Source organism: Arthrobacter sp. NamB2, from assembly GCF_005281365.1.
In the GTDB taxonomy this organism is placed as follows: Bacteria; Actinomycetota; Actinomycetes; order Actinomycetales; family Micrococcaceae; genus Arthrobacter_D.
The window spans coordinates 1-230,686 of the sequence record NZ_SZWI01000004.1; the positions used below are offsets into that span (position 1 = coordinate 1).

Below are 230,686 nucleotides of genomic sequence, written 5' to 3' on the forward strand. Positions count from 1 at the left end.
TTCGCTCACGTAGTCCTCCATGTAGTGATCACAGCGCCTGCGCAGCCCATAGCCCTTTCGGGGCCCGGACCGCAGGCGTCCCCGCTCGATCAGAAACGGGCTTGTTGTTCCATCCTATGCACTCATTCACTCGTCGAGCATGTCCGGGGTCACATTCGCATCGGTCCCCGGGATGCCGATGTCCGACGCCCGCTTGTCCGCCATGGCCAGCAGCCGCCGGATGCGTCCGGCGATGGCGTCCTTGGTCATCACCGGGTCCGCGAGGCGGCCGAGTTCGTCGAGGCTCGCCTGTTTGTGGGCGACCCGCAGCTCCCCCGCGTAGCGCAGGTGCTCGGGCACCGTCTCGCCCAGGATCTCGAGCGCTCGTTCCACGCGTGCTCCGGCGGCGACGGCGGCCTGGGCGGACCGGCGGAGGTTCGCGTCGTCGAAGTTGGCGAGGCGGTTCGCCGTCGCGCGCACCTCCTTCCGCATGCGGCGTTCCTCCCACACCATCAGCGCGTCATGCGCACCCATGCGCGTCAGCAGTGCGGCGATGGTGTCGCCGTCCCGGATGACCACGCGATCGACTCCGCGGACCTCCCTTGCCTTCGCGGCGATGTCGAGCCGCCGGGCCGCCCCCACGAGCGCGAGCGCCGATTCCGGCCCGGGACAGGTGACCTCGAGGGAGGATGAACGTCCGGGCTCGGTGAGCGAGCCATGTGCGAGGAAGGCTCCGCGCCAGACGGCCTCGGCGTCCGCCGTCGAACCGTTCACGACCGCCGAGGGCAGCCCGCGGACGGGACGGCCGCGGCTGTCCAGCAGCCCGGTCTGGCGAGCCAGGGATTCGCCGTCGCGCACGACCCGCACGACGTAGCGGTTGCCGCGCTTCAGGCCACCACCCGTGACGACGATGATCTCGCTGTTGTGGCCGTAGACCTCCGCGATGGCCGCGCGCAGGCGGCGCGCCGTCGATGCGAGGTCGACCTCCGCCTCGATCACGATCCTGCCGGAGATGATGTGGAGACCTCCGGCGAACCGCAGCAGCGCGGCCACCTCGGCCTTGCGGACCGAGGACTTCTTGACGTCGAGGTGGGAAAGCTCCTCTTTGACGTCGGCGGTCAGGGCCACAGATACACTCCTAGTTCTCCCCAAACATGTCGTTGTAGGACGTCGCCAGCCGCAGCGGATCATGCACGGGCTTACCGGTCGAAACCCCCACTGTACCGAAGACCGCGCGTCCGCCCATGCCCGCGACGGCGGTCTCGAACTCCGAACGGTCCCCGATGACGGCGGGGTCGGCGAGTACGACGTCGACCGTGAAGTCGGGCGCGTACCGCGAGACCACGTTGAGGTGGTCGACGGCGCTCATGCCCTGGGTCTCCTTCGTGTCGTTGCTCAGGTTCATCGTGAGGCAGCGCTTGGCCGACGTACGGCACAGCGCACTGCGGAGCTCCGGAAGCAACAGGTGGGGCAGCACCGACGTGTACCAGGAGCCGGGCCCGAGGATCACCCAGTCCGCGAGCTCGATGGCTTCCAGGGCGTCCTGGCACGCGGGGGCGGCGGCGGGGAGCAGGCGCACATTGCTCACGTTGCCGGTCTCCGCCGCGACCGCCAGTTTCGCCTGCCCGGTGACCGTCCTGACGCGCAGTGAGCCCTGGACCTCGCTGAGCACGTCACCCTCGATCGTCAGGGGCACACTGGCCATCGGGAGGACCCGGCCACGTGCTCCGAGCAGCGCACCCGCCCACTGCAGGCCGGCCACCGGATCACCGAGCAGTTCCCAGAGGGTGACGATCAGCAGGTTGCCCATGGCATGGTCGTCCAGCGAGCCCTCGATCCCCTCCCGGGACGCGAACCGGTGCTGCATCACGTCGCGCCAGGTCCTGCCCCAATCCGTGTCGTCGCACAGTGCGGCGAGAGCCATGCGGAGGTCTCCGGGAGGCAGCACCCCGAGCTCGTGGCGGAGCCGGCCGGAGGAGCCGCCGTCGTCCGCCACGGTCACGACGGCCGTCAACTCCTGCGTCAGGAGGCGCAGCGCGGACAGGGAGGCGGAAAGACCGTGCCCACCCCCGAGTGCCACGACGGACGGGGCAGCGCCCTGTCCCTCACCCCTCGTGCGGGCCGCAGGTGGGATGAGGGGCAACGGACCCGAGAAGAGGGCCACTACTCACGCCCGAGGTCGCGGTGGTGTGCGGCGACCTGCACTCCCGGCAGCTGGGCCAGCCGCTGCGCGATCTCCTCCGTCACCGCGACCGAGCGGTGCTTCCCGCCCGTGCACCCCACCGCGATGGTGGCGTAGTGCTTGTTCTCCCGCCGGTAGCCGTCGAGGACAGGGACGAGGGCATGCACGTAGCGGTCGATGAAGTCGCTCGCTCCCTGGGCACCCAGGACGTAGTCGCGCACCGGTGCATCCAGTCCCGTCTGGGGCCGCAGGACGGGAACCCAGTGCGGATTGGGGATGAAACGGACGTCCGCCACGTAGTTGGCGTCCACCGGCAGCCCGTACTTGAACCCGAAGCTCATGACGTTGAGGCGGAGGACGATGGGGCCGGACTCGGAGAACAGCTCGGTGACGCTGGTCGCCAGGGCATGCACGTTGAGGTCGGAGGTGTCGATCACGACGTCGGACGATTGCTTCAGTTCCTTGAGCACCTCGCGTTCCGCTGCGATGCCGTCGAGGATGCGGCCGTCACCCTGCAGCGGATGCGGTCTGCGGCCCTGCTCGAAACGCCTCACGAGCACCGCGTCGTCCGCGTCGAGGAAGAGCACCCTGTAGTCGACGCCTGCGGCCCGGAGCCCGGCCAGGGAGGCCTTGATATCGCTGAAGAGCTCCTTGCCGCGCACGTCGATCACGACGGCCAGCTTCGGGATGGACTGTGGCGTCCGCGCCACGAGCTCGGTCAGCGTGGTGAGCATCTGCGGCGGCAGGTTCTCGACGACGTACCAGCCGTGGTCCTCGAGCGCGTTCGCGGCCGTGCTGCGCCCGGCACCCGACATGCCGGTCACCACCAGCAGCTCGGACTCGGTGGGCTTGACCGGAGTCAGGCTCGTGGCCTCAGTCATCGTGGTGCATCCGTTCCGGCTCGTCGGGATGTCCCGGGTCTCCCGGGTGCCCTGGTGTGTGCGTCTCGACGGCGCGCCTGCGGCCGCGCCTTCAGCCTAGCTAATCTTCGATGATCTCGCCCGTGGTCATGTTCACGGCGGGGGCGGGTGCATCGGCGGATTCGACGGCGAGTGCGGCCCGGATGGTCTCGGCGAGGGCCGGACCCACCCCTGGTACCTCGACGAGCTCCTCGACGGTGGCTGCACGGATCTTCTTGACGGAGCCGAACTGCTTGAGGAGGGCCTTGCGCCTGGCCGGCCCCAGCCCGGGAATGTCGTCGAGCGCCGAGGCAGTCATCGACTTGCCGCGCTTCTGGCGGTGGAACGTGATCGCGAAACGGTGCGCCTCGTCACGGATCCGCTGCAGCATGAAGAGACCCTCGGAGGCCCTCGGCAGGATCACCGGGAACTCGCTGTCCTGCACCCACACCTCCTCGAGGCGCTTGGCCAGACCGATCACGAAGACGTCGTCGATGCCGAGGTCCTCGAGCGCGCGGGCTGCGGCGGCCACCTGGGGAGGCCCGCCGTCGACGACGACCAGGTTCGGCGGGTAGGCGAACCGGTTGCGCGCGATAGCCGTCGTCGTGTCCTTCACCGGCTCCCCCTGCTCGTCCACGTCCGGGTGCTCGAGGACCGACGCCTCGTCATCGACGGGGTCGACGTCGGGATCCGGCGCTGCGGCGTCGCGCTGCTCCCCGGACTTGCCGGCGAGGTAGTTGCGGAAGCGCCGGTAGATGACGTCGTACATGGAGGCGGTGTCATCGCGCGCCGCGTCACCGGTGATAGAGAACTTCCGGTATTCGGACTTGCGCGGGAGGCCGTCCTCGACGACGACCATCGACGCCACGACATTGGTGCCCTGCACGTGCGAGATGTCGAAGCACTCGATGCGCATGAGGGGCTGCGGGAGGTCGAGCGCTTCCTGCAGCTCCTGGAGGGCGGCGGAGCGGGTCGTGATGTCGCCCGCACGGCGGCTCTTGTGGAGGCGGAGGGCGTCCGCGGCGTTCTGCTCCACGGTGCCGAGGAGCGTGGCCTTGTCACCCCGCTGCGGTACCCGCACATCGACCCTGGCGCCGCGCAGCCCCCGCAGCCACTCGAGCATCTGATCCTCGTTGCTGGGCATGACAGGGACGAGGACCTCGCGGGGAATCTGGTCGTTGCTGCTGCTGCCCTCGCCGTAGACCTGCTGGAGCAGGTGTTCCACGAGGTCGGCCGTGTCCATGTCCTCGACCTTCTCGACGACCCAACCGCGCTGGCCGCGGATCCTGCCGCCGCGGACGTGGAAGACCTGGGCCGCGGCCTCGAGTTCGTCCTCCTTCAGCGCGAAGATGTCCGCGTCGGTGTCCTCGCTCAGCACGACGGTGTTGCGTTCGAACACCCGGCGGAGCGCGGCGATGTCGTCGCGCAGGCGCGCTGCCGACTCGTAGTCGAGCTCCGCGACCGCCTCACCCATCTTCCTCTCGAGCCCGGAGATGAACTTCTTCGCCTCCCCGCCCATGAAGTCGCAGAAGTCGCTTGCGAGTGCTTTGTGGTCCTCAGGGCTGATACGACCGACGCACGGCGCGGAACACTTGTCGATGTAGCCGAGCAGGCACGGCCTCCCGGTCCGTTCGGCGCGCTTGAAGACGCCGGCGCTGCAGGTGCGGACGGGGAACACCCGGATCATGGTGTCGACCGTCTCGCGGATGGCCTTCGCGGGATAGAACGGGCCGAAGTAGCGCGTGTCCTTCTTCTTGTCCCCACGCATGACCTGCACACGTGGGTACTTCTCCCCCATAGTGACGGCCAGGTACGGGTATGACTTGTCGTCACGGAACATGATGTTGAAGCGGGGATCGAATTCCTTGATCCACGTGTACTCGAGCTGGAGCGCTTCGAGTTCGCTCCCGACGACCGTCCACTCGACGCTCGCCGCGGTGAAGACCATGCTGCGTGTCTTGGCCAGCAGACCCTGGGGGTTCGCGAAGTACGAGTTCAGTCGGGACCGGAGATTCTTGGCCTTGCCGACGTAGATGACCCGGCCGTGCTCGTCGCGGAAACGGTACACGCCGGGCTCGGTCGGGATCTCGCCTGTCTTCGGCCGGTATGTTACTGGGTTCGCCACACCTTCAATCCTAGGGCTGGGCAGTGACACACCCTGACGCCCGGGTAGGTTTCCGCTGACCGCTGACGCAGGTTCCCTGCCGCCTCGCGGACCGCCGCGCAGCGCGGACTATTCGGCTGCGGGGCTCTGGTTGTAGTGCGCCACGCGCTCCTGGCGGGTCAGGGCAGCGATGCTGTCCATGATGGTGTCCGTGGCACTTCGGCGGGCGGGCAGCGGATGCCCGGGCCCCGTCTTCGCGAAGACGAGGGGCTCGCCGATGCGCATCGTGAAGTGCTGCGGCCGGATGCCCTTCTTGCCCGCGGGTTGCAGGGCATCCGTTCCCACCAGTCCGACGGGCACCACGGGCGCACCTGTCGTCAGCGCGAGCCAGCCGACGCCTGTCCTCCCCCGGTACAGCCGACCGTCCCGCGACCGGGTGCCCTCCGGATAGATGCCGACGCCGTCACCCTGTTCCAGCAGATCGAGCAGCGTCTTCAGCGCCTGGACGCTCGCAGCCTGCTGGCCACGCTCTACGGGGATGGATCCGACGCCCTCGAAGAACGATCTCATGAGGGCGCCCTTCACCCCGGAGCCCGTGAAGTACTCCGCCTTCGCGAAGAACGCGACGGGACGAGGCATGAGTGCCTGTACCAGCACGCTGTCGAGGAAGGACAGGTGGTTCGGCGCGACGATGAAGGGCCCGTCCGCCGGCACGTTCTGCAGCCCTTCGACGGTGGGCCGGCAGAGACCGGCGATCAGGCCGCGCGTCGTGGTCCGCGTCAGGTCATAGACCCCCACGGAGCACCTCCAGCAGCCGATCCGCAGTGTCCACGACGGCGGTGGCTCCGGCGCGCTCCAGCTCGCCTGCGGCCGCGAACCCCCATCCGACACCGATGCACTCGAGGCCGTTAACACGCGCACCCTCGACGTCGTGGTGCCGGTCGCCGACCATGATCGCTCGGTCGGTCGCCGCCCGGTGGTGCTCCAGCGCGGCGCGGATGATGGGTCCCTTTCCGCCGCCGGCCGCGGTCTCGTCGCGTGGGGAGCCGTGAACCGACGCGAAGAGGTGCCGGAGACCCTGCACCTCGAGCAGCTCCTCGGCGAGCCACTCGGGTTTCTGGGTAGCGACAGCGACGACGGCGCCAGCGTCCACCAGGGCCTGCACGCACCGCGCGATACCCGGGTACGGACGACTCTGCGTCAGGCCCTCCGCGAGGTACCCCGACCGGTAGGTCGTCACCACCTCGTGCACGCGCGACGACGGCACCCCGCCCAGCTTCGTCAATGATTCGAGCAGCGGCGGCCCGACCATGGCCTGCAGCGACTCGTCATCGGGCACCGGGAAGCCGTGGCTCTGCAGGGCGGCGCTGATACCTCCGGTAATCGCTCCTGCGGGGTCGACGAGGGTCCCGTCGAGGTCGAAGAGTATCAGCGAATGCATATTTGCCACCGGGCAAGCTTGCCATAGCACCGGGAGGGCATGCATCACGCATGCCCTCCCGGTTATATTCGAACTGCGGCGGCAGCTAGACGGCGTCCTTCTCGAAGATCTCCCTGAGGAAGGTGCCGGTGTAGCTGCGCTCGTTCTTGGCCACCTGCTCCGGAGTGCCGGTCGCGATGATCTGTCCGCCGCCCGAACCGCCGTCCGGCCCGAGGTCGATGACCCAGTCCGCGCTCTTGATCACGTCGAGGTTGTGTTCGATGGTGATGACGGTGTTGCCCTTGTCCACGAGGCCCTGCAGGACCAGGAGGAGCTTGCGGATGTCTTCGAAGTGCAGGCCCGTGGTCGGCTCGTCGAGTACGTAGATGCTGCGTCCGTTCGAACGTTTCTGCAGCTCGCTGGCGAGCTTCACGCGCTGCGCCTCCCCGCCCGAGAGCGTCGTGGCGGGCTGGCCGAGGCGCACATAGCCCAGGCCGACCTCCACGAGGGTGTTCAGGTGCCGCGCGATCGGGCTGAAGGCGGCGAAGAACTCGGCGCCCTCCTCGATCGGCATGTCGAGGACGTCGGCGATGGTCTTCCCCTTGTAGTGCACCTCCAGCGTCTCGCGATTGTAGCGCGCGCCGTGGCACACCTCGCACGGGACGTACACGTCGGGCAGGAAGTTCATCTCGATCTTCAGCGTCCCGTCGCCGGAACAGGCTTCACAGCGCCCGCCCTTGACGTTGAAGGAGAACCGGCCCGGCAGGTACCCGCGGACCTTCGCCTCGGTGGTCTCGGCGAAGAGCTTCCGGATGTTGTCGAACACACCCGTGTAGGTGGCCGGGTTCGATCGGGGGGTGCGGCCGATAGGGCTCTGGTCCACGTGGATGACCTTGTCCAGATGCTCGAGCCCGTCGATGCGCTTGTGCCGTCCGGCTACCTGCTTCGCGCCGTTGAGCTTGTTCGCCAGCACCTTGTACAGGATGTCGTTCACCAGGGTCGACTTGCCTGACCCGCTGACGCCGGTGACGGCCGTCATCACGCCGAGCGGGATCGTGGCATCGGCGTTGGTCAGGTTGTGTTCGCGCGCGCCGACGACCTTGAGCTGGCGGGATCGGTCGATCTTGCGCCGCTTCGTCGGGATCTCGATCTTCCGCCGGCCGGAAAGGTAGTCGCCGGTCAGTGACTTCTCGTTGGTGAGGAGGTCCTCGAGGAGGCCGGAATGCACCACTTCACCGCCGTGCTCGCCGGCACCGGGTCCGATGTCCACGATCCAGTCGGCCTCGGCGATGGTGTCCTCGTCGTGCTCGACGACGATGAGCGTGTTGCCCAGGTTCCGCAGGCGCGTGAGGGTCTCGATGAGTCGCCGGTTGTCACGCTGGTGCAGCCCGATCGAGGGTTCGTCGAGGACGTAGAGCACCCCGACGAGCCCTGAACCGATCTGTGTGGCGAGCCGGATGCGTTGCGCCTCTCCGCCCGACAGCGTTCCCGACGCGCGCTCGAGGTTCAGGTACTCGAGCCCGACGTCGAGGAGGAAGGTCAGGCGTGCCTGGATCTCCTTGAGGACCTGGTTGGCGATCTGCGCCTCGCGACCGGTGAGCACGAGGTTGTCGAGGAACTCCGCGCAGTCGCGCATGGGCATCGCCGACACCTCGGCGATGGAGCGCCCGTTGATGAGTACGGACAGTGACGCGGGATTGAGCCGCGCGCCACCACAGGCGGGGCACGGGATTTCCCGCATGTACTCCTCGTACCGGTCCCGTGCGTTGTCGGACTCCGTCTCCGCGTGCTTGCGCTGGATGTACTGGATGGCACCCTCGAAGCCCGTGCTGTACTTGCGCTCGCGGCCGAACCGGTTCTTGTACTGCACGACCACCTTGTGGTCCTTGCCGTAGAGCGCCGCTTCCCGGGCACGGTCCGGCAGCTTGCGCCAGGGCGTGGTGATGTCGAAGTTAAGCTCGGAGGCGAGTCCCTCGAGCAGGCGGGTCCAGTACTCGAGGGTCGCCGTTCCGAGCGACCACGGCGCGATCGCGCCCTCGGCGAGGCTCAGGTCCGGGTTGGGAACCACGAGCTCCTCGTCGACCTCGAGCTTCGTGCCGATACCGGTGCAGGCCGGGCACGCACCGAAGGGATTGTTGAAGGAGAACGAGCGCGGCTCGATCTCGTCGATAGCCAGGGGATGCTCGTTCGGGCATGCGAGGTGCTCGGAGAAGGCGTGCAGGCGCTTCGCGTCATCCTCGGGGAGGTCGACGAACTCGGCGAGGACGCGCCCGTCGGCGAGCTTGAGCGCGGTCTCGACGGAATCCGTGAGTCGCTGCTGGATGCCGCCCTTGACCACGAGGCGGTCGATGATGACCTCGATGGTGTGCTTGTACTGCTTGCCCAGCTTCGGGGGATCGCTCAGCTGGACTAGCTTGCCGTCCACGCGAGCACGGGAATAGCCCTTGGCCGTGAGCTCCTGGAAGAGGTCCACGAACTCGCCCTTGCGCGCCCTGACCACCGGGGCGAGGACCTGGAATCGGGTGCCCTCATCGAGCTCGAGCAGCTGGTCGACGATCTGCTGGGGAGTCTGCTTTGCAACGGGTTCGCCGCACACGGGGCAGTGGGGGCGGCCGACGCGCGCCCACAGGAGGCGCATGTAGTCGTAGATCTCGGTGATGGTACCGACGGTCGACCGCGGATTCTTGCTCGTCGACTTCTGGTCGATCGAGACGGCGGGTGAGAGACCCTCGATGAAGTCGACGTCGGGCTTGTCCACCTGCCCCAGGAACTGGCGGGCATAGGCCGAGAGCGACTCGACGTAGCGCCGCTGTCCCTCCGCGAAGATGGTGTCGAATGCGAGGGACGACTTGCCGGACCCGGACAGCCCGGTGAAGACGATCATGGCGTCCCGCGGGAGGTCGAGGTCGACGTTCCGCAGATTGTGTTCGCGTGCGCCCTTGACGATCAGCCGGGACAGGTCCTGGGGAGCGGGCTCCGGGTTGCGGGCGTGCTGCTCAAGAGAATTTGCTATAGACACCAGACCACTGTAAGTGAAATGACGTTCGAAGACATATTCGAATAGCGGCCCAGCCGCACAGTTCTGGCGCGCGCGCGGCCGCCGTTCACGCTCGGCGCAATGCCGCGCGCACTATAGCGACCGCGTCGCTCTCCGGAAGGCCGGTGGCAGCCACGACGGCGGCGAAGTCGGCAGCCGCGGCGGCGACCCGCAGACGGGCGTCGTCGCCCCCGGCGGTGATGATGGTTCCCGCTCTGCCCCTGGTCTCGACGGCACCGGCCTGCTCGAGTTCGCGGTAGGCACGGGCCACGGTGTTGGCGGCGATGCCGAGGTGTGCGGCCAAAGTCCGCACCGGCGGCAGCCGGGTGCCCGCGGCAGCCTTCCCCGAGTTCGCGGCGGCCAGGATCGACTGCTTGATCTGCTCGAATGGAGGAACGGAGCTCGTACCGTCGAGCCTCAGCCATCGCGGAACGTCCTGCTCCACGCCTCACCCCTCCCACGTCGTCGCACACCGGGCCGGGTGGTCCGGGTGTACCTGCACCCTACCGTCGTCCCGTTTTCCCGGGCGCCTGTGCCGGCGCGGGCTGGTGCAATCACGCGGCGTGCGGCACGGTCGCATTGCCTAGACTTGGCTCATGCATGACCTCAGCGAAGTCACCATCCGCAGTATCTCCGTGTCCGAGATGGACAACAACATCTACGTGCTGACGTCCAAGTCGAGCGGTGCCCAGGTACTGATCGACGCCGCCGACGACGCCCCCGCGATCCTCTCGCTCCTCGCGGACGCTCAGGCGGACACCGATGCCGAGGCCCGCGTGGCGCTGATCGTCACGACGCACTCGCACTGGGACCACGTCCGGGCCCTCGCCGAGGTCAAGGACGTCACGAGGGCGCGCACCGCCGCCGGGGAGGACGACGTCGCGGACATCGAGGTTCCCACGGACGTCCCGCTGCGGCACCACGACGTCGGGTCCTTCGAGGGCTTCGAGCTTGAGGCGATCCACCTGCGCGGGCACACTCCGGGCTCCGTGGCGCTGCTCTACCGCGATCCGCACGGCCCGGCCCACCTCTTCACGGGCGATTCGCTGTTCCCCGGCGGCGTCGGCAACACGCAGGGCGATCCGGATCGCTTCGCGTCGCTCTACGACGACGTCGTCACCCGCGTCTTCGACTACCTGCCGGACGACACCGTCGTCCACCCCGGTCACGGCAACGGGACCACCCTCGGCGCAGAACGCGGGTCCCTCGAGGAATGGAAGCAGCGCGGCTGGTAGGAGCACGGACGACGGCCAGGAGGGCCGGACGGGCCGTTCAGGCAGCCCGGTGCCCGACCGCGAAGATGCGGCGGAAGCCGAACACCGTGCCGATCGCCGTCCGGGGGTACGCGCGGCGCAGCATGTCCCCGTATCCGGCCTCGAACTCCTCCGTCTCCCCGGCTGACAGCACGTCCAGGATCGGACGCAACCCTGTACCGCGCACCCAGTCCAGCACGGCGTCCTCACCCTGGAGCACCTGCTGGTACGTCGTCTCCCAGACATCGGCGTCGAGACCGGCGGACAGCAGGATCCCGAGGTAGTCGGAGGGTTCGCCCACGGCATCGTCGTGACGCAGCACGCCCTGCAGGAGGGGCGCCCACCGGGCGCTCGCGGCATGCTCGCGCATCAGGGCGTGGGACGGGGCCGAGAAGTTGCCGGGAACCTGCAGCGCGAGCCATCCCCCCACCGGGATCGCCTCCGCCCACGCGGCAACGAGTTCCTGATGTTTGGGAATCCACTGAAGGGCCGCGTTCGTCACGACGACGTCGTCGCCACCGGGCCGGTACTCCCGGAGGTCCTGCTGCTCGAACGTCAGGTTGGCGGGCGCCTGCCGCTGCCGGGCTGCGCCGATCATGTCGGCACTCGAATCGACGCCGACGACCGCGGCGTCCGGCCACCGCAGCGCGAGCGCCTCGGTCAATGCGCCGGTCCCGCACCCGAGGTCCACGACGCTCCGCGGCGACGGGTGGTCGATCCTCCCCACCAGGTCGAAGAACGGCCGGCCCCGAAGGCCAGCATGGCGGAGGTACGTTCCAGGGTCCCAGCGCATGGTCCACCCTAACGCCGCCGGAGCGCGGCCGTGCCCCGGCCACCGGTAGGCTGAACGGACCATGAGGATTCAAGAGCACCTGCCCCGGCACGACGACGGCCGACCCCCAGCCGATGCCGTCTACGAAGCCTTCACGGGCTGGGCGACGGCCCGTGGGCTCGCGCTCTACCCCGCCCAGGACGAGGCGGCGATGGAGCTCGTCTCCGGCAACAACGTGATCCTGGCGACACCCACCGGATCGGGAAAGTCCCTCGTCGCGATCGCAGCGCACCTGAAGTCCTTCGCCGAGGGCCGCACGAGCTACTACACCGCGCCGATCAAGGCCCTCGTGTCCGAGAAGTTCTTCGCGCTCTGCGACATCTTCGGGCCCGAGAACGTCGGCATGATCACCGGGGACTCCGGTGTGAACCAGGACGCACCGATCATCTGCTGCACCGCCGAGATCCTCGCAAACCTCGCCCTGCGCGAGGGCGCCCAAGCGGACGTCGACACCGTGGTGATGGACGAATTCCACTTCTATTCCGACCCGCAGCGGGGTTGGGCGTGGCAGGTCCCGTTGCTCGAACTGCCCCAGGCACAGTTCCTGCTGATGTCCGCGACCCTCGGCGACGTCACGCGCTTCGAGAAGGACCTCACGGACCGCACAGGCCGTCAGACGGCGACCGTCACGTCCGTAGAACGCCCCATCCCGCTGCACTTCTACTACGTCGAGACGCCGGTGCAGGAATCCCTCGAGGAGTTGCTGTCCACCCGGCAGGCTCCTGTCTACGTGGTGCATTTCAGCCAGGCCGAGGCCATCGAGCGCGCCCAGAACCCGATGAGCGTCAACATCTGCACGCGCGAGGAGAAGGACCGTATCGCGGAGCTCATTGCGACGTTCCGGTTCTCGTCCGGGTTCGGCAAGACCCTCAACAGGCTGGTGCGTCACGGCATCGGCGTACACCACGCGGGCATGCTGCCGAAGTACAGGCGTCTGGTCGAGCAGCTTGCGCAGGCCGGTCTGCTGAAGGTCATCTGTGGTACCGACACCCTCGGGGTCGGGATCAATGTGCCCATCCGCACAGTGCTCCTGACTGCCCTCAGCAAGTACGACGGCGTCCGCACCCGCCTGCTCAACTCCCGCGAGTTCCACCAGATCTCGGGCCGCGCGGGTCGTGCGGGCTACGACACCGCGGGCACCGTCGTCGTACAGGCACCCGAGCACGTCGTGGAGAACGCCAAGGCCATGGCGAAGGCCGTGTCCAAATTCGGCGACGACCAGAAGAAGCTGCGTCAGGTTGTGCGGAAGAAGCCCCAGCAGGGATTCGTCTCCTGGGGCAGGCCGACGTACGAACGGCTCGTCGAGAGCATCCCGGACCCCCTGACGTCGTCGTTCACCGTCAGCCACTCGATGCTCCTGAACCTCCTCGAGCGACCCGGCGATCCCTTCACGGCAGCGAAGCGGCTACTGACCGAGAACCACGAGACACGGGCCTCGCAGCTGCGCCTCATGCGCCGCGCGATCGGCATCTACCGCGAGCTCGTCGCGGCGGGGATCGTGGAGAAGCTGCCGGAACCGGAGCCGGACGGCCGGCAGGTCCGGCTCAAGGTGCATCTGCAGGCGAACTTCGCCCTCAATCAGCCGCTCTCGCCCTTCGCCCTGGCAAGCCTCGAGATCCTCGACCCCGAGGCTCCGGGCTACGCGCTCGACGTCGTGTCCGTCATCGAGGCCACGCTCGAGAAGCCACGTCAGGTCCTCAACGCGCAGGAGAAGAAGGCACGCGGCGAGGCCGTGGCGGCGATGAAGGCCGAGGGCATCGACTACGACGCCCGGATGGCCCGTCTCGAGGAGGTCACCTACCCGAAGCCGCTCGAGGAACTGCTGCAGCAGGCATTCGACGTGTACCGAGCGTCCGCGCCATGGCTCGGCGACTTCGAACTCGCGCCGAAGTCCGTGGTGCGTGACATGTACGAGCGGGCGATGAGTTTTGGTGAGTACGTCGCGTTCTACGCACTCACCCGTTCCGAGGGCATCCTCCTGCGGTACCTCGCCGACTGCTACAAGGCGCTGCGTCACACCGTTCCGGTCGAGGCGCTCCGCGAGGACCTCAGCGACATCATGGAGTGGCTCGGCGAACTCGTGCGTCAGGTGGACAGCAGCCTTCTGGACGAGTGGACCCAGCTGGCGGCCGGAATAGCACCGGGTGCAGCGGCGGAAGCCGTCGACCTGCCGGAGGAGCCACCGTCGGTGACGTCCAACGAGCGGGCGTTCCGGGTCATGGTGCGCAACGAGATGTTCCAGCGCGTGAAGCTGTTCGCCGACGAGCAGGACGAGGCACTCGGTGCGCTCGACGCCGACTCGGGATGGACGGCGGACAGCTGGGCCGATGCCATGGACGGGTACTTCGGTGACTACGAGGACATCGACGACGGCCCCGAGGCGCGCGGCCCCGACCTGCTGCTGATCACCAAGATGCCGGGAGCGTGGAAGGTGCGCCAGATCCTGAAGGACCCCGAGGGCAACGGCGACTGGGGGATCAACGCCGAGGTCGACCTCGCGGCGTCCGACGAGGCGGGCACTCCTGTGATCCGGATTCTCGGTGTCGGGGCGCCGGTAGCAGCCTGACGCCTTGGCATCGGCGCTCGGACCTAGTCGAGGGCGGGCCGCGCTTGACTAGGCTTGAGGCATGAACACCATTCGAGAAGCACGTCCCGCAGACGTTCCGGTCATCCTCCAGCTCATCCATGATCTCGCGATCTACGAACGCGAGCCGGACGCCGTGAAGAACACCGTCACCTCCCTGCAGGACGCGCTGTTCGGCGACCGGCCCACCATCTACGCGCACGTCGCCGAGGCACGGGGTCAGGTCCAGGGATTCGCCCTCTGGTTCCTCAACTACTCGACCTGGGAGGGCGTCAACGGCATCTATCTCGAGGACCTCTACGTCCGCCCGGAGGCGCGCGGAGCCGGCGTGGGCAAGGCGCTCCTCGCCAACCTCGCGAAGATCGCGACCACGCGCGGCTATGCCCGGGTCGAGTGGTCCGTGCTCAACTGGAACGAGCCATCGATCCGTTTCTATGAGAGCCTCGGCGCGCGCGCACAGTCGGAGTGGAGCACCTTCAGGCTGACGGGTGATGCCCTCGCCGACGTAGCCGCCCTGTGAAGCCACCGGCGGCGCAGTCCGCGGACGAGACCCGAGCGGATCAGCATCGCGGCGGCGCGGCGGGTGACACGGACCCCTGTGAGGACCACACCAGGGGCCGGACGGCGGTCATGCGCGGACTGCGGTCGACGGCGCACCGCTTCCGCGTGCCGCTGGACCACGCGGGTCGCCACTCCCCCACGATCGAGGTGTTCGCCCGCGAGTACTCCTCCCTCGAGCACAGCGACGACGACGTCGCAGCCCTCCCCTGGCTCCTGTTCCTCCAGGGCGGACCGGGCGGGCGAGGCGTCCGCGCGACGCAGCTCTCCGGCTGGATGAAAGCGGCGGCGCGAGAGTTCCGCATCCTGATGCTCGACCAGCGGGGCACCGGTCTGTCGACGCCCGCCGATGCCGCGACGCTGGGCTCGCTGCCGTCGGCCGAGGCGCAGGCGGAGTACCTGACCCACTTCCGAGCGGATTCGATCGTGGCCGACGCAGAACTCATCCGGGAACGTCTCGGTATCGGCCGATGGACCGTGTTCGGTCAGAGCTACGGCGGCTTCTGCACACTCACCTACCTGTCGCTCGCGCCGCAGGGTATCGAGCGCGCACTGATCACAGGAGGGCTCGCGCCCCTGTCCGGGCGGCCGGACGAGGTCTACCGTGCGACGTTCGCCCGGGTCGAGGAACGCAACGCCGAGTACTTCGCGCTGTACCCGGAGGACCGTGAACTCGTCACCCGCATAGCCCGCCACCTGGACGGCGTCGAGGAATACCTACCCGGCGGGGACCGGCTCACGGCGCGGCGGTTCCAGATGGTGGGTTCCTTCCTCGGCGGCAACACCAGGATCCACGGACTGCACTACCTGCTCGAGGACGCCTTCATCCGGACTGCCCACGGCCCCCGACTCTCAGCGGCGTTCCTCGAGCAGGTCCACGCGGTCGTCAGCAGGGCGTCGCAGCCGCTCTACGCCCTCCTGCACGAATCGATCTACTGCCAGGGCTTCGCCTCGTCGTGGTCCGCGCAGCGTGTGCTCGGCGAGTACCCGCAGTTCCGCGAGGACGCCGGTCAGGTCCTGCTGACCGGCGAGATGGTCTACCCCTGGTACTTCGAGGAGGACCCCGCCCTGCGGCCCCTTCGGGCCGTCGCCGATATCCTCGCTGACAAGGACGACTGGGGCCCGCTCTACGACACCGATGTGCTGGCGACCAACATCGTTCCCGTTGCGGCCGCGGTCTACCGCCACGACATCTACGTCGACAGGGACCTGTCACTGACAACGGCGGCGACTGTTCGGAACCTCGAGGTATGGGAGACGGACGAGTTCCACCACGACGGCATCGCGGACGACGGCGAGGCGATCTTCGATCGCCTGCTCTCCATGACGCGCCGCTAGCGGCTCCTCAGCAGTCGCGCGGAGCGCTCCAGAGACAGCCCCCGGAGACAGAAGGACCCCGCACGATGTGCGGGGTCCTTCTGCCTGTCACGGCGAGGAAGGAACTCCTCGTCGGCGTTCACGACTAGTGACGCGGATCCTTCGCGCCTGCCTCGTCCGCAGCCTGGTCGAGCCCTTCGTCGACAGCGGAGGACGAGCCGTCGGTGGCCTTGTCCGAGCGTGCCTCGGCCTGCTCGAGCGACCGGGATCGGATCAGGCTGGCGATGACGGCGACGACGATGGTCGCGATGATCACGGCGAGTGACACGAAGGTCGGGATCTCGGGAGCCCACTCGATGTGCTGGCCACCGTTGATGAAGGGCAGCTCGTTGACGTGCATCGCGTGGAGGATGAGCTTCACGCCGATGAAGGCGAGGATGACGGAGAGGGCGTGCTTCAGGTAGATGAGGCGCGTCATCAGCCCACCGAGCAGGAAGTACAGCTGGCGAAGTCCCATGAGGGCGAAGATGTTCGCGGTGAAGACGATGAAAGCGCTCTGGGTGAGGCCGAAGATCGCCGGGATGGAGTCGACGGCGAACAGCAGGTCGGTCAGACCGATCGTCACGAAGACGATGAGCATCGGCGTGAAGACCTTCTTGCCGTCGACCACCGTACGGACTTTGTTGCCGTCGTACGACTCGGACATCGGAAGCACCGAGCGGAGCTTCGAGATGAGCTTGTTGTCGCCCGCGTGTTCCTCGTCCTCGCCGGAGTCCGTGGCCTGCTTGTAGGCGGTGTACAGGAGGAAGGCGCCGAAGATGTAGAAGATCCAGCTGAAGTTCTCGATGACGGCGGCACCGAGTGCGATGAAGATCCCTCGCAGGATCAACGCGATGATGATGCCCACCATCAGCACTTCCTGCTGGTACTTTCTCGGCACCGAGAAGCGCGCCATGATGATGATGAAGACAAACAGGTTGTCGATACTCAGGCTGTACTCCGTGATCCAGCCGGCTACGAACTGCCCCCCGTATTCCGGTCCGGTGAAGGCGAACATCAGCGCCGCGAACACCAGTGCGAGGCCCACGTAGAACGCGACCCAGAGACCGGCTTCCTTCATCGAGGGCTCGTGGGGCCGCTTGACCACGAGCAGCAGGTCGAACAGCAGGATGAGCCCGAGCACGACGAACGTGCCGATCTCGAATGCGAGGGGTAATGCGGGCATGGAGTACCTTCCGAAGGGTGCCGAGGATTGCCGTAAGTCTCTCCGCCGTGGCTTCTGGCCGGCCGACCGCTATGTCCGGCAGGGCGACGATGCCCTGCGTGCTGACGTCCATAGCGCGTGGGATACTCCCCTACGTTCGGTCAATGGTACCCGGGCAGCACAGAAGCCGACGAATGTGCCTGTCCGCTGGACACATCCGCCGGCTTCCTTGACCTTTCGGCCCTGTTCCTCACCCGATCGGCGGCGAGGCGTGCTACCGCAACGGTCAGGCGTGCCCCGCGGACTGCATCTGCCGCAGTTCCTTCTTGAGGTCGCCGACCTCGTCGCGCAAGCGGGCTGCGAGCTCGAACTGCAGTTCGGCCGCTGCGGTGTGCATCTGGTCCGTGAGTTGCTGGATGAGGTCCGTCAGGTCCTCGGCAGGCACCGAGGCGAGTCCCTCGCGGTGCCCCGCGCCCTTCTTCGGCTTCCGGCTCTTGCCGGCTTCCTCGAGAAGCGCACGCGTGTCGGCATCCTCCCGGTTGATGGTGTCCGTGATGTCCGCGATCCGCTTCCGCAGCGGGGTCGGATCGATCCCGTGCTCGAGGTTGTGAGCGACCTGGATGGCGCGACGCCGGTTCGTCTCGTCGATCGCCCGCTCCATCGAATCGGTGATGCGGTCGGCGTACATGTGGACCTGCCCCGAGACGTTGCGGGCGGCACGGCCGATGGTCTGGATCAGCGACGTCGTGCTTCTCAGGAAGCCTTCCTTGTCCGCGTCCAGGATGCTGACCAGTGACACCTCGGGAAGATCGAGGCCCTCGCGGAGGAGGTTGATGCCGACGAGGACGTCGAACGTCCCCATGCGAAGCTCCCGCAGGAGCTCGACGCGGCGCAGCGTGTCCACGTCGGAGTGGAGGTACTCCACCTTGACGCCGTGTTCCAGGAGGTATCCCGTGAGGTCCTCGGCCATCCGCTTCGTGAGGGTGGTCACGAGCACCCGCTCGTTGACGGCGACGCGCTGGCGGATCTCCCCCAGCAGGTCGTCGATCTGTCCCTTCGTGGGCTTGACGACGATCTCCGGATCGACCAGACCGGTGGGCCGGATGATCTGCTGCACATAGCCGTCGGCCTTGCTGAGCTCGTACTTGCCCGGCGTTGCCGAGAGGTAGACCGTCTGGCCGATGCGCTCGAGGAACTCATCCCACTTCAGCGGCCGGTTGTCCATGGCGGAGGGGAGCCGGAACCCGTGGTCGACGAGCGTCCGCTTACGGGATGAGTCACCCTCGTACATCGCGCCGATCTGCGGAATGGTCACGTGGGACTCGTCGACGACCAGCAGGAAATCGTCCGGGAAGTAGTCGAGGAGGCAGTGCGGCGCGGAGGCCGGACCGCGCCCGTCGATGTGCCGCGAGTAGTTCTCGATGCCGTTGCAGAACCCCATCTGCTGCATCATCTCGAGGTCGTAGGTGACGCGCATCCGCAGGCGCTGCGCCTCGACCAGCTTGTTCTGGGACTCGAGCTCGGCGAGCCGCTGCTGCAGCTCGTCCTCGATGTCCTTGATGGCTCGCGTCATGCGGTCCTGCCCCGCCACGTAGTGCGACGCCGGGAAGACGTACATCTCTTCTTCCTCGCGGATCACGTTGCCCGTGAGGGGATCGAGCGTGTAGATGTTCTCCACCTCGTCCCCGAAGAACTCGATGCGGAGGGCGTGCTCCTCGTACATCGGGATGATCTCGACGGTGTCCCCGCGGACGCGGAACGTGCCGCGGTGGAAGTCGATGTCGTTGCGCGTGTACTGCATGCCGACGAACTGCCGGAGCAGCTCGTCCCTGTTCATCTGGTCACCGCGGCGCAGCGTGACCATCTTGTTGATGTACTCCTCCGGGGTCCCGAGACCGTAGATGCAGGAGACGGTGGCGACCACGATCACGTCGCGGCGCGTCAGGAGCGCGTTGGTGGCGGAGTGGCGCAGCCGCTCGACCTCCTCGTTGATGGAGGAGTCCTTCTCGATGAAGGTGTCCGTCTGGGGGACGTACGCCTCGGGCTGGTAGTAGTCGTAGTAGGAGACGAAGTACTCGACCGCGTTGTTGGGCAGCAGTTCCCGGAACTCGTTGGCGAGCTGCGCCGCGAGTGTCTTGTTCTGCACCATGACCAGGGTGGGGCGCTGGACCTGCTCGATGAGCCAGGCCGTCGTCGCGCTCTTGCCGGTACCGGTGGCGCCGAGCAGGACGACGTCCTTCTCCCCGGCGTTGATGCGATCCGCCAGTTCCTTGATCGCCGTGGGCTGATCACCCGCGGGCTGGTACTCGCTGATGACCTCGAACGGCGCCACGACACGCTTGATATCCTGCGCAAGACTCATGCGTTAAAGGTAGCCCGTGCCGGTGACACTTCTCCGCGGATTTGCTGGCGGCTGAAAGGCGCCCGCGGGCGCCTCTCCGGTCCTCAGTCCGCTGCCGGAGGGACGGCCACGAGCACCGTGACGTCGACCGCGGGATCGGCAGTCCTGTGGACGGCCCAGTCCCCCCGGCGGCCTTCGACAGCGTCGAGGACGCGCGGGAAACCTGCCGAGGTCACCGCCCTGCTCACGATCACGACATCATCGGCGTCCCTCGGCATGACGTGGATTTCGGCTCGTGACGCGTCGTCGGGCGGGCCGGCGACGTCGTCGCCGCCGAAGGACACACCGGTCGGAAGTGCTGCTGCAAGCTTGTACCGCACGCGGCGCCCGAGTCCGCGCGTACCCGCCAGGCCCGCCGCGTCCATGGGGACACCGCGGCCGTGAGCAGGCCGGCCTGCGGCGAGGTTCGCCCGGAACGGCTCGATCCGCCCGTTCCACAGGGCATCCGTCGAGGCGAGGAGATCATCGAGCCGACGGTCGTTCGGAAGAACGGCGTCGGCTTCGCGCAGCCGCTGGTCGCGCGATGCCTGGGCCGCGATGCGCTGTTCGGCGTCAGGGCGCTCCATCCCCCGTTCATGCACCATCCGCTCGATCCGCAGGGCATCGGGCGCATCCACGACGACGACGAGGTGGAAACGCGCTGCCTGACCCGTCTCGACCAGGAGGGGGATGTCCTCGACGACGACGGCATCCCCCGGGGCCTGCTCGATGAGTTCCGCTGCGCCCCTCCTCACACGCGGGTGCACGATCGCGTTGAGGCGTTCGCGCGCGGCGGCGTCCACGAAGACGAGTCGCCCGAGGGCAGGACGGTCGAGGGTTCCATCCGCAGCGAGGATCCCGGAACCGAAGGCTTCCACGATCTCGGCGAGACCGTCCGTTCCGGGCGCGACCACTGCGCGCGCCAGAAGGTCCGAATCCACGACGACGGCGCCGAGCTCCCCGAACCGACGCGCGACCACCGATTTTCCGGCAGCAATGCCCCCTGTGAGTCCTATGCGCAACATGGAGCCAGACTAGTCCGCTGCTCCGCTGCGACGTGTCAAGCAGCGGCTGCGGTGCGCTTGCATCGCCTGATCGTCGTCACCCTTGAATACGCTAAGGGAACTTACCTTTCTCGAGGAGCACTGTGACCATAACCCTGCAGGACCTTCAGGACACCGCCGCTGCGACCTTCGGCTGGAGCGATCTGCGTGACGGTCAGGAGCGCGCCATGACATCGGTCCTGGAGGGCCGCAGCGTCCTGTGTGTCATGCCGACGGGCTCGGGCAAATCCGCGATCTACCAGGTTCCGGCCATGGCGCTACCCGGCGTCGCCGTCGTCATCTCGCCACTGATCGCTCTGCAGCACGACCAGGCGGAGTCCATCAACGAGAGCGCCGGTACCACCCGCGCCTACGTCATCAACTCCGGCATGAAGAAGAGCGAACTCGATGCCGCGTGGGAGGCCGCGGCCGATGCGGACCAGACGAAGCGCGCGAAGTTCCTGTTCCTCGCCCCCGAACAGGTTGCGCGCGACGACGTCGCTGCACGGCTCCATGCGCTCGACGTCTCGCTCCTCGTCGTCGACGAGGCACACTGCGTCTCCTCCTGGGGGCACGACTTCCGGCCCGACTATCTTCAGCTCGGTCACCTCGTCAGGGACCTCGCCGTGCCGGTCGTCGCTCTCACGGCCACCGCGTCCAAACCCGTGCAGAAGGAGATCGTCGAGCGGCTCCACCTGTCGGATCCGGTTGTCATCGTCGAGGGTTTCGACCGCCCGAACCTCTCGCTGGATGTCGTCCACCATGTAGAGGGCGCGGACAAGGAGATCGCCGTCCGGGACCAGGTCCTCGACCTGGCCGGCCCGGGCCTCGTCTACGTCGCGACGAAGAAGGCGGCGGACGCCCTCGCTGCTTCCCTGCAGGAGCGGGGGCGCAACGTCGACGTGTACCACGCCGGACGCCGGAAGAAGGAGCGCGAAGCCGTCCACGAGGGTTTCCTGGCAGGCAGTATCGACGTCGTCGTCGCCACGACCGCCTTCGGGATGGGCATCGACAAGCCCGATGTGCGATTCGTCGTCCACGCGGACATCGCCGATTCCCTCGACAGCTATTACCAGGAGATCGGCCGGGGCGGGCGCGACGGACTCGAGTCCCGGGCCATCCTGCACTACCGTCCGGAGGACCTCTCACTCAGGCGGTTCTTCGCAGCCAAGTCCGCCAATCGCAAGCAGCTGGGCGAGCTGTTCGCCCTCCTGTCCGCCCAGGACAAGCCGATCAAGGTGAAGAAGCTGAAAGAGCTCTCCGGTCTGTCGCCACGGAAGCTGACAGGACTCCTGAATCTCCTCGAGGCAGCCGGAGCCGTCTCCGACGGCACGAAAGGTTACCGCGCCAGGAAGATGTCCGCGGAGGAAGCGGCCGACAGGGCGGTCGAGCAGGCAGAGAACCGCGAGAAGATCGACCAGTCCCGCGTGGAGATGGCGCGACGGTACGCCGAGACGCGAGGATGCCGCCGTCAGTTCCTGCTCGCATACTTCGGCGAGGAACTCCCCGAGCCCTGCGGGAACTGTGACAACTGCGCACGTGAGGACACTGCCGTCGTGGATCCGCAGGCGGAGGCCCAGCCACCGGAGCCGCCCGCGGACCTTCCGTTCGCGGTCGATGCCGGGGTCGAGCACCCGGAATGGGGCCGGGGCACCGTCATGGGATACGAGGACGGAATCATCACGGTCCTGTTCGACACCGTGGGCTACAAGACGCTGTCCCTGGAACTGGTCGAGGAGAAGAACCTGCTCGCAGCTGTGCCGTCCGCTGAGTGATGCGGACGGCACAGCCGGGTCAGGCCCTGGTGGGACTAGCGGGGCTGGGCAGGGTTGGTGGGGTCGCCCTGCGACGGAGGATTGATCGGCGGACCGGAGGTCGCCGGACTGACCGATGAACCGCCGGCAGTGCTGCCGACCTCCGGCAGCGAGGCAGCCGCCCCCTCCGCGAGTTCCGCACCGCCCTGCACCGCCTCCAGACGCTGCTGCAGGACGAGTTTCACCGGCAGACGGTCGCCGTGGCCCTCCTCGTAGTCCAGAAGTGCCCTCAAACCGCCCTCGTCGAGACCCGTGATGCGGGTCGGCAGCGTGCCGAGCGGAATGTGGTCGTAGTCGGGCAGTGGCAGTTCGTCACGTCCTGGCGATCCGGTCATGTCAACTCCTTGCTCATTCGAAGTGTGCTTAGTAATCACACCCTAGGCAGGCCGGAGTCCGGCGAGCAACAGTGTCTTGACCGTGGAGGAGGGGTGGCAGCCGCGTGCGCCATCGCTACACCCTCCGGCCGGAGAGCGATACAGCCCGGAGCCGGCCGCTGCGCGTGTGTATCCTGATACTTTGATTCCGATGCACCCCCTGAATTCGACCCCGCTGCCGAGGCTGTGACCGTGTGACTTCACCGATGGAAGAGCTGACTTTCGTCTTCGCCAGACTCAAGGGGCTCATGCTCACCGAAGTGAACGCCGGTCAGGCGGTGGAGGATCTCGCCGAAGCCGTGAAGAAGTCCGTTCCCGGATCGCTGGGGGCCGGCGTATCCCTCATCGACGACCAGGGGCGCAAGCGCAGCACCGGATACACCGACGACGTCGTAGCGGCAGCAGACGCGCTGCAGTACGAGCTCGGACAAGGCCCGTGCCTCACCGCGTGGGCCGCGGAGACGACGGTACAGGTCGACGACGTCAGGACCGACGGACGCTGGCCGCTGTGGCAGCAGTCGGTCTCGGATCTTCCGCTGCGATCGACCCTCAGCACTGCGCTCATCCACGCGGGCCGGAGCATCGGAGCGCTCAAGGTCTATTCGCCCCTGCCGCATGCCTTCTCCGCGCAGGACCGCAAGCAGCTGGCACTACTGGCTTCTCCTGCTGCCATCCTGCTGGGTAGCGCCCAGCCCGACACTGCCCCGGCCGCTGTCAGCGAGGCCCTCCAGGAAGCCTTGAGCGCACGCGACGTCATTCATACGGCGCGCGGGATCCTCATGGAGCGACACGGGCTCGACGCTGACAGCGCCCTGCGGCGACTTCTGTCCGAGGCCTCGACCACGAAGAACGATCTGCGAGCCGTCGCCCTCCTTGTGATCGACGGCGCCACCGGTAGCTCGCGCTGAGGCCCAGCCCGTGGAGAACCTTCCAGATCACGAGTATCAGCGGATCCACCTCCTCCGAGCCATCCGCCACGCCAAGATCGAGTCGAGTGAACTGTGGCTGCATTATTTCGGTCTGGGGGGCGACGCCGGCGAGTACGAGGTGGAAGCGTACCTCCATGGATCATTCACGCTCCCGCCGCTGCAGCGCGATCTCCTGGCTCAGGCTGCGAACGAACTCATCGACAGGATCCCACCACCGCCGCGGGCGCCCTACAGCACGGACCCGGCGGGCACCGGGACGACGGTTGCACCAGGCGGGCAGGTCGAAGAAGCGGCTCCGGACGGTGGTGGTTCCGCGCTGACATGGCTGTTCGACCACCGGCCCGCGAGCGAGACCGGTGGTTCGGGCACCGACAGCGACGGCGCAAACCCGCCGCAGCCCACCGACTCGTGACGGTGCGTAACGACGGAACCAGGGCTGCCAGGACCTCGCACACGTCAGGAATGGCGCACCCCCCCTGTCCGGGACAGTGCGCATGATGCCGTTCGACCTCGGGTCCCTGCGCCGCGCTCCCGACGTCGAGACACCGGAACTGGTAGCGGTCGATGCCGCCGACCGCCTGCTGCTCGACACCGTCACGGCACGTCTCGAATCCCCGGGCGGCCTCGCCGTCATCAACGACTCCTACGGCGCCCTGACCCTCGGTGTCGCTCAGATCGCGGGCCGGAAAGACATCAGGGTCTTCCAGGACAGTGTCGTCAACGAGCGGGCGCTCGCCCTGAATGCCGCCGCATCGGGCCTGCAGGACGTCTACCGGCCCTACCCGCTGGGCGCCTCCCTGCTCGAGGACGTCTCCACCGTGCTCGTACGGCTCCCCCGCTCACTAAACGAGCTCGACGAGATTGCCCGCACCATAGCGGCTCATGCCCGGCCGGACGTGCAGGTGCTGGCAGGCGGGCGGGTCAAGCACATGTCCCTGTCCATGAACGGCGTCCTCGGTCGCTCTTTCGGAGAAGTGGCGGCAGGCCTTGCCCGGCAGAAGGCCAGGGTGCTCGTCGCCTCGCAGCCGCGTCCCGTGGATCCGCACTCCTCCCCTCGCGCGGCTCGGTACGACGTCGGGCTCGGCCGACCGCTGGAGGTCAGGGCCTACGGTGCGACCTTCGGCGGTGCCGTACTCGATCCCGGTACTCGCTTGCTGCTCCCGCACCTGCGGGCACTGGCGCGTCGCGGTCCCTCCGCAGCCGGCCGCGAGGTGATCGATCTCGGCTGCGGAAACGGCACTATCGCCGCATTCATCGCCCTCAGCCATTCGGAACTGAGGGTTCACGCCACGGACCAGTCGGCCTCGGCCGTCGCGTCGACGGCTGCCACGGCTGCGGCCAACGGGGTATCGGACCGCATCAGGGTGAGCAGGGATGACGCGCTGTCCGACGTGCCCGACGCGTCGTCGGATGTGATCGTCCTGAACCCACCGTTCCATATCGGCAGTACGGTGCACGCCGGCATCGCACACAAACTGTTCCGCGAATGCGCTCGCGTCCTGGTGCCCGGCGGCGAGCTGTGGACGGTTTGGAACAGCCACCTCGGGTACCGGCCGGTCCTGGAACGCGTGGTCGGCCCGACGCGCCAACTCGACCGCTCCCCCCGCTTCACCGTCACCTGCTCAACCCGGAAGTAAGGCGTGGAGCCACTCACTCGCGTGTATCGGTGCGTGCCGACGGTATCCGAACCCACATCGGTGCAGCACCGCGACGCGTAACTCGCGCGACCGGTCGGGTCCGCGGTGACGCTTCCTGCATCGCGGGTGCTCATTCCGGTTCCGCATACAGCGTGGCCATACTGCTTCTGAGAATCTGTGCGATCTCCGCCGGGTGCGGAGCACTCGATGCGTGCAGGGCGATCTGGCGGTTGAGATGAGCCCACAGGTGCCGGTCGTTCCCCACGGCCGGCGGCCGGCGGATCAGCCACGTCCAGCCCCGCGGCGGCAGGGGAATCCCCGCGTCGCCCAGGTAGTACTCGATCGCCTCGTTCACCGTCTCGCGATCGGCCTCGGTGAACGGTTCTGTCCAAGTCCGTACGATGCCGCCGGGACCTGGCCCGCTGACACTGACGCTCCGGGTGAGATCGGCAGTCGGCGTCTTCCGTACATTGGCGGTTCCGGCCGCCCAGGCCGTCACCACGCCGAGGCCGTTCTCCGTGGTTTCCCACCACTCGGTTCCCGGCGACCCTTCGGCCACGTCGTCCCAGTCCGTGGTGTCCATGGAGTGCCCCCTGCTCTTCGTGCCGGCATCGATCCACTCGTCCCCCAAGGACGATCCCCACGTCGGCCTGCTGTCCGCGCAGAGCGGCTTGTTGGAAGACTATCTCCGGTCGTCCGCCAGTGCCGCGCGCAGGTGTAATCCGGAAGTGCCGATAACAGAGGAAGCCCCCATCCGGCGGATGGGGGCTTCCTCTGTTACAGCGGTGATGCCGTGGACTACGCTCCGGTCAGCTTCTCGCGGAGAGCCGCAAGTGCCTCGTCGGACGCGAGCGTACCGGATCCGGTATCGGCGGCGACGGGCTCCGAGGAGTAGCTCGTCGCGTTCGACTCGACAGGCTCGTTCGCTGCAGCGGCGTCGTCGGACGCGTGCTGCACGACCTGCTTCTTGTGGGACTCCCAGCGTGACTGAGCCTCGGCGTACTGAGCTTCCCACGCGGCGCGCTGGGTCTCGTAGCCCTCGAGCCATTCGTTCGACTCGGGGTCGAAGCCCTCGGGGTACTTGTAGTTGCCCTCTTCGTCGTACTCGGCGGCCATGCCGTAGAGCGCGGGATCGAACTCGGTGCTGTCGGCGTCGACGCCCTCGTTGGCCTGCTTGAGGCTGAGCGAGATACGGCGGCGCTCGAGGTCGATGTCGATGACCTTGACGAAGAGTTCGTCACCCACGGAGACGACCTGCTCGGCCAGTTCGACGTGGCGGACAGCGAGCTCCGAGATGTGCACGAGGCCTTCGATGCCGTCCTCGACGCGGACGAACGCACCGAAGGGAACGAGCTTCGTGACCTTGCCGGGGACGACCTGGCCGAGTGCGTGCGTACGGGCGAAGGTCTGCCAGGGATCTTCCTGCGTCGCCTTCAGCGACAGCGAGACGCGCTCGCGGTCGAGATCGACCTCGAGGACCTCGACTGTGACTTCCTGGCCGACCTCGACAACCTCGGACGGGTGGTCGATGTGCTTCCAGGAAAGCTCGGAGACGTGCACGAGGCCGTCGACGCCGCCGAGGTCCACGAACGCACCGAAGTTGACGATCGAGGAGACGACGCCCGGACGGACCTGGCCCTTCTCGAGCTTGTTGAGGAACGTGGAACGAACCTCGGACTGGGTCTGCTCGAGCCAGGCACGACGCGACAGCACGACGTTGTTGCGGTTCTTGTCGAGCTCGATGATCTTCGCTTCGATCTGCTGGCCGATGTACGGAGCCAGGTCGCGGACGCGACGCATCTCGACGAGGGACGCGGGAAGGAAGCCGCGGAGACCGATGTCCAGGATGAGGCCACCCTTGACGACCTCGATGACGGTACCGGTGACGACGCCGTCCTCTTCCTTGACCTTCTCGATGTCGCCCCAGGCGCGCTCGTACTGAGCACGCTTCTTGGAGAGGATCAGTCGGCCTTCTTTGTCTTCCTTGGTGAGAACCAGAGCCTCGACCTGATCACCCACGGAGACGACGTCTCCGGGATCGACGTCGTGCTTGATGGAAAGCTCGCGGGAAGGAATGACACCCTCGGTCTTGTAACCGATGTCGAGCAGGACCTCATCGCGGTCGACCTTGACGACCGTACCCTCGACGAGATCTCCGTCGTTGAAGTACTTGATGGTGGCGTCGATCGCTGCGAGGAAGTCCTCAGCGGTGCCGATGTCGTTGATGGCGACGACGGGGGCACCTTGCTTCTCGGTGGTGGTGATGGTCATGTAGTTGGGGCTCCGTTGTGGATGATTACTTGCTCCGGTCATGGCGGACACCGCGATTCCGACTGTGCCGGGAGCGGGTTCCGTAGTCCGGATGTGGACGAAATGGAAAGAACCTCGAAGAGATTCAGGAGTGGTATCGCACTCGGAGGGCCTTCGGCTTGCACCGGGACCCGCCAGAGCGCACTACGCGCCTGTCTAGTCTAGCCTCGGGGTCCAACACCGTCAAAGTGCCGGGCCCACCTAGAAGTGTGTGATGCAGTACGGCTCCTGCGCGCGTCCGAAGAGCGCGTCGAGAAGGCCGACGGCGTCGTCGTGCGCGGTCAGCGCTCCGGCCGACCGGAGTACGGAAGCGGAGACACCGCCGAGGTAGAGGGAACCGAGCGCGTTGACGGTGAGCGTGACATCCGGCGCCGTCGCTGCCTCTACGGGGGCAACCTCCTCCGCCACGCCGTCGACGACGGTCAGGACGTAGCAACCACCCACGATGTCGAGGTCGTCGGTCACGCGCAGGACGATCTTCCCGGTGCCTTCGTACGAACGTCGTGCGAGGGCGCCCTGCACATCGAGCATCCGGACCCACAGCACGTCATCGGTGCCCTTGACCTGGTAGCAGCGGCGGTCACGGAGCGCCCAGGGCAGCGGGTCGTCGCGCCGGGCCCCGTCCCATGTCACGAGTTGCACGAGGTCGAGCGAACCGAGGTAGCGCCACAATTCGAGGTACGCAGAGGGGGTCGCGGCGACGAGATCGACGATCTTCATGGTGTACGGGGTCGTCTCCCACCCGGCGAAGCGGTACGACACGTACCCCACGGGCGTTCCCTCGGCGTCGTAGTGGACGGCCATGCGGACGGCCCGGTCCTCGACGGGGCGCTCACGCCCCCACTCCCCGGAGGCCCGGCGCGGGTAGGCGTACTGACGATCGACGGAGCCGAACGTCGATGCCTGGAATCCGGCGAAGACCTGCTCGGCGAGCCGGACCGCGTGTTCGCGGGCCACCAGCGTCGTCGTGCCGGTCCTGGGCGCCGTGACCTCGAAACGCTCACGTACGTCGACCTCCACCGACTGCGTGAACGTGGCGCATCCGAACCCGAAGCGGCCGTAGATGGTGGCTTCCGAGGCCGTCAGGATCGCCAGGGGAAGGCCTCGCTCCTTCGCCTCCCGCAGGTCCCTCGTCATCATGGAACGGAGGATGCCGTTGCGCCGGTGGCTGGTTCGCACGGTCACGGCCGTGATCTGGTGGACGTCGAGCTGCGCCGCACCGACATTGAGCGCGTGCACCATGGTGCCGTAGGTGGCGACAGGATGGTCCGCGCCGAGGGCTTCGGCGGGCTGGGCCCGGTCGTGGACGCCCCACAGGACGCGCTGATCGGCTTGATAGGCGGCCAGGTATCGCGGGACGTCCTCAGGATCGAACGTGCCCTCATGGAATCCGATGCCTTCGGCGTCGAGCCACTTCACGAAGCGGCCGTCCGCTGTCGCGCTCTCCTCGGCGTCGAGGGAGAAGATCTCGGTGTGCAGGTCTGGGGTCGTGTAGTCGCTCACACCTCACCACCCTAGCCGGGGGCATCCGGGGCGGACCAGGGCCGTCCCCGAACGCCGAGCGCCGAAGGGTAGAACGGCGTCGCGTCCCTCGTGCCTTCCCGTGCCCCTCGTGGTTTCTAGTGCGCCGCGTCGTGCCAGCTGGTACCCGTGCCCACGGAGACGTCCAGCGGCACGGAGAGGTCGGCCGCGCTGCCCATCTGTTCGCGGACCAGCGCCTCGACCGCCTTCGACTCCCCCTCTGCCACCTCGAGGACGAGTTCGTCGTGGACCTGCAACAGCATGCGTGATGCAAGACCGCGACGCGTGAGGGCGTCATCGACACCTAGCATCGCCTTCTTGATGATGTCCGCCGCCGATCCCTGGATGGGCGCGTTGAGGGCAGCCCGTTCGGCCATCTCACGCAGTTGCCTGTTGTCGCTGGACAGGTCCGGCAGGTAACGGCGCCTGCCCTCGATCGTGGAGGTGAAGCCGTCCTTCCGGGCCTGCTCGACGATGCCGCGAAGGTAGTCGCGCACGGCCCCGAAGCGCTCGAAGTAGTCGCGCATCAGCGTGCGCGCCTCGTCGACCGAGATGTTGAGCTGCTTCGAGAGGCCGAAGGAACTCAGCCCGTAGACCAGACCGTAGGACATGGCCTTGACCTTGGCACGCATCGCATTGGTGACATCCGCCGGCGCGACACCGAAGATGTGCGAGCCCACGAAGCGGTGGAGGTCCTCGCCCTCCTGGAAGGCGGAGATCAGTCCCTCGTCGCCGGAGAGGTGCGCCATGATGCGCATCTCGATCTGCGAGTAGTCGGCCGTCATCAGGCTCTCGTACTTCTCCCCGTTGCGGCCCTGTCCGACCACGAACACCTCGCGGATCCGGCGGCCCTCCTCGGAGCGCACGGGGATGTTCTGGAGGTTCGGGTTGGTGGAGGAGAGACGGCCTGTCGCGGCGACCGTCTGGAGGTAGGTCGTGTGGATGCGGCCGTCGTCACCCACGGACTTCCGGAGACCCTCCACGGTCTGCCGCAGCTTCAGCGCGTCACGGTACGAGAGGAGCTGCTCCAGGAAGGGGTGGCCGGTCTTCGTGATGAGATCGGTGAGGGCATCGGCGTCCGTGGAATAACCGGTCTTGATCTTCTTCGTCTTCGGCAGACCCAGTTCGTCGAAGAGGACGGCCTGGAGCTGCTTCGGCGAACCGAGATTGATCTCCTTGCCGATGATCCGGTAGGCCTCGGCACCGGCGGCACTGATCGTCTTCGAGAAGTCGTCGAGCAGCCGGTCCAGTCCGTCCACCGAGACGGCCACCCCCGTGAGTTCCATCCGGGCGAGCACCTCCGCCAGTGGCAGCTCCAGACCGCCGAGCAGCTGGTTTGCTCCCCGCTCCACGAGCTGGCCGGCGAAATGCTCGCTCAGGCGCAGCGCCGCAAAGGCGGCGACCACCGCTGGTGATGCGACGTCGTTGCCCCCGAGGTCGAAGGCCTGCTGGCCCGAGGAATCGTTCGCGGACGCCGTGATGGACAGACGCAGGTGGTACTGGGCGAGGTCCGCGAGATCGTAGCTGCGGCGGTCCGGCTGGATGAGGTACCCCGAGATCGCCGTGTCGTCGACCTCGCCCGCGAGCAGGAAGCCCCGGGCGGAGAGCAGCTTGAACACGGCCTTGAAGTCGTGGACGATCTTCGGCGCATCCCTATCGCCGAGCCAGTCCCCGAGTACCTTTTCGGCCTCCGCATCCAGGGGTTCGAGCGGGATGTAGGCCGCGCTCAGCGTGGTGACGACGGCGATCCCGACGACGTCGGTGGCACCCGCGGTCGTCTCGGTCGCCAGGGCCACCGAGGCCTGGGCCTGGTTCGTCGCCCTGAACCACTGCATCAGTTCCGCAGCGCTTCCGAGCAACGCGTGGGCAGGGGCACTCTGCTCATCCCCTGTGTCCTCCGACTCCTCCTCAGGGAAGAGATCGAACAGGCGCTTGCGCAGCGTGTTGAACTGCAGCGAGTCGAACAGGTCCTCGACGGCGGCGCGGTCGGGGTGCTGCGAGACCATCGCCTCGAGGTCCACGGGCAGGTCCAGATCGGTCAGCAGCCGGTTCAGGCGCCGGTTGCGCTTCACGTCCTCGATGTTCGCCCGGAGCGAGTCACCGACCTTGCCGCCGATCTTGTCGAGGTTCTCGAGGATGCCCTCGAGTCCCCCGTACTGCTTGATCCATTTCGCCGCTGTCTTGGGGCCGACCCCGGGCACGCCGGGCAGGTTGTCCGCGCTCTCCCCCACCAGTGCCGCCAGGTCGGAGTACTGGTGCGGAGGGACGAAGTACTTCTCCTCGATGGCCTGCGCGTCCATCTGCGGGATGTTGGTCACGCCCTGTTTGGGGTACAGCACTGTCACCCGGTCGTTGACGAGCTGGAAGGCGTCCCGGTCCCCGCTGACCACCTGCACGTCCCAGTCGGCGGCAGCGGCCTGGAAGGCCAGCGTCGCGAGGATGTCATCCGCCTCGTAGCCGTCCAGGGAGATGGTCGGGATGCGCATCGCCTCCATCACCTTGATGATCAGGTCCACCTGGCCGTGGAACTCCTCGGGCGTCTTGGAGCGGCCTCCCTTGTACTCCGTGTACTCCTCGGAGCGGAAGGTGGGGGTGTCGAGGTCGAACGCCACGGCGACGTGGCTCGGTTTCTGGTCCTTGATGAGGTTGATGAGCATGGCGGTGAAGCCGTAGACCGCGTTGGTGTGCTGGCCCGTATCGGTCGAGAAGTTCTCCGGCGGAAGCGCGTAGAAGGCGCGGAACGCCATCGAGTGCCCGTCGATGATCAGGAGACTGTTGCGTGAGCCGTCGCTGCGCCGGGCCGGTGCCGGAGTGCCGGCAGGCGCCTCGGAACCCTCGGTGGTGCTCTCGGAAGGCGAGGCCATGGTCAGGGTCGCGGCAGGTTTGGTTGTTTCACTCACAGGTGCCAGCCTAGTTGCCATGACAGACAACCGCACCCAGTCCGACGTCGTCCCGGCACCCGACGAGGAGACGCTGGCGGAGTTGCTCGCCGCCGGGATTCCGCCGGAGATGCATGGCTGGCTGGGCCGCTACGGCGTGGGGGCCCTGACCGTGAAGATGGGCATCGTGTTCCGGGAGATGAGCGCCGAGCGCATGGTCGCGACGATGCCCGTCGAGGGCAACCAGCAGGTTGCCGGCATCCTCCACGGCGGTGCGCATGTGGTGCTGGCGGAGACACTCGGCTCCTTCGCTGCCGGGCTCCACGCGGGTCCCGGCCGCCAGGCCATGGGCATCGAAGTGGGCGCGACCCACCACCGCAGCATCTCCTCGGGTCTGGTGACGGGCACGGCGACGGCCATCCACCTGGGACGCACCCTCACGACGCACGAGGTGGTCATGACGGACGACCAGGGCAGGCGGCTCTCGACGGCCCGGATCACCAACATGATCCGGGACGCCCGCGACTGAGGTTCCCCTCCACCCGGACGCACGGGGCGCCCTCCCGCGGCTCGCCCAGGTACCCCGCTGATCCCTGCAGGGATGGACGGGGCGAATGCAAGCCCGCTCCCGCGCTCGTGCAGGTGTTGCCGCGTCGAACGGGCCCTGCCTACCGTGGACGGGACGGAAGCCGTCCAACCCACACCACCTGAGGGAGCACACCATGGCCGACAAGAAGCTGAAGACCGTTGCCGCCCTCCTGGCCGCGAGCGCGCTGTTCCTCGGCGGCTGCGACCTCGGCAGCAAGGACAGCGACAATTCCGGGACAGACACCGGTAATTACGACGACAACAACGGGATCGACACCGACCTCGGTGACGACAGCCGAGGGAACGATCTCGACGACGCTCCCGAGGGCGGGGACCAGTGACGCACCGCGGCCGGGCCGTGGCTCGGGTTGCCCTCAGGGGCGCCGCGGCCGGTCTCGTGGGCACTGCGGCGATGACGGTGGGCGAACTCCTCGAGCAGCGCATCACGCACCGCCCGGACTCGCACATCCCGGCGAGGACCCTCCGGATCCTCGCGGGCCGGCCGACGGACAATGCCGCGCAGTACCCGCTCTGGAACCATGCGATGCACTGGCTGACGGGCGCTACCCTCGGGGCCCTCCGCGGTGTCTGGTCCGCGACGGGCATCCGCGGAGCGTCCGCGACGGCAGCTCATACCGTCGTGCGCCTCGCCTTCGACCAGACGCTCGAGAACGCGACCGGCGCGGGAGCAGCCCCTTCCCTCTGGCCCGCGGGCGAGATGTCGGTCGACTATCTGCACAAAGGCGTCTTCGCGGTGGTCACGGGTATCGCCTCCGACCGGATGAATCCGCCCTCGCTGGTGAGCACGGCTGGAGCGAGGAGCCACTGACCCGGCGGCAGCGGGCACGGCGCGCGGTCAGGCGCCGGGCGTCACTGCGGTGCCCTCCTGGATGTAGCGCCGCAGCTCGGCGGGCCGGAAAGGCTTGCGCAGGTAACGGTCGGCGCCCGCGTCCAGCCCATGGTGTTCATCGGACGGATCCGCCCGGGCCGTCAGCATCACGATGAAGGTCGTCGAGAACCGCCGGATGCGCTGCGCCACCTCGAACCCGTCGATGTCCGGGAGCCCGACGTCCAGCGTGACGACGTCCGGCATCAGCCTCCGCACCATCTCGACGCCGGCCAATCCTGCCGGTGCCGTGTGGACCCGGAATCCCGAGCCGGTCAGGACGGCATGCAGGAGATCACGGACATCGTCATCATCCTCGATGACAACTGCTGTCCGGGTGGGCTCCATGCTCGGCATAGCGCAAGTTTACTCCGCGGCATCGCTGCGCCCGCGCGGGATCTAGGACTCGGGGCGGGCCGTTGCCTCCACGGGCTCTCCGCCGCCGGCAGGTTGCACCGTCACCGTCGACACCGCATCCGGCACCTCGGGGAATGCCCCGATCATGAGCAGCTCGGTAGTCTCCCCCGGTAGTGCGCCTCCACTGTACTGTTCCAGGACACCCACGACCTCGGGCGACGGGTCGCCGCCGTTCGCCGCCGCTCCCCACTCGCTGATCACCGTCGAAGCCGGCCGGAATTGCAGGTCCTGGCCTTCGGGTGTTGCGACGGTGACCGTGTCGAGGTCCAGCGGCATCGCCCCGTCCGGGTTCTGCACCGTCACGCTCGCGTAGGTCACTTCGTCCTGGCCGAGCTGGCTGCGCAGGGCCTCGACGTCCTCGGGCGCTTGCGCAGGGATTACGACGTCGCCCGTCGCCTCATCGATGAGGAAGGAGAACGTCCCGCTGCCGGCATCCGTGAGTCCCTCGACCGACGGGGCCTCCGACGGAGCCGCGGCCTGCTCGCTGGCTGTCTCCCTGGGATCGGGGGTGGGGCCGGCCGGCTCGGCATCGGTGGCGGGGTTGCCACCGCAGCCCGTCAGGAGGAGCAGTAGGAGGGTCGATGACAGCACGGTCTTCTTCATGGGTCTCCCGGCGGCCGGCGCTGGGTCCGGCACGGAGTCAGGCCCGGTTCGTGCCGGGCGCGGCGATGTACTTTTTCCGTTCTACCAGCGCGCGCTGGACTGCGCGGCTACCGCCTCCACCGGGGCCGGCCGTTGACAGTCCGGTTCAGTCACGGTTACGCGCGCGGCTCGGCTGCACCCTCATCGGCTCACCGGGCATCTTCGGGAAATCGGGCGGGAAGGGAAGCTCGCCAAGGCCGGATTCGGCGTCGCGGTCCCACCACTGGCGCAGGACGTCGATCCGGCCCGGTTCCGCATGCAGGTTCTCCCAGGGATCTCCCACGGTCCTGAGCCGCTCGGGCACCGTCGAGATGGTGAAGGACGCCGGGTCGACGCCGGTCAGCTCGTCCCATGCGAGCGGACAGGACACCGGGGCGTGAGGCAGGGCCCTCGGGCTGTATGCACCGGCCATCGTGCGGTCGCGATTCGCCTGGTTGTAGTCGACGAAGATCCGGGCGCCCCGCTCCTCCTTCCACCACGCGGTCGTCACGCGGTCCGGCATCCGGCGTTCCAGTTCGCGGGCGGCGGCAATCACGGCCCGGCGCACCTCGAGGAACTCGTGCGTCGGTTCGATCGGGGCGAAGACGTGCAGCCCCCGGTTGCCCGACGTCTTGACGAAGCACGAGAGGTCGGCGTCACGCAGGACAGAACGGAGTTCGTGAGCGGCAGCGACGACGTCGGCGAAGGTCGTACCCGGCTGCGGGTCGAGGTCGATTCTCAACTCGTCGGGGCGATCGGGATCCGTGGCTCGCGACGCCCACGGGTGGAAGACGACGGTATTCATCTGGATCGCCCACACGGCCGAGGCCGGCTCGTCGAGGACCAGTTGCGGGTGCGACCGCCCGCTGGGGTAGACGACGGTGACGCTGCGGACGTAGTCCGGTGCACCCTTGGGTGGATTCTTGCTGAAGAAGAAGTCCCCGTCCACGTCGCCGCCGAAGCGCTGGAGGGAGACCGGCCTGCCGCCATTCGCGCGCAGGAAGGCCGGCGCGACGTCGACGAGGTACCGGGCGAGGTCCAGTTTCGTCAGTCCGGCCTGCGGCCAGAGCACGCGGGAAGGGCTGGACAGGCGGACCGGCCGTGAGCCGTCCGGACCGTCGACGTCGAGGATCATCGCTTCGCTGGCCATGGCTCAATGTACCCCGGCAACCCGCACAAGGGGTCCTGGCGTGCTCCGGAGCCGGCAGTCCTGTCCGCATGCAAGCTCTGCATGTGCGGGCCTGCATGCAGAGCTGCATGCCGTGGTGCCCGAAGTGGGACTCGAACCCACACACCTCTCGATACTGCATTTTGAGTGCAGCGCGTCTGCCAATTCCGCCATTCGGGCCGAGCTGCCCCGACTTCCTCCGAGAAGACTGACTTCCCCGCCGGTGCGCGAATCCACTCTACATGCCGATAGGCTGTTTGCGGGAACGGGAGCGAAGCCTCCGCGGACCCATCGGAACGCCATCATCATCAAGGAGCAACAGTGTCTGAACCCACCGAATCCACGCCCACCGGACCTGCACGCCGGGTCATCGTGGCCGAGGACGAGACGCTCATCCGGCTCGACATCATCGAGATCCTGCGTGGGGAAGGGTACGAGGTCGTGGCGGAGGCCGACAACGGCGAGAAGGCCGTCGCTCTCGCGGAGGAACACAAGCCGGACCTCGTGCTCATGGACGTGAAGATGCCCGTCATGGACGGCATCACCGCCGCGGAGCAGATCGTCAAGGCCCGGATCGCGCCCGTCGTCCTGCTGACGGCCTTCAGTCAGAAGGAACTCATCGAGCGCGCGCGTGACGCCGGTGCGATGGCCTACGTCGTCAAGCCCTTCACCCCGGCGGATCTCATCCCCGCCATCGAGATAGCGATGTCGCGTCACGAGGAGATCAAGGCTCTCGAGGCCGAGGTGTCCGATCTCCAGGAGCAGTTCGCCACCCGCAAGCTGGTGGAGCGGGCCAAGAGCCTCCTGACCACGAAGATGGGGCTCACCGAACCCGAGGCCTTCCGCTGGATCCAGAAGACCTCCATGGATCGCCGCCTGAGCATGCGCGAGGTCGCGGAGACGATCATCAACCAGGTCAACTGAGCATCCCCTCACCCTCCTCGCCACGAAGGAGCCCCCACCCGGTCGGGTGGGGGCCTTCCTGTCTGTCCGGCGGGTCAGGCTACTTCTTCTTGACGGGCCAGGGGCCGACGCCTTCCTTGATGTAGGACGTGTGGCCGTCCGGCAGCTGGCCGGCGTCCGTGATGTCACCGACGCGGTGGACCTTGATCGAGTTGGTCGAACCGGCCTGTCCGGGAGGGGAACCGGCCGCGATGACCACGAGGTCGTCGATCTCGACGAGGCCCTGCTCGAACAGGACACGATCGACCTGCGCCGTCATCTGGTCCGTGTGCTCCACGAACTCGACGAGTTTGGGCTGGATCCCCCAGATGAGGGACATCGTGTTGAGCGTCGACTGCACGGGGGTAAAGGCGAAGACCGGCTTCTTCGGCCGCAGACGGGAGAGGCGTCGCGCCGAATCGCCGGACTGGGTGAACGTGCAGATGTACTTGGCATCCAGCTGGTCCGAGATCTCGACGGCTGCGCGCGTGATCGCACCGCCGCGGGTCTTCGGCTTGCTGCCGAGCGGCGGAACGCGCTCGAGGCCGTGGCGCTCCGTGGACTCGATGATGTCCGCCATGGTGCGGACGGTCTCGATCGGGTACTTGCCGACGCTCGTCTCGCCCGAGAGCATCACGGCATCCGCACCGTCCAGGACGGCGTTCGCGCAGTCCGAAGCCTCGGCGCGCGTGGGCCGGGGATTGTCGATCATCGACTCGAGGACCTGCGTGGCGACGATGACCGGCTTGGCCCAGCGGCGCGCGAGCTCGACGGCGCGCTTCTGCACGATGGGCACGTCCTGCAGGGGAAGCTCGACGCCGAGGTCACCACGGGCAACCATGATGGCGTCGAAGGCGTCGATGATCTCCTCGAGGGCGTCCACGGCCTGCGGCTTCTCGATCTTGGCGATGACCGGGACGCGGCGGCCTTCCTCATCCATGATCTCGTGGACGCGCTTCACGTCTCCGGCGTCACGCACGAAGGACAGCGCGACCATGTCGACACCGATCTGGATCGCCCAGCGCAGGTCCGCCTCGTCCTTGTCGCTCAGCGCAGGCACGTTGACGGCGACACCGGGCAGGTTGATGCCCTTGTTGTTCGACACCATGCCTCCGACGACGACCTCGGTGGTGACCTTGACGTCGTCGACCGCCGTGGCGCGCAGCGAGACCTTGCCGTCGTCGATCAGCAGCATGTCGCCCACCTTGACGTCCTGGGGCAGGCCCTTGAACGTGGTGGAGGAGATCTCCTGCGTACCCTCTATGTCCTCGATGGTGATGGTGAAGACGTCCCCCGGCGCCAGGGCGTGGGGACCATCGGCGAAACGACCGAGGCGGATCTTGGGACCCTGCAGGTCGGCGAAGATACCGACGGGCTTCCCGAGCTCCTCCGAGGCACGGCGCACGTTCTCGTAGGTGGAACTGTGCACGGCGTAGTCGCCATGGCTCATGTTCATCCGGGCTACGTCGACGCCCGCCTCGAGTACCGCTCGGGTGTTCTCATAGCTGGCGATCGCGGGGCCGAATGTTGCAACAATTTTTGCGCGTCTCATAAACCTAGCCTAGTCGTGTTTGGGTCGAGGAAATGGTTCGGGGGCCGGTCAGAGGACGGCGATGGAGCGATCGGTCGGAGCAACGGGTGCCGGCAGCTTCGTCGAACCCATGAGCCACTGGTCCACTGCTGCGGCACATGCACGGCCCTCCGCGATCGCCCAGACGATCAGCGACTGCCCTCGGCCGGCGTCACCCGCCGAGAAGACGCCCGGCGTGTTGGTCATGTAGTAGCCGTCGCGCGCCAGGTTGCCGCGCTCGTCGAACTCGGCCTGCACCTGTTCGGTGATGCCGGCCGGCTCCGCGCCGGTGAACCCGAGCGAGAGGAAGACCAGGTCGGCGGGGATCTCGCGCTCGGTTCCGGCCTTGGGCACCCGGCGGCCACCGACGAACTCCGTCTCCGCGACCTTGATGCCGCGGAGCACGCCGTTGTCGCCGACGAACTCCACTGTGGACGCCAGGTAGCGGCGCTCGCCACCCTCCTCGTGGGCGCTCGCGATGTCGAAGAGCGTCGGGAACGTGGGCCAGGGCTGGTCCGGGCGGCGTTCCGTGGGCGGCTGCTGACCGATCGCGAGCGTCGTGACGGACGCGGCCTTCTGGCGGTGCGCCGTGCCGAGGCAGTCCGCGCCGGTATCGCCGCCGCCGAGGATGACGACGTGCTTGCCCTCGGCGTGGATCTGGTCCTCGACTGCTTCGCCGGCCACTACACGGTTGGCCTGGACGAGGTAGTCCATCGCGAAATGGACGCCCTCGAGGTCCCGCCCGGGGATGGGCAGGTCACGCGGCACGGTTGCACCGGTGGCGACGACGACGGCGTCGTAACGCCGCTTCAGCTGACCCCAGCTGATGTCCCTGCCGACGTCCACTCCGGTGCGGAAACGCGTGCCCTCGGCCTTCATCTGGTCGAGGCGCCGCTCGAGGTGGATCTTCTCCATCTTGAAGTCCGGGATGCCGTAGCGCAGCAGGCCACCGATGCGGTCGTCACGTTCGTAGACGGCCACGGTGTGGCCCGCGCGTGTCAGCTGCTGGGCGGCGGCGAGCCCGGCAGGGCCAGACCCGACGACGGCGATGGTGCGGCCCGTCAGGCGCTCGGGCGGATGCGGCTCCACCCAGCCCTCCGCGAAGGCGAGGTCCGCGATGGACACCTCGACCTGCTTGATGGTGACGGGCGGCTGGTTGATGCCGAGCACGCACGAGGACTCACACGGGGCCGGGCATAGCCGCCCGGTGAACTCCGGGAAGTTGTTCGTGGCATGCAACCGCTCGATCGCCTCGTGGCCCTTGTCGCGGAACATGAGGTCGTTCCACTCGGGGATCAGGTTTCCGAGCGGGCAGCCCTGGTGGCAGAAGGGGATGCCGCAATCCATGCAGCGGCCCGCCTGCGACTTCAGGACGCCCTTCTCCTGCGCCTCGTACACCTCTTTCCAGTCCATGATCCGTACCGGAACGGGACGGCGTGGCTGGGTCTGGCGCTCGCGCACCTTCATGAATCCGCGTGGGTCAGCCACCGGTAACCTCCAGGATCTTGGTCCACGCCTCTTCGCCGTCGGGATCGAGTCCCTGTTCGACGGCTGTGGCACGGGCGTCCAGTACCGCAGCGTAATCGCGCGGCAGGACCTTGGTGAAACGCTTGATGGTGTCCTCGAAGGACTCGAGCAGGCTCTCCGCGAGGTTCGACTCGGTCTCCTCGACGTGCTGGATCAACAGCCGCCGCACGATCTCGATGTCCTCGGCGTCGAGCTCCTCGAGCAGGAGTTCGCCGTTCTCGAGGCTCTGCTTGTTGACGCGTGCACGGTCGAGGTCGAGCACGAAGGCCGTTCCCCCGGACATGCCGGCGCCGAAGTTCCGGCCCGTACGCCCGAGGATCAGCGCCTGGCCGCCGGTCATGTACTCGCAACCGTGGTCTCCGATGCCCTCCGCTACCGCCGTGGCTCCGGAATTGCGGACGAGGAACCGCTCCCCGACCTGCCCTCGCAGGAACATCTCGCCGCTCGTGGCGCCGTAGCCGATGACGTTGCCCGCGATCACGTTGTGGTCCGCGCGGAAGACGTTCGCACGATCAGGACGCACGATGATGCGGCCGCCGGAGAGACCCTTGCCCACATAGTCGTTCGAGTCGCCGAGCAGCCGCAGCGTGATACCGGCGGGCAGGAAAGCGCCGAGCGACTGACCGGCCTGACCGGCGAGCGTCACGTCGATGGTGTTGGTGGCAAGCGTGTCCAACCCGAACGTGCGCGTGACCACATGGCCGAGCATGGTGCCCACGGAGCGATCGGTGTTCACGACGTCCACGGAGATCCGCACGGGTGAGCGGTGCTGCAGCGCTTCCGCACTCATCTCGATCAGCTTGTTGTCGAAGTGCTCGTCGAGGTCGTGGTTCTGGGGAAGCATGTTGCGCATCGGCTCGCCCGAGTCGAACTCGTTGCCCCGCAGGATCGGATCGAGATCGAGGCCGTCGGCCTTCCAGTGCTCGATCGCCTCGCGGGCGTCGAGCAGCTCGCTGTGACCGATCGCCTCTTCGATGGACCTGAAGCCGAGTTCGGCCAGGATCTCCCGGACCTCCTCCGCGATGAACTCGAAGAAGTTGACGACGAATTCCGGCTTACCCGTGAAGCGGCTGCGCAGCTCCGGGTTCTGCGTCGCGACGCCCACCGGACAGGTGTCGAGGTGGCACACGCGCATCATGATGCAGCCCGAGACCACGAGTGGCGCGGTGGCGAAACCGAACTCCTCACCGCCGAGCAGAGCCGCGATGACGACGTCGCGCCCGGTCTTGAGCTGGCCGTCCACCTGGACCACCACGCGGTCGCGCAGCCCGTTCAGCATGAGCGTCTGCTGCGTCTCGGCGAGACCGAGCTCCCACGGGATACCGGCGTGCTTGAGCGAGTTGAGCGGGCTCGCGCCGGTTCCGCCGTCGTGCCCGGACACGAGCACGACGTCGGCCTTCGCCTTCGTGACGCCCGCCGCGACCGTGCCGATCCCGACCTCCGATACGAGCTTGACGTGGACGCGTGCGCTCGGGTTCGACCTCTTGAGGTCGTAGATGAGCTGGGCGAGGTCCTCGATGGAGTAAATGTCGTGGTGCGGCGGCGGCGAGATCAGGGCGACGCCCGGAGTGGAATGCCGTGTCCGCGCGATCCAGGGGTACACCTTCTGGCTCATGAGCTGACCGCCCTCGCCGGGCTTCGCTCCCTGTGCCATCTTGATCTGGATGTCGTCGGCGTTGGTCAGGTAGAGGCTCGTCACGCCGAAGCGGCCCGATGCGACCTGCTTGATGGCGGAGCGGCGCTCCGGATCCATCAGGCGCTCGACGTCCTCGCCGCCCTCACCGGTGTTCGACTTCGCGCCGAGGCGGTTCATCGCGATGGCGAGCGTCTCGTGCGCTTCCTTCGAGATGGAGCCGTAGCTCATCGCCCCCGTCGAGAAGCGCTTGACGATGGACGAGACGGGTTCGACCTCGTCGATGCTGATGGGCGCACGGGCATCCCCGCGCAGCTTGAGCAGCCCGCGCAGCGTCATGAGTTCCTTCGACTGGTCGTCCACACCCTGCGTGTACGCCTTGAAGATGTCGTAGCGCCGCTCGCGCGTGGCGTGCTGCAGGCGGAAGACGGTCTCGGGGTTGAAGAGGTGCGGCGGGCCCTCCCGGCGCCACTGGTACTCGCCGCCGTTGTCGAGGCCGCGGTGCGGATCCTCGATGCCGTCCTGCGGGTACGCGCTCTCGTGGCGTGCGGCGGTCTCCGCCGCGATGACATCCAGACCGACGCCGCCGAGTTGCGTCTGGGTGCCGTGGAAGTACTCGTCCACGAGTTCCTGCGACAGGCCGAGCGCCTCGAAGGTCTGCGCGCCACAGTACGAGCTCACGGTCGAGATGCCCATCTTGGACATGATCTTCAGGACGCCCTTGCCGAGGCCCTTGATCAGGTGCGCGACGGCGGCCTCGGCGGTGACTCCGGTGATGTCACCGTTGCGGACCAGCTCCTCGCAGCTCTCCATCGCAAGGTAGGGGTTGACCGCGGAAGCGCCGTAGCCGATCAGCACCGCGACGTGGTGGACCTCGCGCACGTCGCCCGCTTCGACGACGAGGGACGTCTTGGTGCGGTTGGCGCTCTTGAGCAGGTGGTGGTGCACCGCACTGGTCAGGAGCAGGGACGGGATGGGAGCCCACTGCGCGTTCGAGTCGCGATCGGACAACACGACGTACTCGACCCCGCGGTTGAGTGCGCTCGACACCTGCTCGCAGATCTCGGCGAGGCGCGCCCGCAGGGCAGCCTCACCGCCGTCGTGACGATAGAGGCCACGGACACGGACCGTCAGCCGGTCGCCGTCCTCGGTCTCGAGGTTCGCGATCTTGGCCAGCTCGTCATTCGTGATCACGGGGAACTTCAGGGCGATCTGCTTGGAGCGCACCTGTCCCATGGACAGCAGGTTGCCGTCGGGTCCGATCGTGACGCCCATCGACGTGACGAGCTCTTCTCGGATCGAGTCCAGCGGCGGATTGGTGACCTGGGCGAAGGACTGCACGAAGTAGTCGAACAGCAGCCGCGGACGCTTGGACAGCACGGCGATCGGCGTATCCGATCCCATGGCGCCGAGCGGCTCGGCACCGTTCTTCGCCATGGGGCCGAGCAGGATGCGCAGCTCCTCCTGCGTGTACCCGAAGGTGCGCTGGCGGCGGTTGATGGAGGCTTTCGTGTGGATCACGTGCTCGCGCTCGGGAAGGTCCTCGAGCTGGATCAGGTTCTCCTTGACCCACTCCCCCCACGGGTTCGCGGCAGCCACTTCCGCCTTGATCTCCTGGTCCTCGATGAGGCGGCCTTCCTCGGTGTCGACGAGGAACATCTTGCCGGGAGAGACGCGGCCCTTCCGGACCACCCGGGAGGGCTCGACCTCGAGCACGCCGACCTCCGATGCGAGGATGACGAGGCCGTCCTCCGTGACCCAGTAGCGGGCGGGGCGCAAGCCGTTGCGGTCGAGTACTGCGCCGACCAGGCGCCCGTCGGTGAAGGACACTGCGGCCGGTCCGTCCCAGGGCTCCATGAGCATCGAGTGGTACTGGTAGAAGGCGCGGCGGGCGGGATCCATGGTGGCGTGGCTCTCCCACGCCTCCGGGATCATCATCATGATTGAGTGGGTGATCGGCCGCCCGGACAGGGTCAGCAGTTCCGCGACCTCGTCGAACGACGCCGAGTCGGAAGCACCAGGGGTGCAGATCGGGTACAGCTCCTCCGGCGCATCACCGAGCAGTGGATTGGACAGCTGCGACTGGCGCGCACGCATCCAGTTCCGGTTGCCCTTGACCGTGTTGATCTCGCCGTTGTGCGCGATCGTCCGGAATGGCTGGGCGAGGGGCCACGAGGGGAAGGTGTTCGTCGAGAAGCGCGAGTGGACGATGCCGAGGCGCGTCTTGAAGCGCTCGTCGGACAGGTCCGGGTAGAACGGCTCGAGCTGCGCGGTCGTCAGCATGCCCTTGTAGACGATGGTCTTCGAGGACAGGGAGGGGAAGTACACGCCGTACTTGTTCTGGGCGCGCTTGCGCACCCGGAAGGCTTTCGCGTCGAGATCCGAAGCGTTGCCGTTCGCCGGTGCCAGGAAGAGCTGCACGAAGTGCGGCATGCAGGCTCGCGCCATCGCACCGACGAGGTCGGCGACCACAGGCACGACACGCCAGCCGAGGACCTCGAGGCCCTCGGACTCGGCGATCGACTCGAGCCCGGCTCGCGCGGTCTCCTCCTCCTTCGCCTCGGCCGGCAGGAACGCTGTTCCCACGACGTAGGACCCGACGGGCGGGAGCTGGAAGTCGACGACGGCGCGGAAGAACTCGTCGGGGATCTGTGTCAACAGACCGGCGCCGTCGCCCGTACCCTCGTCGGCACCCACGGCACCGCGGTGCTCGAGGTTCCGCAGCGCCGTCAGTGCGGCGTCGACGATGTCGTGGCCGGGTTCACCGCGAAGGGTCGCGATCACGGCGAGACCGCATGCGTCCTTCTCGTTGTCCGGGTTGTAGAGGCCTGTTGCTTCCGGGAGGGAGGCGAACCGCGTGAAGGGCGACTCCACGGCGGCTGCGGTGGATGGCGTCGTTTCCGGTTCTGTCCCGGTCGGCTTTCCTGGCATCAAAGCAGTCATCGAAAGGATCCTTCCCCCATGATGGAGCGTCGGGAGGGGACAGCCTTGGCCCCGCGGCACCGCTGTCTGGAAGCGGGCACCGTCTGTTGTTCTCTTGCACACCACCTGCACCGGCGCTGCCCGGCGCTCTTGGCGGGCAATCGCTGCAGTCATCCTGCGCCGGGTGGAGGTGGTGTCGGTGCGAGCAGGAAGGTGATCCGGCCGTCGCACCTGTGGTCCACAACTGTGTGGTGTTGCGTCCTTTAGGGGCGGTGGCCCGGGGACTGCTTTCGGGGACCGAATCCCGCGGCTCCGCTTTCGCGGGGTCCCAGGAACGCGGATCGTTACTCAGGAGCCGTTTGTTTCGGAAAGATTACCACGATCATTCCGCGGTCAATGACCCTTGTCCGCGGAGTGGCTGCCTGTGGCTGAAGCGTTATCGGTCGGGCTGGCCGCACCCGCTTCCGGCGCGGAATCCGGCTCCGCCCCGGACGCCGTGGACGAGGCGGCCGGCTGGTCCGCCGTCGTACTGGGGATACCGTCCTTCGCCTCGCTGCCGGAACCGGCAGCGGCTGTGTGCTGGCCTTCGCTGTCCTCGGCATCCACCACTGGGTCCTCGTCCTTCGGTTCACGGCCGGGAAGGTACACCGAGGGCGCATCGACGGGCCCGCGCTTCACGGAGAGGAACACGAGGATGGCCAATGACACGAGGAACACCGCGATGCTGGTCCAGACGTTGAGCCGCTGCGTCACGCCGAAGAGCGTCACCATCTCGGCGTCGTCGATCCGGAGTGTCTCGATCCAGACGCGCCCGAGGGTGTAGTAGGCCGCGTAGAGCCAGAACATGCGCCCGCCGCGGAGGCGGAACTTCCGGGCGAGCAGGAGCAGGATGGCGACGCCCGCGAGGTTCCAGAGGAGCTCGTAGAGGAACGTCGGGTGGAACAGCGTGCCGGGTTCCTGGTCGAGCGGGAAGTTCGCATTGTCCGCGTCGATCTCGAGGCCCCACGGAAGGGAGGTGGGCGCACCGAAGAGTTCCTGGTTGAACCAGTTGCCCAGCCTTCCGACGGCCTGTGCCAGCAGGAGCCCGGGTGCGGCTGCATCGGCGAAGGCCGAGAGCTTGATACCCGCGCGACGTGCGCCGATCCACGCACCGACCGCTCCGAGTGCGACGGCGCCCCAGATACCGAGGCCGCCCTGCCAGATCTGCGGGATCCGCGCCAGATCCCCCTCCGGACCGAAGTAGGCGTCCGGCGAGGAGAACACATGGTAGAGCCGTCCACCGATGATGCCGAACGGGATGGCCCAGATCGCGATGTCCCAGACAGCGTCAGCGTTGCCACCGAAGGAGACGAAGCGCTTCTGGGTGAGGATGAGTGCCAGGACGATGCCGGCGAGGATGCACAGCGCGTAGGCGTGGATGGTGATGGGGCCGAGGCTGAAGCTGGCCCATTCCGCGGGTGGGCTCGGGATAGCGGCCGCGAGGCTGCCGCCGATCATGCCGAGGCCTTCGCTGTTCCCGTGCTGAGCTCGCGCGTCAGCTCGGCTACTGCTTCCACTCCGCCGTCGCGGAGCGCAGCGACCAGTGCGGTACCGACGATCACGCCGTCGGCGTACGCGCCGATCTCCCGGACCTGTGCCGAGGAGGACACGCCGAGCCCGACGCAGACGCGCTCGGCTCCGGCCTCATGGGCGGCGTCGACCACGGCCCGGGCAGCTGCTCCGACGGAGGTCCTGGCGCCGGTCACGCCCATGACGGACACGGCATAGACGAAACCCCTGCTCGCGTCCACGGTGTTCTGCATGCGCTGCGGCGAGGTGGACGGGGCCACGAGGAACACCCTGTCGAGTCCGAGCTCCTCGGAGACCTCGAGCCATTCGGACGCCTCGTCCGGGATGAGGTCCGGTGTGATGAGTCCTGCGCCGCCCGCTGCCGCGAGGCGCTGGGCGAAGTCACGTACTCCCATGCGCATGACGGGATTCCAGTAGGTCATGACGAGCACGGCGGCGTCGGTGGCGCTGGTGATGCCTTCGACGACGTCGAAGATCTGCGGGACGGTGAAGCCGTTGGCCAATGCCTCGACCGTGGCTTCCTGGATCACGTGCCCGTCCATCACGGGGTCGGAGTAGGGGATCCCGATCTCGATCAGGTCGACGCCGTTCTCGGCCATGGCGATGCCGGCCTCGATCGTGGTCCGGACGTCGGGGAAACCGGCCGGGAGGTACCCGATGAGTGCCGCGCGGCCTTCGCTGCGCGCTTTCTCGATCGCGGCGGCGGCCTTGGAGACCGCTCCGCCGTGCCCGCTCGTGTCTCCGGCGGCATGCCTGCCGGTGGAATGTGTCATCACAGCTGTTCACCCTCCTGGGCGATTTCCTGCTCCGCGCTGTCATCGGGAAGCAGGTCGAAGTAGCCCGCGGCGGTCGCCACGTCCTTGTCACCGCGACCGGAGAGGTTCACGATGACGATCTTGTCCGAGGCCTGCTCTCCGGGTGCGAGGCTGTCCGCGAGGCGCCGCCCGACCTTCATCGCGCCCGCGAGTGCGTGCGCGGTCTCGATGGCGGGGATGATGCCCTCGGTCTGGCTCAGGATCCTGAAAGCCTCCATTGCCTCCGCGTCGGTGATCGGCTCGTAGTTGGCGCGTCCGATGTCGGCCAGGTAGGCATGCTCGGGACCGACGCCGGGATAGTCCAGCCCGGCGGAGATGGAGTGGGACTCCATCGTCTGGCCGTCCTCGTCCTGCATGAGGTAGGAGCGCGCTCCGTGCAGCACTCCGGGGCGTCCCAGGGTGATCGTGGCGGCATGGCGACCGCTCTCGACGCCGTCACCGCCGGCCTCGAAGCCGTACAGCGCGACGTCCCGGTCGTCGAGGAACCCGTGGAACAGGCCGATGGCGTTCGATCCGCCGCCCACGCACGCGCACACGGCGTCGGGGAGCCTGCCCGTGTGCTCCAGGATCTGCTCGCGCGCCTCCTCTCCGATGACCTCATGGAAGTACCGCACCATCGCGGGGAACGGATGGGCGCCCGCGGCGGTCCCGAGGAGGTAGTGCGTGGTCTCGACGTTGGCGACCCAGTCGCGGAGGGCGTCGTTGATGGCGTCCTTGAGCGTCTGGGAGCCGTTGGTGACCGGGACGACCGTTGCCCCGAGCAGCTGCATGCGCGCGACGTTGAGTGCCTGCCGGCGCGTGTCCTCGGCGCCCATGTAGACGACGCATTCGAGACCGAGCAGGGCGGCTGCCGTCGCGCTTGCGACTCCGTGCTGGCCCGCGCCGGTCTCGGCGATGACGCGCGTCTTGCCCATGCGCTTCGCGAGCAGTGCCTGCCCCAGCACGTTGTTGATCTTGTGGGAACCGGTGTGGTTGAGGTCCTCGCGCTTGAGGAAGATCCGGACTCCCCCGCAGTGCTCCGCGAAGCGCTGTGCCTCCGTGAGGAGGGAGGGCCGGCCCGCGTAGTTCCTGTTCAGGTCGGCGACCTGCGCGGTGAACTCCGGATCCGCCTTCGCCTTATCGAACGTGTCCTGCAGTTCGTCGAGGGCGGCGATGAGCGACTCCGGCATCCAGCGCCCGCCGTAGGACCCGAAGTAGGGACCGGGCGCATGGCGGAGGCTCTCGTCGTGGCTGAGGAACGCCTCTGCCGTTCCGGTGTCAACGGCGTCCGCTGCTCCGGTGTCCGTGGCGTGGACGCCCGTGCCGTGGTGCGTATCGGTCATGACTTCAGCATTCCTGTCCTGTTGGTCCTGGCCCGGGCGGCGCTGCCGTCCGGTCCCCGGCGGACAGGTGGTGACCTGCCCGCTTCCTGCTCCGTGCCGAATCCGTGCTGCGGGTCCTGGTCCCGCCGGTGCCGGACCGATGTCGTCGGCCCGAGCGCACCGCGTCGTCAGCTCAGCGCTGGTGCGCCGACGCTGTGCCCGGTGAGCCCGGCCCGCTTGAACTCCTCGATCGTTCCCGCAGGATCACCGGACCGGACGAGGGCCTCCCCCACGAGAACCGCGTGCGCGCCGTTCCCCGCGTAGTCGGCGACATCAGCGGCGTCGCGCACTCCCGATTCTGCGATGACGACCGTCCCGGCCGGAACGAGGTGCGCGAGCCCTCCGAAGACGCCGCGGTCGATGTCGAGCGTCTTCAGGTTGCGCACGTTAACGCCGATGATCGGGGCCCGGGCGGCGACGGCCCGCCGCACCTCCTCCGCGGTGTGCGTCTCGACGATCGCGTTCATCCCGAGCTCGTGCGCCAGCGCGAGGAACGAAGACAGCTCCTCGTCGGTGAGCGCCGCGACGATCAGCAGGACGACGTCGGCCCCGTGTGCGCGCGCCTCCCAGATCTGGTACTCGTCCACGGTGAAGTCCTTGCGGAGGACCGGGAGTCCGACGGCCGCACGGACGGCGTCGAGGTCGGCGAGGGAACCGCCGAAGCGCCGCTCCTCCGTCAGGACGGAGATGACGGAGGCTCCGCCGTCCTCGTAGGAAGCGGCAAGAGACGCCGGATCGGCGATGTCGGCAAGCGCGCCCTTCGACGGACTGCTCCGCTTGACCTCGGCGATGACGGCAAGGGTTCCGCCGCGTCCTGCGCCGAGCGCCTCGAAGGCATCGAGCGGGGCGGGAGCCGCGAGGGCAGCTGCGCGGACGTCCTCCAGGGATCGCCCACGGCGACGCTCCGCGAGATCCTCGCGGACGCCCTCGATGATGTCGTCGAGGACGGTCATCTAGTGTCCGTTGTTCTTGAGCTTCGAGCCACCCACGCCATAGCCGATCTTGCGCAGGATGAACCCGACGATCAGGCCGACGAACATGATGCCGATGCCGACCCAGAAGAGGAGGGTACCGAAGTCGTGGTTGCCCTCGGTGCTGGCGAGGATGTACGCGAAGGAGGCGAGGGCTGCGCCGGCCAGCATGATGAGGACACACGTCCACGCTGCCGGGCTGTTGCCGTGGCCGATGGTCTCGTCACCCATCGACGCGTGGTTCTGGGGGGTGTTGCGGCTAGCGGAGGTGCTGGTCTCGGATGCCATGGTGAATCTCCTTCGAACGGGTCTCGTTCCATTCTGCCATTGATGGGACGGGCCAGCGGAACGCGGACGCGCCCAGTCCCGACTGGTGCTACCGAGGTCCGGGGTAGGCAGCAGCAGGCACCGGTCCCGGCGTCAGCGCGTCGGGTCGTTGCCGCGCGACAGTTCGTCCCAGTTGTCGATCTCGTCGGCGTGGGCGCTCGCACCGCTCCGTCCGCCTCGCGCTCCACCGGTGCCGCGGTCGGTGTGGCCGTCACGATCGGTGTCGGTGTCGGTGTCGCGGACGGTGTCGGTGTCGCGGACGGTGTCGCGGACGGTGTCGCTGTCACGGACGGTGTCGCCATCAATCGTGTCCGGCACGACACCGGGGGGCACATCGCCGATTGACGGCTCCGGCGCTCCCGGCTGCAGGCCGCCCTCCGGGGACCGGGCTGCACGGGCCGGCCGGGCTGCGCCGGCGTCGTAGCGCCTGTTCACCCCCCACGTGCGCCCCGCGAGGACCACCCAGGCGGCAGCGAGGACCAGCAGTACGCCGGCCACGACGGCGAGCCACGGCATGGCGGTGGCCGCCGCCCTGGCTCCGTCGAGACCGCTGACACCGATCGCCGCGCCGATCGCGGGCTCGGCTGCCGAGGCGGGATCGCTCGCCACCGACAGGCTGGACAGCGCGATCCCCGCACCGGAGAGCACGAGGATCACTGCGATGACCCAGCGGGCTATCCTGCCGGCGATCGAGACCGCGAGGGCTGCAGCCAGCGCGACGAGCGCGAACGCAGTGACGGGGGTCGCCGCATCACTGCCCGCAACGGTGAGGTCCGGCGTCTGGACGGCCTCCTGGGGCAGGCGGACCGTGAGCCACGTCTGCGTCGTCGAACCGAAGGCGAGCAGCGCGAGAACCACGATGCCCATGACCACGATGCCGCGACGCGTGAAGCGGCCAGGGGTTGGCTGCCCGGCGCTCACGGGGATTCCGCCGTCACAGGACGCAGGCCTGCGGCCGTCAGGGCCGCCCGGAGCGGAGCAGCGGCCTTGTTGACGGTCTCGAGCGCTTCCGTCTCGAGGACCGAATCGGCGACGATCCCGCCACCGGACTGCACATACGCCGTTCCGTCCTGCAGCAGGGCGGAACGGATCGCGATCGCCATGTCCATGTCACCCGCGAAATCCAGGTACCCCACCACTCCTCCGTAGATGCCCCGCCGGTGCGGCTCCACCTCGTCGATGAGCCGCAGGGCCCGGGGCTTCGGCGCGCCGGAGAGCGTTCCCGCGGGGAAGGTGGCGGCCAGTACGTCGTACGCGCTCTTCGAGGGCGACAGCGTGCCGACCACGGTGGACACGAGATGCATGATGTGGCTGAACTTCTCCACCTCCATGAACTGCGTGACGTCGACGCTGCCCGGCAGGCAGACCTTCGACAGGTCATTGCGGGCCAGGTCGACGAGCATGAGGTGCTCCGCCTTCTCCTTGGTGTCCGCGCGGAGTTCGACGGCGAGGTCGCGGTCCTCCTCGGTGGTCCTCCCGCGGGGCCTCGATCCGGCGATGGGGTGGGTGATCACCTCGTCCCCCGTCACGGTGACCAAGGCCTCCGGTGAGCTGCCCACGATCGAGTAGGCGCGCCCGTCGGCATCCTCGAGGCTGAAGAGGTACATGTAGGGACTGGGGTTGGTTGTACGGAGGATCCTGTACACGTCCAGGGCGGAGGCGTCGCACTCGATCTCGAAGCGGCGGCTGATCACGACCTGGAAGACGTCGCCATCGGCGATCGCCCGCTTGCCGCGCTCGATCGCCGTCAGGTAGTCGGGTTCGAACCAGGACTCGCGGACCCGATGCATCGACTCCTCGGCACCCGGGGCGTCCGCGGCCATCACCGACACCGCCAACTCGGCAGGCGCGACGAGTGTTGCGAGCATCGCACGGACCCGCGCGACGGCGTCGTGCCATGCCTCGTCCACCCGCTCGTCGGTGCCGTCGAAGTTGATCGCGTTGGCGACGAGGGTGAGCGAGCCCTCGGAGTTGTCGTGGATCGCGAGGTCCGAGACGAGGCACATCGCGAGCTCGGGCAGAAGGAGGTCGTCCTCGGGCGGGCTGGTGAGCCGCTCCCAGTGCCGCACCGCCTCCCATCCGACGAAACCCACCATGCCCGAGGTGAAGGGAGGAAGTTCACCGAAGCGCTCGGTCCTCAGGGCTTCGACCGTCCGCCGCAGGGCTTCGACCGGATCGCCGTCCACGGGGACGCCCGCAGGCGGCTCGCCCAACCAGTGCGCCTGGCCGTTCCGCGTGGTCAGTGTCGCCCTCGAACGGGCGCCGATGAACGAGTAGCGCGACCAGACACCGCCGACGGCGGCGGATTCCATCAGGAACGTACCCGGCTGCCCCGCCGCGAGCTTCCGATAGATACCGATCGGCGTGTGCGAGTCGGCGAGGACCTTCAGGTGCACGGGGACGACGCGGCGGGCCTTGGCCAGCTCACGGAACTCCTCGAGGGTGGGGCTGATGGTGCCCAGTTGCTGCATTGAGTCAGAATCCTTCGGCATCGGAACGGTCGGCGGTGACTGCGGGCAGGTTCCGCCCGTCGAAGCATGTGCGCGTGCCGGTGTGACACGCTGCTCCTTCCTGGTCGACCGTGACGAGCAGGGCATCGCCGTCACAGTCGAGTGCCACACCCTTGACCCACTGACGGTGGCCGGAGGTGTCACCCTTGCGCCAGTACTCGGAGCGTGACCGTGAGTAGAACGTCACGCGTCCGCTCGTGAGGGTCCGTCGGAGCGCTTCCTCGTCCATCCAGCCGAGCATCAGCACCTCGAGGGTGTCGTACTGCTGCACGACGGCGGCCACGAGGCCCGCGTCGTCCTTCTTGAGGGCGTCCGCGATGGCCGGATCCAGGAATGGTTGCGCGTCTCCGCGTCCCTGCGGGGAGGAGGAGTCGGAGTTCTGCGGGGAGGAGGTGGAGGAAGGCATCCCTGCGATTCTAGTGCCGTCGCGGCGAACCGCGGCGCGCCTGCCCCAGCCACCGCGCGACATGCTAGTTTCAGCAGTGATGCGCTACGTAACCCCGTCCCGCGAGGTCCTGGCCGAGACACTGCTCGCAGCCGGCCCCGATGCCCCCACCCTGTGTGAGGGGTGGCTGACGCGCGACCTCGCCGCACACCTCTACCTCCGCGAGCACAAGCCCGCCCTGGGCCTCGGGATGGTCGTGAAGCGCTTCGCGCCACTGACCGAGCGCGCCACGAAGGAGACGGCGGCCCGTGCGGCCTCCCCTGCGGGCTACGAGGCCCTGGTCAACCGCTTCCTCGCCGGTCCCCCGGCGCTCTCACCGATGAGGATCAATTCCATCGACAGGAGTGCCAACCTCACCGAGTACTTCGTGCATACCGAGGACGTCCGCCGGGCCACGACCCGCTGGGCGCCCCGCGCGCTCGACGAGGACTATGCGAATGCCCTCTGGGAGGAGCTCGTCAAGCGAGCCGCGATCCTCTACCGCGGCGTGGACCTCGGGATCGTGCTCGTGCGCCCGGACGGCCCGCGGCATGTCGCCAAGCGTGCGCCGGTCTCGGTGGCGATCGTCGGCGACCCGGGCGAACTACTCCTGCACGCACACGGCCGACGACGGCAGGCCCTGGTCACGTTCGAGGGCCAGCCCGATGCCGTAGCGCTGCTGGAAAGTGCCGACGTCGGACTCTGAGCGCCTGCTCCTCTTCGTCACACCGACGGGGCTGCACATCCGCACCAGCGCCGTACGTTCTCCGGCGCCTTCACCAGCGGCGGACGTTCTCCGCCCCGTCATCAGCGGCGTTACCGGCGCCGGAAAAACCGCCTCGCGCCCCCGCGGTCGCGCGTCGCTTCAGCGGACTGGGAAGCCCGCGTCCCGGATGGCTGCCTTGACCTGGGCGATGGCGTCCACCGGTCCGAAGTGGAACACCGATGCCGCGAGCACGGCGTCCGCGCCGGCCTCGACGGCCGGGGGGAAGTGCGACGGCTCGCCGGCTCCGCCCGAGGCGATCAGGGGTACACCCACGGCCGCACGCACGGCGCGGATGAGTTCGAGGTCGAAGCCCTCCTTGGTGCCGTCCGCGTCGATCGAGTTGAGCAGGATCTCGCCCACACCCCGCTCGGCGGCTTCCCTGGCCCAGGCGACGGCGTCGATCCCGGTCCCCTTGCGGCCGCCGTACGTCGTCACTTCGAAGCCCGAGGGCGTGCTGGCGTCCCTCGTGCGGCGTGCGTCGAGGGAGAGCACGAGAACCTGGGCGCCGAAGTGCTTCGTGATCTCGTCGATGACGGCAGGGCGTGCCACGGCCGCGGTGTTGATGGACGCCTTGTCCGCGCCGTAGCGCAGGAGGCGGTCGACGTCGGAGATCTCGCGCACGCCGCCGCCCACCGTCAGCGGGATGAAGACCTCCTCGGCCGTGCGCGCGACGACGTCGAAGGTCGTCTCCCGGTTGCCGGAGGAGGCGGTGACGTCGAGGAAGGTCAGCTCGTCGGCGCCCGCTCGGTCGTAGCGGTGCGCGAGCTCGACCGGATCCCCGGCGTCGCGCAGGTCCTCGAAGTTGACACCCTTGACGACGCGACCGGCGTCGACGTCGAGGCAGGGGATGACGCGGATGGCGACCGACATGCCCCTCCCCCTAGATCCGGCAGGCGTGGATCGTGCTGACGAGGATGGCGCGCGCGCCGAGCTCGTACAGCTCGTCCATGATGCGGTTGGTCTGGTTGCGCTTGACCATCGAACGGACGGCCACCCAGTCGGAGTCGCGCAGCGGGGAGACCGTCGGAGACTCGAGCCCTGGGGTCAGGGCTGCGGCCTCGTCCACGAGGTCCTTGCGGATGTCGTAATCCATCATCACGTACTGGCGGGCCACGAGGACGCCCTGCAGCCGTCGCAGCAGCACGTCGAGGCCCGCAGGAGCCTCCACTCCGACGCGACCGATCAGGACGGCCTCGCTCTGCAGGATCGGGTCACCGAAGATCTCCATGCCGGCGGCACGGAGGGTGTTTCCGGTCTCGACGACATCGGCGATCGCGTCGGCGACCCCCAGGCGGACCGAGGACTCGACGGCGCCGTCGAGCCTGACGACACTCGCCGTGATGCCGCGCTCCGCCAGGTAGTCCTTCAGGAGGCCCTCGTAGCTCGTTGCAAGGCGCTTGCCCTCGAGCTGTTCGACCGCGGAGAAGTCACCCACGGGCCCTGCGAAGCGGAAGGTCGAGGCCCCGAATCCGAGCTGCATGAGCTCCTCGGCCTTCACCTGCGCATCGAGGAAGAGGTCGCGTCCCGTGATTCCGACGTCGAGGGTGCCCGATCCCACGTACACCGCGATATCGCGGGGACGGAGGAAGAAGAACTCGATCTCGTTCTCCGGATCGACGAGGACGAGCTCGCGGGGATCGCGCCGCTGGCGGTAGCCGGCCTCGGCGAGCATGGACGAGGCGGCCTCTGACAGGGCGCCCTTGTTGGGAACTGCTACACGGAGCATGGGGGAGAGTCTTTCGCTGGAGGGGGACGGGCAAGCAGGGGCCGCGGGCTGGAGCGCCGGCGCGGCTACAGATGCTTGTAGACGTCCTCCAGGGTGAGACCCTTCGCGATCATGAGCACCTGCAGGTGGTAGAGCAGCTGGGAGATCTCCTCGGCGGCGTCCTCGGTGGACTCGTACTCGGCGGCCATCCAGACCTCGGCGGCCTCTTCGACGACCTTCTTGCCGATGCCGTGCACGCCTGAGTCCAGCTCCGCGACGGTCCGCGAACCGGCCGGCCGCTCCACGGCCTTCGCGCTGAGTTCCTCGAACAGGGAATCAAAGGTTTTCACACCCCCTAGGCTATCGGCTCGGGGGGCGGACCCGTTCCGCGGGTGCCGCTGTGTGACGGAGGCCTCCAGGCTCATCGCTTCCATGACCGGAGGACCCCGGCGGTGGCAAGTGCGGCCGAGACCGCCTCGTGCCCCTTGTCCTCGGAGGAGCCGGGCAGTCCGGCGCGGTCCAGGCCCTGCTGCTCGGTGTCGCACGTCAGTACACCGAAGCCCACGGGTACGCCCGTGCGCACACTCACCTCGGTGAGGCCGGACGTCGCCGCCTGGCAGACGTACTCGAAGTGCGGAGTACCACCGCGGATGACGACGCCCAGCGCTGCGACGGCGTCGAAGTGTGGTGCGAGACGCGCTGCGGCGACGGGCAGCTCGAAGCTGCCGGGGACGCGGATCTCGGTCACCTCGGCTCCGGCTTCGGCTGCAGCCCGGCGGGCGCCGTCGAGCAATCCGTCCATGATCTGGGTGTGCCAGCTCGCGGCGATGATCGCCAGGCGCAGCGGCGCCCCTTCCTCCGAGGTCAGTCCGCTGATGTCGATGCTGGGTGCTCCGTGGCCGCTCATGGTTCTCCTTCGGTCGTGCTCGTCGGTCGTGCTGATCGGTCGTGCTGGTCGTCGAGGTGGTCGTCGAGGTGGGCGACGAGGTCCTTGATCGAGATGAGCGGAACCGCGTGGTCGTCCGCGAACCGGCGCAGCGCGGGCAGTCGCATCATGCTGCCGTCGTCGTGCACGAGTTCGGCGATGACGGCAGCGGGCCGTTTGCCCGCGAGGACGCTGAGTTCCACGCCCGCTTCCGTGTGGCCGGGCCGTTCGCGGACCCCGCCGGGAACCGCCCGCAACGGGAAGACGTGACCGGGCCGGGTGAGGTCGGCGGGCACGCTGCACGCATCGGCGAGCACCCTCGCGGTGCGCGCGCGGTCCGCCGCGCTGATTCCCGTGCTGACACCCGTCGCGGCATCGCACGACACCGTGTACGCCGTGCCCTTGGCATCCTCGTTGACCGCTGTCATCGGCGGGAGGACGAGCCTCTCGGCGTCGGCGGCCTGCAGGGGCACGCACAGCACGCCCGATGTCCAGCGGACGGTCCAGCCGACCAGTTCCGGCGTCGCGTCCTCGGCGGCGAAGACGATGTCCCCCTCGTTCTCCCGGTCCTCGTCATCGACGACGATGACGGCCCGACCCGCGGCGATCGCGTCGACGGCGTCCTGGACCGGGTCGAGCGGAATGGTCCCCGTCATTGTGCGCTGCCGGCGCCAGGGCCCTGGCGGGCGTCGACAGCAGCGAAGCCGAGGAGGCGCTCGGCGTACTTGGCGAGCACGTCCATCTCGAGGTTGACCGCATCGCCGATCGACTTCGCACCGAGGCCGGTCTCCTTGAGCGTGGTGGGGATCAGCCCGACCTCGAACCACTGCTCCGGCTCATCGGGTGAACTGACCGCGGTGACCGTCAGGGAGACTCCGTCGATCGCCACGGACCCCTTCTCCGCGGCATAGCGCCCGAGCTTCGCGGGCAGACCGAAGCGGAGCCGGTGCCAGGCACCGAGATCCTCGCGCTCGAGCAGCACGCCGACGCCGTCTACGTGCCCCTGCACCACATGCCCGTCGAGCCTGCCGCCGGCCGGGACGCAGCGCTCGAGGTTGACGGGCGCCCCCGGCTGCAACTCGCCGGTAGTGGTCCGCCGGAGGGTCTCCCCCATCACGTCGACGCCGATGCGGGGCCCGTCGAGCGTGACGGCCGTCAGGCACACCCCGTTGACGGCGATCGAGGCCCCGGGCGCCAGGCCCTTCCCGGTCTCGGGTGCCTCGAAGACGAGGAGACCGCTCTCACCGTCGGGTGTGAGCTCGAGTGAGACGACGCTGCCCTGCTCGGACACGATTCCTGTGAACACTGGTACTTCCTTCGGACGATCGGGCTTCGGATGTGCCGACGCGTGCTGTCGGCGTGCAACGGGTGGTGAATCAGGGGGCGGATGGCGGGGGCCGCAGGTGCAGCCGGACATCCGCGCCCAACTGCTGCACACCCGGACCGCCGGCGTCGTCGAGCATCCACCGGATGGCGTGGTCGAGCGTGGCCACGCCGAGTTCCGGGAAGGCAGGGGCGCCGTCCCCGAGGACCAACGGCGCCACGAAACTGACGAGTTCGTCCACGACTCCGGCCTGCAGGAAGGCCGAGGCGATCCGCGGACCGCCTTCGACCAGAAGGTGGCGCACTCCCCTGCCGTAGAGCTCGCCGAGGACCGCGTGCACGTCCCGGGTCGGCAGGTGGAGGAATCCCTCGCCCCTGATCGCGGCGCCCTCGGGCACGGGTGTCCGTCCCATGACGACCCGCAGACCTGCTCGACCGGCACCCGCGGGGGTATCCCGGTCGATGTCCCGGGCGGTGAGGCGGGGATTGTCGGCGAGGACCGTCCCGGTGCCGACCAGGACGGCGTCGGCCAGGGCCCTGATCCTATGGCCGTCCGCGCGGGCCTCGGCACCCGTGATCCACTGGCTCGAGCCGTCGGCCGCCGCCACGCGCCCATCGAGCGACTGCGCGGACTTCAGGGTGACGAAGGGTCGCTGCGCGATGAGTGCGGCGCTCCAGCGCTCATTGAGCTGATACGACAGGGCTGCCTCGACCCCGCCGACGCACGGGATGCCCGCTTCCCGCAGCCGCCGCGCTCCCCCGGCGGCTGCACCATTGATGTCGGCGGCCGCGTAGACGACCCTCGCCGCTCCGGCGTCGATCAGGGCTTCACTGCACGGTCCGGTCCTGCCGGTGTGGTTGCACGGCTCGAGCGTCACCACCATGGTCGCGCCCCGTGGATCGTTGCCGCGGGAGCGCGTATCCGCGAGTGCTGCCGGTTCGGCGTGCATGGTTCCGGCACCACGGTGGTACCCCTCGCCGAGGATGGCACCGTCGGCAGAGAGGACGACGGCGCCGACGAGGGGATTGGCGCCCCGCACACCGCGACCGGCAAGGTCCAATGCGTGCAGCATCGCGGCCGCCTCTGCTCCGCTGATGGGCGTCGGCGTACTCATCGGAGGGTCGGATCCGGCAGGAGGGTCTCGATACTGGGCTTGGCGGTGTGCTGAGCGCGGGCCCACACGAAGAACCCGACCAGGGTGAAGGCTCCGTAGAACACGTACATGAAGGCACTGGCGTAGTAGCCGGCACTGAAGAGCAGGGGCACCCCGACGATGTCGACGGCGACCCACACGAGCCAGAACTCGACCCACCCTTTGGCCATGCCGTAGGTCGCCAGCAGGGATCCCACGAAGGTCCATGCATCGGCCCAGACGGGCTCGTAGGAGCCGAGCATGCGGAAGAGGGGCGTGAGCGCGAAGGTGCCGACGATCATGAAGGCGACCATGCCGAGGCGGGCCCTGCTTCCGGCCCATTGCGGCGTCACCGCCTGCCCGCCGCGGTGCCGGCTGGCCTGCCACTGCCGCCACCCGTAGATCGAGACGGCTATGAACATGACCTGGCGTCCGGCCTGCCCCAGCAGGTTCGCGGCACTCTCCGCGCCGAAAACTGATCCGAGGAAGACCGTCAGGAGCAGGAGGTTGCCCGCGATTCCTACGGGCCAGGCCCAGACCCGGCGACGCATCCCGCCGAGGGCGCTGAGGAGGCCGAAGACATTGCCCACCACTTCGCGGAGCAGGAGGGAACCACTGCCTACGGGAATGCGGGCCTCGAACAGCCACTGCAGAAAATCCATTCCGATCCTTCGCCGATACGACGGCTCCGGGCAATGGCAGCAGGAAGGACGGAGCTGTCGCGGGCGTGCCGTGACAGGTAACGCGACCCGTCAGGCGGGCAGCGCCGATGTCCTGCTGTTCGTGCTTCTCCCATCCAGACTTTAACTGTCGGTCCCGGAATTCCACCGGCTCAACCGTTCCCGACCCGCGGTTGCGGGGCGTTGAACGGGTCGCGGACTATCACCGCCGGTTCGGACTTACACCGACCCCGGAGCACGTACTGCCCCGATTATTTCACAGCGAGCCCGCGCACCGGGCCGGACCGTCACAATTCGTCCGACAGCGATCATCCGACGACGCCCGGGGCCTGGCACGCCGTCGACCGGGGCCGGACACGACGTCGACCGGCGGCGCGTGCAGGGGCGCGTCGGGAACAGACAGGACAGGACACCCCGCGCGGGGTGCCCTGTCCTTCTGTTCTTCGCGTCCTTCTATTCTTCGCAGATGCCGATCGCCCGTCGGCCCGGCGGTCAGGTCCGTCCGGACGTCAGGCAGTCAGGCCTCGGTCTTCGGCTTGGCGTCGACGCCGGCTTCCTTGCGCTGCTGCGCGGTGATCGGCGCGGGCGCGGCGGTCAGGGGGTCGTACCCGCCGCCCGACTTGGGGAAGGCGATGACGTCGCGGATCGAGTCGGTGCCGGCGAGGAGGGACACCACGCGGTCCCAACCCAGAGCGATTCCGCCGTGCGGAGGCGCACCGTACTTGAAGCCCTCGAGCAGGAATCCGAACTTCTCCTGCGCCTCCTCGGGTCCGAGGCCCATGACGGCGAACACTCGCTCCTGCACGTCCCGGCGATGGATACGGATCGAACCGCCACCGAGTTCATTGCCGTTGCAGACGATGTCGTAGGCGTAGGCCAGGGCATTCTCGGGATCCGTGTCGAATGTGTCGAGGAACTCGGGCTTCGGCGACGTGAAGGCATGGTGGACGGCAGTCCAGGCACCACCGCCGACGGCGACATCGCCCGCAGCTACTGCAGCGGATGCCGGCTCGAACATGGGCGCGTCCACCACCCACACGAAGGCCCAGTCGCCTTCCTTGATCAGTCCCGTCCGGCGCCCGATCTCAACACGAGCGGCGCCGAGGATGGCCCGCGACGACGCCCTGTCGCCGGCAGCGAAAAAGATGCAGTCGCCAGGGTTGGCGCCGGTGGCAGCTGCGATGCCCTCACGCTCGGCGTCCCTGAGGTTCTTCGCAACGGGTCCGCGGAGGCTGCCGTCGTCGTCGATCAGGACGTACGCGAGGCCCTTGGCGCCGCGCTGCTTGGCCCACTCCTGCCAGGCATCGAGCTGGCGGCGGGGCTGCGAGGCGCCTCTGGGCATGACGACCGCGCCGACGTACGGCGCCTTGAAGACACCGAATTCGGTGTCCTTGAAGAACTCGGTCAGCTCGGTCAGCTCGAGACCGAACCGGAGATCGGGCTTGTCGGAGCCGTATCTTGCCATCGCATCGGCGTGGGTCATGCGGCGGATGGGCAGGGGGATCTCGACGTCGATGAGCTTCCAGAGTGCGGAGACGAGCTGCTCGCCGAGGGCGATGATGTCGTCCTCCTCCACGAAGCTCGCCTCGATGTCCAGCTGGGTGAACTCCGGCTGGCGGTCGGCGCGGAAGTCCTCGTCGCGGTAGCAGCGGGCAAGCTGGTAGTACTTCTCGAACCCGCCGACCTGGAGGAGCTGCTTGAACAGCTGCGGAGACTGCGGCAGGGCGTACCAGGAGCCCGGAGCGAGCCGCGCGGGCACCAGGAAGTCCCGCGCACCCTCGGGTGTGGAGCGGGTCAGCGTGGGAGTCTCGATCTCCACGAAGCCGTCCCTGTGCAGCAGCTCGCGCGCCACGCGGCTCGCCTCGGACCGCAGGCGCAGGTTGGCCTGGGGGCCCGGCCGGCGCAGGTCGAGGTAGCGGTGCCGCAGGCGCGCTTCCTCGCCCACCTCCACATGCTCGTCGATCTGGAACGGCAGCGGGTCGGAGGTGTTGAGGATGGTCACGGTGTCCGCGATCACCTCGATCGCCCCTGTCGGCAGCGCCGGGTTCTCGTTGCCCTCGGGGCGCTGCTGGACCGACCCGACGATCTGCAGGACGTACTCGTTGCGCAGGCTGGAGAAGACAGCCTCCTCGCGCACCACGACCTGGGCGACGCCGGACGCGTCCCTGAGGTCGAGGAACGCCACTCCGCCGTGGTCGCGGCGGCGGGCTACCCACCCCGCCAGGGTGACCGTTTGTCCTACGTGCTCGGGCCGAAGGGAGCCGAGTTCATGCGTGCGGAGCACAGCATTCCTTCCCACAGATGTGTCAGATGAGTCGCAGGCGAGCTGCACCTGCCTAGAGTAACTTCAAGCCCGACCAACATTACCGGTCCGCGTCCTACCGACCGGCCGGACCGGGCGGACCGGGCGCCGGTGCCCGGATTTCCACTCACGAGGAGGCACATGCAGCAGCAACCGGGGCTACGCCGCGCGATGGGTGGCTTCGACGCCACGACCGTCGGGGTGGGGGCCATGATCGGGGCCGGAGCCTTCGTGATCTTCGCGCCGGCAGCTGCCGCTGCCGGGCCGTTGCTGCCGCTGGCCGTCGTAATCGCGGGTTTCGTCGCCTACTGCAACGCCTCGGCGACGGCGTCCCTCGCCGTGCGCTACCCGTCGAGCGGCGGAACCTACCTGTACGGACGCGAGCAGCTGGGTCACTGGACGGGTTTCGTCGCAGGCTGGGGATTCGTCACCGGCAAGCTCGCCTCGTGCGCAGCCATGGCCCTCACGTTCGGGCTCTACGCCGCCCCCGGCGCGGAGAAGCCCGCCGCGGTGGCCGCCGTCGTCGCGCTCACGACGGTCAATCTGCTCGGGGTCACCCGGACCGCCCTCGCCACGCGAGCCATCGTCTCACTCGTCGTACCCGTCCTCGCCTTCGTGATCGTCGTCGGCTTCTCCACCCCGCCGGCACGAGAGTCCCTCGCCGGCGGGGTGCCAGGACCGGGCGGCGTCCTGCAGGCGTCGGCGCTGCTGTTCTTCGCCTTCGCCGGGTACGCCAGGATCGCCACGATGGGCGAGGAGGTCCGCGAGCCGCGCAGGAACATCCCTGCGGCGATCTTCGGCGCCCTCGGTTTCACGGCGCTGCTGTACCTGCTCCTGGCGCTCTCGCTCCTGCACGCTCTCGGGGTCGGAGCGCTTGCCGATGCGACCGCACCCCTTCGGGACGTCATGGACGTAGCCGTCCCGGGTGAAGGATCGACCGGTCGGGGCGGGGCCGTCGTCACCCTTGCCGCCGCGCTGGCCAGTCTCGGTGCATTGCTCGCGCTCATCGCCGGCGTCGGCCGAACCACCCTCGCGATGGCTCGCGGCCGGGACCTTCCGCACGTGTTCGCAAGGGTATCCGCCCGGTTCGGCGTGCCGTGGGCCGCCGATACCGCTGCAGCCGTCGTGGTGATCGTCCTCCTGCTGGCCACCGACGTACTCACCGTCGTCGGGTTCTCCAGCTTCGGAGTGCTGCTGTACTACGCGATCGCGAACGTCTCGGCATTCACGCTCACCGAGCGGCAGTGGTACTCGCCACGGTGGCTCAACGTGGTCGGCGCGGCCTGCTGCCTGGTCCTCGCCTTCACGCTTCCCCCGGTATCGGTGCTGACGATGCTGGCGGTGCTCGCGATGGGCGTCGCTGCGCGGGCCCTCGTCCTGGCCCTGCGGCGCAGACGGGCCTGACCCTGCGGCGCGTGTACACCGGGCGATGCGTAGGGCCCTCGACGGCGTCCCTGCTCTCCGACGTCGGAGAGCAGGGACGCCGTGCCGCGTCAGGACTTCGCGACGACCGGTCGCAGGTCTCCGGCAGGAGGCGCCCAGGACGCGGGGTCCGCCGCGACCTGGTCCCCGGAGCGGATGTCCTTGACCTCGTGCGCGCCCTCCGCCGAGGTGAACCAGACGAACGGGATGCCGCGGCGATCGGCGAACTTGATCTGCTTGCCGAACTTCTCCGCACTCGCGGCGACCTCGGCGGAGATCCCGCGGCTCCGGAGCGACGACGCGACATCCTGTGCCTGCGACCACGAGTCGTCGTCGGCCAGCGTCACGAGGACAGCGGTGGGCACGGATCGGGACACCGTCGCGAAGCCCTGGCTGAGGATGCGGGAGACGATACGCGTGACGCCGATGGACAGCCCGACGCCGGGGAACGTCCGGTTGCCCTTCCGCGCCAGGGCGTCGTATCGACCACCCGAGCAGATGGATCCGAGTCCCTCGTGTCCATTGAGGACGGTCTCGTAGACCGTGCCCGTGTAGTAGTCGAGGCCCCGCGCGATGCTGAGGTCGGCCACGACGCGGCCCGGTGCCCGCCGCGAGGCCTCCCCTACCACCTGCCGCAATTCCTCGAGGCCCTCCTCGAGGAGGTCGTCCGTGACCCCGAGTGCCCTGACGCGCTCGACGAACGATGTGTCGGACGTACGGATGCCTGCCAGGTCGAGGGCGAGACGGATCTGATCGTCGTCCGCGCCGACCTCGTCCCGCAGGAGTCCGCCGACCTTCTCCGCCCCGATCTTCTCGAGCTTGTCGATGCTCCTCAGCACGGCCGCGGTGTCCGCGAGGCCGATGGCGCGGTAGAACCCCTCCGCGAGCTTGCGGTTGTTGACGCGCAGCGTGAATTCCGGGATCGGGAGGGCTCCGAGGGCCTCGACAACGGCGAGGGCGAGTTCGACGTCGTACCGGAACGGCAGGACGCCGTCGCCCACCACGTCGATGTCCGCCTGCGTGAACTCGCGGGCCCTGCCCTCCTGCGGGCGCTCACCCCGCCAGCACTTCTGGATCTGGAACCTCCGGAAAGGGAAAGCCAGATGTCCCGCGTTCTCGACGACGTACCGCGCGAAGGGCACCGTCAGGTCGTAGTGGAGCGCAAGCCCGCTCTCGGACGCGGACGCCTCATCGGCCTGCAGGCGGGAGACGGCGTACACCTCCTTGTCGATCTCGCCCTTGCGCAGGAGATGATCGACCGTCTCGACGGCACGCGTCTCGATGCTCGAGAACCCGTGCAGTTCGAACGTACGCTGCAGCACCTCCAGCACGTGGAGCTCGATCAGGCGCTCCTCCGGAAGCCATTCGGGAAAGCCGGACAGTGATGCCTTGCGGGCCATGGGTAGGTCTCCTCCTGCGCGGGGGTTGCCGGTCGCGCCACCCCCGGCTCGGGGCAGACGGACGGTTCTGCGGCCTCAATCCTAGGGGCCGGGGCACGCCCGCGGGAAAAGGCCACCACCGGCCACCCCTGGCCGTCCACGCGAACGCGGCCCTGCCCGGCGTGGGGACGATCACGGCCCAATGGGTAAAGTAGCCTCGGGGCAGGTTTCATCGCTCCGGCACTCGGGTCGGTTGCTGCATCAGTAACCGAGCGGCTCTGCCGCGGAAGTCCCGTCCTGCCGGACCGATAGACTCCTAGACCCTGCATGAAATGGCCCCGGCGTTGCTCACGGCCATACGACGAGCGAAAGACTTCTAGCGGTGACAGACAGTCAGCAATCCGACGAAACGACCATCGGCCAGGACGCACGCGATACTGCGGCAGGCGATGGCACCTCCTCCCCGACCGCGACAGCCGTGACCGATGGTTCCGATGGTGCCGCAGCCGCACCGAACGAGGCTTCCCCGGGCGAGTCCGCGGACGAGGTTCCCGCGGGCGACTCCGTGAAGGAGGTCGTGCAGGGCGCTGCAGAGGAAGCAGACGCGACGGCGGCAGTTGCCGACGGCACTCCGGAAGCGGAAGCAGCGGCTCCTGTCGAGGTGCCCGGCCCGGCCCACGCAGCCTCGGACTCACCCTCTTCCGAGGAACATCCGGCAGAGCCGGCCGAAGCCCTGGCACCGGAAGCCCCCGAGGCGGCCGAGCCTTCCGTACCGCTGGCGGCCGAGGCTGCTCCGTTGAACGCGCCGTCGCCCCGCACCGCTGCCCCCCGCCCGCCGTTGCCTACAGCCATGGCGCCCCGCTCGCAGAAGAAGACCTCGCAGCCGGTCGCAGCACCGCCCGCGCACAGTACGTCGCTCGAGGAAGCCGGCAGGTTCGCGCGTGTCGAGGAGGACGGCCACGTCTTTCTGCTCGTCGAGGGTGCCGAGCACCCCGTGGGCCAATACCCCGACGCCACGCGCGAGGAGGCCCTGGCATACTTCGTCCGCAAGTACGACGACATCGTGAGCCAGGTTGCACTGCTCGAACAGCGTGTGCAGGCGAAAGCCCCGTCGTCGGACATGGCCAAGACCGCCAAGCACCTGCGTGCGCAGGTCGGCGAACGCAAGATGGTGGGCGACGTCCTCGCCCTCGAGGCACGGATCGACGCCCTGCTCGAAGCCGTGAGCGGCCTGGAGAAGGCGGAACGTGCTGTGCAGGACGAGCTCAAGGCGAAGGAGCTGGCTGCCCGGGAAGCCATCGTGGCTGAAGCGGAGGAGCTTGCGGGACGGGACCCCTCCACCGTCCAGTGGAAGGCCAGCAGCACGCGCATGAACGAACTGTTCGAGCTCTGGAAGGCCGCCCAGAAGAACGGGCCCAGGCTCGGCCGGGGCACCGAGGACGCGCTCTGGAAGCGTTTCCGGTCGGCTCGCACGGTGTTCGACCGCCACCGCCGCGCCTACTTCTCACAACTGGACAGCGACAACGCCGAGGCCAAGCAGGCCAAGGAAGCGCTCATCCAGCGGGCCGAGCAGCTTGCGGGCTCCACTGATTGGGCCCAGACAGCCGCTGAATACCGGCAGTTGATGGACGAGTGGAAGGCGTCCAAGCGCGCCAGCCGCAAGGACGACGACGCCCTCTGGGCGCGCTTCCGTGCGGCACAGGATCGCTTCTTCGAGGCTCGCAAGGCCGCGAACGAGGCCGTCGACGAAGAGTACGCGGGGAATTTGGTGGTCAAGGAGGCACTGCTCAAGGAAGCCAAGCAGATCCTGCCCATCAAGGACCTCGCCGCTGCCAAGAAAGCGTTGCAGTCCATTCGTGACCGCTGGGACGAAGCGGGCAAGGTGCCGCGCTCGGAGATGGGTCGTATCGACGCCGGTCTGCGCCAGGTCGAGGACGCGATCAAGGCCGCGGACGAAGAACACTGGACGAAGACGAATCCCGAGACGAAGGCGCGCACCAACAGCGCCCTGAGCCAGCTCGAAGCAACGATCGCCCAGCTGAAGGACGACCTCGCCGACGCCGAACGCGCGGGGAACGCGAAGAAGATCGCCTCCGCGAGGGAAGCGCTGGCAGCCCGCCAGCAGTGGCTCGAGATGCTGCAGAAGTCGGCACAGGACTTCTCCTAGCACCAGTCCCTGCCCGAAAGCCCTCCGGCCCCGTTGTCCACAACAGGGCCGGAGGGCTTTCGTGTCGGTCCACGAGTGGTGATGCTGGACCAATGCCTCCCCTGGACAGCGCCCATGCGGCAGCACCCCCCGAACGGGTCCTGGGGCCCGGCGCCCCTCCGGTGACCTCCACCGGAGGGGCGCTGCTCCACGCCGGTGACACCTTCACCTCCGCCGAACTGCAGTCCATGCGGCTCGACGGGCTCGTTCGCCTCGTGATCGGGAACTCCTACCTCCGCAGCGACTTCAGGGAGGACGCCGTGACGAGGTCGCAGGCCGCCGCGCGTAGCGTCCCGCAATCCGTCCGCCCCCGCGTCGCCCTGGGGCGCTCCTGCGCCGCCTGGATCTACGGCTGCGCACCGCCGCCGTCGCTCATCAGCCTGGTGACGGATCATCGGCGGCGGACCACCGCCCTGCCGCCGTTCACACCCGCGGTCATGCACCAGGTGGCGCTCGGCCCGTTCGACGTCAACCTCGTGGGAGGGGTTTCCGTGACGACTCCGCTCCGAACGGCGCTCGACATAGCCGTGCACGGTGAGGACGGCGACGCAGTATCCATCCTGCAGGCCATCGGTGCGGCACGTGAGCTCGCCTGCCCGCTGCGGCTCGTGGAGGCGGCACTCATGACCGCTCCTCGCGTTCCGGGCAAGACACGCGCACTCACGCGGTTGCGCGCCGCCCAGAGGCTTCCCGGTGGCGAGTGATACTCGACGCGCTCAGGAGCGGCGCTGCGACCCGGTGGTCCGATACACGTCGAAGACACCGTCAATACGCCGTACCGCACTCAGGATGTGGTTGAGGTACTTCGGATCACCCATCTCGAACGCGAAGCGCGACATGGCTACCCGATCGGAGGACGTGTTGACGTTCGCAGCGAGGATGTTCACATGGTTCTCGGCGAGCACGCTCGTGACGTCCGAGAGCAGGCTCTTCCGGTCCAGGGCCTCGACCTGGATCTCCACGAGGAAGACGCTCGACTGCGTAGGCGCCCACTCCACGGGCACGATTCGGTCCGGCTGGTCACGCAGTTCCTGCACGTTGCGGCAGTCGTTCCGGTGGACCGACACGCCCGATCCCCGCGTGACGAACCCGATAATCGGGTCGGGTGGGACGGGCGTGCAGCAGCGGGCGAGCTTGACCCATACGTCGCCGACGCCGCGGACCGTGACGCCGGAGTCGGAGAACTTGGGACGGCGAGGCTGCGTGGCGACCGCCGTCTCCGCGATGTTCTCCTCGGCTCCCTCGTGACCACCCATCAGGGCAACGAGGCGCTCGATGACGTTCTGCGCAGAGGTGTGCCCGTCCCCGACTGCCGCGTACAGGGCGGAGATGTCCTGATGACGGAGTTCCTCGGCCACCGTCATCAGCGCGCTGTGCGTCATCATGCGCTGCAGTGGCAGGTTCTGCTTGCGCATGGCGCGCGTCAGCAGTTCCTTGCCCTTGTCGATCGCCTCTTCGCGACGCTCCTTGGTGAACCACTGCCGGATCTTGTTCCGAGCCCGAGGGCTCTTGACGAAGCCTTGCCAGTCCTGACTCGGCCCGGCACCTTCGGCCTTCGAGGTGAAGATCTCCACCCAGTCACCGTGGTTGAGCTCGCTGTTCAGGGGCACGAGCTTTCCGTTGACCCTCGCGCCGATGGTCCTGTGACCGACCTCGGTGTGGACGGCATAGGCGAAATCGACCGGCGTCGATCCGGCCGGCAGCGCCATCACCTCACCCTTGGGCGTGAAGACGAAGACCTCGCGCGCATTGATCTCGAACCGCAGGGAATCGAGGAACTCATCCGGATCGGACGTCTCCTGCTGCCAGTCCACGAGGCTGCGCAGCCAGCCCATATCGCCGTTGTCGGACGCCTCGAGCTGCCTGCCCCCGCTCTTGTACTTCCAGTGGGCGGCAACGCCGTACTCCGCGCGGCGGTGCATGTCGTGCGTCCGAATCTGGATTTCGACCGGCTTGCCGCCGGGACCGATCACCGTGGTGTGCAGCGACTGGTACATATTGAACTTCGGCATTGCGATGTAGTCCTTGAACCGCCCGGGCAGGGGATTCCATCGCGAATGCAGCGAGCCGAGGGTCGCGTAGCAATCGCGGACGCTGTCCACCAGCACGCGCACGCCCATCAGGTCATGGATGTCGTCGAAGTCCTTACCCCTCACGATCATCTTCTGGTAGATGGAGTAGTAGTGCTTGGGCCTGCCCGTGATCGTCGCCTTGATCTTCACGGCACGCAGGTCTTCCTCGATCTGGTTACGGACGAGGCTGAGGTGCTTCTCCCGCTCGGGCGTCCTGTCCCCCACCATCCGCACGATCTCCTCGTACACCTTGGGATGCAGTGCGGCGAAGGACAGGTCCTCGAGCTCCCACTTGATGGTGTTCATGCCCAGCCGGTGCGCGAGGGGTGCGAAGATCTCGAGAGTCTCGCGGGCCTTCTTCGCCGACGAGGCGGGCGAGACGAAGCGCCAGGTCCGTGCGTTGTGCAGGCGGTCCGCCAGCTTGATGACCAGCACCCGGATGTCCTTCGCCATCGCCACGACCATCTTGCGGACGGTCTCGGCCTGGGCAGCATCTCCGAAGGAGACCTTGTCGAGCTTCGTGACGCCGTCCACGAGCATCGTGACCTCGGGCCCGAAGTCACGCCGGAGCTCGTCGAGCGTGTAGGACGTGTCCTCCACCGTGTCATGCAGCAGGGCGGCCGCGAGGGTGGTGCCGGTCATGCCCAGCTCCGCGAGGATCGTGGCGACGGCCACGGGGTGCGTGATGTACGGGTCCCCGCTCTTGCGGGTCTGGCCTTCGTGACTCCGTTCCGCCACGAGGTAGGCCCGCTGGATGAGGTCGAGGTCTTCCTTCGGGTTGTTCGCCCGAACGGTGCGGAGCAGGGGCTCGAGAACCGGCGAGTAGCCCGAGGAGCCTCGACCGGTCAGCCGGGCGATGCGTGCGCGGGTGCGCCCCCGCCGACCCGGCGCAGCCTGATCGGCACTCGTTGCGGACGGCGCTGAGCCGGGCGACGCCGGTTGGACCAGTCCGCGGGCAGGGCCAGGGCGCAGGGAATCGGTGGCGATCGGGCCGGGCACGCCTGGCACCTCGCCCTGTCCGCCTCCGGGCCGTACTGCGGGATCCACCGCTTCAGCCATTCACAGTCCCTCAATCTCGATCTCGGACCCGAAAGGATTCAAGATGCCACAGGTAACGCGACAACTCCAAGTCTAGCTGGGCTTTTAACTGCTTCAGCCGCAGGATACCCGGTCCGGGTCCCTGCGGCTGAAGCGTATGCTGCGCGCGGCGGCGCCGCTCGGTCAGGTGTGTCGTCAGGCAGATGCGGCTTCTAGGGTGCGCCTCTCCCGGACCTTCTTCTCCTGTTTCCGCAGCTCCGGTTCGTTCAGCCGAAGCGCCGCGTAGAGCGGCGCCGCGATGAAGATGGTGCCCAGCGTTCCGAGGATGATGCCGATGAACAGGGCCAACGAGAGATCCTGCAGCGTGCCGGCTCCCAGCAGGAAAGCGCCGATGAACAGGATGGAGGCAACCGGCAGGATAGCGACGACAGAGGTGTTGATCGACCGCACGAGTGTCTGGTTCACGGCGAGATTGACCTGCTCGGCGAACGTGCGCTTGGTCGAGATCGCGACGTCGGCGGTGTTCTCCCGGATCTTGTCGAACACCACGACGGTGTCGTACAACGCGTAACTGAGGATCGTCAGGAATCCGATGATCGCCGACGGCGTGACCTCGAAGTCGCTGAGCGAGTACAGGCCCGCGGTGACGACCATGACCACCACGAGCGCGACCATCGCGGCAAGCGCCATCTTCCACGTCCGGAAGTAGATTGCCATCAGGATGGCTGCCAGCAGGACGAAGACGCCGAATCCGATGAGGGCCTGGCGGCTGACGTCCTCGCCCCATGTCGGGCCGACGAAGCTCGAGGTCACCTGGTCCGCCTCCACACCGTAGCCGCTGACGAGGTTGTCACGGACGCTCAGGGTCTGATCGTCGGACAGTCGTTCTGTCTGGATACGCATGGTGTCGGGAGCGATATTCGTGACGCGAGGAACGGCGTCGGACACGACATCGGTCACGGCGGCCTCACCGACGGCGACGTCTGTGTTCTCGGTCGCGGAGACCGTGAACTCGGAGCCTCCCCGGAAGTCGATGCCCAGGTTGAAGCCCCCCTTGACCACCGGGATGATGATCGAGATCAGCACTGCGAGCCCTGCGATGAGGAACCAGAGGTTCCGCTTCGCGACGAAGGGGTAGGAGCGCTTCCCCGAATACAGCTCGTTGCCGAACGTGGCAAAGCTTGTGCGGCTCATTCGTTGTTCTCTTTCTGGGAAGAACCGGTGCGCGCGGCGAGGGAGGAGCCGGTTCGCCCGGCGGCGGTCGAACCGGTGCGGGCGGCGACAGCCTCCTGCTGCTCTGCGCGTCGGCGCTCAGCGATGGTCATACGGCGTTCGGCCTCGGCCGCGGCGCCCTTGTTCTTGGTGCGGGTGACGACGACGGGCTTCTCGCCGGGCTCGCGCAGGCGGCCTGCGCCGCGGTACAGCGGGATTCCGCCGAGGCGGCTCGGGTCCAGTCCCGACCATGGGTGGCCCTCACCGAAGAACCTGGTCTTCGCCAGCAGCCGCAGGACCGGGTGCGTGAAGAGGAAGACGACGACGAGGTCCGCGATGGCCGTCAGGCCGAGCGTGAACGCGAAGCCCCGGACGTTCCCGACGGCGACGAAGTAGAGCACCAGCGCGGCGAGCAAGTTCACGGCCTTCGAGGCGAGGACGGTGCGCTTGGCGCGACGCCAGCCGTTCTCGACGGCCGAGATCAGCCCGCGGCCGTCGCGTAGCTCGTCACGGATACGCTCGAAGTAGACGATGAACGAGTCGGCCGTCTGGCCGATGGCCACGATGAGGCCGGCGACACCCGCGAGGGACAGCCGGTAGTTCTCCGTCCAGCCGAGGATGCAGATCGCCAGGTAGGTGAGGATTCCGGCCACCACGAGCGAGGCGATGGTCACCAGACCCAGCAGTCGGTACTGGAACATCGAATACACCGCCACGAGCACCAGGCCGATGAGCCCCGCGATCAGGCCGAGCCGGAGCTGGTCGGCGCCGAGTGTTGCCGAGATCTGCTGCTCGCTCTGGATCTCGAAGCTGATCGGCAGGGCTCCGTACTTGAGCTGCTCCGACAGGGCCGCCGCGGATTCCTCCGTGAAGTTGCCACTGATCTGCGGGTTGCCGTCCGCGATGACCGCATTGGTGGTCGGGGCGGAGACGATCCGGCCGTCGAGCACGATCGCGAACTGATTGCGTGGATCGCCCTGCCCGATCGCGTAGAGGCGCTCGGTGACCTCGCGGAAGGTCCGGGTGCCCTCGTCATTGAAGTCGATGTTCACGGCCCAGGTGTTGAGCGCCTGACCCTGCGCGCTGCGCTGCAGGCCGTAGCTGGCCGTGGAGATGTCGGTGCCGGGAACTTCGACGGGTCCGAGGATGTACTTGCCCTGCGTGTCGGGTTCGCAGGCGACCATCGGCTTGTCGGCGGGAGCCGGCTCCTCCGCTGGTTCCAGGGCAGCGGGATCGAGGCAGTCGAGTGCCTCGAATTCCTTGTAGAGCTCAGGGGTGATCCAGTTGGGGTCACTCGCGTTCTGCGGCTCCGCGGCGGGCTTGGGAAGCTGGTCGTCCGGGGTCGGGGTCTCCGCCGCAGGCGCCTGCCCTGGTCCGCCGGCGAGCACCGGGCGGAACTCCATCTGCGCGGACGCCTGGATCAGGTCCCGGGTCTCCGGGTCCGGAGTACCGGGGAGGGAGACGATGACGTTCTGACCGGACTGCGTGTTGATCTCGGCTTCGGCCACACCGGAGCCGTCGACGCGCTGGCGAATGATCTCCACCGCCTGGTCGAGCTGTTCCGGTGTGATCTCGCTACCGCCCTGGACCCGAGGTGCCAGGATCATCTGGGTTCCGCCCTCGAGGTCGAGGGCCAGGCGGGGGCTCCAACTTGCGGTGCTCCAGTAGGATCCTGCCCCCAGCAGGATCGCGAGCAGTGCTGTCAATGCGCCCAGCCAGACTAGTGTCCGCTTGGCCGCCGTCCCGGGACCGGTACGAGGCATGGTGAGGTTTCCTTATTCATTGGCGCGTCGAGTACGCCGGTTGGTCCTGACGGGCTCCCGCTGAGTACCGGAGCCCGGGAAATACTAGTTGTCTGGGTTTGCTTTGGGGTCGCGTGGGCCTCGCGCCTCGCGATTCTCGCCTGCGATCCGCTCACGGTCGAGCCGCTCGAGCGTCTCCTCCGGCGTCTCGACGCTCGAAGAACCGCCGGTGGTTCCGGCAGGGGTTCCGGCAGGGGTCCCGGCAGGGGAGGAATCAGCGACCCTACGGTCGGCGTCGAGCGACGAGGCGTCGTCGGGGACGGTGGTGGCCCCGATGGCGTCTTCGTCGACGCTGTCATCGGCACCGGCGGATTCCTGCTGCACCACCTTGGACAGTGCCTGTGTGTGCACCGTCGCGTGCGTACCGGGCGAGAGCTCGAGGACGGCCTTGTTGTTCTCCTGATCGATGGAGACGATCGTGCCGAAGAGTCCGAACTGCGTCATGACCTCCGTGCCGGGCTCCATCTGCGTGCGCATCTCCTTCACCTGCTGCTGCGCTTTCCGCTGCCTGCGGAACATGGTGAAGATCAGGAAGGCCAGCGCCAGCGGCAGCAGGAGGGAGAAGATGTCGAATGACTGTCCATCTCCGGAGGCGGTCTGGGCGACTACATGTGCAAGCACTAGAAAAATCCGTTCCTGGGACTGGGTGTGGGCGGCAGGACTGTGCCCCGGCACACATCGTGAGACACCAGTCTAAAGGGGAATCCTGAGCGCTCCTGCGTCAGGAGTCCGGCTGTGCCCAACTGTCAAGACTTGTTTCCGTTCCCAGCAGGTCTTCCGGCGCGACGGAGAACAGGTCCTCCGGCATGGCGGCAGCGACGTTCGGAGGCATTACGAGTCCGAGGTGCTTCCACGCGGCTGCTGTCGCGATCCGGCCGCGCGGCGTGCGTCCGAGCATTCCTTCGCGGACGAGGTAGGGCTCAGCGACCGTCTCGACCGTCTCCGGTTCCTCGCCGACGGCGATCGCGAGCGTCGACAGGCCCACCGGTCCCCCGTTGAACTTGGTGATCAGCGCGGTGAGGACGGAACGGTCCAGACGGTCCAGGCCGCGAGCATCCACCTCGTACATGTCGAGCGCGGCACTCGCCGCTCGCGCGTCGATGAGTTCCATGCCGTGCACCAGAGCCCAGTCCCTGACGCGCCGGAGCAGCCGGTTGGCGATTCGCGGCGTACCTCGTGATCGGCCGGCGATCTCGGCGAAGGCGGCCGAGTTGACCTTCATGTCCATCAGCATCGCGGAGCGGCGGAGCACCAGCTCGAGCTCCTCCGTGGAGTAGAACTCGAGGTGGCCCGTGAAGCCGAAGCGGTCCCGGAGCGGCCCCGGCAGGAGCCCCGCGCGGGTCGTCGCGCCGACAAGGGTGAAGGGCGGCAATTCCAGCGGGATCGCCGTTGCGCCGGGACCCTTGCCGACGATGATGTCGACGCGGAAGTCCTCCATCGCCATGTACAGCATCTCCTCCGCGGGCCGTGACATGCGGTGGATCTCGTCGAGGAAGAGCACCTCTCCCTCGGTCAGGGAGGAGAGGATCGCCGCGAGGTCCCCGGCGTGCTGGATCGCAGGGCCCGACGAGATGCGGAGGGGCGCATTCATCTCCGCGGCAATGATCATCGCGAGCGTCGTCTTCCCGAGACCTGGAGGGCCGGACAGGAGGACGTGGTCCGCGCTGCGTCCGCGCAGACGCGAGGCCTCCAGTACCAGCGACAGTTGCCGGCGTACCCGCTTCTGGCCGACGAAGTCGTCGAGGTTCTTGGGCCGCAGGGCCGCCTCGACGGCCCGGTCCTCCGGATCCGCAGCCGCGGCCACGAGCGGTGCGTCGTCGGGGTGCTGGTCCGTCATCGGATCGCCTGCGGGCGGACGGAACTCCGCGCGCCGTCCTGGCCGAGCCGTCGGAGCGTCAGTTTCAGGATCTGTCCGACGTCGCCGGTGGCGGCGACCTCCGGAGCATCAGCCACGGCTGCGTCGATCGCTGCCCCGGCGTCCTTCTCGGACCAGCCGAGGCCCATCATCGCGGTGAGGACCTGGCCCTGCCACGTCTGCTGTTCCGCCCCGGGCTTGGATTCGAGGGGCACCAGCTTCCCTGCCAGCTCGAGCACGATACGACGGGCACCCTTCGGCCCGATCCCGGGCACCTTGCTGAACGCCTTGTCGTCACCGGACGACGCCGCGATACGGATGGCGTCGGGTGCGTGGACGGCGAGGACGGCGAGGGCGAGGCGTGGCCCGACGCCGCTCACGGCCAGGAGCGTCTCGAACACCTCCCGCTGTTCCGCGTCCTCGAAGCCGAAGAGCGTCATCGAGTCCTCGCGGACGATCATCGCCGTGGCGACCGACGCCTGCTCACCGACCCGCAGGCCCGCGAGGGTCTGCGGTGTCGCCTGCACCTGCATGCCGAAGCCGTTGACGTCGATGACGGCGGAATGCAGGCCCACGTGGGTCACTGTTCCGCGCAGGGAACTGATCATGATGTGCTCCAAGGCGCTTGCTGGTCGGGATAGCCGGACTGCCGCCGGCGTCGAACACATGTTCTATTGCCCAACGGTACCGGCGCGAGGTTGTTCGATCGAGCCGCCACACCGGAAGGGGGCGCCGCCGCGCGCGGACGCGTAGCGGACTACGTGCCTGAATTCCGTGCGGCGAGCCGCGCAGGCGGTGTCGCTGCGAGCAGCAGGCCGGCGCTAGCGGCGTCGTGCGCGAGCTTCGGCTTCCGCCCAGACACGCTGCGCCGACGTGACCGTTCCACCCGATACCGCGGAGGCGGCGGCGCCCTGCAGTCCCACTCCCCTGCGCCAGGCGTGCGTGATGGCCAGGGCCAGCGCATCGGCGGCGTCGGCCGGCCGGGGTGCGGTGTCGAGCCGGAGGATCTTCGTGACCATCTTCGTGACGGCTGCCTTGTCGGCCTGGCCGTTGCCCGTCACCGCTGCCTTCACCTCTGTCGGGGTATGCAGTGCCACCGGGATTCCCCGCCGTGCGGCGGAGACGATCACGACCCCGGACGCCTGCGCCGTGCCCATGACGGTACTGACGTTGAGCTGGCTGAACACGCGCTCGACGGCGAGCACCTGCGGTTCGTGCAGGTCCAGCCAGGTGTCGACCGCTTCCGAGATGACCAGGAGCCGCTCGTCGAGGCTCCTGCCGGCCTCTGTGCCGACCACGCCGACCGCGACGAGCGTGGAGCGGCGGTTCGGCTCGATGTCGACGACGGCGAGGCCGCAGCGCGTGAGGCCCGGGTCCACGCCCATCACGCGATAGGTCACGGGGTCACCCGAACCCACCGGGCTGCAGGCGTGCCGAGGGAAGCGATGTCAGTCGTCGTTCTCTAGCTCGGCCAGGATCTCGTCCGAGAGGTTCGCGTTCGAGTAGACGTTCTGCACGTCGTCGAGCTCCTCGAGGGCGTCCACGAGCTTCAGGAACTTGCGCCCGCCGTCGGCGTTGAGGTCCACCTGCAGGGACGGCACGAACTCGACCTCGTCGGTGTCGTACTCGATGCCGCTCTCGTCGAGCGCTTCGACCACTGCACGCAGGTCCTGGGGCTCGGAAATGATCTCGAAGGTCTCGGTCGACTCCTTCACCTCGTCGGCACCGGCGTCCAGCACGGACATGAGCAGCTCGTCCTCCGTCAGCCCGTTCTTCGGCAGAGTGACGACACCCTTCCGGGCGAACAGGTATGCGACCGAACCGGGATCGGCGATGGTTCCGCCGTTGCGGCTGATCGCAAGGCGAACCTCGGACGCTGCGCGGTTCTTGTTGTCCGTGAGGCACTCGATCAGGAGGGCCGAGCCCTGCGGCCCGCGCGCCTCGTACATGATCGTCTGGTAGTCCACGGCCTCGCCGAGCAAACCGGCTCCGCGCTTCACCGCGCGGTTGATGTTGTCGATGGGGACGGAGGTCTTCTTCGCCTTCGAGACGGCGAGCTCGAGACCCGGGTTACCGGCGACGTCGGGGCCACCGGCGCGCGCGGCGACCTCGATGTTCTTGATCAGTTTGGCGAAGGACTTGGCCCGCTTCGCATCGATCGCGGCCTTCTTGTGCTTGGTTGTTGCCCACTTAGAGTGCCCCGACATGCCTACGCTTCTCCTCTGATCATCCGAATAAACAGTTCGTGGACCCGCCGCTCACCCGTGACCTCCGGGTGGAAACTCGTGGCCAGCAGGTTCCCTGAACGCACTGCGACAATTCTAGCGACCGGCGCCAAGTCGGTGCCCCCGCCCTCCGAAGGCCCGGCCTGCGGCGTCTCCGCGGCGGGCACCTGGGCAAGCACCTCGACGTCCTCCCCAACCTTTTCGACCCAGGGAGCACGGATGAAGACGGCCCGCACGGGGTCCTCTGCGGCAGCACTCCCGGTGGTGGCGAGGCCCGCGAAATCGAGGTCCGTCTCGAAGGACTCGCGCTGCCGCCCGAAGGCATTCCGACGGACCACCATGTCGAGGCCGCCGAAGGTCTGCTGCGGATGGCCGAGCCGGTCGGTCGACGGATCAGCGACGACGTCGGACAGCATGATCATTCCCGCGCACGAACCGTAGACGGGCAGGTCACCCGCGATCAGCTCGCGCAGCGGCTCGACCAGCCCGAACGTCCGGGTGAGTTTGTCGATCGTCGTCGATTCGCCTCCAGGGATGATCAGGCCATCGATGTCCGCGAGCTCCGCTGCGCGGCGAACAGGCACGGCACGAGCCCCGAGGGACACGATGGTCGCGATGTGCTCCCGCACGTCGCCCTGCACGGCAAGGACACCGACGACGACGTTTCGCTCGTGGCGCCCCGCCGAACGATCCGCCGAACGCCCCGCCGAACGATCCGCCGCCGAACGATCCGCCGCTGGACGATACGCCTCGCTGACGGCTGAAGCGCCGCGCGGAGCGGCGGGTGAAGCGGCAGGCGACGCGGCGTCGGACGCGTCGTTGCCGAGGGGCGGCGGAGCCGAGAAGGACGGGGAGGTCATCCCCCGATTCTAGTGGTTTCGCCCCCCCGTGCCCGGCGGGCGTGAGCAGTGCCTCCCCGTCGGGTCCCGGGAAGGACGGTGGGCCTGCGATAATTTGTAGGCATGAATCCCCTACCAGTCCTCGTGGGCAAGGCCGTGCGCATCGCCTCCCGCCTGCGCGGCGGCGGCTCCGCCCTCCCTGGCCTCGTCGTCGAGCGCCTCGATCCCGGCTTCATGGGCCGCGCCCTCTCCACCGTCCCCCACGGCGTCGTCGTCGTCAGCGGGACCAACGGGAAGACGACCACGACCAAGATGGTGGTGGAACTGCTCGAGGGCCAGGGCCTGACCGTCTTCACGAACCGCACGGGCAGCAATTTCACGCGCGGCGTCGCCGCTGCGCTGCTGGGTGAGGTCGACTGGCGCGGGCGGCTGAAGGCCGACGTCGCCGTCCTCGAACTGGACGAGGCCCACGCCGTGCACTTCGTGAAGCTCGTGCCGCCGCGGTACTCCCTGCTCCTGAACGTGCTGCGCGACCAGCTGGACCGCTTCGGCGAGATCGATGCGACGACACGCCTGCTGGAGCGCATCGCTCTGGCGACGACCGGCACTGTCGTCCTCAATCGCGAGGACCCACGCGTCGCAGCCCTGGCGTCGTCGATCACCACGGCCGAGGTCGCCTACTTCGGCCTCGACGCCTCTCTCCGCAGCACCTTCCCCAACGACGACGAGCTGCGGGGCGAAGCGGGAACTGCGCCCGCCTCCGCGCTTCCGGCCGACGTCGTGCTCCGGTCCGTCGACGGGAACTCGGCGGAATTCGAGGTGGACGGCACCATGACGCGCACCGACCTGCGCCTGCGTGGGGTCTACAACATCTTCAACGCCGCGGCTGCCCTCGCGGCCGCGCGGGCCGTCCTGGGTCAATCGGCTGACACCTCGAGGCTCTTCGCGTCCCTGGCTGCCGTGGAGCCCGCCTTCGGTCGGGGCGAGAGCCTCGTCGTCGACGGCCAGGCCCTCGAACTCGTGCTCGTGAAGAACCCCAGCGGGTTCAGGCTGGGCCTGAAGTCCTTCGACCCCGCCGGATGCGCCACCATGATCGCGATCAATGACAACTATGCCGACGGTCGTGACATGTCCTGGCTCTGGGATGTCGACTTCGACTCGCTGGGCCTCGGCGGCGTCGACGTCGTCAGCGGGGTCCGTGCATACGACATGGCTCTGAGGCTGAAGTACGACGACGTCCGCGTGGGCGCCGTCGAGCCCGACATCGCGGATGCCCTCAAGCAGTTCGTCCGAGGCTCGGAAGGACGTCCGAAGCGGATCTTCTGCACCTACACGGCCATGCTTGCGGTACGCCGCGAGCTCTCGAAGATCACGAAAGTCGAGGTGGTGTCCTGATGAGCGACGCCCCGTCCGCCAGCGCACTGAGCGAAGCCCCCGCGGATCCCGCCAAGGGATCGCTGCGCATCCTGCAGCTGTACCCCCGCGAGATGAACATCTACGGCGACTACGGCAACGTGCTCGTGCTCAAGCAGCGCCTCGCCTGGCGCGGCTACGGTGCGGAGATCCTCGAGCACAATGCCGGCGATCCCTTTCCGGACGACGTCGACCTCGTCATCGGCGGTGGTGGCCAGGACAGCGGACAGATCGTCATCCAGGACGACCTGCAGGCCATCGCTCCCGCGCTGCGCGGGCTCGCCGAGGACGGCACGCCGATGCTCCTCATCTGCGGCCTGTACCAGCTCTTCGGCAACGTCTTCCGCACGCACGACGGCACGGAGATCCCCGGCATCGGCGTGCTGGACCTCGAGACGCGAGGCGGTGCAAAGAGGCTGATCGGCAATGTCGTCGCCACCAGCGAGGAGTTCGGCGAGATCCACGGCTACGAGAACCACAGCGGCCAGACCTATCTGGGCGACGGGCTGAAGCCCCTGGCAACCGTGATCAAGGGTGCGGGCAACAACGCCGAGGAGAAGCATGAGGGCGCTCGCTACAAGAACATCGTGGCCAGCTATCTTCACGGGTCCCTGCTCCCGAAGAATCCCGCGATCGCCGATTTCCTGCTGCGGACCGCGGCAGAGCGCAAGTTCGGGGAGTTCCAGGACGACGGCGTGGACGACACGTTGGCCGAACTCGCCCGACAGCACGCCGGGGCGAGGCCACGCTGAACCCGGTACGGTCCGCGAGCGCGGCCTGTAGAACACATCCGGAGAGCCGTTCGCACCGGCTGGCGTGACATGACGGAACCCCGACAGGGAGAACTTGCCTTGTCGAGTCCGTGAAAGAGGGGTACGCCCTGTAGCGGGCGTACCCCTCTTCCTGTTCCTGCTGAACTATCGGCAGTCGCTCACGACGGAGCGGCTCAGGCGGACTCTTCGCCTTTGTCGTCGACTTCCTCGACCCACGACGGCGGTTCGTCGAGGCCCTGCTCCTCGTCCTTCTCGGCATCCTCCGGCGTCTGCTGCACGATGCCCTGCGCGTGGTGGGTCGGTGCGTAGATCGCGTACAGGCGCAATGGTTCGTCGCCGGTGTTCTCGACGTCGTGCCACGTGCCGGCGGGCACCTGGATGCTCCAGCCATCCTCGACGTCCTGCTCGAACGAGAGATCATCCTTCGAGGGCCCCATCTTCGCGCGGCCCTTTCCTGCGTCGACGCGCAGGAACTGGTCGGTTCCGTGGTGCACCTCGAGGCCGATCGCACCACCGGGTTCGATCGACATGAGCGTCACCTGCAGGTGCTTGCCCGTCCAGGCGACGCGGCGGTAGTTGTCGTTCTCGGTCGTCGCGCTCTCGATATCGAACGCGTTGGGGTTGGGTCCGTTGTCAGTGATGTCCATGACCGCATTCTGTCCCATCTCCTCGGGGTGCATCCACTTGCTTCTGCTCACAGGCCTCACCACAAGCCCTATTCCGACGCCGAAGCGACTCGCCATGCAGCCCTGGAACGGGAAGAGCGTGAGCTCGTGCAGCCGCACGGCAGAAGGCCCTCGGGCAGCAAAAAAGGTACCGACACCACGAACAGCACCGCCGCGCAGTGCCCCTTACCCGTGTCCCAGCTCCGTCCCCCTCAAGGAGTACTTGTGAATCAGCACCACGGCGGATGTGCTGGCGCGGGGAGCTACGTAGGGTCGACGCATGAAGGCCGCCATCACTCCCCCTGCCCTGCCTGACTTCGTCTCCGGACTCGGGATAGCGCTCTGGTACGCCCTGCCCGACTACACGAGAGACCGAAGAATCCGAGCGGGCGTGAAGGCCGGCATCATCGCCTCCAGCGCCCTCTACGGGATGCACGTCCTGAAGAGCCGGAAGGCGTCCGGACCCAGCGGCTGTGCACCGGTCGAGGAACCGCAGCCGAAGGCGGTCGGGCCGGATGCAGCCGGGGTGGAAGCAGCTAGCGAGACCCGATCACGCACCGGACTCCGACGCCATCCAGTCGTCCTCGCCCTCGCGACCGTCGCGCTCCTCGGGTCGACCGCCGTCGGGACGATCGGCATGGAGCGGGTCGTTTATCGCTACGGAGAGAAGCTTGCGGGCAGAGGCGTGCGCCTGGCGCACACCCGCATCGGCGTCGTGCTCGCCGTGCTGAGCACCGCGACTACCGTGGCGGGCTACTGGGTGCGCGACCGGAATCGGCAGGGCAGGGCGCCTGCAGGCTCCACCTCCGTGGACTGACGAGCGCGGTCGTATGATCGTGGTGCTGCATGAAGGCATGACAACGTGCAAAAGTTGGTTCCCATGAGCAACCCCTTCCTCGAGCCCAGTGGCCTCGACTACCAGCTGCCGCCCTTCGAAGCGATCCGCGACGAGCACTACCTGCCTGCCTTCGATGCCGGATTCGCTGAACACCTCGCCGAGATCGACGGCATTACGGATTCCGCCGAGGCGCCCAGCTTCGAGAACACGCTGATCGCGCTCGAGCGGGCCGGGAGAACGCTTGACCGCGTCTCCCGCGTCTTCTTCAGCAATTCGGTCAGCCACGCGACCGAGGCGATCCAGGCGCTCGAACAGCAGATCGCTCCGCGCCTCGCCGAGCACGAGGACAACATCAAGCTCAACCGCGCACTCTTCGAGCGCCTCCGGCAGGTACCGCTCGACGGCCTGGACGACGAGTCCGCCCGCCTCGTCGAGGAGTACATCCGCAGCTTCATCCGTGCCGGGGCGGAACTGGATGACGCCGCACAGTCCACGCTCCGGGAGCTCAATTCGAAGCTGTCGGCGCTCAGCACGGAGTTCTCACAGAAACTCCTGAAGGACACCAACGCGTCCGCGCTCCTGCTCGACTCCGCCGAGGAACTGGACGGGCTCTCCGCCGACGCGATCTCCGCGGCTGCCTCGGCAGCCAGCGACGCCGGCCACGAGGGCAGATACCTCCTGACGCTCATCCTCCCGACCGCGCAGCCGGCCCTGGAGCTGCTCACGAACAGGGACGTGCGGCGACGGCTCCACGAGGCGTCGGTCAATCGTGGCGCGCGCGGCAACGATGCCGACACCCTCGCCATCGCGACCGAGATGGCCACTGTGCGTGCCGACCGAGCAGCGCTCCTCGGTTTCAGCACGCATGCTGCCGCAGCGACCGACAACCAGACGGCGCCGTCGCTTGAGGCGATCCTGGACCGGATGCGGGAGCTCGCCGCCCCGGCGGTGCGCAATGCCCGCGCGGAAGCAGCCGAACTCGAGGCCGAGGCCGGACACCCCATCGAGCCGTGGGACTGGGCCTACTATGCGGCGAAGGTGAGGAAGGCCCGGTTCGACGTCGACCTGGACGCCCTGCGCCCCTACTTCGAGCACGAGCGGGTTCTGCAGGACGGAGTGTTCTACGCCGCGCACCGTCTCTACGGGCTGACCTTCACCGAACGTACTGACCTCGTGGGATACCACCCCGATGTCCGGGTGTGGGAGGTCTTCAACGAGGACGGTTCGGGCCTGGGCCTGTTCCTCGGCGACTACTACACCCGCGACACGAAGAGCGGCGGAGCGTGGATGAACTCTTTCGTGGACCAGTCCCGACTCGAGGGGACGCGCGCCGTGGTCATCAACAACCTGAACATCTCCAAGCCAGGGGCGGGTGAGCCCACGCTGCTCTCGTACGATCAGGTGGTGACCGCCTTCCACGAATTCGGCCACGCGCTCCACGGTCTGTTCTCGGACGTCACCTACCCGCTGTTCGCCGGCACCGCCGTGCCGCGCGACTTCGTCGAGTACCCCTCGCAGGTCAACGAGATGTGGATCCTCTGGCCCGAGATCGTCGCGAACTACGCACGCCACCACGAGACCGGTGAGCCGCTCCCGCAGGACGTGATCGACCGCATCCATGCTGCCGGTGCCTGGGGAGAGGGATTCGAGACGACGGCCTACCTCGGCGCCGCCCTGCTGGACCTCGCCTGGCACTCCGTCCCCGCCGGCACGGTCATCGAGGATCCGCTCGCATTCGAAGCCTCTGCGCTCGCCGATGCGGGGGTCGACTTCGCACCGGTGCCGCCGCGGTACCGCACGTCCTACTTCAAGCACATCTTCGCCGGCGGTTATGCGGCGTCGTACTACGCCTACATCTGGAGCGAGATGCTCGACGCCGACACCGTCGAGTGGTTCAAGTCCTCGGGCGGCCTGACGCGCGGCAACGGGGACCACTTCCGGCGGGAACTGCTGTCGCGAGGGAACAGCATCGACCCGCTGGAGGCCTTCCGCCGGTTCCGCGGGCGGGACGCCGACCTGCATCCCCTGCTGGTTCGTCGCGGGCTCGCGTGAGGTCCAATCGGGACGGCCCACTGTGGTGACGATCGCGCAGTGCCAGCGGCTGGCAACTGCGTGGAGTACGGCGCTGGCGGCCGCTACGGGTGGAAAGACGTTCTCGACGCACGGCACCACCTGGGTATGGCTGCCCGCCAGGCGGGAACTGGCAATGATGTTTCCCGAGCAGGTCAGCGCCTATGCCGTCCGAGCCGCGCTCGCCGAAGGTGTGCGGCTGGGGGCCGCCTCGGCTCGGGTCTGGCTCAACGGGGCCGTGGACCCGGCGGAGCTCGGTCCCCTCGGGTTCGATCAGAGCTGGCAACCATGGTAGATGGCGGCGCCGGTGTCCGCCGTCGTCCGATCCGCGGACGACGGCGCCGTCCTCGCGACCGACGTGCCCGACTACTCGGGGCCGCTCGAACAGGAACTGCGCGTCGTACGGTCGCAGCCACAGCAGGCATGGCATGCCGTCACGAGGGACGCGACAGGCCATAACGTCTCGGGCGCCGCCTACTCGTTCCGCCCGTCCGGCTCGGGCGACCTACACCGGCTCGGCGGCATCCACCACCTCGAAGTCCTGCCCGGATACCGGAGGCGCGGACTCGCGACGGCGCTGCTGAGCGCGACGGCCCGAGCGGCGGGCGAAGCTGGAGCGGTCGATCTCACGCTCAACGCCACGCCGCAGGGGTACGAGTTCTTCTCCCGACGGGGCTTCACGCTGCTGGGACGCGGCAGGACCTATGTCCTGCCGCTGTAGGGGCTGTGACTCCATGCACCGCACGTTCTCCCGCCAGGAGCCGCGTGACCAGGGCGAAAAGAAAGGACCGCAGCACCACGGCTGCGGTCCTCCCTGTGACGCTGTGCGGACTGTTACCAGCCGCGCTCCGCAAGGCGGTGCGGCTGCGGAATCTCGTCCACGTTGATGCCGACCATCGCTTCGCCGAGGCCGCGCGAGACCTTGGCGATCATGTCGGGGTCGTCGTGGAACGTCGTCGCCTGCACGATGGCGTTTGCCCTTTCGGCGGGGTTGCCGGACTTGAAGATGCCGGAGCCGACGAAGACGCCGTCAGCACCGAGCTGCATCATCATCGCGGCATCCGCCGGAGTAGCGATACCGCCGGCAGTGAAGAGGACGACGGGCAGACGACCGGCCGACGCCACCTCCTTCACGAGCTCGTACGGGGCCTGCAGTTCCTTCGCGGCGACATACAGCTCGTCCTCCGCCATCGATGACAGGCGGTTGATCTCGGAGCGGATCTTTCGCATGTGCATCGTCGCGTTGGAGACGTCACCGGTGCCTGCCTCGCCCTTCGAGCGGATCATCGCCGCGCCCTCGTTGATGCGGCGGAGCGCCTCACCGAGGTTGGTGGCGCCACAGACGAAGGGAACGGTGAACTTCCACTTGTCGATGTGGTTGGTGAAGTCGGCCGGGGTGAGGACCTCGGACTCGTCGATGTAGTCGACGCCGAGGGACTGCAGTACCTGCGCCTCGACGAAGTGGCCGATGCGGGCCTTGGCCATGACGGGGATGGAGACAGCCTCGATGATGCTGTCGATCATGTCAGGATCGCTCATGCGGGAGACGCCGCCCTGGGCACGGATGTCCGCGGGAACCCGTTCGAGCGCCATGACGGCTACCGCACCGGCATCCTCGGCGATGCGGGCCTGCTCGGCCGTGACGACATCCATGATGACGCCGCCCTTGAGCATTTCGGCCATGCCGCGCTTGACCCGGTTGCCGCCGGTCCGTGCTGTGGTTGCCGAATTCTCTTCAACGGTGGACACAACTTGCCCCTAAAGGTAGATAAAAGCTGACCCTCCATGATACGACGCCGCGAAGCACACACCCGGTCGACTCCGCCGCATCGTCACCGGCCGTAATGCGGGCTGTTGCTCGTCGATGTTCCCCTCGGACGGCGACGAGTGACGCGACAGGCGAGGTGAGGAGTTCTCCGAGCTCGGCGACGGTCCCGCGTCCCGAACCTGTACTCGGGGAGGAGGTAGATCCTGTTCCTGGGCCCGGGGCGCAAGCTCCGCTTCTCGACTGGACTTATGGGTGTCGGCGACCTTCGGCGACGGGGTAAGGACAAGGGAGAAGAACGATGGCCGGAATGAAGCGCCCGATGCGACGATGCACTGCCGCAGCAGTTGCAGGGCTGGTACTTGTTTCAACAGCAGGCTGCGTGGGCATCAGCGGCACCAGCGGCCCTGAAACGACAGCGACATCGACGGTTGACGGGGAGCGGCTGCAAGCAAGCCTCGACGGGCTTGTGCAGGCTGGTTTTCCTGCCGCACTGGGCACGCTCACGGAGGCTGACGGAGACCGAGTGAGCTTGGCCTCCGGTCTCGGCGACCGTGAAGAACGCCGACCAGCAGCACCCGACGGACAGGTGCGCATCGCCAGCAACACGAAGATGTTCACGGCGACGGTCGTGATGCAACTTGTCGATGAGGGCGACGTCGCCCTCGACGAGCCGATCGAGGCGTACCTACCGGGCCTGGTGGAAGGGGACGGGATCGACGGCAGGAGGATCTCCGTCCGGCAGCTTCTGCAGCACACGAGCGGACTGCCCGAGTACGTCGCTGGTCTGCTCGAGCATGAGGACGGCCTGGCCCGGTACTGGTCGCCGCGCGACACGCTCGATCTGGCCTTCACCCAACCGGCGGCCTTCGCGCCTGGTGCGCGATGGGAATACAGCAACACCAACTACCAGGTGCTCGGTCTTCTCATCGAGCGGATCACCGGGGAGCCGCTCGACAAGCAGATCGACGAGCGCATCGTGAAGCCATTGGGATTGACGGCCACCGCGTTGCCGCGTGGCGGTGATCGCAGCATCGAGGGCGAGCACCCCCTCGGGTATCACCCTGACGCCACGACCGGCGACCTGGTCGACACCACCGAGCTCGACCCAGGGGCGACCTGGGCGGCGGGAGGTATGGTCTCGACGCCGTCCGAGCTCAATATCTTCATGCAGGCTTTGTTCGCCGGCGAGCTCACGAGCGCTGCGGCGCTGCAGGAAATGCTCACCACGGTTCCTGCGGAGGAGGAGGTGTGGCCTGGCTCGGGCTACGGCCACGGCGTGCAGTCCTACCCGCTGACCTGCGGTGGGGTGGCTTGGGGGCACGGCGGCGACATTCTCGGCTACGAGACGCGCAACGGCGTGAATGAGCAGGGTGACGCCGTCACCGTGGCCGTCACCGCCCTGCCCTCGACCGTGATCGACCCGACCGACGAGAAGGCGCTGCTCGACAGCTACCGCAGCGTTTTCCAGGCGATGAACGACGCCCTATGCTAGGCGGTGCGCGGAGGCTCCGACGTCGATCAGGCGAGGCCCACCCTGCGTGTGGACAATGACCCCGGTCCCGCATTCGCGTCCGTGACCATAGTGGCTCGAAGGACATCGGCCGTGCAGCAGATCATCATCCGAAATTCCAGGGCAGTGCTCTCGGCGCTCCTCATCCTCGCTCTCGTGCCCGTGTTGCTTGCCCTGCCCGAGGCCTCGCCCTCCGAGGCGGTGCCGCTCAGCGTAGCGGCGCTCATTGCTCAGGCGATCGCCCTCCTCGGGGGGCGCCGGTTCCCGGGCCTCAGTCTGGCCGTGGTAGCGCTGATCGATTGTGCGTTGCTCGTCGCGTCTCCAGGAAACAGCACCGGCAGCCTCGGCACGGTCCTCGCCGTATATGGGGCACGACGGGAACTCGGCCGAGGCCGGGCCTTCGCCTGGCTCGGACCACTCGCGGCGATCAGTGTCGTCGCCACCGTGATCGCCGGGCCCCACGCCGGAATCGAGGACGTATGGGTCGTTCCTTTCGCCGTCGTCCGGGTAGTCCTGCTGTTCGGGATCCCGGCGCTGCTCGCCGAGGTCGCGGTCGGCCGGGTGCAACTCATCGCGGCACTGCGCCAACGGGCCGATCTTGCGGAACGTGAGCATGCAGCGACGGCCCGGCACGTGGTGCAGCAGCAACGCACCCAGTTGGCCCGCGAACTGCACGACATCGCCGCTCATCATCTCACCGGGATCATCGTGGGTGCGCAGGCTGCCGATGCCCTCGCTGAGCGCGACCGTCCCGCGCAGCGGAGATATCTTGCCGCCCTGCAGACCGACGCGCGCGAAGCACTCGACCATCTTCGTCTGACGGTCGGTCTGCTGCGTTCGGAGGACGGTGGAGGGCAGGACACGCCCGCGCCCGTCATCGACGATCTTCCACGTGTCGTCCAGGAAGCCGCACATCGGGGAACACCAGTGGATTTCGACACGGTGGGAGAACCCGGCACGATCGGGCCGGTCGCCGGTGTCGTGGTCATCCGCGGCGTTCAGGAGGCTCTCGCCAACGCCCGCAAGCATGCTCCGAACGCCCCTGTCAGCGTCATCGCGACGTGGAGCAGCGCCGAATTGCGTGTAGCTGTCGAGAACGGGTCCAGCACCACGGCCCCCCTGGCGGTGCCACCGAGCGGTTACGGCCTGGCTGGCCTTCGCGAGCGACTCACGCTGGTCGGCGGAACGCTCGATGCCGGCCCGACCCGCACGGGATGGCAGACAACTCTGACGCTGCCCACTACCACCGCGGCTTCCACAGCATCCGCAGACAAGGACGAGCACCCGTGACAACCGTACTCATCGTCGACGACCAGCCCATCGTGCGGGCTGGACTCACTGTGGTCCTCGACGCGGAACCGGACCTGTCCGTCATCGGGCAGGCAGCGGACGGACGGGAGGCGGTGCACCTGGCGTCCTCGCTCCGCCCGGACGTCGTGTGCATGGACGTGCGGATGCCCGGCATGGACGGAATCACCGCGACCCGGCATATCGTCGCCGAGCACGGAAGTGCAGTGCGCGTACTCATCCTCACGACGTTCGACATCGACGAGGACATTTTCGCGGCTCTCGAAGCCGGTGCCGCTGGTTGCATGTTGAAAGGCGCTCGAGAGACAGCCATCGCAGCTGCCATTCATTCGGTCGCTGCCGGTGGCGGAACCTTGGATCAACGGATAACCCAGAAAGTGCTTGCAGAATTCGGCCGCCGTCGCGCCTCCCCAGTACCGACACCAGCTGCCCTCGAGCTGCTCACGCGCCGCGAACTCGACGTGCTCGATCTGATCACCCGAGGGCTCTCCAACGCCGAAATCGCCACCAGCCTCTTCATCGAAGTGACAACGGTGAAGTACCACGTGCAGAGCATCTTCTCGAAGACGGGAAGTCGGGACCGGCTCCACGCCGCACTGTGGGGGTTCCGCCACCACATCGGCAGGGTGCCGGAGTGAGGCAACGAGCCTCCACCATGGCGCCGCATTGTTGCCATTCCTGGACCTCCCTAGGATGGTTGCTGTGGCAGACGTGACGATCCGCAGGACGACGGAGGACGACTGGCGCCACATCCGTGAGCTGCGGCTCGAGATGCTCGAGGACACTCCCCACGCATTCCTGGAGACCCTGGCCACCGCCCTCAAGCACGGCGAGGAGGAGTGGCGCAGGCGGGGGCGGCGGGGACAGTCCGCGACGGGCACGTCCGTTGCGGCCATCGACGGGACGGGACGCTGGGTCGGCACGATGGGTGGGTTGCTGAAGACCGGAACCGACCTCCCCACGTTGTACGGCGTGTACGTGAGCCCCTCCCATCGCGGCCGAGACGCGGGCGTGACCGACGCGCTACTCGACGAGGTCGAGGCGTGGGCGGCGATGCATGGACCGGCTTTGCGCCTGACCGTCCATGAGGACAACCGGCGGGCACAGGAGTACTACTCCCGCCGGGGTTACCGGTTCACCGGACGGACCGAGCCGTACGTGCTCGACCCGGACCAGAGGGAGCTGGAAATGACGCGGACCCTGGCTGCGGGGCCTGGCGACGAGCCGACGACGGGCACCCGCTGAGCCGGATCAATCCCGGCTGCAGCAGGAACAGTCCGTTGCTCCGACGAGGACGAGCGCCGGAACGCCTTCCGGGCGGGCAGGTGTCCCGTCGCGGTACGGCGCATCGCCGTCGACGGTCGTTCCGGGGGCTGGAGCACAGCACGCGTTCCCCCTCCACGCATCGAGGCCCTCCTTGACCGCGACCGCCGCTATGACCAGGGCGGCCACCGGGTCGGCCCAGGACCATCCCAGCGTGCTGTTGAGCACCAGCCCCGCGAGCAGCACGCCCGAGAGGTAGGTGCACAACAACGTCTGCCGTGAATCCGCAACGGCCGAACGTGAACCGAGCTGTCGGCCTGCCCTTCGCTGTGCGGCGGACAGGAGCGGCATGACCGCGAGACTCACGGCCGCCAGGACGATCCCGACCGTCGAGTGCCGGGGTTCGACGGCGCCGCCGAGCGTTCGGACGGCATCGACGGTGACGAAGGCAGCCAGTCCGAAGAACGACACCGCGATGACCCGGAGCGCCGTCGATTCGCGGTCTTCCGGATGCCGCCCGGCGAATTGCCAGGCGACGGCGGTGGCAGAGAGCACTTCCACGATGGAGTCGAGGCCGAACCCGATCAGGGCGCTCGACGACGCGATGGTCCCTGCGCTCAGAGCGACGACGGCCTCGACGACGTTGTAGCCGATGGTGAGGGCGACGAGCAACCGGATCCGTCGGCTGAGGAGCAACCGGCGGTCAGGCTCAGGTGAAGCGGGCAACGTTCCGTCGAGGCTTGCGGGCTGAGTCACCTCTCAATAGTACAGCGTCGCCTGTACTCTCCGGGGTCGAGGCGTACGCGTCGCGGCGTTCGAGCTCGTCCTGCACCAGCTCGAACGCCGGATCCTGCCGGAGGCCCCGCCGCGTCGGGTGGGCGCAGGACGGCGCTTTACCGAATGGGACTCCTGCAGTGCGCTGCAGTCGGAGGAGGTCCAGCTCGGAGACGGTATGCAGGTCGGCCGGCGAGAGACCTGGCGGGTGCGTCATGGCGTGTCCTGTTCGTCGTTTCCCTGGCGTGCTTCCTCCGTTAGACGGAGCGATGCGCCCTGATTCATCGCTCCAGCGGGAGACGGTGCGATCGAGGCGAGACGCTTCGGAGAAGGGGGCAGGAGCGGCGCGGCTAGGACGCCGGGTTGGCCTCGAGTGCCTGCTTGCGCACAATGCTCACGCGCTGGTACACCGTGACGAGACTGGCTGCGGCGAGGATCACGAGAACCGCGAACAGGAAGGCCTGAGGTAGTCCGAGCCCGGTCAGCCCCGTCACAACCAGCACCGAGACCAGCCGCTCTGCCCGCTCGGCGAGCCCGACGTTCGCCGTGAAGCCGAGCGATTCGGCCTTGGCCCGCGCGTAGGAGACCAGCATTCCGAGCACGAGGCAGGCCAGGGCGGCGACGGCGATGGCCGGACTGTCCCCTCCCGTGAAGAACCACACGGCGACGCCTGCGAAGAGGGCACCATCAGCTATGCGGTCGAGCGTCGAGTCGAGGAAGCTCCCCCAGAGCCCGCCGTCACCCTTGATGCGCGCCATGATCCCGTCGATGACGTCGGAGAACACGAAGAGCGTGATGAAGACCGTCCCCCAGAAGAGCTCACCCAGCGGATAGAAGACGAGTGCTCCACCGGCGACGCCGACGGTACCTGCGATCGTCACCGCGTCGGGCGTCACACCCCACCGGAGAAGCAGGCGGGCCAGCGGCGTGAAGAGCCTGGTGAAGAAGCCTCGGGCGTACTTGTTCAGCATCAGGGCGCCCTTCCCGCCGGGTCGCCATCCACCGGCCAGGCATTCGCCACCTGCTGGCGGACCTCGCCGAGGGTCTGCGTGATCGCCTTGGTGTGCGCGATGATCGGCAGGAAGTTCCCGTCGCCGCCCCAGCGTGGCACGACGTGCTGGTGGAGGTGCGCTGCGATACCGGCTCCCCCGGTGACGCCCTGGTTCATCCCCAGGTTGAATCCGGAGGGGTTGGACACCCTGCGGAGCACCCGCATCGCGGTCTGGGTGAGCTGAGCGATCTCCGCTGTCTCCGCGGCGTCGATGTCGGTGTAGTCGGGCACATGGCGGTAGGGGCACACCAGAAGGTGCCCGGCGTTGTAGGGGAAGAGGTTGAGCAGGACGAAGGCGTGGGATCCCCGGTGGACGATCAGCGATTCCTCGTCACTGAGGTGCGGCGCGCGACAGAACGGACACGTTTCCTCCGACGTGACCTGGTCCTGGCCGCCCTTGATGTAGGCAAGACGGTGCGGAGTCCACAGACGCTGGAAAGCATCCGGCACGCCCGCGAGTTCGAAACCGTCCGTCACCGCGGCGTCACCGGGGTAGGGCCCGGCCGACCGCTCGTCTGCCGGATCCCGCGAACTGTCCGCCTCCCCCATCAGACCGTGGCTTCCCTGCTCCGTACCGCCTCCACGATCCGCCGGACGGCTTCGTCGACGGGCACCTGATTGTCCTGGCTGCCGTCGCGGAACCTGAAGGAGACCGCATTCGCCTCCTGGTCCTCGCCGCCGGCAATCAGGACGAACGGCACCTTCTCCTTGCTCGCCGTCCTGATCTTCTTCGGGAAGCGGTCGGACCCGGCGTCGACCTGGGCGCGGATCCCTTCCGCCTTGAGCTTGTCGACGACGTCGAACAGGTAGTCGTTGAACGCCTCCGCGACGGGGATCGCGAGCACCTGCACGGGTGCCAGCCATGCGGGGAACGCACCGGCGTAGTGCTCGGTGAGGACGCCCATGAACCGTTCGATCGAGCCGAAGAGCGCGCGGTGGATCATGACCGGGCGCTGCCGCGTGCCGTCGGCGGCCTGGTACTCGAGTTCGAACCGGTCGGGCAGGTTGAAATCGAGCTGGATCGTCGACATCTGCCAGGTGCGGCCGATGGCGTCGCGCGCCTGGACGGAGATCTTCGGTCCGTAGAACGCCGCTCCCCCGGGATCCGGCACGAGTTCGAGTCCTGAGGCCTCGGCGACCTCGGCGAGCGTCCGTGTCGCTTCCTCCCAGATCTCGTCAGACCCGACCGACTTCTCCGGGTTGCGCGTCGACAGCTCCAGGTAGAAGTCCTCGAGGCCGTAGTCCTTGAGGAGGCCGAGGACGAAGTTCAGCGTCTCCGTGAGCTCGTCCTTCATCTGCTCCCGCGTGCAGTAGATGTGCGCGTCGTCCTGGGTCATGCCGCGCACGCGCGATAATCCGTGGATCACGCCCGACTTCTCGTACCGGTACACCGAACCGAATTCGAACAGGCGCAGCGGCAGCTCGCGGTAGGAACGCCCGCGCGACCTGAAGATGAGGTTGTGCATGGGGCAGTTCATGGGCTTGAGGTAGTAGTCCTGCCCGGGCTTGCGCACCGTGCCGTCCTCGTTGAGTTCCTCATCCACGTGCATGGCGGGGAACATGCCGTCGCGGTACCAGTCGAGGTGGCCGGACACCTCGTAGAGGTGGCCCTTGGTGATGTGCGGCGTGTAGACGAATTCGTAGCCGGCGTCGGTGTGGCGCTGGCGGGAGTAGTCCTCCATGGCCTTGCGGATGATGCCGCCCTTGGGATGGAAGACCGGCAGTCCCGAGCCGAGTTCGTCCGGGAAGGAGAAGAGGTCCAGTTCGGTGCCGAGGCGCCGGTGATCACGCCGCTCGGCTTCCGCGAGGCGCTCCTGGTAGGCCTTCAGGGCGTCCTTCGTGGGCCACGCCGTCCCGTAGATGCGCTGCAGCTGCTTGTTCTTCTCGCTGCCCCGCCAGTAGGCGGCCGCTGAACGCGTCAGGGCGTAGGCGTTGGAGATCAGCTTCGTGTTGGGCAGGTGGGGGCCCCTGCACAGGTCCTTCCACACCACGTCCCCGGACTTCCGGTCCACGTTGTCGTAGATCGTCAGCTCACCGGCGCCGACCTCGACCGATGCTCCGTCCTCGTCGGTGGCGCCACCCTTGAGGCCGATCAGCTCCAGCTTGTACGGCTCGTCCTTCATCGCCTCGCGGGCCTCGTCCTCGGAGACGACGCGTCGGACGAAACGCTGGTTGGCGTTCACGATCTTCAGCATCATCTTCTCGAGCTGCTTCAACTCGTCCGGGGTGAAGGGTTCCTCGACGTCGAAGTCGAAGTAGAAGCCGTCGGTGATGTACGGGCCGATGCCCAGCTTGGCGTTCGGGCGCAACTGCTGCACGGCCTGCGCCATGACGTGTGCCGCCGAGTGGCGCAGGACCTCGAGCCCGGCCGGGTCCTCGAGCGTCACTCCCTCGACCGTGGCGCCGTCCGGCACCTCCTGGTCGAGGTCCTTGAGCTCGCCGTCCACGCGCATGACGACGACGTCGCGCCGATCGCTGAAGAGTTCCGTCCCGGTGGTGCCCGTCGTCGCCTGCTTCTCTCCGCCGTCGACGATGAGGTTCATGGGCTGGGGCGCTGGCACGGGTGGTCTCCTTGGTGCTGGGAAGAATTGTCGCCCGAGACGGGCGTGGCGGGACCCGGTGAGGGCTGGAACCGCCCTGCTGATCGTATCCGGTGGGCCGAGGGCCGACCAACAAGCTCGCCGGTGGCGACGTCTCCGCACGGCGCTCGCGGCGTGTGGGGCGTCGGCGCTCGCGGCGTGTGGGGCGTAACGGAATGAGCCGGCGCGGCCCTGCGTTGAGCAGAGTACGGGCGGAGACGCCGCCCTCCATCGACGGATGCGCGCGTCACCACCCGCGCGTGGATATGAGGAGCACGTGGAGTACACACCAGAAGCCGGATCCATCACCATGTTCTCGACCTCATGGTGCGGGTACTGCCGGCGCCTGAAGTCCCAGTTGGATGCCCAAGGCATCGGCTACAACGAGATCAACATCGAAGAGGTTGAGGGAACCGCAGAGCTCGTCGCCTCCCTCAACGGCGGCAACCAGACGGTGCCCACCGTGATCTTCCCCGACGGGACGTCGGCAACGAACCCGTCCCTGGCCGACGTCAGGACCCGGCTCGCCGTCTAGCCGTACAGCCCTCCGCGCACCAGGGCGGTCCCGCCATATGCTGGAAGCGGTGAACCCGTTGACGGGACACCGCTCCCAGCGGAAGGACAGCAAGAACATGGTGCACAGAGTTCAGGGCGTCGTGGTGCGGGCCAAGGATGCCCCCGCGACGATCGAGACGATCCTGGTCCCCGAACCGGGACCCGGCGAGGCGCTGGTCGACATCCTGACCTGCGGGGTGTGCCACACGGACCTGCACTACAAGCAGGGCGGCATCAACGACGAGTTCCCGTTCCTCCTCGGCCACGAGGCCACCGGCGTCGTCAGCGCCGTGGGGGACGACGTGACGACGGTCGCACCAGGTGACCGCGTGATCCTCAACTGGCGCGCGGTCTGCGGAGAGTGCCGGGCATGCCGACGGGGCGAGCCGCAGTACTGCTTCAACACCGCGAACGCCACGCAGAAGATGACGCTCGAGGACGGCACGGTCCTGTCCCCCGCACTCGGCATCGGCGCCTTCGCGGAGAAAACCCTGGTCGCAGCCGGTCAGTGCACCAAGGTCGACCCCGAGGCGGATCCGGCCGCCGTGGGCCTGCTGGGCTGCGGTGTCATGGCAGGGATCGGTGCGGCGATCAATACCGGCAACGTCTCGCGTGGTGACTCCGTCGCCGTCATCGGCTGCGGTGGCGTCGGAATCGCAGCTATCGCCGGGTCGAGGCTCGCCGGAGCCACGACGATCATCGCGGTCGACATCGACGACCGGAAGCTCGAGCTCGCCCGCGGACTCGGTGCGACGCATGTCCTGAACTCCAAGGAAGAGGACCCCGTGGAGGCGATTCGGGCACTCACCGGAGGTAACGGCGCGGACGTCGTGATCGACGCCGTCGGGCGCCCCGAGACCTACAGGCAGGCGTTCTACGCTCGCGACCTCGCCGGCACCGTGGTACTGGTCGGCGTCCCGACTCCCGACATGACGATAGAGCTCCCGCTGCTCGACGTCTTCGGTCGCGGTGGCTCCCTGAAGTCCTCCTGGTACGGCGACTGCCTGCCGAGCCGCGACTTCCCGATGCTCGTGAGCCACTACCTCCAGGGCAACCTCGACCTCGACGCCTTCGTGACCGAACGCATCCGCCTCGACCAGGTGGAGGAAGCCTTCGAGAAGATGCACGGCGGAGCGGTCCTGCGATCGGTGGTGGAGCTCTGATGGCGGCGCGCATCGAGCACCTCGTCACGTCCGGGACGTTCTCGCTCGACGGCGGCACCTGGGACGTGGACAACAACGTGTGGATCGTGGGAGACGACGAAGAATGCGTCATCATCGATGCCCCGCACGACGCCGCGGCGATCGTCGACCAGGTCAACGGGCGGCTTGTACGGGCGATCCTGCTGACCCACGCGCACGACGACCACATCCGCGCCGTCGGCGACCTCTTCGACGCCGTCCGCGCACCGATCTACCTGCACGAGGGCGACCGGGAACTGTGGGACATGGTGTTCCCCGAGCTGAGCCCCGACCAGTCCATCGGCGACGGCGACACCATCGAGGTTGCCGGCGTGTCCCTGACGGCGCTGCACACGCCGGGCCACTCTCCCGGCTCCGTCAGCTATCTGCTCGAGGAGGCGGGCACCGTCTTCACCGGCGACACCCTCTTCCAGGGCGGACCCGGGGCGACGGGTCGCTCGTACAGCGACTTCCCCACGATCATCGAGTCCATCCGCACTCGACTGCTCACCCTGCCACCGGACACGATCGTCCGGACCGGGCATGGCGACAGCACGACGATCGGTGACGAGGCTCCGCACCTCGAGGCCTGGATCGCCCGCGGACACTGACCGACCGGGGCCGGACACCGGCCTTCCCGTCAGGGGAGGTTGGTGGGCCTTGCTTCACCGAATCCGACGACGGCGCCGTACGCCTTCAGCAGCGCGGCCTCCACGACGGCGACGGTCACTCCCGGCGCAAGGTCCTCGGCCGCGCCCGCCGTCGAGGGCTGCCACTCGAGTCCGAGGGCGGAGTAGACATCGGCCAGGACTGCGCGGAGCGGCACGGAATCCTCGACGACGATCACGGACGAGAACAACCACGCTCCTGCGACGACGCGCTGCGCCGTCCCCACGAGTTTGACGGCCGGCGTGCCGCCGGAGCGTCCATGGACGCTGTACTCGCCCGGGCAGTACTCCCCCGGCACCTCGCCCACGCGCGCGTCCAGCCCGACGTCGCTCAGCACGCCGGCGAAGAAGTCACCGAACGCAGCGAAGCGCGCCCTCGTTCCGAGGACGGCGTCGGGCGCGGGCTCGATGTGGTCGACCACGAGGCACCCCCGGTGGTAGGCGGCAGCACGGCCCCCTGCCCGCCTCACAAGTGGCACGAAGCCGTGGCGGGTGGAAGCCGCGGCGGCCTCCGCGAAGCCCGGCAGCCGTGCATCCCGCTGGCCGAAGGCGAGAGTGGGACTCGGACGGTAGAGGCGCAGCGTCGGGGGCCTGGCTCCGACGGCGACCTCGCGCAGCAGGGCTATTCCGCGGGCCAGCTCGGCAGCGGCGTCGTGCGAGGGCGGATCGAGGGCGAGTGCCAGTTCGGCAGCACCCTGCCACGTATTGCTCATCGTTCCATCGTAGGCAGTCAGGCCGGGCGCCCCGAGTCAAGGTATCGGCGTGGGAGTCCAGTCGAGCCAGAGGCCGGCCTCGACGGCGATGGCCGGAGGCACGGTGTGCGGCCCCTCGAACTCGCGGTAGACGACGTCGTAGCCGCGGCGTTTCAGTGCTGGGACGACCTTCCTGCTCGTGGCGTCGATCGGCAGGACAGAGTCCTCGGTGCCGTGCGAGATAAAGAGGGTGGGCTGACCGTGATCCGGGCCCTGGGGCACGAATCCGGGTGAGAACGCGACGACCTTGCGGAAGAGATTCCCGTTCGCGAGTCCGAGCCCCAGCGCATAGGACGCACCATCGGAGAAACCGGCAATGCCGATCCGCTCGGGATCCACCGCGACGAAGGAGAAGACCTCGTGAAGCGCCCTGTCGATGACACCGGTGTCCGGGCCATAACCCCCGCGGATGGCATCCCAGGTACCGCCTCGCGACGCGGGGGCGAGAATGACGATCCCGAGTTGCTCTGCCGCCGCGCGGAGATAGGACAACCCACCCTGCGCGTCCCCTCCAGCTCCGTGCAGTGCGACCAGGAGCGGAACCTGCTCGTCCGTGGCCAGCGATTCGGGAACGAACACGATCGGATCGCGCTCCGCCGTCACCCCTAGCGCACGGACTCCGGTCATGCTGCCCGGGCCGGCAGCCGTGGCACCGGGACGAGCTGACAGGATCGCTGGATCCTCCGCCGCCGGTGCAGTCCTTCTGCTGTCCATGGGTCCTCCCTCACACGCCGTTCCCGCCACGAGGAGCGGCACGACCATCGCACCGGCAAGCACAGTCCTCCTCGTTGCCACACACCGGATTCTAGGCTCGCCAAGCACCAGTTCTCCCGGTTGCCGTCGGGCCCGCCGTCGGCTAGCGACGGGGAGAACACCGTCAGGAGTTCCGGGCCCCGAGCAACTCCTGCGCGGCACTCCGCGGGTCGGCTGACGCACAGATTGCCGACACCACGGCGACTCCTGCCGCCCCTGCCCGACGCAGCGGCCCCACGTCCGCGCGGCTGACGCCGCCGATCGCCACGCAGGGCAGCCTCACGTCCCGTACGAGCGCGGCGAATCCGTCCACTCCGAGCGGCGACGGATGATCCGGCTTCGTCGCCGTCGCGTGCACCGCCCCGACCCCCAGGTAGTCCACCGTGCCGGGTGGCAGGGCGTGCGCGCGGGCGAACTCCTCCCCTGTCGCCGCGCTCAGTCCGACGACGGCATCGGGACCGATGATCCGGCGGACCACGTCTGCGGGCAGGTCGGACTGCCCGACGTGCACCCCGTCGACCCTCACTCCCTGCTCGCGAGCCGCGAGGTAGACGTCGACCCTGTCGTCGATCAGCACGGGAACCCGGCCGCCGACGGCGGCAGCCACTGCCGTGAGGAGATCGAGGAGGGCGCTCCCGCCGGCGTGTTTGTCGCGCACCTGGACACAGGTGACGCCACCCGCGACAGCTGCGGCGACGACGTCCGGCACCGTCCGCGGAGCGCACAGCGCGGTGTCGGTCACGAGGTAGAGCGGCAGATAGGAGAGCGGGGCCGGCCGCGGCATCAGTCCCCGTCCGAGAGGTTGAGGCCCTGCACGACGTCGGCCGGCGTGATCGCGGCGAGCGCGTCGAGGAAGTGCGGGGCGAAGGTCCCCGGTCCTGCCGCCGTGCTGGCGGCACGCTCGGCGGCGAGGGTGTAGGCGGCGGTTGCGGCCGTCGCGGCGAGGAGCGCATCCGGAGTGAGGGAGGCGAAGGCCGCCATCACGGCGCCGAGGGCACAGCCGCCACCGGTGACGCGCGTCAGCATCGCGCTGCCGTTGGCCACCCGGACAACAGCACCATCGGGGGCGACGACGGCATCGACGGCGCCGGAGACCGCGACGACCGAGCCGTGCCTCGAGCCGAGCAGTCGGGCGGCGTCGAGGGCGGCGGCCGGTTCATCGAGGGAGTCGACGCCACGTCCGCCCGCTCCAGAACCGGCCAGGGCGATGATCTCAGAAGCGTTCCCCCGGATGATGGTGGGACGGAACGTGACGAGGCGCTGCGCAGTCGCTGTCCGGACACTCAGGAAGCCGACAGCAACCGGGTCGAGGACCCAGGGCGTTCCTGCTATCAGGGAGGCCTCGGCCGCCTCGAGCATGGCGGCGCGCTGTGACTCCGTGGGCGTGCCCAGATTGACGAGCACACCCGACGCGACGGGTGCGAACTGGGCGGCCTCTCCGGGGATGTCCACCATGGCAGGGGCCGCCCCGAGGGCGAGCAGGACGTTCGCGGTGAAGTTGGTGACGACGGCGTTGGTGACGCACTGGACCAGCGGCGCCGCTCGGCGCAGGTCGCCGAGCAACTCCGCGCACGCTTCAGCGGTGACCGGCCGGTCGGGGCTCACGGACGCGGGGTGCACGGATGCAGCCGTGGGAGCATCGGCGAGCTGCTCCGTCGGTGTCTCCCCGGCTGATCGCGTGGACGAGTGGGTGGATGATTGGGCCATGGCTGCCTCTCGCAGGATGGAGCGAAAGGACAGGCGGAACCAGGGGCACGCCGGGACATCCCTTCGCCAGTATGAGCTGGATCAGGTTCGACGGGTCTTATCTCAGCCCCTTCCCTGAAGGGACACCCCGTGTCGCTGCTCGAACGATAACCCGATACCGGGCCGCTTCCAAGTCGGCTAGCGGCCGCCGTCGATGCGGCGGCTACGCTGCTCGATCCCGGGCAGTCCGTACGGGTAGTCGCCGAAGGTCGGCGCGCTCACGTCGTCGAGTTGCCGCAGCTCATCGGCTGTGAGGACGACGTCGGAGGATGCCAAGTTGTCCGCCAGCTGTTCCTGCGTGCGCGCCCCGAGGATCACGGACGTGACGCCTGGCCGGGCCGCTACCCAGGCAAGCGCGATGTGCGAGGCGTTGACGCCCCGCTCCGCCGCGATTGCGCTCACGGTGTCGATGATCCGCCACGTCCTGTCCTGCGCGTTGCGCTTCTCCCAGGCCTCCATGCCGCGCTGGGGGTTCTCACCGAGCCGAGTGGCGCCGGTGGGCTCGGTGTCGCGGGAATACTTGCCCGTCAGCCAGCCACCGCCCAGGGGGGACCAGGGAAGCATGCCCATTCCGGCATCCAGGACGGCCGGGACGATCTCCGCTTCGATCTCGCGCACCAGCAGCGAGTACTGGGGCTGGAGCGTCACCGGCAGGGAATAGCCGCGCTGGCGAGCGATCATGACGGCCTTGGTGAGTTGCCAGCCGGTGTAGTTGGAGAAGCCGTAGTAACCGATGCGGCCCTGGACCACCGCCTCGTCGAGGAACCCGAGGGTCTCCTCGAGTGGAGTCAGCGGGTCCCAGGAGTGCACCTGGTACAGGTCGATGTGGTCCACGCCGAGTCTCCTCAGAGACGCGTCGAGCGCTCGGCGGAGGTGGCGCCGCGACAGGCCGAGGTCGTTCACGTCGTCTCCCATGGGGAACCGCCCCTTGGACGCGAGCACCATGCGGTCCCTTTCGGACGGGTTCTTGGCGAGCCATCGCCCGATGATCTCCTCCGAGGCGCCCGCCGTGTACACGTCGGCGGTGTCGATGAGGTTTCCGCCGGCCGCCGCATAGCCGGACAGGATGGCGTAGGAGGTTGCCTCGTCCGACTCCGCTCCGAACGTCATGGTGCCAAGGGCCAGTTGGGACACCGAGGTGCCGCTGTTGCCGAGTTTCCGGTACTCCATAAAGGACTCCTTCTACGATGCGCCTGCTGGAACGGCTGGTATGGGTCGGCGGGTCATTCGGTCACTGTCACGCCTTTCCAGAAAGCGTAGTGACCGCGGATGTTCTCCGCCGCTTCTTTCGGCTCCGCGTAGCTCCACGCCGCGTCCCTGTTCTGCTCTCCGTCCACGGTCAGGGTGAAATAGCTCGCCGTGCCTTTCCAGTGGCAGACCGTGGTGGTGTCCGTGGGAGCGAAGAACTCCTGCGAGATGGAGTTCGGCGGGAAATAGTGGTTGCCCTCGACCATCACGGTGTCCGTGGACTCCGCGATGACCCTGTTGTTCCAGATCGCTTTCGGCATGGTTCCTCTTCCTCGAGACTCCCCATTCGAGCGTGGGGACTACGGTGGCGCGCATCCCGAGCGGATGCGTCCCGTTCCGTGTGCAACCCCGGAGTCGTGGCATGCATTCCGGCGGCACCGGCCGGATCAGAGCTTGCGTACCGTGAGGATCTGCTCCGAGCGTCCGAACGGACCGTCGAGGTCGTGCAGGACACTCGAGGTCAGGCCCACTCCCCCCGGCCCGAACGTGACGCGTGTGTCCAGGCCGAGCCATTCGCCCGCCGGCATCCTGTGCAGGTGGATCTGCAGGTCGACGTTTGGGTACATCCAGCTGTTGCCGCCGGGCTCGACACGCGGCGCTATCCCGTTCGCGGCGTCCACCATGCCCACGAGTCGCACGACGTCGGGGCTGGTCCGGCCCTCGACCATGGAGTAGGGGTTCCGCATCCAGACCTGCCCCCGCCCCGGGCGGTGCCCCGGGAGGACGCGGACTTCGAGCGACCTGATGAAGCCGCCCGGCCAGGCCGTCATGGCCTCGTGCGGCCCCGCGTCCTCCGGGCCCGGAATGCGCTGGTCCTCGACCGCGGCGACGGCTGCCGTGTCCTGCGTCCGGAGGCGCCAGGCTTTCGCCACGATCGCCGTCCGCCCGCCCGCCTCCATCCGTGCTTCCACGAGCTCGATGGTCCGGCCGGGACGGACGACGGCGGTGGAGATCTCGAACTCGCCGCGGGGGATCATTCCGAGGATGTCGAAGCTCAGGCGGCTGAGGTGCAGCCCGTCCCGTGGCTCGCACTCCAGCAGGCACTGCGTGATGAGCCCGGAAATGGGAGCCATGTGTTGCTCCTCCGGGTTCCAGGCTCCCTGGGCGTTGATCGTCGACTCGAACCGGCCGCCACCGAGGTCGCGGTAGAAGGAATCAGGCACGGAGGATCTCCTTCGTCGGGGAAGCCGGGCAGAATCATGCGCTGTAGGTGGCGGAGTGGTGCCAATACCATTCTTCCGGCGCGGCACCCGCCCTATGCTAGTGGAGCAGCCACCTTCGCAGCGCCGCGGTATGCCGGTCCGGCGCACGACGGGCCGGACTTCTGGAATAGAGTCCGGGCGCGCGGAGTTCAGATGATTGACCTGGTCAACCTTCGCGACCGGTCCGGCGCAATACCTTGACCCCGGCGCCGGCGGACGGATCCCGCCGGTGCTGAACAGCAGATCGAACCGAGCGGATCACCATGACCCAGAGCCCCCCGTCCCCCGTCTCCGACGCGACCCCGAGCCGGGAGGCCGTCGCGCCGTCCGGCTCCGGTCCGTCACCGCACCTTCCGCAAGCCTCCGCGCAGGGCGTCTCCGGCGCGCTCCCCGCCCGGGACAAGCTGGTCATTACCCTCCTGCTCATCTCGGCTTTCGTCGTGATCCTCAACGAGACGATCATGGGAGTGGCGATCCCCCGTCTCGTCGAGGACCTCGGCATCACGGTGGGCGCAGGACAGTGGCTGAGCACAGCCTTCATGCTGACGATGGCCGTCGTCATCCCGGTGACCGGCTTCCTGCTGCAGCGGTACAACACGCGTCCCGTGTTCATGGCAGCGATGGGACTCTTCAGCCTCGGCACACTCATCGCCGCGCTGGCACCGGGATTCGGTGTCCTGCTGGTCGGCCGGGTCGTGCAGGCCAGCGGCACCGCGATCATGATGCCGCTGCTGATGACGACCGTCATGACGCTCGTTCCACCCGCGTCACGCGGCAAGATCATGGGAAACATCTCGATCGTCATCTCCGTGGCTCCGGCGCTCGGCCCGACCATCTCAGGGGCCATCCTCAGCGTGCTCGACTGGCGCTGGATGTTCTGGCTGGTCCTGCCCATCTCGCTCGCCGCGCTGGCCGTCGGTTCGGCGAAGATGAAGAACGTGACCACGCCCCGGCGGTCGGCCATCGACGTGCCGTCGGTCATCCTGTCCGCCGTCGCCTTCGGCGGAATCATCTATGGCCTGAGCCAGCTCGGTGAGGCGTCGGCCGGAAGCGCCGTCCCCGCGTGGATTCCACTCGTCGCGGGTCTCGCCGGCCTCGCCCTGTTCATCACCCGCCAGTTGGTCTTGCAGCGGCGTGACGCAGCGCTGCTCGACCTCCGGGTGTTCAATTCGGCGAACTTCACCATCTCGATCGTCGCCATCGCGGTGAGCATGATGGCCCTTTTCGGCACCATCATCCTGATCCCGATCTACGTTCAGACCGTCCTCGGGATGGATCCCCTGGTCTCCGGGTTGCTCCTCCTGCCGGGCGGTCTCGCCATGGGCCTGCTGGGACCCGTCGTCGGCCGCGTGTACGACCGCCGCGGCCCACGCATCCTCCTGGTGCCCGGAGCATTCCTGGTCAGCGCCGTGTTCTGGTCGCTGACGCAACTCACCGAGACGACGCCCACCGGGATGGTCCTGGTGGCGCACGTCGCCTTGAGCGTAGGCCTGGCCCTGATGTTCACTCCCCTCCTGACGTCTGCGCTGGGGTCCGTCAAACCGGCTCTGTATTCGCACGGCAGCGCCGTGTTCGGTACCGCCCAGCAGCTGGCGGGAGCCGCCGGTACTGCGCTCTTCATCTCGGTCATGACCATCCGGAGCACCTCCCTGGCCGACTCGGGCGTCGATGCCGAAGCGGCCCTGGCCGGCGGCATCCGGGCAGCCTTTATGTACGGCGCGATCATCTTCCTGCTCGCCATCGTCGCCTCGTTCTTCGTGCGAGCGCCGAAGGAGACTGAGAACTCGCCCGCCCTGGTGCACTAGGAACAGGTACACGCGCTGGACTAAGGCGCTCGTCACGACGAAGCCCCGCCGGGTCCTTCCGGCGGGGCTTCGTCGTTCGGCTGGATTGTTCGACTGGCTCGTTCGGCTAGATCGTTCGGCTGGATCGTTCGGCTCGTCGCCGTCAGGACTCGGGCTGCCGCAGTTCGATGAAGCCATCGCTCGTGACCCGTGTCTGGTAGACGGGCTGGGGCACGCTGGCCGGTCCTCGATAGTTCTTGCCGTCGTCGAGCCTGAACATGCTCTGGTGCCACGGGCACGTGATGCAGCCGTTCTCGATGACGCCCTCTTCGAGGGGACCGCCCAGGTGGTTGCACACTCTGTCCATCGCGGTCAGCTTCCCCTCGTGGCGCAGCAGCAGGATCGGCACGCCGTTTGCTTCGACGGTGTGGCGCCCGCCCTCGACGACGTCGGCATCGCTGGCCACGCGGGTCCAGTCCTTCGGGGCCTCGTGCCATGCCGTCCGGTTGACGTTGACGCCGCTGGCGTAGCTGAGGTGCCCCCCGAGGTAGGCGCTGAAGAGCATCGACCCGAGCCCGCCGAGGCCGAGCAGGACCCCGAGTGCTCGATGGTCCTTGGCGCGCGCGACCGCGGAGGCGGTGTAGAGCATGACCGCGAGGGAGTTGCCGGTCGCGTGCACGATCCCGACCCGGCGCTCCTTCTCCTGGGTGTCGGACCAGTCGTGCAGGCCCGTGATCGCCGTCGGTACCGCGGAGAGGATCCCGACGGTGACGAGGAGATCTGCGGCCTTGCGGGAACCCTTGCCGCCGGCGATGTCCAGGAAGGACGCCATGCTCCAGGCACCGGACGGCACGACGATCAGCATCGGATGCACCGAGTGGCCGATCGCCGCTCCGCTGAGCAGGTTCCGGATCCTGCGGGGCCGCACGGCCTTGCTGACCGCTGCTGCGAGGGGGTCGGCGATCTTGTCCAGCGACTTCGCGTGCTCGAGTCCGTCCAGCATCGTATGCAGGATGTTCATCCTCTGCTCCTTCTGATCCGGGCCGACAGTCGGCACGTTCGACGTAGGGTGGGCGATGGCGCCCGGTCCCACCGTCGCAGTCGTCGCTACACCTGACAACAGGACGGAAGGCCGTAAGGTTTTCCTTGGCCATGCTGAGCGATCGGTGCGAGAATCCGGGCGGGCCGGAGGACAATGATTCCTCACGACCGTCGGGAACGCCGCCCAGTCGATGCTGGGCGGGGCGTGCCCCTCCCCGAGGAGGAATCTCTTGCCTGCTGTGCCGCTGCACCTCACCGGCCATCCCGGCGTTCCCCTCACAGCTGACTGCTCGAAGTGCTTCGCCCTGTGCTGCTCCGCCCTGGGATTCGAGAGGTCGAGCGATTTCGCGCACGACAAGCCCATCGGACAGGCATGCCGCAATCTCGCCGCCGACTTCTCCTGCACCATCCACGCGAAGCTCCGCGGCGAGGGGTACAAGGGGTGCACGGTGTTCGACTGTTTCGGCGCCGGCCAGCAGGTGGCGCAGCGCGGCTTCGGCGGGCGGAGCTGGACGGAACACCCGGAACTGAAGCCGGCGATGTTCGCGGCGTTCCCGGTCGTTCGGCAACTGCACGAGGTGCTCTGGTACCTCGATGAGGCCCAGCGCCTCGCTGCATCGTCCCGATCCGTTCCGGCTGCGGCCAGAAGCGCAGTGCTCGCGCTGACCACCGAGACCGTGGGTCTGGCCCGACTCGAGCCGGAGGGCCTCGCGGGCGCGGACCTGGAGGGACTCCGCGCGAGGGTCGGAGCAGTGCTCGCGGACGTGAGCACCGCGGTGAGGAAGGCGGCAGGTGGGCCCCGGCATCCACGCCGTCTCGCGCCCGGGGCCGACCTGCTCGGCGCTGATCTCGCACACCGGTCCCTCCAGGGCGCCAACCTGCGCGGCGCCTACCTCATCGCCGCCGACCTGACGGGTTCGGACCTCCAGCACGTGGATCTGCTCGGAGCCGATCTCAGGGACGCGAGGCTGCAGGGCGCAGATCTGTCGCACGCCCTGTTCCTCACGCCGATGCAGGTCGCTGCTGCGACCGGCGATAGTCGCACACGGTTGCCGAACCGACTCGAGATCCCGGGGCATTGGCAGGACTGACCCGCGCAACCGCGTGCAGCCCGCGCGGGATCGACAGCACCCGCCTGCCTGACTGCCGACGACGGTAAGTAGGCTTATTGTTGAACCATGAGTTTCAATGACAACGCGCAACTCAACCCTTCACGCGTCAGTGATCGGCGTGGACGCGGTCGCGGTGCGGCCGTCGGAGGCGGCCTCGGTGGTGGCCTCCTCCTGATCCTCTCGCTGATCTTCGGTCCGGGTGTCGTCGACCAGTTGGGAATCGACGACGGCACGGCGTCGCAGCAGCAGGACTCCGGCGCGGAGGACGCCATCGACGAGTGCCTGACCGGCGCAGAAGCCAATGAACGGCTCGACTGTCGCATTCTCGGCACCGCGGAGAGCCTCGACAGCTTCTGGCTGCCCTACCTCGACCAGTTCGGCGTGGCGTACACGCAGCCCGGCGTCGTGATCTTCAGCGACAGCACCGACACCGGCTGCGGGACTGCGACGAGCGCCGTGGGCCCGTTCTACTGCCCCGTGGACGAGCAGACCTACTACGACACCGCATTCTTCGACGACCTCGTGACCAGGTTCGGGTCCTCCGGCGGCCCCCTCGCGCAGGAGTACGTCGTCGCCCACGAGTTCGGGCACCACATCCAGAACCTCATCGGCACGCTCGGCGCCGCCCAGCAGGATCCGCAGGGCGCGGAGTCCGGCGGTGTCCGCGTCGAACTGCAGGCGGACTGCTTCGCCGGGATGTGGGCCGCCCATGCCACAACGGTGCCCGATCCGGAGTCCGGCGAGCCGTTCCTCCGCCCCTTCTCAACCACCGACCTGCAGGACGCCCTCTCCGCGGCCGCATCGGTGGGCGACGACCGCATCCAGGAGTCGGCGACGGGCCAGGTCAATCCGGAAGGCTGGACCCACGGGTCCAGCGCCCAGCGGCAGGCGTGGTTCGCGCAGGGCTTCGATACAGGCGATCTGCGCTCCTGCGACACGTTCGCGGCGACCGACCTGGACAATCCGTGACCCGTTCCGGTCATCCTGCCCGCACCCCGGAGGAGTCACCCGTGACCGGGCGGCTCGCCGTCGTCGTGCCCGTCTTCAACGAGCCGGGCATCGTCCGCACGCTCGAAGCGCTCCGCGCACAGCGCGACCGCGGCGACCTCCACGTCTACGTGGTGGACAACGCTTCCACCGATGACACGGCACAGCGGATCCAGGACTACGCGGCGGCCCATCCCGAGGTGGCACTCACGGTCGTGACCGAGCCCCAGAAGGGAACCGGGGCCGCGAGTGACACCGGCTTCCGGAGGGCGATCGACGACGGCTTCGAGCTGGTCGCGCGCACCGACGGGGACAGCGAACCCGCGGAGGACTGGGTGCGCCGGATCCGCATACTCTTCGCGCTGCACCCCCGGGTGCAGCTTCTCGGGGGAACCAGTACCGCGCTTCGGGACGGCCACTACCGGCGGGGCGATGACCTGCTGATGCCCGGCGCACTCTGGCTCCTGCGGATCATGATCGCGCTCAAACACCTCGACGTCGCATACCTGCGTTTCGTTGCCGGTCACAACATGGCGGTACGGGCGTCCGCCTACGTGGCGTCAGGCGGGATCGAGCGGACATCGATCGACACGCGCGACGAGGACATCGAGTTCTCCGCCCGGGTGTGCCACCGGCTGGGCTGGGCCGCAGTGCGGATCGACCCCACGCTCAAGGTGGCGACGTCGATGCGGCGGGTACGCCGCTACGGGCTCGGCATGATGGGCATCCATCACCTCGTGCCGGCCCTCCGCGGCAGGATCATCCGCACCATCGACATCCGCTAGCCCTCTGCATCGGCTCCGAGTCCGGCCGGGTCCGGGCCGGAAACCGTCAGCCCGCGCCGCTCGCCCTGACCAACGCCACGGCGTCTTCCACCGTGGGGACGCGGCCCTGCCGTGCGCTGGAGACCAGGCGGACGGTCCGCCGGAAGGCGGCGTCGTCGCCCTCGCCCGCCCGGAACGCCGGCAGGTGCACCAGCACGGCCGCGCGGCGGAGCAGGGCATCCTCCGCAGCGGCCCAGCGGTCGACGACGGTGCGTGCGCGTGCGGCATCCGGGTTTTTCAGCCTCAGGAGCAGTGTTCCGACGACGTCGATCGCGAGGGGATCCACGAGATCCGGAACCTGAGCCGACCGGAGGAAACCCTCGATCCGCGTGAGGTCGGAGTGGCGCAACAGCGGCACGAACGACTGCAGCAGCACGACTGCCGCCAGCCTGCGTTCGAACACCGGCCGGGCCCAGAGCTCTGCGGCGAGCGCGGTGACGTCGTCGTGCCCGAGGCCCGGATACCGGCGTTCGGCGTTGCGGACGGTCCCGCGGACGGCGCCGACGGACGCTCCGTAGTACTCGAGCCCCGTCCCGTACCGCCGTTGGTGGTCCTCCGCGCGTTCCCACGAGCTCTCGTACTGCAGGGACTCGTCGATGAACTCGGCGGGGTCACTCACCGGGGCGCTGCTCACGGATTCGTCAGTTCGTCGGTTGGTCAGTAGAGGAAGATGTCAATCCACACCCGGTTGTGGGCGTGGAGGAGGACGAGGAACAGGACGAAGTCGAACAGCAGGTGGACGCAGATGATGTAGGAGAGGGACCGGGTGCGCGTGAAGATGAACGCCTGCAGGAGCGCGAACGGGAAGATGAACAGCGGTGCCCAGGCGTGGAAACCCAACTCCCAGAGGAACGAGGTGAACAGCACGGCCTGGAGGACATTGGCCTGGGCCATGGGAAGGTGCCTGCGCAGGAGTGCGAACACGGTGCAGATGAAGAAGAGCTCGTCCCAGATGCCCAGGCCGTTGGTGCCGACGAACAGTCGCGCGATCTCGTCCGGCGCGGAGGCCGCGGGCCAGTTCGTGTAGACGCCGGTTCCGAGCATGTACACCGGAAGGAGGGCGTAGCCGATCACGACGACGGCGGGCAGGTACCACTTCTCCGCGCGGGTCCACTTCTGGCCCGTACGGACGGGGAAGGTGATGGAGTGATCGCGATAGGCGAACCGGGAGACCGTGTAGGGGACCCCGACGGCGAGGATCATCGCCGTGCCCATGACGGCCATGTGTTCCACGCTGATGTCCGTCGTGATCGGCACGAGGCTCATCACGGCGAGGCTGAACGCGATGAGCAGGAGGTCCCGGAAGAGTGCCCTGTTGATGGCGGCTGCCGCAACGAGCGCGACGGCCAGCAGTGGGTAGCCGATCAGGGGCTGGTGGAGCACGAACAGGACGAACCCCGCGAGCGACACCAGGGCGGCGGGGACGAGTTCCCGGGAGGGTGTGTTCCACGTGCCCTCCTTCCAGGCTCGTCGGCCTGGGCGTGCCGTCGACAGACCGGGCACCACCGGTTGCGCTTGCTGCTCCACGCGATCATGCTCCTTCGTCGATGCGCGCTCCCCTGCTCCGCGCCGGCCCTGCCCTGATACAGGGACGCCTACCCATTCTTTCGCCTGCCGTGCAGCACGGTCCACTCGAGTCCGCCCGAGCCGGCCCGCCTCCGGCAATGCAAGACTTTGGTCATGCGTGAGCTCGTCATCCTCGGCACGGCGTCACAAGTGCCCACCCGGACCCGCAACCACAACGGCTACTTCCTGCGGTGGGAGCTCGAGGGCATCCTGTTCGATCCCGGTGAGGGTACCCAGCGCCAGATGATCCACGCCGGAGTGGCCGGTACCAAGATCACGCGGATCTGCCTGACACATGTCCACGGCGACCACTGCTACGGGCTGCCCGGCGTACTCTCGCGGATGGTGCTCGACGGCGTCGCGCACCCCGTGCATCTGCACTACCCCGCGTCGGGTGAGGACGTGGTGCGGGCGCTCGTGTCGCTCGCGACCCCCGGCCTGGACCTGCACCTGCACCCTCACGGCACCGCCGGTCCGATCGCACCCGGGATGGAAGTCCTTCCGCTGCGGCACCGCATCGAGGCGTACGGGTACCGGATGACGGAGCCGGACGGGCGGACGTTCCTTCCCGATCGGCTTGCCGCTTCCGGCATCTCCGGGCCCGACGTCGGGCGCCTGCAGCGCGAGGGACGGCTGGGTTCCGTCGGACTCGACGAGGTCAGCGTCCCCCGACCGGGGCGGCGCTTCGCCTTCGTCATGGACACCGCCGTGTGCGACGGAGCCTTCGCCCTGGCCGAGGACGCCGACCTGCTGGTGGCCGAGAGTACCTTCAGCAACGACCACGCCGCGCTCGCCGACCAGTACCTGCACCTGACGGCCGGCGAGGCGGGAGCACTCGCGGGCAGCGGCGGGGTGGGAACACTCGTGCTGACCCACTTCTCGTCACGGTACGACGACGTCGGGATACTTGCGCAGCAGGCGCGAGCAAGCGCAGGATCGACGACGGTGGTCGCGGCCTCGGACCTGGACCGGATCCCCTTCCCGGCTCGCCCCGCCCCCGTGGACGGGATGCCGGGCGCTGAGGGGCACTGATGCTGTTCACGCCGTCGGTGGGAGGGGCGCAGTGAGCGGGTCCGGCGCTCGGCGTCCACGTCCGTCGTCGCTCACGGTCGCGAAGCCTTCGCGCGCCCAGTACTCGAAGCCACCGATGAGTTCGCGGACGTTCGTGTAGCCCATCGACGCAAGAATCAGGGCACCACGAGTGCTGCCGTTACAGCCGGGTCCCCAGCAGTAGACGACGATCGCAGCATCCGTCGTGGACGCGAAGTCCCCGATACGTGCTTCGAGCTCCGAGTTCGGGATGTGGACGGCGCCCGGGATGCGGCCCTGACTCCATGACGCAGCGGAACGGGTGTCGATCACGAGGGGTGCAGTCCCGGAAGCCCGCTCAGCAGCGAGGTCCGTCGGGTCGGTTTCGTACGCGAGCTTGGCAGCGAAGTAGTCAGCGGCAGAGAGGAAAGGAGTCATGGTTCCATCGAAGCGCTTCTGTCGCTCGACGGGAACGCTCCACCGACGGCATAGTGCGGCGCCGGTGCCGTTTTCGACGGTAGATTCTGCCGTATGCCCTCGAACCCACGGATCGATCTCGATTCCACCGATCACGCGATCATCGGCCACCTGCAGGAGGACGGGCGGGCGAGCGTCGCGGAGCTGGCCCGCTCCATCAACCTGTCCCCGAGTGCGACGGGCGATCGGGTGAGGCGTCTTACCGATGCCGGCGTGATCACGGGCTACTCGGTCACCGTGGATCCGGAGGCCCTCGGGTACAGCGTGACCGCGTTCGTGCGATTGGCCTACCCCACCGGCAACTACAAGCCCTTCCACGACTTGGTCGCCTCACTGCCCGAGATCATCGAGGCCCATCACGTCACCGGCGCCGACTGTTTCATCATCAAAGTACTCGCCCGCTCGATGCGCGATCTCGAGCGCATCACGGGCCGGCTCGCGACCCTCGGCAGTATCACCACCAGCGTTGTCTACTCGAGCCCCATACCCTCCCGACACATCACCCCGGCCTGACCGGGGTCAGGGCAAGAGCGAGCGCAGATACCGCCTCCGCACGACACGCTGCACAAGGAGGAGGATCGGGAAGAGCAGGCGCCATGGATGACGTGGTGCCGCCCGCGTCAGCGATCGAACCGTCAGGCGCACCTCATCATCGTGCCGGGACACAATGAACGCCTCCTCACCGCGAACAGGATGCCCGGGCCTGGTCCGGTAGGCGAATCCTGCACGCTGTCCGTCGTTGACCACGGAGACGACTTCGACCGGCTCGACAACGCTGAGGCCGAGGAACGTGACGGTGACTGAGACACGTTGCCCGGGTACCACCGGCGTCGTGCAGTCCACACTGAACCCGCTCCGTGTCTTCACACCCCAGCGGAGGACCTCGTCGACAGCTCGTCGCCACACATCATCGCCCTGCCCGACGACGGAGGTGACCTCCGATCTGCGGTACCCGTCGTGCCGTCCCTGCGGCCAGGGTTCCACGGCCGGAAGTGTCATCGCCCCGTTCCTCTCCTTCGGCACCATACGCACGCGTCTACCGGACAGCACCTATCCCCCCATCGTCGGCCCCCGCCTGACCGGGGTCAGGGGTGTCCGGAACAGGAGTCCTGGCCGGACGTGCCGATCGCGTGCGGACCGCGACCCCCGCACACACCACGACAGCGGCTCCACCGAGGACTGTATGCCACGACAGTCCCTCGCGCAGCAGGAGTGCGGCCCACAGGATACTCAGCACGGGCTGGATCAGTTGCACCTGGCTGACCCGAGCGATCGGACCGATGGCGAGGCCGCGATACCAGGCGAAGAAGCCCAGGAACATGCTGACGACGGCGAGGTAGGCGAAGGACGCCCATTCGATCGGGGTGCCGACCTGCGGGTGGTGCAGCACGGCCGTGACCGTCAGCACGACCATGACCGGTGAGGCGACCACCAGGGCCCACGACACGGTCTGCCACGCGCCGAGTTCCCGGGCAAGCAGGCCGCCCTCGGCGTAGCCGGTCGCGGCAGCGATCACGGCACCGAACAGCAGCAGATCGGACAGGGCGGGTTGGGCGAGTCCTCCTTCGTGCAGTGTCGCGAAGACAACTGCCACGACGGCGCCCAGGAGCGCCACCAGCCAGAACGAGGTAGGTGGCCGTTCCCTCCCCCTGACGACGGCCATGGCAGCAGTAGCCGCCGGCAGGAGGGCGATGACGACGGCGCCGTGGCTCGCGGGTGCGGTCGTCAGGGCGAAGGAGGTCAGCAGGGGGAACCCGATCACGATTCCGCAGGCGACGACGCCGAGCCGCAGCCACTGCGTGCCGGACGGGAGACGTTGCCGAGTGAGGGAGAGAGCGGCGACTGCGAGAGCGGCAGCCACGACCGCCCTACCCGAACCGATGAAGAGGGGCGACAGGCCTCCGACGGCGACGCGCGTGAAAGGAACCGTGAACGAGAAGGCAGCTACACCGAGGAGACCCCAGGCGAGACCCGATCGTGCGGACGATAGCAGGGTGGTCGGAAGCAGGGTAGCGCTATTATGTGGCTTCATGACCAACGATAGCAGTTCGAGGATCGTCACGGCTCTGCGCGAGTGGATTGCAGCAGCTCCCGCGGGCGCGAGGCTGCCTTCGACGCGCTCGCTGGTGGCACGGTACGAAGCCAGTCCGGTCACGGTGCAGAAAGCGCTGCGTGTCCTCTCCGCCTCCGGCCTGATCGAGAGCAGGCCTGGCGTCGGCACCTTCGTCCGGGCCATCCGCACGGCACGTCCGCTCGACTTCGGCTGGCAGACCGCGGCGTTGGGGTCACCACCCAACCGCCTGCAGTCGTCGCCGGCGACCATGCGGGCTGCGACCGCTGATGCGATAGCCCTGCACGAGGGGTACCCGGAGCGCGACCTTCTTCCGGAGCGACTGGTCAGGGCGGCACTCGCCAGGGCGGGCCGTAGCGAAGCGGCCCTGACGCGCTCCCCCGCGTCGGGCCTCCCGGCGCTGCAATCGTGGTTCGCGTCGGAGCTGGCAGAGCTCACGCCGGTGGGCGTGACCCCGCCGACGTCGAGCAATGTGATCGTCCTTCCGGGCAGCCAGAGCGGACTCAGTTCCGTCTTCCGCGCTCTGGTCACGGCCGGGCAGCCGTTGCTGATCGAATCGCCCAGCTATTGGGGCGCCATCCTCGCCGCTGCACAGGCGGGCGTGCGCGTGGTACCGATCCCTTCCGGGCCCACCGGCCCGGACCCGGACGCTCTCGCCCGTGCCTTCGAGGAGACCGGCGCGCGAGCTTTCTATACCCAACCGAACTTCGCCAACCCGACCGGCGCGCAATGGCCCGCTGACGCAGCGCTGCAGATACTCGACGTCACCAGAACCTACGGTGCCTTTCTCATCGAGGACGACTGGGCGCACGATTTCGGGATCTCGACCAGCTCCACACCTCTGGCTGCGCACGATGATGACGGGCACGTCGTGTACATCCGCTCGCTCACGAAGAGCGTCTCGCCCGCGCTCCGGATCGCCGCAATCATTGCTCGCGGGCCGGCCCGCGAGCGCATCATCGCCGACCGCACCGCAGCGTCCATGTACGTCAGTGGAATACTCCAGGCTGCGGCCCTGGACATCGTTACGCAGCCCGGCTGGCAGACGCACCTTCGCGGCCTGCGCGAGAAATTGCGGTCACGCCGGGACCTCCTCGTCGACAGTCTCAGCACCTATGCGCCGCTCGCCCAGCTCACAGCCCTCCCACCGGGAGGCTTGCATCTATGGCTGCGGCTTCCGGACGGAACAGACCTCGCACGCCTGGTGCAGGACTGCGAAGCACAGGGCGTGTTCGTCGCGCCCGGCGACGACTGGTTCCCGGCCGAGCCCACAGGACCGTTCATTCGCCTCACCTACTCCGGACCCGACCCGGGCGCCTACCCGGAAGCAGCACGCGTCATCGGCCACAGTCTCGAGCGGGGCAGGCAGCAGCGCGGGGCCGATCTATAGAGCTGCGTTCAGTGCGTCTGCAGGAACAGTTCCGCCCACTGTCGGCAACGTGGAGTCAGATGACTCCGAGTGCGAGCATGGCGTCCGCTACCTTGACGAAGCCACTGATGTTCGCCCCTGCGACATAGTCACCGGGCACGCCGTATTCGTCGGCGGTCGTCGCACACCGGTCATGGATACCCACCATGATCTCCGTGAGTCGCTGTTCGGTGTGCTCGAAGGACCAGGAATCACGGCTGGCGTTCTGTTGCATCTCCAGGGCCGAGGTCGCGACGCCGCCGGCGTTCGCGGCCTTGCCCGGCCCGAACAGGACGCCGACCTGCTGGAACCCCTGCACGGCCTCGGGCGTGCAGGGCATGTTCGCCCCCTCCGCCACCGCGACCACTCCTGCCTTGACGAGCGATACCGCGGCATCCTCGTCGAGTTCGTTCTGCGTGGCGCAGGGCAGGGCTACCGCTGCCCCCACATCCCAGATCGAACCTCGTTCCACGAACTGGGCGCCTGCCCCCCGCCGCCGCGCGTACTCGGAGATCCGTCCGCGCTCGTTCTCCTTCACCTCGCGAAGGAGCGCGACGTCGATACCGGCTTCGTCGACGACATACCCGGAGGAATCGGAACAGGCGACGACGGTCGCACCGAAGTGCTGTGCCTTGGCGATGGCATGGACGGCGACGTTGCCCGAGCCGGAGACGATGACGCGTTGTCCCTCGAGGTCGAGTCCCCTGGTCTTGAGCATCTCCCGGGCGAACAGGACTGCGCCGTAGCCGGTCGCTTCCGGGCGAACCAGGGAGCCACCCCAACTGATTCCCTTACCCGTGAGCACTCCGGACTCGTACCGATTGGTGACCCTCTTGTACTGCCCGAAGAGATATCCGATCTCGCGGCCACCCACGCCGATGTCGCCCGCGGGAACATCCGTGTACTCACCGATATGCCGGTACAACTCCGTCATGAAGGACTGGCAGAACCGCATCACCTCACCGTCGGACCTGCCCTTGGGATCGAAGTCGGAGCCGCCCTTGCCTCCGCCGATCGGCATGCCGGTGAGCGCGTTCTTGAAGACCTGCTCGAATCCGAGGAACTTCACGATCCCGAGGTACACGGACGGGTGGAAGCGCAGGCCCCCCTTGAAGGGGCCGAGAGCGGAATTGAATTCGACCCGGAAGCCCCGGTTGATCTGCACGATTCCCGCATCGTCCACCCAGGGCACGCGGAAGATGATCTGCCGCTCCGGTTCGCACAGCCGCTCCAGCACCGCAGCGTCCACGAACTCGGGATGTTTCTTCAACACCGGACCCAGGGAATCGAACACCTCGACGACGGCCTGATGGAACTCCGTCTCACCCGGATTTCGCCGGAACACCTGATCACGCACGGAGGACAATGCCGAATCCATGGAACTCCCCGATCTCGAGTGCGGAACTTTCTGCAGGACTGAGGCACGCAGCCACGCCTACTCGGCGAGGGGCCGTAGACCGGCAGGACGCGTGGTAACCCTCAGTGCACTGTATATCCGTGGGTGTTGGTTCCACCGGTCCAGTTCTGTCGCAGCGCGCCGACCCATCGTCCATGCCATCGGGTTATAAGTACACGGAACGCTGGAGGACAGCCATCGACTTCGAAGCCGAGCAGGGGTGCGAGGAAACCCTGACAGTATGCCGTCCGGGCACGCTGCGTCACTGGGCGGAAAGAGGGCCGATCATTCTGCTCCTTGCACGGTGACGCGGTGCGGCGTGAACGAAGCTGCCAGCGCCTTCACCGTGGGGCTACAGTTGTGGCGCACGACCGAAAACCTGCCCAGCACCTGATCGAACCACCGCGCTCTTCCGGTCGCGGACCAGATGTCGTCCAAGGAGAGAGCATGGCCGCCAGCCGAAATCCGCTCGATGACCTGCGCGAAACGCTCGGCCACCTCGCCGAGCAACTCAAGCTGCCCGGTTCGGAGCGGGTGGACGACCTGGTGGGTGACCGCATCGGCGCGCGGCCCGGTCCTGCACGTCCGCTCGCCGAGGTGCAGGCCGAACTCGACGCGCTGGTGGGGCTCGACAGCGTGAAGGAACAGGTGCGGGCACTCGTGGCATTGCTGCAGGTGCAGGCCCGGCGCAAGGCGCACGGATTGCCGGAGGTCGCCACCTCACAGCATCTGGTGTTCCTGGGGAACCCGGGCACGGGCAAGACCACCGTGGCGCGGCTCTTGGCCGAGATGTACCGCGCGGTCGGCTTGCTGCAGAAGGGCCATCTGGTCGAGGTCGACCGGTCGGGCCTGGTCGGGCAGTACGTGGGCGCAACCGCCATCAAGACGGACCGGGTGATCCGGAAGGCGTTGGACGGCGTCCTCTTCATCGACGAGGCCTACGCCCTGTCACCGGAGGATGGCCGGATGGATTTCGGCCCCGAGGCGATCGAGGTCCTGCTGAAGCGGATGGAGGATCACCGGCACCGCCTGGTGGTCATCGTGGCCGGTTACCCGCGACTGATGGAGGCGTTCCTGCTCTCGAACCCGGGCCTGCGTTCCCGGTTCGCCCGCGAGATCACCTTCCCGGACTACTCCGTCGATGCGCTCCAGACGATCTTCCACCAGATGCTCGCCCAGCACGAGTACATCCCGGAGCCGAGCGCGGAGCAGACCCTGCGGAGCATCCTCGCCGGCCTTCACTCCGGCGAGGACTCCGGCAACGCGCGCTTTGCCCGCACACTCTTCGAGCAGGCGCTCAATCGCCAGGCGCTGAGGTTGTCGCTCAACGAGGACCGAAACCTCGACGACCTCGATCGGGAGGAAGTGATGATGCTGACGTCGGAGGACCTAGCGCAAGCCGCGCAGGCGCTGGGAGCGGAACCCGAGCCCGAACCGCTACCACACCACAGAACGTCGCGGTGGTGGGATTGGCTGACCTGACTGAATCAGCCGCAGGAGCACGAAAGGCCCCACACGCGTGGGCGTGCGGGGCCTCTCAGACAACGGCGAGCGGGACGGGGAGGACTAGAAGTCCCAGTCCTCGTCCTCAGTGTTCACGGCCTTGCCGATGACGTACGAGGAGCCCGAGCCGGAGAAGAAGTCGTGGTTCTCGTCGGCGTTCGGGGACAGCGCCGAGAGGATCGCCGGGTTCACGTCCGTGACCGACGACGGGAACATCGCCTCGTAGCCCAGGTTCATGAGCGCCTTGTTGGCGTTGTAGTGCAGGAACTTCTTGACGTCCTCGGCGAGGCCCACGGAGTCGTACAGGTCATGCGTGTACTGGACCTCGTTCTCGTACAGCTCGAAGAGCAGCTCGAACGTGTAGTCCTTGATCTCCTGGCGGCGTTCCGGCGTCGCGCTCTCCAGACCGCGCTGGAACTTGTAGCCGATGTAGTACCCGTGCACGGCCTCGTCACGGATGATCAGGCGTACGAGGTCCGCCGTGTTCGTGAGCTTGGCGCGCGAGGACCAGTACATCGGCAGGTAGAAGCCGGAGTAGAACAGGAACGACTCGAGCAGCGTCGAGGCGACCTTGCGCTTCAGGGGATCGTCACCGCGGTAGTAGTCCGTGACGATGTGCGCCTTCTTCTGCAGGTTCACGTTCTCCGTGGACCATCGGAACGCCTCGTCGATCTCCTTGGTGGAAGCCAGCGTGGAGAAGATCGAGGAGTAGCTCTTGGCGTGCACCGACTCCATGAAGGCGATGTTCGTGAGGACGGCTTCCTCGTGGGGCGTGACCGCATCGGGGATGAGGCTCACGGCGCCTACGGTCGCCTGGACCGTGTCGAGCAGCGTCAGGCCGGTGAAGACGCGCATGGTGAGCTGCTGCTCCTCGGGCGTCAGCGTCGCCCACGACTGGACGTCGTTGGACAGCGGCACCTTCTCCGGCAGCCAGAAGTTGTTCACCAGGCGGTTCCAGACCTCGACGTCCTTGTCATCCTGGATGCGGTTCCAGTTGATGGCCTGGACCTGATCGACGAGCTTCAGCTTCTCGCTCATGGTGTGTTCCTTGTCTGGGTGTTAGTAATGCCGGTGATCCGGGTCGAGCCTGTTCGCCAGGCCGGGCGCAAGGCCCGGCCTGACAATTTTAGGTGCTACAGCATGCAGCTGACGCAGCCCTCGACCTCGGTGCCCTCCAGCGCGAGCTGGCGGAGACGGATGTAGTAGACCGTCTTGATGCCCTTGCGCCAGGCGTAGATCTGGGCCTTGTTGATGTCACGCGTTGTGGCGGTGTCCTTGAAGAACAGCGTCAGGGACAGGCCCTGGTCCACGTGCTGCGTCGCCGCGGCATACGTGTCGATGATCTTCTCGAAGCCGATCTCGTACGCATCCTGGTAGAACTCCAGGTTGTCGTTCGTGAGGTACGGCGCCGGGTAGTACACGCGGCCGATCTTGCCTTCCTTGCGGATCTCGATCTTCGACGCCACCGGGTGGATGGAGGACGTCGAGTTGTTGATGTACGAGATCGAGCCCGTCGGCGGCACAGCCTGCAGATTCTGGTTGTAGATGCCGTGCTCCATGACCGAGGCCTTCAGTGCGCGCCAGTCCTCCTGCGTGGGGATGTGAACGTCGGCGAACAGCTCACGCACGCGCGGCGTCGTCGGCTCCCACACCTGCTCGGTGTACTTGTCGAAGAACTCTCCGCTCGCGTACTTGGAACGCTCGAATCCGGCGAACTTCCGGCCGGTCTCGATGGCCATCAGGTTCGATGCCCGGATGCAGTGGTACACCACGGAGTAGAAGTAGATGTTCGTGAAATCCAGGCCCTCTTCCGAGCCGTAGTGGACGCGCTCACGGGCGAGGTAGCCGTGGAGGTTCATCTGTCCGAGGCCGATGGCGTGGGAGGCGTCGTTACCGGCGGCGATCGAAGGGACCGAGCTGATGTGGCTCATGTCCGAGACAGCCGAGAGGCTGCGGATCGCGGTCTCGATGGTCCGGCCGAAGTCCGGCGAGTCCATGGTCTTCGCGATGTTCAGCGAACCGAGGTTGCAGGAGATGTCCTTGCCCACGGAGTCGTAGGACAGGTCCTCGTTGTAGGTGGTGGGCTGCGAGACCTGGAGGATCTCGGAGCACAGGTTGGACATGATGATCTTGCCGTCGATCGGGTTGGCCCGGTTCACGGTGTCCTCGAACATGATGTACGGGTAGCCGGACTCGAACTGGATCTCCGCGAGGGTCTGGAAGAACTCACGCGCCTTGATCTTGGTCTTCTTGATCCGGGCGTCGTCCACCATCTCGTAGTACTTCTCGGTGACCGAGATGTCGGAGAAGGGCATGCCGTAGACGCGCTCGACGTCGTAGGGGGAGAACAGGTACATGTCCTCGTCGCGCTTGGCGAGCTCGAACGTGATGTCCGGGACGACGACGCCGAGGGACAGCGTCTTGATGCGGATCTTCTCGTCCGCATTCTCGCGCTTGGTGTCGAGGAAGCGGTTGATGTCCGGGTGGTGCGCGTGCAGGTAGACCGCGCCGGCGCCCTGGCGGGCACCGAGCTGGTTGGCGTAGGAGAAGCTGTCCTCGAGGAGCTTCATCACAGGAATGACGCCGGAGGACTGGTTCTCGATCTGCTTGATCGGCGCACCGACCTCGCGGATGTTGGTCAGGGCGAACGCGACGCCGCCGCCGCGCTTGGAGAGCTGGAGGGCCGAGTTGATCGACCGTCCGATCGACTCCATGTTGTCCTCGATGCGCAGCAGGAAGCAGGAGACGAGCTCACCGCGCTGGCGCTTGCCGGCGTTCAGGAAGGTCGGGGTAGCGGGCTGGAAGCGGCCGTCGATGATCTCGTCGACCATCTGCTCGGCGAGCTGCTCGTTGCCGCGGGCCAGGTGCAGGGCAACCATGCACACGCGATCCTCGTAGCGCTCGAGGTACCGCTTGCCGTCGAACGTCTTCAGGGTGTACGAGGTGTAGAACTTGAAGGCACCGAGGAACGTCTCGAAGCGGAACTTCTTGGAGTACGCGCGCTTGTAGAGATCGCGGATGAAGTTCATCGTGTACTGGTCGAGCGTCTCACGCTCGTAGTACTCGTTCTTCACGAGGTAGTCGAGCTTCTCCTCCAGGTCGTGGAAGAACACCGTGTTGTTGTTGACGTGCTGCAGGAAGTACTGGTGCGCGGCTTCCCGATCGGCGTCGAACTGGATCTCTCCGTTCGGCCCGTACAGGTTGAGCATCGCGTTGAGCTCGTGATAACCCATGTCCTTGAAGCGGTCCACTGCGGCTGCGGGTGCGCCCGTCTCCGTCTCTGCAACACTCATGTCCAAAACTCTTCCAATCCTTTGGTTACTCGGTCTACGTCCTCGGACGTGCCCATGACTTCGAATCTGTACAGCACCGGCACATCGCACTTGGCTGCGACGATGTCCGCGGCAAGGCAATAGGTCTCACCGAAGTTGGTGTTCCCGGCCCCGATGACCCCCCTGAGGAGGCTGCGGTTCTGCTTGTTGTTCAGGAATTTCACGACCTGACGTGGCACTGCGCCCTTACCGGTGATCCCTCCGTAGGTCGGGAGGACCAGCACGTAGGGCTTCAGCGCCCGCAGCGTCGGCTCCCTGGTGAGCAGAGGCATGCGGGCGGCCCGGACCCCCAGCTTCTCCACGAAGCGATGGGTGTTGTCGGAGACGGACGAGAAGTAGATCAGCGAGGCGTCGGTGACGGGCCACTCCGCCTCCCCGGCCGGATGAGTCGAGGTGGGTCGGTCTTCCACAGCGATGGTGGTCATCCCTGATGCCCCGACGGCGGGATCCCTGACGGGAACCGTTCAGGCTACCGAACTGACGGCGGAATCGGCGAGGGCACTGATCTTGTCAGGACGGAACCCGGACCAGTGGTCGCTGTCCGTGATGACGACGGGAGCCTGCAGGTAGCCCATGGAGCGGACCCGCTCGAGGGCGGCTGGATCCTCGGTGATGTCGACGCTCTGGTAGGCGATGCCCTTCTTGTCCAGAGCGCGATACGTGGCGTTGCACTGTACGCAAGCCGGCTTCGTGTAAACCGTGACGGTCATGTTCTAGTCCCCTGTTCCTGTACTGCTGTCGTGCTGTGTCATGAGTGGCGCGTAACCCTGGATAGGGGGAGGAGATCCGGGGATTCCTGCGCCTGAAGGGCCCATGCCGTCCAGCGGCTGTTCTGTCCTTCGATACTACATCTAGTGCGGCCAGATGAGACAGACCCCAAGATGATGTATTACAAGTATGTCATTACTGGGACTGGTAGTCCACACGATGTCCACAGACGGGGCTCCTCGGAAAGCCCGGAATCCAGCCGGTCAGGGGTCGTTTCGGAGCAGCGGTCCACACGCTGTGGAGTACTTTCGCACAGGCCGAGAAACTCCCGTGTCGCGGTTCGTGGGCGTGTCGCGGTGGTCGGGTGTAGAAGACTGGGCGGAGGAATCAAAGGACTTGGAGAGTGCTACGTGGTGAACCCGATCCACCTTCGGACGTTGCTCGAGGTGATCCGTCATGGATCGTTCAGCGGCGCAGCCACCAGCCTCGGGTACACCGCCTCCGCAGTATCGCAACAGATGTCCGCCCTCGAGCGTGACACCGGTGCCACCCTCTTCACCCGATCCGCCCGCAGCGCCGTTCCTACGGACGCGGCCGTCGCCATGTCCCGCCATGCGTCGAAGGTCCTGACGGACATCGACGCACTCCTGGCCTCCACCGCCCGCGCCGGTTCCGGGCCTGCGCACGAGCTGCGGCTCGGCATCTTCCCCAGCCTCGCGACGTTCGCACTCCCCCGGCTGCTGCGGATGCCGGAGTGGCAGCGGCTGGGGGTCTCCCTGCGCGTCTTCGTCGGGGAACCCGCCCATGCGATCCAAGGGCTGCGCACGGGTGGCGATCTCGACCTCGCGCTCGTCTACCAGGTGGGGCAGGCCGGGCTCGCCTGGCCGTCGACGCTCAGCCGCCAGTGGATCGGCGATGACGACTTCCGTGTCATCCTCCCCGCGAGCTGGGGTATCCGCAGCGGCTCCCGGGTCACAGCCGACCAGCTTGCCGACATGCCGTGGATCATGCACCACCCCGGCACCGCGGATGCAACGGTCATCGAACGGCTCTTCGCCAGCTGCAACCTGCACCCGCGCATCTCCGCCTACTGCGACGATTTCAACGCGAGCCTAGAACTGACAGCAGCCGGCCTCGGAGCAGCGCTGGTGCCCGAACTCGCGATGATCAACAGGCCCGACGGGGTGGTGTCGCTCGACGTGCCCGAGATACGTCTCGCACGCAGCATCTTCGCCCTGCGGACAGGCGACGCAGACGACGCCCGAGTGCGCCTCTTCATGGATCAGCTGGCCGATATCCTCCGCAGCCAGAGCATCGGACCCAAGCACACCGCCCAGGGATATGCACCCACTCCCGAGCGGTGAATTCCCGTTGCATGTGCCCGGTCTGTGTCCGTACGTTCGGCTGAGGTGCGGGCGGTCACGCCCGACGAGGGACGAACCGAGGAGGAGCTCAGTGCGGATCAGGAACAGCGTCGTCGTCATCACCGGAGCGGCGAGCGGCATCGGCCGTGCGACCGCACTCCGCTTCGCCCGCCGTCGGACCCATCTGGTACTGGCCAGCCGACGCGTGGAGGCCCTCGAGACCCTCGTCGCGGAGTGCACCGCCCTGGGTTCCCGCGCCATCGCGGTGCCTATGGACATGTCCGAGTACGAGGCCGTGCAGGAACTCGCGAGCAGGGCAGTCGAGGAGTTCGGGCGCATCGATGTCTGGGTCAACAACGCCGCCGTCTCCTTCTTCTCGCCGTTCCTCGAGGTACCCCTGCGCGATTTCGAGCGCGTCATCGACGTCAATGTCTTGGGTTACGTCTACGGAGCACGCGCCGCGCTCGAGCGCATGCAGGACCAGGGCAGCGGCGTCCTGGTGAACGTCGCGTCGATCGTCGGCGAGATCCCCCAGCCCTATACGTCCGCCTACTCGATGTCGAAGGCCGCGGTGCGCGCTCTGGGCGTGAGCCTGCGGTCCGAGCTGAAGCTCGACCGGCAGAAGCGCATCCACGTGTGCACCGTCCTTCCGCCCACCATCGACACCCCCTTCTTCAACCATGCGGCGAACTACACCGGCCGGCGCGCCGTGGCGATGCCCCCGGTCTACAGCGCGGACCGCGTCGCGAAGGCGATCCTCGACGTCGTAGAGGCGCCGGTCCGCGAGGTCGCCGTCGGACGCATCGGTCGCTCGATGGTGCGCCAGCACCGCCTGATGCCGGGCCGTCTTGAGAGGGTGATGGCGCACCAGGTCGAACACACCCACCTGTCGAAGAAGGAACCGGCCGAGGACTCCACCGGCAACCTGTACGGCCCCTCGCTCGACCCCGCCAACGCAGCGGTGCCGGGCGGCTGGAGCGGACGACGACGCACGGCGCAGCGCACCATCCTCGGCACGGCGCTCGTGGGCGTCGGGGCCGTGGTCTTCGCCGACAAGCTCAAGGCGGTGGCTCCTGCCGTGGCCGGGACCGCGGCGAGCCTGGGACGAGCGGCAGCCAGAGCCCGCTGACCCGAGCGCTCGACGACCGTTCCGGCGCATTACCCCGGCGCGATGTCCGTCCCTACATCGACGCCGCGAGGCCGGCCTCCGGCGGGCGCTTGAGATCCAGCGCGTCGAGGACGTCGAGAGCCGCCGAGTGCTCGTTGAAGGTGTACAGGTGGATCCCCGGAGCGCCGTCGGCAAGCGCCGTCCGTGCCAGGTCCACTGTTGCCGCAACGCCGATCCTGCGGCGCTCGGCGTCCGTGCGCGCGCCCTCCAGGCGGGACCACAGGGCTTCGTCGACGCCGATGCCGGCGAGCTCGCTCAGCTTCGTGAGCCGCCGCGTGCTCGTCATCGGCACGACGCCGGGAATGATCGGGATCGTGACCCCTGCGTCGCGGGCCCGGCTGACCAGGCCCGAGTAGTCGTCGGGCCGGAAGTAGACCTGGGTGATCGCGAAGTCGGCCCCCGCGCCCTCCTTGGCCAGAAGAACCTGGATGTCCTGCTCCACGCTCGGGGAATCCGGGTGCCGTGTCGCGTATGCGGCGACGCCCACCGAGACCCTGCCCGCTGCGAGCTGGGCGGACCGCTTCGCTTCGACGTCCCGGATCAGCCGCACGAGCTCGTCTGCGTGCTGGAGCTCGCCGGGATGCGTCTCGCCGTCCGGGGCATCGCCGCGAAGCGCGAGGATCCCGCGGACACCACCGCCGATGAGCCGGTCGACGATCGCCTCGAGCTCACCCCTGCTGCTCCCGACGCACGTGAGGTGTGCCAGCGGCCTGAGGCTGGTTTCCGTCAGGAGGCGGCGGAGGAGATCGACCGCGGTCTCCTGGTTGCTGCCGGCCGCACCGTAGGTGACCGACACGAAATCAGGGCGCGTCGCCTCCAGTCGCCGGATCGTCGTCCAGAGCGAGTCCTCGGCCTCGGCATTTCGCGGCGGGTACAGCTCGTAGGAGAGCGCCGGGTAGGTCGGTGGCGGCATGGTTCCTTCTCGTGCGTGCTGATCGTCGGGTGCCTGGCGCGATCCCTGAGCGGCTATGCGGGTTCGATACCGTCGGTCTCTTCGGGGACGTCGGCGGAGCGGACGTCGCTCTCGATGATGCCGAGTTTCTCGAGCTCGTCCGACATCCCGGCGCCGTCCGGGGCATAGATCCACGGGATGCCCGGTGTCGGCTGCACTCCTGTCTTTGAACGGCCGCCCGCGAGCACAGCCTCGCCCACGGACAGTTGGCGGATCGCGATCGCCCGGACGTTCTGCGGGTGGCGCTGGGCGAACTCGGAGTAGATGGCTTCGTCGTGCTGGCCGTCGTCGCCCACCAGCAGCCACTTCATGTGCGGGAATTCCTCAGCCAGCCGCTCCAGGGACGTCCTCTTGTGATCCTGCCCGCTGCGGAACCAGCGATCACGCGTGGGGCCCCAGTCGGTCAGCAGCTTCGGCCCCGCGGGGTAGAGGTTACGGGAGAGGAATCGCGACAGCGTGGGCGCGACGTTCCAGGCACCCGTCGAGAGGTAGAGCACGGGGGCCGACGGAAGAGTCCGGACGATCCGCTCGTACAGCACAGCCATGCCGGGAGTGGGCGTTCTTGCATGCTCGTCCAGAACGAAGGTGTTCCAGGCCGCGAGGAACGGTCGAGGCAGCGCCGTGACCATCACGGTGTCATCGATGTCGGACACCACTCCGAAATCGGTTTCGTCGGCGACGATCCTCACGGGCGCTTCGACGATCCGCGAGCCACCCGACTGCAGGGTTATGTCGTGCCAGCCGGCTTCAAGGGTGACGGGGATCCGCGCGTCGACGACGCCGCCGCGGTCCGCGACGACATCGTGCACCGTGTCACCGATGGTGACGTGGACGACGGCGTGGGCCACGGGCGCGCTCGTGAAGTTCCGCCAACCCCGCATGCCTTCCTGAAGAGGCTTCAGGGGGCCTGCATCCGTACCGCGGCCCGTATCCCTCGGGTCGCTGAGGACCACACGTGCCAGCACGCGCACCCACGACGTCGTCCCGTACCCGGTGTACGGAATGACGGTCTCCACTCGTCCCCGCCGGATCGCAAGCCGCGTCTGGAAGCGGAGCCAGGCGTCGTCGAGGCGGACAGCAAGATGGCGGTCCTCCGTGCCGGGCTTCGTCGGGGTGCTGTCAGTGGGGCTGTCGGAGGACGGGTGCGACTCCGCGGAACGTGGACACATGCGGTCCAGTCTGGCACGGCAGGAGCATCGGCACGAGTGCGGGTACGCAGGTCACGGACGGCTAACAACCACGACATCGGGTTCGGACGGTCTTGTCGGCGCAGCGGGTGGCTGCGACGCTGGAACCTCGAGTCAGCAGACAGACGAGCGTCGGGGGATCCAATGGCACACGAGTGGGACGTGTTGGGCGTGCGCCTCAAGGAGGACAGGATCCTGCGGGGCTGGGACGTCGCGGAGGCGCAGGACCCGGAGACCACTGCAGCCGACCTGGCCCATGCGATCCTGTTCGGCAACGCGCAGGCGGCTCTCGAGGCCGTTGCGGCCGGCGGAACAGGGCTGACCACAGACCATGCACGCGCGCTGCACTTCGCCAACGAGATGGCAGAACTGCGCCACTACGGTCCGCTCATCGCCGTCGAGGACAGCCTTCCTGCTCTCGCACCTGGCGTCCAGCAGATCATCGACAGCTTCGACGAACGCGGGCTGTGGGACGGCCAGCCACGGTGGATGCTCTGACACAGCGCCCACCCCCACGTCCGGTGCACAGCGTCACATCGTCCTGGCCCCCCGAACCATCCGGTCCGGGCTCGGCGAATGGACACTGGCCCGAGCCGCTCTGCGAGGCCGCCACCGCGAGGTGGTTCAGTTGAAGCCCGTGGCAGCGGCCACAAGCCGTCGCGGGTGCCTATGAGGCGGTTCTTCTCCATGCATACAGCACTGCTACGAAGGTGTACTTCCCGAACTCCGGAGGGCCACGACGTCGGCCGGTTCTCCCTCAGGGCCCTGGCCGGGCTGCTGCATGTCCGCTGGCAGCCGGACCTCGTCATCGATCGGACCGACATCACGCTCGCGGCCGCGGCCATCCAGGCCCGGGGAGGCCCGAACCTCCCCCTGCTGGTCGAGGTCTGCGGCCTGAGGGAGATCACCCGCGACGCGAGGGACGCAATTCTTGCCTACCGGCACTCCCCGAGGATAGCCATCCTCGGTTCGGACGCCGTCGACCTCGTCCTCACCGCTTTCGCCGTGAGGTCTCCCATCGAGACCCGGTTCTTCACCGATCGGGACGAGGCCGTGGGCTGGTTGCTGCAGGGCTGAGACCTCCACCACAGACCGGCTCGACGCCGACCCCGCACGGAAGCCGCACCGGAAGGTCGCATGGCACACTCGATGCATGGCGGCCGTAATCCTTGCATGGAACCCTGACGAGTCCCAGTGGACCGGCACGTATCCCGCCGACGTGCAGACCGTGAGGAAAGCAGGTGTGCTGCGGCAGGCCTGGTCAATGACCTCCCCGGCGGCCCTCGACCCGGGGGTGGATGTCTGGTTTCTCGTCGTCGGCCGCCATCAGGCCATGCGCGGACTCATCGGGCACGGCATCCTGGCGGGCATCAGCGGACGCACGGCAACGGGCACAGCGCGCCTGGACATCGACGTCGACGTGCTGCTGGCCCATGGCGACCAGGTCGGGATGCATCTGGTTGCCGAGCGCATTCCGGAGCTCGACACCACGGAGTTCGATGCGCTCGTCGTGAGCGGCTCGGCCGAGACCGCACTGCGCGCTCTCTGGGCGGAGGCCAACGCGCCGGAGGCCGCTTCGGTCTTTCCAGTACCCGGCGCCTTGCCGGCCTCGGCGGTGACCCGCATCGCCGTCAATTCATTCGAGCATGACGGGGATCTCCGCAGGGTCGCGCTGGCCCATCGCGGATCCGCCTGCCATGCCTGCGGACTCGACTTCGAGCAGGTCTACGGCGTGGCTGCGGCGGACCTGGTACAGGTCCATCTCATCACTCCCCTCGCGCACATCGACGAGACCTATAGCCCGGACGCCCTGGTGGATCTGATTCCGCTGTGCCCCAGCTGCCACGTCGTGGTCCACAGCCGTTGGCCCGACCCCTACAGCGTGGAGGAAGTCAGGGCTCTCCTTTGCCGCAGCGGGTTCCTGCGGGGGACCGTCCTGTCGGACGAGCAGCTGGAGGCGGAGGCAGCGGCAGCCCGGATGCTCGGCGCCTGATACCTCGGTGGCCTCGGTCCGTGCGTGTGGTCGATGGCCGGCAGCACCTCACGCGAACTGCGGGCCTGTCTGTCGCGCATCCGATCTCGCACAAGGCCCAGCGACAAGCGGCAACGAAGTACCTGCACACGCAACTCGTGCATCGTCAAAGAGAGACAGCAGACCATGATCACCCATCCGGGCGAGTACCACGACGCCGACTCGAGGGCCCCCATCCCCCAGTCCCGGCAAACCCTCGAGACCATCGAGCGGGGGCGGCTGATGCCTCCCCTACCCGTCCAGGTGGCCCTGCGCGGGAAGCTGCCTGCTCAGGTCATGGTGCTGCCCGTCCGCAGCCCGGCTCCTCGGGAAGAGGCCGCCTAGGGCTGCCGGCAGGCTCGTGCCTATCTGCTCGACCAGCACCCCCCCCGGATCGGTGCTCGCCGGGGGCCCGGGACGATGGCGCAGCTCCGGGATGAGCCCTTCGAGGGCAACAAAAAACCGCCGGACCAGGGCTTTCGCCCTGTAGTGCAGCGGTTCGTTGTGGAGCTAAGGGGATTCGAACCCCTGACCCCCTGCATGCCATGCAGGTGCGCTACCAGCTGCGCCATAGCCCCGTACTTCGCTGCTCTCAGAAGGTCTTACCCCTCCGAAGCAACTTGATTAGTGTAGTAAATTTCGACCGCTTCGCCAAATCGGCCGACTCCTCCGCCTCAGCCCTCGAGTGGCTCGACCGGCAACGAACCGAGACCGACGTTGTGCTCGGTCAGCTGCCACCCGAAGAGCGCGTCATCCCTGCCCACCACCTCGTGGACCTCAGACCAGTGGCAGTTCGAGAGGCCGGCAAGGGCGCCCCAGCGCTTCGGCGGAAGCCCCATCAGCGCTGCCAGGGCTGCCCGGATCGCACCTCCATGACTGACGACCACGAGTGTCTCCGACGGCGCTACGCGCTCGACGGCTTCGGTGACGGCCGCGAGCATCCTCCGACCCACATCCAGGCGGCTCTCTGCTCCGCCTGCCCGCACCTCGGGGTCTCCCGCGCGCCAGGCGGCGTTGTCGTCGGCGAACTTCTCGTCGATCTCCGCGAAGGACAGACCCTGCCACTGCCCACCGTTCGTCTCGCGCAGCCGGACGTCATAGGTGACCTCCAGTGCGCTGAGTCCGGCCAGAGCGGCCGCGGTATCCGCTGCCCGCCGCAGGTCGGACGCGACGATCAGGAAGGGCTGACGCGCCGCGAGCACTTCCGCAGCACGTGCCGCCTGCTCACGACCCGTCTCGTCGAGGTCGATGTCCTCCTGGCCCTGGAAGCGCCCGGACCGGTTCCACTCCGTGCGCCCGTGGCGCCAGAAGATGATGCGACGTGCAGCCGGATCGGCGTGGGGGTACCGCGTCACTCCGCTGCGTCGTCGGACGCGGCCTGCGGTGAGCCCTGCAGCGCTCCCTCGAGCTGGAGATCGATCGAGGGGCAATCCTTCCAGAGCCGGTCGAGCGCATAGAACACCCGATCCTCCTCATGCTGAACGTGGACGACCACCTGGGCGTAGTCGAGGAGAACCCAGCGGCCCTCGCTGCGACCTTCGCGCCGCACCGGCTTGAGACCCTGCTTCGACAACTCCTCCTCGATGCCGTCGACGATGGCGTTCACCTGCCGCTCGCTCGGCGCGGAAGCGATCACGAAGACATCCGTGATCGCAAGCCGGTCACTGACGTCGATGGCGACGATTTCCTGGGCGATCTTGTCCGCCGCGGCGTGTGCCGCTGTGCGGGCAATGCCGATGGACTGTTCGGTAGCGCTCACTGATCTCCTTGTGTGTGGCCAGCAGTTTCACCCATTGAGGGAGCTGACTGTCATTATTATCCCGGTTGTGAGGGCGCCTGCGCCCACGCCAAGCAACGAATACTGGATGTAGCGCAGCCGGCGGAGCCGTCCGAGCCCCGCGGTCATAGCGTCGAGCGGTTCGAGACCGAAGGCGCTCCGGGCCTTGATCGGCTCCGTCTCCTCGCCGCCGTCGACTTCCTCCTCACGCTCCGCACCTGCGGGTTCCTGGCGGGCGGTAGGCGGTGCAGCCGGCGCCCGGCGCGGCCGCGGGAGCACGACGGGTACGTGGGAGGTCGAGGGAGCCCGCAGGACCGACTGCGCCGCACCCGGCACACGCACGAACTCGGGCGGAGCGACGATCGACAGGTTGTGGGCAGTGGTCGGGTCATTCGCGGCCGGTCTGCGCTGCTGGTTCTGCTCGGACAGCTCCTGCATGCGGCGCGCACGTGAGTTCAGGACGGCGGCCCGCTCGGCGAGGGCCTTCTGCTGGGACAGGACTTCCAGGTTGACGGTGAAAGGATCATCCGCGCCGCTGGCATTGAGCTCGGCCGCGTGCTCCCGGGCGTCCTCGACAATCGCCTGCCGCGCTGCAAGCGCCTCCTCGACGGTCATGTCCTCGACGCTGCGGTCCTTCGGCGCGTCCGCCGTCGTGGTGATCGCCGGATCCGCTCCCGCCTGCACCGCTACCGTCGGGGCGGTCTGCTGCCGCCTCCGATCCCTGCGACCCCCCGGCAACGGCTCCCCGGACGGACGCGCCACGGAAGCTCCCGTCCGCACGGCCCCAGCACTCGCTGCAGGCCCACCCGGCAGTACTTCCGCGAGCCCTTCGGATACCGCCGACGGAATTCCGGCTTCCGCTCCGGCAGCTTCATCCTCGGCGCGGGCCACTGCACCGGGGGCGGTGGATGGGGCGCCCTGCGCGGCCGTATCGACGTCGGCACTACCCGGAGCACCCATGCGGGTCTGAGCCTGCTGCAACCGCAGCTGGCGACGGGTGGGAGTCTCGACACGGGCGCCGTCCTCGCCCTGGACCGCCTGGCTCTCGGCCAGTGCGCGGTACGCCCTCAGCGCTTCCCGGTTGCGCGCACGGGCCTGCGACTCGCGCTCCCTGCGCTGCTCGGGCACGGCATCCACGGGTGTCTCCGCGGCCCGCCTGCTGCGTCGCGATGCGCCGTCGAAGGAGGCCCGCTCGGAGGCGCCCTCGAGGACACCGGTGGTGTCGCTGCCCTTCACGTCGAGCCCCGGTGACTCGACACTGTCCGCTGGTGATGACCCTGTGAGCGGTGCGTCGTCGTTTGCCTTGCTCATTGCTGATTCACCCAGTTGGTTGTTGTACGGAGGTGGGGTTACCCCCGTGCTTTCCTTCCGCGGGAAAGACTTCGTCGTTGTCCGGAGCGGAGAGTTGCCGCTCCCCGCGGTGCTCCTCACGCCGGTAGAGCCGGTGCTTGGCGATGTACTGCACGACACCATCCGGTACGAGGTACCAGACCGGCTTCTCCTCGCCGACGCGTCGCCTGCAGTCCGTGCTGGAGATCGCCATGGCCGGCACCTCGAGCAGGCTCACGTCACGCCCCCGGCCGTTCAGCTCGTGCCCCGGCCGTGTCACCCCGATGAAGTGGGCCAGGGACCACAGCTCCTCCGCGTTCTTCCACGTGAGGATCTGCGCCATGGCGTCGGCACCCGTGATGAAGAACAGTTGGGCGTCGGGCCGCTCCACTTTCAGGTCGCGCAGAGTGTCGATCGTGAAGGTCGGACCCGGCCGGTCGATGTCCACCCGGCTCACCGTGAAGCTGGGATTGGATGCCGTGGCGACGACCGTCATCAGGTAGCGGTGCTCAGCGGCTGTGACGTCCTTGTCGGCTTTCTGCCACGGTTGGCCCGTGGGGACGAAGACGACCTCGTCCAGGTCGAAGACCGATGCGACCTCACTCGCGGCTACCAGGTGGCCGTGGTGGATGGGGTCGAAGGTTCCGCCCATGACGCCGAGGCGCCACGGAGACCCGTCATGGTGCCGCTGCCGGGGCCCGCCCATGACGTCCCGTTCGATACTCTCTGCTGCCACCGAGACCGCTAGTGCCGGTTCGCTTCGCCGTGGTCGTGATTGTTGGCGTGCTGCTTGTGCGGGTCCGTGTGCTCCTCGACGGCCTCGTGCCGGTTGCGGACGTTCGCGAAGGACACCGTGACGATCATGAGGGTGAGCAGGATGCCCATGGCGATCAGTCCGTACGCGACGGCAGGCATCGGCAGTTCGGTGTGGTGTTCCATGGCTTCGTTCGCCAGCAGTGCGCTGCCGAGGGAGTAGAGCATCGTGGTTCCTCTGTCAGGTCAGGTATCGCCGGTCCGCTTCCGCCCGGCGCGAGAGTTCCCTCCCATGGTACGCGCAATGGTGCACGTCCCCGGCAGCCGCGCGACAGGTGTCAGCGTCGGATCTGACCCGAGCCCTGCACGATCCACTTCGTGGTCGTGAGCTCCGACAGTCCCATGGGGCCGCGCGCATGCATCTTCTGGGTGGAGATACCGACCTCCGCACCGAGGCCCAGCTCACCGCCGTCGACGAACCGCGTCGACGCGTTGACCAGCACGGCTGCGGAATCGACGCCGGCGACGAATTCCTCCGACGAGGCCAGGTTGTTCGTGATGATGGCCTCGCTGTGGCCGGTACTCCACCGACGGATGTGCTCGAGCGCCTCGCCGACGCTGTCGACCGTCCTGACGGCGAGGTCGAGTTGCATGTACTCCCGACCCCAGTCCTCATCCGTCGCGGACGGCGCGTCCGCATCCTCGGGCAGCAGGTCCCTCGCGCGGTCATCGACGTGGAGGGTCACGCCCGCGCGGAGGAGCGCCGCGAGGACGGCAGGAGCCGCTGCCGATCGGTGGTGCACGAGCAGCGTCTCCACCGTGTTGCACACACTGGGGCGCTGCGTCTTCGCGTTGAGCAGGATGTCAATGGCCATCTCCTCGTCCGCGCCCTCGTCGAGGAGGATGTGCACGTTGCCCTCGCCCGTCTCGATCACGGGGACGCGCGCCGTGGTCACGACGGACTGGATGAGGTCGCGCCCTCCCCGGGGAATCAGGACGTCGATCCGGCCACGCGCCTGCATCAGCACCTGGGCGCCCTCCCTGCCGAACTCGTCGATGGTGAGGACGGCGTCGTCGGGCAGTCCCTGGTCCTCGAGGGTGTCCCGGATGATTCCGACGAGCGCGCCGTTCGTAGCCGCGGCCGCGCTGCCGCCGCGGAGAATGACGGCGTTCCCGCTCTTGAGCGCCAACCCGACGATGTCCACGGTGACGTTGGGGCGCGCCTCGTAGATGGCGGCGACGACACCGAGGGGCACACGGACCTGGCGCATGCGCAGGCCGTTGGGCAACGTCTCCGCCCGAACGGCGGTGCCGACGGGGTCAGGGAGGCCTGCCAGCTGGGCCAGCGCGTCCGCCAGGAGCCCGATGCGCTCGGGGTCGAGGCTCAGCCGGTCCAGCATGTACTCGGAGGTGCCGGCGGCACGCCCGCGCTCGACGTCGGTCCTGTTGGCGGCCAGCACGAGGTCGCGCCGGGCGACGAGGGCGTCGGCGATGGCGAGGAGGACGCGATCCTTGCGGGCGCGGGTGACCTGGCCGAGGATGCGGGATGCCACGCGGGCCCTGTCCGTGATGGCGTGGACAGCCCGGGTGAGCTCATCCGGGGACAGTGCCTCGGCGTTGTCGTTCCGGATCGTGGGCTCGGTCTTCAGGTCGGTCATTGCAGCATTCTACCGAGCGGTCGCTCCCGCGGTCCCGGGACGACGTCTCATGACACGGCCGGGGCGTGAAGCACCACGAGGTCGTTGACATGCACTACGGACCGTTCGTACTCCGCGCCGAACTCGTCCGCCAGGTCGTGGGTGGAGCGTCCGAGCATGCGGGGAAGCTCCGCCGAGCTGTAGTTGACGAGGCCCCGCGCCACCACGGTCCCGTCCCTGTTGACGAGCTGCACGGGATCGCCGGCCTCGAAGGCCCCGGAGACACCGACCACGCCGGCAGGCAGCAGGGACCGTCGGCGCTCCCCCACCGCACGCACCGCACCGTCATCGAGCACGAGGGTGCCGAGGACGCGCGCGAGGTGCGCCAACCACAGCAATCGGATGGGCTGGCGCTTGCCGGTCGCGGTGAACCAGGTGCCGACGTCGTCTCCGCGGAGCGCAGCGGCTGCGTTGGCGGTCGACGTGACGAGGGCGGGGATGCCGGAGGACGCAGCGATCGTTGCAGCCTCTACCTTCGTGACCATGCCGCCCGTGCCGACCCCCGCCTTTCCCGCGCGACCGATGATCACGCCGTCGAGGTCCGCAGGAGAGGTGACGAGCGGAATACGGCTGGCGCCCGCACTGGGTGGACCATCGTAGAGCGCGTCGACGTCGGACAGGAGCACGAGCGCATCCGCCTTGACGAGGTGGGCCACGAGCGCCGCCAGGCGGTCGTTGTCACCGAAGCGGATCTCGTGGCTTGCGACCGTATCGTTCTCGTTCACGATGGGGACGACACCGAAATTCAGGAGCCGCTCCATGGCCCGGTGAGCGTTGGCGTAGTGCGATCGCCGGATGAGGTCGTCAGCGGTCAGCAGGATCTGGCTCACCGTGACGCCGTGCGCTGCGAATGCCTGCGAGTACTGGGCCATCAGCAGGCCCTGCCCCACACTCGCGGCCGCCTGCTGCGTGGACAACTGGGACGGTCGGCGGGCGAGGCCCAGGGGCGCCAGACCCGCGGCGATCGCTCCCGAGGACACCAGGATGATCTCCGTGCCGGCGGTGCGCCGCGAGGCGAGGACATCGGCGAGGCCCACGAGGGCCTCGCCGGAGATGCCTCCGGAGACGGAGGTCAACGACGACGAACCGACCTTGACGACGATCCTGCCCGCAGCGACCAGCCCCGAGCGGGAGGCCAGCGGCTGCCGGGACTGTTCCGGGGCCACGCGCGCCTAGTCCTGGGACTCGGCGTCTGCTTCCTGCCGGGCAGGGGCAGTCCGCTTGCGGTTCTGCACGGACTCGGTCCAGATACCGGCCTTGCGGTCGGCCTCGAGGTCGGCCCGGGCAGCGGCCTTGGCGTCCTTCCGCTCCTGGTACTCCTCGCGCTTCTGCTCGCGCGTCGGCCGGATGTACTCGGCGAGGCGCAGATCCGAGCCACGCGGTCCGGCGAGCAGTTCGGCGCCACCCATCATCGTGGGCTCCCAGTCGAAGACGACGCCGTCACCCTCGCCGATCACCACGGTGTCGCCCGGCTTGGCTCCGGACTTGAAGAGCTGCTCCTCCACGCCGAGCTTCGCGAGGCGGTCCGCGAGATAGCCGACTGCCTCGTCATTGGTGAAGTCCGTCTGCTTGACCCAGCGCTCGGGCTTCTCGCCGAGGACACGGAACAGCGGCAGCGCGTCCTTCTCCTCGTTGCGGATCCGGAACGGGGCAGCGTTGACGCCGCGCGGCCGCAGGACGGGAGGCGCGACCTTCGGCGGTGCTGTCGCGACGGCCTTCCGGGCGTTCTCGACGATCTCGGCCATGGCGAAGCCGAGTTGGCGCAGCCCCTCGTGGCTGGACGCGGACACCTCGAACACACGGTAGCCGCGTGCTTCGAGCTCGGGGCGGACGAAGCCCGCCATGTCCTTGCCGTCGGGTACATCCACCTTGTTGAGGGCGACGAGCCGCGGGCGCTCGTTCAGGGGGACGACGTCGCCGTCGGGCCCAGCGAAACTCATGTCGACGGCGTACTTCTCCAGCTCGCGCTCGATGATCGCGAGGTCGTTGAGCGGATCACGGTCCGCTTCGAGGGCTGCACAGTCCAGGACGTGCACGAGGGCGGCGCAACGCTCCACATGGCGCAGGAAGTGGTGGCCGAGACCCTTGCCCTCGCTCGCGCCCTCGATGAGCCCTGGGACGTCGGCGATCGTGAATCGCGTCGATCCGGCCTCGACGACGCCGAGATTCGGCACGAGGGTCGTGAAGGGGTAGTCGGCGATCTTCGGCCTCGCAGCGGACATGGCTGCGATCAGGCTGGACTTGCCGGCGGACGGGAACCCCACGAGGGCGATGTCCGCGATGGACTTGAGTTCGAGGACGACGTCGCGCTCGTCGCCCGGGATGCCCAGCAGCGCGAATCCGGGAGCCTTGCGCTTCTGTGACGACAGCGCGGCATTGCCGAGACCGCCCTGACCGCCCGCGGCGACGACGAACTCGGTGCCGTCTCCCACGAGGTCGGCGAGCACCTCGCCGTCCTTCGTCTTGACGACGGTGCCGTCGGGCACGGGCAGGATGAGGGTCTCCCCGCTCTTGCCGCCGCGCCAGTCACCCATGCCGTTGCCGCCGTTCGTGGCGTGCCGGTGGGGGGCGTGGTGGTAATCGAGGAGTGTCGTCGTCTGGTGGTCGACGCGGAGGATGACGTCGCCGCCATCGCCGCCGTTGCCGCCGTCGGGCCCGCCGAGGGGCTTGAACTTCTCGCGGTGGACGGAGACGCAGCCGTGGCCACCGGTGCCTCCGGATACGTGCAGGACTACGCGGTCAACGAAGCTCGCCACGTCGGTCTCCTTCTACAAATGCTTCACTGTGCCGACCCTGGTCGGCTTAAAAGAAGGTGGGGCGAGCCGAAGAGGCTCACCCCACCCGAATGCTCGGTGCACGGTCAGTGCATGCTCAGCAGGCAGATTACTCTGCTGCCGCACCTACGATGTTGACGACCTTGCGTCCGCGGCGGGTACCGAATTCGACGGCACCTGCTTCGAGTGCGAACAGGGTGTCGTCGCCACCGCGGCCGACATTGGCGCCCGGGTGGAAGTGGGTGCCACGCTGGCGGACGATGATCTCGCCGGCCTTGACGACCTGGCCGCCGAAGCGCTTGACGCCGAGGTACTGTGCGTTCGAGTCGCGGCCGTTGCGAGTGGAGCTTGCGCCCTTCTTATGTGCCATGAGTTATGCCTGCCTTCGCTGAAGTGTCTGCTTGACCGATCGGAGCCCGGAGGGACTACGCGATACCTGTGATTTTGACGCGGGTCAGTTCCGAACGGTGACCCTGGCGCTTCTTGTAGCCGGTCTTGTTCTTGAACTTCTGAATGACAATCTTCGGTCCACGAAGATTCTCGACGATCTCGGCAGTGACGGTGACCTTCGCAAGGTCCTCCGCTGCGGAGGTGATCTTGGCGCCGTCTACCAGAAGGAGGGCGGGCAGCTTGAACGTGCTTCCTGCCTGACCGGTGACGCGGTCAAGGGTAACGAGGTCTCCTACAGAAACCTTTTCTTGGCGGCCGCCTGCGCGGACAATCGCGTACACCACTTGGGAACTCACTTCTCTCGACAATCTTGACTTCTGATGAAAAAACCTGGGTGCGCCCTGGCAGCAATCCTGGAGGTCGCCCTTCGTGCCGGATCCGCGCTGCGCGTCCACGACCGCCGCTGCCCTGGGGCTGCCGGTGTCGGTGGACATCATGCGCAATGTGGAATCCCTGCACAGTTGCCGCCGGACATGCCGGTTAACAGGCGAGTGCACCGAGGGTCCAGATTACGTCAGAACAGCGTCTTCCCGCAAATCAGCGGGCTCCCGGGTCGCGGCGGGCAGCCGCTGGACCCGGGGCGCGTCGAAGAAGTCCCGCTCGTAGGCTGCGGACCGGAGGAACGCCGCGAGCATGGCCTCCCGTTCGGCTGCCGAGCCGCGACGGTGCGCTTCGTCCGATATCTGCTTCGCACGCTCGGTGGCTGCCGCGAAGTCGGCGTCCGCATAGGTCGCGATCCAGTCCGCATACGGGTGCCGGGTATCGCTGCCCTCGAGCGGCGACCGCACCTGCTCCTGGATCCAGTCGCCGACGGCCGCATAGAGCCAGAAGCACGGCAGGACGGCCGCGACGAGCTCAGCGTAGGAACCACGGACGGCGGTGGCCGTCAGGTGATCGCAGTAGGCCCGCGTGGCGGGTCCGGCTTCGCCCTCGCCGAAGCGCAAGCCCGCCGCATCCAGCCAGGTCCTGTGCAGCTCTGCCTCGGTCCGGAGGCACGACGTCGCGGCCGACAACCAGAAGAGCTGCTCGTCGTCCGTCGGAGCCATGGCTGCAGTCCTGGCGAGCACACCGCAGTACTCGCGCAGGTACAGCGCGTCCTGCTGCAGGTAGTGGGCGAAGTCGGCGGTGGAGAGGCTGCCATCGGTCAGGGCGCGAACGAAGGGGAGGTCGAGGATGTGCCGACGGGTGGCTGTGCTCCGCCTCCATGCCAGGTCGGTGAATCGTTCGTGCGACCCCGTGCCGGCGGCGTGGAATGCGGAGTGGAAGTGGTGCACGGGTCCGCTGCCTGCACCCACCTCCAGGTGATCCGCCGCGCGCAGCGCTCCTTCCAGCCAGAACTTCGCCTCACGCACCGCGGCGGGCCAGTCCGACGTCACCGCGTATCGTGTGGCGATGGCTGAGGAGAGTGAGCAGCCTGTCCCGTGGGTGTTCGCCGTCGTTATCCGCACGCCGTCGAAGGCGACCGCGTCCGCAGGCCGCCCGGGCGGAAGGATGAGCGCGTCGGGGCACCGCTCCCCCGGCAGGTGCCCACCCTTCACCAGGACACGCGTATCCAGCAGTGCGGCAAGGACACTCCCCTGCTCCAGGGCATCGGACCACGACGTCGCCGGTTCGGCGCCGACCAGCACCGCCAGTTCGGGGACGTTGGGGGTGACCAGGGACGCCCGCCGGGCCAGGTCCACGACGGCGCGCACGGCGTCGTCGTCGAGCAGGCGGGCTCCGCTGGTCGCGACCATGACCGGATCCAGCACCACGACCGGCACGCGGACGTCGTCGAGCCACTCGGCGACCGCCCGGGCGACGTCCGCACTGCCGAGCATTCCGATCTTCACGGCATCGATGGCCACATCCTCGGCGACGGCGTCGAGCTGTTGACGGAGGAAGGCTACGGGCGGCGTGTGGACGGCCGACACGCCCTGCGTGTTCTGCGCCGTCAGGGCCGTCAGCACGGCCATCGCGTAGCCGCCGTTCGCGCTGATGCTCTTGATGTCGGCCTGGACGCCGGCCCCGCCGCTCGGATCAGAGCCGGCGATGCTGAGCACGTTCGGAATCCGCGAGCTGTTCTTCGTCCCCGGTGCACGGACAGTATCCATGGGTGACATCCCTCCGCTAGGCCACGGGCGCGTGCGCCCACTAGATCAGGTTCGACGGGTTTGATCTCAGCCCCGCATCCGGCAGGGCACCCCGTGTCACAGACAAGCCTATCCCAGCCGGACGGCCGCGCTCGGGAGCAGGGCAGGAGCAGGACGGGAGCAGGGTGGGAAGCTGCGGGGACACCGGAGGCCGGAGCCCTGACGGACTCCGGCCTCCGGGGTGGACGGGCATCGGACGATCGTCCGTGCCCGTCAGCGCCTACAGCTCCGAGGCGGGCACACCGACGCCGAAGATCAGCGGCTCGGCAGCGGCGGTTTCGGGCTTCCGCACGACGGGCTGACCCTTGGCGACGTGACGCGTCCCGGAAGGCTCGCCGGCGGCTCCCGCTCCCAGCGTCTCGATCGTCGTGTCCGCTGCGCCCTGCGCACTGCGTGCTACGCGGCGCGGACGGGAACGGCGGGCGGCTACGTCGGTGCGTGGAGGAACGACGGCGGATTCCTCCTCCGCACTGTCTCCGCCGGCGGTGGCCGGCGCTTCGGGCACTTCGTCCTCGCGTCCGGCATCATCCGCTGCGGGCCTCCTGTTGAAGGCCTCACTGAGGCTGTCGAGCGTCAGCCGCGTCGCCGGCTCGGCCTGACTGTCCTGCATCTCCGGCCGACGGCTGTCCGCGCGCGGCAGCGTCACGGTCTCACCGTTGATGGTCAGGACGGCTTCGGTCACCTGGACATCGGGCTCCGCGGTCGCCTGCTCGGCCGACTCCTCGTGGGCATGGTGGGTGGCGGCCGCGATGCTGGCGAGTGCGGCACGGGCCGCCTCCGCCTTGGCGGCCCGGTCCGGGCTCTCCGCCACCGGTGCCGGTGGCAGTGCGATGCCTTCATCCTGCTGCTGACCACCACGGCCCCGATTGCGCTTGCGCTCGCTCCGGGACGGCTTGTCCTGGCGCACCTGCTGCTGTGCCTCGGGGACGGTCGCGGAACGGCGGTGCTCGACGGGCTCCATGTGGGTGACGACGCCGCGTCCTGCGCAGTGCTCGCAATCCTCGCCGAAGACTTCGAGCAGGCCGGTACCCATGCGCTTCCTCGTCATCTGGACCAGGCCCAGCGAGGTCACCTCGGCGACCTGGTGCTTGGTCCGGTCCCGGCCGAGGCACTCGACGAGGCGGCGGAGCACGAGGTCCCGGTTGGCCTCGAGCACCATGTCGATGAAGTCGATGACGATGATCCCGCCGATGTCGCGGAGCCGCAGCTGGCGGACGACCTCTTCGGCCGCCTCGAGGTTGTTCTTCGTGACCGTCTCTTCGAGGTTGCCGCCACTACCCGTGAACTTGCCGGTGTTGACGTCGACGACGGTCATCGCCTCGGTGCGGTCGATCACGAGGGACCCACCCGACGGCAGGAAGACCTTGCGGTCCAGGGCCTTCGCAATCTGCTCGTCGATGCGCGATGCAGCGAAGATGTCCTCATCGCTCGTCCACTTCTCGAGCCTGCCGACGAGGTCCGGTGCCACGTACATGACGTAGGCCTCGATGGTGTCCCAGGCATCCTCTCCCGAGACGACGAGCTTCGAGAAGTCCTCGTTGAAGACGTCGCGCACCACCTTGATGGTGAGGTCGGGCTCGCCGTAGAGCAACTCGGGCGCAAGGGTCTTCGTGGAGCCGGCCTTGCGCTCGATCTCCTCCCACTGCGCCCGGAGGCGGTTGATGTCGTGCGTGAGCTCCTCCTCGCTGGCGCCCTCGGCCGCAGTACGGACGATCACACCGGCGTTCTCCGGCAGGCGGTCCTTGAGGATGCGCTTGAGGCGGTTCCGCTCGACGTCCGGCAGCTTGCGGGAAATGCCCGTCATGGATCCGCCGGGCACGTAGACCAGGTAGCGTCCGGGCAACGAGATCTGGCTCGTCAGCCGCGCCCCCTTGTGGCCCACCGGATCCTTCGTCACCTGCACGAGGACGGGATCGCCCGACTTCAGCGCGAGTTCGATACGCCGCGGCTGGCCGTCGAGGCCCGCGGCGTCCCAGTTGACCTCGCCTGCGTAGAGCACCGCATTCCGGCCTCGTCCGATGTCGACGAAGGCGGCCTCCATGCTGGGCAGCACGTTCTGCACCTTGCCGAGGTAGACGTTCCCGATCAGCGAATCCTGCTGCGTCTTGGAGACGAAGTGCTCCGCCAGGATCCCGTCCTCCAGCACGCCGATCTGGATCCTGTCATCGCGCTGTCGCACGATCATCTGGCGGTCCACCGACTCACGCCGGGCGAGGAACTCGGCCTCGGTGATGACCTGCCGGCGCCGACCCGTGTCGCGGGACTCGCGGCGGCGCTGCTTCTTGGCCTCGAGGCGCGTGGAGCCACGGACGCTCGTTACGCGGTCGGACACCGGCTCACTCGCCTGGCGGGGAGCGCGCACCCGTGTGACGGTGTTGGGGGGATCGTCGTCCTCGCCACCGGCCAACTCGAGATCCTGGTCTCCCCGGCGGCGTCGGCGGCGCCGTCGTGACGTGACACCAGCGCCCTCCTCGGGACCGTTCGGGCGGGGCTGCTCGTCCGTCCCCTCCGCCTCGACATCGTCCGTCACGTTCTGGCCGGCGTCGGTCCGGTTGCGACCACGGGTGCGGCGGCTGCGGCGGGAACGGCGGCCGGATTCCTCCGAAGCCTCCTCGTCGGAATCGTCCTCGACAGGCGGCGCGACCTTCACCGAGGGCACCGTGACGGCGCTCAGGTCGGGCGCGTGGAACAGCAGCGAAAGGGGTGATTCGGGTACGGCGAACGGATCGAAACGATTGTCGTCGACCGACGGCTCGCCGGTTGCGTCCTCCGGAGTCTCCTCCTCGGCGAGGGAGGCCGGCGCTTCAGGGCTGGTGTCCGGGCTCGCTGCCTCCGCGACTGCCGGTGCTGCTTCTGCGGAATCCTCTGCCTGCGCGGGCTCCGACGCCCTGCGGGAGCGACCCCTGGACGCGGTCCGGCGCGTGCGCGCGGGCTTCTGCTCGGCAGCCGGGTCGTTGGTATCGACCGCACCGGCGGTGTCGGCGGCGGGCTCTGCCGTGGCGTCCGCGGGGACGGATTCCGAGGAGGCGGGCGCAACGGCGTCGGACGCGACAGCACTGGGCGGGGCGACGCTGGCCGGGCCTGCCTCTGCCGTCGCAGCACGACGGCGCGTGCGGGGCGCACGGACAGGTGCGGATGATGCCGCGGCAACGGCAGTGGGCTCGACCGAGCCGGACTCGACGGCGGCGGACTCGACGGCGGCGGACTCGACCGAGCCGGACTCGACGGGGGCGGACTCGACGGCGGCGGGCTCGACGGTACTGGTGTGGACGGTGCCGGCCGGGCCTGCTTCGGCCGTCGCTGCGCGACGTCGTGCGCGCGGCGCCTTTGCCGGTGCGGCTGCCGGAGCAGGGCTCGCCGTCGCTGCCGCTGCCTGAGGATCATCCGGAATGGCTGCGGTCTCGGCATGCCCGCCATCCTCCGCGAAAACCGGCTTGCGGGCCCGCGTTGCCCGCTTGCGGACCGGCACCACGTCCAGGTCCGGTTCTGCCGTCGTTACCGGCGGGGTAGGAGGCGCTCCAGCCGGTGCGCTTGCGGTGCGGCGCTTCCCCGGTGCCTTCGCGGGAGCGGCCTGGCCCTGGCTGTCCTGGGCGATAGACGGTGCTTCCGTTACGTTCTGTTCGTTCCCCTGCTGTTCTGACTGATCCATGGGTACTCGCTCCAAGCCCCTGCGGCGCCGGCCACATTCCAGCGCCCTTCAGGGCGGTATGTCGGCCGGCCGCGGGCCCTTCGCCCGGCGGCTGACCGGAAGTCGTTGTCATATCGTCCGAGGTCACACCGTCTTGGGGGTGCGGAATCACTCGGAGACCAGTGGCGCTTTTCCAACTCAGCCGCCGTTGTCGACGGTGGGTCCCACGAGCGGATTCTGCCTACTTCCGCCGACGTGGCGGACTCGGTAGGACGGAAGCATCGCTCGCGGAACGGAAGCCTGTCACTGGACCGGCGTAGGAATGTGGTTCCCGCGCCAGCCTTCGCTATTGTCTCACACCGCCCTTCGAACGGGCCTCGCGACCCGGGCTAGACTCGCCGGGGAGGACCATCCGGAGTGACCCACCTCGTCGGACGGGTTCGCCTCGAAGTGATCTATCGGCGCACGGAGCCCAGAGGCAGCGCACGGCGGAAGGAGCATCGGCATGGACACCCGCAGGACGATGAACGCCTCCGACACGACGGACGCAGGTGGACCTGTTCACGGCCGGCGCATCGCGGTGAGGCTGCCCATCGTCCTCCTGGTCTCCGCGACGATCGGTTGGGCGGCGTCCGCTCAACTAGTGCTCGAGCGCCTCGCCCTGTACGCCGATCCGGACTACGTCACGACGTGCGATGTCAGTCCCTTGATCTCCTGCGGCGACGTGTTCCGGACAGCGCAGGCAAGTCTTCTCGGCTTCCCCAATCCGCTGATCGGGATCGTCGCGTTCGCCGTCGTCATCACGACGGCGATGGGGTTGCTCGCAGGCGCCCGGTTCGCCCGCTGGTACTGGCTCGGCCTCCAGGCCGGCGTGACAGCGGGCCTCTCCTTCGTCGCCTGGCTCTGGTTCCAGGCCCTCTTCGTGATCCACATCCTGTGTCTCTACTGCATCGCGGTCTGGGCAGTCATGCTCGTGGTCTTCGTCGGCGTGACCGCACACACCATGAGCACCGGCGTGCTGCCGGTAGGACCAAGGGCGCGCCGCGTCGCAGCTGAATGGTCGTGGGTCATCGCACTGCTGCTCATCCTGGCGATGGCCGTATCCGTGGTCGTGTCCTTCGCGGACGCCTTCACCGGCTGACCGACGGCATTCCGCGCCGCGCGGCGTGCGTGCTCCGGTGAGCCCTAGTGCTTGGGCAGTTGACCCGTGACCGGCGACTGGTCCCCGGCGATCGGGCGGGCAACCGGCACCTTCGTTCCGAGAACCTGGGCGACGACGTCGTGCGTGATCTTCTGGGCCGTCAGCCCGACGCGCTCGAGGACCTGGTTGCGCGTTCCGTGATCGAGGAACTCCACCGGAAGGCCGACCTCGTTGAGTGCAGTGTCGACGCCCGCCGTCCGCATCTCCTGCCGAATCCTGGATCCGACACCACCGGCGCGCACGCCGTCCTCGATGACGATCACGATGCGGTGCTCCGCGGCCAGGTCGATGACCGAGCGCCGGACCGGGAGGAGCCAGCGCGGATCGATGACGGTGGAGCTGATTCCCTGCGCTCCCAGCCGGTTCGAGACATCGAGGGCGAGCTCGCTCATGGCGCCGACACTGATGATCAGCACGTCGTTGTGGCGTGAACCGGCAGGCCTGCGAGACAGGACGTCGACGCCGTCGGCGAGCCGCTCGATCGCCTCGACCTCCGCTCCGACGGACCCCTTGGAATACCGGACGACGCTCGGGGCATCCGGGATGGCGACCGCCTCGCGCAATTCCTCACGCAGGCGGGAGGCATCACGGGGAGCAGCGAGGTGCAGGCCGGGAACGGCCTGCAGCATTGCGAGGTCCCACATGCCGTGGTGGCTGGCGCCGTCGGGCCCGGTCACGCCCGACCGGTCGAGTACGACCGTCACGCCCGCCCTGTGCAGGGCGACGTCCATGAGGAGCTGGTCGAACGCCCGGTTCAGGAAGGTGGCATACAGGGCGATCACCGGGTGCAGGCCGCCGAACGCCATGCCGGCGGCGCTCGTGAGTGCGTGCTGCTCGGCGATGCCGACGTCGAACACGCGGTCAGGGTGCCGGGCGGCGAAACGGTGCAGTCCGACGGGGATGAGCATCGCGCCGGTGATACCGACGATGTCGGGACGTTCGTCGGCGATGTCGGCGATCTCGTCCGCGAAGACGGACGTCCAGGACTCGTGCCCTGCGGCGCCCACGGGCTCGCCCGTCTCCGGGTCGATGATGCCCACCGCATGGAACTGGTCCGCCTCATGCGCGCGGGCCGGAGCATAGCCGTGGCCCTTCTCCGTGATCGCGTGCACGATCACCGGCCCCTCGTAGTTCCGGGCGAGGTGCAACGCCTGCTCGACGGCGGACTGATCGTGACCGTCCACCGGGCCCACGTACTTCATGCCGAGGTCCTCGAAGAGCCCCTGGGGCGCCCACCAGTCCTTGATGCCCTTCTTCATGGCGTGGAGGCTCTTGTAGCTGAACTCCCCGACCGCGCCGCCGTTCTGCATGCGGTGCTTCACCCAGTCCAGGGTGCGCTCGTAGACGCGGTGGGTGCGCACGGAATCGAGCGTCGGACGCAGTGAGGCGAGGTAGTCGGCCACGCCGCCGATCGTCGGAGCGTAGGAGCGGCCGTTGTCGTTGACCACGATGACGACGCGGCGCCGCTTGTCCGCCGCGATGTTGTTGAGCGCTTCCCAGGCCATCCCACCCGTCAGCGCACCGTCTCCGACGAGCACGACTGTGTAGCGGTCACCCTCGCCGTTGAGGACGCGGGCCCTGGAGATACCGTCCGCCCAGGAGAGTGAGGATGACGCGTGCGAACTCTCGACGACGTCGTGGACGGATTCCGCACGCGACGGGTAGCCCGACAGCCCGCCCTGCTGGCGCAGCGTGCTGAAGTCCTGCCGGCCGGTGACGAGCTTGTGCACATAGGACTGATGTCCCGTGTCGAAGATGATGCTGTCCCGCGGCGAATCGAAGACGCGATGAATGCCGAGAGTCAGCTCGACCACCCCGAGGTTGGGCCCCAGGTGCCCGCCCGTGCGCGAGACGTTGCCGACCAGGAAGGTGCGGATCTCCTGCGCGAGCGCTGTCAGTTGCGCAACGCTGAGCTTGCTCAGGTCCTGCGGGCCGCGGATTGTTTCCAAGAGTCCCATCGGCGCCTCCTCGATTCGTTCGGCATGGCGAGATCATCGCCCGAGATTCAGTTAACTCTAACGTTCGGGCTCGCTCGGCGGTGCCATTGACGGGCACGTCCGATGCGGGGAGGACCTCCCCCGACAGATCACGACGACGGCGGCACGAGCCGCGCGAAGGACTCCATGTGGTGGGTGTGCGGGTAGAGATCGAACACGCGCAGGGCGTCCAGGGACCACCCCGCCCCGAGGAAGTAACCGAGGTCGCGGGCGAACGATGCCGGATCGCAGGAGACGTAGCCGACGGCCCGTGGGCGCGTCTGGACGATCTGCCGGACGACCTTGCTGCCGGCGCCGGCCCGTGGTGGATCGAGCAGGACGGCGTCGAGCGGTTCGTTCCATCGCCCCAGGACGTCGTCCACGCGACCCTGGAGGATCGCCACGTGGTCCTGCCCATGAAGGTTCCGGCGGGCATCCCGGCTGGTGCCCGCGGACCCCTCGACCGACAGGACCGACCCGCCGGGCCCGACGGCGTGGGCGAGCGGCACCGTGAACAGGCCCGCGCCTGCGTAGAGGTCGGCGAACCTCTCTCCCGCGGCCGGCTGGAGGCCCTCGAGCACGGCGGTGACGAGGGCCTCCGGGGCACTTCGGTGGATCTGCCAGAAGCCCGCCCCCGTGACGCGGTAGTCGATACCCAGCACGGCCTCCTGGAGCCAGGTACGGCCCTTCAGCCGCTGAACCTGGCCGGACTCCGGGTCGAGCACGCCCACCGACGCACCCTCGATCGAGGACGCGACGCCCGCGACCCTGCGCGGCGTGGTCTTCGCACCCGGTACGAGCAGGACGAGGGGCTCTCCGCCACCGGAAGGTACGGCGACATCGACCCTCTCGATACCCGTGAAGTCGATGGTCCACAGTTTCAGGGCGTTGATCGCCGGTACGGCCAGGGGCATCTCTCGCACGGGGACGACGTCGTGCGAGCGGTGCAGGTGCATTGCCAGGCGCCCTGCGGCATCGACCGCGAAAGCGGCGCGGGTGCGCCACCCGAGTCCGTCGGGAGCTTCACTGGGCGCACCCTCGACGACCGCTTCCCTGTCCGTCGCAGCGAGGCGGGCCAGTTGTTCCGCGAAGATCGCTGCCTTGAGCCGGCGCTGCTCGTCGAGTGCGATATGTCCGAACTCCGCGCCGCCGACAGCGGAGCGGCCACGCGCGGCGGCACGCAGGGCATCGGCGGCGGCCCAGGGGTGCGCGACGCGGTGCGGGGAAGCCTGCAGGACCTCGACCGTATCGGCACGCCAGAACCGTGCGCCCTCATCGGTCTCCGTGAAGCGGACCCGCACCACTTCGCCCGGCAACGCGTGCCTCACGAAGACCACGCGGCCCTCGTGGCGAGCCACGAAGTGCCCCCCGTGCGCAGCGCGCTCGATCGTCAGTTCGGCCGTCAGTTCGGCCGTCAGTTCGGCGGTCGGCTCGGCAGCCGGGTCGGCGATCGGCTCCGCGGTCGGCTCGAACGAGCCTGCAGGACCGTTCGCCCCCACGCCTGCGGTCGCGGGAGCAGTGGTGGGTACGGCGTCCGTCATGGGTTTCTTCCTACTTGAGGTCCTGGTAGATCTGCGCCGCGTCGGAGGACGCGAGCTGCCACGGCACGCTGGCGACCATCACGCCGGGCACGTAGTGCAGGCGGGCCTTGATGCGGAGAGCGGTCTGGTTGTGCACCAGTTGCTCCCACCATTTTCCCACCACGTACTCGGGGATGTAGACCACGATGAGGTCCCGCGGGGAATCCCTCCTCATCGATTTGATGTAGTCGAGGATCGGCGAGATGGTGTCGCGGTACGGCGAGGCGAGGACCGTGATCGGCACGGGGATCTCGTACTTCTCCCAGTCGGCGAGCGTCTGGCGGGTCTGGTCGGGATCGACGTCCACGGTGATGGCATCCAGGCGGGAGGGTCGCGACGCGCGTGCGAAGGCCAGCGCCCTCAGGACGGGCTTGCGGACGTGTGAGACGAGGATCACGGCATGGACGCGGGAGGGAAGGGCACGGAGCCGGACGGCGTCGTCGATCGCCAGTTCCTCCGCGACGGTGTCGTAGTGCCTCTTGATGCTGCGCATGACGGCGAAAAGGATGGCCATCGCGAGGACCGCGATCCAGGCGCCGTACTCGAACTTGGTGACGAGGACGACCACCAGGACCGCAGCGGTCAGGCCGAAGCCGAGGGAGTTGATGGCACGGGACTTGTGGATCCTCCAGCGCTCCTGCTTGCCGACCGTGCTGCGCAGGGTCCTGTTCCAGTGGCGGATCAGCCCGAGCTGACCGCCGGTGAAGGACACGAAGACCCCGACGATGTACAGCTGCACCAGAGCGGTGACGTCCGCGCGGAAGACGAGGATGAGCACGACGGCGCCGAGGCCGAGCGCGAGGATGCCGTTGCTGAACGTCAGCCGGTCTCCCCTGGTGCGCAGCTGGCGGGGCAGGTAACCGTCCGTGGCGAGGATGGAGGCAAGGACGGGGAAGGCGTTGAAGGCCGCGTGTCCCGCGAGCATCAGGATCAGTGCCGTCGCCGCGACGACCAGGTAGAAGGCGGGCGAGTCGCTGCTGAAGATCGTCCGTGCCAGCTGGCTGACCACGGGCGCCTGGATGTAGTCGTCCGGAACGGGCTGCCCCTCGAGCAGCAGCTGGGACGAGGGGTCCTGGACGACGTGGACCCGTGTGGCATTGGCGAGGTAGATGATGCCCGCGAGCATGGCGGAGGACACGACGCCGAGCACGACGAGGGTCGTCGCCGCGTTGCGGCTGCGTGGAGGTTCGAAGCGCGGCACGTTGGAGCCGGGGCCCTCGAGCCCGGTCAGTGCCGCCGCACCGGCGGAGAAGGCCCGGAGGATCAGGAGGGCGCCCGCCAGGCCGACGAGGCCGGCGTCGAGGGCTGCGTCCGGGACGATCTCGAACCGCGCGCTCGGAGCCTGCGCCAGCGTGCCGACGGCCGCCTGGACGACACCCGTGATGCACAGGGCGAAGATCCCCGCGAGGAAGGCGTAGGTGACGACGGCTCGGGCACGGACTCCGCGCGTGATCCCGCGCAGGTTCAGCAGCACGAGCACGGCGACCCCGACGACGGCGAGGGTGATGCGTGCGGGCTCGAGTGCCGGAGCGAGCGAGACGACGTACTGCGCGGCAGCCGAGACCGACACCGCAACGGTGAGCAGGTAGTCGATCATCAGAGCCGATGCGACAGTGGTGCCTGCACGCGGACCGATGTTCTGCTTGGCGATCTCGTAGTCACCGCCGCCCGACGGGTAGGCATGCACCGCCTGCCGGTAGGAGGCGACGACGACGAGCAGGACGGCGATCACGGCCAGCCCGACCCAGGGCGAGATGGCGACCGAGGCGACGCCGGCGAGGGCGAGGGTCAGCAGGATCTCGTCCGGCGCATAGGCGACCGATGACAGCGCGCTCGCCGAGAAGACGGGCATGGCAAGGCGCTTGGGGAGGCTCCTGTTCCTCAGCCTGTCGCTGGCGAACGGCTTGCCCACCAGCACCCGCTTGACGGCCTCGAGAAAAGTCAGCACGCCCCACAGACTAGCGCGTCCGCGCCTGCGGCCAGCCACTAGGCTTGGTGCTGATACAGCTCGGAACAGCAGGACCTACGCAGGAATCAGGGGTGCCCTCGGTGGCTCATTTTGTGATCATGGGATGCGGCAGGGTGGGGGTCAGCCTCGCCCACACACTGGATGAGTCCGGCCACTCGGTTGCGATCATCGACCAGGACGACCGCGCCTTCCGCCGCCTGCGCTCCTCGTTCGGAGGCCGCAGGGTCACCGGTGTCGGATTCGATCGGGAAACGCTGAAGTATGCCGAGATCGAGGACGCCTACGCCTTCGCCGCCGTGTCCAGCGGCGACAATTCCAACATCCTCGCAACCCGTGTGGCCCGCGAGACCTTCCATGTGCCGCATGTGGTGGCCCGCATCTACGATCCGGGACGCGCCGAGATCTACCAGAGACTTGGTATCCCCACGGTGGCCGCGGTGCGCTGGAGTGCCGACCAGGTGCTGCGAAGGATCCTTCCCGAGCAGACCATCAACGGTGACTTCCGCGAGACGTCCGGCCGGTTGATCCTCGCCGAGCTCGCCCTGAGCGACGCCTGGCTGGGCAGGTCCCTCCGGAGTATCGAGGCCGCGAGTGGTGTGCGCATCGCCTACATCACCCGATTCGGCGAGGGAATCCTGCCGACCGCGGAGACGAGTTACCAGCAGGGGGACATCCTGCACGCCATGATGAGGACGACGGCGACGGACGAGATCGGACGCATCCTCGCCGCCGCACCGAAGGAGGAGATCCAATGAGGGTAGTCATCGCCGGGGCCGGGAGCGTCGGCTCGTCGATCGCCCGGGAACTGCTCGGCAACAAGCATGAGATCCTGCTCATCGACGAGAAGCCGGAGGTCATCGGGCGAAGCGGTCTCAAGGGCGCGAAGTGGCTGATCGGTGACGCCTGCGAACTCACGACGCTCAAGGATGCGCGGCTGGACGAGGCCGACGTCGTGGTGTCCGCAACCGGCGACGACAAGGTGAACCTGGTCGTGTCGTTGCTCGCCAAGAGCGAGTTCGGCGTCGGGCGCACCGTCGGGCGTGTCAACAACCCGAAGAACGACTGGATGTTCGATGACTCGTGGGGCGTGGACGTGGCGGTCAACACACCGAGGCTCATGACGGCGCTCGTGGAGGAGGCCGTGGAGATCGGGGACCTCGTGCGCCTGCTGACCCTGCAGACCGGGGCGTCCTCGATCGTCGAGTTCACCGTCCCCCAGGACTCGCCGCTCGTCGGCGGGACGATCGGCTCGATCCTCCTGCCGGAGGACTGCGCCGTCGTCGCCGTCCTGCGGGACGACTCCCCCATCACTCCGAGCCCGGACGACGTCGTCGAGGGTGGGGACGAGATGTTCTTCCTCGCCGCCATAGCAGCCGAGGACGAACTGCGCGTGGCCCTGTCCGCGCGGAGCGACGGGGGCGGCGCCTAGCGTCCCTGGGCGCCGTTCACCGGGCCGTCGTCGGTACCGCCCGGGACCGGTCCCGCTGCGGCACGCGGGCGGGAGACGATCCACGCGAGCCAGAGCCCGAGCGCGTACAGCGGGAGGCCCATCGCCACGCGGGTCGACCCGAGGGCTGCGACGTTCTCGGCGAGATAGAGCGGCACCTGCACCACGAGCCGCAGGGCGAGGACGGAGACGATGATCCAGGTGGCGACGGAGTAGGCGCGGACGCGCGCCGGATCCTTCCGCCATTCGATCCCCTCGTTGCGGATGAACCCGAGGAGGAGCCCGGCGAACGGCCATCGGAAGACGACCGATGCGGCCATCGCGACGATGTAGCCGCCGTTGATGAAGAAGCCGGGAAGGAAGAAGTCCTCGGCGTTGCCGGTGCGCAGGGCCACGAACGCACAGAAAGCGACGCCGACGAGCCCGGCCAGGGCCTGCGTGACCGGCGTCCTCGAGACCAGCCGGATGAGGGTGAAGACCGCGGCGACGGCAAGCGCCGCGATGAGCGACACGGCAAGATCGGTGGTGAAGGTGAAGAGGACCGTGAAGACCAACCCGGGCGCGATGCTCTCCGCGAGCCCCTGCACTCCGCCGATGGAGGACAGGACGTCGATCTGGCCGGAATCATCGCGCCGCACACCGGATTTCGCGGCGTAGCGGCTGGCGAGCTCGGCCGCCGAGGGCTGCGCCTGCGTGCTGTGCGGGCGCGATGCAGCAGGCGCTGCCCCGTCATCGGAAGAGGGCTCCGGGCCGGCGGTGGGATCGTCGATCGGGTGGCTCATGCCGGATTGCTCCTATCGAAGTGGCTCATCTAGTACTCCTCGGGGCGGCCGATGATCTCGTAGCGCGGGTTGTACACGGTGGGGGTGCCGTCCACCCGGCTCAGCATCCCCTCGAACCTCAGGGTGACGCCGGCCTCGACGCCGGGCACCCTGCGCTGGCCCATCCAGACGATGCGCACGTCCTCGCGCACACCATCCCGGTCGATCCGAGCCACGACGGTGAACGACGGCGGCGCCGTCACCGGAGCGACCGTGACCCTGTGGATCACGCCGCGGGCCTTGATCCTCCCCCGCACGGGAAGCGGATTCGCCGCCTCGGGCACGGGGCGGCCCACCGATCCCCTCGGATCAGTGCCGCCGGGTGCGTACTGCCGGGAGGGCACGGCGGCTAGCGGGTCTCGGTGATCTCGGGACCGCGCTCCAGCGGGTTCAGGTCAGGACGGGCCGGCGCGGCGGGCGGGGGTCCCGCCGCAGCGTCCTTCGGCAGCTTGAGCTGCAGCAGTTCACGCGGCGGAAGGGGGTGGTCGCCGCGGACGACGACGACGTTGCGGAACAGCTCCTCGATCGGTGCTGCCGCAGTGTGTTCCAGCGCAGCCGGTCCACCGAACACGCCGCGGAGGAACCAGCGAGGGCCGTTGATCCCCACGAACCGAGCCACACGGTAGCCCGGCTGGCCGTCGGGAGTCTGTGCTGGAAGCTTGGCGAGGAGTTCGGTCCCGAGGCGTCCCGGACGTTCCTCGACGGTACCCCCCTGCGATCCCACGGAAGCACCGATCTGCTCCCTGATCTCGTCCCAGAGCCCTTCCGTCTTCGGCGCCGCGAAGGCTTGCAGCTGCAGCGTCGAACCGCCGAGGTCGAGGGTGACGGCGATGACGCGCTTGCTGCGCTCCTCGACCTCGAGGCGCAACTGGAGCCCCTCGGCCGCGTTGATGCGGAGGGCGCCGAGGTCGATGTAGCCGTTCTCGGTGTGCTGCTCCGAGACGTCGAAAGGCCCCAGAGTCGCACGGTCGTAGTCCGGGGTCGAGACGTGGCCGGCCGGCGTTGGGGGCGCTGCAGGCTCACTGTCGATGGCGCCCGTGCCGCTGTCAGTGTCAGTGTCAGTGTCGGGATCAAGGTCCGTGTCACTGCCCGCCGAGGCTGGACCGACAGCGCTCGAGGCAGCATCGGCTCCCGCCACGTCATCCACCGGCTCAACCGGTGCGTGCTGCTCCGTCGACGCCTCGGCGTCGACCTGCTTCTTCTTCCTGAGGCGCCCAAAAGCCATGTTCGGGATCCTTTCCTGGTGACGTTCTCGAGTAGGTGACACGTTCTGTGAAGCGAAAGGGGTGGCGTACGCCTCGCGTCAGCCGTCGGCGGGACTGCCGTAGGAGGCAGGCGAGATCTCGGAAGTACCGAATCCGCCGGTGGAGCCGAACCCACCCGAGCCGCGCACGCTGCCGGGCAGTTCGTCGACGACGGCGAACACCGCGTGCTCGACGCGCTGGATGACCAACTGCGCGATCCGGTCACCCCTGGTGAGACGCACCGGGTCGGTCCGGTCCGTATTCAGGAGGCATACCTTGATCTCGCCCCGGTAGCCCGCATCGATGGTGCCCGGCGCATTGACGATCGTCACCCCATGACGTGCCGCGAGGCCGGAGCGGGGATGGACCAGACCGACATAACCGTGCGGGAGGGCCATGGCGACACCGGTGGGGACGAGCGCCCGCTCCCCCGGAGCCAGAACGACGTCGACGGCCGTGCGCAGGTCCGCACCTGCGTCGCCGTCGGTGGCGTAGGCGGGGTGCTCGAGACCGTCGTCGAGCATCAAGATCTGGACCGGCAGGTCCTGCTGTGTACCCATTGACCGCATCTCCCACGCAAGCTATCCGGTTACCAGCACCCCACTTTAGCGCCTTTGCCGGAGCCCCAGCTGACCGCCCGTCAGCGCAGCGGCGGCAGCAGCCCGCAGGCGGACGGGCAACGCCGCGAACGGCCTGTCGGAGGTACATCGGTACGCGCGCGTCCGTGCCGCACGATGCCTGCCGGGATGAGAAGGACAGGAAATGGTGGAATGCTGGTCCCATGTCCAGTGCGCCAGGGGAAGCACCCCAGAACACACCCGATCAGGCCGTCCAGTACGAGGAGCGCCTGTGGCCCTCGCCCTGGGTCTGGCTCATCGCGGCAGGCTTCTCGTCCGCCACGATCGTGATGTTCGCGCCCATCTCCATGGAGGTCGGCTACGGCGCCGCTGCCGTCGTCGCGGTCATCGTGTTCACCCTGCTCATCCTGTCGACACCCCGCATCACGGTGACTGCGACGACCCTGACCGTGGGGCGTGCGACCATCGAACGGAAGTACCTCGGGACCGTGCAATGGTTCACCGGGGACGACGCCACCAACCAGCGCGGACCGGGCCTGAACGGCCTCGCGTATCTCTGCATCCGCGGGTGGATCTCCCCTGTCGTCAGGATCGAGATCTCCGATCCGGAGGACCGCACGCCCTACTGGCTCGTGTCCTCGCGCCACCCGGAGCGGCTGGTGGCGGCACTGGCGGGCTGATGCCCTGCGCGTTCTCCGGGGCTGTCAGCCCTCGCAGTCCGAGCAATACAGCTGACCGCCCCTTTCGAGGGCGATCTGCGAGCGGTGCCGCACGAGGAAGCACGAGGCGCAGGTGAACTCGTCGGCCTGGGCGGCGAGGATCTGCACCGACACCTCTTCGCTGGAGAGGTCGGCGCCCGGCAGGTCGAATGCTTCTGCCGCAGCCAGCTCGTCCTCGTCGAGCAGATCCTTCGTCAACAGGGTGCCGGAAGGGACCTTCAGGGTTCCCTGCTGCCCCGCGCGGTGGCGCCTGCCTTCACCGGTGCGGGTGTCCCCGTCACCGAGAGCGGTGTGCAGCGCGTCGTAGTCTGTCGTCATACCCGTCTTTTCTCATCTGTTCTCATCGTCACTGCCCGTGTCACCGGCCATGCTGCTGCACGCCGTTCCACCCTACGGCTGAGCCAACGCCGTGAGGTCCCGATTTGTGCCCGGTCCCGGACGAGCAGGCGCCACGCCTGACCGCATAGTAGGAAAGGCCGCCGTTCAGTGGCAAAGTTTCATTCAGGAATTATTGTCGGCTGGAGGATTTAATGCAGGAGTTACGCCTGGTGGGTGTCCATGAGGATGGCGAACATCTGCTGTTGAGCGGCGAGAGGGGTACGTCCTACCGGCTACCCATCGATGACGCGCTGCGTGCCGTGAGCGGTCGTGGTGCCGGGCACTCGACGGCGTCACCCGCTACCGTTCCGGACGAGCACCGGCAGAAGCCCGCTAAGTCGCCGGTCCACCTGACCCCCCGCGACATCCAGGCTCGCATCCGCTCCGGCGCGACGGCGCAGCAGGTCGCTGCCGAATCAGGACTCGACCTAGCCCATGTGGAGCGCTACGAGGGGCCGGTGCGCGCCGAGCGGGACTACGTGGCCTACCTTGCACAGCGCGTGGAGGTCGCGACACCCCTGCCCAGCCATGACGGCTACCGCTCGGCGTTCGGCGACAGTCCAGCGATGCTGGGAGACATGGTCACGTACCGGGTGCAGAGCTACGGGATCGACCCGGCGTCGCTCGAATGGGACTCCTGGCGCCTGCAGGACGGCTCGTGGCACGTCGAAGCGGCCTTCGACCTGCCCGAGGACTCCGCCGTGGACCTCGGGGAGCAGCCGCCGGCCCGATGGACCTACAACCCCACGCGGAAGACCGTGACGAACGGCAACCGCTGGGCTCAGGTCCTGAGCGAACTCGAGCCGCTCGACGGCCCTCTGCCCTCACGCCGGCTCAGTGCCGTGGCCGATCGCGTGTTCGACTTCGAAGCGGAGAAGGAGGAGGAGGCGCCGGACGCCGCATCCACCGACCAGGACGGCCTGCTGGACGTCCTCAGGTCACGCCGCGGGCAACGCCTCGGCCTCGATGAGGACGGCGACGACGCCCTGGCCGAACTCCTGACGCGAGGCTCGATACCTGCCGCGCACCCTCGCAGCGATGACGGAGCCGACCAGGATGCGCCCCACGAGAGGGATGCTCAGATCCCCGGCCTGGTGCTGGCCCCAAGAGCGGCAGGAGACACCCCTGATGCTGACGCCGCCGATCCGGACCACCACGACGACGGCACGCCCAGGCTCTACGACGGCGTCAGTACGGACACGCGCGAGATCAGCATCTTCGCGCAACCGATCCGCAGGCTGCAGCCTCCGGCGGATCGCCAGGCGCCCGATGCGGGGACGGCGAGCAGTGGAAGACGTGACGCCGACGCAAGGGATACGACAAGGGAGACGACAAGGGCTTCCGAGGTCGTTGCCGGCAAGGACACCGGCAAGGCTGCCGCGGAAGCCGGCCCCGAGCGTCGCGTGAAGCCGAAGCGCTCGAGCGTCCCGAGCTGGGACGACATCGTGTTCGGACGGAAGGGCGACTAACCGCTCCGGCCTGTCCCAGGAGTACGCGCATCGACGGCTTCTCCGGTCCGCGCCGATGGCGGCCGGTATGAGCTGGTGCAGGCCATCCCAGAGAGACGCCCCGACGTGGATCCGAGGCGGCGGACGCAGGAACAGCAGGCCGAACCGGTCGCCCTAGCAGAACTCAGATCCGGCCGGATTCCCGTTCCCGTGGGTCGAGCTGCCGCGGGTCGAAGGGAAGCGGTTCCTCGTTGGAATAGAGGGACGGTGAGGTCCTCGACGTCTGGCGGCGCATGTGGTGCCGCCGGCAGAGGGTCTCGTAGCCGACCACGGATTCCCGACCCGCTGTGCGCACTGCATCCGTCGCGGCCGCGAAGCTGTCCTGATCGATCGGCTGATCGACGTCGCCCACCACCATCTGGTCGCCTTCGACGACCATGACGCCGTCCACCGTCCGAGCGTTGTGGGTGGCCCGCTTGCCGCACCAGCACAGGGCCTCGACCTGCAGCACCTGCACCCGGTCGGCGAGCTCTATGAGCCGCTGGGATCCGGGAAACAGCCGGGTGCGGAAGTCCGAGGTGATGCCGAAGGTGAAGACGTCGATGTCCATCTCGTCCACCACGCGCGCGAGCTGGTCGATCTGAACCGTCGTGTAGAACTGCGCCTCGTCGCAGATGACGTAGTCGATGCGCGCTCCCATGGTCTGTCGCAGGGTCAGCTCCGCCCAGAAATCGGTCCCGGGGAAGACCTCGACGGCGGGAACCTGCAAGCCGAGGCGGCTGGAGATCATGGACTCGCCTGCGCGGTCGTGCGAGCTGAACAGGATCCCACGCCGCCCGCGGGCCTTGTGGTTGTGATCCATCTGCAGGGCAAGGGTCGACTTGCCGCAGTCCATGGTGCCGGAGAAGAACAGCAGCTCAGCCACGCTCGGCCCCCTTTCCACTCCCCCGGCGACGTCCGCCACCGATCGGTGGAGCCAGGGTCAGCAGTGGGATGTCCCGCTCCGCCCGCGTCAGGGAACCGTGCTGGCCGACCACGCCGAAGGCGGCAGGCTGGACGCGGCGCCCGTCGATCAGGGCGATGCCCTCCCTCGCCAGGACGACCAGGTCACCGATGCGCGGCAGCACCGTGTCCGCCACGGCGCCGAAGTAGCCCTGATCCACCGCTTCCTTCCGCGTGAGGATCCAGGCCTTCGACCCGAACACCTCGTGCCAGCGCCTTGCCACCGCCTCTCGCTCTGCATCGGCCAGGCCCTGCTCGAAATAGAGGTGCAGCATGCGCGGCTCACCTCCTGTGTGCGCGAGGCCGTGAAGAAGCTCCGGGCGCTCGGAGTAGTCGATGCGCTGGGAGGCGGGGATGTCGACCATGCCGTGGTCCGCCGTCAGGAGCAGGAGGGTGTCAGGCGGGACCCGGCGGGCCAGCAGCTTCAATGCCGCGTCGAGGTCCTCGAGCGCCCTCACCCACTCGCTGGAGTCGATTCCGTACCGGTGACCGGCCTTGTCGAGATCGTTCACGTAGAAGTACATGAGCATGCGCGAAGCCTGTGAAAGGTGCTGCGCTGCGGCATCGATCCTTGCGTGGATGGTGTTGGCTCCGACGAAGATCCCACCGCGCAGTGCCGCCTGGGTCATGGGCGACTCCGCGAATCGCGGCTGACTCACCGTCACGACGGGCAGGTGCTCGGATACGCGCTCGAAGACCGTCGGGTGGGGCTGCCAGGCAAGAGGATCGACGCCGGCATCCCAGCCGCCGAGCATGTTGACGACGCGTCCCTGCGCCGGGTCCAGGACGTCGTAGCCCACCATGCCGTGCTGTCCCGGCGGGAGCCCGGTCCCGAGACTCGCCAGGGAGGCGGCAGTCGTCGAGGGGAAGGCCGAGGACAGCACCCGGGCCGAATCGAGGCTGTCGCGCAGGAACGGAGCATGCGCCGCGTGCTTCTTGAGCAGGACCATCCCGAGACCGTCCACCATGACGACAACGATCCGGCGGGACTCCGGCAGCGTGAGGGCATTGGTGAAGGAGTCCACTCCGAGTGCTGCGGCGGAGCTGGTCATCACCTGGGCCACGGTGGAGGCGCCGTAGGCCGGTGGAGCCGGAAGGGGTTCCCGGTGCAGGAAGGGCATCAATCGCTACCGCTGGTGGTGCGCCCGGTTGAACCGGCCGCCGAACCCGGGCTGACGACGGGGCGCGTCGTCGGGCGCGGGGAGGTACCCCCCGGACACGGGGCTCGCCGTATTGACCTTCCGCAGCGCGCGCGCGAACCCTTTCGCGTTCTGCACGGCCTGCGCACCGTCCGCCTCCGCACTGACCCGCAGGACGATGTCCTCCTGGGCTACCGTGCCGGTGAAGCCATGGTCGGCGTCGCACTGCGAGTCACCGCAACTGGCAGGTCCGATGTCGAGGCGCTGCCCGCCCGACCACGCGATCGCGAGCGTCATTTCACGGACCGGGTCGCTGGGCTTGTAGTCCTGGGGCTGGGCGTAGAGGTAGCTGAGCACCACGGACCGGATCTGGCTGACCGGAACGGATTCCGTCGAGACCTGCGCCATGACCTGCTCGCCGGCGTCGTCCAGCTGCTGGTCGTCGACGTGCGTGATGACCAGCATGTCCTCGGTGAGCACCAGCACCGTGATGTGCCGGTGGACCTCCGTGCGCTCGAAATGCGTCTCGAGGTGCGCTACGTGCGACAAAGGCTCCCGACCGTCGAGGGCGTCATGGACGACGTCGGCCACGAGCCGTGGGTAGAAACCGGCGCGTTCGAGCGATGCATCGAGGTCACGCCACTGGGCGGAAGGCGATGGGGTCATGTCCCCAGTTTCCCCCACCGACCCGTGGTGTGCCTAACCAGCACGCGTCAGTCACGCATCGCGCGGCGGGCGCTGTCGGTTCGTCGCTGCGGGTTGCCCACGTCGATCGCGGCACTCAGCACGGCGAGGCCCGACGTCGCGACGAGCACGGGATTGAAGTTCAGCCGGGCGATGTCGGGGTGATTGTCCTTCATGAGCGCCGTGCGCGCGACCAGGTCCTGGATCGCCGCGACGTCCGCGGGCGGGAGTCCCTGGTAGCCGAGCAGCTTCCGGGACGCCCTCGGAGCCCTGATGAGGTCCGCGATGTCACCCGTGCTCAGCGGGGGGACCGCGTGTGCCCAGTCGTCGAGCAGGTTGACGGCGTCCCCTGCCATGCCGAAGGACACCACGGGACCCATGAGGGGATCCTCGATGGCACGGACGCTGCAGGCCTGGCCGGATGGCGCCATCGACTGCACCTCCATGCCGAAACTCCCGAAGCCGGCCAGGACCTTCTTCATCTGCTCGATGTTGTCCCGCAGGGACTGCGCGTCGTCGATGTTCAACCGGACACCGCCGAGGTCGAGGCGGTGCCTCAGGTGCTCGTCCATCGTCTTCAATGCGACCGGCCAGCCCAGCCGCTCCGCATGCTCCACCGCTTCCTCCGTCGACGAGAAACGGGCCGACGGAAGCAGCCGGATACCATAGGCGCCCAGAAGCGCCGCGCATTCCTCCGGGGTGAGGCGGGTGAGTTCGACGTCGGTGACGCGCGAGCGTACTTCCATCAGGATCCTCGACGCGGCGTCCGCATCGACGCCCTCCGGGTCGAGGAACTCGCCGTGGTCGCGCGAGCGCCAAAGCGAGTACCTGACGACGGCACCGAGCGCAGCGAGAGCAGCGCCCGGGCTGGGGAAGCACGGGAGTCCGCGCTGCAGCTGCAGCGGTTCGTCCGGTACCTGTCCGTCCGACCCTGTGACATCGACCGGGCCACGCGCTGTCGGGCTGTCGAGGGGCAGCCTGACCGGCTCTGTCGCCGCCGGTGTCGGCCCGGCGGCAGGGCCAGGCGCAGGGGCTGTCGAGGCGGCAACGAGTCCGTCGAGCTGCAGTCGCGCGTCAAGGATGCCGGTGAAGGAGGCGATCACCGGCTTCCCAGCCGTCTCTGCACAGCGCTGCAGGCAGGCGGCGAGCGCGTCGGCGGTGAGCCCACGGGCAGGCAGGGTGGTGACGACCGCCGCGTGGACCGATACGTCCTGGAGTGCCTTGAAGACAGCCGATTCGAGGGCAGGCAGGGCCACCGACTGTCCTGTCTCGAGCTGTAACCCCGCGTCGAGGTGCGCGACGGTCATGCCCTGTGAGACGACCCCGTCCGCCACGACCTTCCCGAGAGCGGACGAGTTGCTGAAGACGGCGACTCCGGGTCCCTGCGGCAACGGCTGGCTCGCAACGATCTGGGCGATGTCCATCAGCTGCTCGGTCGTCTCGACCCTCATGACGCCCGATTGCCGGAGCATCGAGTCCAGTGCGCCGCGAGGAGCCTGACTGGTACGGACGGCGTGTCCGGGCGGGAGCTGCAGCCCGGTGACATCGGACTTCGCCACGATGACGGGCTTGGTCCGGGCGAGACGGCGGGCAATGCGCGAGAACTTCCTCGGGTTGCCGATCGACTCGAAGTAGAGGCCCACGGCGCGTGTGGTCGGATCGTCCTCCCAGAACTGCATCGCGTCGTTGCCGGACACGTCGGCGCGATTGCCCGCGGAGATCACGGACGAGACTCCGAGCCCGCGGCGGTGGGCGCTGGCGTACAGGAGCACTCCGAGGCCTGCGGACTGGCTGAACAGCGAGAGCGCTCCCCGTCGGGGCAGGTCGGGCGCCATCGAGGCGTTGAGGCGCACCTCGGGATCGGTGTTGACGAGCCCGAGCGACGCGGGTCCGACGACGCGCATCCCGTGCGCCCTCGCCCGGTGCACAAGGGCCCGCTGGCGCGCGAGCCCGTCGGCGTCGTCGTCCGCGTATCCGGCCGTCACGACGAGCAGGCCCTTGACGCCGGCCCGCGCGCACTCGTCGACGACGGCGTCGACCTGGTCGTAGGGCACGGCGATGACCGCCAGGTCGACGGGCTCCGGCACCTCGGCCAGCGAGCCGTGGGAGATCATGCCGTGCAGTTCGAAGGCCTCGGGGTTGACGGCGTAGACCCGACCCGTGAAGCCGCCGTCGATGAGATGTTCCAGCAGGGCGTACCCCACCGTGCCCCACTCCCGGCTCGCGCCGATGACCGCGACCGACGACGGCGTCAGGAGTTCGGCCATGCTCCTGGCTTCGGCGCGATGCTCGCGGGCCTCCATGACGGCCTGGGACCTGCGGGTGGGGTCGATGTCGAAACGGAGCATGACGACGCCGTCGTCGAAGTGCCGCTCCACCTCGTAGCCGGCCTCGGCGAAGACGGTGATCATCTTGCGGTTCTCGGGGAGCACCTCTGCCGAGAACCGCCGGATCCCGTTCTCGCGGGCGGCGACGGCGAGGTGTTCGAGCAGGATGGAGCCGACTCCGCGGCCCTGGTGGTGGTCCGAGACGTTGAACGCCACCTCGGCCTCCAACGGATCGTCGAGCCGGTCGTAGCGGCCGATCCCGATGATGTCGGTGCCGCGCGTGATCACGAACGCCACGCGATCGCGGTGGTCCACCTCGGTGAACCGCTTGAGCTCCTTGGCGCTGAGCTTCGCCTTGTAGGTGAAGAAGCGCAGGTAGATCGAGTTCTGCGACTGCCGCACATGGAAGGCCTGCACCGCGTCCGCGTCCGCGGGCGAGATGGGCCGCAGGTGCGCGGTTCCGCCGTCGCGCAGGACGACATCAGCTTCCCAATATTCCGGGTATTGTCCGTCCGCCACCATAGACTCAGGGTAGTCGGCATCCCCCCGACCGTGGGTCGGACGCAACCGGAACCGCCTGCGGGGCCCGGATGCCCGCCGACCACCCGATCACACACCTGAGTTGTTGAGGAACCGCCACGCACATGGCCAGGCGCCAGAACTCCGCTCCGCCGGAGGATTTCACCGAGAAGATCATCGACATCGACGTCGAAGCCGAGATGGAAGAATCCTTCCTGGAGTACGCGTACTCCGTCATCTACTCGCGCGCTCTTCCTGACGCCCGCGACGGGCTGAAGCCCGTGCAGCGGCGCATCCTGTACATGATGACGGACATGGGGCTGCGCCCGGACCGTGGCCATGTGAAGTCCGCACGCGTCGTCGGGGAGGTCATGGGCAAGTTGCACCCGCACGGGGACAGCGCCATCTACGACGCCATGGTGCGGATGGCGCAGGACTTCTCCCTGAGGCTTCCGCTGATCGACGGGCACGGCAACTTCGGGTCGCTCGACGACGGTCCTGCCGCTGCAAGGTACACCGAGGCGCGCCTCGCCGCCGCCGCCCTCACGATGACGGACCACCTCGACGAGGACGTCGTCGACTTCGTCCCGAACTACGACAACCAGCTCACCCAGCCGGAAGTGCTGCCGGCCGCGTTCCCGAACCTGCTCGTCAACGGGGCCAGCGGCATCGCCGTCGGCATGGCGACGAACATGCCACCGCACAATCTGGGGGAGGTCGTCGCGGCGGCACGACACCTCATCGCCAACCCGGATGCCACGCTCGAAGACCTGACGCGTTTCGTCCCGGGTCCCGATCTCCCGAGCGGTGGCAAGATCGTCGGTCTGGAGGGCATCCGGGACGCGTACGCCACCGGCCGCGGTTCCTTCAGGACCCGCGCCACCGTGACCGTCGAACAGCTGTCCGCGCGGCGCACGGGGCTCGTGGTCACGGAGCTCCCCTACACGGTCGGGCCCGAGAAGGTCATCGAGCGCATCAAGGACGCCGTCACGTCCAAGAAGCTGCAGGGCATCTCCGACATCGTCGACCTCACGGACCGCATGCACGGCCTGCGCCTCGTGATCGAGCTCAAGAACGGGTTCAACCCCAATGCCGTCCTCGCGCAGCTGTACCGCTTCACGCCGATGGAGGACTCCTTCGGCATCAACAACGTGGCCCTCGTCGACGGGCAGCCGCGCACCCTCGGGCTCGTCGAGCTGCTCCAGGTCTACATCACGCACCGGATCCTCGTCGTCCGCCGTCGCACGTCCTACCGGCTGCAGCGCAAGCGGGACCGCCTGCACCTCGTGGAAGGCCTGCTGGTCGCGATCGTCGACATCGACGAGGTCATCCAGATCATCCGGTCCTCCGACGAGTCCTCGGCGGCGCGCGAGCGGCTCATGGCCATCTACGACCTCTCGGAGATCCAGGCCAACTACATTCTCGAGCTCCGCCTCCGTCAGCTGACGAAGTACTCGCGAATCGAGCTGGAGAAGGAACAGCAGCAGCTCCGCCTCGAGATCGCCGAGCTCGAGGCCGTCCTCGGCTCCGAGGGACGGCTCCGCGCGCTCGTGTCCGACGAGCTCGCCGAACTGTCGGAGCAGTTCGCGACGCCCCGCCGCACGGTGCTCCTCGAATCCGAGGCCGCGGCACCGCTCAAGGGCTCCGTCCTCCCCGCTCCCGCCGGCAAGGGTGCAAAGGCCGTCCTGCCGCTGGAAATCGCCGACGATCCCTGCTGGGTCCTGCTGTCCGCCTCCGGCCAGCTCGCGCGCACCTCCGACCGCCAGCCGCTCGGTGACGGCCAGCGCATCAAGCACGACGCCTTCCGGTCCGTGCTGCCGTCGACGGCACGCGGCGAGGTCGGGGCCGTGACGTCCGCCGGTCGCATGATCCGGCTCCAAGTCATGGACATGCCGGCCCTTCCGCCTACCGCGGGCGTCCCGAACCTCGCCGGCGGCGTGCCGTCGTCCGAATTCATCACCCTGCAACGGGGTGAGAGCCTCGTGGGGCTGGCGCCGCTCAACGGCGTCGTGGCGCTCGGAACAGCACAGGGAGTGGTGAAGCGGGTGCAGCCGGACTATCCGCTGAACCGGGACGACTGGGAGGTCATCTCGCTCAAACCGAAGGACAAGGTGGTCGGCATCGCCGCGGCGTCGGATGCCGACGACCTCGTGTTCATCACACGCCTCGCCCAGCTGCTGCGCTTCCCGGCGTCGGCGGTGCGCCCTCAGGGCCGCACGGCGGGTGGCATGGCAGGCATCAAACTGGCCCCCGGCGACAGCGTCCTGCACTTCGGCGCCGTCGCGAACGGGGACGATCAGGGCGTGGTGGTGACGATCGCCGCGGCAGGAGACGCACTGCCGGGTACGGCCGCCGGTTCGGCGAAGATCACCGAGTTCGCCGAGTACCCCGCCAAGGGGCGTGCCACGGCCGGGGTGAGGGCCCATCGCTTCCTGCGCGGGGAGGAGTCGCTGTCGCTGGCGTGGGCGGGCCACGGTCCGGCGCGCGCCGCGTCGGCCAACGGGGTTGCACGGGCCCTTCCCACGGAGCACGGGCGGCGCGACGGCTCGGGGGTCCCCCTGACGCAGCAGATCGACGCCGTCGGGCCGAGCCTGCTCGGGCTCATCGAAGCGTCCCGCCCGGCGGCACCGGCTGCGGGCGGATCCTCCGGGGGTGTTCGGATCGTGGACGGATCGGCCCCCGAGGTCCCCGTGACGGAGCAGGATCCCGACGACGGGCAGGGCACGCTGCTCTAAATCGCCGCGTTCTATCGACGCCGCTCGCTATCGACGCCGCTCGGAGCCCTGATGCCGGCTCGGTCACCCGGGCACGCAGGCGTGCGGGGCAATTCGCCCCGCGATGCAGGGCGGCGAGCACGGAGGCGTGTCGGGAAGCGCGACGGACGTTTTCCTACTCAGCGCCTACCCTCAGCGGCAGGTCGAACACGATGGAGCGCTGCGTGGGTACGTAGCCCATTCGCTCGTAGAGCCCCAGCGCTCCCGAGGGATTCTCGGTATCGACGCCGAGGCCCGCGTTCTCCATACCGGCTGCACGGTAGCGCTTCATCGCCTCGGCGAGGAGCGCGGGCGCGAGCCCCCGGCCCCGCCATGTCCTCCTGACCCCCAGCAGGTCCGTGTACCCCTCGGAGTGGCTCAGCAGGTCCTTCGAGTCCGGGTCGTAGCTGGCGAGCTGGTATGCGACGACCTCGCCCGCCGCCGGGTCGACGAGCGCGATACTCCAGTCGGCGCGGAACTCCGGGTGGCTGACCGTGAACTGCCATGACTCCTGGTCACGGGGCTCGCTCCCCCAGTGGTCCTGGAAGGCGTCGTTGTGGGCCAGGCGGACCAGTTCCACGATATTGCGGTCCGCACCGTCGGCGAAGCTCACCAGCTCCAGCTCCGGTGGGAAGGGCAGCTCGGGTATCGGCTGGTCGAGCGGCCGCGTCATCTCCGTGAAGTACCGGACGATACTGCTTCCGCTCGCCGTCAGCAGTGCGAGATGCGAGGGATTGCGTTCCTCGACGTAGTTCCTGAAGACGCCTTCGGCCTGCCCGGTCTCCCGCAGGCGCATTCCGGCCCGCCACGCCTGCCACTCGAGGACCTTCCGGCCGATGCCGCGCCCGCGCCACGCCGGGTCCACGCCCCCGGCCCCGTGCACGAGCGACGATCCGGGATTCATGGACAGGCGTCCGAAGGCGCGCAGCACGCCGTCGTCGTCGAACCCGCCGACGCTGTCCCTGCGAGGATCGTTCTTCGATGCATGCAGTGCCTGCTCGAGATCAGCGCGCTGCTCAACCCAGTCCGGCTCGTCCTCCGCAGCGATGCGCTTGACCAGTTCCAGCCAGCGGTCGATGTCCGAGTGGGTCAGCGGCCGCCATCGGAGCACCCCCGGCAGGATCGGTTCGGCGGGCCCGGGAGTTCCCGTGGCATGAACTTCCTGTCCTGGCAGATCGGGCGTGGTCATGATTCCAGCGTATGGCAGGGCGGGCCGCTCTGCGCGGACCTCCTGCACGAACGCGGGAATCGGGGCCCACCGAACCAGGGTGGCGGGGTGCAACCCGCGCCGGTCGCGTGCCTTCCACTCGTGCCTCACACTGCATCCCGTGCTGGTGACGCAGTGGTCGCGCCGAGCACCACGACGTCGTCGCAGGTGGCTGCTTCGTCCGGATCATGGGTGACCAGCAGCACTGCAGTATCGGGGAGCCCCTGCCGCAGGTCCGCCAACAGCGAGCGGGCGCCATCGGTATCGAGGTGGGCGGTGGGCTCGTCGAGCAGGAGGACCCTGGACCGGGTGAGCAGGGCGCGCGCCACAGCCAGCCGCTGGCGCTGGCCGCCGGACAATCGCGATCCGCCCGGACCGACAGGAGCGTCGAGACCCTGCTCCAGACCGGCCACCATGTCCGTCAGCCCGACCGCTCGGAGCGCGGCCGCCAACTCTTCCTCGGTGGCGGGATCATCGGGCAGGCGAGCCAGCTGCAGGTTCGACCGCACGCTGGACGAGAACAGGTGGCTCTCCTGGGGACACCATGCGATCCGCGGACGGTTTCCGTCGCTCGGCGCTCCATCCACGAGCAGCCGGCCCTCCTCGAGGGGCAGGAAACCCAGCAGCGCCCCGATCAGCGTCGACTTCCCACTTCCCGAAGGACCGGTGAGACCGGTCCAGCGACCGGGCACCAGTTCGAGATCGACGCCGGTCACTACCGGATGCCCTGCCTCGTAGCCCACGCCGGCGCGCTCGAGGACGATCGTCCGTACCGGGGCCTGTCGCCCCACGGCGCCGTCGGGCTCCTCCCGCCACTCATCCGATGAGCCGAGGCGCGGCAGGATCCGGCGGGTGACGGCTGACAGCGGACCCCAGTGCTGCACCGCCGACGTGCCGGCGACGAACGGTTCGATCAGCGCGAGCTGCATGAGCACGAGTACCGCTGTCAGATCGGCGGGCAGACCCGTTGCAGTCACCAGGATGCCAAGGGCTGTGGTGCAGCAGGCCGCCACGATGACAGCGGTGGAGGCGCCTGCTGCGGCGGCGGACCGCCGGGCGGCGGTCGACGCCTGCCCGTCGAGTTGCGTGGTCGACCGGAGCGCAGCGCGGTGTGCGTCGTTCACACGCAGATCCGGTGCTGCGCGCAGCAGAGCGGTCACGCGCTCGAGCGCATCCGCCCGGACCTGTACCGCGGCGGCACCCGCGGACCGCTCGCGCAGCACCGCGATGGTCGGCGCGACGACGAGTGCGACTGCGACCGGAAGTGCCTGCCAGCCGAGGGATGCCGGGTGCAGCGCGGCCGTGATGACGATCGCGGCAAGCGCCGTCAGCACCGACGTGACGAACGGCAGCAGGGCCCGGGAGGAGAGGTCCCGCAACTCGTCGATGTCACCGACCAGCCGTTCGATGCCGCCCGATCCGTGCGCGATGGTGCGCCACGACTGTCCCGCTCGGAGGAGGCCGGTCCACAACCGCAACCGGGTGTCGTCGGCGCGGCGGAACGCCGCCCGGTGCAGCCAGAGGCGTTCCTCGTAGCGCAGGAGGGAACGCCCGATCCCGAAGAACCGGACGCCGACGATGGCGGTGAGGAGGTAGAGGATCGGCGGTTGCTCGGCGGCGCGCACGATCAGCCAGCCGCTCAGTGCCGTCAGTGCAACGGCGAAGGCCGACGCTCCGAACCCCAGGCCTGCTGCGGCAAGGAATCGCCTGTCCCAGGGACGCACGAGGGCCAGGACGCCACGCGCTGAATCGACCACCGTCCGCGAGGGAACAGCGACTGTCATCGCGTCTGGAGCATCCGGCCCGGCTGCGTCCGACGCGCCGGCCGAACGGGCGGCGCCGGAGTCGAGTCCCGGATCGACACGGACCCGAGCAGCACCCGGATCGGCACCTGACGCGTCGGCCGAACGGGCGGCGGCCGGATCGGCACCCGGATCGGCACCGCCCGCGGTGGCGTCGGTCGTCGCGACGTCGGCCGTCGTGAGGCTCGCGGTTGCAAGGGTGGCCGTCGCAGGCGCACGCGGAGGGGAAGCGGGTGAACCGGTCCCGCTCGCTACGGGGCCGAAAGCTCGCCGGGCAGGAGCCGATCCGAGCCACACCTCGCGGGACGCGATGCCGGCAGTTTCGTCGTCGTGAGCGATCAGGAGGACTGTCAGACCGGGTCGACGGGCCTCGATCGCCGTACGGATGGCGCGCGAAGCGTCCGCGTCGACGTGTGCGGTCGGCTCGTCGAGCAACAACAACCGGACCGAGGTGTCCTTGGCCCTCAGGAGCGCGCGGGCGACGGCGACCCGCCGCAGCTCGCCCGGGCTCAGCTCCGCACCCCTGCGCTCCGCGAGTCCCGCTGCGCCCGTGGACGCAAGCTGGTCCTCGATGGCGGGGGCATCCTCGGCCAGACCCGCGTACAGGGCGAGCTCGGCACGGACCGTGTCGAGCAGGAGCTCTGGGTGCTGCGGCACCCAGGCGACGTCGCCGTCGTCGAGCCCCTCGATGCGCCCCTCCAGACGGAGCCCGGCGGGCACGGCCGCTCCCCCTGCCATGGCTCGCATGAGGGTGGATTTACCGGAACCGCTCGCACCGCGAAGAGCCGTCACGGTTCCTGGCTCCAGGACGAACGAGACGTCGTCGACCACCGGTTCGAGGACGCCGTCGTACCGTGCGGTGAGTCCCTGCACCCTGATGCTGCCCGGGACGAGGCCCTCGCCCGAGCCGTCAGGGAACGAACCGCCGGCGGGGGAGGTGGCAGGTACTGCGGGAGCGTCGATGACCGCACGGACGCTGGCACCCGCCTCCTCGCCGTCCTCGCTGGCGTGGTGCGCCGCACCGACGTCGCGCAGGGGGCCGTAACATTCCGGCGCGAGGATCAGCGCGATCAGCGCTGTCTCCAGGTCGAGGTCTCCCTGGATGAGGCGAACCCCGGCGAACACCGCGACGACGGCGACCGAGATGGTGCTGATGAGTTCGAGCGCGAGCGAGGACAGGAAGACGGTGCGCAGCGTCGTCATGGTGCGCGAGGTGTAGGCGCCGGCGATGTCGCGCAGGGCACGGGTCTGTTCCGCCGCACGGCCCAGCCCGACGAGGACGGGCAGTCCCCTCGCCAGTTCGAGCAGGTGGTCGGAGAGGCGTGCCAGCGCGGCCGCCGCCTGCTGCGTGCGTTCCTGCGTGTGGAGCCCGATCAGGACCATGAAGACCGGCACGAGCGGCACGGTCAGGACGATGATGAGGGCGCTGATCCAGTCGGCTGCGAGGATCCGCGCGCCGATCAGCGGCGGAACCACGGCGCAGGTGATCAGGGCGGGGAGGTACTGCGTGTAGTACTTGTCGATCCCGTCCAGCCCGCGGGTCAGCAGCACGGCGAGTGATCCCTGCCCATTGCCCGGGACCGCCGCACGGGTGGTGCCGCCGTCGTCGAGGACACGCAGCAGGGCGGCCTCCCGCATCCGCTCCTTCACGCCGAGGGCGAGGCGCGCTGCGGTCGCATCCTGCCCCCAGGCGGCAACGGTGCGCAGTGCGGCGCCGAGGATTCCCTGCACCAGGACGGCCCGGACGTCCAGCGACTCCGAGGCGGCAGACGCGATGCCGAGCGCGAGGGCCTGCGCCATCAGCACCAGCCCGGCAGCTCGGGCTGCGGCGAGGCCGCCGAGGAGGTACACCGCTGCCGTCGATCCCGCTGCTCCCGCCGGTCCGCCCGACGTCAGAACTGCCATGGGAGACACCGGGCGGGCCCGCGGCCTGGTACTGCCTGCCGGGGTGATCGGTGGGTCCTGGTGCTGGGGCATGGCCGTCCTGATGGCTTCGCTCACAGCGCTGTGATGGCATGTGCTGCCGGGATGCTCGCTTCCGAGACGCGCCGCCGGAAGACCCAGTATGTCCATGCCTGATACGCCAGGACAAGCGGCAGTCCGAAGCAGGCGACGACGCTCATGAGGCCGAGCGTGTACGGCGAGGAGGCCGCGTTCTGCGTCGTCAGGTCGAAGGCCGCATCGAGTGTCGAGGGAAGGACGACCGGGAAGACCGCGCCGAAGATCGACCCGACCAGCGCAAGCATTCCGACGCCGAGCGCGGCGAAGGCACGGCCGTCCCGTCCCGCGGTGGAGGATCGGTGAGCGGCGACGAACGCCACCACAGCGAGGACGACGACGAGCCAGGTGACCACCGATCCCGTGTCGGCCTGGACCAGAAGCGCCCAGCCGACGAACGGGATCATCGCCAGCGGAAGCAAGCGCCGGAACAGGCGGTCCGCCTGGCCGCGCACACCCCCTTCGGTCTTCAGTGCAAGGAATGCAGCGGCATGCACGAGGCAGAACAGCACGACGGCGGCCGCCCCGAGGAACGCCGGAGCGGTGGCCCAGGCGAAAGCGCCACCTACGCGGTTGCCGTCGGCGTCGAGCGGAAGTCCTGTCGTCGTCAGTGCGAGGGCGGCCCCGATGCCTGCTGCGGCCGTGAAGGATCCGATCGCGATAGCCCAGTCCCAGCGATTGCGCCACGCGTCACTGTCCCGCTTGCCGCGCCACTCGAAGGCCACGGCGCGGAAGATCAGGCCGAGCAGCACGACGAGGAACGGGAGGTAGAGCGCGGAGAGGAGTGATGCGTACCAGTGGGGAAACGCCGCGAACGTCGCACCGACCGCCGTCACGAGCCACACCTCGTTGCCGTCCCAGACGGGACCGACGGTGTTCAGGAGCACGCGCCGCTGCGTGTCGTTGCGGGCCATGAGCTTCATGAGCATCCCCACCCCGAGATCGAACCCCTCGAGGAAGAGGTATCCGGCCCACAGAACGGCGATCAGTACGAACCAGAGGGTAGGCAGTGCCTCGGTCATCGTGGAACCTTCCGGGCTTTGGGGGCGGTCATCGGTACGGGAGCATTTCCAGGGGCGCCGTCGGCCGTGCGGACGGATCCGCCGGCAACTGGGTCAGTACGCGAAGGCGAGGACATCGCCGTCGTCCTTCCTGTCGGGCTGCGGGCGGGACGCCTCGTCCTGATGGGCCAACTCCGGCATGGCGGAGGCCGTACCGCCGCGGACGTAGGTGAAGAGGAGCTTCACCTCGACGACGAGGAGGACGGCATACACGGATGTCAGCACGATGAAGGAGGCGACCAGCTCGGCGAGGGATACTCCGGGCGAGACGGCTGCCGCGGTGAACATGAAGACGCTGTCGATGCCGGAGGGGTCCGGGTTGGGTGCCACGACGAACGGCTGCCGTCCCATCTCGGTGAAGATCCAGCCTGCCGAGTTGGCACCGAACGGGGCGAGGATGCCGAACACCGCGAGCCGCATGAGCCACCGTGACTCCGGGACCGTTCCCCTGCGCAGGACCCACAGGGCGACTGCTGCCGCGGCCGCGGCGATCGCACCGAAGCCGATCATGATGCGGAACCCCCAGTAGGTGACTTCCATCACCGGCAGGTAGTCGATCTCGGTCCCGGCGCGCTCGCCGTACATGGGGTCGTCCGGAAGCGTCGTGCCGTACTTCTCCTGGTACTCCGGGAGCAGGGTGTTCACACCCTTCACCTCGGTGGTGAAGTCACCGTTGGCCAGGAAGGACAGCACCCCGGGTACCTCGATGACCGCGGTGATGTCGTCGCAGCTCTGCGCGCCCAGATTGCCGACGGAGAGGATCGAGAAACCCGTGCCGTCGTGGCAGGCAGCCTCGGCGGCAGCCATCTTCATGGGCTGCTGGTCGAACATGAGCTTGCCCTGGAGATCGCCGGTGATGCCGGTACCTGCGAAGGCGATCATGGCGACGACGGCGCCGGCGCGAGCGGACCGGAGCCAGACTGTGTGGTCCTTCATGTCGCGGGACCCGCCTCCGTCCCCCACGACGACGGCTCCGTCGGGGCCGACGGTGTCGAGGCCGTCATGGCGCCGCTTCCACAGGTGGTACCAGCTGATGCCGAGGAGGAACGCTCCCGCGACGGCGAGGGCACCGAAGACAGTGTGCGGAAACGCCACCAGTGCGGTGTTGTTGGTGAACACCGCCCAGGCGTCCACCATCACGGGCCGTCCGTCGACCATCTCGACGCCGACGGGATGCTGCATCCAGGAGTTGGCCACCAGGATGAAATAGGCGGAGAACACGGAGGCCAGGACGGCTGCCCACAGGGACAGCAGGTGGATGCCGCGTGGTAGCCGCCCCCACCCGAAGATCCAGAGGCCGAGGAAGGTGGATTCGACGAAGAAGGCGAGGAGTGCCTCCATCGCCAGGGGAGCTCCGAAGACATCGCCCACGAAGCGGCTGTACTCGCTCCATGCCATCCCGAACTGGAACTCCTGCACGAGCCCGGTAGCCACGCCCATGATGAAGTTGATGAGGAAGAGCTTGCCCCAGAACTTGGTCATGCGGAGGTAGTGGTCCTTGCCGGTGCGGTGCCACATGGTCTGCATCACGGCGACTAGAAGCCCCAGCCCGATGGTCAGGGGAACCATCAGGAAGTGGTAGACAGTGGTGATTCCGAATTGCCACCTGGCAATTTCCAAGGCTTCCATCGGGCCCTCTCAGCAGCGCCTGGCGTCGGCGTCGACGATACTTCTACAGCTTGTAGAAGAAGTTCTACTACATATCGTAGAACAAATTCCGCCTCATTTCTACACAGAGTAGAAATGTTGGCGACGACGCTGTACGTTAGATGCATCACGCATCATCGCTCCCTGTGGGGAGCGGGTTCGGATCCTTCGCAGGCCCGGACCCAGTCTCGATTGAAGGAAGAACATGGCAACGCTCGGAGACCTCGAACGCACAGTGATGGAACTGCTGTGGGCAACGCCTGAAGCGATAACCGCCAACGAACTGCGGGACGCGATCGCAGAAGCCCCATCGGGAGAAGCGGGGCGCGAACTCGCCGTGACAACGGTGCTCACCGTGTTGTCACGACTGGAGAAGAAGGGCCTTGTGGAGCGGGAGCGCGACAGTCGCCCCCACCGGTACAAGTCCGTGACGAGCCGCGAGGACCACACTGCGGAGCTCATGCACGAAGTCCTCGTGACGGCGCCGGACCGTGAAGCCGTCCTCGCCCGTTTCATCGGCAGCGTCTCGGAGGCGGAGGCCGAGACACTCCGCAAGCTGCTCGGCAGCAGCTGACCCCACCGTGTTCTGGGCCTCGTACCTGCTCGCGGCGCTCGCGATCATCCTCGCCTGGCCCGCCCCTATCGCGCTGTCCCGCGCATCGTGGCCCGCACGAGCCCCCTTCACCGCCATGGTGCTGTGGCAGTCCATAGCTCTCGCGGGCGGGCTCTCCATGATCGGGGCGATGCTCGTCTGGGGTCTGGAACCACTCGGTGACAATCTCATCTCGGCCTCGGCGGGCTTCATCAGGATCCTGCTCGACGACGGCTCCGCCCAGACGCTGGGTGTCGTCCACGTCTTCGCCATCAGCGCAGCAACCCTGCTGTTCGGACACCTCGTCTTCACCCTGGCGCTGACCTTCGTCCGCATCAGGCGGCAGAGACGGCGGCACCGGGACATGCTCACCCTGCTCAGCTCCCCGGCGGCGAACCAGCCGGCGACGCTCGTGATCAACCATCCCGCACCCGTGGCGTACTGCCTGCCCGGGGGCGCCCGGTCCGTGACCGTCATGTCGGACGGGCTCATGGACCTCCTGACGCAGGCGGAACTCGAGGCCGTCCTGACGCATGAGAACGCCCACCTGCACCAGCGACACCACCTGTTGCTCTGGGCCTTCGCTGCGTGGCGTTCGGCGCTCCCGTGGCTGCCCACCTCGCAGCTGGCGCAGCATGCCGTGAGCGAACTGATCGAGATGCTCGCCGACGACGAGGCCCTACGGCACGTGGACGAGACGACCCTCGTGCGGGCCATCGCCATCGTCGGATCCGGTGCGCTTCCGTCCTCCCGCGACGCGCTCGACGACCCCCTCGCCGACGCGGGCAGGAGAGCGCCCGAACCCGCGATCGCCGACGTGAGTGGTGGCGCGGCCGACGTACAGTCGATCGCCCACCGTGTCCGCCGGCTCCTCACTCCCCTGCCGCCGCTCAGCCGCCTGCAGCAGGGGCTCGCCCTGTCGTCCGCCGGGATGCTGCTGGTCGTGCCGCCGGTCCTGCTGGTCGCCCCCGAACTGCTCGGCTGACGCGTCGACCGATCATCAAGGGGCAGCCGTTCCTGCTCGCCGGCGCGGTCCGATTCGGCGCACCGGTGCCGCGGCACCCGACGTGGAACTCCGAACGCAACGATCCCCCGTCAGGCGTCGATGCGGTCCCGGTCGAGCGACGCTGCTCCGGCGACGATGAAGTCCTTGCGCGGCGCTACGTCGCTGCCCATCAGCAGGTTGAAGACGCGCTCGGCCGATTCGGCCTCCTGGATCCGAACGCGCCGCAGGGTACGGTGGCGGGGATCCATCGTCGTCTCCGCCAACTGGCCGGCGTCCATCTCGCCCAGGCCCTTGTAACGCTGGATCGGCGACTTGTAGCGCTTGCCCTGCTTCTCCATGGTGGCCAGAAGGCGGGTCAGTTCGGCCTCGGAGTAGGTGTAGATCATCTCGTTGGCCTTCGAGCCACTATTGATGACCTCCACGCGGTGCAGGGGTGGAACAGCGGCATAGACGCGTCCCGCCTCGACCAGGGGGCGCATGTAGCGGAAGAAGAGCGTCAGGAGCAGGGTCCGGATGTGCGCGCCGTCGACGTCGGCGTCCGTCATCAGGATGATCTTGCCGTAGCGGCGCGCGTCGAGCTGGAAGCTCCGCCCCGACCCGGCGCCGACGACCTGGATGAGGGCTGCACATTCTGCGTTGGACAGCATGTCCCCCACCGAAGCCTTCTGCACGTTGAGGATCTTTCCCCTGATCGGCAGGAGCGCCTGGTAGTCCGAGGACCGCGCGAGCTTCGCCGTTCCCAGGGCACTGTCGCCCTCGACGATGAAGAGTTCGGACCGCTCCTGGTCGTCGATCCGGCAGTCAGCCAGCTTTGCCGGCATGGTCGAGGTCTCCAAGGCGTTCTTGCGCCGCTGGGTCTCCTTGTGGACCCTCGCCGAGATGCGGGACTTCATCTCGGCGACGACTTTCTCGAGCAGAAGCGCCGACTGCGCCTTGTCGTTCCGCGCCGGTGAGGACAAGCGTGCCTGCAGCTCCTTCTCGACCACCTTAGCGACGATCGCCTTCACCGCGGAGGTTCCCAGGATCTCCTTGGTCTGGCCTTCGAACTGCGGTTCTGCGAGACGGACGGTGAGGACCGCGGTCAACCCGGCGAAGACGTCGTCCTTCTCGATCTTGTCGTTGCCGGCCTTGAGCTTGCGCGCGTTCGCCTCGATGACCTTGCGGAAGGTCTTCAGCAGGGCCTGCTCGAATCCGCTCTGGTGCGTTCCACCCTTCGGCGTCGCGATGATGTTGACATAGCTACGGACAGTGGTCTCATACCCGATGCCCCAGCGGAGGGCGATGTCGACGTCGCAGTCGCGCTCCACCTCGGCCATCTGGCTGTGGCCACGCTCGTCCAGCACCGGAACTGATTCCTTGAAGCGGCCTGATCCCTGGAAACGCCACACGTCGGTGACGGCCGCGTCGAGGGCCAGGAACTCGGCGTACTCGGAGATGCCCCCGTCGTGCTGGAAGACCTCCTCCACCGGGCCCGATTCGCCTGGAGTGCCGGGCAGCTTCCGCTCGTCCCGCAGCAGGATCCGCAGGCCTGGCACGAGGAACGAGGTCTGGCGCGCGCGGGTCTGCAGTTCCTCGTAGGAGAAGGTGGCATCCGGCGTGAAGATCTGCCGGTCCGCCCAGTACCTGATGCGTGTCCCTGTCACGCCGCGCTTGGTCGATCCGACCACCTCGAGGCGGGAACCGTCGAGGAACGGTTCGAAGGAGGACGTGGGCGACGGCGTCCTGCCGTCCCTGAAGATGCCCGGCTCACCACGGCGGAACGACATCGCGTAGGTCTTGCTCCCTCGGTCGACGAAGACGTCCAGCCGCGAGGACAACGCATTGACGACGCTCGCTCCGACCCCGTGGAGACCGCCCGACGCCGTATAGGACCCGCCGCCGAACTTGCCGCCCGCGTGCAGTTTGGTGAACACCACCTCGACACCGGTGAGGCCGGTCTTGGGTTCGATGTCCACCGGGATGCCCCGGCCGTCGTCGTGGATCTCAACGGATCCGTCGGCATGGAGAATCACGGTGATGCTCTGCCCGTGGCCGGCAAGGGCTTCGTCGACCGAGTTGTCGATGATCTCCCAGAGGCAGTGCATCAGCCCGCGCGAATCCGTCGACCCGATGTACATTCCAGGGCGCTTGCGGACTGCCTCCAGGCCCTCGAGGACCGAGAGGTGGCGAGCTGTGTAGTCCGAAGTGGGAGGTGTCACGGCGGGAAGGTCTCCTTGGCGGAACGGGCACGATCCAGGACAGGCGTCAGGAGGGTGATGGCGGGGAAGAGTCGCCTCAGTTTATTACGAGCCGCCGACACCGGAGGGAAGGCGCGTCCCGCGGAAGGATCCACTGCCGGCTTCTGCCGGCTCGTGGTGTGACCCATACCCCTGGTACGCCTGGAGCGAAAGGAGGCCAAGCCTGCGAAGCGGTGACGACGAATAGTGGTTATATGAGTACACGATCCACATGAGGAGGCAATCATGACCACTGCAGTAGCAACTCGCGAACTAACTGCCCTGGACCGCTGTGACCGATGCGGCGCCCAGGCCTACGTGCGGGCAGTCCTTCAGTCCTCCGGTGGAGAGCTTCTGTTCTGCGGCCACCACGCGCGCGCGGTTGAAGCGAACCTCAAGCCGCTCACGTCGGAGTGGCAGGACGAGACACAGCGGCTCCACGAGAAGCCGGCCATCGTCGGCGACTGAGCGTTCCAGGACGCCGCACCCACACCTCTAGCAGGCGCCCCGTGTACAGGCGCTGATCCTTCGACAAGGGCCCCCTCCACCGGAGGGGGCCCTTGTCGTTGATGCAGGACGGCATCCGGCTGCTGCTGCACGCTCCCGGGTGGCTCCTGGTACGACGCAGGGCCCCTCCCGGAGGAGAGGCCCTGCGTCGTAATCCTGACGGGGTGGTCCTGACTGTCAGTCGAGGTAGTCCCGCAGCACCTGCGAACGTGAGGGGTGCCGCAGCTTGGACATGGTCTTCGATTCGATCTGACGGATCCGCTCACGCGTGACTCCGTACACCTTCCCGATCTCGTCGAGGGTTTTCGGCTGGCCATCGGTGAGTCCGAAGCGCATGGCCACGACGCCGGCCTCCCGCTCGGAGAGGGTGTCCAGTACCGAGTGGAGCTGCTCCTGCAGGAGCGTGAAGCTCACGGCGTCAGCGGGCACGACGGCCTCGGAGTCCTCGATGAGGTCTCCGAACTCCGAATCGCCATCCTCCCCCAGGGGTGTGTGGAGGGAGATGGGCTCGCGCCCGTACTTCTGCACCTCGACGACTTTCTCGGGCGTCATGTCGAGCTCGAGCGCGAGTTCCTCCGGAGTGGGTTCACGACCGAGGTCCTGCAGCATCTGGCGCTGGACCCGGGCGAGCTTGTTGATGACTTCCACCATGTGCACGGGAATGCGGATGGTGCGGGCCTGATCCGCCATCGCACGGGTGATGGCCTGGCGGATCCACCACGTGGCATAGGTCGAGAACTTGAAGCCCTTGGTGTAGTCGAACTTCTCCACAGCGCGGATGAGGCCGAGGTTGCCCTCCTGGATGAGATCCAGGAAGAGCATGCCGCGGCCCGTATAGCGCTTGGCCAAGGACACGACGAGACGCAGGTTCGCTTCGAGCAGGTGGTTCTTCGCCCGCTTGCCGTCATGGATGACGAACTCCAGCTCGCGCTTCAACTTCGGATCCATGTCCGGATCGGCAGCGATTTTCTCTTCTGCGAAGAGACCGGCCTCGATCCGCAGGGCCAGGTCGACCTCCTGCTCCGCGTTGAGCAGTGCTACCTTGCCGATCTGCTTGAGGTAATCCTTGACAGGGTCAGCCGTGGCGCCCGCCGAGACCACCTGCTGCGCGGGGGCGTCGTCGTCGTCTGCGTCGGAGTAGACGAAGCCGGTGGTCGTGCCGACCTCGGCGGCTTCTGGCTTGAGGTCGTCGGGGTCGACGTCGACGGCGACATCGATGGCGGGGTCCGCGACGTCGAGCGTATCTACCGAGCCCTGTGCGTCCGAGGTCGAAGCCTTCGCGGCCGCAGCGGAGGAAGCAGCCTTCGTGGCGGGCTTCTTGGCCGCTACCCGTCGCTTGGTAGTGGTGGTACCGGCGTCTGTCGACGCCGGCGCTGCTGTCTTCTTGACCGACACAGAGAACCTTTCATACGGCGGTGTGCGGTGCCATCAGAGGGACAACACCACTATGACCCTGTCAAGTCCGTGCTTTTTACCATGCAACTCCGGCAGGACCAGCTCCCTGAGAAACGGTCCCGCTGCCCTCGCTATTCCCCGGGAACACGCTGTTCTGCGATGCCCCCGATACAATGCTCGGTGGTGTTGTGGTGCACGGACCCAACCGGGTCTCAAATTTCATTGTCTCATGATTCCGTGATCCCCCGTAAATTGTCGTGGTCCGATGTGAGCATCCCGTCGGGGTCGTCCGCCGTGTCGGCCTCGCAGTAGACGACGGACGCTACACGGCATCACGCCGCCCGGGACGACGACCTGGGAGCGCTCGAGATCCAGGCGGTGGAGCGGCTTCGCGCCCATGCCGGCAGCCCTCCGCGGCGCAGCAGTTCCTGGAGCAATCGCGCCAACCGATAGCCGGGTACCGCGGCCTCGGCTGCGTCGAGGAGGACTGCCGCTCGGGAGCCGCGCCCGCGCGCGTATTCGAACCACCCGGACATCGTCAGGGCCGCAGCACGGGACTCACCGCTGGATACGGCGACCAACCGCGCGAGGATACCGGTCATGAGGTCAACCCGCTCCCAGCGGATCTGCCCCTTGTAGCGGCCGGCCAAAATGTCGGCGTAGAGCACCGCCGCGTCCCTTCCGGTCCCCTCTCCGTCCACCCGCACCGATGGCGTGACGAGCTGTTCGACCGGAGGCGCCCCGGCAGCCAGCACGGCGTCTACCGCACTCCTCAGCGCGCCTGCACGGCGCACCGCGGGCAGGACCGGTCGTTCCACCGGGTCTCCTTCGTGCGCGCGTGACTCGACCGGTGGGACAGAACCGATCAGGCCGCAGGAGGCAGCTCCTTCGAGCGCCGCGTCGGATCCGATGCACGCACTCACGAGGAGGAAGTCGCGGACGGTCCTCGACTCGAGACTGGCCAGGAGGAACGCCGCGACAGCAGGCTCCATGCCTTCGGGCAGCTCCCCCGGTCGCTCGAGAACGGCATCCCAGAACGACGAGGTGGCCCGCAACTGGACCGCGCTGTCCCACCGGCCGGAGCAGGACGCCGCATACTCGGCCTGTGCGTCCTCGATCGCCTGGGTATCGACCTCCGATGACTCCATCCTCCCGGTGATGAAAGGAGCCGCACGGAGCACTGCAGTGGACGCGGACGAGTCGAAGGCGCTCCCGCCGAAGATGAGCTCCGCGTTCAGGGGGCTGTCCCGGACCTCGTCGAGGGTGTGCCCGGGCCAGGGGCAGCACTCGTCGTCCGTGCAGAAGTAGTCGCGCCACGCGTGGTCGGAGACGAACCACCCGCCGCGGACGGGCAGGCCTGCGGCTCCGAGGACGGCCTCGACGTTCAGCACAAGCGCGTTGCGCGGCGGCGGCGCGAGCTGAGGCCAGCCCTCGGAGGTGTAGACAACCAGGAGCACGCCGTCCGCAGCGGTGTCGCCCTGCAGGAAGGACAGCACTCCCTCGGCGAAGGCGAGAGGATCCGCCTCGGGGGACGGCAGGTCCACCCGGAGCGTTGCTCCCAGCCGCCGTCCGTCGGTCGTCAGCACCACCAGACTCTCGACGGGTATGAAGCCGAGGGCATGCGGTATGTAGGACAGGATGTCCGCCGGCGACGTGACGGCGAAGGTCGGGGAGGCTGGACTGCCCTGCTCGGGGCTCGAAGAGGATGACATGCCGCCAGCCTGCTACTCCTGCCTCGCCGCCGGTGGGCCACCGGAACCTATGTGGACAAGGCCGCGTCACGGCGCGGCCCCTGCTCAACCGGTCGCGTTCCTCCGGGCGGCTCTCCTCTCCCGGCGGAGACGTCGTTCGCGGGCGAGTGCATCGCGCAGTGGCGGAACAACGACGCCCTGGTCGGCCATTCGCCGTCGTACTTTCCTCCGTGCGATGACCACGGCACACGCGCCGACCGCGAGAAGGACGAGCTGTGCCCCCATCGCGAGGCGGAACGACGGCAGCGCATAGAGATCCCCGCGGGAGAATCCGCTGCCGAGGAGGACGTCGAGGACGACTCCGATGACGAACATGGAGAGAAGGGACGCGACGAAGCCGCCGATGTTGACGATGCCGGTCGCCGTGCCGATCCGGGCAGCCGGGTTGAACGTACGGGCGAAGTCGAAGGCGATCATCGAGCCCGGTCCTCCGATGGCCAGGGCGACCACGAGCAGTGTCAGCAGCGGCAGGGGCGCCGGACCCGGGTACAGCAGCACCGCGAGCCAGGCTCCCGCCATCAGCGCCGCGATGGCGAGCACCATGGTCGACCGCCGCAGCGGGTGGCGCCCGACGTAGCGGCCGAGGAGCGGCCCGCACGCGATGCCCACGGCGACGAACAGGGTCATCAGGGCTGACGCGGGTCCCTCGCCGACCTTCTCCGCGCGGATGAGGTACGGATAACCCCACATGAGTACGAAGACCGTGCCCGGGAACTGGATGGTGAAGTGTGACCACAGTCCGAGTCGCGTGCCCGGCTGCTTCCACGCCTCCGCCAAGGACGTACCGGTCTGGCGGAGCGTCTGGCTGGTCGGCTCGTTGTCCTCGTGCGGAGAGTTGCGGATGACCGTGACGGAGAGGACGACGGCGACGACCGACAACGCCGCCGCCGCGAGGAAGGCGGGCTGCCAGCCGAGCGTCGATAGCAGGGCGACGAACGGGATCACCGAGACCACCTGGCCGAGCTGGCCGACGATGCCGGTCCATTGCGTCAGCACCGGAATTCGTCGGGGCTCGAACCATGCCGGAAGCAACCGGAGGACGCTGATGAAGGTCATCGCGTCCCCCGCGCCGACCAGCAGGCGGCCGGCGATCCCGGCACTGACGGAATCCGCGAACGCCAGTTGTGTCTGACCGAGTGCCATCAGCACGCCGCCGGTCACGATGAGAGCGCGGGGGCCCCATCTGTCCACCAGGACACCGACGGGAACCTGCAGGCCCGCGTACACCAGGAGCTGCACCACCGTGAAGACCGACAGCTGGGAGGCCGAGGCATCGAACCGATCGGTCGCCTCCAGCCCTGCGACGCCGAACGTCGTGCGTTGCGTCACGGCGACGAGGTAGGCGGTGACGCCCGCTCCCCACACCAGAAGTGCCCTCGAAGAATTCACTTCCCCATTATCCCGTGCGGCACGCCGGGTGGAGGTGCGCGCCGATGTCCGTCCCAGCCCGCACGAACGCGGAGAAGCCCGCCGCCATGGGACGGCGGGCCTGCCTGGCGGCGGGAGGCGTGAGCTCGGCCGCCCGGGGGCCTCAGACTGCGGAACGCGGTCCCGGTCCAGCCGGCCCTTCGTCGCGCCCATCGAGCTCACCGGTGGGCTGCCCGCCGGATCCGTGCTCGTCGCTACTGCCGTCCGTCGTGCCGTAGTCGATGGGAGTCGTGCCGAGGAACTCGGTGTCCCAGAGGAGCGTGGATTCCTCTTCGGCCTGCGGACTCGCAAGATAGGCCTCGACAGCGGCGCCCAGTTCCTCCGCACTTGCGAGTTCGCTGTTGTCCTTGACCAGCAGCGATCGGCGCGCGGCACCGTCTGCGTATTCGTCGTACCGCTTCTCCAGCGACGCCACCACCGACTGCACCTCGGTGGAGTTGCCCACCTGCCGCGCGATCTGGCGTTCGACGTCACGTCCCGTCTCCCGCAACCGGTCCGTCGGCAGCACGAGCCGGGCGGTCGCTCCTACGTACTCGAGGCCCGCGACCGCGGCGGGCGGGTACTCGGCCTCGGCGAGGTAGTGCGGAACGTGGATGACATGCCCGACGACGTCGTGCCCCGCCTCGATCAGGCGCAGTTCCAGCACATGGCCGATGGAGGCCTGCAGTTCGGCCGTCGGGCGCCAGGCATTCATGCCGTCGATGATGTCGGTCCGATTGCCGTGCAGAGTCACGCCGATGGGGCGCGTATGGGGGACGGGCATCGGGATCGCGTGGAGCCACGAGATGAGCGGCACCTCGAGCTCGGTCACGAGTCCGGTGACGGCGCTCACGAAGCGCTCCCACTGCAGATCGGGCTCGACGCCGGTCAGGAGCAGGAACGGCTCCCCCAGCCCGTCGAACATCCGGTGCAGCTCGAGCCGGTGCGGCTGGTAGTCCGTCAGATGGTCCTCGACGAAGGTGATCTTCGGCCTGCGACCGCGGTAGTCCATGAGCTGATCGGCGTCGAACTCGGCCACCATCTCGTGCTCGAGGATCTCGAGGAGTTCCTCGCTCACCTGGGAGACGACGTGGCCCGCGTCCATGAAACCGGTCAGACTGATGATCAGCGGAAGCCCCTTGACGGCGGGATCGCCGACGACATCGGGGTTGGTGTTGTACAGGGTCTGTGGATCCAGCATGGCTCTCTCCTCCGGTTGGGTCCTGCCGTTATCAACACCAGGTGTGTGCTCTTCATTCCAGCCTTTCTCCAGGCCTGCAGTTCCCTGCTCCCTTCTCCCCCGCACTGCGCGACCTGACCGCCGACCGACGATCGATCGCGCTCTGCACATGGGCGGATCCCCCGCCGACGCCGACCGGGGTAGAGACTACGATCGTTGGGACGGTTCCCGGACCACCAGATACCGGGGCCACGAGTGATGCAGCATCTGGACAACCCATCCGGACACGAGGAGACAGAATCCGTGATCAAGACGACCGAACTACACCTGACGGCTTCCGCCAAGGACATCAAGAAGATTCCGAGCGACGCGCTCGTGATCGCGGTCGCGAAGGGCACGGACGGGCCGGTCCTGCTCGCCGGCCCGCTGCCGGCGAAGGCTGCTCGAGCACTCGGCGACTCGCTCCAGGTGCTCGGCATCACCGGTGCGGCGGACGAGGTACGCCGCCTTCCCGGGCTGCCCGAGACCGGGGCCGATTCCCTCGTGCTCTCCGGTGTCGGTCCGGTGACCGCCGGTGAGGTGCTCGCTCCCGAGACCCTGCGACGCGCAGCCGGCGCTGCCGTCCGCCAGCTGACCGGCCTCGACACCGTCGTCCTCGCCCTGCCTGCCGACACCGTCGCCTCCGCAACAGCCGTCGCCGAAGGAGCCGCTCTCGGCGCGTACAGCTACGAGGGCCACAAGTCGGGAATGAAGGCGGACGGCACGGTCTCGCCGGCCACCGACAAGGCCGCCGTCCGCAACGTCGTCGTCCACACGCCTGCGGCCGACGACGCCGAGCTCGCACCTGCTTTCCGCCGTGCCGTCGTCCTCGGCAAGAACGTCAACACCACGCGCTCACTCGTGAACCTTCCGCCGAGCCACCTCTACCCCGAGACCTTTGCGCAGGCCGCGAAGGACCTTTCGCGCGGACTCCCCGTGAAGGTCACGGTGATGGACGAGAAGCGCCTCGAGCGTGACGGCTACGGCGGCATCCTCGGAGTGGGCAAGGGATCGTCGCGTCCACCGCGCATGGTCAAGGTCGAGTACTCGCCGGCCAAGTCCGCCGTCCACCTCGCACTCGTGGGCAAGGGCATCACGTTCGACTCCGGGGGACTCTCGCTCAAGCCGGCCGCCGGCATGCAGACGATGAAACTGGACATGGCCGGCGCCGCCGTCGTCCTGACGACTCTCCTCGCCGTCGCCGAACTGGGCCTTCCCGCGAAGGTCACGGCCTGGCTCTGCCTCGCGGAGAACATGCCCTCGGGTACAGCGCAACGCCCAGAAGACGTCCTCTCGATCTACGGCGGGCGCACCGTCGAGGTCCTGAACACCGACGCCGAGGGCCGGCTCGTCCTCGCCGACGGCCTTGCCGCTGCCAGCGAGGAAGCACCCGATGCGATCATCGACATCGCCACCCTGACGGGAGCGCAGATGATCGCGCTCGGTACTCGCGTGTCGGGGGTCATGGGCGACGACGGCGTGCGGGATGCGGTGAAGGCCGCCGCGGACCGAGCGGGAGAGCAGTTCTGGCCCATGCCCCTTCCCGAGGAACTGCGACCGAGCCTGGAGTCGCAGGTCGCCGACATCGCGAACATCGGCGAGCGGAACGGCGGGATGATGACCGCCGCGGTGTTCCTCCGCGAGTTCGTCGGCCAGGTGGACGGCGAGAAGATCCCGTGGGCACACCTCGACATCGCCGGACCCGCGTTCAACGACGGCGCCGCCTACGGCTACACGCCGAAGTCTGGCACCGGCGTCGGTGTCCGTACGCTGCTGGCGTACGTCGAGGACGTCCTCGCGCGCACCGCCTGAGGTCGTAGAGGGCGCGGCGCACGAGCCTCGGCACCGCGCCCCCACTCAACTATCGCGTCGGAATGTCCTGCACGTGACTCTGCGCACATCAGGCCGCTCCGGTGTGGTCCACCCGCACTTCAAGTGGATGATGGTCCCTTCTGGGGATAGGGTGAAAAACGAGCACGGAAAGCACCTGCGACCGCACCGCGACCGCAACGGCAATCGATCTATCAACCGACGCGTCCTGCGCGTCAACAGACCACGCGAGGGAGCGTTCAAGTGGCCGAATCGGCAACTGCGCAAGAATTCGACATCCTGGTACTCGGTGGAGGCAGCGGCGGTTATGCTGCGGCCCTCCGCGCAGTGCAGCTGGGCTTCACCGTAGGGCTCATCGAGAAGGGCAAGCTCGGAGGCACGTGCCTCCACAACGGCTGCATCCCCACCAAGGCCCTGCTGCACTCCGCCGAGATCGCCGACGGCGCCCGCGACTCCGAGAAATACGGCGTGAAGGCCACCTTCGAGGCGATCGACATGAACGCGGTGAACGCGTACAAGGACGGCATCATCGCCGGCAAGTACCGGGGCCTGCAGGGTCTCATCAAGTCCAAGGGCATCACGGTCATCGAGGGGTCGGGCAAGCTCGCCTCGCAGAACACCATCGACGTCGACGGCACCATCTACACCGGCAAGCACATCATCCTCGCCACAGGCTCCTTCTCCCGCAGCCTGCCAGGCCTCGAGATCGGCGGCAGGGTCATCACCTCCGACCAGGCGCTGAAGATGGACTTCGTTCCCAAGACGGTCATCATCCTCGGTGGTGGCGTCATCGGCTGTGAGTTCGCGTCCGTCTGGAAGTCCTTCGGGGTCGACGTCACGATCATCGAGGCCCTTCCCTCGCTCGTCCCGAACGAGGACGCCTCCATCGTCAAGAATTTCGAGCGCGCGTTCAAGAAGCGCGGCATCAAGTTCAACACCGGAACCCGCTTCAAGTCCGTCGAGCAGAACGACGACGGAGTGGTGGTGTCGCTCGAGGACGGCAAGACCTTCGAGGCGGATCTCATGCTCGTCGCCGTCGGCCGCGGACCCGTGACCCAGAACCTCGGGTACGAGGAGGCCGGCCTCACGATGGACCGCGGTTTCGTCATCACCAACGAGCGCCTGCACACGGGTGTCGGCAACATCTATGCAATCGGTGACATCGTTCCCGGCCTGCAGTTGGCACACCGCGGATTCCAGCAGGGCATCTTCGTCGCCGAGGAGATCGGCGGCTTGAAGCCCGTCGTCGTCGCCGACCTCAACATCCCGAAGGTCACCTACAGCGATCCCGAGATCGCCTCGGTGGGATACACCGAGAAGGCCGCCCGCGAGAAGTTCGGGGACGACCGCGTAGAGACCCACGAGTACAACCTGGCCGGGAACGGCAAGAGCTCGATCATCGGTACCGGCGGCATCGTGAAGCTCGTCCGTGAGAAGGACGGGCCGATCGTCGGCGTGCACATGCTGGGCACCCGGATGGGCGAACAGATCGGTGAAGCACAGCTGATCGTGAACTGGGAGGCGTACCCCGAGGACGTCGCGCCCCTCATCCACGCGCACCCGACGCAGAACGAGGCGCTGGGCGAGGCCCACCTCGCGCTCGCCGGGAAGCCGCTGCACGGCTGAGGCACCGCAGCACGCACAACCGGGCTTGGTCCACGTTCCAAGGGCGTGGACTAAGCTCGGACGCAGGAACTTCAAAGCATTGCCAGCTGAACGGGCCCCGCTCGTCGACCAGCTGCCAGGAACGATCTATAAAGGAGAAACGGGCGCATTATGTCTGAATCCGTGAACTTGCCCGCTCTCGGTGAAAGCGTCACCGAAGGCACTGTCACCCGCTGGCTCAAGCAGGTCGGTGACCGCGTCGAGGTCGACGAGCCCCTCCTCGAGGTCTCCACAGACAAGGTCGACACCGAGATCCCCTCGCCGATCGCCGGCGTCATCGAGGAGATCCTCGTCGCGGAGGACGAGACCGCGGAGGTCGGCGCCCCGCTGGTGCGCATCGGAGACGGATCCGGTGGTGGCGACGCGGGCAACGCAGCTCCGGCCGCAGAGGAGGCTCCCGCCGCACCCGAGCAGCCGGCAGCTGAGGAAGCTCCGCAGGCCCCCGAGCCTGCATCGAGTGACGACTCGGACGGCTCCGCCGAGGGTACCGAGGTCACTCTCCCCGCCCTGGGCGAGAGCGTCACCGAGGGTACGGTCACCCGCTGGCTCAAGGCCGTCGGCGACGACGTCGAAGTCGACGAGCCGCTGCTCGAGGTATCGACCGACAAGGTCGACACGGAAATTCCCTCCCCTGTTGCGGGCAAGCTCCAGGAGATCAGGGTCAACGAGGACGAGACCGCCGAGGTCGGCGCCGTTCTCGCCGTCATCGGATCCGGTGCAGCCGCACCGAAGAAGGTCGAAGCAGCGTCCGGCGATCCGCTCGTAGCGGCGCCGGCCGAGGAGCGCAACGACGCCCCGACCGAGAAGCCCGGTGCGGACCAGGAAGCCGAGCGCGCCTCGACCACCTCGGAACCGGACGACGACGCAAGCGGCGCTCCGGCCCCGGAGCCCGCGACCGAGCAGGCGCCCGCAGCGGAGAAGAAGCCGGCGGCGGAAGAGTCCGGAAGCTCGGATACCTCCACCTACGTCACTCCCCTCGTCCGGCGTCTCGCGAACCAGAACAAGGTAGACCTCTCCACGGTCAAGGGCACAGGGGTCGGTGGCCGCATCCGCAAGCAGGACGTCCTCGAGGCTGCCGAAGCCCAGAAGGCGGCGACACCGGAACCTGCAGCTGCTCCGCAGTCACCGGCACCGGCAGCACCGGCAGCACCGGCAGCACCATCGAGGCCGGCCGCTCCCGCCGTCGAGCCCTCGAAACTGCGCGGCACCGTCGAGAAGGCCCCGCGGATCCGGCAGACCATCGCGAAGCGGATGCGTGAATCGCTCGAGGTCTCCGCCCAGCTGACCCAGGTGATCGAGGTCGACATGACCCGTATCGCCAAGCTGCGCGCGGTGTCCAAGGATTCGTTCCAGGCACAGAACGGCGCGAAGCTGACCTTCCTGCCCTTCATCTCGAAGGCCGTCACCGAGGCGCTGAAGCAGCACCCGAAGCTGAATGCGTCCTTCGACGAAGAGAAGAAGGAAGTCACGTACCACGACGTCGAGCACCTCGCGATCGCGGTCGACACCGAGAAGGGCCTGCTGGTTCCCGTCATCAAGGACGCCGGCAACCTCAACCTGGGCGGACTCGCCAAGAAGATCGCCGATGTCGGGGCTCGCACCAGGAACGGACAGATCGGCCCGGACGAGCTCTCCGGTGGCACTTTCACGATCACGAACATCGGGTCGGCCGGTGCCCTCTTCGACACGCCGATCATCAACCAGCCACAAGTCGGCATCCTGGGTACCGGCATCATCGTCAAGCGTCCGGTGGTCATCACCGGAGTCGACGGTGATGACACGATCGCCATCCGTTCGATGATGTACCTGAGCCTGACGTACGACCACCGCCTCGTGGACGGCGCCGATGCGGGCCGATTCCTGCAGACGCTGAAGGCACGCCTCGAGGGTGGAGCCTTCGAGGCCGACCTCGGCCTGTAGTCCCGTCCGATCGGTTCGACCGACAGGAGCCGCTTCCCGTGAGGGAGGCGGCTCCTTCCTTTTCCGGCTGTCCGCCCGGACGCCCGATGGAACTCCCCACCCGCGCTCCCTAGGATGGGAGTGAAGTACCGGACGCGAAACCCGCGCCCGTCAAACACCAAGGAGAACCATGGCTACCATTCGCACAGCCCACACCGTCTGGAGTGGAGACCTCCCCACAGGCTCGGGTCAGGTAACGCTTGATTCATCCGGTATCGGCACCTACGACGTGACCTGGAAGGCACGCGCCGAGCAGTCCGAGGGCAAGACCAGCCCGGAGGAGCTCATCGCCGCCGCACACTCCGCATGCTTCTCGATGGCGTTCAGCCACGCGCTGGGTGAAGAGGGCAAGACCCCGGAGCGCGTCGAGACGAAGGCAGAGGTCGATTTCCAGCCGGGCACGGGCATCACCGCCATCCGTCTCACACTCGAGGCGACCGTTCCCGGGCTCTCCGAGGAGGACTTCCAGCGGGTTGCCCAGGCCGCGAAGGAGGGCTGCCCCGTGTCGCAGGCCCTTGCCGCCGTCAAGGACATCACGCTGAGCGCGACGCTGAAGAGCTAGCCTGACGCTCCCGCCGCACAGCTGGCCAGAAGACCCCCGGACACCAGGTGTCCGGGGGTCTTCTGCATACGCGTGGGGTTACGGATCAGTCGCGCAGATCCTGTGGTCGCGGAGGCAGCGATCCCGGCTTCCGGGAAGGGTAGCCCTGCTTCAGCGGCGGTACGTCCGTGGGGATCTCGGCGAGCATCTCCCGAAGTATCCCGACCCCGTGTTCGAGCTGCGGATCCTCCCCAGCCGCGTATGCATGCGGTGGGAAGGGCACCTCGATGTCCGGGTCGACGCCGTAGTTCTCGATGGACCATCCGACGCCGCCCGTCACGTGGAAGCCGTACCTCGGCTGGTTCACGCCCGTGCCGTCCGCGAGCTTGAACCGGCCGTCGATGCCGATGACTCCGCCCCAGGTCCGGGTACCGATCACCGGTCCGATACCGCGCAGCTTCACGACCTGCGTGATGATGTCGCCGTCGGAACCCGCGAACTCGTCGGTCAGGACCACCACGGGACCGCGGGGTGCGTGGGCCGGGTAGGTGCCGGGGGTCTCCCCCCGGGGCATCGACCACGCCGTGACCCTCCGCCCGATGAGCTCTGCGACCAACTGCGAGGTGTGACCGCCGCGATTGCGTCGCACATCGATCACGAGGGCGTCCCGGGTCGTCTCACGATCGAGGTCGCGGTGCAGCTGTCCCCATCCGTTCGCAACCATGTCCGGGATGTGCAGGTAGCCGAACCGCCCGTCGGAGGCACGCTGCACGATCGCCCGGTTCGCCGCTACCCAGTTCTGGTAGCGCAGGCGCTCCTCGCTGCGGAGGGGAACCACGGCGACACGACGGCGTTCCTTGCCGTCACCGGGCCGCACCGTGAGTTCGACTGCCACTCCTGCAGCTCCTGTCAGGAGCACCGAGGGGCCGAAGCGGGCCGGCACAGGGACACCGTCGATGGCCTCGATGACGTCTCCAGCACGGACGGCGACGCCCGGCGCGCTCAGGGGCGACGCCGCGAGCGGATCCGACGACTCGGCCTCGAAGATCCGGGTGACCGCCCAGCCGTCCCGGGCCGGCGCGAATTCCGCCCCGAGGAATCCCTGGTGTCCTCCGGCTTCGCCCACGAGCGCTGGTGCGACGTAGGCATGGGATGTCCCGAGCTCCCCGTGTAGTTCCCACAGGACGTCAACGAGGTCGTCATGGCTTCCGAGGCGATCGACCAGTGGCAGGTAGCGCTCCCGTACGCCATGCCAGTCGACCCCGGCCATGTCCTCAGTCCAGTAGAAGTCCCGCTGGAGCCGCCAGGCCTCCTCGAACGCCTGCCTCCACACCCGGACCGGATCGAGCGAGACCCGGATGCGCTGGAGCCCGACCTCGACCCGTTTCGGCGAGTCCGTATCCGTCGCGCCGTCCGTAGGGATCGCCGTGACCTTCCCGCTCGACATATGGACCGCCGTCGCGCCGTCCCTGCTCACCTCGTAGGCGTCGATGTCGGCCGCGAGGACCTCGACTTTCCTGCGCTCCAGGTCGAAACGCTCCAGACGCCGGGCGGGCTCGCCGTCGGAGGATGACGCGCGCCCCTCGCCCGTTACTCCCCCGATGTCGCCGGCGGTCCAGAGCAGTGCTCCGTCGACGGCTCGAAGGTCGTCGTACGTTCCCTGCGCAACCGGAACCGCGATGGTGCGCGCCATGATGAGGTCAGGATCGACGACGACGGTCGCAGGTGGTTCCTCGCCGTCACGTCCCTCACTACCAGCGGAACCAGCAGCACCTCGAGCACCCGGAGCACCAGAGCTTCCCCTACCGCCGTTGCGATCGGTGTCGCCGCCTGTCAGCGCGGCGCGCGGGCCGAAGGGCGACGGCGTCCCGGCGGCGAGCGCCACCAGGTGGGGTTTCGTCGACGCCGGAAAACTGAGGTCGAAGCGGTGGGTGTCGTAGACGGGGTCGAAGCTACGATCCGAGAGAAAGGCGAGATACTTCCCGTCCCGGCTGAACGTCGGCGACCAGTCCCGGAACCGTCCGTCCGTGACGTCGATGATCTCGTCGGGTGCGGAAGCCGAGGCAAGGCGGATTCGGCTCCGCGCGCCCTCCTGGGCCATGGGCTCCGCCCATGCGAGCCATGCCGAATCATGGGAGAAGGTAACGGCTTCGATCACTCCATGCTCCGTCGAGACGACGCGGCGGCTCTCCCCGGTGGCAACCGTCAGGAGCTCGAGGGAGCCGGTCTCGGACGGCACCGCGATGCGGCTGCCGTCCGGACTGACTGCCACTGCCGATGCGCGGAAGCGCCCCTCGAAGGTGAAGCGCTGGAGACTGGAGCGGGGCAGTGCGGACTGGGCATCGACCAGGGCTGCCTCCGGTCCGGCAGCACCGTCATCGGGCTGCTCCAGACGTGCGCGGCTGCCCGCATCACCGCCTCCGGGTGCAGTATCGCTCGCCTCGTCACTCGCTCCGCCACTCGCCCCGTCATCGTATGGCCGGTGCGGGCCATCGGAGAGACTCAGTGCACTCACGGGCGCGGGCAGGACCTGGACGCCGTCGCCGTCGCTCTCCGACCCGTTCAGCTCCGCCCCGTTCCGGCCGGGGCCGGCGTGCTCGGGGCCGACGTGCTGGGACCCGGCGTGCTCCGATCGGCCCGTGGGCTCGGACTGGTCCGCGGCTGCTTCACCGTCGGCCGGTGCGAAGACGTCGCGCACATAGAGGGCCTCCTCACCGTCCACGTCGGCGATGTACGCCACGCGGGACCGATCAATGGGCCGACCTAGACGGGCCCGGACACCCGGCGTCGCCTCGACCACACGCGACGGGCCGTCCTTGTGGGTCAGCCAGTGGAGGGTGCCGTGCGCCTCTACGATGGACGCGGATCCGTCCGATGTCGGCACGGCAGCCGCGAGGTGTCGTTCCACCGCGAGCGGTTGGGGGCGTCGCGTGGTGGATGCCGACCCCAGCGTGACGGACAGCCGGATCGCGTCGGCATCCAGCGTCGGCAGGTACCAGAGCTCCCCCGCCGACTCGAAGGCGATCCGCGTGCCGTCGGTGCTCGCATGACGCACGTAGAACTGGTCGTGGTCGGTGTGTCGGCGCAGGTCGCCGCCGCTCCGGTCAGCGGAGTAGAGGTTGCCGTGTCCCTCGTGGTCGGACAGAAAAGCTACGCGCCCAGCGATCCACATGGGGTCACTGAGGTTGCCGTCCAGCTCGGGAAGGAACCGCACGAAGTCCCCTCGACCGTCGGAATCCATCCAGAGCTTGCCTGCGGTGCCGCCCCGATACCGCTTCCACCACGCCGGCTCCCGCGTCAGGACACTGCCGATCACCACCGGCTTCTCGTCCCCGAGGGCAGGGCCATCGACAACGGTGTCGACAGGGCCCAGCGGGACGACGGACGACGCTGTCCCGTCGAGCGGAACCCGGTAGGCCCAGCTCAGCCGCGAGTCCTCCTGCCGGAAGGCGCTCGTCGCAAGCACGTCACCCTCCGATGTGAAGCCCTTGACGCGGGTGCTCTGGTGTCCCCAGAAAGTGAGCCTGCGGAAGTTCCCTCCTTCGACGTCAGCGGCCACGACCTCCGGCGCTCCGCCCTGCACGACCGTCCAGGCGATCGTGGATCCGTCCGGCGAGAAGCGCGGGTTCCTGGCGGGAAGCTGCAGCGCCGAAATTCGCCAGGCGCGGCCTCCGTCGAGTGAGGCGACCCAGACGTCGTTCTCAGCGACGAATGCGACGCGGTTGCCGTGGATATGCGGATAGCGAAGGTAATCGGAGCCCATTGGTCGATCTTAGCTACCGACGAGGAGCGCCACGTGTCCCTCCCCGCCCTTCGGCCCGTAACGCCACCGGCGCCAGAGGTGCCGGACGCCCGCCGTCCGCAATACCTTTCGCGCGGGACAAGTGGTTCGATGGAGCCATGCGTATCCTCCTCGCCGGCGCGTCCGGGACCATCGGAACCGCCCTCACCCGCCAGCTCGACAAGAATCACGACGTCCGGCGTCTTGTTCGCCGATCGCCGAGGAATTCGGCCGAGATCAGGTGGAATCCCTCCATCGGCGAACTCGATGTCGCTGCCGTGGAGTGGGCGGATGCCGTCATCAACCTTTCGGGCGCGGGCATAGCCGGAGGCCTCTGGACCCGGAGCTACAAGGAAACGCTGTACTCGTCGCGGATCATGCCGACCAGGACGCTCGTGCAGGCGATGCGGCAGGCGCAGAACCCTCCGGCGGTCTTCGTCAGCCAGTCGGCGTCCGGCTACTACGGCGATCGGGGTGACGAGGTGCTGACCGAGGCGTCAGCATCAGGACAGACCCTCCTCGCCGACATCTGCAGGCGCTGGGAAGCCGAAGCGCTGCGGGCGCCGGATGCCGTTCGGGTCGTGCTGGCACGGACCGGCATCGTGATGGCGAAGGGGGGCGGGGCCCTGCCGAACCTGCTGACCCCGATGCGTTTCTTCGCCGGCACGTCCCTGGGCCCGGGCAACCAGTGGTGGCCCTGGATCAGCCTGGACGACGAGGTGAGGGCTCTCGAGTTCCTCCTGACGACGCCCCTCGTGGGACCTGTGAACCTGAGCGCACCGGCGCCGGCAACCCTCGATGCGATCATGCTTCAGCTCAGCAGGGCATTTCACCGGCCGGTCTGGTTCCGCGTCCCTGCCTTCGTGCTCACCGCGGTCATCGGACAACTCGGCCATGAGCTTCTGCTCGTCAGCGCGCGCATGGAGCCCCGGGCGCTGATCTCGGCAGGATTCACCTTCGACCAGCCGACTCCCGAGTCGCTCGCCCAGTGGGTGCGCCGGATCGTCACCCGCAAGTGACCGCGGTACTCGGCAGCACTCCGCAGTAGTCGGTGATGCTCCCTCGGTGCATAGCGGTATTCCAAGGTGCGACGAGCGGACCGAGCGGACCGGGCTCCCGTCAATCCGTCGGAGCGCCCACGGAGTGGATCCGCCAGCCCTCACCGGAGTTCCAGAGGATGAACAGGAGCTCCTGCTGGCCCGCGGCCATTACCCGTCCAGGCTCGTCCGCGTCGGGTGCGGCGCTCGCTCGAGCTGACGCAGGAGATGACGCCGGTGATGAAGCGGCCGTTTCCGTGTAGGACGAGAGCTTGGCCGTGGCCCTGACCACGGCGACGTGGGTGGCAGCCGGCGGCCCAGTGACGGAAGGAAGACTGCCGACCGCCGGCATCGCGGACAGCTCCCCCGCTGTGAGGACGGAGGAGTCCCGGATATCGATCGTCAGGTCCTTGAGGTTCTTGCCCGAGCCTGCGAGCGCAGCCACCGCCTCGCGGTCTGCAGTCATCGCCGGTGAGCCCTCGACGTCGACCGCCACCAGGAGGCCGGCGTCCGCCGTGGCGAAGGCTGAGGCCCGCAGATCCGCCAGTTCGTCGAGTGCCACGGCAGGGTCGACGTTCGATCCCTCGTTCGGAGGCGCCTCACCCCGTGTCGATCGCCCGGGCACTTCCTGGCCGGAGAAGGAGGTGAACGGCGTGCCCGGCTCCTGCTCGGCCCCTCGGGGCTTGCTGCCCGAGCCCGCCCCCTGATCCTGAGCCGACGATGTCTGTACGGTCGCGGAGGAGTCCGACGCGGGCTGCTCGCCGACAGTCAGCACGATTCCCGCGACGAGCAGGACGACAGCGGCCATCCCGGCTGCGATGGCGAGAAAACCCCGCTCTCGCGGTCCGTTCGGCCCCTTGCCTCCCCGTGCCCGGCTCCGGCCGGCGGCAGGAGCCGGCAGGGCCACTTCGCAACGGGGAGACTCCGGGACACGGTCAGGTAGCGCGGGGGCCCGCGTGAAGCCGCGCGGCCGGGAACCGGACCCTGAGCTAGTGAGCCGCTTCCACCACGACTGCGTCGGGGCGGGAGCCGCGACAGCGCGCCGAGTCAGCAGCTCAGGCCGGACACTGGCATGGACGGCCGGCACCAGGTTGATCGGCTCGGGCTTCGAACTGCCCAGCAGTGACCGAGCGAAGCTATCGGCGCTGGGACGGCGTTCCCTACGCGGGCTCAGGCCGTCCTCGATGAGCTGCATCAGTGCCGGTGGCACGTCCGGGACGATGAGCGCGAGTGGCGGCCGGTGCTCGGCAGGACCGGGAATCCGCCCGGTCAGCGCGAACCAGGCCACCGCAGCGAGTGCGAAGATGTCGGACGCCGCATCGAAGGAACCGATGCCCGTGGGGTCGACGAATCCGGCTGTCCCAGCAACGGCGCCGGGGTCCGAGCCGAGCAGTCTTACGACGCCGAGATCGCCGAGCAGCGGCTTGCCCTCGTGCGTGAACAGGATGTTCCCCGGCGTCACGTCGCCGTGCAGCGCGCCTGCTCCGTGGAGATGTCCGAGTACCTGGGCAACGGGAACCAGGGCCGTGACGACCTCGGGGATGGGCAGGGGCCCGCGGCTCGTGACGAGCCCCAGGAGGGACCCGCCAGCCGCCAGGTCCATCACGATGCCCGGCCCCTGGTCGGTGTCGACCAGGCGATGAACCCGAACGAGGTGTTCGTGCGTGAACCGCTGCAGGAGCCGGAGCTCACGCTCGATACCGTCCCTCCCGGAGTCTCGATCGGGTACCACCGGGCCAGGACGATCCTCGTCCGAGCGGCAGTGCCGCCGCACCGGCGGAAGCGCCGGGGTGCCATCGTCGGGGAAAGGGGCTGCGCGGCGGCCCCTTCTGCGCGTGTCCGCCCCCGCCGGTGCGGCCGGCACGGCCACCTGACCGGTTGATGCCGCGTGGGTTCGAGGCGTCCTGGCCACCTTGAGGGCGAACCGCCCGCCCCGCTCGTCCGTCACCAGCCAGACGAGCGCGGAACCGCCCTGACCGAGGAGGCGTCCCACGCGGAACCCTGGAACCTCGGACGGGGGCGTGGGTGGCTCGATGGTGCACGTCACATCGCTCATGCATCAGTTCTAGGGCAGTGCGGGCGGCCGCCCGCGGTTATCCACAGCGTCTCCTCCTGCAGATGTCGGATTCGAGGTACGGGACTAGAACATGTGTTCTAATTTAACCCCCACAGCTTCTCTCCCGACAGGTTCACCCATGGAGTTCAATTCGCTGGCGCCCAGGACGTGGCGACCGCTCGATGACGTCGTGTCGCTGTCCTTCCACCCCTCGGACCCCGATGCTCGGCCCTCCTGCCTGGGCTGGCGAGGATCACTATGGCACGTCGTCGGGAGCGGCCTGCACTGGTCCACCTGGCGGTTCCTGCCTGTCCGGTCGTCCCGCGCCGATGAGGAACCCTCCACCTGCAGTGTGAGGACCGACTTCTGGAGGTTCCAGGCACAAGTGGGCCCCGGCTCCCCCGTGCTGTCCTTCGAGGTTCGCGGTACCGGGCGTGAGTGGCGGCTGGTGCGTCTCGCAGCGATGTTCGAGTTGCCCGGCGGATGACGGATCGACGGGAGCGGCCCGATCGAACGACGTCGACAGGCCGACGAATACTGTCCGTGAACGGGACTACCCTAGGATCATGACTCTTGTGCTGTCACGCGTCGGTCTCGCCCCCGATTTCATCGAGTACACCGACGGATGGGACATGCAGAGGACCCTGCACGAGCAGGTGGTCGATGGCTCCTCGCCCAGCACGGTCCTCCTGCTCGAACACACGGCGGTGTACACGGCAGGCAAGCGCACGGAGGACCACGAGCGTCCCTTCGACGGAACTCCTGTCGTTCCCGTCGACCGCGGCGGGAAGCTGACGTGGCACGGCCCGGGCCAGCTGGTCGGCTACCCGATTCTCAGGCTGCGGGATCCCGCGCGGGTGGCGGACTACGTCCACACTCTCGAAGAGGTCATCATCACCGCCCTCCGGCACTTCGGCATCGACGGCATCAGGATCGACGGCAGGTCGGGAGTGTGGTTGGCCGCGACGGACAGCAGACCGACGCGGAAAATCGCTGCCATCGGTATTCGCGTGAAGGACCGCGTGACGATGCACGGTTTCGCCGTGAACTGCAGCAACGACCTGGGGCCCTTCCAGCAGATCGTTCCATGCGGTATCAGCGACGCAGGCGTCACCTCCATCTCCAGCGAGTGCGGCCGCACCGTCACCCCGGAAGCGGTCGTTTCGCTTATCGAGGCCGAACTGCGCAAGAATGAGGCGTTGCTGGTGGGCGAGGACGACGCCGGCAGCGCCCACGACATCCCGTCAGAAGGAGCCCTACTGTGAGCCTTGCACCCGAGGGTCGCCGCCTGCTGCGCATCGAGGCGCGCAACGCCGAGACTCCGGTCGAGCGCAAGCCGGACTGGATCAAGGCGAAGGTCAACATCGGCCCCGAGTTCGTTGCGATGAAGAATCTTGTGAAGAAGGAAGGCCTGCACACCGTCTGCGAAGAGGCAGGGTGCCCCAACATCTTCGAGTGCTGGGAGGACCGGGAGGCAACATTCCTCATCGGTGGCTCGGAGTGCACCAGGCGCTGCGACTTCTGCCAGATCGACACCGGCAAACCGCAGCCGCTCGACCGCAGCGAGCCCTTCAAGGTCGCGCAGTCGGTCAAGTCGATGAACCTGCGCTACGCGACGGTCACGGGCGTAGCCCGTGACGACCTGCCCGACGAGGGCGTATGGCTCTATGCCGAGACCATCCGCCAGATCCACAGCATGAACCCCGGAACCGGGGTGGAGATCCTCATACCGGACTTCTCCGGACGACCCGAGCACATTGCGGCGATCTGCGATGCCGCACCGGAGGTATTCGCGCACAACGTGGAGACGGTTCCCCGGATCTTCAAGCGTATCCGTCCTGCCTTCCGCTACGAGCGCTCCCTCGACGTCATTAGCCAGGGACGCGATCGAGGCATGGTCACGAAGTCGAACCTCATCCTCGGCATGGGCGAGACGCGCGAGGAGATCTCCTCAGCCCTGCGCGACCTGCACCAGGCGGGCTGTGACCTCATCACGATCACGCAGTACCTCCGCCCGAGCGAGCGACACCTGCCGGTGGACCGCTGGGTGAAGCCGGGCGAATTCGTGGAACTGAGCGAGGAGGCCGAGGAGATCGGCTTCCTCGGGGTCATGAGCGGGCCGCTGGTCCGCTCGTCCTACCGGGCAGGCCGCCTGTGGGCACGGGCGATGCGCAAGAAGGGACTGGAACTGCCGGCTGAGCTCGCCCACCTGGACGAGTCGGGCTCGGCTACCCAGGAAGCATCCTCCCTCCTCGCCGGCTGACGCAGGCGCCGTGCCCGCAGGTCGGCCGCTGCCGCCGTCGTGCTCCAGCCATCCCGTAGAATCGAAGAACTATGTCGCACACGATTGATCCCTCAGGTTCTCCCGCGCCCAAGCGCCGTCTCTTCTCCCGGAAGCCGAAGGCCGAGAAGGGCCCGAAGAAGACCGGGCGCATGAAGCAGGTGTCCGAGGTCTTCAAGATGACGCGGCGCAACGACCCCGGCGTCGTGTGGTTCATGCTGCTCGCCTTCATCGGGATTATCGCAGTAGGTCTGCTGATCGGTCTCCTGATCGACAACGTCATCACGCTCATGATCATCGCGATCCCCCTCGCGTTCCTCGCGGCGATCTTCATCCTGTCGCGTCGTGCCGAACGCGCGGCGTTCTCGCAGATCGAGGGGAAGCCAGGTGCCGCAGGTGCTGCCCTGAGCGTTCTTCGCCGCGGCTGGATCCTGCAGGAGCAGCCGGTCGCCGTGAACCCGCGTACGCAGGACGCCGTGTTCCGGGTCATCGGCCGACCCGGCGTCATCTTGGTGTCCGAGGGACCCTCCACCCGCGTGAAGCAGCTGATCGACGGCGAGAAGCGCAAGATGGCACGCATCATCCCCAACGTGCCCATCCACATCATCGAGAGCGGACGCGGTGAGCGGCAGGTGCCCCTCGCAAAGCTGCCGAAGACCGTGCAGAAGCTGAAGAAGTCGCTGACCAAGCAGGAGGTCTACGCCGTCGACAAGCGTCTCAGCGCACTCGGCACCAAGCTGCCGATCCCCAAGGGTGTCGACCCCTTCAAGGCACGCCCCGACCGTAAGGCGATGCGCGGACGCTGACAACTGTCCTTCCCACAGCGAACGATCAAGAGCCCCTTCCCCTGATGGGGAGGGGCTCTTCCCATGCGCGGACCGCGCAGGCACCTGTTCGTGGTCCGGGTGGGGGACGCCGACTAGATCCGGAAGAGCGCGGTGCCGCGAACCCGGTCATGAAGGCCCCGCTGGTCGGCGTCGATGATCAGCGCCGGAATCACGAGGCACAGCAGCACGCCGCGGAGGATCGCGGTCAGGTAGCCGGCCGGGCGGCCATCGAGTGTCTGCACCTGGAGACGGAGGAGGCGGTGCCCGATGCTGTAGCCGAAGAAGCCGACGAACAGGATCTGCTCCACCAGGAAGATCGAGAGCGTCGCGAATCCGTCGTAACCGAAGAAGGCGGCGGAGAGGAGCGAACAGATCACCCAGTCGATGAGGAGCGCGCCCGCCCTGGGGCCGAACCGGGCGATCGACCCCGGACCCGACTCGGGCCGCCCGAGCCTCTGGCCGGGCCACTGCTGGCTGCCCGACGGCGACGGGCCTTCCATCCACGAGCCGATATCACGTCTGTTCACCACGCTGTCAGCCTACCGGCGAGCGGGCGCATTATGCCCGCGCGGAGTTGAGGGCGCTAGGCTGGGAGGCGCAGTTGCCCTCATGTAACGTCCCGGAAACAAAGACGACACCAGCGAGAAACTGCCCGCTCCTACAGTTGGGACGAGTCGGCGGCAGCGTCCCTGCCATAGCTCGTGACATCCCGTGCGGTGCAGGGACACGCGCTGGCGCCGGGTCTTTCCCCAGCCATGCGTTAGGAGCATGAATCGATGTTTAAGAATGCGGACGAGGTCCTCAAGTTCATCGCCGACGAAGACATCAGGTTTGTCGATGTCCGGTTCACCGACCTCCCGGGGGTGCAGCAGCACTTCAACGTTCCCGCCAAGTCTGTCGATGCCGGCTTCTTCGTCCACGGGCAGCTCTTCGACGGATCCTCGATCCGCGGTTTCCAGGGCATTGCGGAGTCGGACATGCAGCTCATCCCGGACGTGACGACGGCGTTCGTCGACCCGTTCCGGACGGAGAAGACCCTCGCCCTCAACTTCTCGATCGTCAACCCACGCACCGGTGATCCCTACCACCGTGACCCCCGCAGCGTCGCCGAGCGCGCTGAGGCATATCTCTCCTCCACCGGCATCGCGGACACCGCGTTCTTCGCTCCCGAGGCCGAGTTCTTCATCTTCGACAACGTCCAGTACGAGTCGTCCCCGCAGGGCAGCTTCTACAAGGTGGACTCGATCGAGGCGCCCTGGAACAGCGGCCGCGAGGAAGTGGGCGGCAACCTCGGCAACAAGACGCCGTTCAAGGGCGGATACTTCCCGGTCTCGCCCGTCGACAAGCAGGCCGATCTCCGCGACGCGATCTGCGTCGAGCTGGACAAGGCCGGCCTGGAGGTGGAGCGCTCGCACCACGAGGTCGGCGGTGCCGGTCAGGCGGAGATCAACTACAAGTTCACCACCATGACCCACGCGGCGGACGACCTCCAGAAGTTCAAGTACATCGTCAAGAACGTCTCCAACGCCTGGGGCAAGTCGGCCACCTTCATGCCCAAGCCCATCTTCGGCGACAACGGGTCGGGCATGCACTGCCACCAGTCGCTGTGGAGCGACGGACAGCCCCTGTTCTATGACGAGCGCGGCTACGCCGGCCTGTCCGACATGGCGCGCTGGTACATCGGCGGCCTCCTGAAGCACGCATCCGCTGTGCTCGCTTTCACGAACCCGACGGTGAACTCCTACCGCCGACTGGTCAAGGGCTTCGAAGCTCCTGTTAACATGGTCTACTCGCAGGGCAACCGCTCCGCAGGAATCCGCATCCCCATCACGGGGTCCAACCCGAAGGCCAAGCGCATCGAGTTCCGCGCGCCGGACCCCTCGTCGAACCCCTACCTCGCCTTCGCCGCGCAGCTCATGGCGGGCCTGGACGGCATCAAGAACCGCATCGAGCCGGCTGAGCCCATCGACAAGGACCTCTACGAGCTGCCCGCCGAGGAAGCCAAGGACATCCAGAAGGCGCCCGGATCGCTCGAAGAAGCCCTCCTTGCCCTCGAAGCGGACAACGAGTTCCTGCAGGCCGGCGACGTCTTCACGCAGGACCTGATCGACACCTGGATCGAGTACAAGCGCGAGATGGAGATCAAACCGCTCTCACTGCGCCCGAACCCCTACGAGTTCGAGCTCTACTACGGCGTCTAGCAGCTGACGGGTCGGAGGCGGAGTTGAGCCGTCGACCGTCCGCACGACCTGCTCAAGCTGTTCCGAAGGTCCCTCCCGTCCGATGACGGGAGGGACCTTTGCGTTGTAGTAGCACTCCACGTGAGGCCGGTGGCGGAACAGGCCGGGGGCCCGGTGGCGGAACAGGCTGGGTCCTGTGGCTGAACAGGCCGGGTGGCCCGGGCCCCAGGTCCGGAAGAGTCCGCCCCCCTTGGACCTTCCTGGTTTCAGATCCGGGGGTTGAGCAGGCTGGAGGCGCTACGAGTGAATGCGTGGCTCCAGCTGCCGTCCGCATCGGTGGTGGTGACGAGTTGGAGCGTCGGGTCGGTGAAACCGATGAGGTGCATCAGCGCCTCGGCGGATGTCTCGCCCAGCTCGGCGTCGTTCTGGTCGTCACGGAGGACGGCGACCAGTTCGCCCTCGGCAGGGGATTCGATCGTTGCGACGGAGCAGGCCCAGCGTGCCTCCGTACTTCCGCAGGCTTCCTCCCAGTCCGGGACTCCCAGACGCGCCAGGGCGGTGCGTTCCCACGCGGCCGCACGGTCGGACGACGGATCCTCGACAGGGTCGGGGATCCCGACGGCGCCGTCGTTCTGTTCCCCGGCTTCGCCTGCCTGTGGAGCCGGGGGGCTTTCGGGGGCCGGTTCCGCTGCCGGGGCCTCGGCAGGTGCCGGGGCAGGGGCGGCAGGTGCCGGAGCAGAGGCGGCAGGTCCCCGCATGGTCCCCGCGAGCGTGATGCCGGCGACGACGACCCCGGCGCAGAACAGCAGGGCGGCCGCAATCAGTGTCAGGGACCTGAGGCGGCCGGCTGTCGGAGGGCCCGCGCGTCGTCCAGCCACTGCCACTCCTCGATCGAGCGTTGATCCGGTTCCGCAACTCTATGTCCACCGGCGAGGTCTGTATAGGAATCGGTCAGCGGGGCCGAGAGCGGAGCCCGCGGAGCTAGTACCCGTAGAAGTGCCGTTCGAAGACCGCACGGCTGCGGCGGGTCGCCCGCAGGTAGTCCTCCTCGAGCTCGGAGCCACTGCCCGGTCCGTAACCGCACCACCGCGCCACCGCTTCGAGGTCCCGGCGGGGGGACGGCAGCAGGTCGGATCCGCGCCCGGTCCAGATGACGTTCGCCGCCCGGATCCGCGTAGCGAGGTTCCAGCTCTCGCGCAGCGTGGCCACGTCCTCCGTCGGCAGCAGGCCCTCTGCCTCGATCACCTCGAGAGCCGCGAGCGTGGACTGCACGCGCAGGGCAGGGATCGAATGCGCGTGCCGCAATTGGAGGAGCTGCACGAGCCATTCGACGTCGCTGAGGGCACCGCGACCGAGCTTCAGGTGGCGTGACGGATCGGCACCACGGGGTAGCCTCTCCGCCTCCACCCGGGCCTTGATGCGGCGGATCTCGCGGACGTCGGACTCGCCGAGCTCCTGCGGATATCGCACGGGTCCGATCAGGTCCAGGAACTCGGCCGCCAGGTCGTCGTCGCCGGCCAGCGGCCGCGCCCGGAGGAGCGCCTGCGCCTCCCAGACGAGCGACCAGCGGCGGTAGTACTCCCGGTAGGAATCGATGGAGCGCACCATCGCACCCTGTTTGCCCTCGGGCCGGAGGGCTGCGTCGATCTCCAGCACGCGCTCGGCGAGGACCGGCGGCTTGCACGGCTGGGTCAGCAGGGCGGCCAGGCGCGCCACGATCGTTTCGGCCTGCTTCTGCGCGGCCGACTCGTCGACGCCGGGGAAGGGCCGGTGCACGTAGATCACGTCGGCGTCGGAACCGTACGTGATCTCCCTGCCTCCCTGCCGACCCATCGCCATGACGACGACGTCGGTGAGCTGCTCCTCCTGCGAGAAGACCTGCTTCTCCGCTACGTGCAGGGCTCCGAGGACAGCAGCACGATCGGTGTCCGCAAGGGCCGCTCCGACCTCCGCCTGCGAGAGCAGGTTCGAGCTGTCGGCAATGGCGATACGCAGGAGCTCACGGCGGCGGATGAGCCGGATCAGCCGGATCGCCTCACCCGGCTCGGGGTGCCGGGACATCTTCGACTGGATCTCCTGCCACTGTTCGTCGAAGGTCTCGGGCACCAGCGCCGCGTCGGAACCGAGCCACTGCGTGGACTCGGGCGAGACCTCCAGCAGGTCGGTGATGAAACGGCTGCTGGACAGGACGGCGCAGAGACGTTCGGCTGCCGCGTTGGAATCGCGGAGCATTCCGAGGTACCAGTGGCTCTCGCCGAGGGACTCGCTGAGGCGGCGGAACCCCAGCAGGCCGGCGTCGGGATCGACGCCGTCGGCGAACCAGGCCAGGAGGATGGGCAGCAGTTGCTTCTGCAGCAATGCCCGGCGCCGCAGCCCTCCCGTGAGTGCCTCGATATGGCGCATGGCACCGCGGGGGTCCTGGTAGCCGAGAGCCGCCAGCCGGGCCTGCGCAGCCTCTGCTGTCAGCTGGACGTCCTCGGGCTGCAGGGTCGCCGCGTTGTTGAGCAGGGGGCGGTAGAAGATCGCCTCATGGAGGCGCTTGACGAGCCGCCGGGTCCGCTGCCACTTCTCGTGCAGGCTCTGCGCACTGGGGCGCACGGTCACCATGCATCCCTCGGAGGACCGGGCCAGCGCGCGCAGGGCGCTCTCGTCCTCCGGCATGAGGTGCGTCCGGCGCATCTGCATGAGCTGGATCCGGTGCTCGAGGACACGAAGGTAGCGGTAGGCGTCATCGAGGTCGAGGGCGTCCGAGCGTCCGATGTACCCGGCCGAGCTGAGCGCAGCGATGGCGGCGACGGTATCCCGCACTCGCAGCGACTCGTCCAGGCGCCCGTGGACGAGTTGGAGCAGCTGTACCGTGAACTCGACGTCGCGCAGGCCGCCTGGTCCGAGCTTGAGCTGGCGTGCCTCCTCGTCGCGCGGAATGTTGTCGGTGACTCGTCGCCGCATCGCCCTGACCGCCTCCACGAACCCCTCGCGCTGCGAGGACGCCCAGACGAAGGGGGCGATGGCCTCCTCGTAGCGCCGGCCGAGCTGCGGATCCCCCGCCGCGGCCCGCGCCTTCAGGAGCGCCTGGAACTCCCACGTCTTCGCCCACCGCTCGTAGTAGGACACGTGCGACTGAAGCGTCCGGACGAGCTGTCCGTCCTTACCCTCGGGCCGGAGGTTCGCGTCGACCTCCCACAGCGCCGGTTCCGGGCCGGGCGAGTACACGCCCCGGGACATCCCGGAGGCCAGTCCCGTCCCGATCCTCGTCGTGGTCGTGTCGTCGAGGTCCTCCCCTTCCACCACGTAGACCACGTCGACGTCGGAGATGTAGTTCAGCTCCCGCGCTCCGCACTTACCCATCGCGATCACGGCGAGCTTGACCCGCGCGAGGACATCGGGTTCGTACACCTCACCGAGTTCGGCACGTGCGACGGCGAGTGATGCCTCGAGCGCTGCGGCGGCCAGGTCAGCGAGCTCCCGCGCAACGACCGGGAGGTAGTCCACGGGCGAGCAGTGGCCGAGGTCCCGGACAGCGAGGTCGGTCAGGTGCCGCCGGTACGCCACCCGCAGGCTCTTGTACGCGTCCACCCCGCCCACGCGCGCCACCGGGTTGTCCTCGTCCGGATCCGCGTCGACGGAGCGCAGCAACGCGGCCCGCAGCTCCCCCGGCGTCACCACCGCGGGCGACGCCGGCCCAGGACGGACGACGTCGAGGTGCTCGGGATGGCGCATGAGGAACTCGCCGAGGGCCTCGGAGGCGCCCAGGAGCCTGAACAGCGCCCTTCGCCGGCCGTCGTCGGAGAAGGCGGCGGACGCAGCCTTCCGACTGACCGCGAGCAGCCGCACGAAGGACTGCAGCGCCAGGTCCGGATTGGCGGCTGCAGAAAGCCCTGCGAACAGGTCGTCGTCGTTCAGCCCCTGCAGCTCCGGCGCGTCGAGGAAGCGCCTGCTCTTCTCGAGGTCGGTGAAGCCATAACTGATCAGCTTGCGGTTAAGGCTCATGCGTCAACACTAGCCAAGCAGGAGAACGGTCAGCGGGGTCAGAGGATATTGAGGTTGCGGCGCAGTTCGTACGGGGTCACCTGGATCCGGTAGTCGTGCCACTCCGCGCGCTTGTTCCGCAGGAAGTTCTCGAAGACCTGCTCCCCGAGGATGTCCGCCACCAGCTCCGAGTCCTCCATGACCCTGATCGCGTCGTGCAGGCTCGCGGGAAGCGGATCGTGTCCCATGGCGCGGCGCTCGGCGGCGGTCAGGCTCCAGACGTCGTCCTCGGCGGCGGCAGGCAGCTCGTAGCCCTCCTCAATGCCCTTCAGCCCCGCGCCCAACAGCACCGAGTAGGCGAGGTACGGGTTGCTGGCGGAGTCGATGCCTCGGTACTCGATACGTGCGGACTGGCCCTTGTTGGGCTTGTAGAGCGGCACGCGAACCAGGGCCGAGCGGTTGTTGTGGCCCCAGGACAGGTAGCTGGGGGCCTCGCCCCCGCCCCACAGACGCTTGAACGAGTTGACGAACTGGTTCGTCACGGCGGTGAACTCGGGTGCGTGCCGAAGGATGCCCGCGATGAACTGGCGGGCTGTCTTCGACAACTGGAACTCGGCGCCGGCCTCGAAGAAGGCGTTGGTGTCGCCCTCGAACAGGGAGAAGTGGGTGTGCATCCCCGAGCCCGGGTGTTCGGAGAACGGCTTGGGCATGAAGGTCGCGTAGCTGCCCGAGGTGAGGGCGACCTCCTTGATGATCGTCCGGAAGGTCATGATGTTGTCTGCCGTCTGCAGCGCGTCGGCGTACCGGAGGTCGATCTCGTTCTGGCCGGGGCCGGCCTCGTGGTGGCTGAACTCGACCGAGATACCCACCGATTCGAGCATGGCCACGGCGGTGCGGCGGAAATCCTGGGCAACACCGCCCGGGACGTGGTCGAAGTAGCCGGCCTGGTCGACCGGCACCGGCTGGCCGTCCGCGCCCAGTTCGGCCGACTTCAGCAGATAGAACTCGATCTCGGGGTGCGTGTAGCACGTGAAGCCCATGTCGGCGGCTTTCGCCAGTGTCTTCTTGAGGACGCCGCGGGGATCGGCATTCGACGGCTGACCGTCCGGGGTGAGGATGTCGCAGAACATCCGGGAGGTCTGTTCCTTGTCACCGCGCCACGGCAGGATCTGGAAGGTCGAGGGATCCGGCTGTGCCAGCATATCCGACTCGTACACGCGTGCGAGGCCCTCGATGGACGAACCGTCGAACCCGAGACCCTCCTCGAAGGCTCCCTCTACTTCCGCGGGTGCAAGGGCGACGGACTTCAGGGAACCGACGACGTCGGTGAACCACAGGCGCACATAACGGACGTCACGCTCCTCGATCGTTCGCAGTACGAACTCCTGCTGCCGGTCCATGACCACCCTCATTCCTTGAATCGTCGCCCAGGCCGCCCTGGCGGGCGGCGGGCTGTCCATGCCCGACATCGTGCGCGTTCGGCACCGTCGATCGAGGCACACCACGCTGCCGGCGCACCCACGGTACGCCGGGCACGCGAGCGCCTGCCGTCAACACTCTACTGACCCGTACGGGCAGTTCGCGGCTGGCGGCCCTGCCCATTCTGGCGTGCCCATGTTAACGGGCAGTTACGCAGGCCCGGCCGACGGAAGGACCCGCCCACCGCCGGCAACGCTCCACCTGCTATCACCGGAAGGCGCCTGCATACGGTCCGATAGTCTCGTGGCATGACTTCCGCTGAACTGCCTGCTCCCTACGGAGAGGGACCGGCCCCGACGCCGGCTCCGCCCGTGGGTGCTCCTGCCGCTGCGAAACCGACCGGCAGGGTCCGCATCCACCACCTGCAGCAGGCCAAGGACCAGGGCACCCGCTTCGCGATGCTGACGGCCTACGACCAGTACGCGGCGCAGGTGTTCGACGAGGCCGGCATCGATGTCCTCCTCGTCGGCGACTCCGCGGCCAACAACGTCCTGGGGCACACCACGACCCTGCCGATCACCCTCGACGAGATGATCCTCTTCAGTCGAGCGGTGAGCAGGGCCGCGACCCGGGCGCTCGTCGTCGCGGACCTGCCCTTCGGCAGCTACGAGGTCTCCCCTGCGCAGGCAGTGGAGTCCTCCGTCCGGCTGCTCAAGGAGGGCCTGGTGCATGCCGTGAAGATGGAGGGCGGAGCAGACTACGCCGACACCGTCCGCGCCCTCGTCCGGGCAGGTATCCCCGTCATGGCGCACATCGGGTTCACCCCCCAGAGCGAGCACGCCCTCGGCGGCTACCGCGTGCAGGGCCGGGGAGACGCCTCCCAGCGCGTCGTCGACGACGCCGTCGCCCTTGCGGACGCAGGCGCCTTCTGCGTGCTGATGGAGATGGTCCCCGCGGAGACGGCCGACGCCGTCGAGGCAGCCGTCCGCGTGCCCACGATCGGGATCGGCGCGGGCTCCGGCACGACGGGCCAGGTGCTCGTCTGGCAGGACATGGCGGGCCTTCGGGGCGGCCGGCAGGCGAGGTTCGTCAAGCAGTACGCCGACCTCCGCACTGTCCTCAAGGACGCAGCGAAGGCATATGCGGATGATGTCCGCGCGGGTACCTTCCCGGGTCCGGGGCACGCCTTCTAGCCGGCGAGTACTCCGGAAAGAAACGGGGGCGGCTGGCTAGTCGTCGTCCTTGTCCCAGGCCTCGTTGCGCTGCTGGACCTTCTCCAGCGCCTTCTCCGCCTCCGCCCGTGTGGCATACGGCCCGATCAGCTGCGACCAGTCCGACTGGCGGTCCTCCTCGACCTCGTGCGTGCGCACATTGAACCAGTACTCCGTCATACCGACCTCCTCGATCCAGGGCACGGGCCGTGTCACCCGGCGATCCGGACGGCGTCGACATTCAGGCGCCGACTCCGCCCGCTATAGGATCAAGGGTATGCCCCTGCCTTCCGCCGCCGCTCCCCTCGGGACCTTGACACCCGGCACGATCTCGCCCCGCCGCCCCGTTCCGCCGAGCATCCCCCGCCCCGAATACGTGGGCCGCAAGGCTCCCGCACCCTTCACCGGTTCCGAGGTGAAGACGCCGGAGACCATCGAGAAGATCCGCGTCGCCAGCAGGATCGCCGCGCAGGCCATCGTCGAGGTCGGCAACCACGCGAGGCCCGGCGTCACGACGGACGAGCTCGACCGGATCGGCCACACCTTCCTGCTCGACCATGGGGCGTATCCGTCGACCCTGGGGTACCGAGGCTTCCCAAAATCGCTCTGCTCGTCGCTCAACGAGGTCATCTGCCACGGCATCCCGGACGACACGGTGATCAAGGACGGCGACATCCTGAACATCGACATCACCGCGTACAAGGACGGCGTCCACGGCGACACGAACTACACCTTCTGCATCGGCGACGTCGACGAGGAATCGCGGTTGCTCGTAGAGCGCACCCAGGAGTCCCTGAACCGCGCCATCCGTGCCGTCGCGCCAGGGCGGGAGATCAATGTCATCGGACGTACCATCGAGTCCTACGCCAAGCGCTTCGGTTATGGTGTTGTCCGTGACTTCACCGGGCACGGCGTCGGAGAAGCGTTCCACACGGGACTGATCATCCCCCACTACGACGCCGCTCCCGCCTACAACCGCGTCATCGAGCCGGGGATGGTCTTCACCATCGAGCCGATGCTGACGCTCGGGACCATCGACTGGACCATGTGGGCGGACGACTGGACCGTCGTCACGAAGGACCGGAAGAGGACAGCGCAGTTCGAGCACACACTCGTTGTCACCGACCGCGGTGCGGAGATCCTCACACTGCCCTGAGCATCACCGCCACCGCGCCCTGCATACTGCTACGCCCCCATCCCGGCTCACGCCGGCCCGCACTTCAACGGAGAATCATGGCCAAGGACACCGAGAAGAAGAAATCGAAGAAGCTCCCGGCAACCGTCATCGGCGTCGATATCGGCGGTACCGGAATCAAGGGCGGCATCGTCGACCTCGAGAAGGGCGTCATCGTCGGTGAGCGCTACCGCATCCCGACCCCGAAGCCTTCGACGCCGGAGGCTGTCGCAGAGGTCGTCGCCCAGATCGTCACGGAACTCTCGTCGCGGCCCGAGGGTCCGGCCGCCGATGTCCCCGTCGGCGTCACCTTTCCCGCGATCATCCAGCACGGGGTCGCCCGCTCCGCCGCCAATGTCGACAAGAGCTGGGTCAACACCGATGTGGACGCGCTGTTCACGAGGGTCCTCGGCCGCGACGTCCACGTCATCAACGACGCCGACGCCGCCGGACTCGCCGAGGTCCGCTACGGAGCAGGCAAGGGCAAGATGGGCACGGTGCTCGTCATCACGCTCGGGACCGGCATCGGCTCCGCGTTCATCTTCGACGGCATACTGGTCCCCAACGCGGAGCTCGGCCACCTGGAGATCGACGGCCACGACGCGGAGACCAGGGCGTCGGCCGTCGCGCGCGAGCGGGACGGCATCGACTGGGACGAGTACGCCATCCGCCTCCAGCGCTATTTCTCGCACGTGGAGTTCCTCTTCTCTCCCGAGCTGTTCATCGTGGGCGGAGGAATCTCCAAGAGGAGCAGCGAGTACCTTCCGTCGCTGCAGCTACGCACGCCGATCATCCCTGCCCAGTTGAAGAACCACGCCGGTATCGTCGGCGGGGCGCTGCAGGCGGCGCTGTTCTTCAGTCCAAGGGCCTGAACCCGGAAAGAGCAGGAAGCCCGGTACGGATCCTCCGTACCGGGCTTCCTGCGCCTGCGACGGCCCGAGGGGCCGGGCGTGGTGCCGGTGGTGGCGTCGGCTTCCCCTCCGCAGCCACCACCGGGGTCTCATGTGCGCCTACTGCGCGGTCAACGGCCTCTGTGCCCCGGTCGGGACACGCTCGTTGTCCTTCGTCTGCTGGCGCAGGGTCTGGATGGCCTCCTCGAAATCCTCGAGCGACTCGAAGCCCTGGTAGACGCTGGCGAAGCGCAGATAGGCGATCTGGTCGAGCTTGCGCAGTGGCTCGAGGATAGCCAGACCCACCTCGTGCGCATCGATCTCGGCGACACCGCTCGCCCGGACGGTCTCCTCGACCTCCTGTGCAAGGAGCGCAAGATCGTCCTCGGTCACCGGTCGGCCCTGACACGCCTTGCGGACTCCGTTGATGATCTTCGAGCGGCTGAACGGCTCGCCCGCGCCCGAGCGCTTGATGACACTGAGGCTCGTCGTCTCGACGGTGCTGAAGCGTCGGCCGCACTGGGGGCACTGGCGGCGACGGCGGATCGCGGAGCCGTCGTCGGCGAGGCGGGAATCGACGACGCGGGAGTCGGGGTTGCGGCAGTACGGACAGTACACGGTTCCCCTTCCACCAGCGTGATCGAATCCCAGTCTAGAACTACATGTGGGGAAACAACAACACTGTAATTACCAGATGTAGTGGCAGGGGCCCTCGGGAGAGCTCAGAGGCCGACGCTGTCGAACCTGGCCGTGACGGCCTCCCCGTGCGCGGGCAGGTTCTCCGCCTCCGACAGGGAGACGATGAACGACGACACCTCACGAAGTGCTTCGCGTCCATAGTTCACGAGCTGCACTGCGCGCAGGAACGTGGTGACGTTCAGACCGGAGGCAAACGCCGCCGTTCCACTCGTCGGCAGGACATGGTTCGATCCGGCACAGTAGTCGCCGAGGCTGACAGGACTGTGGGCGCCGACGAAGATGGCGCCGGCGTTGCGGATACGGCCGGCGACACCGGCCGCATCGGCCGTCTGGATCTCCAGGTGCTCCGCAGCGTAGGCGTCGCACACGGCGATACCGTGCTCGATGTCGTCCACCAGGATCACACCCGACTGCGGACCGGCCAGGGCCGTCCTCACTCGGTCCGTGTGGCGCGTCGCTGCTGCACGCACCCGCAGGGCATCGACGACGGCCAGGGCGAGGGCGTCGGAGTCGGTCACCAGCACGGAGGCTGCCTGCGGGTCGTGCTCGGCCTGGCTCACGAGGTCTGCGGCGACGAGCTCGGCGTCGGCTGTCGCATCCGCCAGGACGGCGATCTCGGTGGTGCCGGCCTCCGAGTCGATGCCCACGCTGCCGCGTACGAGCCGCTTGGCCGTGGCGACGAAGACATTGCCAGGGCCCGTGATGACGTTCACCGGGTCGATGGCTTCCTGGGCGGACCCGCCGTCGATGCCGTATGCGAGAGCCGCAACGGCCTGCGCTCCGCCCATCGCATACACCTCGGTGATCCCGAGCATCGACGCCGCGGCGAGGATCACGGGGTGCGGCCAGCCGCCGAACTCCTTCTGCGGAGGCGATGCGAGAGCGATGGAGCCGACGCCGGCCACCTGCGCGGGCACCACGTTCATGACCACGGACGACGGATAGACGGCCAGGCCGCCCGGAACGTACAGGCCCACGCGGTCGACGGCGACCCACTTGTGGGTGAGGTGCGCGCCGGGCGCCACCTCCACCTCGACATCCGCCGGGACCTGCGCCTGCGCGAACAGCCGCGCTCGTCGGATGGACTCGTCGAGCGCGGCGCGGACGTCGTCGTCGAGACCGGCAACCGCAGCCCGGATGACCTCGGCCGGCACGCGGGGATGCTCCAGTTCGACGCCGTCGAACCGACGCGCCAGGTCGCCCAGCGCGTCGAAACCGCGTGACCGGACGTCATCGATGATGGCCTGCACCGCAGATTCGGAGGACTGTGCACTCGCTGCTGCCCGGGGCATCACGCTCTTCAATTCGCCCGGCGACAGCATGCGTCCTCGCAGGTCGATCGTGCGGAATTCCACGGGAGGGAAGGTGCTGGGCGCTGGATTCACCCTGAGAGTCTATCGGGACCGGGCGTCCGGCCGATGCCGGCATGACGCTCCGTGCGCGGGCTCGAGGCGCGGATCAACGTACCCACGAGGGCGCCATGCGGACTACCGGGCAGGACCACCGCGGGCGGGATCCTCCAGGACGCCGTCAGGCCTGCCGACGAGCGAGACCTATCAGGGCGGTGACGAAGATGATCACAGCCGCGACCGCGGGCCAGATCGCGAGCGCGCCGTAGGACTGCAGGACGAAGTCCGACCCCGGCAACTCGTCGCGCCCGTGCGGCCCGAGCAGGTAGGCCAGGCCCTCCCCCACGCCGAGCGCCAGGACGGACCCCAGGACCGACCCGCCGACAGCAGCCAGGATCCGCGCCACGACCCCCGGCAGTTTCAGCCGGAGCGCGACGACGGTGCCGACCGCGATGCCGGCGAGGAGTTCGAGGCCCGCGAAAGTGAGATCCCGGAGAACCCACTCCGTCGCGACGACGGGATCGCCGAAAAGCCGTCCGGTCGGGGCGAGCAGCCACCAGGCCACTCCGAGGACCGCTCCCAGCAGGACCGTGGAACCCAGCCACCAGAACACCCCCGCAGGCGGTACGGAGCGCCGGTCTTCGGCGACTGCGTACACAGGAGGCGGGTAGTTGGTCGAACCGGTGTCCGGCTCCTGGCTAGCGCGCATGACTTCTACATTAACAAACCGCTCATGGTTCGGGCCCCGCGCCTAGTGTGGTCGTGGCAGCGTGAGCGGCAGCTCGTCATCCGGCGGGCCGCCCGCCACCGCGTCGTCCCTTGCCGTCTATCCCCCGGAGGAACCACGTGAACGAACCGAGCACTGCGCCGGCACCGCAGCCCGCACCCGAGCTCCACGGCGAATCCTTCCGCGAGGTCTTCCGGCGCCATGCTGCCGGAGTGGCCATCATCACGGCGACCTACGAGGACGTCCCCTTCGGATTCACGGCCACATCGGTTGCCTCGCTGTCCGCCGAACCGCCCCGCTTCTCGTTCAACATGGCGCGCACGTCGTCCTCCTGGCCTGCCGTCGCGAATACGAACTTCGTGGGGGTCCACATGCTCAGCACGGAGAACGAGGGCATCGCGAACCGCTTCGCACGCACGAAGGACCGCTTCACCGGCGATCACTGGGAGCCGGGGCCGGAGGGCGTGCCCATCCTGAAGGACGTCGCCGGCTGGCTGGTGGGCCGCATCAGCATGCGCCTGTCCTTCGAGAACAACGCGGTAGTCGTCGCCGAGGTCGTAGCCGGGAACGTCGGGCCCGACGGCGCCCCCCTGCTCTACCACGGCGGCAGCTACGGCACGCCCACGTCAACCGACTACGTCATCTGACGCGCTCGGCCGGGCGGGCCCCGGTACCTCCCGTCCCGCGGCACCTCCGTCCCGCTGCCGCCCGACCCGTAGGCCCGCGGCGACGAGCCGATCCCCAATCCGCCGCCGTCGGGCGTTGCTCGGCCCTCCGCCGTCGGGCGTTGCTCGGCTCGGCGCCGTCAGGCGTCGAGGCAGGCGGGCCCGAGCAGTACCTTGAGGTCCCCGAACAGGCTGGGCGTCGGATTGACGCGCAGGTCGACGCCGAGCTTCATGATCTCGACCTTGCGGGAACCGTTGAGTCTGATCAGCACCTCACTCGTGCCGGGATGGGTCCGCAGCACGTCGCCCAGCGCAGTCACGGCGGTCTCCGTGGCCTTGTGCTGCAGCATCGAGATCACGACGGGCCCCGAGTGCCCCTCGCTGAGGTCCGGCACCGTCAGTTCCTGCGCGTTGAGCATCACGGCACCGTCGTCCCGGCGCTGCAGGCGGCCGCGCACCACCACGATCAGATCCTCCGCCAGGACTGCCGAGATGGGACCGTAGACCTGCCCGAAGAACATCACCTCCATCGACCCGGCGAGGTCCTCGATCTCGGCTCGTGCATACGCATTGCCGCTGTTCTTCGCGATCCTTCGCTGGAGGGACGTGATCATGCCGGCGATGGTGACGATCGCGCCGTCGGCCGGGCCCTCCTCGCTGATGATCGACGGGATGGACGAATCCGCGTGCTGGCTGAGGATGCCCTCGAGTCCCTGCAGCGGGTGGTCCGAGACATAGAGCCCGAGCATGTCGCGCTCGAAGGACAGCTTGTCCTTCTTGTCCCATTCCGGCAGATCGGGGACCTCCACCGACAGTCCGCCGGCGCCCATGCCGCCGTCGTCGTCGAACGCGCTGAAGAGGTCGAACTGGTTCGCCGCCTCGTTGCGCTTGAGGACGATCACGGAGTCGACGGCCTCCTCGTGGATCATGGCGAGGGCGCGGCGCGGGTGCCGTAGGGAGTCGAAGGCGCCGGCCTTGATGAGCGACTCGATGGTCCGCTTGTTGCAGACGACGGCGGGCACCTTCTGCAGGAAGTCGGAGAAGGACGTGAACGCGCCCTTCTCCTCACGGGCGCCCACCATCGCACCCACGACGTTCGCACCGACGTTGCGGATGGCGCCCATGCCGAACCGGATGTCCTTGCCGACAGGGGTGAAGTTGACGCTGGACTCGTTGACGTCGGGCGGCAGGACGGTGATGCCCATGCGGCGGCACTCGTTGAGGTAGATGGCGAGCTTGTCCTTGTCGTCGCCCACGCTGGTGAGCAGGGCCGCCATGTACTCGGCGGGATAGTGGGCCTTGAGGTACGCCGTCCAGTAGGACACGAGACCGTAGGCAGCCGTGTGCGCCTTATTGAACGCGTAGTCAGAGAAGGACTCAAGGACGGTCCAGAGCTTGTCCATGGCGGCCTGCGAGTAGCCGTTGGCCTTCATGCCGGCGAAGAAGTCGGCCTGCTGCTTGTCGAGCTCGGACTTCTTCTTCTTGCCCATGGCCCGCCGGAGCATGTCCGCCTGGCCGAGCGTGAAGTTCGCCAGCTTCTGCGCGGCGGACATCACCTGCTCCTGGTAGACGATGAGTCCGTAGGTCCCGCCGAGGATCTCCTCGAGCGGGCCCTCGAGCTCGGGGTGGATCGGCTCGATGTCCTGCAGCCCGTTCTTGCGCAGGGCGTAGTTCGTGTGCGAGTTCACGCCCATGGGCCCCGGGCGGTACAGCGCCAGGACGGCGGAGATGTCCTCGAAGTTGTCGGGGCGCATGAGCTTCAGCAGGGACCGCATGGGTCCGCCGTCGAGCTGGAAGACACCCAGGGTGTCGCCGCGGGCGAGCAGCTCGTAGGACTCCTTGTCGTCCAGCTCGAGCTCCTCGAGCACGAGGTCCGTGTCCTTGTTCGCCTTGATGTTCTCGACGGCGTCCGTGATGATCGTCAGGTTCCTCAGGCCGAGGAAGTCCATCTTGATCAGTCCGAGCCCCTCGCAGGTGGGGTAGTCGAACTGCGTGATGACCTGGCCGTCCTGCTCGCGGCGCATAATCGGGATGATGTCGATCAGCGGGTCGGACGACATGATGACGCCCGCGGCGTGCACGCCCCACTGCCGCTTCAGGCCCTCGAGCCCCAGCGCCGTCTCGAAGACCTTCGCGGAGTCCGCGTCGGTCTTCAGCAGCTCGCGCAGCTCCTCGGCCTCCGAGTAGCGCTTGGCGTCCTTGTTGTGGACGTCGGCCAACGCGAGGCCCTTGCCCATCACGTCCGGCGGCATGGCCTTGGTGAGCCGCTCGCCCGTCGAAAACGGATAGCCCATGACACGCGAGGAGTCCTTGAGGGCCTGCTTGGCCTTGATCGTGCCGTAGGTGACGATCATCGCCACGCGCTCGTCGCCGTACTTTTCCGTCACGTACCGGATGACCTCGGACCGGCGGCGATCATCGAAGTCGACGTCGAAGTCGGGCATGGACACGCGCTCGGGGTTGAGGAAGCGCTCAAAGATGAGCCCGTGCTTGAGCGGGTCCAGGTCGGTGATGCGCATCGCGTACGCCACCATGGAGCCGGCGCCCGAGCCTCGGCCCGGACCCACGCGGATCCCGTTGTTCTTGGCCCAGTTGATGAAGTCGGCAACCACGAGGAAGTAGCCCGGGAAACCCATCTGCGTGATGACGCCCACCTCGAACTCCGCCTGCTTGCGGACGTCGTCGGGCACGCCTGCCGGATAGCGGTACTGCAGGCCCGTCTCGACTTCCTTGACGAACCAGGACTGCTCGTTCTCCCCCTCGGGCACCGGGAAGCGCGGCATGTAGTTGGCCTTGGTGTTGAATTCGACATCGCACCGCTCGGCGATGAGCAGCGTGTTGTCGCAGGCCTCGGGATAGTCGCGGAAGATCGCGCGCATCTCGGCCGGGGACTTCAGGTAGAACTCGTCGGCGTCAAACTTGAAGCGCTTGGGGTCGGCGAGGGTGGAACCGGACTGGACGCAGAGAAGCGCGGCGTGGGCCTTCGAGTCCTCGGCGTGCGTGTAGTGGAGGTCGTTCGTGGCGACGAGCGGCAGCCCGAGCTCCCTCGCGAGCTTGATCAGGTCCGCCTTCACGTTCCGCTCGATGTCGAGCCCGTGGTCCATCAGCTCGCAGAAGTAGTTCTCCGCCCCGAAGATGTCCCGGAAGTCCGATGCCGCCTGCTTCGCCTCGTTGTAGAGACCGAGCCGGAGCTTCGTCTGCACTTCGCCCGAGGGGCAGCCCGTGGTCGCGATCAGGCCCTTCCCATAGGTCTGCAGGAGGTCGCGGTCCATGCGGGGCTTGTACAGGTAGCCCTCGAGGGAGGCGAGGGAGGACATCCGGAAGAGGTTGTGCATCCCCTCGGTCGTCTCGGACCAGAGGGTCATGTGGGTGTAGGCGCCGGCACCGGACACGTCGTCGCGCCCACCACCGCCCCACTGCACGCGCGTGCGGTCATTGCGGGCGGTACCCGGGGTGAGGTAGGCCTCGACCCCGATGATCGGCTTGATACCGGCACTGTTGGCCTTGCTCCAGAAGTCGAAGGCCCCGAAGACGAACCCGTGGTCCGTCGTCGCGAGGGCCTTCATCCCGAGTTCCTCGGTGTGGCTGAACAGGTCCGTCAGTCGCGCTGCTCCGTCGAGCATCGAGTACTCGGTGTGGTTGTGAAGATGGACGAACGAGTCTGTTGATGCAGGGATAGCCACCCCCCAAGTCTAGTGCTCCTGCACCCGGCCGGCCGTCGCGGGACCATCCCCCGACGTCGCTCCGGCGTGTCACACGAGACCGTTGGACAGGGCCGTCAGGGCGTAGGCGAGATCGACCGGGTAAGGGCTCGAGACCGAGACCGGCTCCCCCGTCCGGGGGTGGCTGAAGCCCAGTCGATGGGCGTGCAGCCACTGCCGGGTCAGGCCGAGCTCCGCGGCCAGTCGGGGGTCTGCCCCGTAGGTCAGGTCACCAGCGCAGGGATGCCGGAGCGCCGAGAAGTGCACGCGGATCTGGTGCGTCCTGCCGGTCTCGAGGTGGACCTCGACGAGACTGGCGCGGCCGAACGCCTCGAGTACCTCGTAATGGGTCACCGAGTCACGGCCGCCCTCCATGACGGCGAATCGCCACTCGTGATGGGGGTGGCGCCCGATGGGGGCGTCGATCGTGCCCTTGAGCGGCTCGGGGAGACCCTGCACGACGGCATGGTAGACCTTCTCCACGGTGCGCTCCTTGAAGGCGCGTTTCAGGGCGGTGTAGGCGGGCTCGGTCTTCGCGACCACCATCGCCCCCGACGTGCCGACGTCGAGCCGATGCACGATCCCGACGCGCTCGGGGGCGCCGGAGGTCGAGATGCGGTACCCGGCAGCGGCGAGGGCACCGACGACCGTCGGTCCCACCCACCCCGGCGAGGGGTGCGCGGCGACGCCGACAGGCTTGTCGACGACGACGAAATCGTCGTCATCGAGGAGGATGCCCATGCCGTCGACCGCTTCCGGGATGATCCGGTGCTTGTCCTCGGGGTCAGGCAGGTCCACATCGATCCGCTCGCCGGCCTGGACCCGATCGGACTTCGCCAGGCGGGAACCGCTCCTCAGGACGCGACCGTCGGCGCACCACTGGGCGACTGCCGATCGGGACACCTCGAGCAGGCGCGCCAGGGCCGCGTCGACACGGCTACCGCCGTCGGCCTCCGGGATCACGAGGTGCTGTGGTTCACCTGCCATCGTCGTCCGTGCCCTCGCCCCGCGTGCCCGGTGGAACATCGTCCGTCGCCGAACCGGCTGTGGAGGTTTCCGCGGTATCTCCCTCTGTGCTGCGCTTGCCGTCCATGCCGATGCCGCGCAGGGTCAGCAGGCAGATGAGTCCGACGCCGCTGACGACGGCCGAGTCGGCAATGTTGAAGATCGCGAAGTTGGGTAGGGCGATGAAATCCACGACATGCCCCTGACCGAAGGAAGGTTCCCTGAACAGCCGGTCGGTCAGGTTGCCGAGAGCACCTCCGAGGACCAGTCCGAGCGCGACGGACCATCCCCAGGACGCGACCTTCCGCACCTGTAGCACGATGGCAGTCGCGACGACCACCATGATGATCGTGAAGACCCAGGTGTAGTCGGTGCCGATCGAGAACGCCGCTCCGGGATTACGGATGAAGCGCCACGTGAGCAGCGGTGGAAGAACCGGCGTCACCTGTCCCTCGGTCATCGTCGCCACGACCCACCATTTCGTGAGCTGGTCGAAGATGTACGCGACGAGCGTGCACAGGAGCATGACGACGCCGTAGCGTGCCGCGGGCCTGCGCACGTGACCGGGCTCGCCGGCAGGAGCGAGGCGCCAGCCACCGTCGGCACCGGCACCTTCGGTTCTGTGCGCAGCAGCGCCAGGCGCCTGGGACGGGTTGCTCGCGGTGTCCGGCTCGGGCGTGGAGTCGGCTGGCTGGTGCTCGTTCACGGTCCATCCAAGGTGTAGGCGCGGGTGGGTGGCCAGGGAGATCGACGACGGAAGGGCCGGCTCCCGGGGTTCCACCCCGGCAACCGGCCCTTCCACTGGCCCGACGGGTGTCGGACCGAACGTCCTGCTAGGAGGCCGAGGTGTCGGAGGCCAGCGAACCGCGGGCGTCCAGGTCGCGAAGCTGACCCTCGATGTAGGCCTTCAGGCGCGAGCGGTAGTCCCGCTCGAAGCTGCGGAGCTGTTCGACCTTGCGCTCGAGCACTGCCTTCTGCTGCTCGAGGTCGCCGAGGGTCTTGCGGCTCTTCTCCTGCGCGTCGTTGACGAGGCCGCTGGCTTCGATCTGCGCTTCGGCGATGATCTTATCGCGCTGCTCGACACCCGCATTGACGTACTCGTCATGCAGGCGCTGCGCCATGGCGAGGACGCCGGCAGCGGATTCGGCGGTACCGACGGAGGCCGCGGGTGCAACCGGTGCGGGAGCTGCAGGCGCGGGGGCCGGGGTGGGCTCCTGAACGGCCGGAGCGGGCTCGGGCGCCTTCTCCTCGACGGGGACGTCCTCGGTGTGCGTGCTGGCGGCGACCGGAGCGGGCACCGCAGAGGTCTGCGAGGTGTCGGAGGAACCGTCCGCAAGCCTGCGGCGCAGTTCCTCGTTCTCCTGGTTCAGGCGGCGGAGCTCGACGACGATCTCGTCGAGGAAGTCGTCCACCTCGTCCTGGTCGTAGCCCTCGCGGAACTTCGTCGGCTGGAACCTCTTGTTGACAACGTCTTCTGGCGTCAAAGCCATCTGGTCACCTCATACTGATAGAAGCCGGCCCACCGGAAGAGCGGGCATGACTGCGGTACCGAATTGTGGACATGAACCACTGGACTCACGTCGAACTGTGAATCAGCGTATATCTTCTGGAACTGCATCACGAAACGGACTCGAACGCTAGGCGGCGAGACGCGCAGAGACCGACATCAGGATCAACACCACGATGAAGAGCACGAGGAACGCCAGGTCGAGTTGTATTCCGCCCAGACGGAGCGGCGGTATGAGCCGGCGAAGGGCCTTGATGGGCGGATCCGTCACCGAGTACACGCCGGAGGCGACAACCAGGGCGAGCTTCTGGGGACGCCAGTCACGAGCGAATCCCTGGACGGCGTCGTACACGATCCGCAGGATCAGGGCTAGCTGGAACAGCATCAGTACCAGGTAGAACAGGGCGAATACCAAACTCACGGAGCAGTTCCAGTCCTTGGGGCCTTGGTGGTCGGTGGCGACCGTGGAGGCCGCAGGGCTCAGCTCTGGTTGAAGAAGCTGGTCTGTGCTTCGCTTGCCTTCAGGTCCTCGCCGAGGACTTCAATATACGACGGCGAGAGCAGGAACACCTTATTGGTGACCCGCTCGATGCTGCCGTGGAGGCCGAAGACGAGCCCCGCCGAGAAGTCGACGAGCCGCTTCGCATCGGCTTCGCCCATGTCGGTGACGTTCATGATCACGGGGATTCCGTCGCGGAAGCTCTCACCGATCAACTTGGCGTCGTTGTACGACCTGGGGTGGATGGTGGTGATCTGGCGCAGCGCGGCGGAATCCTCGCGCGACGACGGCGCGCGCTTGATCGGCGTCACCGGTGCGCGGTACTCCTCTGCGGGAGCAACCCGGGCCACTGCGGGAGCCGCCTCGAGGTGGCGTTCGTCGCGGTCGTAGTCCACTGTGTAATCCTCGTTCCTGCTGTGCGCGCTTTTCGCTTCGGGCTCGTAGTGCTCGTCACCATCGGCGAGCCCAAGGTAGATCATTGTCTTGCGCAGTGCGCCAGCCATGGTGACTCCTGTCATAAGAGAGTGGATTGGTGGGATCCAGGGCGTGCCGCACGGGCCAGCCCGGCCGCCCGTCGTGCCGCCGTTACAGCTCAGACGCTACCCCACGGCCGGACGCGGACCGAGGACATCAGAACCAATCCTCAGGTGTGTCGCACCGGCGGCAACGGCCTCCTCGAGGTCGCCGCTCATCCCGGCCGACACGGCCGTCGCCGAGGGCTCGACGGCGCGCACGGCGGCCGAGATCGTCAGGAGCTGCTGGAACGCTGCGGCCGGCGGTGCCCCCAGCGGCGCTACCGCCATGACACCGGCGAGGCGGAGGCCGGCCGTTCCCACGACAGCTTCGGCGAGTTCAGCGGCGTCCCGGGGAAGCGCACCGCCCCGCTGGTCCGGCTGGGCGCCGGAATCGAGCGCGAACTGCAGGAAGCAGTCGAGATCGGGCCGCGCGCCGAGACCGGCCCCTGCCCTCCTCGCCTGTTCGTTCGCCATCGCCTTCCCCAGCGCCCCGATGAGGGCGTTCCGGTCGACCGAATGCACACTGTGCGCGTAGCGGACAACCGATTTCGCCTTATTGGTCTGCAGTTGCCCGATGAAGTGCCAGGTCAGGGCGAGGTCACTGAGCTCGGTCGCTTTCGCCGCTGCTTCCTGGTCCCGGTTCTCCCCCACGTCCCGCACGCCGAGGTCCACCAGGATGCGGATATCGGAAGCCGGGAAATACTTGGTCACGACGATCAGCTCCGGTTCGGGCCGCCCTGCCACCGCCGCCGCCCGGGAGATCCGAGCGCGCACGCCGCGAAGCCGCTCGTCGAGGTCGCGCGCACGTGCGAGGTCCGGCGCCGGGTCTCCCGTGCCGGAGCTCATGTCCGCCATACAAGACCGGCGGTGCGGCCGGCGCCCGGTGCGCGGCGGTGCGAGTACAGCGCGCTGTTCTCGACGGTGCACAGAGCGTCTGCCCCGCGCACCTCACCGACCTTCACTCCGCCCTCCTCGAGCTGGCATCGGGCGGCTGCCGGAAGGTCGAGGGCCGCAGTCCCGGTGGTCGTTCTCGACGCGGCTGCGGGGATCCCCTGCGCCATCTCGAGCATCATCGCCTCGGGAACCTCGTAGCAGGAACCGCACACCGAGGGACCGATCCAGCCTGACAGGTCCCGCGCACCGCCGGCACGCAGCACGTGGATGGCCTGTGCAATCACCCCGTTGCCGACGCCGGCGCGACCCGCGTGCACCACGGCCGTGGCGCCCGTACCGCCGTCGTCGACGGAGGCATCCGCGAGCACGATCGGCACGCAGTCGGCCACGAGGACGGCCAGTGGCTCACACCCGCTCCGGGACACGAGCCCGTCCGCGTCGGGCGCGTCTGCAGCGCCGTCCCCGAGCGTCGCCACCCTGTTGGAATGCGTCTGGCTCATGAAGCGCAGCGAGCCCGGGGCGATTCCCATCGCAGCCTCGAGCAGACGGCGGTTGTTCCGGACCCCAGCCGAATCATCGCCGACATGCAGGGCGAGGTTGCCCGCCTCAATGGAGGTGAAGGCGACCCGGAGACCAGGACGGACCTCCTCGTTCCAGTAGAACGGGGAGGTCCGCTCCGGACCGATGGATGAGCGCACCGACTACTTCAGGAAGTCGGGCACGTCGAGGTCGTCGGAACGTCCGGCCGAGAGGTCGGGCTCCACGATCGCGGGCAGGTCGACGTCGAAGCCCGAGTCGGCAGGCACGGTCTGGACGCTCTGTGCCCGCTGCTGGGACCAGGCGCCGAGGCCGGCGCTGGCTGCACCCGCGGCACGCTGCTGGTTCCCGCCGACGCTCGGCGCGACGACCGGCCGTGCCGCCGGAGCGGCTGCGGGCTGCGAGGTCGCATCAACCTGATCGAAGCCTGCCGCGATGACCGTGACGCGCGCCTCGTCGCCGAGGGCGTCGTCGATGACCGCACCGAAGATGATGTTCGCCTCCGGGTGCGCGACCTCCTGCACGAGGCGTGCTGCCTCGTTGATCTCGAACAGACCGAGATCGGAGCCACCCTGGATCGACAGCAGGACGCCGTGCGCTCCGTCGATGGACGCTTCGAGCAGCGGCGACGCGATGGCGAGTTCGGCAGCCTTAACGGCGCGGTCCTCGCCGCGAGCGGAGCCGATGCCCATCAGGGCGGAGCCTGCGCCCTGCATGACCGACTTCACGTCGGCGAAGTCGAGGTTGATCAGGCCCGGAGTCGTGATGAGGTCGGTGATGCCCTGGACGCCGGAGAGCAGCACCTGATCCGCCGAGCGGAAGGCATCGAGCATCGAGACGTTGCGGTCGCTGATGGACAACAGGCGGTCGTTCGGAATGACGATCAGGGTGTCGACCTCCTCGCGGAGGGTATCGATGCCACTTTCGGCCTGGTTCGACCGACGGCGTCCCTCGAAGGTGAACGGCCGGGTCACGACGCCGATCGTGAGGGCGCCGAGGGAGCGGGCGATCCGGGCGACGACGGGAGCGCCGCCGGTCCCGGTGCCGCCACCCTCACCCGCCGTGACGAAGACCATGTCGGCCCCGCGGATGACCTCCTCGATCTCCTCCGAGTGGTCCTCGGCCGCGCGGCGGCCGACCTCGGGGTCCGCCCCAGCACCGAGCCCACGGGTGAGTTCGCGTCCGACGTCGAGCTTGACGTCGGCGTCACTCATCAGCAGCGCCTGGGCATCCGTGTTGATGGCAATGAACTCCACGCCACGGAGCCCGACCTCGATCATGCGGTTGACGGCGTTGACGCCGCCGCCGCCGATGCCGACGACCTTGATGACGGCCAAGTAATTCTGAGGTGCTGCCACGTCCTGTGTCCCTTGTTCGAATCTGTGTGCTGTACGGGGGCTGCCGATGGTCCGGCTTCGATCTTCACCTGAAGGAAACGTTAACGTTCAGGTTGAAAGTTAACGTTATGTCAAGTAACTTCTATGGTTGACGCTAGGTGCATGCGTTCCGCGTTGCAATGACCGGGCGCCGCGTGTCGGGCATGTCGCTCGCCTCGCGTCCCTGTCGCTCGCCAACACGCCGCGTCCGGCGATGGCCGCGCCCGCTGCAGGGAAGCTCACCGTGTGACCGGACGGTCGGGAGTGCTGACATCGAATTCCCTGACCGGCGGATCGGTCGCCGGAATCGCCAGCATCGCCTCCAGCACCTCTGCTTTCCGCGCACTCCGCTCCGCGCTCCCCCAGAAGATCTTCTGGTCACCCGAGAGTGACAGCTGGATCGAGTCGACGCTCGACGCCGAGGCGTGGACCAGGCGGGACAGGACGGGGGCGGGCAGTTCGGCCAGCACCGAGGTGATCGAGGAGAACACCTCGGAGTTGACCGCGTTGGTCCCGCCGTCGATCAGTGGCAGCTTGACCTGGTCGCGCTGCGCCACGACGGCGAGCTGCCTGCCCTCGGAGTCGATGAGCACGAACTCCTCACCATTCTGCAGCACCGCGACGGGAACCCGTTCCCGGACCGTGACCACGAGGGTCGAGGGCGGCTCGGCGGCGATCTGCACGTCCTCGATGGGCGCCTTGTCCGCCAGCAGCCCGCGGACCTGATCAGGCGAGATACGGGTGAGCGACGTCCCCATGAGGGGAGCGAGTGCCGCATCCACCTCGGGCGTGGCGACGAGCGAGTTCCCTTCGACGACGACTGTCCGCAGCGCGAGGGCCGGCGAGAACACCGCGTACGCCATGACGCCACCGAGGACCAGGACCACCGCACTGATCCAGAGGATGGCGTTCCGCACTCGATGGGACCGGCGGGGGGTCGGGAAGTCGAGTACCTTGCCCGACGCCGCGACCTCCGGCCGTTCGAGCAGCGTCACCTTGCCGGTCGTCGCGCCCGGTGTGGCGCGTGGCCGGGAAGGAGGCTTCCTCTGCGTCATTCCTCGACCTCCATCGACCGGGGCCCCGGAGCGCGGTCCCTGAGGAGGCCGACGAGCGGCACCCCGTACTGCGTGACGTCGCCGGCGCCGATCGTGAGGATGATGTCTCCCGGGCGTGCGTGGCCGGTGACCACGCGGAGTGCCTCGAACGCATCATCGACATATGCGGTGTCACCACTGCGCATGAGATCGGTGATCGTCCAGCCCCCGACGTCGTCCACCGGGTCCTCCCGTGCCGCGTAGACCGGGAGCACGGTTGCGGTGTCCGCCAGCGACAGTGCCTCGGCGAACCCTGCCGCGAATTCCCGCGTGCGGGAGAAGAGGTGCGGCTGGAACAGGACGTGCACGCGGTGCTCGCCCGCCACCGTGCGTGCGGCCGTCAACGCGGCGTGGACCTCGGTCGGGTGGTGGGCGTAGTCGTCGAAGACCCGTACGCCGTCGCCCTCCCCCCGCGCTTCGAAACGGCGCGCTGCTCCGGAGAACAGCGCCAGGCCCGCGGCGGCGACCGCCGGATCCACGCCGAGTTCGAGCGCGACGGTGAAAGCCGCTGCTGCATTCAGGATGTTGTGTCGTCCGGGAACACTCAGCTGCAGCTCCTGCTGGGCGTCCAGGCCGTCGACCGCGAAGGACAACACGCTGTTGGTGGTGCTCCCGACGGACCTCGTGCCGCTGATCCTGATGTCGGCCGCCTCCGAATAGCCGTAGGTGCGCACCCGGCGGGATTCCGGCACGCTTGCGCCGAGCGCGGCTGAACCGGGGTCGTCGGCGCACGTCACCAGGAGGCCGTCATCCGGCAGCGTCTCCGCGAAACGACGGAAGGCGGCGTGGACGGCGTCGGCGCTTCCGTAGTGGTCGAGGTGGTCCGCTTCCGCGTTGGTGACGACGGCGATCCGGGGTGCGTAGTTCAGGAAGGAGCCATCGGACTCGTCCGCTTCCGCAACGAAGATGTCCCCGCCTGTCCATTCGGCATTGACGCCGAGGGCTGCGACGTCGCCGCCGATGGCGAATGAGGGGTTGCGCCCGGCTTCGCGCAGCAGGACGGTGATCATCGCCGTCGTCGTGGTCTTGCCGTGCGTTCCGGCGACGGCGACGGCCTGCTGTCCGGTCATCGCCGCGGCGAGTGCTTGCGACCGGTGCAGGATGGGCAGCCCGCGGCGCCGCGCCTCGACCAGTTCCGGGTTCGTCTCGCGGATGGCCGAGGAGACGACGACGGTCCCGGCACCGGAGACGGCAGCAGCCTCGTGCCCTACATGGACATCGGCCCCGAGCGCAGCCAGGGCGCGAAGGCCCTTCGACTCGGCGGCATCGGATCCGGACACTGTCAGTCCCTGTCCGATGAGCACGCGCGCGACGGCCGACATGCCTGCACCTCCCAGTCCGATGAAGTGCACGGGTTCGCGCAGTCCGGCCGCGACGGCCGGCGCTGTGGTGATCGTTGTAATGGTGTTGCCTTTCGTCGTCTCCACTGCAGGGCGCTCCCCTGGTGCGTCGACAGCCCCGGCCGCAGCTGCGTCGTCGGTGCTCATCGCGTCCCTCCGGCCGCGGCCAGGACGAGCTCGGCCATGCGCCGATCGGCGTCCCGCACGCCCTGTGCGTAGGATGCCGAGGACATCGCGTCGAGCCGGGCGGTGTCCGTCACCAGCGTCAGGATGTTCTCGCGGATCCATTCCGGCGTGAAAGCCTCGTCCTCGACCAGGACGGCCCCGCCGGCAGCGACCAGCCCTGCGGCGTTCAGCCGCTGCTCGCCGTTGCCGTGGGGCAGCGGCACGAGCACTGCCGGAAGGCCCACCGCACTGATCTCGCTCACCGTTGCTGCGCCGGCTCGGGCGATGAGCAGGTCGGCGGCGGCGTAGACGCTCTCCATGCCGTCGACGAACTCGACCTGGTGGTATCCGGGCACCGCAAGCGGGGCGCCGTCATTCCCGAGCACCTGCTTGCCCCGTCCCGTGATGTGGAGTACCTGGATGCCGGCGGCGGTGAGCTCCGGGACCGCAGAGGCGAGCGACCGGTTGAGGCTCACCGCACCGGAGGATCCGCCGGTCACGATGAGGGTGGCCCGGTCCGGATCGAGCCCGAGCGAGGCACGGGCACTCCTGCGGTTCGCTCTCCGGTCGAGGTCGGCGATGCTCCTGCGCATGGGCATGCCGACCAGCACGGCGTCCCGGAGCCCTGTCCCCTCGAAGGCGACGGCCACCCGCGCAGCGAGACGGGCACCCACCCTGTTGGCGATACCGGGGCGGGCATTCGCCTCATGGATGACGACGGGCACGCGCAGCGTCCACGCCGCGAGGTAGACAGGTGTCGATACGTAGCCGCCCACGCCGACGACGACGTCGGCTGCGGCATCCGCCACGATCGCCCTCGTCTGGCGGACGGCCCGGACGAGGCGCACCGGAAGCTTGACGAGGTCGATGGACGGGCGCCGCGGCATCGGCACGCGGTCGATGGTCCGCAGGTCGAAGCCCGCGGCGGGAACGAGCCGCGTCTCCATACCGGCCTCGGTTCCGACGGCGGTGATCCGGGCGCGCGGCTGCCGCTCGACGACTGCTCCGGCGATTGCGAGCAGGGGGCTGATGTGGCCGGCCGTTCCGCCGCCGGCCAGGAGGACCGACACCGTGCGCTCAGGGGTGGGGGGCTGTGTCATGAAAGTGCGTGATCTCTTTCGGAGGTGGTTGCTGGTGAGGACGTTGAGGAGGTGCCCGGCGCCGGGAGCGGAGGGTGAGGTGTCTTCCTTGCGAAGGACAGCAGGACGCCCACGGCGGCGAGCGTGAAGGTCAGTGCGGAGCCTCCGTAGGAGATGAAGGGCAGCGGCACGCCGATCACGGGGAGCAGGCCCGTGACCATCCCGATGTTCACGAAGGCCTGACCGATCAGCCAGACGAGGATCGAGCCCATGAGGATCCGCACGAACGGATCGGTGTAGCGCAGGGCGACCCGGATGGTCGCGACGGCGAGGATGCCGAACAGGACCACGACGACGAGGGTTCCGATGAGCCCGAACTCCTCGCCGATGATGGCGAAGATGAAGTCGTTGTGGGCTTCCGGGATCCAGTTCCATTTCTGCCGGCTCTGCCCGATCCCTACTCCGAACCAGCCGCCCGACGCCATGGCGAACAGCCCGTTGTCGGACTGCAGGCAGAGGTCCGCCCCGTCGTCGCAGTTCAGTCGCAGCCAGGCGCTGATGCGACCACCCCGGTTGGAGCTCGTGGCCACCATCAGGAGGGAACCGGCTACTGCTGCCGCGCCTGCGAGGGTGAACAGCTTGAGCGGCGCTCCGGCGAAGAACAACGCGGCACCGGCGATCATCATGAGCACGAGCCCCGTGCCGAGGTCTCCGCCGATCAGCACGAGCCCGATCGGCAGCCCGCCGAAGGGCAACGCCGGGATCATCGCGTGTTTCCAGTCCCGGATCAACGCTTTCTTCCGCTCGAGCACGGCCGCGAACCACAGGGCAAGGGCGAGCTTCGTCGGTTCGGACGGCTGGAACGTCTGGCTACCGATCCTGATCCAGTTCTTGTTGCCGTTGACCTCGATCCCGATGACGAGGACGAGGATCAGCAGCACGACGGCGATGGCCAGGCTGGGCCACGCGAGGAACTTGTAGGACCGGGGACCCAGCCGCGACAGCACGAGCATCAGGACGAGGCCTGCACCGGCCCAGACGGCCTGCTTCAGGAAGAGGTCGAAGGTGTCCTTCCCGTCCGAGATCGCCTCGACCGACGAGGCCGAGAGCACCATCATGAGCCCGATGGCGGTCAGCGCGAGGGCAGAGCCGAGGATCAGGTAGTAGCTGGACCCGGAAGGGGCGTGGGCAGAGCCCTCGAGGAAGACCCAGGCGCGGCGCAGGCGTCCTCGGATCCCCTTGGCCGGTTGTCCGCCTGCGCCCGCACCACGTTCCGCGGCCGGGTCCGCCAGTGCTGCGGATTGCTTGGCGCGGCCCTTGGCAGGGCCCGCCGTAGCCTGCGCGGGGACCCCTGGCGAGGTGGCCTGCCGCACCCCTTCCTTGGCCCGGACTGGCCGGACGGAGGGCTTGCGTCCTCCCGGACGGGTCGGCGTGGCCACCATCAAGACTCCTTCGCGGTTGTCCCCTGTCCGCCACGTGCATGGACGGCCGCCATGAAGGCGGCTCCCCGGTGCGCATAGGAGGAGAACTGATCCATCGATGCAGCGGCCGGCGCCATCAACACCGTGTCGCCGTCCTGCGCGAGGCGCGCTGCTTCGGTGACGGCCCACTGCATCAGGGTGGCGCCGGTCACCGGGTCGGGGGACCCGCCGTCGTACCCCTGTCCAGTGTGAAGGCTCGGGTGGAGGGAGACGGGAACGTCGGGAGCGTGTCGGCTCAGAGCACTCTCGAGCGGCGCCGGATCCGCACCGAGGAGGACGACCGCCCGGAGCCGCTTGGCGTGTTCCCGCACGAGGTCGTCGTAGGAGACGCCCTTGGACAGGCCTCCCGCGATCCAGACCACGGACTGGAACGAGGCCAGGGAGGCCGAGGCGGCGTGGGGGTTGGTGGCCTTCGAATCGTTGATCCAGAGCACTCCGTGCTCATTGGCGACCACCTGGATACGGTGCTCGCCCGGCTGGTAGGCCCGGATGCCGTCGCGAACCGCCGAGGTCGGGAGTCCGGCAGCGCGCACAAGCGCCGCAGCGGCCAGTGCGTTGGCCACCAGGTGCCGCGGCACGACGTCGCCCAACTCGCTGATCGACGCCAGCTCGGCGGCCGAGTCCTTGCGCTGCTCGATGAACGCACGGTCCACCAGCAGATCCTCGACGACACCCATCATGCTGATCGAGGGCATTCCCGTCGTGAATCCGACGGCCCTGCACCCCTCGATGACGTCGGCATCCTCGACCATCGTCTCCGTCTCGCGCTGTTCGACGTTGTAGATGCAGGCGATCCTCGTCCGGTCGTAGATCGATGCCTTCGCCGCGCGGTAGGCCTCGTAGCTGCCGTGCCAGTCGACGTGGTCCTCGGCGATGTTGAGGCAGACGCTCGCGAGCGGGGACACCGAGTGCGCCCAGTGGAGCTGGAAGCTGGACAGTTCTACCGCGAGGAACTCGTACCCCTGCGGGTCCCGGATCACGTCGAGGATCGGCGTGCCGACATTGCCTGCCGCGATCGCGCGCTTCCCGCCGGCAAGGAGCATCGACTCCGTCAGGCCGACGGTCGTGGTCTTGCCATTGGTCCCGGTGATCGTCAGCCACTCGGCGGTCCGACGGCCCTCACGGATGCGGACACGCCAGGCCAGTTCGACGTCGCCCCAGATGGGCACGCCCGCACGCGCCGCGTCGGCGAGCAGCGACTGGGTGGGCCGCCACCCGGGCGAGGTCACCACGAGGTCGGCCGGCTGACCGTCGACGAGCGGCAGTTCGACGGTGTGCTCGGCACCGAGCAGCACCGCGCGGGCACCGACGATGCGCAGCGTGTCTGCCTTGGCTTCGTTCTCCGCGGTCGCTCCGCCGTCGACGACGACCACCACGGCACCGAGTTCGATCAGGGTGTCCGCGGCGGAGAAGCCCGACGCTCCGATGCCCGCGACGACGACCTTGAGGCCCGCCCAGTCGGCGTCCCACGTGGTAAGGCCCTTCAGCCGCGGGGTCTCCCAGCTCACGGCGACGCCGGCAGCCACGTCAGAGGTCGCGTCCGTTCCGCTCATCCCACAACCCATTCCGCGTAGAAGATCCCGAGTGCCGTCGCCACGAACAGTCCGGCGAGGATCCAGAACCGGACGACCACCGTGACCTCCTGCCAGCCCTTGAGCTCGAAGTGGTGCTGCAACGGAGCCATCTTGAAGACGCGCTTGCCGCCCGACAACTTGAAGTAGCCCACCTGGATGATGACGGACAGCGTGATCATGACGAACAGGCCCGCCAGGATCACGAGGAGGAGTTCGGTCCGGGAGAGGATGGCGAAACCGGCGATCGCCCCGCCGATGGCGAGGGAACCCGTGTCACCCATGAAGATCTTCGCCGGCGACGTGTTCCACCACAGGAAGCCCACCAGCGCACCGCACATCGCCCCTGCGATGAGCGCAAGGTCCAGAGGATCGCGGACCTCGTAGCAGACACTTCCGGCACCGGGTGAACCACAGCTCTGGTTGCTCTGCCAGATCCCGATGAGCATGTAGGCGCCGAACACGAGGATGGATGCGCCCGCGGCGAGACCGTCGAGTCCGTCGGCGAGGTTCACGCCGTTGCTCGCTCCCGTGATGATCAGGTTGGACCAGATGACGAAGAGGATGGCACCGACGACCGTGCCCGCGAAGGCGAGGTCGAGCGGGGTGTCCCGGATGAAGGAGATCGCGGTGGACGCCGGGGTCCTGCCCTGCTCGTTCGGGAACATCAGCGCGAGGACCCCGAAGGTCACGCCGACAGCAGACTGCCCGATGATCTTGGCGGGCGCACTCAGGCCGAGGCTGCGCTGCTTCGAGATCTTGATGTAGTCGTCGGCGAAGCCGACCAAACCCATGCCGGCGGCCAGGAACAGCAGCAGCAGGCCGGAGGCGGTGGGGCCTCCGACCGGGGAACCGACCGCCACCATCAGCAGGTGCGTCAGGAAGTAGGCCAGCAGGACCGACGCGACGATCACGGCTCCACCCATCGTCGGCGTACCACGCTTGGTGTGGTGCGCAGTCGGACCGTCGTCCCGGATGAACTGGCCGTAGCTCTTGCGCACCAGGAGCCTGATGAACAGTGGCGTGCCCACGAAGGCGAAGATGAGCGCTGAGGCCGATCCTATGAGGAGTGCTATCACGGCTGCTGGGCCTTTCCGGAAGCGCCAGCTTCATGGGAGCGGTGGGGTTGGTTGGTGGAGGTCGCGGCTGCCGGCACGGCCTGGGCGATCCGGTCGCCCAGGAAGCGCAATCCGGCTCCGTTGGAGGACTTGAAGAGCACGAGGTCCCCCGGTTCCATCTCGGCGGTGAGCAGACGCTCCGCCGCTGCGACGTCATCGACATGGACGGCCTCGCTGCCCCAGGAGCCCTCGAGCACGGCGCCGTTGTACAGCGCACGCGTGTTCGGCCCCACGCACACGAGCTTCGAGATGTTGAGCCGCACGACGACTCTCCCGAGGAGGTCGTGCTCCTCGATGGACCGGTCCCCCAGCTCCAGCATCTCCCCCAGGACCGCCCAGGTACGCCGCCGGCCGCGACCGAGTTCCGCGAGTGTGCGGAGTGCCGCCCGCATGGATTCGGGATTGGCGTTGTAGGCGTCGTTGATGACCGTGACGCCGTCGGCGCGCTCGGTCCGCTCCATGCGCCAGCGGCTCGCGGCCGCCTGGCTCCGCAGCCCCGCGACGATGAGCTCCGGGGGGCAACCGACCTCGTAGGCCGCCGTTGCCGCCGCGAGCAGGTTCGCGGTGTGGTGCAGGCCGAGCAGCGGCGAGACGACGTCGTGCTCGCTGCCGTCGGGAAAGACCAGCGTGAAGGACGGATTGCCCTCCGGGGTCGTCGTGCTGTTGCGTGCGCGCACGACGTGCCCGGTCGCTGAGAAGTCCTCGGACGACGTGAAGAACACCGTTGTCGCGCGGGTGCGCTCCTGCATGGCGAGCACCCGTTCGTCATCGGCGTTGATGATCGCGGTCCCGGACGGGCCGAGCGCCTCGAACAGTTCGCCCTTCGCCCGGGCGATGTTCTCGACGCCTCCGAATTCCCCTGCATGGGCCGATCCCACGCCGAGTACCACGCCGACGTCCGGCTGCACGAGCGAGGCGAGGTATGCGATGTGGCCGGGCTTCGTCGCGCCCATCTCGATCACGAGGTACCGCGTGTCCCATCC

Annotated in this window: 200 protein-coding genes, 2 tRNA genes, 1 pseudogene and 3 riboswitches (1 of these 206 cut by a window edge); of the genes and pseudogenes, 66 read left to right on the top strand and 137 right to left on the bottom strand. The window is 68.0% G+C overall.

What is annotated here, in order from left to right:
- Positions 1-126: 126 nt before the first annotated feature.
- The 8 genes from whiA to FDK12_RS08760 form a co-directional block, all read right to left on the bottom strand.
- On the bottom strand, positions 127-1,107 hold the full coding sequence (whiA, locus tag FDK12_RS08725; RefSeq protein ID WP_104117315.1) for a DNA-binding protein WhiA: 981 nt from the start codon (positions 1,105-1,107) through the stop codon (positions 127-129).
- Positions 1,108-1,117: 10 nt separating this feature from the next.
- Positions 1,118-2,143 (bottom strand): uridine diphosphate-N-acetylglucosamine-binding protein YvcK, encoded by a 1,026-nt coding sequence (locus FDK12_RS08730; protein WP_137369230.1) that lies wholly within the window; start codon positions 2,141-2,143, stop codon positions 1,118-1,120.
- The gene (gene rapZ, locus FDK12_RS08735; protein WP_137369231.1) at positions 2,143-3,042 is read right to left on the bottom strand and encodes an RNase adapter RapZ; all 900 of its coding nucleotides are present in this window, start codon (positions 3,040-3,042) and stop codon (positions 2,143-2,145) included. Before rapZ ends, FDK12_RS08730 begins: the two co-directional genes overlap by 1 nt.
- Before the next feature lie 100 nt (positions 3,043-3,142).
- Positions 3,143-5,185 carry an excinuclease ABC subunit UvrC gene (gene uvrC, locus FDK12_RS08740; protein ID WP_137369232.1) on the bottom strand — a complete coding sequence of 681 codons (2,043 nt, stop codon included), beginning with the start codon at positions 5,183-5,185 and terminating at the stop codon, positions 3,143-3,145.
- A gap of 108 nt (positions 5,186-5,293) precedes the next feature.
- On the bottom strand, positions 5,294-5,962 hold the full coding sequence (locus FDK12_RS08745) for a lysophospholipid acyltransferase family protein (RefSeq protein WP_137369233.1): 669 nt from the start codon (positions 5,960-5,962) through the stop codon (positions 5,294-5,296).
- A complete protein-coding gene (locus FDK12_RS08750) occupies positions 5,949-6,605 on the bottom strand; it encodes an HAD hydrolase-like protein (protein WP_223263215.1) in 657 nt (218 codons plus the stop codon). The genes FDK12_RS08745 and FDK12_RS08750 overlap by 14 nt, the downstream gene beginning before the upstream one ends.
- 85 nt (positions 6,606-6,690) lie before the next feature.
- The gene (gene uvrA, locus FDK12_RS08755; protein WP_137369235.1) at positions 6,691-9,603 is read right to left on the bottom strand and encodes an excinuclease ABC subunit UvrA; all 2,913 of its coding nucleotides are present in this window, start codon (positions 9,601-9,603) and stop codon (positions 6,691-6,693) included.
- Between the two features lie 85 nt (positions 9,604-9,688).
- Positions 9,689-10,066 (bottom strand): GntR family transcriptional regulator, encoded by a 378-nt coding sequence (locus tag FDK12_RS08760; RefSeq protein WP_104117322.1) that lies wholly within the window; start codon positions 10,064-10,066, stop codon positions 9,689-9,691.
- A 151-nt stretch (positions 10,067-10,217) separates the two neighbouring features.
- Between FDK12_RS08760 and FDK12_RS08765 the strand changes: the two genes are divergently transcribed.
- The gene (locus FDK12_RS08765; protein WP_137369236.1) at positions 10,218-10,856 is read left to right on the top strand and encodes an MBL fold metallo-hydrolase; all 639 of its coding nucleotides are present in this window, start codon (positions 10,218-10,220) and stop codon (positions 10,854-10,856) included.
- Positions 10,857-10,893: 37 nt separating this feature from the next.
- On the opposite strand, the gene FDK12_RS08770 is transcribed toward FDK12_RS08765, so the two are convergent.
- Positions 10,894-11,667, bottom strand: coding sequence for a trans-aconitate 2-methyltransferase (locus tag FDK12_RS08770; protein ID WP_137369237.1), 774 nt, complete (start codon positions 11,665-11,667; stop codon positions 10,894-10,896).
- Between the two features lie 61 nt (positions 11,668-11,728).
- On the opposite strand from FDK12_RS08770, the gene FDK12_RS08775 reads away from it, so the two are divergent.
- The 3 genes from FDK12_RS08775 to FDK12_RS08785 all read left to right on the top strand — a co-directional run bounded on the left by FDK12_RS08775 (position 11,729) and on the right by FDK12_RS08785 (position 16,186).
- Positions 11,729-14,272, top strand: coding sequence for a DEAD/DEAH box helicase (locus tag FDK12_RS08775; RefSeq protein WP_137369238.1), 2,544 nt, complete (start codon positions 11,729-11,731; stop codon positions 14,270-14,272).
- Positions 14,273-14,333: 61 nt separating this feature from the next.
- Entirely contained in the window at positions 14,334-14,810 is a 477-nt protein-coding gene (locus tag FDK12_RS08780) for a GNAT family N-acetyltransferase (RefSeq protein ID WP_137369239.1), read from the top strand.
- 110 nt (positions 14,811-14,920) lie between these two features.
- Complete coding sequence (locus tag FDK12_RS08785; RefSeq protein ID WP_137369418.1) at positions 14,921-16,186, top strand: alpha/beta fold hydrolase; 1,266 nt, start codon at positions 14,921-14,923, stop codon at positions 16,184-16,186.
- Positions 16,187-16,310: 124 nt separating this feature from the next.
- On the opposite strand, the gene FDK12_RS08790 is transcribed toward FDK12_RS08785, so the two are convergent.
- From FDK12_RS08790 to coaE, 3 genes are all read right to left on the bottom strand, one after another.
- Entirely contained in the window at positions 16,311-17,390 is a 1,080-nt protein-coding gene (locus tag FDK12_RS08790; protein ID WP_137369240.1) for a TerC family protein, read from the bottom strand.
- Positions 17,391-17,655: 265 nt separating this feature from the next.
- Positions 17,656-19,731 (bottom strand): excinuclease ABC subunit UvrB, encoded by a 2,076-nt coding sequence (gene uvrB / locus FDK12_RS08795; protein ID WP_137369241.1) that lies wholly within the window; start codon positions 19,729-19,731, stop codon positions 17,656-17,658.
- Between the two features lie 83 nt (positions 19,732-19,814).
- Positions 19,815-20,774 (bottom strand): dephospho-CoA kinase, encoded by a 960-nt coding sequence (gene coaE, locus FDK12_RS08800; RefSeq protein WP_137369242.1) that lies wholly within the window; start codon positions 20,772-20,774, stop codon positions 19,815-19,817.
- A gap of 122 nt (positions 20,775-20,896) precedes the next feature.
- Between coaE and FDK12_RS08805 the strand changes: the two genes are divergently transcribed.
- Positions 20,897-22,567: a RecQ family ATP-dependent DNA helicase gene (locus tag FDK12_RS08805; protein WP_223263194.1), complete on the top strand. Its 1,671-nt coding sequence runs from the start codon at positions 20,897-20,899 to the stop codon at positions 22,565-22,567.
- A 35-nt stretch (positions 22,568-22,602) separates the two neighbouring features.
- Here FDK12_RS08805 and FDK12_RS08810 read toward each other — a convergent pair whose 3' ends face one another.
- Positions 22,603-22,941 carry a hypothetical protein gene (locus FDK12_RS08810; protein ID WP_137369243.1) on the bottom strand — a complete coding sequence of 113 codons (339 nt, stop codon included), beginning with the start codon at positions 22,939-22,941 and terminating at the stop codon, positions 22,603-22,605.
- A gap of 245 nt (positions 22,942-23,186) precedes the next feature.
- On the opposite strand from FDK12_RS08810, the gene FDK12_RS08815 reads away from it, so the two are divergent.
- From FDK12_RS08815 to FDK12_RS08825, 3 genes are all read left to right on the top strand, one after another.
- A complete protein-coding gene (locus FDK12_RS08815; protein ID WP_137369244.1) occupies positions 23,187-23,888 on the top strand; it encodes a GAF and ANTAR domain-containing protein in 702 nt (233 codons plus the stop codon).
- Between the two features lie 10 nt (positions 23,889-23,898).
- Positions 23,899-24,321: a hypothetical protein gene (locus FDK12_RS15415; RefSeq protein ID WP_317616729.1), complete on the top strand. Its 423-nt coding sequence runs from the start codon at positions 23,899-23,901 to the stop codon at positions 24,319-24,321.
- 82 nt (positions 24,322-24,403) lie between these two features.
- On the top strand, positions 24,404-25,546 hold the full coding sequence (locus FDK12_RS08825) for a class I SAM-dependent methyltransferase (RefSeq protein ID WP_137369245.1): 1,143 nt from the start codon (positions 24,404-24,406) through the stop codon (positions 25,544-25,546).
- Positions 25,547-25,676: 130 nt separating this feature from the next.
- Here FDK12_RS08825 and FDK12_RS08830 read toward each other — a convergent pair whose 3' ends face one another.
- From FDK12_RS08830 to polA, 4 genes are all read right to left on the bottom strand, one after another.
- On the bottom strand, positions 25,677-26,177 hold the full coding sequence (locus tag FDK12_RS08830; protein ID WP_189636312.1) for a DUF5956 family protein: 501 nt from the start codon (positions 26,175-26,177) through the stop codon (positions 25,677-25,679).
- A 167-nt stretch (positions 26,178-26,344) separates the two neighbouring features.
- Positions 26,345-27,817 carry a 30S ribosomal protein S1 gene (gene rpsA / locus FDK12_RS08835; RefSeq protein WP_104117334.1) on the bottom strand — a complete coding sequence of 491 codons (1,473 nt, stop codon included), beginning with the start codon at positions 27,815-27,817 and terminating at the stop codon, positions 26,345-26,347.
- 240 nt (positions 27,818-28,057) lie between these two features.
- The gene (locus FDK12_RS08840; RefSeq protein WP_137369247.1) at positions 28,058-29,359 is read right to left on the bottom strand and encodes a GNAT family N-acetyltransferase; all 1,302 of its coding nucleotides are present in this window, start codon (positions 29,357-29,359) and stop codon (positions 28,058-28,060) included.
- Between the two features lie 116 nt (positions 29,360-29,475).
- Positions 29,476-32,298, bottom strand: a complete 2,823-nt coding sequence (polA, locus tag FDK12_RS08845; RefSeq protein WP_189636313.1) for a DNA polymerase I — start codon at positions 32,296-32,298, stop codon at positions 29,476-29,478.
- Here polA and FDK12_RS08850 point away from each other — a divergent pair.
- The 3 genes from FDK12_RS08850 (at position 32,297) to FDK12_RS08860 (ending at position 33,673) form a co-directional block, all read left to right on the top strand.
- Positions 32,297-32,785, top strand: coding sequence for a hotdog fold thioesterase (locus FDK12_RS08850; RefSeq protein ID WP_189636314.1), 489 nt, complete (start codon positions 32,297-32,299; stop codon positions 32,783-32,785). The genes polA and FDK12_RS08850 overlap by 2 nt on opposite strands.
- A gap of 193 nt (positions 32,786-32,978) precedes the next feature.
- Positions 32,979-33,185, top strand: a complete 207-nt coding sequence (locus tag FDK12_RS08855; protein ID WP_104117337.1) for a hypothetical protein — start codon at positions 32,979-32,981, stop codon at positions 33,183-33,185.
- Positions 33,182-33,673 carry a hypothetical protein gene (locus tag FDK12_RS08860; RefSeq protein WP_223263195.1) on the top strand — a complete coding sequence of 164 codons (492 nt, stop codon included), beginning with the start codon at positions 33,182-33,184 and terminating at the stop codon, positions 33,671-33,673. Before FDK12_RS08855 ends, FDK12_RS08860 begins: the two co-directional genes overlap by 4 nt.
- 27 nt (positions 33,674-33,700) lie before the next feature.
- On the opposite strand, the gene FDK12_RS08865 is transcribed toward FDK12_RS08860, so the two are convergent.
- The 4 genes from FDK12_RS08865 to FDK12_RS08880 form a co-directional block, all read right to left on the bottom strand.
- Complete coding sequence (locus FDK12_RS08865; RefSeq protein ID WP_317616730.1) at positions 33,701-34,087, bottom strand: response regulator; 387 nt, start codon at positions 34,085-34,087, stop codon at positions 33,701-33,703.
- A 42-nt stretch (positions 34,088-34,129) separates the two neighbouring features.
- Positions 34,130-34,750: a hypothetical protein gene (locus FDK12_RS08870; protein ID WP_137369250.1), complete on the bottom strand. Its 621-nt coding sequence runs from the start codon at positions 34,748-34,750 to the stop codon at positions 34,130-34,132.
- 145 nt (positions 34,751-34,895) lie between these two features.
- Positions 34,896-35,918 (bottom strand): non-homologous end-joining DNA ligase, encoded by a 1,023-nt coding sequence (gene ligD, locus FDK12_RS08875; RefSeq protein WP_137369251.1) that lies wholly within the window; start codon positions 35,916-35,918, stop codon positions 34,896-34,898.
- A gap of 113 nt (positions 35,919-36,031) precedes the next feature.
- Positions 36,032-36,116, bottom strand: a tRNA-Leu gene (locus tag FDK12_RS08880).
- 141 nt (positions 36,117-36,257) lie between these two features.
- Here FDK12_RS08880 and FDK12_RS08885 point away from each other — a divergent pair.
- Positions 36,258-36,860: an ANTAR domain-containing response regulator gene (locus FDK12_RS08885; RefSeq protein ID WP_104117341.1), complete on the top strand. Its 603-nt coding sequence runs from the start codon at positions 36,258-36,260 to the stop codon at positions 36,858-36,860.
- Positions 36,861-36,939: 79 nt separating this feature from the next.
- Here FDK12_RS08885 and pyk read toward each other — a convergent pair whose 3' ends face one another.
- The 11 genes from pyk to hisI all read right to left on the bottom strand — a co-directional run bounded on the left by pyk (position 36,940) and on the right by hisI (position 52,489).
- The gene (gene pyk / locus FDK12_RS08890) at positions 36,940-38,430 is read right to left on the bottom strand and encodes a pyruvate kinase (protein WP_137369252.1); all 1,491 of its coding nucleotides are present in this window, start codon (positions 38,428-38,430) and stop codon (positions 36,940-36,942) included.
- A gap of 48 nt (positions 38,431-38,478) precedes the next feature.
- Positions 38,479-39,936, bottom strand: a complete 1,458-nt coding sequence (locus tag FDK12_RS08895; protein WP_137369253.1) for a glutamate synthase subunit beta — start codon at positions 39,934-39,936, stop codon at positions 38,479-38,481.
- Positions 39,929-44,539, bottom strand: a complete 4,611-nt coding sequence (gene gltB, locus FDK12_RS08900; protein ID WP_411266162.1) for a glutamate synthase large subunit — start codon at positions 44,537-44,539, stop codon at positions 39,929-39,931. Before gltB ends, FDK12_RS08895 begins: the two co-directional genes overlap by 8 nt.
- Before the next feature lie 384 nt (positions 44,540-44,923).
- The gene (gene lgt / locus FDK12_RS08905) at positions 44,924-46,027 is read right to left on the bottom strand and encodes a prolipoprotein diacylglyceryl transferase (RefSeq protein WP_137369255.1); all 1,104 of its coding nucleotides are present in this window, start codon (positions 46,025-46,027) and stop codon (positions 44,924-44,926) included.
- On the bottom strand, positions 46,024-46,872 hold the full coding sequence (trpA, locus tag FDK12_RS08910; RefSeq protein ID WP_137369256.1) for a tryptophan synthase subunit alpha: 849 nt from the start codon (positions 46,870-46,872) through the stop codon (positions 46,024-46,026). Before trpA ends, lgt begins: the two co-directional genes overlap by 4 nt.
- Complete coding sequence (gene trpB / locus FDK12_RS08915; RefSeq protein ID WP_137369257.1) at positions 46,872-48,236, bottom strand: tryptophan synthase subunit beta; 1,365 nt, start codon at positions 48,234-48,236, stop codon at positions 46,872-46,874. Before trpB ends, trpA begins: the two co-directional genes overlap by 1 nt.
- A gap of 167 nt (positions 48,237-48,403) precedes the next feature.
- Positions 48,404-49,228, bottom strand: coding sequence for an indole-3-glycerol phosphate synthase TrpC (trpC, locus tag FDK12_RS08920; protein ID WP_137369258.1), 825 nt, complete (start codon positions 49,226-49,228; stop codon positions 48,404-48,406).
- Entirely contained in the window at positions 49,229-49,534 is a 306-nt protein-coding gene (locus tag FDK12_RS08925; RefSeq protein ID WP_411266160.1) for an HGxxPAAW family protein, read from the bottom strand. It abuts the gene before it with no gap.
- A gap of 132 nt (positions 49,535-49,666) precedes the next feature.
- Positions 49,667-50,494, bottom strand: coding sequence for a Trp biosynthesis-associated membrane protein (locus tag FDK12_RS08930; protein ID WP_137369259.1), 828 nt, complete (start codon positions 50,492-50,494; stop codon positions 49,667-49,669).
- Positions 50,491-52,044, bottom strand: a complete 1,554-nt coding sequence (locus tag FDK12_RS08935) for an anthranilate synthase component I (protein WP_137369260.1) — start codon at positions 52,042-52,044, stop codon at positions 50,491-50,493. Before FDK12_RS08935 ends, FDK12_RS08930 begins: the two co-directional genes overlap by 4 nt.
- A gap of 4 nt (positions 52,045-52,048) precedes the next feature.
- A complete protein-coding gene (hisI, locus tag FDK12_RS08940) occupies positions 52,049-52,489 on the bottom strand; it encodes a phosphoribosyl-AMP cyclohydrolase (RefSeq protein WP_137369261.1) in 441 nt (146 codons plus the stop codon).
- A gap of 79 nt (positions 52,490-52,568) precedes the next feature.
- Between hisI and FDK12_RS08945 the strand changes: the two genes are divergently transcribed.
- Positions 52,569-53,213: a TIGR03085 family metal-binding protein gene (locus FDK12_RS08945; protein ID WP_137369262.1), complete on the top strand. Its 645-nt coding sequence runs from the start codon at positions 52,569-52,571 to the stop codon at positions 53,211-53,213.
- Positions 53,214-53,372: 159 nt separating this feature from the next.
- On the opposite strand, the gene hisF is transcribed toward FDK12_RS08945, so the two are convergent.
- The 9 genes from hisF to aspS all read right to left on the bottom strand — a co-directional run bounded on the left by hisF (position 53,373) and on the right by aspS (position 61,323).
- A complete protein-coding gene (gene hisF, locus FDK12_RS08950) occupies positions 53,373-54,143 on the bottom strand; it encodes an imidazole glycerol phosphate synthase subunit HisF (RefSeq protein WP_104117352.1) in 771 nt (256 codons plus the stop codon).
- Positions 54,144-54,153: 10 nt separating this feature from the next.
- Entirely contained in the window at positions 54,154-54,999 is an 846-nt protein-coding gene (hisG, locus tag FDK12_RS08955) for an ATP phosphoribosyltransferase (RefSeq protein WP_137369263.1), read from the bottom strand.
- 65 nt (positions 55,000-55,064) lie between these two features.
- Positions 55,065-55,328, bottom strand: coding sequence for a phosphoribosyl-ATP diphosphatase (locus FDK12_RS08960; RefSeq protein ID WP_087073332.1), 264 nt, complete (start codon positions 55,326-55,328; stop codon positions 55,065-55,067).
- A 71-nt stretch (positions 55,329-55,399) separates the two neighbouring features.
- Positions 55,400-55,885 (bottom strand): 6,7-dimethyl-8-ribityllumazine synthase, encoded by a 486-nt coding sequence (gene ribH / locus FDK12_RS08965; protein WP_137369264.1) that lies wholly within the window; start codon positions 55,883-55,885, stop codon positions 55,400-55,402.
- On the bottom strand, positions 55,882-56,559 hold the full coding sequence (ribB, locus tag FDK12_RS08970) for a 3,4-dihydroxy-2-butanone-4-phosphate synthase (RefSeq protein WP_137369265.1): 678 nt from the start codon (positions 56,557-56,559) through the stop codon (positions 55,882-55,884). Before ribB ends, ribH begins: the two co-directional genes overlap by 4 nt.
- Positions 56,556-57,209: a riboflavin synthase gene (locus FDK12_RS08975; protein ID WP_137369266.1), complete on the bottom strand. Its 654-nt coding sequence runs from the start codon at positions 57,207-57,209 to the stop codon at positions 56,556-56,558. Before FDK12_RS08975 ends, ribB begins: the two co-directional genes overlap by 4 nt.
- A gap of 70 nt (positions 57,210-57,279) precedes the next feature.
- On the bottom strand, positions 57,280-58,341 hold the full coding sequence (gene ribD, locus FDK12_RS08980) for a bifunctional diaminohydroxyphosphoribosylaminopyrimidine deaminase/5-amino-6-(5-phosphoribosylamino)uracil reductase RibD (protein ID WP_137369267.1): 1,062 nt from the start codon (positions 58,339-58,341) through the stop codon (positions 57,280-57,282).
- Positions 58,338-59,021 carry a nicotinamide riboside transporter PnuC gene (gene pnuC / locus FDK12_RS08985; protein WP_137369268.1) on the bottom strand — a complete coding sequence of 228 codons (684 nt, stop codon included), beginning with the start codon at positions 59,019-59,021 and terminating at the stop codon, positions 58,338-58,340. The genes ribD and pnuC overlap by 4 nt, the downstream gene beginning before the upstream one ends.
- Positions 59,022-59,139: 118 nt before the next feature.
- A riboswitch (FMN riboswitch) is annotated at positions 59,140-59,281 on the bottom strand.
- A 275-nt stretch (positions 59,282-59,556) separates the two neighbouring features.
- Complete coding sequence (aspS, locus tag FDK12_RS08990) at positions 59,557-61,323, bottom strand: aspartate--tRNA ligase (RefSeq protein ID WP_137369269.1); 1,767 nt, start codon at positions 61,321-61,323, stop codon at positions 59,557-59,559.
- 159 nt (positions 61,324-61,482) lie between these two features.
- On the opposite strand from aspS, the gene FDK12_RS08995 reads away from it, so the two are divergent.
- Positions 61,483-62,745, top strand: a complete 1,263-nt coding sequence (locus FDK12_RS08995; protein ID WP_137369270.1) for an APC family permease — start codon at positions 61,483-61,485, stop codon at positions 62,743-62,745.
- Between the two features lie 89 nt (positions 62,746-62,834).
- Here FDK12_RS08995 and hisS read toward each other — a convergent pair whose 3' ends face one another.
- Positions 62,835-64,163: a histidine--tRNA ligase gene (hisS, locus tag FDK12_RS09000; protein ID WP_137369271.1), complete on the bottom strand. Its 1,329-nt coding sequence runs from the start codon at positions 64,161-64,163 to the stop codon at positions 62,835-62,837.
- 556 nt (positions 64,164-64,719) lie between these two features.
- Here hisS and FDK12_RS09005 point away from each other — a divergent pair.
- Together FDK12_RS09005 and FDK12_RS09010 are read left to right on the top strand one after the other, a co-directional pair.
- Positions 64,720-66,309: a DUF349 domain-containing protein gene (locus tag FDK12_RS09005; RefSeq protein WP_137369422.1), complete on the top strand. Its 1,590-nt coding sequence runs from the start codon at positions 64,720-64,722 to the stop codon at positions 66,307-66,309.
- 92 nt (positions 66,310-66,401) lie between these two features.
- Positions 66,402-67,052: a hypothetical protein gene (locus FDK12_RS09010; protein ID WP_137369272.1), complete on the top strand. Its 651-nt coding sequence runs from the start codon at positions 66,402-66,404 to the stop codon at positions 67,050-67,052.
- Between the two features lie 12 nt (positions 67,053-67,064).
- On the opposite strand, the gene FDK12_RS09015 is transcribed toward FDK12_RS09010, so the two are convergent.
- From FDK12_RS09015 to pdxT, 9 genes are all read right to left on the bottom strand, one after another.
- Positions 67,065-69,479: a RelA/SpoT family protein gene (locus FDK12_RS09015; protein ID WP_137369273.1), complete on the bottom strand. Its 2,415-nt coding sequence runs from the start codon at positions 69,477-69,479 to the stop codon at positions 67,065-67,067.
- Between the two features lie 174 nt (positions 69,480-69,653).
- Positions 69,654-70,652, bottom strand: coding sequence for a protein translocase subunit SecF (secF, locus tag FDK12_RS09020; RefSeq protein ID WP_137369274.1), 999 nt, complete (start codon positions 70,650-70,652; stop codon positions 69,654-69,656).
- A complete protein-coding gene (gene secD / locus FDK12_RS09025) occupies positions 70,649-72,433 on the bottom strand; it encodes a protein translocase subunit SecD (RefSeq protein WP_137369275.1) in 1,785 nt (594 codons plus the stop codon). Before secD ends, secF begins: the two co-directional genes overlap by 4 nt.
- Positions 72,434-72,517: 84 nt before the next feature.
- A complete protein-coding gene (yajC, locus tag FDK12_RS09030) occupies positions 72,518-73,093 on the bottom strand; it encodes a preprotein translocase subunit YajC (protein ID WP_223263197.1) in 576 nt (191 codons plus the stop codon).
- A 100-nt stretch (positions 73,094-73,193) separates the two neighbouring features.
- On the bottom strand, positions 73,194-74,309 hold the full coding sequence (gene ruvB / locus FDK12_RS09035) for a Holliday junction branch migration DNA helicase RuvB (protein ID WP_137369276.1): 1,116 nt from the start codon (positions 74,307-74,309) through the stop codon (positions 73,194-73,196).
- On the bottom strand, positions 74,306-74,935 hold the full coding sequence (gene ruvA / locus FDK12_RS09040) for a Holliday junction branch migration protein RuvA (protein WP_137369277.1): 630 nt from the start codon (positions 74,933-74,935) through the stop codon (positions 74,306-74,308). The genes ruvB and ruvA overlap by 4 nt, the downstream gene beginning before the upstream one ends.
- Before the next feature lie 213 nt (positions 74,936-75,148).
- Entirely contained in the window at positions 75,149-75,727 is a 579-nt protein-coding gene (ruvC, locus tag FDK12_RS09045) for a crossover junction endodeoxyribonuclease RuvC (RefSeq protein WP_137369278.1), read from the bottom strand.
- Between the two features lie 48 nt (positions 75,728-75,775).
- Entirely contained in the window at positions 75,776-76,534 is a 759-nt protein-coding gene (locus FDK12_RS09050; RefSeq protein WP_137369279.1) for a YebC/PmpR family DNA-binding transcriptional regulator, read from the bottom strand.
- 2 nt (positions 76,535-76,536) lie between these two features.
- Positions 76,537-77,412 carry a pyridoxal 5'-phosphate synthase glutaminase subunit PdxT gene (gene pdxT / locus FDK12_RS09055; protein WP_137369280.1) on the bottom strand — a complete coding sequence of 292 codons (876 nt, stop codon included), beginning with the start codon at positions 77,410-77,412 and terminating at the stop codon, positions 76,537-76,539.
- A 102-nt stretch (positions 77,413-77,514) separates the two neighbouring features.
- Between pdxT and FDK12_RS09060 the strand changes: the two genes are divergently transcribed.
- Both FDK12_RS09060 and FDK12_RS09065 read left to right on the top strand, forming a co-directional pair.
- Positions 77,515-78,786, top strand: a complete 1,272-nt coding sequence (locus FDK12_RS09060) for a Mur ligase family protein (RefSeq protein ID WP_137369281.1) — start codon at positions 77,515-77,517, stop codon at positions 78,784-78,786.
- Positions 78,786-79,556, top strand: a complete 771-nt coding sequence (locus tag FDK12_RS09065) for a type 1 glutamine amidotransferase (protein WP_137369282.1) — start codon at positions 78,786-78,788, stop codon at positions 79,554-79,556. The genes FDK12_RS09060 and FDK12_RS09065 overlap by 1 nt, the downstream gene beginning before the upstream one ends.
- Before the next feature lie 194 nt (positions 79,557-79,750).
- Here FDK12_RS09065 and FDK12_RS09070 read toward each other — a convergent pair whose 3' ends face one another.
- The gene (locus tag FDK12_RS09070) at positions 79,751-80,224 is read right to left on the bottom strand and encodes a cupin domain-containing protein (RefSeq protein ID WP_104117529.1); all 474 of its coding nucleotides are present in this window, start codon (positions 80,222-80,224) and stop codon (positions 79,751-79,753) included.
- A gap of 298 nt (positions 80,225-80,522) precedes the next feature.
- Between FDK12_RS09070 and FDK12_RS09075 the strand changes: the two genes are divergently transcribed.
- From FDK12_RS09075 to FDK12_RS09090, 4 genes are all read left to right on the top strand, one after another.
- Positions 80,523-81,059 (top strand): hypothetical protein, encoded by a 537-nt coding sequence (locus FDK12_RS09075; RefSeq protein WP_137369283.1) that lies wholly within the window; start codon positions 80,523-80,525, stop codon positions 81,057-81,059.
- A 63-nt stretch (positions 81,060-81,122) separates the two neighbouring features.
- The gene (locus FDK12_RS09080; RefSeq protein WP_137369284.1) at positions 81,123-83,132 is read left to right on the top strand and encodes a M3 family metallopeptidase; all 2,010 of its coding nucleotides are present in this window, start codon (positions 81,123-81,125) and stop codon (positions 83,130-83,132) included.
- 25 nt (positions 83,133-83,157) lie between these two features.
- On the top strand, positions 83,158-83,445 hold the full coding sequence (locus FDK12_RS09085; RefSeq protein WP_137369285.1) for a hypothetical protein: 288 nt from the start codon (positions 83,158-83,160) through the stop codon (positions 83,443-83,445).
- Positions 83,446-83,871, top strand: a complete 426-nt coding sequence (locus FDK12_RS09090; protein WP_137369286.1) for a GNAT family N-acetyltransferase — start codon at positions 83,446-83,448, stop codon at positions 83,869-83,871. It abuts the gene before it with no gap.
- 113 nt (positions 83,872-83,984) lie between these two features.
- Here FDK12_RS09090 and pdxS read toward each other — a convergent pair whose 3' ends face one another.
- Complete coding sequence (gene pdxS / locus FDK12_RS09095) at positions 83,985-84,899, bottom strand: pyridoxal 5'-phosphate synthase lyase subunit PdxS (RefSeq protein ID WP_104117375.1); 915 nt, start codon at positions 84,897-84,899, stop codon at positions 83,985-83,987.
- A 542-nt stretch (positions 84,900-85,441) separates the two neighbouring features.
- On the opposite strand from pdxS, the gene FDK12_RS09100 reads away from it, so the two are divergent.
- The 4 genes from FDK12_RS09100 (at position 85,442) to FDK12_RS09115 (ending at position 88,981) form a co-directional block, all read left to right on the top strand.
- A complete protein-coding gene (locus FDK12_RS09100; RefSeq protein ID WP_262983382.1) occupies positions 85,442-86,410 on the top strand; it encodes a serine hydrolase domain-containing protein in 969 nt (322 codons plus the stop codon).
- A gap of 111 nt (positions 86,411-86,521) precedes the next feature.
- Positions 86,522-87,718, top strand: coding sequence for a sensor histidine kinase (locus tag FDK12_RS09105; protein WP_137369288.1), 1,197 nt, complete (start codon positions 86,522-86,524; stop codon positions 87,716-87,718).
- Entirely contained in the window at positions 87,715-88,374 is a 660-nt protein-coding gene (locus FDK12_RS09110; protein WP_137369289.1) for a response regulator, read from the top strand. Before FDK12_RS09105 ends, FDK12_RS09110 begins: the two co-directional genes overlap by 4 nt.
- A gap of 64 nt (positions 88,375-88,438) precedes the next feature.
- Entirely contained in the window at positions 88,439-88,981 is a 543-nt protein-coding gene (locus FDK12_RS09115) for a GNAT family N-acetyltransferase (protein ID WP_411266161.1), read from the top strand.
- A 6-nt stretch (positions 88,982-88,987) separates the two neighbouring features.
- On the opposite strand, the gene FDK12_RS09120 is transcribed toward FDK12_RS09115, so the two are convergent.
- The 4 genes from FDK12_RS09120 to thrS all read right to left on the bottom strand — a co-directional run bounded on the left by FDK12_RS09120 (position 88,988) and on the right by thrS (position 93,367).
- On the bottom strand, positions 88,988-89,755 hold the full coding sequence (locus FDK12_RS09120; RefSeq protein WP_223263199.1) for a cation transporter: 768 nt from the start codon (positions 89,753-89,755) through the stop codon (positions 88,988-88,990).
- Positions 89,756-90,123: 368 nt separating this feature from the next.
- On the bottom strand, positions 90,124-90,744 hold the full coding sequence (gene pgsA / locus FDK12_RS09125) for a phosphatidylinositol phosphate synthase (protein ID WP_137369291.1): 621 nt from the start codon (positions 90,742-90,744) through the stop codon (positions 90,124-90,126).
- A complete protein-coding gene (locus FDK12_RS09130) occupies positions 90,744-91,373 on the bottom strand; it encodes an HIT family protein (RefSeq protein WP_137369292.1) in 630 nt (209 codons plus the stop codon). The genes pgsA and FDK12_RS09130 overlap by 1 nt, the downstream gene beginning before the upstream one ends.
- Complete coding sequence (gene thrS, locus FDK12_RS09135; protein WP_411266163.1) at positions 91,373-93,367, bottom strand: threonine--tRNA ligase; 1,995 nt, start codon at positions 93,365-93,367, stop codon at positions 91,373-91,375. Before thrS ends, FDK12_RS09130 begins: the two co-directional genes overlap by 1 nt.
- Positions 93,368-93,680: 313 nt before the next feature.
- On the opposite strand from thrS, the gene FDK12_RS09140 reads away from it, so the two are divergent.
- The 3 genes from FDK12_RS09140 to FDK12_RS09150 all read left to right on the top strand — a co-directional run bounded on the left by FDK12_RS09140 (position 93,681) and on the right by FDK12_RS09150 (position 95,750).
- The gene (locus FDK12_RS09140; protein WP_104117384.1) at positions 93,681-93,938 is read left to right on the top strand and encodes a mycoredoxin; all 258 of its coding nucleotides are present in this window, start codon (positions 93,681-93,683) and stop codon (positions 93,936-93,938) included.
- A gap of 97 nt (positions 93,939-94,035) precedes the next feature.
- Positions 94,036-95,121, top strand: a complete 1,086-nt coding sequence (locus FDK12_RS09145; protein ID WP_137369294.1) for an S-(hydroxymethyl)mycothiol dehydrogenase — start codon at positions 94,036-94,038, stop codon at positions 95,119-95,121.
- Positions 95,121-95,750: an MBL fold metallo-hydrolase gene (locus FDK12_RS09150; protein WP_137369295.1), complete on the top strand. Its 630-nt coding sequence runs from the start codon at positions 95,121-95,123 to the stop codon at positions 95,748-95,750. Before FDK12_RS09145 ends, FDK12_RS09150 begins: the two co-directional genes overlap by 1 nt.
- Positions 95,751-95,779: 29 nt before the next feature.
- Here FDK12_RS09150 and FDK12_RS09155 read toward each other — a convergent pair whose 3' ends face one another.
- From FDK12_RS09155 to FDK12_RS09185, 7 genes are all read right to left on the bottom strand, one after another.
- Complete coding sequence (locus FDK12_RS09155) at positions 95,780-96,520, bottom strand: biotin/lipoate A/B protein ligase family protein (RefSeq protein WP_223263200.1); 741 nt, start codon at positions 96,518-96,520, stop codon at positions 95,780-95,782.
- A gap of 36 nt (positions 96,521-96,556) precedes the next feature.
- A complete protein-coding gene (locus FDK12_RS09160; protein WP_223263201.1) occupies positions 96,557-97,354 on the bottom strand; it encodes an alpha/beta hydrolase in 798 nt (265 codons plus the stop codon).
- Positions 97,355-97,436: 82 nt separating this feature from the next.
- Positions 97,437-98,096, bottom strand: a complete 660-nt coding sequence (gene thiE / locus FDK12_RS09165) for a thiamine phosphate synthase (RefSeq protein ID WP_137369296.1) — start codon at positions 98,094-98,096, stop codon at positions 97,437-97,439.
- Positions 98,096-99,019: a hydroxyethylthiazole kinase gene (gene thiM, locus FDK12_RS09170; protein ID WP_137369297.1), complete on the bottom strand. Its 924-nt coding sequence runs from the start codon at positions 99,017-99,019 to the stop codon at positions 98,096-98,098. Before thiM ends, thiE begins: the two co-directional genes overlap by 1 nt.
- A 41-nt stretch (positions 99,020-99,060) precedes the next feature.
- Positions 99,061-99,159, bottom strand: a riboswitch (TPP riboswitch).
- Positions 99,160-99,196: 37 nt separating this feature from the next.
- Positions 99,197-100,228 carry an aldo/keto reductase gene (locus FDK12_RS09175; protein ID WP_137369298.1) on the bottom strand — a complete coding sequence of 344 codons (1,032 nt, stop codon included), beginning with the start codon at positions 100,226-100,228 and terminating at the stop codon, positions 99,197-99,199.
- Between the two features lie 53 nt (positions 100,229-100,281).
- Complete coding sequence (locus tag FDK12_RS09180; protein WP_137369299.1) at positions 100,282-100,566, bottom strand: DUF427 domain-containing protein; 285 nt, start codon at positions 100,564-100,566, stop codon at positions 100,282-100,284.
- Positions 100,567-100,692: 126 nt separating this feature from the next.
- Positions 100,693-101,469 carry a thioesterase family protein gene (locus FDK12_RS09185; protein ID WP_137369300.1) on the bottom strand — a complete coding sequence of 259 codons (777 nt, stop codon included), beginning with the start codon at positions 101,467-101,469 and terminating at the stop codon, positions 100,693-100,695.
- A gap of 302 nt (positions 101,470-101,771) precedes the next feature.
- Here FDK12_RS09185 and FDK12_RS09190 point away from each other — a divergent pair, with 302 nt between their 5' ends.
- The gene (locus tag FDK12_RS09190; protein ID WP_137369301.1) at positions 101,772-103,313 is read left to right on the top strand and encodes an MDR family MFS transporter; all 1,542 of its coding nucleotides are present in this window, start codon (positions 101,772-101,774) and stop codon (positions 103,311-103,313) included.
- Between the two features lie 142 nt (positions 103,314-103,455).
- On the opposite strand, the gene FDK12_RS09195 is transcribed toward FDK12_RS09190, so the two are convergent.
- Positions 103,456-104,313: a Rieske (2Fe-2S) protein gene (locus tag FDK12_RS09195; RefSeq protein ID WP_137369302.1), complete on the bottom strand. Its 858-nt coding sequence runs from the start codon at positions 104,311-104,313 to the stop codon at positions 103,456-103,458.
- Between the two features lie 259 nt (positions 104,314-104,572).
- On the opposite strand from FDK12_RS09195, the gene FDK12_RS09200 reads away from it, so the two are divergent.
- From FDK12_RS09200 to FDK12_RS09210, 3 genes are all read left to right on the top strand, one after another.
- Entirely contained in the window at positions 104,573-105,424 is an 852-nt protein-coding gene (locus tag FDK12_RS09200; RefSeq protein ID WP_317616731.1) for a pentapeptide repeat-containing protein, read from the top strand.
- Between the two features lie 87 nt (positions 105,425-105,511).
- Positions 105,512-106,414, top strand: a complete 903-nt coding sequence (locus tag FDK12_RS09205; RefSeq protein ID WP_137369304.1) for a neutral zinc metallopeptidase — start codon at positions 105,512-105,514, stop codon at positions 106,412-106,414.
- On the top strand, positions 106,411-107,217 hold the full coding sequence (locus FDK12_RS09210; protein WP_189636315.1) for a glycosyltransferase: 807 nt from the start codon (positions 106,411-106,413) through the stop codon (positions 107,215-107,217). The genes FDK12_RS09205 and FDK12_RS09210 overlap by 4 nt, the downstream gene beginning before the upstream one ends.
- 46 nt (positions 107,218-107,263) lie before the next feature.
- Here the strand turns inward: FDK12_RS09210 and FDK12_RS09215 are convergent, their stop codons facing one another.
- Together FDK12_RS09215 and FDK12_RS09220 are read right to left on the bottom strand one after the other, a co-directional pair.
- Positions 107,264-107,875 (bottom strand): DNA alkylation repair protein, encoded by a 612-nt coding sequence (locus FDK12_RS09215; protein ID WP_137369306.1) that lies wholly within the window; start codon positions 107,873-107,875, stop codon positions 107,264-107,266.
- A gap of 38 nt (positions 107,876-107,913) precedes the next feature.
- On the bottom strand, positions 107,914-108,669 hold the full coding sequence (locus FDK12_RS09220; RefSeq protein WP_189636320.1) for a CPBP family intramembrane glutamic endopeptidase: 756 nt from the start codon (positions 108,667-108,669) through the stop codon (positions 107,914-107,916).
- Between the two features lie 267 nt (positions 108,670-108,936).
- Between FDK12_RS09220 and FDK12_RS09225 the strand changes: the two genes are divergently transcribed.
- Positions 108,937-109,854, top strand: coding sequence for a ribonuclease Z (locus tag FDK12_RS09225; RefSeq protein ID WP_137369307.1), 918 nt, complete (start codon positions 108,937-108,939; stop codon positions 109,852-109,854).
- A 6-nt stretch (positions 109,855-109,860) separates the two neighbouring features.
- Here the strand turns inward: FDK12_RS09225 and FDK12_RS09230 are convergent, their stop codons facing one another.
- Positions 109,861-110,289, bottom strand: coding sequence for a rhodanese-like domain-containing protein (locus FDK12_RS09230; RefSeq protein WP_137369308.1), 429 nt, complete (start codon positions 110,287-110,289; stop codon positions 109,861-109,863).
- A gap of 93 nt (positions 110,290-110,382) precedes the next feature.
- On the opposite strand from FDK12_RS09230, the gene FDK12_RS09235 reads away from it, so the two are divergent.
- Positions 110,383-110,841, top strand: a complete 459-nt coding sequence (locus tag FDK12_RS09235) for an Lrp/AsnC family transcriptional regulator (RefSeq protein ID WP_137369309.1) — start codon at positions 110,383-110,385, stop codon at positions 110,839-110,841.
- A 6-nt stretch (positions 110,842-110,847) separates the two neighbouring features.
- On the opposite strand, the gene FDK12_RS09240 is transcribed toward FDK12_RS09235, so the two are convergent.
- Together FDK12_RS09240 and FDK12_RS09245 are read right to left on the bottom strand one after the other, a co-directional pair.
- Entirely contained in the window at positions 110,848-111,327 is a 480-nt protein-coding gene (locus FDK12_RS09240; RefSeq protein WP_137369310.1) for a DUF1990 family protein, read from the bottom strand.
- Between the two features lie 37 nt (positions 111,328-111,364).
- Positions 111,365-112,360, bottom strand: a complete 996-nt coding sequence (locus tag FDK12_RS09245) for a DMT family transporter (protein ID WP_137369311.1) — start codon at positions 112,358-112,360, stop codon at positions 111,365-111,367.
- Between FDK12_RS09245 and FDK12_RS09250 the strand changes: the two genes are divergently transcribed.
- Complete coding sequence (locus tag FDK12_RS09250; RefSeq protein ID WP_137369312.1) at positions 112,359-113,789, top strand: PLP-dependent aminotransferase family protein; 1,431 nt, start codon at positions 112,359-112,361, stop codon at positions 113,787-113,789. The two genes, FDK12_RS09245 and FDK12_RS09250, sit on opposite strands and share 2 nt — an antisense overlap.
- Positions 113,790-113,844: 55 nt before the next feature.
- On the opposite strand, the gene gdhA is transcribed toward FDK12_RS09250, so the two are convergent.
- A complete protein-coding gene (gene gdhA / locus FDK12_RS09255; protein ID WP_137369313.1) occupies positions 113,845-115,185 on the bottom strand; it encodes an NADP-specific glutamate dehydrogenase in 1,341 nt (446 codons plus the stop codon).
- Between the two features lie 465 nt (positions 115,186-115,650).
- Between gdhA and FDK12_RS09260 the strand changes: the two genes are divergently transcribed.
- Positions 115,651-116,685, top strand: coding sequence for an AAA family ATPase (locus tag FDK12_RS09260; RefSeq protein WP_137369314.1), 1,035 nt, complete (start codon positions 115,651-115,653; stop codon positions 116,683-116,685).
- Positions 116,686-116,769: 84 nt separating this feature from the next.
- Here FDK12_RS09260 and nrdF read toward each other — a convergent pair whose 3' ends face one another.
- The 4 genes from nrdF to nrdH all read right to left on the bottom strand — a co-directional run bounded on the left by nrdF (position 116,770) and on the right by nrdH (position 120,748).
- Complete coding sequence (nrdF, locus tag FDK12_RS09265) at positions 116,770-117,744, bottom strand: class 1b ribonucleoside-diphosphate reductase subunit beta (protein ID WP_104117401.1); 975 nt, start codon at positions 117,742-117,744, stop codon at positions 116,770-116,772.
- 95 nt (positions 117,745-117,839) lie between these two features.
- Positions 117,840-119,999, bottom strand: coding sequence for a class 1b ribonucleoside-diphosphate reductase subunit alpha (gene nrdE / locus FDK12_RS09270; protein WP_137369315.1), 2,160 nt, complete (start codon positions 119,997-119,999; stop codon positions 117,840-117,842).
- Positions 119,996-120,463, bottom strand: a complete 468-nt coding sequence (nrdI, locus tag FDK12_RS09275; protein ID WP_137369316.1) for a class Ib ribonucleoside-diphosphate reductase assembly flavoprotein NrdI — start codon at positions 120,461-120,463, stop codon at positions 119,996-119,998. The genes nrdE and nrdI overlap by 4 nt, the downstream gene beginning before the upstream one ends.
- 39 nt (positions 120,464-120,502) lie before the next feature.
- Positions 120,503-120,748, bottom strand: coding sequence for a glutaredoxin-like protein NrdH (gene nrdH, locus FDK12_RS09280; RefSeq protein ID WP_104117404.1), 246 nt, complete (start codon positions 120,746-120,748; stop codon positions 120,503-120,505).
- A gap of 408 nt (positions 120,749-121,156) precedes the next feature.
- On the opposite strand from nrdH, the gene FDK12_RS09285 reads away from it, so the two are divergent.
- Both FDK12_RS09285 and FDK12_RS09290 read left to right on the top strand, forming a co-directional pair.
- Positions 121,157-122,110 carry a LysR family transcriptional regulator gene (locus tag FDK12_RS09285; RefSeq protein ID WP_137369317.1) on the top strand — a complete coding sequence of 318 codons (954 nt, stop codon included), beginning with the start codon at positions 121,157-121,159 and terminating at the stop codon, positions 122,108-122,110.
- A gap of 91 nt (positions 122,111-122,201) precedes the next feature.
- Entirely contained in the window at positions 122,202-123,239 is a 1,038-nt protein-coding gene (locus FDK12_RS09290) for an SDR family oxidoreductase (protein WP_137369318.1), read from the top strand.
- Between the two features lie 52 nt (positions 123,240-123,291).
- Here the strand turns inward: FDK12_RS09290 and FDK12_RS09295 are convergent, their stop codons facing one another.
- Together FDK12_RS09295 and FDK12_RS09300 are read right to left on the bottom strand one after the other, a co-directional pair.
- Positions 123,292-124,191: a methylenetetrahydrofolate reductase gene (locus FDK12_RS09295; protein WP_137369319.1), complete on the bottom strand. Its 900-nt coding sequence runs from the start codon at positions 124,189-124,191 to the stop codon at positions 123,292-123,294.
- Between the two features lie 53 nt (positions 124,192-124,244).
- On the bottom strand, positions 124,245-125,399 hold the full coding sequence (locus FDK12_RS09300; RefSeq protein ID WP_137369320.1) for an App1 family protein: 1,155 nt from the start codon (positions 125,397-125,399) through the stop codon (positions 124,245-124,247).
- Positions 125,400-125,561: 162 nt separating this feature from the next.
- On the opposite strand from FDK12_RS09300, the gene FDK12_RS09305 reads away from it, so the two are divergent.
- The 4 genes from FDK12_RS09305 to FDK12_RS09320 all read left to right on the top strand — a co-directional run bounded on the left by FDK12_RS09305 (position 125,562) and on the right by FDK12_RS09320 (position 127,773).
- Complete coding sequence (locus FDK12_RS09305) at positions 125,562-125,915, top strand: hypothetical protein (RefSeq protein ID WP_137369321.1); 354 nt, start codon at positions 125,562-125,564, stop codon at positions 125,913-125,915.
- 189 nt (positions 125,916-126,104) lie between these two features.
- Positions 126,105-126,494: a hypothetical protein gene (locus FDK12_RS09310; RefSeq protein ID WP_137369322.1), complete on the top strand. Its 390-nt coding sequence runs from the start codon at positions 126,105-126,107 to the stop codon at positions 126,492-126,494.
- Between the two features lie 76 nt (positions 126,495-126,570).
- Positions 126,571-127,410 (top strand): hypothetical protein, encoded by an 840-nt coding sequence (locus tag FDK12_RS09315; protein ID WP_137369323.1) that lies wholly within the window; start codon positions 126,571-126,573, stop codon positions 127,408-127,410.
- A 165-nt stretch (positions 127,411-127,575) separates the two neighbouring features.
- Positions 127,576-127,773 carry a hypothetical protein gene (locus FDK12_RS09320; protein ID WP_137369324.1) on the top strand — a complete coding sequence of 66 codons (198 nt, stop codon included), beginning with the start codon at positions 127,576-127,578 and terminating at the stop codon, positions 127,771-127,773.
- Between the two features lie 160 nt (positions 127,774-127,933).
- Here FDK12_RS09320 and FDK12_RS09325 read toward each other — a convergent pair.
- The 13 genes from FDK12_RS09325 to FDK12_RS09385 all read right to left on the bottom strand — a co-directional run bounded on the left by FDK12_RS09325 (position 127,934) and on the right by FDK12_RS09385 (position 141,989).
- Positions 127,934-128,006 (bottom strand) — tRNA-Ala (locus FDK12_RS09325).
- A gap of 96 nt (positions 128,007-128,102) precedes the next feature.
- Positions 128,103-128,783, bottom strand: a complete 681-nt coding sequence (locus FDK12_RS09330; RefSeq protein WP_137369325.1) for a histidine phosphatase family protein — start codon at positions 128,781-128,783, stop codon at positions 128,103-128,105.
- A complete protein-coding gene (rsfS, locus tag FDK12_RS09335; RefSeq protein ID WP_137369326.1) occupies positions 128,780-129,187 on the bottom strand; it encodes a ribosome silencing factor in 408 nt (135 codons plus the stop codon). The genes FDK12_RS09330 and rsfS overlap by 4 nt, the downstream gene beginning before the upstream one ends.
- 27 nt (positions 129,188-129,214) lie before the next feature.
- Positions 129,215-130,516: a hypothetical protein gene (locus tag FDK12_RS09340; RefSeq protein WP_137369327.1), complete on the bottom strand. Its 1,302-nt coding sequence runs from the start codon at positions 130,514-130,516 to the stop codon at positions 129,215-129,217.
- Between the two features lie 7 nt (positions 130,517-130,523).
- The gene (gene nadD / locus FDK12_RS09345) at positions 130,524-131,240 is read right to left on the bottom strand and encodes a nicotinate-nucleotide adenylyltransferase (RefSeq protein WP_262983383.1); all 717 of its coding nucleotides are present in this window, start codon (positions 131,238-131,240) and stop codon (positions 130,524-130,526) included.
- Between the two features lie 38 nt (positions 131,241-131,278).
- Positions 131,279-131,515 carry a hypothetical protein gene (locus FDK12_RS09350; protein ID WP_137369328.1) on the bottom strand — a complete coding sequence of 79 codons (237 nt, stop codon included), beginning with the start codon at positions 131,513-131,515 and terminating at the stop codon, positions 131,279-131,281.
- Between the two features lie 110 nt (positions 131,516-131,625).
- A complete protein-coding gene (locus FDK12_RS09355) occupies positions 131,626-132,945 on the bottom strand; it encodes a glutamate-5-semialdehyde dehydrogenase (protein WP_137369329.1) in 1,320 nt (439 codons plus the stop codon).
- Between the two features lie 47 nt (positions 132,946-132,992).
- Positions 132,993-134,150 carry a glutamate 5-kinase gene (proB, locus tag FDK12_RS09360; RefSeq protein ID WP_137369330.1) on the bottom strand — a complete coding sequence of 386 codons (1,158 nt, stop codon included), beginning with the start codon at positions 134,148-134,150 and terminating at the stop codon, positions 132,993-132,995.
- A gap of 6 nt (positions 134,151-134,156) precedes the next feature.
- Entirely contained in the window at positions 134,157-135,740 is a 1,584-nt protein-coding gene (gene obgE / locus FDK12_RS09365; protein ID WP_137369331.1) for a GTPase ObgE, read from the bottom strand.
- Positions 135,741-135,867: 127 nt separating this feature from the next.
- Positions 135,868-136,128: a 50S ribosomal protein L27 gene (rpmA, locus tag FDK12_RS09370; RefSeq protein WP_028280075.1), complete on the bottom strand. Its 261-nt coding sequence runs from the start codon at positions 136,126-136,128 to the stop codon at positions 135,868-135,870.
- 55 nt (positions 136,129-136,183) lie between these two features.
- Positions 136,184-136,492, bottom strand: coding sequence for a 50S ribosomal protein L21 (rplU, locus tag FDK12_RS09375; RefSeq protein ID WP_087073581.1), 309 nt, complete (start codon positions 136,490-136,492; stop codon positions 136,184-136,186).
- 225 nt (positions 136,493-136,717) lie between these two features.
- The gene (locus FDK12_RS09380; protein WP_137369332.1) at positions 136,718-138,301 is read right to left on the bottom strand and encodes a bifunctional hydroxymethylpyrimidine kinase/phosphomethylpyrimidine kinase; all 1,584 of its coding nucleotides are present in this window, start codon (positions 138,299-138,301) and stop codon (positions 136,718-136,720) included.
- Positions 138,293-138,405: riboswitch (TPP riboswitch) on the bottom strand. Its footprint overlaps the gene before it by 9 nt.
- Before the next feature lie 155 nt (positions 138,406-138,560).
- Entirely contained in the window at positions 138,561-141,989 is a 3,429-nt protein-coding gene (locus tag FDK12_RS09385; RefSeq protein WP_137369333.1) for an Rne/Rng family ribonuclease, read from the bottom strand.
- A gap of 484 nt (positions 141,990-142,473) precedes the next feature.
- On the opposite strand from FDK12_RS09385, the gene FDK12_RS09390 reads away from it, so the two are divergent.
- Positions 142,474-143,109, top strand: coding sequence for a vitamin K epoxide reductase family protein (locus FDK12_RS09390; protein WP_223263203.1), 636 nt, complete (start codon positions 142,474-142,476; stop codon positions 143,107-143,109).
- A 44-nt stretch (positions 143,110-143,153) separates the two neighbouring features.
- On the opposite strand, the gene dxs is transcribed toward FDK12_RS09390, so the two are convergent.
- The 3 genes from dxs to FDK12_RS09405 form a co-directional block, all read right to left on the bottom strand.
- Positions 143,154-145,127, bottom strand: coding sequence for a 1-deoxy-D-xylulose-5-phosphate synthase (gene dxs / locus FDK12_RS09395; RefSeq protein ID WP_137369334.1), 1,974 nt, complete (start codon positions 145,125-145,127; stop codon positions 143,154-143,156).
- 128 nt (positions 145,128-145,255) lie between these two features.
- On the bottom strand, positions 145,256-146,686 hold the full coding sequence (locus tag FDK12_RS09400) for a class I SAM-dependent RNA methyltransferase (protein ID WP_137369335.1): 1,431 nt from the start codon (positions 146,684-146,686) through the stop codon (positions 145,256-145,258).
- Positions 146,687-146,696: 10 nt separating this feature from the next.
- Positions 146,697-148,673 (bottom strand): APC family permease, encoded by a 1,977-nt coding sequence (locus FDK12_RS09405; protein WP_223263204.1) that lies wholly within the window; start codon positions 148,671-148,673, stop codon positions 146,697-146,699.
- Between the two features lie 101 nt (positions 148,674-148,774).
- On the opposite strand from FDK12_RS09405, the gene FDK12_RS09410 reads away from it, so the two are divergent.
- Positions 148,775-149,449 carry a potassium channel family protein gene (locus FDK12_RS09410; protein ID WP_104117539.1) on the top strand — a complete coding sequence of 225 codons (675 nt, stop codon included), beginning with the start codon at positions 148,775-148,777 and terminating at the stop codon, positions 149,447-149,449.
- Positions 149,446-150,123, top strand: a complete 678-nt coding sequence (locus FDK12_RS09415) for a potassium channel family protein (protein ID WP_104117424.1) — start codon at positions 149,446-149,448, stop codon at positions 150,121-150,123. Before FDK12_RS09410 ends, FDK12_RS09415 begins: the two co-directional genes overlap by 4 nt.
- Here FDK12_RS09415 and FDK12_RS09420 read toward each other — a convergent pair.
- From FDK12_RS09420 to dut, 4 genes are all read right to left on the bottom strand, one after another.
- On the bottom strand, positions 150,120-150,923 hold the full coding sequence (locus FDK12_RS09420; RefSeq protein ID WP_137369336.1) for a DUF3159 domain-containing protein: 804 nt from the start codon (positions 150,921-150,923) through the stop codon (positions 150,120-150,122). The genes FDK12_RS09415 and FDK12_RS09420 overlap by 4 nt on opposite strands.
- A 29-nt stretch (positions 150,924-150,952) precedes the next feature.
- A complete protein-coding gene (locus FDK12_RS09425) occupies positions 150,953-151,258 on the bottom strand; it encodes a hypothetical protein (RefSeq protein ID WP_137369337.1) in 306 nt (101 codons plus the stop codon).
- A gap of 53 nt (positions 151,259-151,311) precedes the next feature.
- Positions 151,312-152,187: a DUF3710 domain-containing protein gene (locus FDK12_RS09430; RefSeq protein ID WP_137369338.1), complete on the bottom strand. Its 876-nt coding sequence runs from the start codon at positions 152,185-152,187 to the stop codon at positions 151,312-151,314.
- Positions 152,188-152,265: 78 nt separating this feature from the next.
- A complete protein-coding gene (gene dut, locus FDK12_RS09435; protein ID WP_137369339.1) occupies positions 152,266-152,775 on the bottom strand; it encodes a dUTP diphosphatase in 510 nt (169 codons plus the stop codon).
- Between the two features lie 212 nt (positions 152,776-152,987).
- On the opposite strand from dut, the gene FDK12_RS09440 reads away from it, so the two are divergent.
- Positions 152,988-153,464 carry a DUF3093 domain-containing protein gene (locus FDK12_RS09440; RefSeq protein WP_137369340.1) on the top strand — a complete coding sequence of 159 codons (477 nt, stop codon included), beginning with the start codon at positions 152,988-152,990 and terminating at the stop codon, positions 153,462-153,464.
- Between the two features lie 24 nt (positions 153,465-153,488).
- Here FDK12_RS09440 and FDK12_RS09445 read toward each other — a convergent pair whose 3' ends face one another.
- Positions 153,489-153,821 (bottom strand): DUF4193 family protein, encoded by a 333-nt coding sequence (locus FDK12_RS09445; protein ID WP_137369341.1) that lies wholly within the window; start codon positions 153,819-153,821, stop codon positions 153,489-153,491.
- Between the two features lie 212 nt (positions 153,822-154,033).
- Between FDK12_RS09445 and sepH the strand changes: the two genes are divergently transcribed.
- Positions 154,034-155,350, top strand: coding sequence for a septation protein SepH (gene sepH / locus FDK12_RS09450; RefSeq protein WP_137369342.1), 1,317 nt, complete (start codon positions 154,034-154,036; stop codon positions 155,348-155,350).
- A gap of 163 nt (positions 155,351-155,513) precedes the next feature.
- Here the strand turns inward: sepH and FDK12_RS09455 are convergent, their stop codons facing one another.
- From FDK12_RS09455 to FDK12_RS09470, 4 genes are read right to left on the bottom strand one after another with little or no spacing between them, the layout of a single operon-like run.
- Positions 155,514-156,254, bottom strand: coding sequence for a thymidine kinase (locus FDK12_RS09455; RefSeq protein WP_104117432.1), 741 nt, complete (start codon positions 156,252-156,254; stop codon positions 155,514-155,516).
- Positions 156,247-157,452 (bottom strand): alkaline phosphatase family protein, encoded by a 1,206-nt coding sequence (locus FDK12_RS09460; RefSeq protein ID WP_137369343.1) that lies wholly within the window; start codon positions 157,450-157,452, stop codon positions 156,247-156,249. Before FDK12_RS09460 ends, FDK12_RS09455 begins: the two co-directional genes overlap by 8 nt.
- A gap of 6 nt (positions 157,453-157,458) precedes the next feature.
- A complete protein-coding gene (locus FDK12_RS09465; protein ID WP_137369344.1) occupies positions 157,459-158,136 on the bottom strand; it encodes a DUF5998 family protein in 678 nt (225 codons plus the stop codon).
- Positions 158,137-158,183: 47 nt separating this feature from the next.
- The gene (locus FDK12_RS09470) at positions 158,184-161,003 is read right to left on the bottom strand and encodes a bifunctional GNAT family N-acetyltransferase/acetate--CoA ligase family protein (RefSeq protein WP_137369345.1); all 2,820 of its coding nucleotides are present in this window, start codon (positions 161,001-161,003) and stop codon (positions 158,184-158,186) included.
- A gap of 122 nt (positions 161,004-161,125) precedes the next feature.
- Here FDK12_RS09470 and FDK12_RS09475 point away from each other — a divergent pair, with 122 nt between their 5' ends.
- A complete protein-coding gene (locus tag FDK12_RS09475) occupies positions 161,126-163,735 on the top strand; it encodes a DNA topoisomerase (ATP-hydrolyzing) subunit A (protein ID WP_137369346.1) in 2,610 nt (869 codons plus the stop codon).
- Between the two features lie 154 nt (positions 163,736-163,889).
- Here FDK12_RS09475 and FDK12_RS09480 read toward each other — a convergent pair whose 3' ends face one another.
- The 4 genes from FDK12_RS09480 to FDK12_RS09495 all read right to left on the bottom strand — a co-directional run bounded on the left by FDK12_RS09480 (position 163,890) and on the right by FDK12_RS09495 (position 171,450).
- Positions 163,890-164,942: a GNAT family N-acetyltransferase gene (locus tag FDK12_RS09480; RefSeq protein WP_223263206.1), complete on the bottom strand. Its 1,053-nt coding sequence runs from the start codon at positions 164,940-164,942 to the stop codon at positions 163,890-163,892.
- A gap of 125 nt (positions 164,943-165,067) precedes the next feature.
- Positions 165,068-168,667, bottom strand: a complete 3,600-nt coding sequence (cydD, locus tag FDK12_RS09485) for a thiol reductant ABC exporter subunit CydD (RefSeq protein WP_189636316.1) — start codon at positions 168,665-168,667, stop codon at positions 165,068-165,070.
- A gap of 92 nt (positions 168,668-168,759) precedes the next feature.
- A complete protein-coding gene (gene cydB, locus FDK12_RS09490; protein ID WP_137369348.1) occupies positions 168,760-169,782 on the bottom strand; it encodes a cytochrome d ubiquinol oxidase subunit II in 1,023 nt (340 codons plus the stop codon).
- A gap of 93 nt (positions 169,783-169,875) precedes the next feature.
- The gene (locus tag FDK12_RS09495; protein ID WP_137369349.1) at positions 169,876-171,450 is read right to left on the bottom strand and encodes a cytochrome ubiquinol oxidase subunit I; all 1,575 of its coding nucleotides are present in this window, start codon (positions 171,448-171,450) and stop codon (positions 169,876-169,878) included.
- A 223-nt stretch (positions 171,451-171,673) separates the two neighbouring features.
- Here FDK12_RS09495 and FDK12_RS09500 point away from each other — a divergent pair, with 223 nt between their 5' ends.
- Entirely contained in the window at positions 171,674-172,042 is a 369-nt protein-coding gene (locus tag FDK12_RS09500) for a BlaI/MecI/CopY family transcriptional regulator (RefSeq protein ID WP_137369350.1), read from the top strand.
- A gap of 7 nt (positions 172,043-172,049) precedes the next feature.
- Entirely contained in the window at positions 172,050-173,045 is a 996-nt protein-coding gene (locus FDK12_RS09505; RefSeq protein WP_137369351.1) for a M56 family metallopeptidase, read from the top strand.
- Between the two features lie 110 nt (positions 173,046-173,155).
- Here the strand turns inward: FDK12_RS09505 and FDK12_RS09510 are convergent, their stop codons facing one another.
- Positions 173,156-175,264: a type IIA DNA topoisomerase subunit B gene (locus tag FDK12_RS09510; RefSeq protein WP_104117442.1), complete on the bottom strand. Its 2,109-nt coding sequence runs from the start codon at positions 175,262-175,264 to the stop codon at positions 173,156-173,158.
- Between the two features lie 264 nt (positions 175,265-175,528).
- On the opposite strand from FDK12_RS09510, the gene FDK12_RS09515 reads away from it, so the two are divergent.
- On the top strand, positions 175,529-175,750 hold the full coding sequence (locus tag FDK12_RS09515) for a hypothetical protein (RefSeq protein ID WP_137369352.1): 222 nt from the start codon (positions 175,529-175,531) through the stop codon (positions 175,748-175,750).
- Positions 175,751-175,966: 216 nt separating this feature from the next.
- Here FDK12_RS09515 and FDK12_RS09520 read toward each other — a convergent pair whose 3' ends face one another.
- The 4 genes and pseudogenes from FDK12_RS09520 to FDK12_RS09535 form a co-directional block, all read right to left on the bottom strand.
- Entirely contained in the window at positions 175,967-177,184 is a 1,218-nt protein-coding gene (locus FDK12_RS09520; protein WP_137369353.1) for an RNA polymerase sigma factor, read from the bottom strand.
- Between the two features lie 332 nt (positions 177,185-177,516).
- Positions 177,517-178,896: a DUF4192 domain-containing protein gene (locus FDK12_RS09525; RefSeq protein WP_137369354.1), complete on the bottom strand. Its 1,380-nt coding sequence runs from the start codon at positions 178,894-178,896 to the stop codon at positions 177,517-177,519.
- A gap of 84 nt (positions 178,897-178,980) precedes the next feature.
- Positions 178,981-180,324 (bottom strand): MFS transporter, encoded by a 1,344-nt coding sequence (locus tag FDK12_RS09530; protein ID WP_137369355.1) that lies wholly within the window; start codon positions 180,322-180,324, stop codon positions 178,981-178,983.
- A 325-nt stretch (positions 180,325-180,649) separates the two neighbouring features.
- Positions 180,650-181,543, bottom strand: a pseudogene (locus FDK12_RS09535) (proteasome assembly chaperone family protein); the annotation flags it as partial.
- Positions 181,544-181,825: 282 nt separating this feature from the next.
- Between FDK12_RS09535 and FDK12_RS09540 the strand changes: the two are divergent.
- From FDK12_RS09540 to FDK12_RS09555, 4 genes are all read left to right on the top strand, one after another.
- A complete protein-coding gene (locus FDK12_RS09540) occupies positions 181,826-183,373 on the top strand; it encodes a leucyl aminopeptidase (protein WP_137369357.1) in 1,548 nt (515 codons plus the stop codon).
- A 261-nt stretch (positions 183,374-183,634) separates the two neighbouring features.
- Entirely contained in the window at positions 183,635-185,017 is a 1,383-nt protein-coding gene (gene lpdA, locus FDK12_RS09545; protein ID WP_137369358.1) for a dihydrolipoyl dehydrogenase, read from the top strand.
- 150 nt (positions 185,018-185,167) lie between these two features.
- Positions 185,168-186,976 (top strand): 2-oxoglutarate dehydrogenase, E2 component, dihydrolipoamide succinyltransferase, encoded by a 1,809-nt coding sequence (sucB, locus tag FDK12_RS09550; protein ID WP_137369359.1) that lies wholly within the window; start codon positions 185,168-185,170, stop codon positions 186,974-186,976.
- 169 nt (positions 186,977-187,145) lie between these two features.
- Entirely contained in the window at positions 187,146-187,577 is a 432-nt protein-coding gene (locus FDK12_RS09555; protein WP_137369360.1) for an OsmC family protein, read from the top strand.
- An 85-nt stretch (positions 187,578-187,662) separates the two neighbouring features.
- On the opposite strand, the gene FDK12_RS09560 is transcribed toward FDK12_RS09555, so the two are convergent.
- A complete protein-coding gene (locus FDK12_RS09560) occupies positions 187,663-191,319 on the bottom strand; it encodes a S41 family peptidase (protein WP_137369361.1) in 3,657 nt (1,218 codons plus the stop codon).
- A 137-nt stretch (positions 191,320-191,456) separates the two neighbouring features.
- On the opposite strand from FDK12_RS09560, the gene FDK12_RS09565 reads away from it, so the two are divergent.
- On the top strand, positions 191,457-192,356 hold the full coding sequence (locus tag FDK12_RS09565; RefSeq protein ID WP_137369362.1) for a TIGR01777 family oxidoreductase: 900 nt from the start codon (positions 191,457-191,459) through the stop codon (positions 192,354-192,356).
- Between the two features lie 100 nt (positions 192,357-192,456).
- On the opposite strand, the gene FDK12_RS09570 is transcribed toward FDK12_RS09565, so the two are convergent.
- Positions 192,457-194,430, bottom strand: coding sequence for a protein kinase domain-containing protein (locus tag FDK12_RS09570; RefSeq protein ID WP_137369363.1), 1,974 nt, complete (start codon positions 194,428-194,430; stop codon positions 192,457-192,459).
- 139 nt (positions 194,431-194,569) lie between these two features.
- Here FDK12_RS09570 and FDK12_RS09575 point away from each other — a divergent pair, with 139 nt between their 5' ends.
- From FDK12_RS09575 to FDK12_RS09590, 4 genes are all read left to right on the top strand, one after another.
- Positions 194,570-194,917 (top strand): hypothetical protein, encoded by a 348-nt coding sequence (locus FDK12_RS09575; protein ID WP_137369364.1) that lies wholly within the window; start codon positions 194,570-194,572, stop codon positions 194,915-194,917.
- A 79-nt stretch (positions 194,918-194,996) separates the two neighbouring features.
- Positions 194,997-195,695, top strand: a complete 699-nt coding sequence (gene lipB / locus FDK12_RS09580; RefSeq protein WP_137369365.1) for a lipoyl(octanoyl) transferase LipB — start codon at positions 194,997-194,999, stop codon at positions 195,693-195,695.
- Positions 195,692-196,693, top strand: coding sequence for a lipoyl synthase (gene lipA, locus FDK12_RS09585; protein ID WP_137369366.1), 1,002 nt, complete (start codon positions 195,692-195,694; stop codon positions 196,691-196,693). Before lipB ends, lipA begins: the two co-directional genes overlap by 4 nt.
- 71 nt (positions 196,694-196,764) lie before the next feature.
- Positions 196,765-197,517 (top strand): DUF4191 domain-containing protein, encoded by a 753-nt coding sequence (locus FDK12_RS09590; RefSeq protein WP_137369367.1) that lies wholly within the window; start codon positions 196,765-196,767, stop codon positions 197,515-197,517.
- A 113-nt stretch (positions 197,518-197,630) separates the two neighbouring features.
- Here FDK12_RS09590 and FDK12_RS09595 read toward each other — a convergent pair whose 3' ends face one another.
- Positions 197,631-198,068 carry an RDD family protein gene (locus FDK12_RS09595; protein WP_137369368.1) on the bottom strand — a complete coding sequence of 146 codons (438 nt, stop codon included), beginning with the start codon at positions 198,066-198,068 and terminating at the stop codon, positions 197,631-197,633.
- A 246-nt stretch (positions 198,069-198,314) separates the two neighbouring features.
- On the opposite strand from FDK12_RS09595, the gene glnA (FDK12_RS09600) reads away from it, so the two are divergent.
- A complete protein-coding gene (gene glnA / locus FDK12_RS09600) occupies positions 198,315-199,739 on the top strand; it encodes a type I glutamate--ammonia ligase (protein WP_137369369.1) in 1,425 nt (474 codons plus the stop codon).
- A 245-nt stretch (positions 199,740-199,984) separates the two neighbouring features.
- On the opposite strand, the gene FDK12_RS09605 is transcribed toward glnA (FDK12_RS09600), so the two are convergent.
- The 3 genes from FDK12_RS09605 to glnA (FDK12_RS09615) all read right to left on the bottom strand — a co-directional run bounded on the left by FDK12_RS09605 (position 199,985) and on the right by glnA (FDK12_RS09615) (position 205,087).
- Positions 199,985-200,596 carry a hypothetical protein gene (locus FDK12_RS09605; RefSeq protein ID WP_137369370.1) on the bottom strand — a complete coding sequence of 204 codons (612 nt, stop codon included), beginning with the start codon at positions 200,594-200,596 and terminating at the stop codon, positions 199,985-199,987.
- A 103-nt stretch (positions 200,597-200,699) separates the two neighbouring features.
- The gene (locus FDK12_RS09610) at positions 200,700-203,708 is read right to left on the bottom strand and encodes a bifunctional [glutamine synthetase] adenylyltransferase/[glutamine synthetase]-adenylyl-L-tyrosine phosphorylase (protein WP_137369371.1); all 3,009 of its coding nucleotides are present in this window, start codon (positions 203,706-203,708) and stop codon (positions 200,700-200,702) included.
- A gap of 38 nt (positions 203,709-203,746) precedes the next feature.
- Positions 203,747-205,087 carry a type I glutamate--ammonia ligase gene (gene glnA / locus FDK12_RS09615; RefSeq protein ID WP_104117542.1) on the bottom strand — a complete coding sequence of 447 codons (1,341 nt, stop codon included), beginning with the start codon at positions 205,085-205,087 and terminating at the stop codon, positions 203,747-203,749.
- A gap of 327 nt (positions 205,088-205,414) precedes the next feature.
- Here glnA (FDK12_RS09615) and panB point away from each other — a divergent pair, with 327 nt between their 5' ends.
- Positions 205,415-206,299, top strand: a complete 885-nt coding sequence (panB, locus tag FDK12_RS09620) for a 3-methyl-2-oxobutanoate hydroxymethyltransferase (protein WP_137369372.1) — start codon at positions 205,415-205,417, stop codon at positions 206,297-206,299.
- 36 nt (positions 206,300-206,335) lie between these two features.
- Here panB and FDK12_RS09625 read toward each other — a convergent pair whose 3' ends face one another.
- Entirely contained in the window at positions 206,336-206,497 is a 162-nt protein-coding gene (locus tag FDK12_RS09625) for an SPOR domain-containing protein (protein ID WP_137369373.1), read from the bottom strand.
- A 97-nt stretch (positions 206,498-206,594) separates the two neighbouring features.
- Between FDK12_RS09625 and map the strand changes: the two genes are divergently transcribed.
- Together map and ppgK are read left to right on the top strand one after the other, a co-directional pair.
- Positions 206,595-207,473 carry a type I methionyl aminopeptidase gene (map, locus tag FDK12_RS09630; RefSeq protein ID WP_137369374.1) on the top strand — a complete coding sequence of 293 codons (879 nt, stop codon included), beginning with the start codon at positions 206,595-206,597 and terminating at the stop codon, positions 207,471-207,473.
- A 77-nt stretch (positions 207,474-207,550) separates the two neighbouring features.
- Positions 207,551-208,363, top strand: coding sequence for a polyphosphate--glucose phosphotransferase (gene ppgK / locus FDK12_RS09635; RefSeq protein WP_137369375.1), 813 nt, complete (start codon positions 207,551-207,553; stop codon positions 208,361-208,363).
- 138 nt (positions 208,364-208,501) lie between these two features.
- Here the strand turns inward: ppgK and nrdR are convergent, their stop codons facing one another.
- The 3 genes from nrdR to FDK12_RS09650 all read right to left on the bottom strand — a co-directional run bounded on the left by nrdR (position 208,502) and on the right by FDK12_RS09650 (position 211,138).
- Positions 208,502-208,999 (bottom strand): transcriptional regulator NrdR, encoded by a 498-nt coding sequence (gene nrdR, locus FDK12_RS09640; RefSeq protein ID WP_137369376.1) that lies wholly within the window; start codon positions 208,997-208,999, stop codon positions 208,502-208,504.
- A gap of 104 nt (positions 209,000-209,103) precedes the next feature.
- Positions 209,104-210,402: a histidinol dehydrogenase gene (hisD, locus tag FDK12_RS09645; protein ID WP_137369432.1), complete on the bottom strand. Its 1,299-nt coding sequence runs from the start codon at positions 210,400-210,402 to the stop codon at positions 209,104-209,106.
- Between the two features lie 208 nt (positions 210,403-210,610).
- A complete protein-coding gene (locus FDK12_RS09650) occupies positions 210,611-211,138 on the bottom strand; it encodes a hypothetical protein (RefSeq protein ID WP_137369377.1) in 528 nt (175 codons plus the stop codon).
- A 137-nt stretch (positions 211,139-211,275) separates the two neighbouring features.
- On the opposite strand from FDK12_RS09650, the gene FDK12_RS09655 reads away from it, so the two are divergent.
- Positions 211,276-211,803 carry a flavin reductase family protein gene (locus FDK12_RS09655; RefSeq protein ID WP_137369378.1) on the top strand — a complete coding sequence of 176 codons (528 nt, stop codon included), beginning with the start codon at positions 211,276-211,278 and terminating at the stop codon, positions 211,801-211,803.
- 158 nt (positions 211,804-211,961) lie between these two features.
- Here the strand turns inward: FDK12_RS09655 and dnaE are convergent, their stop codons facing one another.
- The 16 genes from dnaE to FDK12_RS09735 form a co-directional block, all read right to left on the bottom strand.
- Positions 211,962-215,498, bottom strand: a complete 3,537-nt coding sequence (gene dnaE, locus FDK12_RS09660) for a DNA polymerase III subunit alpha (protein WP_137369433.1) — start codon at positions 215,496-215,498, stop codon at positions 211,962-211,964.
- 75 nt (positions 215,499-215,573) lie between these two features.
- Positions 215,574-216,509 carry an RluA family pseudouridine synthase gene (locus FDK12_RS09665; protein ID WP_104117467.1) on the bottom strand — a complete coding sequence of 312 codons (936 nt, stop codon included), beginning with the start codon at positions 216,507-216,509 and terminating at the stop codon, positions 215,574-215,576.
- The gene (gene lspA / locus FDK12_RS09670; protein ID WP_223263218.1) at positions 216,499-217,086 is read right to left on the bottom strand and encodes a signal peptidase II; all 588 of its coding nucleotides are present in this window, start codon (positions 217,084-217,086) and stop codon (positions 216,499-216,501) included. Before lspA ends, FDK12_RS09665 begins: the two co-directional genes overlap by 11 nt.
- Before the next feature lie 274 nt (positions 217,087-217,360).
- Positions 217,361-218,017 (bottom strand): DivIVA domain-containing protein, encoded by a 657-nt coding sequence (locus tag FDK12_RS09675; RefSeq protein WP_137369379.1) that lies wholly within the window; start codon positions 218,015-218,017, stop codon positions 217,361-217,363.
- Positions 218,018-218,164: 147 nt separating this feature from the next.
- Positions 218,165-218,455 (bottom strand): YggT family protein, encoded by a 291-nt coding sequence (locus tag FDK12_RS09680; RefSeq protein ID WP_137369380.1) that lies wholly within the window; start codon positions 218,453-218,455, stop codon positions 218,165-218,167.
- 59 nt (positions 218,456-218,514) lie between these two features.
- A complete protein-coding gene (locus tag FDK12_RS09685) occupies positions 218,515-219,036 on the bottom strand; it encodes a cell division protein SepF (protein ID WP_104117470.1) in 522 nt (173 codons plus the stop codon).
- Between the two features lie 96 nt (positions 219,037-219,132).
- Entirely contained in the window at positions 219,133-219,894 is a 762-nt protein-coding gene (locus FDK12_RS09690) for a YggS family pyridoxal phosphate-dependent enzyme (RefSeq protein ID WP_223263207.1), read from the bottom strand.
- Positions 219,891-220,640, bottom strand: a complete 750-nt coding sequence (locus tag FDK12_RS09695; protein ID WP_223263208.1) for a polyphenol oxidase family protein — start codon at positions 220,638-220,640, stop codon at positions 219,891-219,893. Before FDK12_RS09695 ends, FDK12_RS09690 begins: the two co-directional genes overlap by 4 nt.
- Before the next feature lie 3 nt (positions 220,641-220,643).
- On the bottom strand, positions 220,644-221,837 hold the full coding sequence (gene ftsZ, locus FDK12_RS09700; RefSeq protein ID WP_137369382.1) for a cell division protein FtsZ: 1,194 nt from the start codon (positions 221,835-221,837) through the stop codon (positions 220,644-220,646).
- A gap of 257 nt (positions 221,838-222,094) precedes the next feature.
- On the bottom strand, positions 222,095-222,910 hold the full coding sequence (locus tag FDK12_RS09705; RefSeq protein WP_137369383.1) for a cell division protein FtsQ/DivIB: 816 nt from the start codon (positions 222,908-222,910) through the stop codon (positions 222,095-222,097).
- A complete protein-coding gene (murC, locus tag FDK12_RS09710) occupies positions 222,907-224,271 on the bottom strand; it encodes a UDP-N-acetylmuramate--L-alanine ligase (RefSeq protein ID WP_262983384.1) in 1,365 nt (454 codons plus the stop codon). Before murC ends, FDK12_RS09705 begins: the two co-directional genes overlap by 4 nt.
- A 161-nt stretch (positions 224,272-224,432) precedes the next feature.
- Positions 224,433-225,554, bottom strand: a complete 1,122-nt coding sequence (gene murG, locus FDK12_RS09715; protein WP_137369385.1) for an undecaprenyldiphospho-muramoylpentapeptide beta-N-acetylglucosaminyltransferase — start codon at positions 225,552-225,554, stop codon at positions 224,433-224,435.
- The gene (ftsW, locus tag FDK12_RS09720; protein WP_137369386.1) at positions 225,551-226,975 is read right to left on the bottom strand and encodes a putative lipid II flippase FtsW; all 1,425 of its coding nucleotides are present in this window, start codon (positions 226,973-226,975) and stop codon (positions 225,551-225,553) included. Before ftsW ends, murG begins: the two co-directional genes overlap by 4 nt.
- A complete protein-coding gene (gene murD, locus FDK12_RS09725) occupies positions 226,975-228,567 on the bottom strand; it encodes a UDP-N-acetylmuramoyl-L-alanine--D-glutamate ligase (protein ID WP_223263209.1) in 1,593 nt (530 codons plus the stop codon). The genes ftsW and murD overlap by 1 nt, the downstream gene beginning before the upstream one ends.
- Positions 228,564-229,664 carry a phospho-N-acetylmuramoyl-pentapeptide-transferase gene (gene mraY, locus FDK12_RS09730; RefSeq protein WP_104117478.1) on the bottom strand — a complete coding sequence of 367 codons (1,101 nt, stop codon included), beginning with the start codon at positions 229,662-229,664 and terminating at the stop codon, positions 228,564-228,566. Before mraY ends, murD begins: the two co-directional genes overlap by 4 nt.
- On the bottom strand, positions 229,661-230,686 hold the 3' portion of the coding sequence (locus tag FDK12_RS09735) for a UDP-N-acetylmuramoyl-tripeptide--D-alanyl-D-alanine ligase (RefSeq protein ID WP_137369388.1). Its footprint extends 480 nt past the window's final position; 1,026 of the gene's 1,506 nt are visible here — the last part of the coding sequence; its start codon lies beyond the right edge, outside the window; the stop codon is at positions 229,661-229,663. Before FDK12_RS09735 ends, mraY begins: the two co-directional genes overlap by 4 nt.

What these genes read in the sequence shown, in the direction of transcription:
- rapZ (WP_137369231.1), bottom strand. Translation starts at nt 3,042, where the DNA reads ATGACTGAGGCCACGAGCCTGACTCCGGTCAAGCCCACCGAGTCCGAG.
- FDK12_RS08750 (WP_223263215.1), bottom strand. Translation starts at nt 6,605, where the DNA reads ATGCATTCGCTGATACTCTTCGACCTCGACGGGACCCTCGTCGACCCC.
- FDK12_RS08765 (WP_137369236.1), top strand. Translation starts at nt 10,218, where the DNA reads ATGCATGACCTCAGCGAAGTCACCATCCGCAGTATCTCCGTGTCCGAG.
- FDK12_RS08770 (WP_137369237.1), bottom strand. Translation starts at nt 11,667, where the DNA reads ATGCGCTGGGACCCTGGAACGTACCTCCGCCATGCTGGCCTTCGGGGC.
- FDK12_RS08775 (WP_137369238.1), top strand. Translation starts at nt 11,729, where the DNA reads ATGAGGATTCAAGAGCACCTGCCCCGGCACGACGACGGCCGACCCCCA.
- FDK12_RS08780 (WP_137369239.1), top strand. Translation starts at nt 14,334, where the DNA reads ATGAACACCATTCGAGAAGCACGTCCCGCAGACGTTCCGGTCATCCTC.
- FDK12_RS08785 (WP_137369418.1), top strand. Translation starts at nt 14,921, where the DNA reads ATGCGCGGACTGCGGTCGACGGCGCACCGCTTCCGCGTGCCGCTGGAC.
- FDK12_RS08790 (WP_137369240.1), bottom strand. Translation starts at nt 17,390, where the DNA reads ATGCCCGCATTACCCCTCGCATTCGAGATCGGCACGTTCGTCGTGCTC.
- uvrB (WP_137369241.1), bottom strand. Translation starts at nt 19,731, where the DNA reads ATGAGTCTTGCGCAGGATATCAAGCGTGTCGTGGCGCCGTTCGAGGTC.
- coaE (WP_137369242.1), bottom strand. Translation starts at nt 20,774, where the DNA reads ATGTTGCGCATAGGACTCACAGGGGGCATTGCTGCCGGAAAATCGGTG.
- FDK12_RS08810 (WP_137369243.1), bottom strand. Translation starts at nt 22,941, where the DNA reads ATGACCGGATCGCCAGGACGTGACGAACTGCCACTGCCCGACTACGAC.
- FDK12_RS08815 (WP_137369244.1), top strand. Translation starts at nt 23,187, where the DNA reads ATGGAAGAGCTGACTTTCGTCTTCGCCAGACTCAAGGGGCTCATGCTC.
- FDK12_RS08825 (WP_137369245.1), top strand. Translation starts at nt 24,404, where the DNA reads ATGATGCCGTTCGACCTCGGGTCCCTGCGCCGCGCTCCCGACGTCGAG.
- rpsA (WP_104117334.1), bottom strand. Translation starts at nt 27,817, where the DNA reads ATGACCATCACCACCACCGAGAAGCAAGGTGCCCCCGTCGTCGCCATC.
- FDK12_RS08850 (WP_189636314.1), top strand. Translation starts at nt 32,297, where the DNA reads ATGACAGACAACCGCACCCAGTCCGACGTCGTCCCGGCACCCGACGAG.
- polA (WP_189636313.1), bottom strand. Translation starts at nt 32,298, where the DNA reads ATGGCAACTAGGCTGGCACCTGTGAGTGAAACAACCAAACCTGCCGCG.
- FDK12_RS08855 (WP_104117337.1), top strand. Translation starts at nt 32,979, where the DNA reads ATGGCCGACAAGAAGCTGAAGACCGTTGCCGCCCTCCTGGCCGCGAGC.
- FDK12_RS08865 (WP_317616730.1), bottom strand. Translation starts at nt 34,087, where the DNA reads ATGCCGAGCATGGAGCCCACCCGGACAGCAGTTGTCATCGAGGATGAT.
- FDK12_RS08870 (WP_137369250.1), bottom strand. Translation starts at nt 34,750, where the DNA reads ATGAAGAAGACCGTGCTGTCATCGACCCTCCTACTGCTCCTCCTGACG.
- ligD (WP_137369251.1), bottom strand. Translation starts at nt 35,918, where the DNA reads ATGGCCAGCGAAGCGATGATCCTCGACGTCGACGGTCCGGACGGCTCA.
- pyk (WP_137369252.1), bottom strand. Translation starts at nt 38,430, where the DNA reads ATGAGACGCGCAAAAATTGTTGCAACATTCGGCCCCGCGATCGCCAGC.
- gltB (WP_411266162.1), bottom strand. Translation starts at nt 44,539, where the DNA reads ATGCCAGGAAAGCCGACCGGGACAGAACCGGAAACGACGCCATCCACC.
- lgt (WP_137369255.1), bottom strand. Translation starts at nt 46,027, where the DNA reads ATGATCGGCGGCAGCCTCGCGGCCGCTATCCCGAGCCCACCCGCGGAA.
- trpA (WP_137369256.1), bottom strand. Translation starts at nt 46,872, where the DNA reads ATGACACATTCCACCGGCAGGCATGCCGCCGGAGACACGAGCGGGCAC.
- trpB (WP_137369257.1), bottom strand. Translation starts at nt 48,236, where the DNA reads ATGACCGATACGCACCACGGCACGGGCGTCCACGCCACGGACACCGGA.
- trpC (WP_137369258.1), bottom strand. Translation starts at nt 49,228, where the DNA reads ATGACCGTCCTCGACGACATCATCGAGGGCGTCCGCGAGGATCTCGCG.
- FDK12_RS08925 (WP_411266160.1), bottom strand. Translation starts at nt 49,534, where the DNA reads ATGGCATCCGAGACCAGCACCTCCGCTAGCCGCAACACCCCCCAGAAC.
- FDK12_RS08935 (WP_137369260.1), bottom strand. Translation starts at nt 52,044, where the DNA reads ATGCAGCAACTGGGCACCATCAGCCCCACCCTCGAGGAGTTCCGTGAG.
- hisI (WP_137369261.1), bottom strand. Translation starts at nt 52,489, where the DNA reads ATGCCTTCCTCCACCTCCTCCCCGCAGAACTCCGACTCCTCCTCCCCG.
- FDK12_RS08945 (WP_137369262.1), top strand. Translation starts at nt 52,569, where the DNA reads ATGCGCTACGTAACCCCGTCCCGCGAGGTCCTGGCCGAGACACTGCTC.
- hisF (WP_104117352.1), bottom strand. Translation starts at nt 54,143, where the DNA reads ATGTCGGTCGCCATCCGCGTCATCCCCTGCCTCGACGTCGACGCCGGT.
- hisG (WP_137369263.1), bottom strand. Translation starts at nt 54,999, where the DNA reads ATGCTCCGTGTAGCAGTTCCCAACAAGGGCGCCCTGTCAGAGGCCGCC.
- ribH (WP_137369264.1), bottom strand. Translation starts at nt 55,885, where the DNA reads ATGAGCGGCCACGGAGCACCCAGCATCGACATCAGCGGACTGACCTCG.
- ribB (WP_137369265.1), bottom strand. Translation starts at nt 56,559, where the DNA reads ATGACGGGGACCATTCCGCTCGACCCGGTCCAGGACGCCGTCGACGCG.
- ribD (WP_137369267.1), bottom strand. Translation starts at nt 58,341, where the DNA reads ATGAGTACGCCGACGCCCATCAGCGGAGCAGAGGCGGCCGCGATGCTG.
- pnuC (WP_137369268.1), bottom strand. Translation starts at nt 59,021, where the DNA reads ATGGATTTTCTGCAGTGGCTGTTCGAGGCCCGCATTCCCGTAGGCAGT.
- FDK12_RS08995 (WP_137369270.1), top strand. Translation starts at nt 61,483, where the DNA reads ATGCAGCAGCAACCGGGGCTACGCCGCGCGATGGGTGGCTTCGACGCC.
- hisS (WP_137369271.1), bottom strand. Translation starts at nt 64,163, where the DNA reads ATGGCCCGCAAGGCATCACTGTCCGGCTTTCCCGAATGGCTTCCGGAG.
- FDK12_RS09010 (WP_137369272.1), top strand. Translation starts at nt 66,402, where the DNA reads ATGCCTCCCCTGGACAGCGCCCATGCGGCAGCACCCCCCGAACGGGTC.
- FDK12_RS09015 (WP_137369273.1), bottom strand. Translation starts at nt 69,479, where the DNA reads ATGGCTGAAGCGGTGGATCCCGCAGTACGGCCCGGAGGCGGACAGGGC.
- secF (WP_137369274.1), bottom strand. Translation starts at nt 70,652, where the DNA reads ATGAGCCGCACAAGCTTTGCCACGTTCGGCAACGAGCTGTATTCGGGG.
- secD (WP_137369275.1), bottom strand. Translation starts at nt 72,433, where the DNA reads ATGCCTCGTACCGGTCCCGGGACGGCGGCCAAGCGGACACTAGTCTGG.
- ruvB (WP_137369276.1), bottom strand. Translation starts at nt 74,309, where the DNA reads ATGACGGACCAGCACCCCGACGACGCACCGCTCGTGGCCGCGGCTGCG.
- ruvA (WP_137369277.1), bottom strand. Translation starts at nt 74,935, where the DNA reads ATGATCAGTTCCCTGCGCGGAACAGTGACCCACGTGGGCCTGCATTCC.
- FDK12_RS09050 (WP_137369279.1), bottom strand. Translation starts at nt 76,534, where the DNA reads ATGTCGGGGCACTCTAAGTGGGCAACAACCAAGCACAAGAAGGCCGCG.
- pdxT (WP_137369280.1), bottom strand. Translation starts at nt 77,412, where the DNA reads ATGACCTCCCCGTCCTTCTCGGCTCCGCCGCCCCTCGGCAACGACGCG.
- FDK12_RS09060 (WP_137369281.1), top strand. Translation starts at nt 77,515, where the DNA reads ATGAATCCCCTACCAGTCCTCGTGGGCAAGGCCGTGCGCATCGCCTCC.
- FDK12_RS09065 (WP_137369282.1), top strand. Translation starts at nt 78,786, where the DNA reads ATGAGCGACGCCCCGTCCGCCAGCGCACTGAGCGAAGCCCCCGCGGAT.
- FDK12_RS09070 (WP_104117529.1), bottom strand. Translation starts at nt 80,224, where the DNA reads ATGGACATCACTGACAACGGACCCAACCCCAACGCGTTCGATATCGAG.
- FDK12_RS09075 (WP_137369283.1), top strand. Translation starts at nt 80,523, where the DNA reads ATGAAGGCCGCCATCACTCCCCCTGCCCTGCCTGACTTCGTCTCCGGA.
- FDK12_RS09080 (WP_137369284.1), top strand. Translation starts at nt 81,123, where the DNA reads ATGAGCAACCCCTTCCTCGAGCCCAGTGGCCTCGACTACCAGCTGCCG.
- FDK12_RS09090 (WP_137369286.1), top strand. Translation starts at nt 83,446, where the DNA reads ATGGCGGCGCCGGTGTCCGCCGTCGTCCGATCCGCGGACGACGGCGCC.
- pgsA (WP_137369291.1), bottom strand. Translation starts at nt 90,744, where the DNA reads ATGCTGAACAAGTACGCCCGAGGCTTCTTCACCAGGCTCTTCACGCCG.
- FDK12_RS09130 (WP_137369292.1), bottom strand. Translation starts at nt 91,373, where the DNA reads ATGGGGGAGGCGGACAGTTCGCGGGATCCGGCAGACGAGCGGTCGGCC.
- thrS (WP_411266163.1), bottom strand. Translation starts at nt 93,367, where the DNA reads ATGAACCTCATCGTCGACGGCGGAGAGAAGCAGGCGACGACGGGCACC.
- FDK12_RS09145 (WP_137369294.1), top strand. Translation starts at nt 94,036, where the DNA reads ATGGTGCACAGAGTTCAGGGCGTCGTGGTGCGGGCCAAGGATGCCCCC.
- FDK12_RS09150 (WP_137369295.1), top strand. Translation starts at nt 95,121, where the DNA reads ATGGCGGCGCGCATCGAGCACCTCGTCACGTCCGGGACGTTCTCGCTC.
- FDK12_RS09155 (WP_223263200.1), bottom strand. Translation starts at nt 96,520, where the DNA reads ATGAGCAATACGTGGCAGGGTGCTGCCGAACTGGCACTCGCCCTCGAT.
- thiE (WP_137369296.1), bottom strand. Translation starts at nt 98,096, where the DNA reads ATGCCGCGGCCGGCCCCGCTCTCCTATCTGCCGCTCTACCTCGTGACC.
- thiM (WP_137369297.1), bottom strand. Translation starts at nt 99,019, where the DNA reads ATGGCCCAATCATCCACCCACTCGTCCACGCGATCAGCCGGGGAGACA.
- FDK12_RS09175 (WP_137369298.1), bottom strand. Translation starts at nt 100,228, where the DNA reads ATGGAGTACCGGAAACTCGGCAACAGCGGCACCTCGGTGTCCCAACTG.
- FDK12_RS09180 (WP_137369299.1), bottom strand. Translation starts at nt 100,566, where the DNA reads ATGCCGAAAGCGATCTGGAACAACAGGGTCATCGCGGAGTCCACGGAC.
- FDK12_RS09190 (WP_137369301.1), top strand. Translation starts at nt 101,772, where the DNA reads ATGACCCAGAGCCCCCCGTCCCCCGTCTCCGACGCGACCCCGAGCCGG.
- FDK12_RS09195 (WP_137369302.1), bottom strand. Translation starts at nt 104,313, where the DNA reads ATGAACATCCTGCATACGATGCTGGACGGACTCGAGCACGCGAAGTCG.
- FDK12_RS09205 (WP_137369304.1), top strand. Translation starts at nt 105,512, where the DNA reads ATGAGTTTCAATGACAACGCGCAACTCAACCCTTCACGCGTCAGTGAT.
- FDK12_RS09225 (WP_137369307.1), top strand. Translation starts at nt 108,937, where the DNA reads ATGCGTGAGCTCGTCATCCTCGGCACGGCGTCACAAGTGCCCACCCGG.
- FDK12_RS09230 (WP_137369308.1), bottom strand. Translation starts at nt 110,289, where the DNA reads ATGACTCCTTTCCTCTCTGCCGCTGACTACTTCGCTGCCAAGCTCGCG.
- FDK12_RS09235 (WP_137369309.1), top strand. Translation starts at nt 110,383, where the DNA reads ATGCCCTCGAACCCACGGATCGATCTCGATTCCACCGATCACGCGATC.
- FDK12_RS09240 (WP_137369310.1), bottom strand. Translation starts at nt 111,327, where the DNA reads ATGACACTTCCGGCCGTGGAACCCTGGCCGCAGGGACGGCACGACGGG.
- FDK12_RS09250 (WP_137369312.1), top strand. Translation starts at nt 112,359, where the DNA reads ATGACCAACGATAGCAGTTCGAGGATCGTCACGGCTCTGCGCGAGTGG.
- FDK12_RS09245 (WP_137369311.1), bottom strand. Translation starts at nt 112,360, where the DNA reads ATGAAGCCACATAATAGCGCTACCCTGCTTCCGACCACCCTGCTATCG.
- gdhA (WP_137369313.1), bottom strand. Translation starts at nt 115,185, where the DNA reads ATGGATTCGGCATTGTCCTCCGTGCGTGATCAGGTGTTCCGGCGAAAT.
- FDK12_RS09260 (WP_137369314.1), top strand. Translation starts at nt 115,651, where the DNA reads ATGGCCGCCAGCCGAAATCCGCTCGATGACCTGCGCGAAACGCTCGGC.
- nrdF (WP_104117401.1), bottom strand. Translation starts at nt 117,744, where the DNA reads ATGAGCGAGAAGCTGAAGCTCGTCGATCAGGTCCAGGCCATCAACTGG.
- nrdE (WP_137369315.1), bottom strand. Translation starts at nt 119,999, where the DNA reads ATGAGTGTTGCAGAGACGGAGACGGGCGCACCCGCAGCCGCAGTGGAC.
- nrdI (WP_137369316.1), bottom strand. Translation starts at nt 120,463, where the DNA reads ATGACCACCATCGCTGTGGAAGACCGACCCACCTCGACTCATCCGGCC.
- nrdH (WP_104117404.1), bottom strand. Translation starts at nt 120,748, where the DNA reads ATGACCGTCACGGTTTACACGAAGCCGGCTTGCGTACAGTGCAACGCC.
- FDK12_RS09295 (WP_137369319.1), bottom strand. Translation starts at nt 124,191, where the DNA reads ATGCCGCCACCGACCTACCCGGCGCTCTCCTACGAGCTGTACCCGCCG.
- FDK12_RS09300 (WP_137369320.1), bottom strand. Translation starts at nt 125,399, where the DNA reads ATGTGTCCACGTTCCGCGGAGTCGCACCCGTCCTCCGACAGCCCCACT.
- FDK12_RS09305 (WP_137369321.1), top strand. Translation starts at nt 125,562, where the DNA reads ATGGCACACGAGTGGGACGTGTTGGGCGTGCGCCTCAAGGAGGACAGG.
- FDK12_RS09310 (WP_137369322.1), top strand. Translation starts at nt 126,105, where the DNA reads ATGCATACAGCACTGCTACGAAGGTGTACTTCCCGAACTCCGGAGGGC.
- FDK12_RS09315 (WP_137369323.1), top strand. Translation starts at nt 126,571, where the DNA reads ATGGCGGCCGTAATCCTTGCATGGAACCCTGACGAGTCCCAGTGGACC.
- FDK12_RS09320 (WP_137369324.1), top strand. Translation starts at nt 127,576, where the DNA reads ATGATCACCCATCCGGGCGAGTACCACGACGCCGACTCGAGGGCCCCC.
- FDK12_RS09340 (WP_137369327.1), bottom strand. Translation starts at nt 130,516, where the DNA reads ATGAGCAAGGCAAACGACGACGCACCGCTCACAGGGTCATCACCAGCG.
- nadD (WP_262983383.1), bottom strand. Translation starts at nt 131,240, where the DNA reads ATGGGCGGGCCCCGGCAGCGGCACCATGACGGGTCTCCGTGGCGCCTC.
- FDK12_RS09350 (WP_137369328.1), bottom strand. Translation starts at nt 131,515, where the DNA reads ATGCTCTACTCCCTCGGCAGCGCACTGCTGGCGAACGAAGCCATGGAA.
- FDK12_RS09355 (WP_137369329.1), bottom strand. Translation starts at nt 132,945, where the DNA reads ATGACCGACCTGAAGACCGAGCCCACGATCCGGAACGACAACGCCGAG.
- rpmA (WP_028280075.1), bottom strand. Translation starts at nt 136,128, where the DNA reads ATGGCACATAAGAAGGGCGCAAGCTCCACTCGCAACGGCCGCGACTCG.
- FDK12_RS09380 (WP_137369332.1), bottom strand. Translation starts at nt 138,301, where the DNA reads ATGGATACTGTCCGTGCACCGGGGACGAAGAACAGCTCGCGGATTCCG.
- FDK12_RS09385 (WP_137369333.1), bottom strand. Translation starts at nt 141,989, where the DNA reads ATGGATCAGTCAGAACAGCAGGGGAACGAACAGAACGTAACGGAAGCA.
- FDK12_RS09390 (WP_223263203.1), top strand. Translation starts at nt 142,474, where the DNA reads ATGGACACCCGCAGGACGATGAACGCCTCCGACACGACGGACGCAGGT.
- dxs (WP_137369334.1), bottom strand. Translation starts at nt 145,127, where the DNA reads ATGGGACTCTTGGAAACAATCCGCGGCCCGCAGGACCTGAGCAAGCTC.
- FDK12_RS09400 (WP_137369335.1), bottom strand. Translation starts at nt 146,686, where the DNA reads ATGACGGACGCCGTACCCACCACTGCTCCCGCGACCGCAGGCGTGGGG.
- FDK12_RS09415 (WP_104117424.1), top strand. Translation starts at nt 149,446, where the DNA reads ATGAGGGTAGTCATCGCCGGGGCCGGGAGCGTCGGCTCGTCGATCGCC.
- FDK12_RS09420 (WP_137369336.1), bottom strand. Translation starts at nt 150,923, where the DNA reads ATGAGCCACCCGATCGACGATCCCACCGCCGGCCCGGAGCCCTCTTCC.
- FDK12_RS09430 (WP_137369338.1), bottom strand. Translation starts at nt 152,187, where the DNA reads ATGGCTTTTGGGCGCCTCAGGAAGAAGAAGCAGGTCGACGCCGAGGCG.
- dut (WP_137369339.1), bottom strand. Translation starts at nt 152,775, where the DNA reads ATGCGGTCAATGGGTACACAGCAGGACCTGCCGGTCCAGATCTTGATG.
- FDK12_RS09440 (WP_137369340.1), top strand. Translation starts at nt 152,988, where the DNA reads ATGTCCAGTGCGCCAGGGGAAGCACCCCAGAACACACCCGATCAGGCC.
- FDK12_RS09445 (WP_137369341.1), bottom strand. Translation starts at nt 153,821, where the DNA reads ATGACGACAGACTACGACGCGCTGCACACCGCTCTCGGTGACGGGGAC.
- sepH (WP_137369342.1), top strand. Translation starts at nt 154,034, where the DNA reads ATGCAGGAGTTACGCCTGGTGGGTGTCCATGAGGATGGCGAACATCTG.
- FDK12_RS09460 (WP_137369343.1), bottom strand. Translation starts at nt 157,452, where the DNA reads ATGCCCTTCCTGCACCGGGAACCCCTTCCGGCTCCACCGGCCTACGGC.
- FDK12_RS09465 (WP_137369344.1), bottom strand. Translation starts at nt 158,136, where the DNA reads ATGACCCCATCGCCTTCCGCCCAGTGGCGTGACCTCGATGCATCGCTC.
- FDK12_RS09470 (WP_137369345.1), bottom strand. Translation starts at nt 161,003, where the DNA reads ATGGTGGCGGACGGACAATACCCGGAATATTGGGAAGCTGATGTCGTC.
- FDK12_RS09475 (WP_137369346.1), top strand. Translation starts at nt 161,126, where the DNA reads ATGGCCAGGCGCCAGAACTCCGCTCCGCCGGAGGATTTCACCGAGAAG.
- FDK12_RS09480 (WP_223263206.1), bottom strand. Translation starts at nt 164,942, where the DNA reads ATGACCACGCCCGATCTGCCAGGACAGGAAGTTCATGCCACGGGAACT.
- cydD (WP_189636316.1), bottom strand. Translation starts at nt 168,667, where the DNA reads ATGGCAGTTCTGACGTCGGGCGGACCGGCGGGAGCAGCGGGATCGACG.
- cydB (WP_137369348.1), bottom strand. Translation starts at nt 169,782, where the DNA reads ATGACCGAGGCACTGCCTACCCTCTGGTTCGTACTGATCGCCGTTCTG.
- FDK12_RS09495 (WP_137369349.1), bottom strand. Translation starts at nt 171,450, where the DNA reads ATGGAAGCCTTGGAAATTGCCAGGTGGCAATTCGGAATCACCACTGTC.
- FDK12_RS09500 (WP_137369350.1), top strand. Translation starts at nt 171,674, where the DNA reads ATGGCAACGCTCGGAGACCTCGAACGCACAGTGATGGAACTGCTGTGG.
- FDK12_RS09515 (WP_137369352.1), top strand. Translation starts at nt 175,529, where the DNA reads ATGACCACTGCAGTAGCAACTCGCGAACTAACTGCCCTGGACCGCTGT.
- FDK12_RS09525 (WP_137369354.1), bottom strand. Translation starts at nt 178,896, where the DNA reads ATGTCATCCTCTTCGAGCCCCGAGCAGGGCAGTCCAGCCTCCCCGACC.
- sucB (WP_137369359.1), top strand. Translation starts at nt 185,168, where the DNA reads ATGTCTGAATCCGTGAACTTGCCCGCTCTCGGTGAAAGCGTCACCGAA.
- FDK12_RS09555 (WP_137369360.1), top strand. Translation starts at nt 187,146, where the DNA reads ATGGCTACCATTCGCACAGCCCACACCGTCTGGAGTGGAGACCTCCCC.
- FDK12_RS09560 (WP_137369361.1), bottom strand. Translation starts at nt 191,319, where the DNA reads ATGGGCTCCGATTACCTTCGCTATCCGCATATCCACGGCAACCGCGTC.
- FDK12_RS09565 (WP_137369362.1), top strand. Translation starts at nt 191,457, where the DNA reads ATGCGTATCCTCCTCGCCGGCGCGTCCGGGACCATCGGAACCGCCCTC.
- FDK12_RS09570 (WP_137369363.1), bottom strand. Translation starts at nt 194,430, where the DNA reads ATGAGCGATGTGACGTGCACCATCGAGCCACCCACGCCCCCGTCCGAG.
- FDK12_RS09575 (WP_137369364.1), top strand. Translation starts at nt 194,570, where the DNA reads ATGGAGTTCAATTCGCTGGCGCCCAGGACGTGGCGACCGCTCGATGAC.
- lipB (WP_137369365.1), top strand. Translation starts at nt 194,997, where the DNA reads ATGACTCTTGTGCTGTCACGCGTCGGTCTCGCCCCCGATTTCATCGAG.
- FDK12_RS09590 (WP_137369367.1), top strand. Translation starts at nt 196,765, where the DNA reads ATGTCGCACACGATTGATCCCTCAGGTTCTCCCGCGCCCAAGCGCCGT.
- glnA (WP_137369369.1), top strand. Translation starts at nt 198,315, where the DNA reads ATGTTTAAGAATGCGGACGAGGTCCTCAAGTTCATCGCCGACGAAGAC.
- FDK12_RS09610 (WP_137369371.1), bottom strand. Translation starts at nt 203,708, where the DNA reads ATGAGCCTTAACCGCAAGCTGATCAGTTATGGCTTCACCGACCTCGAG.
- glnA (WP_104117542.1), bottom strand. Translation starts at nt 205,087, where the DNA reads ATGGACCGGCAGCAGGAGTTCGTACTGCGAACGATCGAGGAGCGTGAC.
- panB (WP_137369372.1), top strand. Translation starts at nt 205,415, where the DNA reads ATGACTTCCGCTGAACTGCCTGCTCCCTACGGAGAGGGACCGGCCCCG.
- FDK12_RS09625 (WP_137369373.1), bottom strand. Translation starts at nt 206,497, where the DNA reads ATGACGGAGTACTGGTTCAATGTGCGCACGCACGAGGTCGAGGAGGAC.
- map (WP_137369374.1), top strand. Translation starts at nt 206,595, where the DNA reads ATGCCCCTGCCTTCCGCCGCCGCTCCCCTCGGGACCTTGACACCCGGC.
- ppgK (WP_137369375.1), top strand. Translation starts at nt 207,551, where the DNA reads ATGGCCAAGGACACCGAGAAGAAGAAATCGAAGAAGCTCCCGGCAACC.
- hisD (WP_137369432.1), bottom strand. Translation starts at nt 210,402, where the DNA reads ATGCTGTCGCCGGGCGAATTGAAGAGCGTGATGCCCCGGGCAGCAGCG.
- FDK12_RS09650 (WP_137369377.1), bottom strand. Translation starts at nt 211,138, where the DNA reads ATGCGCGCTAGCCAGGAGCCGGACACCGGTTCGACCAACTACCCGCCT.
- FDK12_RS09665 (WP_104117467.1), bottom strand. Translation starts at nt 216,509, where the DNA reads ATGGCAGGTGAACCACAGCACCTCGTGATCCCGGAGGCCGACGGCGGT.
- FDK12_RS09675 (WP_137369379.1), bottom strand. Translation starts at nt 218,017, where the DNA reads ATGGCTTTGACGCCAGAAGACGTTGTCAACAAGAGGTTCCAGCCGACG.
- FDK12_RS09685 (WP_104117470.1), bottom strand. Translation starts at nt 219,036, where the DNA reads ATGGCTGGCGCACTGCGCAAGACAATGATCTACCTTGGGCTCGCCGAT.
- FDK12_RS09690 (WP_223263207.1), bottom strand. Translation starts at nt 219,894, where the DNA reads ATGAGCTCCGGCACGGGAGACCCGGCGCCGGACCTCGCACGTGCGCGC.
- FDK12_RS09705 (WP_137369383.1), bottom strand. Translation starts at nt 222,910, where the DNA reads ATGACGCAGAGGAAGCCTCCTTCCCGGCCACGCGCCACACCGGGCGCG.
- murC (WP_262983384.1), bottom strand. Translation starts at nt 224,271, where the DNA reads ATGTCGGCCGTCGCGCGCGTGCTCATCGGACAGGGACTGACAGTGTCC.
- murG (WP_137369385.1), bottom strand. Translation starts at nt 225,554, where the DNA reads ATGACACAGCCCCCCACCCCTGAGCGCACGGTGTCGGTCCTCCTGGCC.
- ftsW (WP_137369386.1), bottom strand. Translation starts at nt 226,975, where the DNA reads ATGGTGGCCACGCCGACCCGTCCGGGAGGACGCAAGCCCTCCGTCCGG.
- murD (WP_223263209.1), bottom strand. Translation starts at nt 228,567, where the DNA reads ATGAGCGGAACGGACGCGACCTCTGACGTGGCTGCCGGCGTCGCCGTG.